The organism is Alcanivorax sp., from assembly GCF_019431375.1.
In the GTDB taxonomy this organism is placed as follows: Bacteria; Pseudomonadota; Gammaproteobacteria; order Pseudomonadales; family Alcanivoracaceae; genus Alcanivorax; species Alcanivorax jadensis_A.
Genome location: NZ_CP080267.1, coordinates 346,029 through 576,714, shown reverse-complemented (window position 1 = coordinate 576,714; position 230,686 = coordinate 346,029). Strand labels below are relative to the sequence as shown.

Here is a 230,686-nt window from a genome sequence, read left to right as displayed (position 1 = left end):
GCGCTCCCAGGGCGGTAGCTTGACCTCATCGGTTTGCCATAACTGCTCACCGAAGCGAACCTCGCCATCACAATCCTGAAGGCCCGCGAGCATCCGCAGCAGCGTGCTTTTACCGGAACCGGAAGGACCAAACAGCACGGTCACCCCCGTGGCCGGAAGCTGTGCCTGCACCTGCAGGCGACACTGCCCCACCTGTCCGGACAGGGAGAATGCCAAGCTCATGGCATCACCCCCGTGCTCTGCTTGCGTTGCCAGCGAAACAGGGCCCACAGCATCAGCACCGAGGCCACCAACAGCACGGCGGCCAGCCGGTGGGCATTGGCGTAGTCCCCTGCCTCCACATGCTCATAAAGCGCCACAGAGGCCACTCGGGTTTCCCCCGCCAGGCTACCGCCAATCATCAGCACCACACCGAATTCTCCCAGGGTGTGGGCAATACCGAGAATGGCCGCAGTGGCATAGCCCTGACGGGCCTGGGGAATCACCAACGAAAAGAAGCGGTCCATGGGTCGGGCACCAGACACCGCTGCCATATCCAGCTGGCGAGGCTCAATGGCTGCGAAGGCATTCTTGAGGGGTTGCAGGACAAACGGCAGCGAATAGACCAGCGAGCCAATCACCAGACCGGTAAAGCTGAACGCCAGGGAACGAACATCGCCCCATTGCGCCAGCCAGCCACCCGGCCCATTCGGTCCCAGCCCGATCAACAAATAAAAACCCAGCACAGATGGCGGCAGTACCAGCGGCAGCGCCAGCAAGGCCTCCAGCAGCGCCTGGCCGGGCAAACGACGACGGGCCAGCCACCAGGCCAACGGCGTACATACCATCAGCAGGATGACGGTGGTGACCAGCGCCAGTTTGATGCTGACCCACAGGGCCAGCCAGTCGCCATCATTCAACATTATCGGCGACCTCATCGGTACGGTAACCCAGCTCACGAATCATCGCCTGGGCCTCGGCAGAAAACAGAAAATCATAAAAATGGTGAGTTGCGGGCGCATCTGTCAGCAAACCTGCCTGCTGAAGGATGGGCGGATAAAAAACCTCAGGGATACGCCATTGTCGCCCCCCCTGCCCTCGTATCTGACTCAGTGCCACAAAGGCCGCCTCGGCGGCGCCGCTGTGGGCAAAATGATAGCTCTGCCCTACGTTCTCCGCCTTTACCAAAATCACCGAATCCGGCAGCGGAAATCGTTCCAGAACTGCCTGAGCGGCCTCCCCATAGGGCGCGGTACGCGGGTTGGCCATGGCCACTGGAGTGACCATACCGGCTACCAGCGATTGACCATCGAGTACCTCGCCGGCGCCCGGGGACCACAACACCAACCTGCCAATGGCATAGGTGCGCACAGTGCCAGCCAGTATCAGCCCTTCCGACGCCAGCTCCTGCGGCCGCCGAGCATCTGCGGCAAGGAAAATATCGTAGGGCGCCCCCTGTCGGATCTGCGCCGCCAGTTTTCCGCTGGAACCCACGGTGATCTGAATATCCGCCCGGGGGTTATGCTGGCGATACTGCGCGACCAGTTGTTTCAGCGGGGAGGAAAAATTGGCAGCGACAGCAATCTGCACGGGCTCAGCAGCCGCGATGGTGACAACCATCAACAGCAGGCTGGCAAACAAACACTTCATGGAGGCTCCACGACGATGACCTGGCAGGGCCCAGTCTATGTCATCACGCCGGGCGGCACTATTGGTGATCCGTACCGGAAACTGGTCTCCTACAACAGGAGCGAGGTACGAGTAGCGAGTAACGAAAACAAGCTTTTTGCTCTTCGCTACTCGTCACTCGTGTCTCGAAACTGGATCACTCAGGACGGCTTGCGGGGATTCTGGCCACGATGCTGGCGGCCACGGGCGCGGGCCAGTTCGATCTGCTTCTGGCGCTCGGCAAAACGCGCCTTCTGTTCCGGTGACGATTCGTCGTAGCACTTGGGACAGGACACGCCCAGCTGGAATTTTTCCGATGCCTTTTCCTCATCACTGATCGGCCGACGGCAAGCGTGGCACTGGTCAAACTCGCCAGGATTGAGATCGTGGTCAACGGTAACCCGCTCGTCGAAGACAAAACATTCGCCTTCCCACAGGGAGTCTTCCCTGGGCATTTCCTCCAGGTATTTGAGGATGCCACCCTTCAGGTGATAGACCTCTTCAAAGCCCTGCTCTTTCAGGTAAGCGGTGGATTTTTCACAACGAATCCCGCCGGTACAGAACATGGCTACTTTCTTGTGTTTGGCCGGGTCCAGGGTGTCCTTCACATAATCGGGGAATTCCCGGAAGGTGCGGGTTTCCGGGTTGATGGCGCCCTTGAAGGTGCCCACTTCCACTTCGTAATCGTTACGGGTATCGATCAGGATGGTCTCCGGATCGCTGATCACAGCGTTCCATTCTTCCGGACTCAGGTAGGTGCCCACGGTACGGTTGGGATCAATACCCTCGACGCCCATGGTGACGATTTCCTTCTTGAGCTTGACCTTGGTACGCAGGAAGGGATGCTCGTCGTGGAAGGATTCCTTGTGCTCCAGATCTGCCAGGCGCGGATCGTCACGGAGCCAGCCAAGCACCGCATCGATGCCGGCCCGGGGCCCGGCGATGGTGCCATTGATCCCCTCATTGGCCAGTAACAGGGTGCCGCGCACATTCTGTGCAAGCATCAGCGCCAGCAGTGGCTCTCGCAACTGCTCGAAATCGTCCAGACGGACAAACTTGTACAGGGCAGCAACGACAATGCTGTCCGATCTTTCCACTTTATGCTGACTCACGCCTTGAACTCCGGATCGTGCTTGCTGCCACCAAGACAGTCAGGGGATGCACTGACTTCACCGCCCTTGGCCTGCCACTCCGCCACGGTATAGGTGTGCAGCGCCAACGCATGTACCGGCCCCGCCAGCTCGTCGGCCAGTACCTTGTAGAGCATCTGGTGGCGACGTACCGGCAGCATGCCGTCAAAGGCATCACTCACCAGCACCAGCTTGAAGTGGGTTTCCGAATTGGGCGGCACACTGTGCTTGTGGCTTTCGTTTTCCAGGACCAAATGTGCCACAGGAACGGCCTCGGAAACCTTGCGCTCGATCAATGTTGCTACGCTCATGGCACTCACCACTCTCTACTCACGCACTTGGACGTTTCGCAGATCAAAACCAGTATAGCGCGGCACTGGCGCCGCGCGGGGGGCGGTATTCTACGCGCTTTGGTTAATCCTGAGAAATGTCCGGCGATCGGACACTATCCGCTCACTCCGGCACTGGAATGATCGACGCCCAGAGGGCCTCGGCAGCCTCATCCAGCAAGCCGGCCATCTCCTCTCCGGGGCCAAGCTGACGCACCTGCCGCCGGGCGGACCAGCCCTGCCAGCCCGGGCCATCGCCGTGGGCAAACGCGCCCCAGGCATCCTGCACCTGGCGGGAAAGCGCTTTGGCAGCATCACCACCGCCGGTGAAGTACATCCCCGCTGGAGTATCGGTGACCCCAAACACGAAGGGCACATCCACCACATGGCAGGCACCCAGCGCCAGCCCAAAAGGTTCGCTCTGCCAGGTAAACTGGAAGCCCCAACAATCCGGGTTGTGGCAGCTCTGGGCATCCAGCAAACGCACCGTAGGCACCCGGAACAGACGATCGGATTCCATCGCCGAAAACACATCCAGCGGACTGCGACGGGGGTCCGGCGTTACGGTAGTGCGGTAATAATCAAATGCCCGGGCGCCATTGTCCGGCAGTCCCCGCTCGAACCGGCGCTGGATTTCCTGGTCATCCACCTCGCGCAGGGAGTCCATTTTTACCGTACCGGCCAGCACGCCAGCATATTGGAAGAAGTGGTATTCATCCTGACAGACACCGGCCAACAGTCGCTTGTCCGCAGCCGCACCGGCGGCAATGGCGTCAATCGGTAACTGCGGCAACAGATCACCATCCACCATGGGCAGAAAGTTCATCGCGAACTGTGGCGTGGTGCTACGCAGTCCCCGGTCCACCAGCACTTTTACCGCCTGGTTCTGGGCCTTGATCCAGTCTTTATGGGCGCTGTCACGGAGCTTCTCTGCGGCACTGCCTTCGCCTGGCAGCGCCGCCACAAAGGCATCGGTAACCTTGCGAACCTGCTCCGGGGCCAGGACAAAATCCGCCGCGCCGGACTGAACAATGGCTGCGTGGAACAGCGGCGCCGCCCGTGGGCATGCCAGCAAGGCGCAGACACTGAAGCCACCGGCGGACTCCCCGAATATGGTGACCCGGCTGGCGTCACCGGCAAAGCCATGGATGTTTTCCTGCACCCATTCCAGCGCCGCCAGCTGATCACGCAACCCCAGATTGGTGTCCGCCTGCAGCTCCGGCGCCACCGATGAGAAATCCGCAAAGCCCATGGCACCCAACCGGTAGGCCGCATTCACTACCACGACCCGCTGGCTGCGGGCCAGTTCCGCACCGTTGTACAACGGCTGGGAAATGGAACCGGCCAGGTAGGCGCCGCCATGGAACCAGACCATCACCGGAAAGGGCCCCTCCCCTTCAGGCACCCAGATATTCAGATACAGGCAGTCTTCGCTGGACTCGTGGACACCCATCAGTGGGTTCTTCATCTGCAGTGAAGGCTGGGGATATTGGTCAGCGGTTACCGCGTTATCACTGTTCGGCAAAGGCCGGGGCGCCTTGAAACGATGCTCACCCAGCGGCGGCAAGGCAAACGGGATGCCTCTGTATTCGGTGACACTGTTACGGCTCAGTCCCTGGTAGCGGCCCTGGCGAATCACTGCTGACATGGATGGATCCTTTTCTGATTTCTGTCTGACAGCCTTGCCCTGCCCCCGTGCGTTTTCCGTCAGGCAATGATTGGCCAGAAGCCACGATGGTAGCTACTGCAAAGGCTGGGTGTAGACCTTAGCAAATTACCTACTGATGAGTAGGCCAAACCTCATGTTTAATTGTTAGACAACATTAACGACACTGTCAGAATCCTGACTTACACTTGTTCACGCCCTCGCAGCCACCGCCAGAGGGCTTTGCTAATCCATTTTTTCTAGGAGGGAAGCCCCCCATGAGCAACGCTACGATCGAGCAACTCAACGAGCGCTATGAACAAGTTACCACCGAAGCCAAAGCGGCTCTGGAAAAACTGAACACCGCCGTGCGTGGTGCCTACACCCGTCTGGAAGAAAACGGCAACGAGCTGTTCCAGACCCTGGTTAAAACTGGTGAGAAGCGCCAGAAAGCCCAGAGCAAACCGCAGAAGAAAACGGCAGCCAAAAAGCAGCCGTCCCAGCTGGACGAAGTGCGCGGTAAGGTTGCCTCTGCTCTGGGTCTGCCCACCCGTGATGAAGTGGAAGCCCTGAACAAGAAGCTGGCCTCCCTGACCCGCAAGGTCAACAAACTGGCCAAAGAAGCCAAATAATCCTTCTTTGCCCCCCTCAGGGGCGGCCACGCCGCCCCTGCCCCCCGCTTTGTCTCACCTGAACCGTTGACTTCGCCGCTCGCCTCTCGTTATCTAGTGCATCCAAGAGATAACAAAAAATACGCGAGCCAAGATGTCCGCCAGCCTGTCCTCTTCACTGAAATTACGTACCGTCGCCCCTTTCTGGCTTGAATTCCTGCTGGATGCAGCCCTGCGTGCCGGTGTCGATCTGAGTGGTGCGCTAGTGGATTTGGGCATCAGCAACGACGATCTGGAAAACCCCCAATCCCGCATTGCCATGTCGGTAGAGAACCAGCTACTCAAGCAGGCCATCGAGGAGAGCGGAGACCCGCTTTTCGGCTTGCACATGGGCGAAGGCATCCGCCCGCGCTTCATGGGTGAGCTTGGCTATGCCAGCATGTCTAGCGCCACCCTCGGTGACGCCATCGAGCTGATGATCCCCTTTACCAAGGTCACCAGCGAATGTGCCCAGCTGCGCTTCGAGTGGCGCGACAAGTCCTTGTGGCTGATCTGGGAAAGCGACCTGGAAGACCTGGCCACTTATCCGACTCGTATAGATGCCAACTTCGCCGGCGCCATCACTTACGGCCGCTGGCTTATCGGCAAGGAAATGTCGCCGACCAAGGTACTGTTTCGTCACCCACCACAGGGCGATGAGCAGGAATACCAGCGAATCTTCCGCTGTGAGGTAGCCTTCGAGCAGCCCCTGAATGCCATCGTACTGGACGCCGGTTTACTGGACCTGCCCCTGCGCGATGCGGACCCGGAGATGCACAAGGTGGCACGTTCTCGCATGCAGCGGGCGGTCACCCAGTACCATGCCCGCGACAATCTGCTGGAACAGGTGCGCCTGGAGATTCAGAAACGTCTGCAGCAGGGTGTCCCGCAACTGGAGCCTATTGCCGACCAATTGGGCATCAAGCCCTGGACCCTGCGCCGCCAGCTGCGTTCAGAGAACACGGATTTTTCCAGCCTGCTGGAAGACGAACGTCGCCGCCTGGCCTGTGACTGGTTATTGCACAGCGACCGCTCGGTGAACCAGATCGCCCTGGATCTGGGCTATTCGGAACAAAGCGCTTTCAACCGGGCTTTCAAGCGTTGGTTCGGTGTCACCCCGGTGCACTACCGGGAACAACAAGGTAGCGCGTTATCCCCCGACGATTGACGCGCCGCGCCAGCGGCGCTTGCATTGCCCCAGGGTAAGCCCTTTGGCAAACCCCTCCACCAGGGTCTCCCCCAGGTTGCCCTGTAGCATACGGGTGGACAGAGGCATTAACGGGTAGAAGACCCGCGCCAGCTTCTCCACGGTCATCACCTCTTCCTGCCAACCCGCCAGCCACCAGGGGTAGCTCGCCAATTGCCCGGCAAGAATTGCCTGGGCAGCCAGCTGGCCGCTGAGAACGGCGCCATAAATCCCCTCACCCAGCAACGCTTCGGTACAACCGGCCGCATCACCGGCAAACAGGATTCTGCCCTGACACAAACGGGCCCGAGGCAGCCAGGTGCCGAGCGGGTAGCCCTGAACCCCCGAGGGACAGGCGCCCAGCCGTTGCCGACTGTAGCGATCAAGCTGCTCACGGCTCGGGGAGGCAATACCCTGACGCCACACGTAAAGACCGACGTTGACGTGATCTCCCTTGGGGAAAAGCCAGCCGTAGCCTCCCTTGATTGCCGCAAAATCCAGTGTCATACCCGGATAGCGAGAGAGCCGATCTCGAGGTACACGCCCCTCGATGGCCACGGCGCCGGCATAACGGCGCTCCCCCAACAATTTGCGCACCGGGCTGTGGGCACCGTCGGCGGCAATCAGTGCCTCAGCATGAAAGCGCTCTCCCTCACGAGTAGTCAGCATTACAGAGCGACCATCCTGCCGCAGGGACGCAATCCCTCGAGTTTCCACAAAGCTGGCTCCCTGATGCCGTGCCTGTTGCCGGCAGAACGCATCCAGTTCGGCCCGTTCGGTCATCACACAAAAAGGGCTTGGTGCGTGCAGCACCTGGCTGTTGGCAGGAAAGCGCCCGACCCAGAGTGTGGACACCACTTCACGGACAACAGGTGCGATGGAGAAGCGGTAGCGATTCAGGGTCTTTGCCGTCACCCCGCCAGCGCAGGGTTTCCCCTGTCCGGCAGGCCGTGACAGGACCAGCACACGCCGCCCCGCCGCTGCCAGGTCCCAGGCGGCAGCACAACCGGCCTGGGCAGCACCAACCACCACTACATCCCATTTCGTCATTCATTGCCTCGTATTAAATCAGCCCACTCCGGGATAGGACCTCGGTCCAAGTATGAATAGGCCTGTGCTTCCTTTATAATGCGCCCCGTCCGGGACCCCTGACCCATGGCGGTATTCGCCATTGCTCAGTGGCTCCCCAGGTTTCAGCCCCATAAGTTCTCCCGAATTCAAGCTAGGAGATTGTTAATGAAAGCACCCGTACGCGTAGCCGTTACCGGCGCCGCTGGCCAAATCAGCTATTCCCTGCTGTTCCGTATCGCCTCCGGCGACATGCTCGGCAAAGACCAGCCCGTTATCCTGCAACTGCTGGAAATCACCCCCGCCATGGAAGCCCTGAAGGGCGTTATCATGGAACTGGAAGATGGTGCTTTCCCGCTGGTCGCCGGCATTGTTGGCACCGACGATGCCAACGTGGCCTTCAAGGACGCCAACTACGCGTTGCTGGTTGGTGCTCGTCCGCGTGGTCCGGGCATGGAGCGTAAAGATCTGCTGGAAGCCAACGCAGCAATCTTCTCCGCCCAGGGTAAAGCCATCAACGACAACGCCAGCAAGGACATCAAGGTGCTGGTTGTCGGCAACCCGGCCAACACCAATGCCCTGATCGCCCAGCGCAATGCGCCGGACATCAACCCCCGTCAGTTTACTGCCATGACCCGTCTGGACCACAACCGTGGCATGGCGCAACTGGCCAATAAACTGGGCAAGACGGTCAACGACATCACCAAGATGACCATCTGGGGCAACCACTCCTCTACCCAGTACCCTGATCTGCACCACTGCGAAGTGGACGGCAAAGTGGCCATCGACCAGGTTGAGCAGGACTGGTACGAAGGCACTTACATTCCGGAAGTGCAACAGCGTGGCGCCGCCATCATCAAGGCCCGCGGTGCGTCCTCTGCCGCTTCCGCAGCCTCTGCGGCTGTTGACCACATGCGTTCCTGGGCCCTCGGTACTGCCGATGGTGACTGGGTTTCCATGGGCATCTACAGCGACGGTTCCTACGGCATCCAGGAAGGCCTGATCTACTCCTTCCCCTGCACCTGCAAGGATGGCGACTGGAGCATCGTTCAGGGTCTGGAAGTGAACGATTTCTCCCGTGGCAAGATGGAAGCCACCGAGAAGGAACTGGCGGAAGAACGTGACGCCGTTTCCCACCTGCTGCCGTAAGGTTTTGCAGGTATAAAAAAGGGGCTCTTCGGAGCCCCTTTTTTTATGGTCGATCTAGCAAGATTACTCAGTAGTCGTAGTCGTACTGCATTTCGGAGGCGGCCTGGGCACGCTCCACGTATTGATTGTAGGCTGGCAATGCCACTGCCATCAGTAGCCCGATATAACCCACGAACAACACTGCCACCACCACAAACGCCGCTATCACACCGCCGCTGTTGGCCACCGGCTTGGGGCCGAATTTGTTCGGACCCTTGGTGCCCGGCATGAAGATCAACAGCAACCCCATGATCAGATTCACGATGGGGACCAGGAACAACAGTACAAACCAGCCGCTGGCATTGATGTCATTCAACCGGCGAATCGCATAGATCACCGTCATCACCAGAATAAACAGCATCACCACCATAGCCAGCAAACCCAGCAACATGGTGGCGCCGGAATTGGCAGAAGCGCTGTCAAAGCCGCCCATGAACCCTGCAAGAATGCCACCCACAACCGCAATCGCCAGGTAGGACAACATGGTCAGGCCAAAGGCATAGACCACATAACGCATGCGTCCGATACGACCTGACGCCGCGAGCAACTTCGGTTGGTAGTCTTCATCAACATTGACGGAGACATCCGCAGATGGCGCCTGATAAGGCTGGTTCATGATTCCCCCCCAGGGATTATTACCAATAGAATTAAAGAGTGTGCCGGCGGCTGAAATCATCCATTGCACGCAACAGGTCACGACGGCTGATCTGGCCCACCAGGCGACCACCTTCCAGCACAGGCAAGCGGCGGCGGTGGTCGGCCAGAAACACTTCCGCCACATCCAGAATGGAGGTTTCCCCGGTCACCGTCTGCAGATCCACACTCATGTATTCCTTCACCGGTCCGATTTCCGTGCCGTGGTAGCTGGCTTCCAGAGCGCCTTTCAGGCAGTCGGATTCAGAGAAGACACCCACCAGACGGCCGTTTTCATCAACCACAGGCGCACCGGAAATCTTGTGTTCCAGAAACACACGAATGGCTTCGTTAACCGACATTTCCGGTGTGATGGTAACCAGGCGGCGGGTCATATAGTCCGCCACTTTAATGGACTTGAGCATAATGGCTTCCCTGTTATTGGCGACCAATGGGCCGGGTTCGTCTGCCTGACGCTCCCGTCATAGGGCGGCGCAACCAGCCTCCTTTATAGCAGAAAACAGCTATAAGACCACCGCATTCCACCGCATATCAGCATAAGACGAACGGCTGTGGCAAAGCAGCCACTATAGGAGTATTTTTGCAGAAAAAATAAAAACCTATGGAAAGGGGTACACAATGAACCGCAGAAAAGAGGATGTAACGACCTGCACCAGGTTTCGTAGTGACCGATTTTTCACCGAGGGCAGCCAGTGGTACTTCGCTACAAGGGAAAATACTATCGAAGGCCCCTTTAGCAGCCGCGAAGAAGCAGAAAATGGCCTGATGCTTTACCTGAGAGACATTCAGGCCAAAGAGAGCTTCGGCCTGAAGCCGGCCCGGGTACCCGGAAACCCGGGTATCAGGCAGTAAATTACAGTAATGCCTTCGGTGCAGTAATGATGCCGTTGTTATCTGCGTAGATATACTCGCCAGATTTAAAGGTAACACCACCGAAGGTCACATCAATATCAACCTGGCCTTCTCCGCGGCGCACAGATTTGATCGGTACACAGCCCAGCGTGACAACGCCAAGATCCAGCTTGGCCAGTTCGTCCACATCCCGGCAGGCACCGTAGATGATCACCCCTTCCCAGCCATTCTTGACCGCGTTTTCAGCGATCATGTCGCCGATCAGGGCATTGCGGAGACTCCCGCCACCGTCAACTACCAGCACTTTACCCTTACCGTCGGTGCCCAGGTGTTCCTTGACTCGGCTGTTGTCCTCGAAACATTTTACCGTGACGATTTCACCGCCGAAGGCACTGCGCCCCCCGTAGCTGAACCAGTTATGGCCGGTTACGACAGAAACACTGTCTGCGTTGTCGTCACACAGATCACAGGTCACAAAGGTCATACTGACTCCTTAACACAGTGGCGATTACGTTGTTGCGGACGGGAAGGCGGCCCTACTCCATCCGTTTTCACTACTCGCCTTTCACTTCTCGTTGATTACGGAACTTGCCGGCAAAAACCAGAAAATCCCGATAGCGTAATTTATAAAGACCGGTCTGCGGCCCTTCCAGCGCCATGCCCACCATGGCATCCGCCACTTTGTGGCTGTCCACTGGCAACCAGTGGGCATCGGTCCAGCGGGTCAGCGGCTCGATGACCCGATTGAAGATATTGCCCCAATCTTCCGCCGGGCGCCGGTCTTCACGCTGCCCACGCAACAGGGACGGCTGCAGGATGGCCAGTAGCGGCAACTCCAGCTTGATCAGAGCTCTTTCCGCCTGCCCTTTTACCCGGGAATAGAAAAACGGAGAGCGGGCGTTGGCATTGATCGCTGACACCACCAAAAAGCGCTGCACACCGGCACGCAGAGCCATTTGCCCAGCCAGCACCACCAGATCATGATCCACATGGCGGAAAGCCTGCCGGGACCCGGCCTTCTTCATGGTGGTACCCAGGCAACAGAACACATCATCCACCTGAAAATGTGACTGATAGGCTTCCATGTCATCCAGGTCAATCACTTGCACATCCAGCTTGGGATGCTCCACGGAGAGGGGCCGCCGACACAGTACCCGTACCTGTTCATATTCGTCGCTTTCCAGCAGATTGGTGAGGCAATCGTTGCCCACCAGTCCTGTTGCCCCCAGCAGCAAGGCTTTTCTTGTCATTCTTCATCCTCATCTTGGTCCGGCTCCGCTGGCAACCAGCGCCGCAAAACCGTCTCCAGTGCGTCCAGGTGCACTGGTTTCGCCAGAAAATCATCCATTCCCGCCGCCAGGCAACGCGCCTGTACCCCTTCCGCTGTGTTGGCGGTGATTGCCACCACCGGGGTGCGCAGCCCATCGTTCTGTTTCTCTCGCTCACGGAGCTGACGGGTCACCTCAAAGCCGTCCATTTCCGGCATCATGCAATCCATCAGAATCAGATCGAAGCCCTCCTGGTCCACCAGGGCCAGGGCAGTTTCTCCATTACTGACAGTTTTCACCTGATAGCCCAGCTTGCTGAGCATGCCTCGGGTAACCAGCTGGTTGACCTCGTTATCTTCCACCAGCATCAGCCGGAATTGCTTGCGCCGCTGGCGTTCCTCGCGGGTTTGCATGGGCGCATCGCCCACCGGCTGCTGACGCTGCAGCCCCACCAGGCGAGCCAGGGCGCTACGCAGACTGCGACGATGGGCCGGACGCACCAGCACCACCAGATCATGTTTATCGATTAACTTCTGTACCGCCGGGGTGCCGCGCTCTTCAATGGTAGCCAGCAGGATCAGGCGTACCGGCCGTAGGGACGGATCTTCCAACACGTTGCGGCACAGGTTCAGGGCCAGTTCCGGCCGCGTCCAGGTATCCACCAGCAGCAGGTCGAAATCGCTGTGTTCCCGGTGTCCGGCTCGCAGCGCCTGCAGGGCATGGTCGTACCCCTGGGCGGAGGAGCACTGACAATCCAGGGTTTCCAGTTCTTCCTGCAGGCAGGCCACGGTCCCTGAGGCCGCACCGACTACCACAGCCTCGGCGCCGTCCAAGGCCCGCACCAGATCCTGGGCTTCACGCATGTCCGGTTGCATCTGCACCGGCACCGTAAACCAGAAGGTGGAGCCCTCGCCCGGCACGCTCTCTGCGCCCAGGGTGCCGCCCATGGCGTCGATCAGCCCCTTGCAGACCAGCAAGCCGAAACCGGTATGGCGGCTGCTGTAAACATCCTGCCCTTCATCAATAAAGCGATCCTGGAACAGATGGCGCAGGGTTTCCGGGTCCATGCCCACGCCCTGGTCGCTGAGTCGTACCCGCAGTACGCCATTGCTTTCACTTTCCACGGTGAAGTCCACATCCAGGCGGATCTCACCGTTATCACTGAACTTGATGGCGTTGCTGAACAGGTTGTTGAGCACCTGCATCAGGCGCTCGCGATCCCCGCGAATGCGCTTGGGCAACAACCGGTCGATCACGCAGGTAAGCTCTAGCCCCGTGTTCTGGGCCATGGGGCCGAACGCTTCCAGAGCCTGCTCAATGGCGGTGCGGAAATCGAAGAATTCGGAATTGAGGGTGATCCGGCGGGACAGGATACGGGAATAATCGAGCACGTCGTCAATCAGTGACAGCAACAACTTGCCGCTGCGCCCCGCCACCTGCAGGTAATCCTTCTGTTCATCGTCCAGGCGGGTATCTTCCAGCAGCGACATCATCCCCATCAGCGAATTCATCGGCGTGCGCAACTCATGGGCCAGCCGGTAGACCAGACTGAGCTGCACCTCCGTACTGCTGCGAACCGGCTGCTGATTGCTACTTTCGCCCCGTCCGCGACGCTCACGGGTCATGGCATGCCAGAAGGTTTCATACTGGCCGCGGTAGAGCCGGAACAGATAGAACGCATAAATGCTGATCATGATCGCGATCACCCAGTCGTGCAGTGACCCGGTGATCAGCAGTACCAGCACTGTGGGCAGAAACATCAGCACGATATACGCCTGACGCACCCGCAGACCGGCCATCCAGGAGCTACCCAGGGCCGTGGTGACACCAACGTTATAAAGCAGTACCGCGAAGAAGTTGAAGCCGGAGCCCAGTCGCCAGGCCAGCCAGGCCGGGAGTATCCCCCACAGCAGGGCATGCATGGCCAAGCCGACACCAAACAACTTGCGCCAGCGTGCCGGCCCCGAGCCATAGAGGGCATCGAAACGGGCAACCAGCCATAATCGATAGGCGGTGACAGCCAAAACGGCCCCGCCTCCAATGAGCGCTTCCAGTTCGAAACTCTGATAGACCTGCCCCCAGGCGAAAACCAGGGCATAAATCAGAAGGGCCGCCAAAACACCCATCAGGGAATTCTTGGCGGCCCCATAATCGACGCGCTTGAGAACCTTGCGATCTTTCTTGTATGTCACCGTGTCGTGTTCCGTGGAACGTTTCCGGACAATGTGGCGCTACGTTAGCACTGCTTTTCCGGGCTGGCTACTCCGCCGCGCACGATCCCGCGCAATCAACAGCAGCAAAAGAAGAAAAAGCCCACCACCGGCGACATGGTAATGCCGCCCCTACCAACAACAATGACATGCCCAGAGGGATGTAATGGCCAGAACCAATGGTAGCTGTGCCATCACCGACTCAACGTCACACTCCCTTTCACGGATCAAAAGGCTACACCAAATACTTTACGTTAACGTAAACTTCCCCTACTCTTTTTCCATGAGTAAAAAACAGACCTACAGCATCGGCGAGCTGGCCCGGGAATTTGACGTTACCACCCGCACCATCCGCTTTTACGAAGACCAGGGCCTGGTAGCCCCGGAGCGTCGCGGCCAGACACGGGTTTACACCCCCGCTGACCGGGTCACCCTGAAACTGATCCTACGCGGCAAACGGCTAGGGTTCTCCCTGGCCGAATCCCGGGAACTGATCGGCATGTACCAGCCGCAGAGCGACAATCGCAGCCAGTTGCTCGCCCTGCAGGAAAAAATTCACCAGCGCCGCGAACAGCTTGATCAGCAGCTGCGTGATATTCAGCTACTTCAACAGGAACTGGATGACGCAGAACAGCGCTGCCTGGAAAGTCTTAATCAACTGGAGTCCAAGACCCATGTTTAACAGCACCTTCAACTTCCACTTGGGCGAGACCATTGACGCCCTGCGTGATACTGCTCGCGCCTTCGCCCAGAAGGAAATCGCACCCATCGCCGCCGAAATCGACCGCAGCAATGAGTTTCCCCTGGAGATGTGGAAGAAAATGGGTGATCTCGGTCTGCTGGGCATTACTGCCGGCGAAGAATACGGCGGCGCCAACATGGGTTATCTGGCTCACACCATCGTGGTGGAAGAAATTTCCCGCGCCTCCGCCTCCATCGGCCTGTCCTACGGCGCCCACTCCAACCTGTGCGTCAACCAGATTGCCATCAACGGCAGCGCCGAGCAGAAGGAGAAATACCTGCCCAAGCTGATCAGCGGCGAGCATATCGGTGCCCTGGCCATGAGCGAGCCCGGTGCCGGGTCCGATGTAGTCAGCATGAAGCTGCGCGCCGACAAGAAAGGCGACCGCTACATCCTCAATGGCAACAAGATGTGGATCACCAACGGTCCCGACGCCCACACCTATGTGATTTACGCCAAGACCGATACCAGCGCCGGCCCCCGTGGCATCACCGCCTTTATCGTCGAGCGTGATTTCCCCGGTTTTTCCCGGGCCCAGAAGCTGGACAAGCTGGGCATGCGTGGTTCCAACACCTGTGAGCTGGTGTTCGAAGATTGCGAAGTCCCCGCCGAAAATATCCTCGGCAAGGAGAACGAAGGCGTGAAGGTGTTGATGAGCGGCCTGGATTACGAGCGCACCATTCTGTCCGGTGGCCCGGTGGGCGTGATGCAGGCCTGCATGGACGAAGTGGTGCCCTACATCCACGAACGTAAACAGTTCGGCCAGGCCATTGGCGAATTCCAGCTGATGCAGGGCAAGGTCGCCGACATGTACGTGATGCTCAATACCAGCCGCAGCTACCTCTATCACGTGGCCCAGGCCTGTGACCGGGGCGAGACTAACCGCAAGGATGCCGCCGGCGTAATCCTCTACTGTGCCGAGAACGCCACCAAAATGGCTCTGGAAGCGATCCAGACCCTGGGCGGCAACGGTTACATCAACGACTACAACACCGGCCGCCTGCTGCGCGACGCCAAGCTCTATGAAATCGGTGCCGGCACCAGTGAAATCCGCCGCATGTTGATCGGTCGCGAGCTGTTTAACGAGACCGCCTGACCTGGCCAGCAAAAGAAATTTTCACCACAGAGGGCACAGAGTTCACTGAGGAAAACCTTGTCTCTGTGTGCTCTGTGAACTCTGTGGTAAGAAACGGTTTTTGCGAGACTCCTATGCCCAAGATCAATAGCCAGATCAATCCCGCCAGCCCGGAGTTCCAGGCCAACCGGGAACATAACCTGACACTGCGCCAGCAGCTTCAGGAAAAACTGGACCACATTGCCCACGGTGGCGGCGAGGCCGCCGAGCAGCGCCTGCGCGAGCGCGGCAAGCTGCCGGTGCGCGAACGCATTAATCTTCTGCTGGATCCGGGCTCCCCGTTTCTGGAGATTTCTGCCCTGGCCGCCGAGGGCGTCTATGGCGAAGACGTTCCTGCCGCAGGCTGTGTCGGCGGTATCGGCCAAATCCACGGTGTGGAATGCATGATCGTGGCCAACGATCCCTCGGTAAAAGGCGGCAGCTACTACCCCCTCACCGTGAAAAAACACCTGCGCGCCCAGGCCATCGCCGCCGAAAACCGGCTGCCCTGCGTGTACCTGGTGGACTCCGGCGGCGCCAACCTGCCCCGCCAGGATGAGGTGTTCCCGGACCGGGATCACTTCGGCCGCATCTTCTTCAACATGGCCAACATGTCTGCCCGTGGCATCCCCCAGATCAGTGTGGTGCTGGGCTCCTGTACCGCCGGCGGCGCCTATGTGCCGGCCATGGCCGACGAAGTGATCATGGTGAAGGAACAGGCCACCATTTTCCTGGCCGGGCCGCCGCTGGTGAAGGCCGCCACCGGCGAGGTAGTCACCGCCGAGGAGCTGGGGGGCGCCAACCTGCACTGCGAACAGTCCGGCGTGGCCGACCATCTGGCCGACGACGAACCCCATGCCCTGGAGCTGGCCCGTCGCTCCATCGCGCACCTGAACTGGCACAAACCGGATCAGGTAAAACGTCAGCCGGTGCGCCCGCCGGCTTATGATCCGCAGGAACTCTACGGCGTGATCCCCACGACGACTCGCCAACCCATGCCGGCCCGGGAGCTGATTGCCCGTATCGTGGACGGCTCGGAACTGGATGAATTCAAGGCCCGTTACGGCACCACCCTGGTGTGCGGCTTTGCCCACATCCACGGCTACCCGGTGGGCATTCTCGCCAACGATGGTGTGCTCTACTCCGAATCCGCCCAGAAAGGCGCGCACTTTATCGAGCTGTGCAACCAGCGAAAGATTCCATTGCTGTTCCTGCAGAACATCACCGGTTTCATGGTGGGCAAGAAATACGAATCCGAAGGCATCGCCAAACACGGCGCCAAGATGGTCAATGCCGTGGCCTGTGCCAGCGTTCCCAAGTTTACCGTGATTACCGGTGGCAGCTTCGGTGCCGGCAATTACGGCATGTGCGGGCGCGCCTACGATCCACGCTTCATGTTCATGTGGCCCAATGCCCGTATTTGCGTGATGGGCGGTGAACAGGCCGCCAGCGTGCTTACCCAGGTAAAGCAGGCCTCGCTGGAGAAGAAAGGTCAGCAATGGAACGATGAGGAAGCCGCCGCCTTCCAGGCGGATATGACCGATCGCTACGAACAAATGTCCCAGCCCTGGTATGCCAGCGCGCGATTGTGGGACGACGGTGTGATCGACCCCACTGACACCCGTGATGTGTTGGGTCTGGCCATCTCCGCCAGCCTCAATGCTCCCATTGAAGAGACACGCTACGGCGTGTTCCGGATGTGAGCATGACGCCCGACACAAAACAGGAAGCGAGCTATGAGCGTTAACACCTTGATCGAGGGCCCGGTTGCCCGGATTACCCTGAATAACCCGGACAAGCGAAATGCGTTCGAAGACAGCATTATTGCCTCGCTGACAGAGGCCTTTGCACAAGCCGGCAACGATGACGCTGTGCGCGTGGTGGTGTTGCAGGCCGCCGGCAAGCATTTCTCCGCAGGAGCAGACCTGAACTGGATGCGCGCCATGGGCAAGCTGGATGCGCAACAGAACCGCGACGATGCATTGAAGCTGGCGCGGCTGATGCAGTCTATCGACCAGTGCCCCAAGCCTGTTATCGCCCGGGTTCAGGGCGCAGCCTTTGGCGGTGCTCTGGGGCTGATCTGCGCCGCCGACATGGCGGTGGCCGCCGACAATGCCCGCTTCTGCCTCAGCGAAGTGAAGCTGGGCATCGTGCCAGCGGTGATCAGCCCCTATGTGGTGCGGGCTATGGGCGCCCGGCAGGCCAATCGTTATTTCATGACGGCGGAAGTGATCCCCGCCGAGCGGGCCGTAGCGCTGGGCATTGCCCATGAGGTCGTTCCGGAAAGCGAGCTGGACGACAGCGTGGATTCCCTGATCAACGCCCTGCTCGCCGCCGCCCCCCAAGCACAGATCGAAGCCCGCAACCTGATCGCCCGCGTCAGCCACGGCCCCATTGATCAGGCCATGCTCGACGACACCGCCGACCTGATCGCCCGGCTGCGAACCGGCGAAGAAGGCCAGGAAGGGCTGAGTGCCTTTCTGGAAAAACGAACACCCAACTGGATCTGATCCACTACCCGTAGGAGCGTCGCTGGCGGCGCGATAAGCCACGACGGAATCGCGCCGCCAGCGACGCTCCTACGGCAGGACAAAGGCAACACCATGGCAAAGATAAAAAAACTCCTGATCGCCAACCGTGGCGAAATTGCCCGGCGCATTATTCGTACCTGTCGCCAGCAAGGTATCGCCACCGTGGCGGTCTACTCCGAGGCCGATGCCACACTGCCCCATGTGCGTGAAGCGGATCAGGCGGTATGCCTGGGTCCGGCACCGGCTCGGGAGAGCTATCTTGTGATCGACAAGGTGATCGCTGCAGCCAGAGACTCCGGCGCCGATGCCATCCACCCGGGTTACGGATTCCTTTCAGAGAACACCGCCTTTGCCGCCGCCTGCGAAAACGCCGGCATCATCTTTGTCGGCCCGAATGCCCGTGCCATCGACGTCATGGGCGACAAGGCCGCCGCCCGGCAATTGATGGCAACCAGCGGCGTGCCGGTATTGCCCGGTTTCGATGAAGAAGGCGCCAGTGATGACGACCTGGTTCGTGCCAGCGAGCAGGTGGGTTTTCCGCTTCTGATCAAGGCAGTCGCCGGCGGTGGCGGCAAGGGCATGCGTGTGGTCAATCACGCCAGCGAGTTTTCCGAAGCGCTGGCGGCCGCACGCCGCGAAGCCCGTAGTGCCTTCGGCGATGATCGGGTGCTGCTGGAGCGGTATCTGCCCACGGCCCGCCATGTGGAAGTGCAGGTATTCGCCGACAATCACGGCAACGCCGTACACCTTTTCGAGCGCGACTGTTCGGTACAGCGCCGCCATCAGAAAATCATTGAGGAAGCGCCAGCACCAGGCCTGGACGAGGCCACCCGGAACGCTTTTGGCAACGCCGCTGTTCAGGCCGCCAAGGCCATTGATTATCGCGGTGCCGGCACCGTCGAGTTCCTCTACGGTCCCGATGGCCAGTTCTACTTCATGGAAATGAACACTCGCCTGCAGGTAGAACATCCGGTGACGGAAATGATTACTGGCGAAGACCTGGTTGCCTGGCAGCTAGCCGTCGCCGCCGGCGAACCGCTTCCCAAAGCGCAGGATCAGATCGAGCGTCATGGCCACGCCATGGAAGTGCGCCTGTACGCGGAAAATCCTGAGCAGGGATTCCTGCCCTCCTCCGGCTTACTCAGCCATCTGCGCTGGCCCCATGAGGTGGCCCGGGTGGACGCCGGTTACGAGAATGGCGATCGGGTGGACGACCATTACGATCCCATGATCGCCAAATTGATCTGCCATGGCACATCACGCAATGAAGCCCGCCAGAAACTGATCACGGCTCTGGAAGCCCTGGAACTGAGCGGCATCCATCACAATGCGCCCTTCCTGCACCGGGTGCTCAACGACGATGCCTTCGCCGGTGGCAACCTGGATACCCGCCTTCTGGAACACCGCCCACAACTGCTGGAGGCCACCGGGACGGACCCCGAGCTTCTGGCCCTTGCCGCCAGCCAGGTATTCGCCATCGACAACACCAGCAACTCACCCTGGCAAAGCCTGCAGGGCTGGCGCCCGCTGGGCCGACGTTTCCGGCAGACCCTGCTTCAAGTGGATGGCGAGCTGGTCACGGTCCGCGAACAGGATGGCTCTGCGTCTGTGGGCGACAAGCAGGCCTCCCTGGTTGCGACGATTGATGCGCAGACCATCAACCTGCACTGGGGCAACAACGGCCTGCGCGCACGCCATGCCCACCAGGATGACAATACCCTGCTGTTGTTCGTGGCCGGCCAGGCCCATCGCATCAGCCTCAACCCCAGCCGCGAGAGTGCCCGACACGACGACGAAGCCGGCTTCATCGCGCCCATGAGCGGCACTATCGTGGCCCTGCATGTGTCAGCTGGCGATACCGTTGCTGCTGGCGATGCGGTGATTACACTGGAAGCCATGAAGATGGAGCATACCCTGCGCGCTACGGTGCCCGGGATTGTGCATGATTTTCATGTGGCAGCCGGAGACAGCGTCAGCGAAGGCACCTTGCTGGTGGAATTTGAAGAGACCGCTGAGGTTTGAGACAGTCGCGGCCGTCCGGCCGCATTGCCGACCTCATTAATACCGCCGGACACATGCTGCCGGACACCAGACACTGGGGAGAACACAATGTCCGCACCGCTTTGGCAACCGGGTGAAGCACAACAGAACAGCCGACTGGCCAGATTCTGGGAGCAGGCCCGCCAACACAGCGACCAGCCACTGGCCGATTATAATGCTCTGCATGCCTGGTCAGTGGAGCAGCCGGAGGCATTCTGGCAACAGGTGTGGGACTTTTGTGGCCTGGTGGGCGAGCCCGGCGACACCGTTCTCTCCCGCCGTGACCGTTTCCAGGACACCCGCTGGTTTCCCCAGGCTCGCCTGAACTACTCGGAAAACCTGTTACACCGCAACGATACCCACCCGGCCCTGATCAGCGTGCTGGAAGACGGCACCCGCACCCAGGTCAGTTACGCCGACCTGCGGGTGGCCGCCGGCAAGGTGGCCGCCCAGCTGCAAGCCGCCGGCGTGAAACCCGGAGACAGGGTTGCCGGCTACATGCCCAATCGTATTGAGACGGTGATCGCCGCCCTGGGCGCGGCCTGGATCGGCGCAGTATGGTCATCCTGTTCGCCGGACTTCGGCGTATCCGGCGTGCTGGACCGCTTCGGCCAGATCGAACCCAGCGTGTTGGTCGCCTGTGATGGCTACCACTACAACGGCAAGTGGATCGACTTGGGCGAGCGTATCGACGCCCTGCATGATGCCCTGAAACCGGAGTTGATGGTGGTGGTACCCGGCAAGGGCAACAGTACGCCGGTGCGACGGGCACTCATCTGGCAAACCTGGCTGGACAGCGCCGGGCCTGCACCGGACTTCGCCTCACTGCCGTTCAATCATCCACTGTTTATTCTCTATTCTTCCGGCACCACCGGGCAGCCCAAGTGCATCGTTCATGGCGCCGGCGGCACCCTGCTGCAGCAGACCAAGGAACTGCAGTTGCACGGGGATGTGGGGCCCGAGGACACCCTGTTCTATTTCACCACCTGCGGCTGGATGATGTGGAACTGGCTGATCTGCGGCCTGCACACCGGGGCCACCCTGGTGCTTTACGACGGCAACCCGGCCTACCCGAGCACCGCCCGGCTTTTCGATCTGGTGGATGACGAGGGCATCACCCATTTCGGGACCAGTGCCAAGTTCATCCAGGCTGTAGAGAAATCCGGCCTCAGGCCCCGTGAAAGCCATGATCTGGCCACCCTGCGAACGCTCTTCTCCACCGGCTCACCCTTGCTCCACGAGAGCTACGACTACCTGTATCAGCAGGTGAAACCGAATCTTCTGGTCAGCTCCATTTCCGGTGGCACCGATATCATTTCCTGCTTTGCCCTCGGCAACCCGCTGCTGCCGGTCTATCGCGGTGAATTGCAGTGCGCGGGCCTGGGCATGGATGTGGCCGTGTTTGATGACAACGGTGAGCCGCTGGCCGACAGCAAGGGCGAGCTGGTCTGCCGGCAACCCTTCCCTTCCTGCCCGATACAGTTCTGGAACGATCCAGATGGCAGCCGTTTCCACAAGGCCTACTTCGCCCGTTTTGAAGGCGTCTGGGCCCATGGCGACTATGCCCAGCTGGTGCCACATGAACAGCACAGCGGGCTGATCATTCACGGCCGTTCCGATGCGGTGCTCAACCCCGGCGGCGTGCGCATCGGCACCGCAGAAATCTACCGCCAGGTGGAAACCCTGGACGAGATTCGCGAAGCCATCGTGGTAGGCCAGGAGTGGCAAGGGGATGTGCGCGTGGTGCTGTTTGTGGTGCTGGCTGATGGTGTCAGCCTCAATGACGATCTGCAGACTCATATCCGCAAAGCTATCCGCGAAGGTGCCACGCCCCGCCATGTGCCGGCAGTGATTGCCGAGGTGCCGGAAATTCCGCGCACTGTCAGCGGCAAGATTGTCGAGCTGGCGGTTCGCGAAGTGATCCACGGTCGCCCGGTCAGTAACCGCAATGCCCTGGCCAATCCGCAGGCGCTGGAGCATTTTGCTGACCGCCCTGAGTTAGCAAAATGACCGTCCGCTTACCGGGCCATTGACGGCCCGGTTTAAAGGCGCATCATGTAGGGCTGTACCGGCTCAGTGATGTAAAAGATGAAGAATAATAAATGCTTGCCGACGTTAACGGCTGCCCTGCTGTTCCTTCTGCCGGCCCTGTCCGGCACCCTGCACGCGCAGATCATTACCCTTACCGGCGAAAGCTTCAAAGCTCTGCATGGCAAACAAGCTGGACTCTATTCGTTCTTCACCGTGCAGGATGGCCGCCTGGCGCCAGTGCCCCATCAGTGGGTGCAATGGTCTGAACAGGGTTACCCCTATTTTGAACAGGACGACAGCACCGACCTGATGGGAGACCCGGCCCGTATCGACGCCGAGGACCGTCTGCTGCTGCGCTTTGAAGATGGCGGTCAGCCGCTGGATGGCCCGGCAACTGAACAGGTGGCCGCCGAACTGGCCGTGGAGCAGGCCGGTGAAACCCGCTACTTTTACTTGGTGAAGAACGCCTACCTGCAGAATACCGACCGCTATGTGCAGTTCGACCCACAGTCCATGACCATCAAAAGTACCGACTATGCCCTGAGCATGGCGGACGGCAATTTGTTCAATTGGAGCGACTTTTATTTTCGCGGCTTTGAAGGCGAAAACGCTGAGCGCCAGAGCATCCTCGACACCTTGAAATTACGACTCAGTGCCGGCCTGTTCGGCGAAAACAATCGAATCACATTGAACAACAATAACCTGGACCCCAAGGTCAAACAGGTAATCAATGGTCCCCTCGCGGCCTTGGTTTACGCCTCAACGTCTGTGACTGTGGCCAAAGTGCCGGTGCTGCGAATCAATAATTATTTCCTGGTAATGCCCAGGCAGATGGAGATACACAGTCGTTTTACCCTACCCGGTATCGCCGAAACCGTAGTGAAGCGCCCGGCGCTGGATATCTCTCTGGATGGAAACGGGCTCTATGACAGCCAACTGATGACCAGCTGGACAGGCAATCATATGGCTATCACAGATGGCCGGCTCTCGGATGCGGAAAAAGCCATGCTCAATCAACCACTGAGAGGCGACAACTGGATTTGGTTCAGTACTGGTCGCGGATTTGATTTACTCGCCCAGCTGGCTTTCCTGAAAGGGTTTGATACTCCTGCCCGCCTCCTTTACCAAGATGATGCGACACTGGCCAACGAGCCTGAGCGTTTTCCTGGTCAACTGCCCAATGTGGGCTTTTCTTTAACCGATATTCCTTTCGGCCAGGAATTTTATTTTGTCACCCGGTTGTTCTACAGCAAGGACAGTCAGGGGCTTGTGCCCGGCGACTATGCCAACCAGCAACTGGATACAGCACGTACCAGGCTGACGTTGCAATAGCATGAGAGAAGCCAGATACGGCAGAATACTTGTCATGACCGCCGCGTGGTTTGTACAGTGAAAGTTTCCCCGGTCAGGCGTTCGTTCATGCAGGCACTGTGTTCCGATACGCAGCGGCAACAACTCTCCCGGGCCGGGTTTGATACTTCCTGGCTGGCAGTAGCCCTGTTGCTTGTCTCCTTACCGGGCTGGGCCTCCTCCCTACCTGGCGAAAGCTGCGAGCTGGTCTATGACTATGGCGACCCTGCCCTGTTTGAGTTTGTCGAGACCCGCCAGAAAGTCGATTTCAGTCTTTATCAGGGTCGCCCCATCGGCGAAATTCACTACACGGTGCTGCCCATTTTCAATGAGGACGATCCGGCAGAGGATAACTGGCTGTACCGTACTGCCAACTTTCTGCATATCGAAACCCGAGAGACCACCCTGAAAAAACAGATGATCCTGACCCGTGGCGAACCGCTGGACCGGGATCACCTCAGGGAAAATGAACGTTTGCTACGTGCTAATGACTACCTGGTTGACGCCATGATCGTGCCACACCGGGTTTGTGCAGAGCGCATTGACCTGCTGGTAGTGGTGAGAGATGTGTGGACTTTCTCACCTTCTGCTTCCGCATCTCGCTCTGGAGGTGATGACAGCACCAGTGCCGGCTTTACGGAAAGCAACTTGCTCGGCACGGGCCAGCGGGTTTCCACCGGTTACTTTGATGATGCAGATCGCAGCGGCCACTTCTTCAGCTACCGGAACCCGCTTCTTCCCTCACGGATGCAGCTGAATCTCAGCTACACCAATGCCAGCGACGGAGAATCCCTTTCCGGCGGCCTGCTTCGTCCTTTCTATCAGCTGGACAGCCGCTGGTCCGCAGGTATCGATGTACAGCGTGAGAGCCTTCTTGAGCGCATTGAGGTGAACGATCAGACGGTGAATCGCTATCGCCTTGAAGACAACCGCTACCAGGCCTTTGTCGGCTGGTCACCAGGGGTCAGTGGCAATAGCGTTACCCGCTGGCGACTGGGCATCACCGACGAGGAAGAGCGCTTCAGCGATGTGCCGGGAGAAACTACCACCCTGCCCGACGACGAGCGCCGCGTTTACCCCTGGTTATCCTGGGAATACCAGGAAAACGAGCATCTGGTGGCCTCTAACCTGAATCGTGCCCAACGCCAGGAGGATATTCGTCTGGGCTGGTACCACTTTGTGCGCATCGGCCATGCCAGCGAATCCCTGGGCAGTGATGCGGAGTCAGTCATTTTCAACCTGAGCACCAGCGACACCCGTTTTGTCCGCCAGCACCATCTCTTCCGTAGTGGCCTTTCTGCCAGCGGGCGCTATCAGGATGACGATTTTATCAGCACTATCTACGGTGCTGGCCTCAGTTATTACTATTTTCTCAACCAGAATAACCGCTGGTTCGCCCGCCTCAACCTGAATGCCGGCAGCAATCTGCGCCAGGACGAGCAGTTAACCATTGGTGGCAATGACAACCTGCGCGGCTACCCCACCAACTACCAGCGTGGCGACCGCCGCTGGGTGTTTTCCGTGGAACGACGCCGCTTCACTAACTGGCAGATCTTCAACCTTGCCTATGTCGGGGGAGCCGTCTATGTAGATGCCGGGCAAGCCTGGGAGCAAGGGCAACCCCGCGGTAGCACCCTGGCCAATGCCGGGCTGGGCCTGCGCCTCAGCCCCAGCAAGTTTCGCGTAGATCGGGTGCTGCACCTGGATGTGGCAGCCCCTCTGGTGGACCAGGATCAAGTGGACGATGTTCAGTTCATCGTGACAGGAAGGGTGGATTTCTAACGTCTGGCTGGCCGCGAGTCACGAGGTACGAGTTTCGGGAAAACCCGGATTTCGCAACTCGTAGCTCGCTTTTCGTCACTAATAGCTTTATCAAATCTGTAAAATACTCAGGTCAGCCTGCCCCATTATTGAGGCGATGGTACACCTCGTCCTTCAATCGAATTCTTTCCCGCTTTAAACGCTCCATATCCAAGTCGGCAATCGGACTCTCGCGCATTTCCAGACCCCGTATCTGTTTGTCCAGTTTGTCGTGATCCACCACTAGAGCCTTGAAACCAGGATCATTATTCACCAACTCGTCAATCTTCTGGCGCTGATCCGGAAATTCATGGTGGATGCTGTGGTTCTCTCCCAACATGGACATTTCTCCTTTGCGGTAACGTTGCGTAACCCGGTAAGGGCCACGTCTAACTCTCCGACACAAAAAGCTGCGCCACTGTTCCCATACATCATTAAATCACCACATTTCCTGATTAGATTCAATCAGGAAGGCCCGTAAGATGAAAAGTAAGCGCTACGTTGTCACCGGGCAGCTCGGTGGTAGTCGGAACCCTCACTGCACAAAAGGAGGCGTGCACATGGCGTTACCGCAATTACTGACCCGCGACCATATCCAGACCGGCCTGGTTCAGGCCAGTGAGCAATGCCATCAACCTGACGCAGGGCTGTTCGGCCCCGGCTCCATCTGCTGGCAGTTGATGCGCGAAAACCTTACCTCTCTGGCACACGGTCGAGTGATATTGCTGGCACTGGCAGATAGCCGTCTGTCCCAGCTACTGGTGGATTCCCATGATCTGGTGCAGCGATTACAGCACACCCAGGTGTTCATGCTGAAGCTGGTCTTCGGCAACCTGGACCAGGCCTTGCTGACGCTGGACAGCCCACGCATGCGTCGCAAGACCCTGTTTGATGTGGATGACAGTGAAACCCTGTTGTACGCGCTGACGGCATGGATGGATTCCTGTCTGACGGTCTATCAAGAGGTGATAGAACCGCTGAACACGGCCCATCAGGAGCGGTTGTTCGAAGAAACCATGCTGCTGGCGCAGGTCATGGGTATTCCTGATGACCGACGGCCTGCAGACTGGCACGCACATCGCCGCTGGTGGCAGCGTCGCCTTAATCACTCCGGGCCAGTAAGCGATCGGCGCCGCCGACTTGGCCACGAGCTGATCCGCGAACAGGGTTACCCGGGAAGAATGCCCTACGGCCAGTATCTGCCCTTGGCCTCCTTCCAGGTTCCCGAGCACCTGAGACAGACATTCCGCTTGCCGCCAACCGGGCTGGACAGCCATCGGGCCTACCAGAAACATCTTAGCAGACTGATGGAGCTAACCCGACGACTACCACCACGATTGCGCTATCAACCCGCATACCATGAAGCAAGTCAGCGACTGAATGGCCGAGCGCGCGCAGACCTGGCTACCCGATTGCTGAATCGATGGTGGACGGGGGAAAGTGATCTGGTGAACAGCGGCTGGTCAATCCCGAAAGTGGATCGGTTGCCCAGCGTGAGCTATTGAGGATTGATAACTAGGCAACAGACTGGACGCAGTACGCCAGAAGCCAAAAGCCGCATCCACTGGAGCGGCTTTTCGGTTTTGCAGAACCTATTTAAAACCGCGGTTGTCTTTGACCATTTCATAGGCCTTACTGATTTCCGCAGTCTTCTCGGTAGCCATACGGATCATCTCCTCCGGCACCCCTTTCGCCGCCAGCTTGTCCGGGTGATGTTCACTCATCAGCTTGCGGTAAGCCTTCTTGATCTCCTGATTGGAGGCCGACTCACTGACCCCCAGCACCTGGTAGGCCTGCCCCAGTGAAGGCCGCGACGGCCCTGCAGCCCCCTGCCCGCCCCGGTAGGAACCGCCTGCACCGGAGAACTGGGCCTGGGCCAGCAGCATATTGAGGATCTGTTGAAACTGGGCCCGCGGCACCCCCAGCCCTTCCGCAACCCGCACCAGCACCTCTTCTTCCGCCTGGTGAATCTGGCCATCCGCCAGGGCCACCTGCAACAGAATTTCCAGTAGCACGAGAATCAGCTGCTTGCGATGTTTTACGGTATTGGCGAAATCCGCCACGGTGGCATCCAGTGGAAAGTCCGCTTCCTTGCCACGGTTGAACAGGGCAATGGCTTCGCGGCGCTGTTCCTCGTTGAGCTGCATGCGGTCCATTACAGCCCGGGCTTGGGCAATTTCATCCTCGCTGACCCGGCCGTCGGCCTTGGCCAAGTGGCCCATGATGGAAAAGACCGTATCGAACAGGGCCTTCTGCACTTGCGCCTGTTGCGGACGGACGTTCTGCACCTGGGCCGCGCCCTTGTCGAGCATGTGTCCGATCAACACCCCGATACCCAGGCCAACAGGCCCGCCCACCAGCATCCCGAGCAGGCCGAGAATAATCTTGCCGCCCCAGTTAAGTTGCATCATTAATCAGCTAATCCGTGGTCTGAACCAGTCAAGACTGGTCTCGGTGTCCTGTTGCGGACGATATTCCGCACTGACCCAGCCCTGATAATCAAGAGCATCAATGTGGGCAAACACCGTATCAAAATGAATTTCACCGCTACCCGGTTCATGGCGCCCCGGGTTATCGGCAAACTGAATGTGTCCTATATGGGGGCAAAGTCGCGAAAGGGAACGGCACAGATCCCCCTCCATGATTTGCATATGGTACAGATCAAACTGCAGACGGAGATTATCCCGCCCCGCCGCCTCAATGGCAGCCATGGCCATCGCAGAGGTATCAAGAAAGAACCCCGGCATATCCACTTTCGAGTTGATCGCTTCCACCGTCAGAGTGATTCCCTGCGCTGCCAGCAGATCGGCGGCAAAGCGCAGGTTTTCCACCAGGGTCTGGAACGCCACATCAAAAGGCAGTGAGGCGGGACGAATCCCCGCCAGGCAATTGATCCGTTGGCAGTCCAGCGCTTGCGCATACTCCAGAGCCTGAAACACGCCCTCGCGAAATTCTTCCACCCGGTCCGGCAGGCAGGCAATGCCCCGCTCACCAGCCTGCCAGTCACCGGGCGGCAAATTGAACAACACCTGGGTCAGATCATGTTGCTTCAGCTTTTCCGCCAGTGTGGTAGCCGGCCAGTCATACGGAAACAGGAACTCCACGCCCTGAAAACACGCTTCAGCGGCGGCAGCAAAGCGATCCAGAAACGGCAACTCGGTGAACAGCATGGACAGGTTGGCGGCAAATCTTGGCATCAGTGTTCCTCGTCAGCGCTGCCAAGTCGGACGCCATTGAGCCGCTCCAGTTCCAGCAACAGGCCGCTGTGGTCCACCTCACCGTTGCCGCTGGCCAGCAGGGCCCGGTATTGCTCGAACACCCGCTGACTGAGCGGCAAGGTGAGCCCCTCACTGCGAGCCTCATCAAGGATCATGCGCAGATCCTTGAGTTGAATCCGCGCCGGCGCGCCCGGTTCGAAATTACGCTGCAGCATGCGCTCGCCATGCTGTTCGAGAATCTTGCTGCCGGCAAAACCACCCAACAGCGCCTCACGGACCTTTTCCGGCCGTGCGCCACCCTTGGCGGCCAGCAGCAACGCTTCAGAAACGGCGCCAATGGTAATACCGACAATGGCCTGGTTGGCGAGCTTGGCCAACTGACCACTGCCCACCGGACCGATGTGGGTGACCGTGCCCATGGGCTGGAGCACCTCTGCGGCGCGCACGAAACTCTCGTCGCCACCGCCGGCCATGATCGACAGGGTGCCGGCTTCTGCCCCCCGGGTGCCACCGGATACCGGCGCATCCAGATACGCCCCGCCCTGCTCCTCCACCAGCGCCCCATGACGGCGGGCCGTGGCCGGCTCGATGGAACTCATATCGATCACCAGCGCGCCCTGGCGAAGCTGGCTGATGGCACCGCTCTGATAAAGCACCTGGTCCACCACTGTGCCGTTTTCCAGCATGGTGATCACCACATCCGCCTCGGCCACCGCATCCGCCGGGCTGGCGGCCAGGCGCGCACGGTCGGCAAAGACATGCGCCTTTTCCGGGGTCCGGTTCCAGAGGGTCAGAGAAAAGCCAGCATCCAACAGACGTGCCACCATGGGCGCGCCCATCAAGCCGATGCCGAGAAAACTGATTGTCGGTTGTGACATGGGGAAACCGCTTTACACAGCACGCGGTCAGAGACGCATGCAACAGGAGAATATCAGGAGCGCCGAACCCGGTGCTCCTGAATGGACTGACAACAATTATTCCTGATTACAGCCGATTAAACACCCATACAGGGTAGCGAGCCATCACGCCTGCTGCTTGTTGCCCCGCAACCACAACACCGCACCGAGCAACACCGCGAGTACCTGGGCCATCACACCCTGCATGGTGGGGAAGAAGCCCAGCCACTCAATGGTGGGGACTCCCAGGTAATAGGCATTCAATACGCCGGCTTCCTGCAGGGCAGCAATACCCCGGCCCAACAGCACCACCGAGAGCACCAGCAGCACCAGGCTGGTCACCCGGAAGAACAGGCTCAGGGGCAGCGTCATACCAATGCGGAAGAACAGGAAGCAGACTAGCGCCAGGGCTGCCACCGCTACACCGATACCATAAAACAGGAAAGCCTGGGTCGCCGCGGTCACCTGACTCCAGAGGGCCTGGTAGAACAGGATGGTTTCGAAGATCTCCCGATACACCGAAATAAAGGATACAAACGTCAGTACCCAGATGGTGCCACTACCAAGGGCATCGTCCACCTTGTTGCGGATATACCCCAGCCATTTCTGGCTGTGGCTGTTGTTGTGCATCCAGAAACCCACGTAGAACAGGATCAGCGCCGCGACCACCCCGGCCACCCCTTCGGTCATTTCCCGGGAAGCGCCACTGAAGGTAATCAGGGAATTGGCCGCATACCAGGTCAGGCCACCGGCCACCAGAGCAGCGATCCAGCCCAGATGAATATGCCGGGTGGCGCTCACCGCATTGGCCTTGCGGGTAAAAGTGAGCAGTGCAGCTACCACCAGCAGGGCTTCCAGACCTTCGCGGAACAGGATGAAAAAGCTGGCAGAGAAGGTTGCCGCCGGGCTCAGTCCGTCACCGGACAACGCATCCGCGGCTTCAGCCAGGGAGGCGCGCGCTGTCGCCACCCGCTCACTGACAATATCTGCATCGTGGCTGCGATCAATAGCTTCACGCACGGCCATGAAATCCGCCTCGGCCCGACGCATGAGGTCGCCATCCACCGCCGCCAACTGCTGCTCGATCATCTCGAAACCGTCCAGATAGGCGGACAAGGCCGCGCTCCGGGCAGCCTGACCATCACCGTTGCGGTACGCCAGCTCGGCTTCCTTCAAACGCTCATCACTCAAGGCAATAAAGCGGTTTTCGTTGAACAGTGCGGACGGCTCCCGACGCAGATAGCCCAGGGCCGCATAAGCCTGCTCACCCTGCTCTTTCAGTACATCTTCCGGGGCCTGGGCCACCAGGGTATCCAGGGTCAGGGAGGTCTTCATGCCGGGAATCCGGTTGAAGGCGGCCTTGCCAGTTTCGGCCATCTCATCGCTGACCGCTTTTGCGCCCACGTAAAACGCCAGGGCCCAGCGGTCCTTGTCACTGAGGGTATCGCCGTAGGCAGCCATACCGGTGCCATCTACCCCCTGGGTGATGGTTGTATGCAGACCCAGCAACGAGCGGCCGTTGTAGCGGGCCACTTCGGTAAAATCGGTGGGAGCCGGTTCCATTGCCGCGCCAGCGGGCCCATCACCCCGCCCCTCGGCGCCATGGCAGGCAGCGCACTGGGTTTGATACAGCTCAGCCGCGCGCTCCAGATCCGGCGCTGCTTTTGGCGACACCGGGATACCATAAACGGTGACAAGGGTGGCGCGAATAGACTGGGCCAGCTCCTTGATACGGGGCTCGGCGGCCTTGTCGATCACCGCTTGTTGCAGGGCATCCGCCTGATCCTGCAGGCCTTGCTTACCATCAGCATCCGGCAGCTGTACCACCCCTTCCGCCAACAGAGCCGTGAACTCTTCCATCTCGGCGTATTCTTCCGGGCTGACGATCTCGCCATCCACCACCGCATTGATGTAATCCGCCCCCACGTATTCCACCAACTGCACCAGTGCAGTCTGGTTGTTGGCTAAGGCAGGCAGGCTAAGGAAGAGTAGCGAGGTCAGAACGGCGGCGAGACGCCCCAGGGCGGGAACAGCAGTCATGAAAATGAATCCGGTTCATCATGAAAAGGAGAGTCATTATCATTTATCTGAGGGGCGGCATCAAGAACTGCACCACCGCGGTATGGGGACACTTCAGCCAATGGTAAATGCCAGTACCTTGCTGATATGTGCCTGGGGCCAGCCACTCTCCTTCTGCCAGGCGTTGAACGCCGCCTGGGCGGCCCGCTGGTCGCGCTGGCTGGCCGGGGGCTTGTCGATGATGTTCTGGGCTTTCAGGGCGGCGATCACGTCGCCGGTGGGATACCAGGTATCGCGCCCCACCATGCGCAGAAAAGCGGCGCCTGAGTTGCCACCGAGTTGTTTACCGCGCTTCTTGAGCAGCAGCCACATGCCCACGGTATCGTCGGCCGGCCAGTCCGCCAGCCAGTTACCCATGCTGCCGTACTCCTCCGCCAGATCCAGCACCAACTGGGCATTGTGGCGAATCGCTTTCATCTTGCCCCAGTGACGGATCAGGCGGGTGTCCTGCATGCGCTCGTCCAGCATGGTATCCGGCATCAGTACCAGCTTTTCCGGATCAAAGCCGAAAAAGGCTTCCTCGAAAGCCGGCCACTTATTGTCCACCAGGGAATGCTTGAGCCCGGCCCGGAAAATGCGCCGGGTCAGGGCCGAAAGATAGAAAGCATCATCGCGGCTGCGCAGGGTATCTGCATCCGCCACGGTGGGCAGTTGCACCTCAACGGCCTGCAGAGAGCCCTTACGGTTTACCGCCAGGGCCAACAAATCCTTGAATGGGGTCACAGTGTGCTCCGGTAAAGTCAGGAAGCCAGAGGTTCCCTTGATATACAGTAATTTAGCGGCATTGTAGAATCGGTGCCTTGCGCTATCCAATTGAACAGGACCGGCATGACAATCGACCAATACCACGTCAACAAATCCGACAAACTGCGCGGCGTATGTTACGACATCCGCGGCCCGGTGCTGCGTGAAGCCCACCGCCTTGAAGACGAAGGCCATCGGGTCATCAAGCTGAACATTGGCAATCCGGCCCCGTTCGGCTTCGAGGCACCGGAAGAGCTGCTTCAGGATGTGATCAGCAACCTGCCGGAATCCACCGGTTACTGTCACTCCAAGGGCCTGTTCCCGGCACGAAAAGCGGTCATGCAGTATACCCAGACCAAGGGCATTGAAGGCGTCACCGTAGACGATGTGATCATCGGCAATGGCGTCTCCGAGTTGATTGTCATGTCCATGCAGGCCCTGCTCAACAGTGGCGACGAAGTGCTGCTACCGGCACCGGACTATCCCCTGTGGACTGCCGCCGTGCGCATGTCCGGTGGCACTCCTGTGCATTATCTGTGCGACGAGAAACAGGACTGGCAACCGGCCATTGATGATATTCGTGCCAAGGTGAACAAGAACACCAAGGCCCTGGTGATCATCAACCCGAACAACCCCACTGGCGCCAACTATGAGCCGGCGCTGCTGCAGGAACTGCTGCAGATTGCCCGCGAGAACAAGCTGATCGTCTTCGCCGACGAAATCTACGACAAGATTCTCTACGACGGTGAGGTGCATACTTCCATTGCCTCCATGGCCGACGACCTGCTGTTCGTCACCTTTAACGGCCTGTCCAAGAACTACCGTGCCGCCGGTTTCCGGGCCGGCTGGATGGTGATTTCCGGTGCCAAGCATCAGGCGGAAAGCTACATAGAGGGCCTGGATATGCTGGCCAGCATGCGTCTGTGTGCCAATGTGCCCAGCCAGCATGCGATCCAGACCGCCCTGGGCGGCTATCAGAGTATCAACGACCTGGTGTTGCCCACCGGCCGTCTAGGCCGCCAACGAGACCTGGCCTGGGATATGCTCGATTCCATTCCCGGAGTCAGCTGCGTGAAACCCAAGTCCGCGCTGTATCTTTTCCCGAAACTGGATCCCAAAGTCTTCCCCTTCGAAGACGACGAAGCCTTCGCGCTGGACCTGCTTCGCGAGGAAAAGGTACTGATCGTTCAGGGCACTGCCTTCAACTGGCCAGACCCGGATCACTTCCGGGTAGTATTCCTGCCCCGGGTGGATGACCTGGAAGATTCCATCGGCCGCATTGCCCGTTATCTGGACCGGGTACGAAAAAAATAACAGGGATTTATTCCCGGACTTATTTGCAGGAGTGTCGCTGGCGGCGCTCCTGCAGTTGCTTTAAAAGAGCCGCCCATGTCACACCTGCACATCGACGATTTCAGCCACGACGTTGCCCGCATTCTCATGCAGGCCTATATGAGCTTCCCGCGCCCCGGCGCGCTGTACGTGGAAGACATTATCGGGCCCACGGAGGTAGACGATGTGGGATTGCACAGCAGTCGTCATATGGCTTGCCTGGGCGCCATGCTGTGGCTGGCGGAGGAAGGTCTGCTGCGTTATGAGGCGACAATTTTTCAGGAAGGCATCGAGCAGGCCGTACTGACCAACAAGGCATTTGTATTATTGACCGCCATCAGCGAGCTGCGCCTAGACAACACCGACCCGACGCTCCCCGCCACTGTAAAGCACGAGAAGGCAACTCTGGCCGAACAGTTCCTGCAGGCGATCCGGGCACAGGATTCGGTGCGAACAACGGCGGTGGTACGTTATCTGCTATCACGGAACCCAGAACCGGTACAGGCTGAAGAGTTTTCCGATCTCATCAAACAGGATGATAACCAGCACTTCGTCACCGAAGACGGCTTTTAATCCCCGCCCGTTGCCGATGCGCACGGTGGCCGGTTACTGCGCGAGCAATCGCCTGCGATCTGTCTCAACTATCGAGCTCTGCCGGGCGCCGGTAGTGGTAGTGCACCGTCTTCAGGGCCGGCTCCCCGGCTTCGTCAAATCCCGGAGCTCCCGGTAAACGCCCTGCCCGCTCTGCTCCTGGCAGATTCTCCTCGATACAGCTTTCCAGCCAGGCATAATCCAGCCAGGGCGCATTGACGCAGGCCAGGATCTCCGCCTCAGGGGCCAGCAGTTTATGCAGTTTCTTCAGCACCTTTGGGTAGTCCTTCTCCACCATGAAACTGCCCTTCTGGGCGCTGGGGGGATCAATCACGATGATGTCGTAGCGCCCAAGACTGTGTAGCTTTTTCCAGCTGCGGAAAATGTTGTGTGGCAGGTAATGCACCTTGGCATCTTCAAACCCGTTGAGCCCATGGTTCTGCTGCCCCAGTCTGAGCGCCGGATCAGAGAGATCAATATTCACCACCGATTCCGCACCGCCGGCCAGGGCCGCCACGGAAAAACTGCAGGTAAAGCTGAACAGGTTAAGGACCTTCTTGCCCTCGGCGCGCTCACGAATCCAGCGCCGCCCCTGCGCCATATCGGCAAAGAATCCCAAGTTCTGCCCACGCTGGAAATCCAGCTTGTAGACCAGGCCATCTTCCTGCACCAGCGGCAACTCGGGCAGTTCGCCACACACCAGCACATTCTCGGCTTTGCCGTCATAGCGATGCTGGACCACCAGAGTGTCACAGCCCTGGGCGTCCAGTGCTGTTGTCAGGCTGGCTTCCAGCGCCTGCAGGATAGCCTCATCCTGAGCCCGGAATATGGTGGCCACCAACACCGGTGCAAAGCGATCGATGGTCAGCCACTCCAGGGCGGGCACGGTTTTACCCCGGCCGTGAAAAAGGCGGTGACGAGGTTGTGTGGGGGGAACCAGGTAAGGGGCAAGCAGGTCTGACAGTTCGGAGGGATGCATAGGACCAGGAGTGAATGTGGCGGGTAAATTTTGCCGCGCAGTATACCTTGCCTTCACGTCCCTCGCCCCCATAATCAGGTTTTACGATGAAACGTGGAGACAACCGACGATGATGCGCATTGCGCTTTATCTGCTAACCAACCTGGCGGTGATTGTGGTCGCCAGCATTACCCTGAGCCTGCTCGGGGTGAATTCCTATTTTGCCGCCAGCGGTTCCGGGCTGGATCTGACCAGCCTGCTGATTTTCAGTGCCGTATTCGGTTTTGCCGGCTCGCTGATTTCCCTGCTGATTTCCAAGCCCATGGCCAAATGGTCGGCGCGGGTGAAGATCATCGAGCAGCCTGGCAATGACGCCGAACGATGGCTGTTGCAGACAGTGAAGGAGCTGTCCGACAAGGCTGGCATCAAGATGCCGGAAGTCGGTATTTTCCCGGCCCAGCAATCCAATGCCTTTGCCACCGGCTGGAACAAGAATGCGGCCCTTGTCGCGGTTTCCCAGGGCCTGCTGTCCCGCTTCCGCCCGGAAGAGGTACGCGCGGTACTGGCCCACGAAATCGGTCACGTGGCCAACGGCGACATGGTCACACTGAGCCTGGTGCAGGGCGTGGTAAATACCTTCGTGATCTTTGCCGCCCGTGTGGTGGGCTATGTGGTGGACAGCTTCATGCGCCGTGACGGTGGTGGCGGCCTGGGCTTCGGCTACTACATTGTGGTGATCGTGGCCGAGATCATCTTTGGCATTGCCGCCAGCGCTATTGTCATGTGGTTCTCCCGCTTCCGGGAATACCGGGCCGACGTAGCCGGCGCTCAGCTGGCAGAACGCCGCGACATGATCTCTGCCCTGCAGCGCCTGAAGGCCGAATCCCAGATGCCTAACCAGATGCCGGATACCCTGGTGGCCTTCGGCATCAACTCCGGCCTGGCCAAGGGCTTCAAGGCCTTGTTTGCCTCCCACCCGCCGCTGGATGATCGGATTGCCGCCCTGCAGGAAAAGCGGCACGGCTGAGGATAGTGAACAGTTAACAGCGACGCGTTCCAGCGCGTCATCACTGAAAGACAAGAGGCCGCGTCCATAGCTTGGGCGCGGCCTCTTGCGTTTCAAAGCATGACACCCCCTATCGCGGCGCTGTTCACTGTTAACTATTCACTGTTAACTGCCTCCGTGCTTACCCGATACAACACCTGATCCTCATACCCGGTAGTCACCGGCCACAATCCGCACAATTCCCTGTCGAGTTCCGCGTCACCGGTATCCACCACCAGTGGCCGCCCTTCCAGGGTTTTCAGTTTGGTGCGGCTGGCAAGGATGTGGATATTGTCCTTGCCGAGGCGGCGAATCAGGGCCGGGCTGAATTGCTGGTTGCCACGACCGAACAGGTGGCCCTGGCCGCCAATAACGGTAATGACCGCCCGGGCCGGGGCGTCACCGATCTGTTCCAGCAATGCTCGTGCGCCCAGATCCCGGCCTACCACTTGGTGGTTGTAGACCAGATCCACCCCCAGCAGGGTGTTTTCCAGGCCCAGCTGCTCCATCACCAGGGCCACCGTGGAGCCCGAGCCCATCAGGTAATAGGTATCTTCTTCCAGGCTGTCCGCCATCCAGGCGGCCACTTCGGTAACTACCAGATCTTCCACTTCCCGGCCACCACACTTGACCTGCTGCAGGTATCTGGCTTCGGCGGGGACCTGCAACTCACCGTAATGGCGAGCGCGGACCACGCCTTCGCGAAATGCCGCTTCATCGATATCCCGCACCTCTGCCAGTTCCAGGCCCACCAGTTCGCCACAGGCCAGTTCTGCCAGCAGGCTGCCGGCTGCTTCCGGATTGATGGCATAAACCGCAGAGTGCATCTTGCAGCCGGCAGGCACGCCCAGTACCGGCGTTGCCTGCCCCAACGCATCCACCAGATCCCGTGCAGTACCGTCCCCGCCAGCGAACAGAATCAGCTCAGCACCGGCGCTTTTCAGCGCCTCAGCTGCCCGGCGGGTGTCCTGCGGACCGCTGGGCATGGTGGACTCACCGATCACCTGACAGGGCAATCCGGCGTCCCGGCAGCTTGCCTCGCCCATCTCGCCGGCCCAGGTCAGCACGGTCAGGTTCTTTGCGCCGCAAAGCGCCTTGAGTGCACGGCTCATACGGGCAGGCGCCTGGGGCTCCGCGCCCCGGCGCAGCGCCTCTTCGCGGGTTTCCTCGCCATCACTACCCTTCAGGGCCACGCTGCCGCCGAGCCCCGCATAAGGGTTAACCAGCACACCGAGACAGAGACTTTGGTCGACTTTCATAAAGCGGTCATATCCAGATACAAAAATGGCATTGCTGTCCAAGTGGACCAGCGCCTAAATAAACGACTTAACCATGCATATTGACAGGGATGCAGCCATGAATCTCGACAGCCAGCAACCCGGCCAGAATTTCCACGGTGGCGCCATCATTGATGAGCAGGGCCGGGAAATTCCCATTACCGAAGCGATGATCCAGCAGGCGTTTCAGCATCTGGAAAAAAGCTGGCAGCCCCCTGCCCGACCGCTCAAGTCCGCGCAAAAAGCCGGCGCATAATCCCCTGCCACGGGGCGCCTATGTCGCCCTGGTAGAGCCAGTCATGAAGCTCGTGGCGCACCGGGTATTCCTTGCGCAGCCGGTCGAAGGCCTTGCCTGGCTCAGCTGAGGTCAGGCTATCGCCCAGCCGCTGATGATCCTCCGATAACCGGTACGCCACCTGCAACACCCTGAGCAAATCGTCCTCGTTTGCCACCGGCCTCTGGATGATCTTATTGCTGGCCGACACCGGCGCCGGTTCTGCCTCCACATCCAGCCAGTCACAGAACGCCTGATACAGCATCCGGGTACCCTTCAGCTTGCCTTCGGCGCTGTAGCCGGCAATGTGTGGTGAGCCCAGCAGCACCTGCTCGAACAGCGCCGCCGGCACCAACGGCTCGGTTTCCCAGACATCCAGAATGGTGGCCGGTCCACGGCCGCCCTGCAGCCGTGCCAGCAAGGCGTCGTTATCGATCACCGGCCCTCGGCAGGTATTGATCAGCATCTGCGACGCAGACAGCCGCGACAATCTGACCGCATCCAGCAGGTGCCGGGTGGCATGGCCACCACTGTCTGTCAGCGGCACATGCAAGGTAATCAGATCAGCCTCGAGCATGGCATCCAGGGGTTCCAACTGGTAGGGACCTTCGTAGCCCTGTTCTGCCAGCGGCGGGTCACAGGCACGCACGTTCATTCCCAGGTCGGTCAGCCAGTCGGCCACCCGGTGCCCCACATTGCCCAGCCCCACCACCGCCGCCGTTGCGCCTACTGGGGAGCGGTTGCGGGCCTGACAGAGTAACAGCACCGCCTGTAACACATACTCCGCCACCGCCCGGGCATTGCAGCCCGGGGCGTGGGCGAAGCGGATACCCTGTTCCTGAAGATAGGCCAGATCCACATGATCCGTGCCGATGGTTGCCGAGCCCACAAACCGCACCCGGGAGCCTGCCAGCAGTCCGGCATCCACCCGGGTCACCGAGCGCACCAGCAATACCTCTGCTTCGCCCAACTGCTGACGGGTCAGGCTGCGACCATCCACCCGGGTTACGGCCCCCATGGCGTCAAAGGGTTCCAGGCCCGGCATGTTGGCATCGGCAATGATCTGCATCGGTTTTCCTGTCAGCGGGTGGCCAGCAGGCGGCGGGCGGTGTCATCCACGGCCCGGGCATACTGACCTCCGAAAAGGTTGTAGTGATTCAGCCAATGATACAGGTCATACACTGGCCAGGCCTGGTACCTCAGCGTTGCGGGGTGCTCCGCTTGATAGCCCTGGTAGAACGCCGCCGGCACACCACCAAACAGGTTGAGCATGGCCAGATCCACCTGCGGATCGCCATGATAACAGGCCGGATCGAAGAACACCGGCTCGCCATTCACCTGGCCCAGATTGCCCTGCCACAGATCACCGTGGACACGGGCACAGGGCGGTTTGGAAGGCAGCCAACGGTCCAACTGCTCGATAACCTGCCCGGTCCGCTCCGCGGCCACTGCCGGCAGCCCCCGCTGACGCGCCCGTTGCAGTTGGGGCATCAGCCTTTCGTTGGCAAAAAAGGCGACCCAGTCGCTGTGGTCCGTGTTGCTCTGCGGGCTGGCACCGATAAAGTTGTCAGGGTGACTGCCGTAGCGGGCAGGCCCTTCCGCTCGGTGCAAGCGAGCCAGTGCCGCTCCGGCGGCCATCCACTGGCTGCTGCCCGTCAGGGGAGCAATGGGCAAGTACTCCAGAATCAATATCCCGCCTTCACTGGTAGAGCAACAATGCACCACCCGGGGAACGCTCAGGGTTTCCCCCAGAGCCTCCAAGCCCCGCGCTTCCGCTTCCAGCAGCAGAGGATTACGATGCTGTTTGACGAAAAAACGACTCTCACCGCCTTCAAGTACCCCGCTACGGGCGGTGTCGCCGCCCGCCACCGGAGTCAGGATCCAATCACCTTCCAGGCCAGCCTGATTCAGGACCTGCTGCAGTAACAATGGCAATTTCATATCGATTAAACGCAATTCCTTGACTATAGAAGCCACCAAAATCGGCTCTCACGGCCAATAATGACTGACTGTTCCCCTTGATTTAAGGCATTCTTCTGATTACAACTAGGCACTATGCCAGCCGGGTTACCGGCCAATAACAACAACATATAAAGCGATCGCCACCCCATGAAAGCACTCTTGCCCCTGTGCGGCGCCTTCCTTGTCGGCCTGTGTACGGTCGCCAGCGCCGCTGATGACGATGGTCTGTCCGAGCAGATCCGCCAGCTGAAAAGCGAAGCCCTGGACCTGAACCGGGATCTCACCCTGCTGGAGCAGGAGCTACTCTACGCCAGCCCGCAAACCAGCATCTTTGTCTCCGTGGATGTGGGCACCCCGATTCGCCTGGTCGACATCAATCTGACCATTGATGGCGAACACGTGGGTTACCACTTTTACAGCGACCAGGAATTCGAGGCCCTCACCAAGGGCGGTATCCAGCGCCTTTATACCGGCAACCTGGCCAGTGGTCGTCATGTGATGGAAGCCACCATCACCGGCTACGATCCACTCGGCAAGGATTACCAGAAAACCACCAGTTATACCTTCACCAAGGGGGCGGGCAAGAAAATGGTGGAAATGCAGGTGGTGGACGACCTGAACAAGCAACAGCACAAGTTTGAATTCCGTGAGTGGAACCAGCAATGACACAGCTGCGGCGAAAACGGTGGCTGGTCGCGGCGTGCCTCGCCACCCTGTTGTCTCCCGCCCAGGCGGCAAAAGTCGAATTTTTCGATGACATCAACGAAGGGCCTATTCCTCTTGGCGTAGAGGAGCACCGCTACCTGGCCTTCGGCGAAGTCATGTTCGACTACTATCGCCATGCCAACTTCAATGCCATCAACAAGCTGCTGGTCAACCAGGAGCAGGCGCTATTCAACGAGGATACCGACTACGCCGAACTGTTGCTTGGTGACCTCTATGTCACCTATGGCTTGCCCGGCAAGGCAGAGGTGATCTTCAACCGTCTGCTGGAAAAAGACATTCTCAGCCGCACCCGTGCCCAGACCTGGCTGCATAAGGCGGCTCTGCATTACCGGGAAGGCAATCTGGCGGAAGCCGCCATGATCCTCGACGGCGACAACGTGGAGGGCCTCGATCCGGCGGACGACGCCCGGCGGCGTCTGATGCTGGCCAATATCTTCATGGCCGAAGAAGATTTCGCTGGCGCGCTGGACTACCTGCACTCCGTCCCCCTGAGCACCGATGAGGGGCGCTACGCCACCTACAACATGGGCGTAGCATTGATTCGCGGCGGCCACCGTAAACAGGGGATTTCCCTGCTCAAATCCCTTCTGGAAGCCGGCGGCAGCTCTGACCAGGCCCTCGCCTTGCGCGACCGGGCGGCCCTCGCCTCCGGCCTTACTGAGTTAAAAGAAGGCAATCTGGAAAGTGCCCGCACTGACTTGCGCCAGGTACGCAGCGACGGCCCCTTTTCCGAAGACGCCTTGCTCGCCCTGGGGCTTGCCAATTATCGGGCCGGAGACGTAAAACGCGCCCTGCCATTATGGCTGGAGGCCGTACGCCGTAACAGCAGCCACCCTTCCGTGCAGGAAGCACTCATGCTTGCCCCCCGTGCCTATGAAGAGCTGGGCGGCCTGCCACAAGCCCTGGCCGGCTACCAGTATGCTGCCGTGGAATACCGTCAGGCATTGAAAGATATCCAGCAGGCCATCGACAACATTGCCAAACCGGGTTGGTCGGAAGCGCTGCTACCTGAAGATCCTAACCAGGCGGATCTGCTGCCTGCCAACAGCGGCGATCTGGCCCAGGGCAGCGAGCTCTCCTATCTCTACAAGCTGTTTTCCGGCAATGCCTTTGCCCAGCGCTTCGAACACTACCGGCAGATTCACCAGATCAAGAGCATGGTGGAAAAATGGCAACAGTCCCTGCCTGCCTTGCAAGAGACCTATCAGATCCAGCAGCAGAGCCTGAGCCGCAACCTGCCCAACGTACGCGGCCAAGTGACCCGCCATATGAGCCGGCAGGAGCAGTTGGCCATGGCCAGCGACAAGATCTCTGCCGCCATCCCCAATTTTGTCGACATGAGCAAGCCGGAAGACGTGGCCAGCGCCGAACAGGCCATCATGTGGAAGAAAGTGGATGCCATGGCACGCCAGTTCGGCACCCTGCCCGGCTCCAACCATAACAATGCCCTGCGTCTGCGCCGGATGCGCGGCCTGTTGTTGTGGGATATTGCCCACCAGTCGATAGAACAGCGGGAAAAACAGGAGCAAGCTGCTACCCAATTACGAGAAGAAAGCAGTGTGCTTGGCGAACGAATCGCTGCCGTGCAACAGCAGATCCGTGATGCCACCCTGCGCACCCGCGATGACCTGGGCCAGCGACTGGCCGGACAGGCACTGCGAATTGAAAAAATAAAACGTCTCACCGAAGACACCCTTGAAGCTCTGGAAAAGAGCATGCAGGCGGATGCACTCGCGCTTCTGCTGGCAAACCAGCAGAAACTGGCAGACCAGTTGGCCGAGGCCCATCTGGCCATCGCCCGCCTGCAGGACTCTTCGGTATCCGACGGCAGCAAACAGAGGACAGGATCGTGAACCGATTTCGCCTGCATGGGCTGGCAGCCGCAATCATTGCCCTTGGCGGCTGCGCCTCTTCGCCACAGAACGGCACCCTGGAGCAGCAGGCCCGCTTCAGGGGAACCACCCTGGCGGATCTGGAAAACACCGACATCATCATCGAAGAACAGCAGCTGGAGAGTGCCAGCACTCAGGATGCCTTGAATAGCTACAGGCAGGCCGCCGAATTATTCGATGATCCAGAGCGTCGCGCCAAAACCCTTCGTCGCATGGCCGACCTTGCCCTGTCTTCCGCCACCGAACAGGAAATGGGCATTGATGACGCAGATAACGAGCGTCTCGAACAAAGAGTCGACAAGGTCGTCTACGACAACACCATGGAACAGGTGAACACCACCGCGGATACCGAGCGCAAACTGGCACTGCTGGATCTGGCCGGCACCATGGCGCCCTCACTGGGCGACCAGGACGTGGACTACAACACTGCCATCTCCCTGTATCAGGAACTGCTGGACAGCACCGATGACCCTGACCAGCGCGCCGAAGCCTATTATCTGCTGTCCAAGGCCTACGCCATGGACGGCAACCTGGAGCAGGCCCGTGCCAGTCTGGACTCCCTGGTTGAGCAATACCCTAACAGCGAATGGGCGCTGGAATCCCAGTTCCGTCGCGGCGAAATGCTGTTCTCTGATGGCGATTACGACTACGCGGAAAAAGCCTACGCAGACGTCATCAAACGTGGTGCCAACAATGAATTCTATAACCAGGCCCTCTACAAGCACGGCTGGAGCCATTACAAACTGGGCGACTACGAGCTGGCTCAGGGCAGTTTTTTTACCCTGCTGGATAATCTGAACGGCTCCAGTGAGCTGAATGATGACACCAGCATGGAAAACAAACTGTTCGCCGATACCCAGCGCGTGGTGAGCCTGGCATTTAGTAATCTGGATGGCCCACAGTCGGTGAAGAAGTGGTTTGTCCGCAACGGTAACCGGGATTATGAACCGGACATCTACCGTTCCCTGGGTCAGGTCTACCTGAGCCAGGAACGTTTCCGGGATGCGGCAGAAGCCTTCGACATGTTTGTTCAGGTCTACCCGGATTCCACGTTAGCGCCGGAATTTTCCAGCCTGCAGATCGATGCCTACCAGAAAGGGGGATTCCCCACCCTGGTATTGCCGGCCAAGGAAAAATTTATCCAGCACTACGGCATCAACAGCGATTACTGGGGCCGTCACCCCGACATTCGTGAAGAGTATGTATCGCTGCTCAAGGGACACATCCTCGATCTGGCCGAATACCACCATGTGCTCGCCCAGAAATCCGGCAAGCCGGCGGATTACCGCGACCCGGCGCGCTGGTATCAGGAATATCTGGATACGCCGCCAGCCAGCGAAGACCAGGCCAAGGTCAATCACCGCTATGCGGAAGTCCTTTACGCTGCTGAAGATTACCCGGCCGCCATTAGCGAATTCGAACGCACCGCCTATCAATACCAGGATTACGAGCAAGGCGGTGATGCCGCCTTCAATGCCCTGGTGGCCTACCAGCAGATTCTTGACAGCAACCCGGATGCGGAACAGGAAAGCACCTGGCGGGAAAAGAAGATCGCCAGCGCCCAACAATACGGACAGCGCTTCCCTGCACATCCGGAAGTCCCCAATGTGCTGCATGACACCGCTGAAGATCAGCTCGCGCTGGGTGACGTAGAAGGCGCCGTAAAAACGGCCGGCCTTCTGGTCAACCGCCAGCCGCCCCCCTCCGCCGAGTTGATGCGTTATGGCTGGGCCACCATCGCCAATGGCGAGTTCGACCTGGGTCGCTTCAAGGTGGCCGAGATGGCCTATGGCAAACTGCTCGAGATGCAGATGCCCACCGAACAGCGCACGGAATACCGGGAAAAACTGGCGATCAGCATTTACCGTCAGGCCGAACAGCAGCAGGAACAGGGTAACCTGGATATGGCCGCTGCCACCTTCCTCCGTGTGGGCCAGGCCGTGCCAGAAGCCGCCGTCCGCAAGAACGCGGAATTCGATGCCGCCACCCTGTTCATCAACCAGGGCCGCAGCGCCGATGCCATCCCGGTTCTGGAAGCCTTCCGTCAGCGCTATCCCGACGATCCGCTCACCGACACTATCCCGGACAAGCTGGCTATTGCCTACGAGAAGCAGGGCAACTACACCGCTGCCGCCGGCGAGTTGCAACTGATTGCCGCCAATTACAAGGGCGACGATCCGGAGCTCTCCCGCCAGGCACTGTGGAAAGCGGCAGAAATGCAGGACCGGGCCGAACAGCCCCAAGCTTCCATTGCCCTCTACCAGCAGTACCTTCGGGAATGGCCGCAGCCCTACGATTTCCGCTCTGAAGCCCAGTTCCGGCTGGTGAAGCTGAATCGCAAAACCGGCGACAGTGAACGGGAGCGTTATTGGTTGCAGCAACTGGTAACCAGCTACCGGGAAGCCGGTGGTGATGCCAATGACCGGGTTGCCTGGCTGGCTGCCTACGCCAGCTTTACTCTGGCGGAGCCCAACTTCGAGGAATTCAAGCGCATTGCGCTCACGCAACCGCTGAAAACCTCGCTAGCCGCCAAGACCGCAGTAATGAAGAAAGCGTTGGCGGATTACCAGGCAGTAGCGGACATCGGTGTGGCGGAATATGCCACCGCCGCCAACTACAAGATCGGCGAAATGTACCGGGTACTGGCCCGCGACCTGATCGCCTCCGAACGCCCGAACGGTCTGGATGAGCTGGAGCTGGAAGAGTACACCATGCTGCTGGAAGACAAGGCCTTCCCCTACGAGGACCAGGCCATCGACATCTTGATCGCCAATACCAACCTGGTCACCGACGACATCTACGACCAGTGGGTAAAGAAGAGCTTTGGCGCCCTGGCAGAACTGATTCCCGGCCGCTATGCGAAGTTTGAACAGGTAGAAAGCTATGTGGACATCATTTACTGATCGCGGCCGCCTGGGAGCGGTCACCGCACTGTTCGCTGCCCTGGTGCTGTCCGGCTGTGCCAGCAAAGGGGGTGTCGGGCTGGAAGGCTCCGCCGAAGGCGGCACCAGCAAGTACGAGCAACAGAAAGACGGTGGTGCTGCTGCTGATAGTGATGCCATCCATATTCCACCGGTACCCCACGATCCTGCGGTAGAAAAGTACGCCGAGCAGGCAATGGCGGAGTATGCCCGTGCCCTGCAGACCCGGATGGCTGGGAAAGACAAGGAAGCACTGGTGATGTTTCGCTCACTGGGTGAACGTTTCCCGCAGCTGTCCGGCCCGCACCTCAATGTGGGCCTGATCTACATGGAGCAAGAAGACTACGCCAAGGCGCAACAGGCCTTCGAACAGTCCCTGGCCATCAACGATGCCAACCCCTATGCCCACAACGGCCTGGGTCTGGCATTGCGTGAGCAAGGCCAGTTCGATGATGCACGCATTCATTACGAGCGCGCGTTGGTGCTGGACCCCAAATATGCCCGTGCGCATTTCAACCTTGCGGTGCTCGCCGAGCTCTATATGCAGGACCTGAATTTGGCTCTGGAGCATTTTCAGGCTTACCAAAACCTTCAGAAGCTTCCGGATGAGAATGTGGCTAACTGGATTGTGGATCTGCAACGCAGGGCACCGGATGCACCCAGCCAGCCGGTGGCAAACCAGGATGCCGGCAACAAGAATGGAGAGCTGAACTGATGCGCCTTTTACTCCTAATGACTGCCCTTGCATACGCTGCAATCAGCCACGCTGAAAGCGGTGGTCAGGAAGAAGCATCCACCAATGTGATCGGCACACAGGAAGCCCCCACGGTGCTGAACGTGGTGCCCTGGAAGGACCGGGAGGTAAAGCTGGAGAAAAAGGACCCCACTTCTTCCCTGCTTAACCGGGTGCTGGAACCTCTGGATCAGGAGGTGCTGATGCGGGAAATCGAATATCACCAGCTACTGAACCAGCAGCCGGATGACGATGATCTGTTCCTGAAATAACAGCTACATCGATATCACTAGATGCACCCACGCCTTTTTTCTGATAAAAACTAGCGCTTTGGGGAAAGCAGCAAAGCCACATCAGCGGCTTTGCTGCGCAGCAGACAATAACACTAACAGGTATTACCGCAGGAGAAGTCCATGCCCACCACCGCCACCGCGCAGAACAACGGCGTTGTTGAGACCGCAATCACCTTTATTCAGGATGGCGGTTTCTTCATGTATCCCATTCTGGTCGTCCTGGCTCTGGGCCTTGCCCTGTCCCTGGAACGTATCATTTACCTTCAGGCTACCAAGGCAAAAAACCAGAAAACCTGGAAAGACGTCTATCCGCTGATCGCCAAGGGGCAGTTCCGTCAGGCCCTGGATGTGGTCAGCAGCAGCAACACCGGCATGGCTAAAGTGATCGGCTATGGCCTGGAGCGTGCCAAGACTGCCAAGCGTCACGACGACATCGAACTGGCCATGGAAGAAGGGCTGATGGAAATCATTCCCCGCCTGGAGGCCCGCACCCCCTATATCGGCACCTTTGCCAACATCGCCACCCTGCTCGGTCTGCTCGGTACCATTCTCGGCCTGATCAGCGCCTTCACCGCAGTGGCCAGCGCTGATCCGGCACAGAAAGCCGACCTGCTTTCCGCCTCTATTTCCGTTGCCATGAACACCACCGCTTTCGGCCTGATTGCGGCTATCCCTATGCTGCTGGCGTTTGCCTTTATCAACGCCATGGCCGGCAAACTGGTGGACAGCATGGAAATGGCCTCGGTGAAATTCGTTAACGTCTTCCGCCAGGTTTCTGCCCAGCAAGAGCGCAAGAACGACGGCCAGTAAGCCGCAATTTCTTGTTTTCTGCCAATCTGGTGTAAGGATCCGGTATGCGATTTCGCAGACGACGTTCGCGCGACACCGATGTGGAACTGAACATCACTGCCTTTCTGAATCTGATGGTAGTGTTGATTCCCTTTCTGCTGATCAACGCGGTCTTCGCGCAGGTTTCCATCCTGCAGTTGAACCTGCCCGCGGTGAATGACAGCAGTCCACCCTCGGAAGACGACGAAAAAGACAAACTGGTACTGGAAGTGCTGATTTACGGTGACCGCTACGAAGTGGTGGACCGCAACACCAGTGCCGTACTGAAAATCGTGGATAACAAGGACGGCGAACACGACAGCGCTGCCCTGCACGACTATCTCGTTACCCTGAAAGAGAAGTTTCCTGAGGAAACCGCCATTACCCTGCTCTGTGAGGATGACACCCCCTATGAGGTGATGATTCACACAATGGACGCTGTGCGTCTGTATAACACGCAGATCAATGGCCAGAGCATCAAGAAAGAGCTTTTCCCGAGCATCAGCATCGGTTCGGCACCACAGGATCAGGCTGCCAGAACGGGAGGTGACGCATGAAGAAATCAGCTCGCGCGCGCCGTATGTCCCGCCATCATCGCCGCAACAAGACCGTTGCAACCCTGAACCTGACGTCCCTGATGGATATCTTCACCATCCTGCTGATCTTTCTGCTGGTGAATAACAACAACGCCGCCAAACTGCCGGATGACCAGGATATCCAGCTACCGGAATCCACCGCCCAGGAGTTGCCCAACGATGTTCTCATCATCCAGGTCAGCCCCACCGCAGTGGTGATCGATGGTCGCAAGATTGCCGATACCCAGGCAGTAAAAGCGCAAGAAGAGCGCACCGTCGATGCCTTGGTGGAAGAACTGAAATTCCGCGCCTCCCGGGCCCTCGCACTGGACCCGGAACAAGAGCGGGAGATCATGATTCAGGCCGACCGGGATGTGCCCTATGCCGTCATCAAGAAACTGATGCGTAGCTGCATGGAGACGCCCTACACCAAGGTCGCCTTTGCCGTCCTGAAAGTGGCAGAGGAGGAGTCTGAATGACGCAGAAAAATAATAACAAGCTGCGCATACTCATTGATGGGTCCCTGCCCTGGGACAAACAAGAGGGGGAAGACCGGCGCCTTTACGGCATCGTCATCACGCTGCTGATCCTGTCATTGTTGCTAATGATCCTGGTGGAATCAGTCACCATTGAAAAGCCGGATCCGAGGGAACAACAGGAGATCCCGGAACGGCTGGCACAGCTGGTTCTTGAGAAACAGAAAGAACCTCCGCCCCCAGAGCCCGAACCGGAACCGGAGCCCGAAGAAGAAGAACCGGAGGAAAAACCTCAGCCAGAAGAACAGAAGCCGGAACCCAAGCCCGAGCCCAAACCGGAACCGCGGCCCCGCCCCACCGAAGAACAGCGGGAACAGGCTCGGGAAAAAGCTCAGGCCCGCCTTGAAGAGGATCTGGGTGATTCCCTGGCTGGTCTGGATGACATTGGGCCACTGGTGAATTCCGGAGACAGTCTGCGCAGTGGCGGCGATAGCGCGGCCAAGGCCGAACGGGATCTGATCGGCAAACGTGCCGGCACCGGCTCCGGTGGCGTGGCAACCGCCAAGGCATCCAGCGGCGGTGGAGGAGGCGGCACCCTATCCGCCGGCACCGTGGGTGGCGGCAAGGTGGACAGCAAGATTGCCGAATCCGGCCAAGTGGCCAGTACGAGCCGCAAGGGCAGCGACGGCAAGAGCCGCCGTACCCAGGAGCAGCTACGACGCGTATTCGACCGCTATGCTGGAAAATTCAACAGCCAGTACCAGCGTGCGCTGCGCAGCAATCCTGCCCTGCAAGGTACCGTGGTTCTCTACCTGGTTATCGCCCCCAACGGCGATGTACAGGATGTGAAAGTGAAATCCAGCCAGCTGGGCGACAGCCAACTGGAAAGACGCATCATGCTGATCGCCAAAGGCATGAACTTTGGCGCCATGAATGTGGAAACCTGGAAGGGAGACTACAAGTTGAACTTCTTCCCCAACTGACTGTAGCGGTCAGACGTAAAAAAGCCCGGCTCAAAAGGCCGGGCTTTTTCTATCCGTAGGCTCATTTATTCCCTCCCCATATGAGAGGTTTAAAGGCAAAACGAATCTGCCTGTCAGGCGAGCTTTTCCAGCGCTGCCCGTAACGGCTCCGGAATTGGTACCGGTCGGCCGCTTTTCCTGTTCACAAAAACGTGCACCACAAATCCCGTCGCCTTCGCGGCCCCTTCATCACCAAACAGTGCCAGACCGTAACGCACCGAACTGTTACCCAGCTTGTCCACCTTCATGCCCACAGCCAGTGATTCCGGGTAGGCAGCAGCTTCCAGATAATCACAGCCAGAGCTCACCACGTAGGCGATATGTTCGCCATCATGGATATCCAGGCCGCCCTGCTCGATCAGATAGCGGTTGATGGTGGAATCAAAATAGCTGTAATAAACCACGTTGTTGATATGGCCGTAGATGTCGTTGTCGCTCCAGCGACTATCCACCGGGCAGAGATAGCCATACTCGCCTCGATCTGGCCGATTGCCCTTCCCTGCCATCAGTACACCGCCTTGTAGATCGCCAAAGCATCCGCCTGGGACACTTCCCGTGGATTGTTGATCAGCAGACGCTGCTGAAGCATTGCATCCGCTGCCAGGGTTTCCAGGCTGTCTTCGCTAACGCCGGCATCGCGCAGGCGGACCGGTAACCCAACCGCATCAATGAGAGTCTCCAGAGCAGCAATCAGCACCTGGGCACCACCGCTGGCATCCGTGAAGGTCTGATCGCTGAGAATCGGCGCCAGCTCTGCGTACAGGGGCGCGGCGACAACAGCATTGAATTTCAGCACTTCCGGCAGCACCAGGGAGTTACTCAGCCCGTGGGGAATATGGAAATGCCCGCCCAGAGGATAGGCCAGCGCGTGCACTGCAGCCACCGGCGCGTTAGCGAAGGCCTGCCCGGCCATCATGGCCCCCAGCAGACAGGCCTCGCGGGCCGCCAGATTGCCGCCCTCTTGCACTGCGGTCACCAGGTTGTCGCCCAACAAGCGCAGCGCTTCACGGGCCAGCATGTCCGAATAGGGGTTTTTCTTGTGGGCACTGGTGTAAGCCTCGATGGCGTGGACCATGGCATCCACCCCGGTGGCGGCCGTCACATGGGCGGGCAGGCCCAGAGTCAGCTCCGCATCCAGTACTGCCAGATCCGGCAGCAGCGATGGCGCCACCACACCGGCCTTGGTAGTAGCCCCGGTGGTCACAATCGCCACCGGCGTCACTTCCGACCCGGTACCCGCCGTGGTGGGCACCTGTATCAACGGCAGGCGCGGCCCCGTGGCCAACCCTACCCCATAGATATCCGACAGCTGCTGGCTGGCGTCCGGGTGCGCCAGCAATGCCACCAGCTTGGCCACATCCATGGAAGAGCCGCCCCCGAAGCCAATCACCAGATCGGCCCGTGTCTCACGGGCCTGACGGGCAGCGTCAAGCACAATGGTGTCAGCCGGATCGGCACTGACCTGATCAAAAATGGCCAGCGGCATCCCCGCTTGCCGGAAACTGTCTTCTACCGGCCCAAGCAGTGGCGTACTACGAATACCCGGATCCGTGACCAGCAGCACACGACTGGCGCCCCGCTCCTGACAAAGCCCGGGCAAACGCCCGGCGGCACCCGCCTCTAGCAGTACACGATGAGTGGTTGCGAATTCAAAACCCGGCATGATTACTCTCCTGAAATTACGTGCCGACTAGGGCATCAATGCTAGCACAGGCGGGGATGGCGAATGACGCCGTGGTGGCCGCGATTTGCGTCGTGACCACCAATGGGAAATCATTTTTTTACCACAGAGGGCACAGCGTTCACTGAGAAAAAACGGGCTTAGTCTGGAGGGTGGCGAGGCGTCTACTCGGAGAGCACGTAGCCCCGAGACGCAACGCCAGCGTTGCGTCTCGTGCTGTTTCTGGTTAACCGATAAAGTAACTGTGCGCGTTTTCGTTGATCTGATCGCTCACATACTGGGCCAGCGCCTGTACGGTCCATTGCACCGGCGCCGTCATCGGTTCCGGGATCAGGCTGGCATCAGCCACAAACAGGCCTGCTGTGCCATATACCTGCCCTGTGGGGGCAACCACCGCCTCGTAGGGGTCCGACCCCATTCGGCAAGTGCCGTGGGGGCTGAAGCTGTTGGCCCGGAAGGTGTACATGCCCTTTAAACCGAAATCCACCTTGTCCAGGGTTTCATCCAGCGCAAAGACCGAATCCACTTCCAGATTCTGGAAGGTGGGCATGTAGACCTTTTCCGCGCCACCGGAGAAGAAGATTCGCGCCGCCAGGGCAGCAGACGCTTTCATGTTATCGAACTCTTCCCGGTTCGGGTTCCAGTGAATGGTCTTGTCACCGGTATAGGCATCCCCGGACCATTCCACATGCCCCCTGCCCTGGTCGGTACTGAACGCATTCACCCCGGCGTAGTACTTGTAGTTTTTCATGAAGTCGATGTGGGCCTTGCCCGCCTTCATGTCACCCTGGGCCAGCAAGGATTCCGGCTCCGCCAGGCCCGAGAAGATGGTATAGCCATCGGTGCGGGTGAACTCATCCACCTGCACCCCGACCAGCGCGCCCCGGAAGCCAAACAGCGGCTCCTTGAACTTGCCCAGTACCTGGGTGAAGGGCTGAATGGACAGGTTGCGACCCAGTTGGCCGCTGCGATCTTCCACCTGACTGCGTTGCATGATCAGCGGCGTGTGGATAGCACCGGCGGCCAGTACCACCATATCCGCATCCACCTGCATGTCCGCCACATGGGCGCCGCTGTCCGGGTCGGTAATACGCGCTTCCACGCCACGGGCACGGCCGTCGCGGGTAAGTACACGCACCACTTCGGTGTCCGAGAAGATCCGCGCACCATAGGCGGCAGCCCAGGGCAGATGCGTGACCAGAGAGCTCATTTTCCGGTCGGAGGGGCAGCCGGCCAGGCAGTGACCAGTCAAGGCACACTGCTTCACATTGCGCTGAGCCGGTTTCCAGGAAAACTGCATTTTCTCGCAGCCCTGGATCACCTTGTGGGCACAGGCATTGATTTCATGAGCCTCGTTGATATGGATCTGCAACTGGTCGGCCACGCCATCCAGATAAGGCCGGAATTTTTCTGCCGACAGATTCTCCAGGCCATACCGGCTCGCCCAGCCATCCAGCACTGCATCGCCGGGCTCTTCCATCACGCAGGCGCCGATCACCGTGGAACCACCCACACAGGCGCCCTGCACAAAAATGATATCCGCAGTGGTATTCACCTGGCCGACCTGATCCTGATAGATCTGGGTCATGGTATCGCCCAGGTGTTCGGTAAACCGGGAGCTGGGATAATAACGGCCGGATTCCAGCACCAGCACATCGCGGCCGGCCTTCGCCATTTCATAGGCCACAATGGAGCCGGCAGCGCCGGAGCCCACCACGACCACATCGGTTTTCAGGGTGAAGCGTTTGCCCAGGTTTGCATCCAGGGCCACATCTTTTGCCTCGGTGACGGGGACACCGTCACGGGCGACACGTACAAAAGCCATAATTCCCCCTGTCAGGCTCGCGGCAACGGTGCATTACCCAGCCGACGCACGCCCCACACTTCGGTCACCGGGCCATGGTATTCCAGCCCCGGCCAGGTGCGCTCATCACGCCAGTAGTTCAATGCCACCAGCGCCTTCAGTGTGGTCATCAGACCGCGTTCAAAGAATGAGCCTTCCTGCATGGCGTTAACGTAATCCAGCGCCTTGTCATCGGAGAGAGAGGTAAACCGGCTGAACTTGAAGCTGACCATGGGACGGTTGTTGAACACCCAGATGCCCAGACCAAGCAGTTCACGGGTCTGCTGTGGCATGCGTTGGCACATGGCATCCACGTTTCCTACCGTGGGAACAACCTCGGTGCTGGAGGGCAAACCGTAACGGGCGGTGGGCAACATGACTTCCGTCAGGCGGGTAATGACCCGGGCTTCGTCCTCATTGAGACTGTGATATTGCAGCGTTTCCGGGGCATCGCGTCGCCCGAACATACTGGCACAACCGGAGGTGACTGCGGCGCTGGCGAGCACGGAACTGCGCAGAAAACTGCGGCGGCTCAACGGCTCCAGACCGGCAAGAAAGCCGGGCAGCGGCGCACGCTTGTTGTTATTCATCTAACCCTCTCCTGGGCAGACCCTGTTCCTTTGGGTCCTTGTTGTTATTGGTGGAGCGGAATTTTTAGCGACCTGTATCCGTGGCTTCAGCGTGGATGCATGGCGAAAGAATTTGTTGTCACAGGAGATTTTCTGAAGAAGCGGCGTATCAGGCAATACGACCGACTGAAGAAAATTTTCTGTGGCGGCAAAGGCTTACGTCAGGCGCCGCGATGAGGCCACGGATGCAGGTCTCAGTCTATAACAAACCGTTACAAACGCCAAAGCCCCTGTGTCCGGGAGTAACCAACATCCTGTCAGTCACTCCTGAAAGGATCAGGCCATATGGCGGGCAATTCGTGTCGCCAGCGCGTACACGGTAATCTGCGGGTTAACGATGATGGAGGTGGGCAGCAGGCTGGCATCGGCCACATAGAGGCCGGGCACATCATGGGCCTGGCCATTGGCGGCGACCACGCTGTGGTCCGGGTCTGCACCCATGCGACAGGTACCCTGGGGGTGATAACTGACCATACGCAGGTGCTGAGGCTGGTTTTCCAGGCCATCCACCTGGCTATCGATATCGGCCTCGCTGCGGATGATCCGCTGATCGCTGGCGGGCACATAAACTTCGCTGGCCCCGGCGGCAAGATGCAGCCTGGCAGCGGCTTTCAGTGCCCGTTGCATGGCAGGAAAGTCGGAATTGCTGAGCTGATAGTTGATCTTCTTGCGCTCACCGTCCCACTCGATGCTGCCCACATTGTGGTCGTGGATCAGGGTTACCAGCCCGGCCAGATACTTGGCGTTGGCCATGTAATCCATGAACGGCTTGCCGGTGCCGGGCTCAGCCGCCATGGTCAGTTCCACCAGCCCTGCCCCACCGTCTTCCAGCACGAACCCGCCCTTGTCTGGATGCATGAACTCATCCACATAGACCCCCAGCATGGCACCGCGCCAAGGATACACCGGCTCGGGGTAACGGGCCGGCACATACAGCGAGGGGTGGCAGGCGAAGTTCTTGCCCACCTGCCCTGAGCGGTTAGCCAACCCGCTCTTGAGCAACAGCAAGGGGGTCTGCACTGCCCCGGCGGCGAGAATGACGCGCGGTGCAGCAACCGAAAGGGTCGCGGCCACCGTGCCATCGTGGCGGGTAATGGTCGCCTCGACACCGCTGGCCTTGCCCTCGCGGGTGAGGATTTTTTCTACCCGGGTATCCGCGTAAATCTGCGCACCATGGGCGGCGGCCCACGGCAGATAGGTCACCAGCATGGATTGCTTACGCTCGGTCTTGCAGCCGGACAGGCAGTGCCCGGTAAGGCCGCACTGGCGGATATTGCGCTTGAGTGGCTTCACCGACCAGCCCAGTCGGTTGGCGCCGGCCCGGATCAGGCGGCCGTGCCGGGGAATTTCATGCTCACCGTTATCATGAACGGCCAGGTTCTTTTCCACTTCGTCAAAATACGGTGCCAGTTCTTCAGCGGTGAGCTCATTCAAGCCGAAATCCCGCTGCCAGTCCTGCAGAATGAAGTCCGGGGTTCGGAAACAGACGCAGCCATTGACCACCGTGGAGCCACCGACACAGGCCCCCTGCAACACCAGTAAATCGCCATCGCTGTTACTCTGGCTACCATGGTCCTGATAGAGAGTCTCCAGGCTCTCGGTAAAGTTCTCGGTGAAGTCTTTGGAAGGGACATAGGGCCCCGCTTCAAGTACCACCACCTTGAAGCCACGCTTGGCCAGCTCATAGGCGCTAACAGCACCACCGGCGCCGGAACCGACGATCACCACATCCGCTTCAAGCTGCAGATGGTCGCGGGTGACATCACTGGCCTGATGGACTCGCAGGCCGGATGCCTGCCATTTCACTTCGCTCATGCCCGTGCCTCTCCGTCAGCCACACCGTCCGGCAGGGGCGCATTACCCAGATACTCCAGCCCCCACTGGTCACTCACCGGACCATCGAACTCGGTGGGCGGCCAGGTGGCGGAATCCTGCCAATAGGCGCTATAGACAAGCTGCTTGATAACGGTGGCCAGGGTTCGCTGGATCACATTGCCCTGCCCCCAGTTATCGAAATAGGCACGGGCATCCTCATCGTTCAAATCGACAAAACGGCTGCCTCGAGTGAGCACTGCGGCGTTATCGAACAGCCCCAGACCGGCAGCCACCTCCTTTCGTGTCAGAGGATGCAAATGCCCAAGCAGTGTTTGCACGTTTTCCACCACAGGTACCTGTTCGCTGGGCAGCAGAGCAGTACCGTCAACGGGCAAAAGTACCTGTCTTGCGCGATCGAAAAGATGATATTCCGCATCAGACAGACCCTGCGCCCAGGCCGGTGCAGATTGCTGATCCAGAGGGGAACGACGCAGCAGGGCAAAACCACCGGCGGCCACAGCCGCCACGCCGGCAGAACCCAGCAGGCCCCATTTCAGAAACCGCCGGCGGGCCATGCCCTGTTGCCAAATAGCGGAAACCCGCCGCGCCTGAAGCTGGCTTTTCATGGTCTGTCCTCAACGCAAAAACACAGCCTTGAAGCTACTCAAAAGACCACATGAATACAATGTGTTTACTCTAACAGGAAGCCTTGACCGCACAGCACAGGCAGCCAGGCAAGAAAGGAATCAGGGGTCACTATTGTGGGGAGTTTCCACCGGCACGCTGGGACCTACAGCCACCGGATCCTGATGGATAATCACATCCGCCGCGGGATAGGCCTGGCGGATTCGCAGCTCGATACGTTCCGCCAGTTCATGCGCTTCACGCAATGACAGATTCTGATCCATATCCACGTGCAGCTGGATAAACTGGGTGCGCCCGGACTGGCGAGTGCGTAGGTCATGAAAGCCCAGCGCCTGCGAATGTTCTGCCACAATAGCACCCACCACATCACGTACATCACCCGGAATTTCCCGGTCCAGCAGCAGCTGAATGGACTCACCGGCAATCGACCAGGCGCTGTAGAGGATAAACAGGGCGATCACCAGCCCCACAGCGCCGTCAAGCCACAGAAAACCATACTGGCTGACCAGCAGCACCAGAATAATCCCCGCGTTCACTGACAGGTCAGACACATAATGCAGTGAATCGGCCTCAATGGCAGTGGAGCCAGTTTCTCTGACCACGAATTTCTGAATCAGAAGCAAACCGAATGTAAGGACAATGGAAAACACCATCACCACTACCCCAACCGTATTGTGCTCAATCGGCTGCGGGTCAATCAGCTTGAGGACGGACTGCTGGATCAAGAATATCGACGAGCCGGCGATAAAAACTGCCTGGCCCAGCCCCGCCAGCGCTTCCGCCTTGCCATGACCAAAACGGTGCTCTTCATCAGGGGGCACCAGGGAATAACGAATGGCGAAGAAATTGATCAGCGAAGCCAGTGAATCCATTACCGAATCCACCAGCGAAGCCAACAGACTCACAGAACCGGTCATCAGCCAGGCCACCGTCTTCGCCGCTATCAACAGCAAGGCTGTAAAGATCGACGACAGGGCCGCAACCATGAGGAGGCGATGTTGCCGGCGGGTTTCAGTGGTCATGGATGGATTCCGTTGGCGAACAAAGGTGTCATTTCTTCGGTAAATAGGTGAGTGGATCCACCGGTTTACCATCTTTGCGAATCTCGAAATGCAGCTGGGTACGGAAAGTACCCGTGGCCCCCATGGCGGCGATCTGCTGTCCGGCTTTTACCGCATCCCCTTCCTTGACCAACATCTTGTCATTGTGGGCGTAGGCGCTTAACCAGCGGTCACTGTGCTTGAGAATCAACAGGTTGCCGTAGCCGGTGAGACCACTGCCACGATACACCACGCGCCCGTCCGCAGCAGCCACCACCGGACTGTTGGGTTTACCGGAAATGGCAATGCCCTTGCGCCCATGGTTATCGCTGGAGAAGGTTTCCACCACCTGCCCCCCGGCCGGCCAGCGCCAGCTCACTGGCCCCACCGTGGAACCTGCTGAAGCAGTACCAGCGGGTTGGGGTTTCGGTGTTTTTTGCGGCTTGGCAGGTTCCGGCTTACTGGCAGGCTTGTTCTGGGGTTTGCTCGCGGGTTTCGGTGCTGGTTTGGGCGCCGAGGAGCCACTGCCGGATGGAGCCTTTAGCGCCAGGGAAATGCGCTGCCCCGGATAAATAGTATAGGGGGCCGGGATCCGGTTGGCCCGGGCCAGTTCGCGATAATCCCAGCCATAACGCCAGGCAATGGAGTACAGGGTCTCTCCGCTACGCACTTCATGGGTGCCAGCAGTGACCTTGCTGGTTCGCGGCTCTTGTCCATAGATATCCACGACCGGCGCAAAATTGCCCGCACTGCAGCCGCTTACCACCAGGAAGATCAATGCCGTCGCCAGGGTACGCATCAGAATGAATCGCTACCTGTCGGCCGTTGGCACACCATCACCCACTCCGTCAAAACGGTACCGGCTCACGGTACCGGAAATTCATTGCCTACGAATCCTGCGCAACATTATGCACGGGTGCCACCCGATACAGTAGCCACACCAGCACTGTCGCCAGCAACGCGGCCAGTAAAGCCATGGTCAATTGCGATCCTTCACCGGTCAGCGTGGCGTATTCCGTCGGTGACAGCCAGCGATCGGCCAGTCCCTGTTCTCCCGATACCCGCCAGGGCCACAGTTTCAACAAGGACCCGGCCATGAAACCGGCCAGCAAGGCCATCACCGTGTCGTGGTAACGGTGCAGGGTCCATTTAAGCACATGCACAAAACTCAGCAGGCCAATGGCACAACCCGCCATAAAGGCCAGCAACAACGGTATCTCACCTTGCTTCACCGCCTCCAGCACCGGTTGATACATTCCCAGTAAAAGAAGGATAAAACTGCCGGAAATGCCGGGCAGGATCATGGCACAGATGGCCAGCATGCCACTGAAGAAAAATACCGTTGCGCCACTGCCCAGCGCCGACAGGGCCGGTGCCAACCCGATGGCCACGGCAACGCCGGTACCCGCCACAAAGGCGGCGATCTGCACAGCCCCCCGCTGTTGCAGAGGTTTCAATACCAGGAAGATGCTGGCCAGAATCAGGCCACTGAAGAACGCCCATACCGGCACCGGGTGGGTGTCCAGCAGCCAGGTAATCAGGCGTGCCAGCAGGGCAATACTGGTAAAGATGCCCGCCAGCAGGGTCACCAGGAAGGTCAGGTTGGCTTGGCCCCAGAACGCCACAAAGCCTTGCTGGTGCCATACCTTCAACAAACGCGGCGTCAGCCCGCCCAGGGTATCGATCAACTCTTCATAAATGCCGGTGATCAACGCCAGGGTGCCACCGGAGACACCGGGCACCACATCGGCAGCGCCCATGGCCATGCCGCGAAAGAAAATACCGGGTCGGATCATGTTGTCCCTGCGTTGTTGATAAGCCGCAAGCTACAAGCTTCAAGCTGCAACACGGGCTCAGTATTGTATTTTCATCGCCACCAGATTCCGCGCTCCAGACGATTGGGCGCGGGCAATGCTTATTCGCTAATTTCCATTCTGGTCGCGCCTTGTAGCTTGCAGCTTGAAGCTTGTAGCTGCCTTATCGCATCACACCACGCTGGAATGGCACGAAGCGCACCGCATCCAGTGATTGCACATGGAACTTGTCACCGTCGCGGTCGACCACCGTGAGTATCTGCTTGCGATCACCGCCCACCGGCATCACCAGGCGGCCGCCGTCTGCCAGTTGTGACAACAGATCATCGGGAATTTCTGCACGGGCACAGGCGGCGAGGATGGCATCAAAGGGGGCTTCGCTCTTCCAGCCGAAACCGCCATCGGCATGCTTGAGCTGAACCCGGGCCAGACCCAGCTTTATCAGCCGCTTGCGCGCCTGATCCTGCAATGGCCGGATGCGTTCCACGGAATAGAGGGCATCGCAGAACTGGGCCAGTACCGCCGTCTGATAACCACAACCGGTGCCAATCTCCAGCACCTTGGAGGGCCTGCCGTTGGCGATCAACAATTCGGTCATGCGCGCCACCACCCAGGGCTGGGAAATGGTCTGGCCATGGCCGATGGGCAGCGCGGTATCGTCGTAAGCCTGGTGAGCCAGGGCTTCTTCGATGAACAGGTGACGCGGCGTATTGCGAATGGCATCCAGCACACGTTCGTCACTGATGCCGGCATCGCGCAGCCGCTGCACCAGACGATCCCGGGTCCGTGCAGAGGTCATGCCGATGCCGCTAAGTTGGATATCCATCTGTACTTCTTTTGCCTCTGGATTTGCCTCTCGGCGGATTATTCAGGCTTTATAATTTCCGCCATCACTGTCGTGGCAAAAGCGCCTGTGGGCAGCGTAAACGCCAGCTCCAGACACACTTCCCCTTCCCTTTCCGTTTGCCAGGCCCACTGCAAGTCCCGTACCGGCAAGCGTGTTGCCCGGCGGGCTTCGTCAACGCCGATACGGCACAGGCTGTCAATCACGTCGGCATGTGGCGCAAGTATCCGCTGTTCCAGTTCCCGGCAAGGGCCAGATGATGCCATGCCCGGCACCCCCGGCAAAGGGGCGGTGGGATTAACCTCGCCGGCAATCACTCTTTCCCCTGCCTCAGGGTCGTCATCTGCCGGGAACAGACCACGGCTTCCTTCCGGCTGTAGCAGGTCGCCGGCCAGTACCCGGTCCCAGCATTGCCGGTCAACGCGCTCGGCCAGCACCTGGTTGAACAGATCGCTACGTACCGCTGACAACCACAGGCTGCGCAGGGCTTTCTTGCGCGGCGCTTCGCCGCCACACAGCCACTCCGTGCCGCGCACCAGGTTGCCGGCACCGCGACCGAAACGCTGCTCACCAAAATAGTTGGGCACGCCCTGACGCTCAATGGTGGCCAGTTGCTGTTCCAGCTTCTGGCGATCACCCTGAAAATCAGTGACACGAAGGATAAACCCGTTGGCGCGGTGAGTGCCCCGATTCAGCTTGCGGCGATGGCGAAGGCCCTGCAGAACCCTGAGGCCCTCGGGCCAGACGAAATCCGGATCCGCCTTGCCGGGCAAGTGCAGGCTGAACCACTGGCGGGTAATGGCGTGCTTGTCCTTGAGGCCGCTGTAGCCCACGGCCAGGCGGTGAACTCCCGCCTGTTTGGCCAGTAACAGGGCCACATCTTCGGTATTCCAGCCGGTTTTCTCGATTTCCAGCCACAGGTGTTCACCCTCGCCTTCCGGGCGCACATGCATGTGTTCGACTACCTGGAAATCTGCCGGGGAAGCTTTCAGCACACCCGTGGCTGCCGGGCCGCCATGGGCGCGGGGAAGGCTCATTGAGCCCCCGCTGATGCCACAAGCAACACCACGGCCTGCACCGCGATACCTTCCTTACGGCCGGTAAAACCGAGTTTTTCCGTGGTGGTCGCCTTGACGGAAACCTGCCCCATATGGCAACCGAGCAGGTCGGCGATACGCTGGCGCATGATGTCGATATGGGGTGCCAGTTTCGGTGCCTGGCAGATAACCGTCAGATCCGCATTGCCCAGTTGCCAGCCGGCAGCGGTCACGTCCTGGTAGATAGCAGCAAGCAGCTTGCCGGAATCTGCACCCTTCCACTGGGGGTCGGTGTCCGGGAAATAGTGGCCGATGTCGCCCAGCGCCAGAGCACCAAGCAAGGCGTCAGACAGGGCATGCAGAGCCACATCGCCGTCAGAATGCGCCTTGAGCCCCTGACTGTGAGGAATCGCCACACCACCCAGCATCACGTGATCGCCTTCGCAGAAGGCATGCACATCAAAGCCCTGGCCGATACGGATACTCACAGCATGCCCTCCTCATCGCCCAGCTGACGGCCCAGATAGTAGCGAGCCAGTGCCAGATCTTCCGGGACGGTAATCTTGATATTGTCGCTGTGTCCAGCCACCAGCGCCGGACGGCAACCCGTTCTTTCCATGGCGGAGGCTTCATCGGTGATACCGGCCAGATCGCCCTGCAAGGCATCGTGCAGTGCGCGGGCGGGAAACAGTTGCGGTGTCAGCGCACGCCAGATGCAGTCACGGTCGAGGGTGGCAGCAATATGATTGTCATCGCCTGCCTGCTTGATGGTGTCCACCACCGGCAACGCCAGGATGGCGCCCTGGGCGTCGGTCTGGTCGAGCAGATTCTGGATATCGGACAACCGCACCAGGGGACGCGCCATATCATGGACCAGCACCCAGGCGTTTTCTCCTCCCAGCTCCAGTGCCCTGGCCACACCGCTACGCACGGATTCCGCCCGGGCGGCTCCGCCATTGACGGTGGTAATACGGGAATGTCTGGAAACACCCAGCGTCGGCCACCAGGGATCTTGCGCGGACACTGCGACCAACACCCGGTTGATGGGGGCAAACGACAACAAGCGATTGAGGGTATGCTCGGCCAGGGTCTTGCCGGCCAGTGACAGGTATTGCTTGGGAAAACCCGCCCCCATGCGTTCACCGATACCGGCAGCCGGTACCACCGCATAGAGAGGGCCGCTAATGACAGGATTCACTCGCCGCCCCGGGGTTGTTCGAGAATCAGGAAAAAGGTCTCACCGTCGCGGATCATGCCCAGGTCCTTGCGGGCAATCTCTTCCACCGCTTCAGTGCCCTGCTTGAGGTCTTTCACGTCGGCGGCCATCAGTCGGTTGCGCTCATTCAGTTTGGCGTTGCTCTGCTTGAGTCTGGCCACCTCTTTTTCCAGGGTGGCCACATGCCGCAAACTGCCCTCACCAAACCACAAGCGGGCCTGCAGGCCGACAAACACCAGAGCCAGCAGCGCAATCACGATCTGTCTGGCGGGAGACAACTGCATGGTCTCCCGCTTGCCAGATCCCTTTGCTGTCCTGCTGGTTCCGGTATCTGACATTACTTAGCCGAGGAACTTGAACTCTTTACGACCATGGTAAGCCGCGCGCCCCAGTTCCTGTTCAATACGAATCAGGCGGTTGTACTTGGCCACCCGATCGGAACGGCACAGGGAGCCGGTCTTGATCTGGCCAGCGGCAGTGGCCACAGCCAGGTCGGCGATGGTGCTGTCGGCGGTCTCGCCGCTACGGTGGGAAATCACCGCAGTGTAGCCGGCATCCTTGGCCATCTTGATGGCATCCAGGGTCTCGGTGAGAGAACCGATCTGGTTGAACTTGATCAGGATGGAGTTGGCCACCCCTTCGTCGATGCCGCGCTTGAGGATCTTGGTGTTGGTCACGAACAGGTCGTCGCCTACCAACTGCACCTTGTTGCCCAGCTTCTCGGTCAGGATTTTCCAGCCATCCCAGTCAGACTCATCCATGCCGTCTTCGATGGAGATGATCGGATAACGGTCGCACAGCTCTGCCAGGTAGCTGGCAAACTCTTCGGAGTTCATGCTGCGGCCTTCGCCGGCCAGCACATATTTACCGTCCTTGTAGAATTCGCTGGCAGCGCAATCCAGGGCCAGGGTCACGTCATCACCGGCCTTGTAACCGGCAATCTCGATGGCTTCCATGATCGCTTCCAGAGCGGCCTCGTTGCTGGGCAGATCCGGGGCGAAACCACCCTCATCACCCACTGCGGTGTTCAGGCCGCGTTTTTTCAGCACGCCTTTCAGGGCGTGGAAGATCTCGGCGCCGTAGCGAATCGCTTCGGCCACGGTAGGAGCACCCACCGGCTGAATCATGAATTCCTGGATGTCCACGTTGTTATCGGCGTGCTCACCACCGTTGATGATGTTCATCATCGGTACCGGCAGAGAGTACTCGTTGTCATCGTCCTGCAGGTCGGAAATGTACTCGTACAGGGGCTTACCCTGGTCCACCGCCGCCGCTTTGGCCGCTGCCAGAGACACAGCGAGGATGGCGTTGGCGCCAAAGTTGGCTTTGTTCTCGGTGCCGTCGGCATCGATCATGGCCTTGTCCAGGGCCTTCTGGTCGCAGGCGTCCATTCCCACCAGCAATTCACGGATGGCGGAGTTCACATTGCCAACGGCCTTGGTAACACCCTTGCCCAGGTAACGGGCCTTGTCGCCATCACGCAGTTCCAGCGCTTCGCGGGAACCGGTGGAGGCACCGCTGGGCGCACAGGCACTGCCGGAGGCGCCGGATTCCAGAATCACATCGGCTTCGATGGTGGGATTGCCACGGGAGTCGAGAATTTCGCGGGCTTTGATGTCAACGATCTTGGACATGACAGTCAATCTCTCTTCAATCAGTTGTTTTCAAAGGCAGGCAGTGCCTTGACGGTATTATCCAGGGTTTGCATCTGGGCAAGGAATGGCTCCAGACGGTCCAGTCGCAGGGCGCAGGGGCCATCGCATTTGGCGTTATCCGGGTCCGGGTGGGCTTCCAGAAACAGTCCGGCAATGCCCTGACTGATCCCGGCACGGCCCAGTTCGGCCACTTGGGCACGGCGGCCATCGGCGCTGTCCGCGCGCCCGCCCGGCTTCTGCAGGGCGTGGGTCACGTCGAAAAACACCGGGTAGTTGAACTTTTTCATGATGCCAAAGCCGAGCATGTCCACCACCAGGTTGTTGTACCCGAAGCTGGACCCACGCTCGCAGAGGATAAGCTGGTCGTTACCGGCATCCTCGCACTTGTGCAGGATATGGCTCATTTCGTGGGGAGCCAGGAACTGGGGCTTCTTGATGTTGATGATGGCCCCGGTCTTTGCCATGGCCACCACCAAGTCCGTCTGCCGGGCCAGAAAGGCTGGCAGCTGAATGATGTCGCACACTTCCGCCACCGGTGCGGCCTGATAGGGCTCATGCACATCGGTGATCACCGGGCAGTTGAAGGTCTGCTTGATCTCTTCAAAGATCTTCAGGCCTTCGTCCATGCCCGGGCCTCGGTAGGAACTCAGCGAGGAACGGTTGGCCTTGTCGAAGCTGGCCTTGAACACCCAGGGGATACCCAGTTTGCTGGTCACTTGCGCATAGGCTTCCGCCACCTGCATGGCCATGTCCCGGGACTCCAGCACATTCATGCCACCGAACAGGGCCATGGGCTTGTCGTTGGCAAATTCCAGCTCGCCGAGCTTGATGGTCTTCTGCATAACGCGTACACCCCTTTCCTTAGTGTGCTTTCTGTTCCGCCAGGGCTGCAGCCACATAGCCCTTGAACAGACCATGCCCGTCACGGGGCGTGGAAGTAAACTCCGGGTGGAACTGACAAGCCACAAACCACGGGTGGTCTGCCACTTCGATCACTTCCACCAGCTCGCCATCGGTGGAGCGGCCAACGATCTTCAGGCCAGCGCCTTCCAGCTGTGGCAGGTAATTGTTGTTCACCTCGTAGCGATGACGGTGACGCTCGACGATTCGGGTGCTGCCATAACATTCGGCGGCACGACTACCCGCCTCCAGAATACATTCTTGGCCACCCAGGCGCATGGTGCCACCCAGATCGGATTCCTCGGAGCGCTGTTCCTTGTGACCGTCTTCGGTGGTCCACTCGGTAATCAGGCCCACCACCGGGTCCGGCGTATCCGGGCGCAGCTCGGAAGAGTGCGCCTTTTCGATGCCGGCCACGTGGCGGGCGTATTCGATCACCGCCAGTTGCATGCCAAGACAGATACCCAGATACGGCACCTTCTTTTCTCGGGCGTAACGAATGGCAGCGATCTTGCCTTCGGTACCCCGGTCCCCAAAGCCGCCGGGCACCAGGATGGCGTCCAGATTTTCCAGCACGCCGGTGCCTTCACGTTCGATATCTTCCGCATCCAGGTAAAGGATGTTGACCTTGGCACGGTTGCTGATGCCGGCGTGGATCAGGGCTTCATTGAGCGACTTGTAGGCGTCGACCAGCTCGATGTACTTACCCACCATACCCACGGTGACTTCATTCTCGGGATTGAGCTGAGCTTCCACCACTCGATCCCACTCGCCCAGATCCGGCTCCGGCAGATCCAGGCCAAACTTCTCCACCACGATGTCATCCAGGCCCTGCTCGTGCATGCCACGGGGCACCTGGTAGATGGTCTTGCAATCCGGTGAGGAAATCACCGCTCGGGCTTCCACGTTGGTAAACAGGGCGATCTTGTCCCGGGCACTCTGCGGAATCGGGTCATCCGCACGGCATACCAGAATATCCGGCTGCAGGCCGATGGAGCGCAGCTCTTTCACGGAATGCTGGGTGGGCTTGGTCTTGATCTCGCCAGCGGTGGCGATATAGGGCACCAGGGTCAAATGCACCAGCAGGGACTGGCTGGACCCCAGCTCCACACGCATCTGCCGCGCCGCTTCCAGGAACGGCAGGGATTCGATGTCACCGGCAGTACCACCGATTTCCACGATGGCCACGTCCGCATCCCCTGCCCCTTCGCGGATCTTCAGCTTAATCTCATCGGTAATATGGGGGATCACCTGCACGGTGGCGCCCAGGTATTCACCGCGGCGCTCCTTGTCCAGCACGTCCTGATAGACACGGCCGGTGGTGAAGCTGTTGCGGCGACTCAGGCGAGTGCGGATAAAACGCTCGTAGTGACCCAGGTCCAGGTCGGTTTCGGCGCCGTCTTCAGTCACGAATACCTCACCGTGCTGGTAAGGGCTCATGGTGCCGGGATCCACATTGATGTAGGGATCCATTTTGATCAGGGTGACGTTGAGGCCGCGGGCTTCCAACAAAGTGGCCAGGGATGCTGAAGTGATCCCCTTACCCAGAGACGACACCACACCGCCGGTGACAAAGATGAAACGTGACATGCACTCACCAGATTGCTAGTGGGTTGGTAGCACTCTCACCAGTGTAACCGGCACCAATAAAAAAACACCCTGCACGCATGACACGGGCAAGGGGCTTTCTGAATCGGGTTGGCCAGCTACGCAAGTGATGGTTGAACACCTGAAAATTCAGGGGCTTGCGCTACATCAGGACGGGAGAAAATATTAACAGAAGGCGCCGTGCGCCTCAATCGGAATCGCGTCCGGGAGCGTAAAAAGTGGTGCAGCACGTTACCCGGCACAAACTCACCCGGATCGCCTAAGGCCTTATTCCGACGTCTGCTGCGACTTATCAGGCCCAGCGAGTTGTTAGGGTGCCAGTTGCGAAATGCAAAACCGAGCCGACCTTTCGTGACTCGCAACTCGCTCCTCGAAACTCCTGCCGGGCCGCACCGTACGTTCCCGGCATCAGGCGCTCTCGCAAGCGGCTAGCACCTCGGAAAACGGCGCACCCATCTGCGAGCCGAACGCCGGATGCCTCCCCAGGCGGGCGCGGCTGGCTCTTGGGCTGCTGATGCCGCAAAGGAAACGTGCCAGCTGCCGGGGTGTGCTCAGAGCCTGATGGTTTTCCTCACGGGTGGCCTGAATCACTGCCGGGTCCGGTGCTGTGCGGCCACGTGATGGCAACGCCTGTTGCTCACCGAGGCAGGCGCTGCAATGACCACAGGGCTGGGCGAGCGTCTCGCCGAAATAGCCGACCAATGCCTGCTGATGGCAGCCAGAGCTCCCCGCCCAGTCACACACCTGCTGCAGACGCTGGATATCGCGCTGCTCGCGCAGGGCAAACTGCTCCTGCATCCGCACGATCAAGGGCTCACATTCCGCTGGCGGGTTCAGCATCCGATAGCCCTGGCGCACGCCGGCGACCCGTAACTCGATCATCTGCTGCTGTTCCAGATAATTCAGGGCATTGAGGACCCGCAGGCGGTCATCACCCAGGGCCTGGGCGGCGTCGATGGGCCGCAGGGTCAGCCAGATCCGTCCCTGCTTGCCAGTGGCAAACAGGCGCTCCAGAAAAGCGGCCCGCTCCGGGTTGAAGCCGGCCAGAATCTCTTCCTGCGATGTCTGGAACGCCACCTTGTATTCCGTATAGAACGGCGCCGTGGCGCGAATCACCCCTTCCAGTTCCAGATAGGTGAGCAAGGTGTTGATGACCAGAGGCCGCACATCGAACTGCCCGGACAACTCATGAATCGAAAGATCGAATTGCGCCGGCTGCCCAAGCAGCCAACGAATCAGCGCAGCCAGGGACTCACTGTCCGGTGTATCCCCATAGGTGAAATTCTCCAGCACCGTCAGATCATCCGGGTTGGCCAGCAACTGGCAGTGGGATGGTTGTCCGTCACGCCCGGCCCGGCCAATTTCCTGCATATAGTTTTCCAGGGACTTGGGCAGGTTGTAGTGGTAGATGGCGCGGATGTCCGCCTTGTCGATGCCCATACCGAAGGCGATGGTAGCCACCACGATGTCGGTCTCCCCCGCCATGAACGCCTCCTGCACCTGATGGCGGGGCTCGTCTTTCAGCCCGGCGTGGTAGGCCTGCGCCTTCAATCCCTGTTTCTGCAAAAAGGCCGCCACAGTCTCGGCGGTCTTCTGCAAAGTGACATAAACGATGGCGGGCTCGGCAGGTCGGCTGGTGAGCTGCTCCAGCAGGTACTGATCACGCTCGGCGGTGCCACAAGGGCGCACTGCCAGGGCCAGGTTGGGGCGAAAGAAACCGGTCTGGATGTGGTCCGCCCTGGCGATCTCGAAACTGTCGCAAATCTGCTCTGCCACCTGGGGAGTGGCCGTGGCCGTCAGTGCCAGCACCCGGCCAACCTTGAGATCCCGGGCCAGCTGCGCCAATTTCAGATAATCGGGACGGAAGTTATGCCCCCACTCGGACACACAGTGCGCCTCATCCACCGCCATCATGCTGATGGACAGGCGCTTCAGCCGTGTCAGAAAGCGCTCATTGGCCAGCCGCTCCGGGGCCACATAAAGCAGCTTGATGGTGCCATCATCCAGTCCCCGATAAATCGCTTGCAGCTCTCCGGCATCCACACTGGAATCCAGTCGTGCCGCCGGGATATTAAGCCGATTGAGCTGATCCACCTGATCCTTCATCAGCGCGATCAACGGCGACACCACCAGTGTCAGTCCATCCAGCATCAATGCCGGCAACTGATAGCACAGGCTCTTGCCGCCGCCAGTGGGAAACACCGCCAGGGCCGATCGACCAGCCAGTAGCGCCTCGATGACCGCCTGCTGGCCGGGACGGAATCCCTGGAGCTTGAATGTCTGTTGCAGTAATTGTTGCGCTTCTTGCATGGATACTCTTGGCTAATCAGGCGAAGTTAGGAGCAAACTGGCTGGGGTCATGGCTGCCTGCTTGCAGGTCGATGATCCAAAGGTACAGACCTGACGTGCCCTGCTAAATCAGTCAGCGTTGATCAAACCTGTAGGACATTGGCCAATCTGGAACGCTTGTTAGGGTGCACTGAGCGCACCGTAAAAAAACAGGCTGGCAGCCTCGCGGAGCAATCATCACGTCACATGGCTAACGAGGGGGCGGCAACAAAAACCATTCTTCACAGCTCGCCGCCTCTTCACCATCTGCCAGACCCACCAGCGGCACGGATACCAGCGTCTCGCCCCGATATAGCAGAGGCCATTGATGCCGCTGCCAGGGGGGAACGCCGGCCGCTCGCCACAGTTCCTTGATGCGCTGGTGCATGCCGTTACGCAGCATGCGCGTGCCACCGGTAAAGGGGCGCAGGGTCAGATCACCTGGCGGCCGCATCAGGCTTACTGCGCCCTCCCCGGCTGTGGGTGACAGTTGCCAGGATGGCAGCGATGGTGGCGGCGCGCCCTGCGGCCAGGACAAGGTACCCTGCCAGGGCGCCAGGGCTTCACGGGGGAGCAAATACAGTGCCCGCCGGAACAGGCGCACGGCCCAACTGCCCCACTCCACCCGGGCCTGACTATCTTCGGCAGCATCCTGCAGGGCCAGCAATTCAGCAAGCACCGCCGCACTGGGCGCACTGGCCCCCTGACCGTGGAGCCACCAGCGTAACAGGTTACGTTGCCGGGCCGGTCGCAATGCTGCCAACCCGGCAAGTGGAAATCGTTGAGCGCAGACACCACAGGCTTCAGCATCTTCCTGCGCCCTTTCGTCCAGCAGTTCACTGGCATCCCCCATGTGCCGGGCGGTTCGGGCCAGAATCTCATCAGCGCCACGCCACCGCTGACGCAGGGCCGGCAGAATACTGTGGCGTAGATAGTTGCGGCGCAGGGACTGGTCCTGATTGCTGGGGTCTTCCTGCCAGTGCAGGCCCAACTCCCGGGCACTGCGCTCCAGCGCAGACCGGGGCAACTCCAGCAGTGGCCGCCATACCGTTATCCCCTGGCGCTTATCCAGGGCATGCATGGCGGCAAGGCCCTGCACACCTGCGCCGCGCAGCAATCGTAACAGCAGCGTCTCGGCCTGGTCATCGCGATGGTGAGCGGTAATCACGGTGGCGCCATCCCGGCGGGCGTCAGCAAACAGGGCCTGATAACGAGCCTGGCGAGCGCCGGCTTCGATGCCTTTACCCTTGTCCACCGTTACCGTGACCACCCGACAGGGCAGCGCCAGGCCAGCGACGACCTGCTCGCAGTGTGCTGCCCAGTCCGCGCTGTTTGCCTGGAGTTGATGATTGATATGCACCACACGCAGGCGCGGCCCCAGCCCGGCCTCAACCAGCAGGTGCAGCAGCAAGGAGGAATCCAGCCCACCACTGAAGGCGAGCAACAAGGGCCCGGGCGGGGTCTGCTCTGCCAGATCAGGAATCAGTGGCGGCTGTGGCATCGGGGATGTCATCACTATTGCGGAAACAGACAGGGTTAGCCATAAGGGTACAGCGTTTGCCATGCAAGCATAGCAGCTGCACGGCATTCACCCTATCGGTTGCCCCGGGACGTTTCCCGGGAAGCGGGGTGGAGAAGAATAACCAGCGAACGGTTATTCGTCAGCGGGGGCGCTGACCACGTTGCCGTAGCTCATCAGACGGTCGTAACGACGATCCACCAACGCGTCAATGTCCAGGGCCTTGAGCTCATCGAGCTGCTTGACCAGCGCCTTGCGGATGGCGTCTGCCGCCTGATCGTAATCCCGATGGGCACCACCCAGGGGCTCCTTGATGACCTGATCCACAATACCCAGCTCGTGGAGCCGGCCGGCAGTCAGCCCCATGGCCGCTGCGGCTTCCGGGGCCTTGTCGGCGCTGCGCCAGAGAATGGAGGCACAGCCCTCCGGGGAAATTACTGAATAGGTGGAGAATTCCAGCATCTGCAGGTGATCGCAGACACCGATGGCCAGTGCCCCGCCAGAACCACCCTCACCCACCACGGTGGCGATGATCGGCACTTTCAACTGGGACATGACGCGAAGATTGCGGGCGATGGCTTCGGACTGGCCGCGCTCTTCTGCATCGATACCGGGAAAGGCACCCGGGGTATCGATAAAGGTAAGAATCGGCATCTTGAAACGCTCGGCCATTTCCATCAGACGCAGGGCCTTGCGGTAACCTTCCGGCTTGGGCATGCCAAAATTGCGGCGCACCTTCTCCTTCACTTCCCGGCCTTTCTGGTGACCGATCACCATCACCGGCTGATCGTTCAGGCGGGTAATGCCACCGACAATGGCCGGATCGTCCGCAAAGGACCGGTCCCCGTGCAGTTCGTCGAAATCAGCGAAGATCCGCTTGATGTAATCCAGCATGTAAGGCCGCTTGGGATGGCGGGCCAGCTGGGAGATCTGCCAGGCACTCAGGTTGCTGAAGATATTCTCGGTGAGCGAAATGCTCTTTTCCTGCAGCTTTGCCACTTCCTCGGAAATATTGACCTCGCTACCACTGCCTACCAGTCGTAATTCCTCGATCTTCGCTTCCAGATCTGCGATGGGCTGTTCAAATTCGAGGAAGTTCGGGTTCATATGTCTGAGCCTGTTTATGGTGTTTTGCTGGCAACGCCGGGAAAAATCCGCCCGGTCCCTGGCGCATGGCTGGCGGAATCGTCATCCCTGACCCCGCCGGAAATTGGCCTGCACAAGTGTAGCCGCAACCGGATGACAAGGTCGAGATGCGAAGCACACGGCTAGGTTGCAAACTGTTTCAGCGAAATCAGCTGCGAGCTGCTAGCTTTTAGCTCGCAGCTAGAGCCTAGTCGCTAGAAGCTGCTCTTAATACTCCATCCGCACCGCATCTTCCCCGAACTGCACCCGCAGCTCCTCCACCAATGACTCGTGGGGGCTGATCTTCCAGGCATCCCCCATCCAGAAGCTGGCGGCGGCAACCGGGTGATCCAGATCCAATAATACCGGCGTATTACCGCCCTGATACGGCGCCAGGGTCTGTTGCAGTCTCTGGGGTAGCGCTTCGCTGACCGGCACGGCCACACGCAGGCGGCGGGCAAAGGTTTCCCGGGCCTGACGCATGTCCATGATCTCATCGGCGATCAGATTGAAGCCGCCGGTGTAGTCATCGTTACGCACTCCCCCCTTGAAGATCAGGAGCGCATCCTTTTGCACAAGATCGCCATATTCGGCAAACGTCTTGCCGAACACCGACACCTCGACCCGGCCGGTCTTGTCGTCAAGGGTCACAAACGCCATACGCTCGCCGCTGCGCTTGCTGCGGGTGATGCGCAGAGCCACCACCAACCCGGCCACCGTGGCGGCCTCACCCTTGGCGGTGGGTTGCAGCGAGTTCAACCGGGCAGAGACGAACTGGCGCACTTCACTTTCGTATTGATCAATGGGGTGACCGGTGAGGAACAGGCCCAGGGTGTCCCGCTCGCCGTTGAGGCGGGTGTCATCGTTCCAGGCACGGGCCGGCTTCCACTCCACGGCGGTGGCCGGACTCTCGTCCACCGCACCAAACATATCCATGATACCCGCCGCTTCATTGCGGGCATCCTGGTCGGCGGCGGCAATGGCATCCGGTAACGTGGCCAGCAAGGTGGCCCGGTCGTGGAAGCTCGCGTTCGGACCCAACTTGTCCAGCACCCCGGCCCGTACCATGGCTTCCAGGGAGCGGCGATTGATCTTTTTCAGGTCGATGCGACGGCAGAAATCGAACAGATCCTTGAAACCGCCACCGTCGGCGCGGGCGGACACGATGGCCTCAATCGGGCCCTCGCCCAAGCCCTTGATGGCACCCAATCCATAAACGATGTCGCCTTCCGGGTTCACCGTGAAGCGGTAGCCGCAGGAGTTCACATCCGGCGGCAATACCTGCAAGCCCATGGTCTTGCACTCATCGATGAAGGTCACCACCTTGTCGGTGTTTTGCATATCCGCCGAGATGGTGGCGGCCATGAATTCCGCCGGGTAATGCGCCTTCAGCCAGGCGGTCTGGTAGGCCACCAGGGCATAGGCGGCCGAGTGGGACTTGTTGAAGCCGTAACCGGCAAATTTCTCCACCAGGTCGAAGATCTTCATGGCCAGATCCGGGTCCACGCCCTTCCCTTTTGCGCCTTCTTCGAAGATGGCCCGTTGCTTGGCCATTTCCTCCGGTTTCTTCTTGCCCATGGCCCGGCGCAGCATGTCCGCACCGCCCAGGGTGTAGCCGGCCAGCTCCTGGGCGATCTGCATCACCTGCTCCTGATACAGAATAACCCCGTAGGACGGCTTCAAGATCGGCTCCAGCCATTCGTGCTGGTATTGCGGATCCGGGTAGGCCAGCGGTTCGCGGCCGTGTTTGCGGTTGACGAAGTTGTCGACCATGCCGGATTCCAGCGGCCCCGGGCGATACAGGGCCACCAGTGCGATGATGTCTTCGAAGACGTCAGGCTTGAGCTTCTTGATCAGCTCCTTCATGCCCTGACTTTCCAGCTGGAATACCGCGGTGGTATCCCCCTTCTTGAGCAGGTCGAAGCTGGGCACGTCATCCAGCGGGATATGGTCGATATCAAGATCGTCCAGCCCTTCCCGGTGACGCTTCACATTGGCGGCCTTCACCGCCCAGTCGATGATGGTGAGGGTCTTCAGGCCGAGAAAGTCGAACTTCACCAGCCCGGCAGATTCCACATCGTCCTTGTCGTACTGGGTGACCAGGTTGGTGCCGTCTTCTTCGCAGTACAGCGGCGCAAAATCGGTCAGCTTGCCGGGCGCGATGACCACGCCACCGGCGTGCTTGCCCACGTTCCGGGTCAGGCCTTCCAGCTTGAGGGCCATTTCCCAGATTTCGTTGGCGGAGTCCTTGTCCGAGTTCTCGTCGCTTTCCAGGAACTCGCGCAGGGTTTCTTCCTGTTCAAACGCCTTCTCCAGGGTCATCCCCGGGGTGGGCGGAATCATCTTGGAGAGCCGGTCGGCCAGGCCATAGGGCTTGCCCTGGACCCGTGCCACATCACGCACCACCGCCTTGGCGGCCATGGTGCCGAAGGTGATGATCTGGCTCACCGCGTCGCGGCCGTACTTGTCGGCCACGTAATTGATCACCCGGTCACGCTTCTCCATGCAGAAATCCACATCGAAGTCAGGCATGGATACCCGTTCCGGGTTAAGGAAACGTTCGAACAGCAGGTCGTAGCCGATGGGATCCAGGTCGGTAATCTTGAGCGCATAGGCCACCAGCGAGCCGGCACCAGAACCCCGCCCCGGCCCTACCGGCACCTCGTTATCCTTGCCCCACTGGATGAAGTCGGCAACGATCAGGAAGTAGCCGGGGAAGCCCATCTGGTTGATGATATCCAGCTCGAATTTGAGCCGGTCGTCGTACTCCTTGCGCTTTTCCGCATACTCCGGGTCGTTCTTGTCCAGTAATACCTGGAGCCGTTCTTCCAGCCCATCCCGGGACAGCTTCTCGAAATACTGCTCGATGGTCATGCCATCCGGAATCGGGAAGTCGGGCAGAAAGTTTTCGCCCAGACGAATATCCAGGGTACAGCGACGGGCGATCTCGACGGTGTTTTCCAGCGCTTCCGGCAGATCGGAAAACAGCGCCACCATCTCGTCTTCGGATTTCAGGTACTGCTCTTCAGAATATTTCTTGGGCCGGCGGGGATCATCCAGGGTGTTGCCATCGTGGATACAAACGCGGGCTTCGTGGGCCTCGAAATCCTCGCGACGGATGAAGCGCACGTCGTTTGTCGCCACCACTGGCATACCCAGCTCGGCGGCCAGGGCCACGGTGGCATGCAGGCAATCCTCATCCCCCGGCCGGGAGGTGCGCTGCACTTCCAGATAGACACGATCGCCATACACGGACTGCAGCCAGTTGGCCTGCTGACGGGCCAGGCCCGTTTTCTCGGCCAGCAACAACTGCCCCACTTCGCCCTGGCTGGCGGCGGACAGCACGATCAGGCCTTCATGCAACTCTTCCAGCCACTCGGCTTTCACCAGGGCCCTGCCCCGGTCCTGGTTGGTCTGCCAGGCACGGCTGATCAGCAAGGTAAGATTCTGGTAGCCCTGCTCGTTCTGTACCAGGAAAGACAGCTTGGCCGGATCTTCGATATGGGCACTTTCCACCCATAAATCCGCCCCCATCAGCGGCTTTACCCCCGCCCCCATGGCGGCAGAATAGAACTTGATCATGGCGAACAGATTGGAGTCATCCGTCACAGCCACGGCGGGGATGGACTGGCTGGCGCAGGTCTTGATCAGTTCCTTGACCCGCACCACCCCGTCCACCAGGGAATAGTCGGTGTGCAGGCGCAGGTGGACAAAACGGGGGTCACTCAATGGGGTGTTCCTCAGTGTTTCTGTGTTCGTATCGTGTGCCGGCAAGCCAGCACCAGGCGTGCAGACTCAGGCATCAGCCCCGAGAATTCTCGCCACCGGCGCAAAGGAGCGACGATGCTGGGCCAGGGCGCCATGCTGCTCGAGCGCGGCCAGGTGCAGCTTGGTCGGGTAGCCCTTGTGGCGATCAAAGCCATACTGAGGGTGCTGCTCGTGAAGTAGCTGCATTTCACGGTCGCGAGCCACCTTGGCCAGAATGGAAGCCGCAGAGATCGCCGGCACCCGACCATCGCCCTTCACCACCGCCTCTGCCGGGCAGACAAATTCGGGGACGCGGTTACCGTCCACCAGCACGCCGTGCACGTCAAGGGGCAAAGCCTGTACCGCACGCTGCATGGCCAGCAAGGTGGCGTGGAAGATATTCAACTCGTCGATTTCTTCCGGTTCGGCACGGCCCAGGGACCAAGCCAGCGCATGAGATTTTATCTCAACTTCCAGTTGCAACCTTTTCTTTTCACTGATTTTCTTGGAGTCCGCCAGACCAGGAATCGGACGCGCCGGGTCCAGCACAACAGCAGCGGTGACCACCGCTCCCACCAGGGGGCCGCGACCAACCTCATCCACACCGGCTACCCGCATACCCGGCTGCCAGCGAAAGACGGACGGGATAAAGGGGTCGGCCAGGGCGTATTCGGAAAAGGGATCCATCAGTTACGCTCCAGCAACTGACTGACCGCATCCGCCGCCTTCTCGCTGGCCCCGCCACGGAGCTGTTCGTGTACCGCCCGGAAACGGGACTTGAGGGCGCCAGCCTGATCCGGGTTGTCGAACCAGTGGCTCACGGACTGCACGATGGCGTCAGTGGTCAGGCCGTTCTGAATCAGCTCGGGCACCATTTCCTCGCGACAGAGCAGATTGGGCAGCGATACGAATTCGCTCTTCACCAGACGGCTGGCAATAGCATAGGTGATCTTGCCCACGCGATAACCCACCACCATGGGCTTGCCTACCAGCAGGCCTTCCAGCGTAGCCGTGCCCGAGGCCATCAGAATCACGTCTGCCGCCGCCATCACCGTACGGCTCTGCCCGTCGACCAGGGTAACCGGCAAATCCGCTGCCGAATCCAGCAGTGCCTGAATCTGTTCGCGGCGGGCACCGTTGGCGGCGGGAATCACGAAGTGCAGCTTTGGTCGCTGAGCATGCAAGGCCACCATGGCATCCAGAAAAGCGGGCATCAGCTGTCCCACTTCCCCGCCACGGCTGCCGGGCAGCACCGCCAGGATATCTGTATTGTCCGGTAGCCCCAGTTCGGTCCGGGCTGCCGGGGTGTCGGTATCCAGGGGCACGCGATCCGCCAACGGGTGGCCCACAAAGGCCACTGGCACCCGATGCTGCTCATAAAAACGCGCTTCAAACGGCAGCAGGCACAACATCAAGTCGATGCTACGCTTGATCCCCTTGATCCGGCCCTGCCGCCAGGCCCACACCGACGGGCTCACATAGTGGACCGTCTTCAGGCCCTGATCGTGCAGACGTCGTGCGATGGGGAGAGTGAAATCCGGGGAGTCGATGCCGATGACCACATCCGGACGCTGCTCAAGCAGGAAGCTTACCAATTGTTTGCGCAGACACAGCAGTTCCGGCAAATGGGCCAGGACCTCGGTGATACCCATCACCGACAGCTTTTCCATGGGAAACAGGCTGGAAAGACCAGCTGCGGCCATTTCTTCGCCGCCGACGCCGATAAAACGGGCATGGGGATAACGGGCCTGCAGTGACTGCATCAACCCGGCGCCAAGAATATCGCCGGAGGCTTCTCCGGCGATCAGGGCAACAAGCGGTGCGTCCTTGCGCTGGCTCATTCTAGCGAGTGATGCCGCGTTCGGAAGCCTTGAGGGAGTCAATGAGGATCTGCAGCTCGTCGGAGGCATCCATGGCTTCCAGCTCTGACAGTGCCTGCTCCAGCGTCAAACCCTGACGGTAGATCACCTTGTAGGCCTGGCGCAGAGACGCAATCACTTCCTTCGACCAGCCACGGCGTTTCATACCTTCGAAATTCATGCTGCGTGCCTGGGCCGGGTTACCGGACACCATCACGTAGGCGGGAATATCCTTGAGCACCAGCGAACAACCAGAGGTCATGGCATAGGAGCCGATCTTGCAGAACTGGTGGACCCCGGTCATGCCACCGAGAATCACTCCATTACCCACGTGGGCATGACCCGCTACCGAGGCATTATTGGCGAAGATACAGTCATCGCCGACTATGCAGTCATGGGCCACATGCACATAAGCCATCAGCAGGTTACGGCTGCCGATTTTGGTCAGGGAGTTGTCCTGGATCGTACCGCGATGGATGGTCACCGACTCACGGATCACATTGTCATCACCAATTTCCAGTCGGGTCGGTTCACCCTTGTATTTCTTGTCCTGGCAGTCTTCACCCACAGACGCGAACTGGAAAATATGATTGTTCTTGCCAATGGTCGTCGGTCCCTTGATGACCACATGAGAGGCAATAACGGTACCCGCACCGATTTTCACATCAGGGCCGATGACGGTATAGGGGCCGACCTGCACATCCTCTGCAAGCTCTGCGGCCGGATCAATAAGGGCGGTCGGATGTATCATGGAATTTTCGCTTTATTTAGCTGTAAATACAGGGAGTATACGCCAAACCTGTGCTGGCATATGCCGCCCGACTCAGACCTTCTGTTCCGCCACCAGCATCTCTGCACTGGCGACAATCTTGCCGTCCACCTTGGCCTCACAGGCGAACTTGAGGATATTGCGTTTGGTCATGATGAACTCGGCACTAAGATGCAAAGTATCACCCGGTACCACGCGGCGCTTGAATCGCGCACGGTCAGTACCCACCAGCAAATAGATGTACCCATCGCCCGGTTTCTTGTTCTCGGTAACAAAGCCGAGAATACCGGCGGCCTGGGCCATGGCCTCAATGATCAGCACACCCGGCATAATTGGCTCGTGGGGGAAATGACCATTAAAGAAAGGCTCATTGATGGTCACGTTCTTGATCGCTTCAATGCGTTTGCCGGGCTCCACGTCGAGGACCCGGTCAATTAGCAAAAAAGGGTAACGATGCGGCAGGTATTCCCTGACCGCCTGAATATCCATCATCATGTGTTCCACACAGGCAAGTGCCGCAATACGCGGTCGTTAATCGCTTGAACGTTCCAGTTTGCGCACGCGGCGAGCCAGATCATCAAGATTTCGGAAGCGAGCCACATTCCGACGATAGCGGCTCTGGGTATCCACAGGCAACGCAGAGCCGTATGTGCCAGGCTCAGTGATGGAACTGGAAACCAGTGACATGGCCAGAATCTGCACCTTGTCACATACCTCAATGTGCCCGGCAATGCCGGCGGCCCCGCCGATCAGGCAGTAAGCGCCGATTTTCGCAGAACCGGCAATACCGGCTTTACCCGCGATAGCGGTATGATTCCCGATCACCACGTTATGGGCAACCTGGATCTGATTATCCAGAATCACACCGTCGCCGATCACTGTGTCTTCAATGGCACCCCGATCCACGGTGGTACCAGAACCAATTTCCACATCTGCGCCGATGATAACACCGCCGACCTGATGCAGCTTGGTCCACCCGCCACCATTGAAGGCGAAACCAAAACCATCGCCGCCAATTACGCAATTGGCGTGTATGATAGTGCGCGGACCCAGTGTCACACCATGATAAATTGTAACATTTGGCCAGATCTTGCACTGCTCTCCGATTACCGAACCGGCGCCAACCACCGAATTGGCCATGATCACGGCCCCCTCACCCACCGTGGCTCCAGCATCGATCACCGCATTGGGGCCGACCGAAGCGGAGGCAGCTACCTGAGCCTGCCCGTCAACTACCGCTGAGGGGTGAATGCCCGGTGTCGGCACCGGTGCGGTTTCGAAAAAGGCACTGGCCTTGGCAAAAGACAGGTAGGGGTCTTTCACAATCAGCGCGGCTACCGGGCAGAACTCCCGCTGGGATTCAGGAATCAGTACCGCCGCTGCCCGGGTCTGCTCCAGGAAGCTGCGATAACGCGGATTTGCCAGAAATGTCAGCTGGCTGCCCGTGGCAGATTGGATCGTACCCAGACCATCTACTGGCTGATCGGGGTTTCCGACCAGTTCTGCATCCAGCTGCCGGGCCAGTTCGCCGAGAGTCAACATTACTTCATCTTGTTCAGTTGTTTGGTCACCGCTTCGGTGATATCCAGATCCGGTTTGGTGTAAATCACCGCTTGAGCGCTGACAACCAGGTCCAGATTCTCTTTCTTGGCAACTTCAGCAACAGCGCTTTGCAGTTTGGGTTCCATTTCCTGCAGCAGTTCACGCTGGGCATCGCTGGCACGCTTCTGCAATTTACGCTGCAGGCTCTGGATTTCGATCATTTTCTGCTGACCTTTGGTCTGCATTTGCTCCTGCTGCTCGGAAGACATGGTCATGCCTTCTTTCTGCATTTTTTCCTGCATCTTGCCCACTTCCTGACGCAGGCTGTTGAGCCGCTGCTCATCGGCGCCCAGCTCTTTCTCCAGGGCGCTCATGCGTGATTTCACATTATCAGCCGCCTGCAGGGCTCCAATGGGGTCGATCACACCGACACGACCTTCAGCCATGGCCAAAGCCGGCAGCATTACAACAAAAGCAGCAATCCATTTTTTCATCATTATTAAACTCCTAAAAAGTCTGTCCCAGAGAAAATTGGAAAACTTCCGTGTCATCACCGGGCTGGTCATTCAGTGCCTTGGCGAGGTTGAAACTGAGCGGGCCAATCGCTGTCAGCCAGGTCAGCCCCACCCCCACGGAAGTACGCAAGTCAGTAGCTTCGAAATCGGCCACAATATCAGTACGTTCTGTTTCAAACACATTGCCCGCATCGGCGAACAGGAAGGTTCGCACGCTTCGGGATTCCGGCGCAAACGGTGTCGGGAAGATCAGCTCCAGGCTGGCTTCGGTAAGCAGGTTGCCACCAATGGGGTCCGGATCCGGATCAGTAGTGCCATTGAGGAAAAACGCCAGGCCCTCAGAGCGTGGCCCCAGGGAGCGAGATTCATAGCCACGAACAGAACCGATCCCACCGGAATAATAATTTTCAAAGAACGGCAACACCGTATCGTCCCCGTAGCCATCGCCGTAGGCCACATCCGCCCGGGTACGCAGTGTCCAGCGCTGGGTAATCGGGAAATATTTCTGACCGTTCCAGTTCAGCTTATAGAAGCCATAGTCCGAGCCTGGGACGGCAACCTCCAGTCCCAGACTGCTGGACCAGCCACGATCCGGCAATACACCGCGGTTCAGGGTGCTGGTCTGTAGCGAGGCATTGAACTTGTATTCGTTGAACTCAGTGCCTTCCTTCTCAAGGAAGTTAAAAATATCAACGGCGACAAAATCCCCGGTGGTGATATCAGTTTGCTCATAGGTACCACCGAAACTCAGTCGCGAGTATTCGGAAATTGGATAGCCAAAGGTCACGGAACCGCCCAGACGATCCGCCGCATAGGAGGCTACCGAGGTTTCATCAAAATCAATTTTCGAATAGAACAAGCTGAAGCCACGGCTTACCCCATCCAGGGTGTAATACGGGTTGTAATGGGAAAAGCTATAGGAGTCCCGGATATCTGAACGGCTCAGTGCGAAGGAGACCCGGTTACCGGAACCACGCCAGTTGTTCTGGGTCACATTGGCACCAAAGATAAACCCGGAGGCATCGGAGAAACCGACATTGGCGCCGATGGAGCCGGATGGCTGCTCTTCCACCTTGTATTCTACGTCTACCAGATCTTCGGAATTCGGCACCCGGGGAGTATCCGCTTCCACCACACTGAAGTAGCCCAGCCGCTGCAGACGCTGACGGGACAAGTCCACCAGGGAAGTATTGGCCGGCGCCTGTTCAAACTGGCGCAGTTCCCGACGCAGCACTTCGTCATCGGTTTTTGCGTTACCGCTGAAGTTGATGCGGCGCACATAAACCTTTCGACCAGGCTCCACATAGAACGTTACGTCGACGGTATTGTCTTCATCATTAGCATTGTGGTCACGGCCGTTGACCTCGGCAAAGGTGTAGCCCTCATTACCCAGACGGCGTTTAAGCAGGTCATTGGTGTAGGTCACCAGTTGCTGGCTAAATACCTGCCCTTTCTTGACGATAAGCAGCGGCTCAAGCTGCTCCTCGGCCACCACCAGATCACCGGCGAGCTTCACTTCATTAACGGTGTACTGCTCACCTTCCGCCACATTGACAGTAATAAATACACTGCGGCGGTCAGGAGTTACAGATACCTGAGTGGATTCGATGGAAAAGTTGATATACCCGCGATCAAGATAATAGGAACGCAACCGCTCCAGGTCACCGCTCAGTTTCTGTCGGGAGTATTTATCATCACCCTTGATGAACGACCAGAAGCCGGTGGAATTCAGTTCGAAATCCTTGAGCAGTTCTTCGTCATCAAACAGATCGTTGCCAACGATATTGATATCACGGATTCGAGCCGCCTTGCCTTCATAGATCTCGATCTTCAGTGCCACCCGGTTGCGCGGCAGCGGCACGGACTCGGTCTTGATATCGGCACCATACCGGCCCTGGCTCACATACTGACGCTCCAGTTCACCGGCAATCGCCTGCAAGGTGGAACGCTGGAATACCTCGCCTTCGGCAAGCCCTGCCTCGGTCAGCCCCTTGCGCAGGTTTTCCTCGTCGATGGACTTGTTACCGGACAGCTCGATACGGGCAATGCTGGGGCGTTCTGCCACCACCACCACCAGATCGTCGCCATCGCGGCCCAACTGCACATCCTCGAAGTTACCGGTGGCAAACAGGCGTTGTACCGCATCCACGATCTGCTCGCGGTCAACAGTGTCGCCCGCCTGAATCGGTAATTCCGCATAGACCCGCTCCACCGGCAGGCGCTGCAGGCCCTCCACGCGTACATCATGCACCTTGAACGGCACCAAGGATTCCGCGTTTACCCAAGGTGCCAGACACAGGCAGGCTACCGCCAACAGGCCCTTCAGGGGGCGGTTTAGTTTGTCCCCAAATATCATGAAAACTGCTTCACCAAGTCGTTGTAAATGGCCAGTAGCATAAAGCTGACAACCAGCGTCAACCCTACCCCTTGTGCGGCCATAAGAAACCGCTCCGGTAAACTGCGACCGCGAATCATTTCAATGATTCCAAAGAAAATCCAGCCGCCGTCGAGCATGGGTACCGGTAGCAGATTGATAATACCGAGAGTGATGCTCAGGTAAGCCAGCAACGCCAGAAAACTGGCGATACCGTAGGAAGCACTCTCCCCGGCCACCTGGGCGATGGTAATGGGACCGCCCAGATTATCCAGGGACAGCTTGCCGGTAACCAGTTTCACCAGACTCGCCCAAACCACCTCGCTCTGTTCCGCAAAGCGCTCTGCAGCCGCCAGAATGGCGCCACCGGGCCCGAAGTGCTGCTGATAAATACCGCCCATTGCGACGCCGATGCGACCGAAACTTTGCTCCCCTTCCGTCACTGTTTCCGGGGTTACAGCAAAACGTCGCAAGTCCCCATCTCTGAGCACAGAAATTTCCAGAGTCTTGCCCGCAGACGCCATGATGCTTTCTTGCCAACTCTGCCAGCCAGTGACCGGCTCGCCATCCAGGGCAATCACCTGGTCACCGCCGCGCAAACCTGCCTGGTCCGCGGCACTGCCTTCGACAACCTCACCGATCAACACCGCCTGACTGATCCCAAGGGCATCCAGCGGCAGCTGTTCAAGATCTGCAGACCAGGGGGACGTATCCAGCTCGCGAACCGCTCTTTCACCGGACGCGGTAGTTACCGTTACCGGCAGGGTTTGCGTTTCACCCAGGTGCAGAATCAATTCGTTATAGAAAGGACGCCAGCCTTCTACGGCGGTACCACCGGCCTCTACAATCCTGTCGCCGGGAACAAAGCCGGCCTTTTCCGCCACGGTGCCGGGCGCCACTGGCCCCACCACAGCCTGCATACGGCTCTGCCCGAAACTGACCATCAACAGCCAGTAAATCAGCACGGCAAGAATGAAATTGAACGCCGGGCCAGCGGCATAGGTAATCACTCGCTGCCAGGCCGGTTTGCTGGAAAACTCTCCCGGGTCGCCTTTGGCGGTTTCGTCTTCACGGGCATCCAGGGGTTTTACGTAGCCACCCAGGGGAATCCCGCTAATGACCCAGTCGGTCCCCTTCTTGTCCGTAAACCGGAACAGCTTGGGTCCAAACCCCACAGAGAAAGTCAGAACGCGAACGCCGAAGGCACGCATTGCCAGAAAGTGGCCCCATTCATGAAAAGCCACAATAATGACGATGGTGACAACGAAGGCCAGGATCGTCAGCATCCGCGCTCCTTGATCCACTGACAGGCAGCACTGCGCGCCTGCCGATCAATCTCCATTACCGATTCCACATCCGTACAGGCGGGAGCAGCCTGGCTTTCCAGAGTGCGTGCCACCACAGCGGGAATCCCCATAAAATCCAGCCGGCCAGCGAGGAAGGCAGCAACGGCCTCTTCATTGGCCGCATTCAATACCGCCGTGGCCGTTCCACCAGCGCGCATGGCATCCCGCGCCAGACCGAGGCACGGGAAACGCTGCAGATCCGGGGCCTCGAAATTCAGCCCCACCAGGGCGGAAAAGTTCAGGCGCTCTGCACCGGACTCCACCCGCTCCGGCCAGGACAGACCGCAGGCGATGGGGGTCCTCATATCCGGTGTACCCATTTGTGCCAAAACCGAACCATCCCGGTAGGCCACCATGGAATGCACAACGCTCTGCGGATGCACCACCACATCAATCATGTCCGGGGACACATCAAACAGCCAGCAGGCTTCGATAAATTCCAGCCCCTTGTTCATCAGGGTGGCAGAATCCACCGAGATCTTCGGGCCCATGTCCCAGTTGGGATGTTTCACCGCCTGTTCCGGCGTCACAGCCTTGAGTTCTTCAACACTGAATTCACGGAACGGGCCACCGGAAGCAGTGAGCAGCAGCCGCTCCACGCCGGCATTGACGCCCTCCTCGGGGAGGCACTGAAAAATCGCGTTATGCTCGGAATCCAGTGGCAACAGCGTGGCCCCGTGACGCTTTACCGCATCCATGAACAATGAACCGGTGACCACCAGGGCCTCTTTGTTGGCCAGCAATACCCGCTTGCCGCTTTCTACCGCCGCCAGAGTCGGCCTGACGCCCGCCGCTCCGACGATAGCAGCCACCACGGTATCCGCATCCGGATGGGCGGCAAGATCCGCCAAAGCACCGGGGCCTGACAATACTTCCACTTGAGACCCGGCCTCAGCGAGATGGTTCCTGAGGGACGCCGCCGCAACAGGGTCTGACATGGCCGCAAAACGGGGCCGGACTGTCAGACAGAGCTCCGCCATCAGTTGCCAGCGGGAGCTGGCCGTGAGAGCAAATACCTCATACCGCTGCGGGTGCCGGGCCACCACATCCAGGGTCTGCTGGCCAATGCTGCCGGTGGCTCCGAGAATTGTCAGACGCTGTCTGGCAGTGGGTGTCACAGACTGCCTCCCGGCAGGGAAAACCAGTTGAAACCGGCCAGGGCGATGGGCATGGCGGCGGTGACACTGTCGATACGATCCAGCATGCCACCGTGGCCGGGCAGGATGGTGCCGCTGTCCTTGAAGCCTCGCTCACGCTTGACCATACTCTCGAACAGATCACCCAGTGCCGACGCCAATACCGTCAACAGGGCCACGATCATCAGCGGAAGCAAGTTGGCCTCCAGCAGCCCGGCCGCATAGACCCCTGCTACCACTGCCAGCGCCAGCGCCACACCGCCGGCCAGACCCTCAATGGTCTTGCCGGGACTGACCAGCGGCGCCAGCTTGTGTTTACCGAACGCACGGCCGGCAAAATAGGCGCCGGTATCCGCCGCCCATACCCAGAGCAGAATGAACATCAGTGCCCAGGGGCCAGCCAGACCCAGTGCGCCCACATCCTGAAGTTGCACAATCGCCGCCCAGGAAGGCACCAGCAACAACAGACCAACCAGAGCCATCAGCGCCGGGCGATACCAGGCGCGGGCGTTGCCCGGATAGCCGATCACCAGCACCAGGGCCAGCAACCACCAGACCGGGATGGCGTTGAGGAGCCAGGCCGGGCGGTAGATCTCCGCCAGTGCCATCACCACGCCCAGGCCAATCACCCAGGCGCTTCGCACTGCAGCGGACACCTTGCCCATCATGGCCGCCCACTCCCAGCCGGCCAGCACAAAAAATACGCCAGCGACCAGGGCAAACGGCAAGCGATCCAGCCCGAATACGGCGCCCAGAACAATGGGCAGCAGGATCAGCGCGGTAATCACGCGCAGTTTCAGCATTCTTATTCTCCTTTCAACCCGGCCACTTCTTCGCCAGAGCGTCCAAAACGTCGCTGGCGGCCGGCATAGTCCTGCAAGGCGGCAGCAAAGGCGTCCGCATTAAAATCAGGCCATAAAAGCGGGGAAAAAAACAGTTCGCTGTAGGCCAGTTGCCACAGCAGAAAATTGCTGATGCGCTGGTCTCCGCCAGTGCGAATCAGCAGGTCGGGCAGAGGCAGATCAGCCATGGCCACCTGCTGCCCCAGGGCTTCGGGTGTGATCTGATCAGGCGTGATACGGCCCTGCTCCACCTGGATAGCCAGCTGACGGGCCGCCTGGGCAATATCCCACTGGCCACCGTAGTTCACCGCGATGATCACCGTCATGCGCGAGTTATCCGCGGTCAGCGCCTCGGCCTCGGCCATGCCTTCTTGCAGGTCCTCAGCAAAGGCACTGCGATCACCGATAAAACGGATGCGCACACCATGGCCATGCAGCTCTTCCACACGGCCGCCCAGGGCCTTGAGGAAAAGCGCCATCAGGTGATCCACTTCCGCCTGCGGGCGACGCCAGTTCTCCGAGCTGAAGGCAAACAGGGTCAGTGCTTCGATACCCCGTTCTGCGGCGCTGCGGATAATGGTCTGCACCGTGGCCTCACCGGCACGATGCCCTTCTTCCCCGGGCAGCCCCTGCTTGCGGGCCCAGCGGTTGTTGCCATCCATGATTATGGCCACATGCCGGGGAAGTTCACCCTGGTGGGAGTCGATGTCCGGGGCGCTGGAGTGGATGTTTTCACTGGCCATACTGCATCCGCCAAATAACAAAAAGCGGGCTGACGTACACCTGAATCCCTGGCTTCAGGTCACAGCCCGCATCAGTGAATGATGACCCATTGTGCTAAACGGTCATCAACTCCTCTTCTTTCTCTTTCAGCACACGATCCACTTCCACCACCATCTTGTCGGTGAGTTGCTGGATCAATTCTTCGCCGCGACGCTCTTCATCCTCGGAAATTTCCTTTTCCTTCAGCAGCTCCTTCAGGTCGCTGTTGGCGTCCCGGCGAACACTGCGCACTGATACCCGCGCCTGCTCGGCTTCAGCCCGTACAACCTTGACCAGATCCCGGCGAGTTTCTTCGGTCAGCGGCGGCAACGGCAGCCGGATCAGGCTGCCAGAGGTGGACGGATTAAGGCCCAGGTCGGAGGTCATGATGGCCCGCTCAATCTGCGGAATCAGACTCTTGTCAAAGGGAGAGATGGTCAGTGTCCGCCCCTCTTCTACGGAGATATTGCCCAACTGCTGCAATGGGGTCTCCGCACCATAGTAATCCACCGTGATATTGTCCAACAGACTGGGATGGGCACGTCCGGTACGTACACGCTTCAGCGCGGTATCCAGCGCAGCCAGACTTTTCTTCATGCGGGATTCCGCATCTTTGCGAATATCGTCAATCACCGTTATTCCTCGCCTTTCTTTTCAGCAGGGCCTGGCAAGCCTCGAGATGCCAACCAGACCCTTGTTATGCAACGCCCGCAAAGCGGACAACACAAAACTTCATGACAATGGCTGCCCGGGGATTACCCGGCTTCCACCAGGGTGCCTTCGCTGCCACCCAGCATCAGGTTCAGCAGCGCGCCCTTCTTGTTCATATCAAACACGCGCAGAGGCATGGAGTGATCACGGCACAGACAGATGGCCGTGAGATCCATAACCCCGAGTTTTTTATCCAGCACCTCGTCGTAGGTCAAGGTGTCGTATTTGACCGCGGCCGGGTTCTTCTGCGGGTCATCATTATAGACCCCATCCACCTTGGTGGCTTTTAGTACCACATCAGCACTGATCTCGATACCGCGAAGGCAGGCAGCGGAATCAGTGGTAAAGAAAGGATTGCCGGTACCGGCACAGAAGATTACCACCTCACCATTCTTGAGATGGCGATTGGCATTGCGGTGGTCATAATGCTCCACCACCCCGCTCATGGGGATGGCCGACATCAGACGGGTGCGGATATTGGATCTCTCCAGCGCATCGCGCAGGGCCAGCCCATTCATTACCGTAGCCAGCATACCCATATGATCGCCCGCCACCCGGTCCAGACCAGCGCTTTGCAAGGCCGCACCGCGGAACAGGTTACCACCACCTACTACCAAGCCCACCTGGACCCCGATACCGACGAGCTGGCCGATTTCCAGGGAAATCGCGTCCAGTACCTTGGGATCAATCCCGAAGCCTTCGTCACCCGCCAGCGCTTCACCGCTCAGCTTGAGCAGAATACGGTTATAGCGCGGCGAGCGCTCCTTGTTCGTCGGCATGTCTTGTTCTCCACCACTCATAAGAAAGCGCCACCCATGAATACCCGCTCTTACTATATTACCGGTTCAAACCGGCCTTTACGCTGCGCTCGTCCCGCGTCGGTATATGGCCTGCTAGCACAGTACCGCCCCGCACGATGGTTGCAAGCGCTTTTGCTTGAATCGCCTGTAACAGCCAGTCATCAGGCGAAAAAAACGCCCTGCTGATCTCGCCAGCAAGGCGTTCTTTACTCATCAATCGATGCCAACTCAGCCTTTGGCTGCAGCTTCTACCTCGGCAGCGAAATCGACTTCTTCTTTCTCAATACCTTCGCCCACCACCAGACGCTCGAAAGCGATGATCTCGGCGCCGGCACCCTTCACCAGGGAACCTACGGAAGTATTGGGATCCTTCACGAAAGGCTGGTCCAGCAAGCTCACTTCTTTCAGGAACTTGTTGATACGGCCACCGAGCATCTTCTCGACGATCTCGGCCGGCTTGCCTTCCATATCCGGCTGGGCACGGATGATCTCTTTCTCTTTTTCCAGCGTTTCCGCCGGAACCTGATCACCGCTGATTACCATCGGGTTAACCGCAGCCACGTGCATGGCCACATCTTTACCCAGCTCGGCGTCGCCGCCTTTCAGGGCTACCAGCACGCCGATACGGCCGCCGTGAACGTAGGCACCAATGGCACCCTCCGCTTCCAGCTTGGCAGCACGACGAATCTGGATGTTCTCACCGATCTTCTGAACCAGCGCCTGACGGGCTTCTTCAACGGTGGAACCATCTTCCAGCTTCAGCTCGCCGATTTTGGCAGCGTCGGTTTCGCCAGCGGCCAGAGCAGCGCCAGCCACTTTGTCGCAGAAACCCAGGAAGTTGTCATCACGGGCCACGAAATCGGTTTCGGAGTTGATCTCTACCATTACAGCCACAGTGTTGGCGTCGTTGGTCGCAACCACAACACCGCCTTCCGCGGCAGTACGACCGGCTTTCTTGGCCGCTTTGGCCTGACCGGACTTACGCATGTCGTCAATGGCTTTTTCGATATCGCCATCCGCTTCCACCAGCGCCTTCTTGCACTCCATCATGCCAAGACCGGTACGCTCGCGAAGCTCCTTAACCATTGCAGCAGTTACAGCAGCCATGATTATCCTCTCAATTTGGTAAATTTCGGTAAGACAGGCAGGCCGCGAAGGCCTGCCTCGACGGATCAACCTTCGGCTTTCTCGCCTTCGGCCTCGTCGGCTACCTCGACGAATTCGCTTTCACCACCGGTCTGGTTCTGGGCGTACTGCTTGCCTTCCAGAATGGTGTCGGCCGCCGCTTTCACGTACAGCTGAATAGCACGGATGGCGTCGTCGTTACCCGGGATCACGTAATCCACGCCATCCGGGTTGGAGTTGGTGTCCACCACCGCTACAACCGGAATACCCAGCTTGCGGGCTTCCTGCAGGGCGATGTCTTCGTGATCCACGTCGATCACGAACAGGGCATCAGGCAGACCGCCCATGTCCTTGATACCACCGATGGAGCGCTCGAGCTTGTCCATCTCACGCTTGCGCATCAGCGCTTCTTTCTTGGTCAGCTTGTCAAAGGTGCCGTCCTGGAACTGGGCTTCCAGCTCGCGATACCGCTTGATGGACTGACGGATGGTTTTCCAGTTGGTGAGCATGCCGCCCAACCAACGGTGATCAACGTAGGGCATACCGCAACGCTGAGCTTCTTCGCTCACCGCTTTCTGCGCTGCACGCTTGGTACCAACAAACAGGATCTTGTTGTTGCTGGCAGCCAGCTTGTTCAGGAACGCCATGGCGTCGTTGAACAGGGGCAGGGTCTTTTCCAGGTTGATGATGTGAATCTTGTTACGGGCGCCAAAGATGTATGCATTCATCTTCGGGTTCCAGTAACGGGTCTGGTGGCCGAAGTGCACACCGGCCTTCAGCATATCGCGCATAGTTACGCTGGACATTGTTAATACTCCACTTTGGGTTAGGCCTCCACGCCCCCGCATAAACCCAACCAGCAACCTTAAACAGGAAGTCCGGCACCCGGGGCTATGTGACGGGGCATGTGTGATTTCCTTCCCCACCCAACGGCGGTTACAATGCGGCACTTGTCGCCACAGGGCCGTCAGTGAGCGGGAAAGCGCGCGCTTTATACCACAGACACCCTTCCCGGGCAACGCCAAAGGCGCATTACCGGCGTAGAGAGCGCTGACACAAACCCGCTCAACCCACTGAAATAGCTGGAGTTTCCTCAAGTATCATGAATGTAGTCATCAAAACCCCCGAACAGATCGCCAAAATGCGCGAAGCGGGCAAACTGGCCGCCGAAGTCCTGGAAATGATTGGCGAGCACGTCAAGGCGGGGGTCACCACCGAGGAACTTGACCGGATCTGTCACGACCATATCGTCAACAAGCAGCATGCTATCCCCGCCTGTCTGGGCTATGGCGGCGCACCGGGCCGTATTCCGTTCCCGAAATCCGTCTGCACGTCCGTGAACCACGTGGTTTGTCATGGCATTCCCAATGACCGTAAAGCTCTCAAGAACGGCGACATCGTCAATATCGATGTCACCGTGATCAAGGATGGCTGGCACGGCGATACCTCCAAGATGTTTTATGTGGGCGAGCCCTCGGTACTGGCCCGCCGGCTGGTGGAAACCACCCGCGAGTGCATGATGGCCGGTATCCGCATGGTCAAACCCGGCGTCCGCCTGGGCGATATCGGCCACCGCATTCAGAAAATCGCGGAAGGTGAACGCTTCTCTGTAGTGCGCGAATACTGCGGCCACGGCATCGGCGAGGGATTCCATGAAGAGCCCCAGGTGGTGCATTACGGCAAGCCTGGCACGGGTCTTGAATTGCAGGAAGGCATGGTGTTCACCATCGAACCCATGATCAACGCCGGCAAGGCGGCCAACAAGCTGCTACCGGACAACTGGACCGTGGTCACCAAGGACCGCAAGCTGTCTGCCCAGTGGGAACACACCATCGCCGTCACCGCCGATGGTTATGAGGTACTGACGGCCCGCAGCGAGGAAACCGATCTGTACTGACACGGGCCAGCCACCGGTTTCATGCCGGCCTTCCTTGCCCAAGGCCGGCATGCCCGCAACTTCATTACAGGATCCGTATGACTCTTTCCCCTGCCCTGCCCCATGAACAACTGTTTGAGGCCCTCCAGGAAAGCGCCCAGCCGGGCCAGTATGCCCGCCAGTATCTGGAGCAGGGTCAGGAGCGCCTGAACCAGGCCTTTGCCTCCACCGACATTACCGAGCTGGTCCGCGCCCGGGCCGATCTGGTGGACCAGGTGATGATTGCCGCCTGGTCCCTGTTCGGACTCGCCGACCGGGATGGAGTGGCACTGGTGGCCGTAGGCGGCTATGGCCGGGCCGAGCTTCACCCCTGTTCTGATGTGGACGTACTGGTGTTGATGGCCGACAGTCCGGATCAGAGCCTGCGCGATTGCCTGGAGCGTTTCGTCGCTTTCCTGTGGGATATGGGCCTGGAAATCGGCCATGCGGTGCGCACTCTGGATGAATGCGTGGATCTGGCCCGGGAAGACATCACCGTTGCCACCAACATCATGGAAGCGCGCACCCTGGGAGGCAGCGACACCCTTCGCGTACAGCTGGAAGAGCGCACCGGCCCCGAGCACATGTGGGATTCAGCCGCCTTCTTCGCCGCCAAGTGGCAGGAACAGGTGGTCCGCCACAAGCGCTTCAACGACACCGAGTACAACCTGGAACCGGACCTGAAAAATGCCCCCGGCGGCCTCCGCGACGTGCAGATGATCGCCTGGGTTGCCAAACGCCACTTCAATGCCGACAGCCTGGAAGCCCTGGTAGATGTGGGTTTTCTGACCGCCGAAGAATACGGCGTACTGCGCAAGTGCCTGGATTATCTCTGGGAAGTACGCTGGCAATTGCATGTGCATACCGAGCGCAACGAAAACCGGCTGCTATTCGATCATCAACGCCAGCTCGCCACCCGTCTGGGCCACGAGGATTCCAGCGCCAATCTGGCGGTGGAGCATTTCATGAAAGGCTTCTACCGGGTGGCGCTGGCCCTGTCGGTACTCAACGAGATGCTGCTGCAGCTATTCGATGAGGTGATCCTGCACAACGAGAAGCCGGACCAGGTGCGCCCGCTCAACCGCCGCTTCCAGGTGCGCAACGACTACCTGGAAGTAACCAGCCCGCAGGTCTTCGAGAAGCACCCCAGCGCCCTGCTGGAAGCCTTTGTGCTGATGGCTCAGAACCCGGAACTGAAAGGGATACGCGCCTCCACGGTACGGGCGTTGATCTACAACCGTCGACAGATCAACGACGCGTTCCGCAACGACCCGGAAAACACCGGCCTGTTCATGCAGTTGTTGCGCAGCCCCCACGCCCTGTTCTCGCAACTGCGGCGCATGAAACGCTACGGCATTCTCGGCAAATATTTGCCGGAGTTCGGCGGCATCATCGGCATGATGCAGTACGACCTATTCCACATCTACACCGTGGATGCCCATACCCTGCTGGTCATCAAGAACATGCGCCGGCTGCGCTATGAAGACCTGCGCGAGGAATTCCCCCTGGCCAGCGAGGTGTTCTACCGCCTGCCCAAACCGGAACTGCTCTACGCTGCCGGCCTTTACCACGATATCGCCAAGGGTCGTGGCGGCGATCATTCCGAGCTGGGCGCGGAAGATGCCATTGCCTTCTGCCAGCGCCATGGGCTCACCGCCTGGGACGGCAAACTGGTGGCCTGGCTGGTGAGAAATCATCTGACCATGAGCGTGACCGCCCAGCGCAAGGACATCTCCGACCCGGACGTGGTCTACGAATTTGCCCGCAAGGTGGGGGACCTGGTGCACCTGGATTATCTCTACGTGCTGACCGTGGCCGACATCAACGCCACCAACCCCACCCTGTGGAACTCCTGGCGCGCCTCCCTGCTGCGTCAGCTCTACACAGAGACCAAGCGCGCCCTGCGCCGGGGCCTCAACAACCCGGTGGACAAACAGGACTGGATCGACGAAACCCGCGATGCGGCAATGAAGATGCTCACCGAGCGGGACCACGACCCCAAAGCTATCGAATCCCTGTGGGCGAATATCGGCGACGAATACTTCCTGCGCGAAACACCCCGGGATATTTCCTGGCATACCGAAGCCCTGCTAGACCGGGATAACCCGGAAGACCCGCTGGTGCTGATCCGCGAATCCAGCCAGAGCGTACTGGCCGGCGGCTCGCAGATCTTTATCTACACCCCGGACACCCGCAACCTGTTCAGCGCCACGGTGAACGCCCTGGACACCCTGGGCCTGACCATCATGGACGCGCGCATCATTACCAGTGCCGACGGCTTCAGCCTGGATACCTATATCGTATTGGACGAGCACGGCACCCCCATTGGCGAGGACTGGCCGCGCATCGAACAGATTCGCAAGACGCTCACCGAGACCCTGAAGCATCCGGAACGCTTCTCCTCCACGGTGAGCCGACGTATGCCTCGTCGACACAAACATTTCGATGTGCCCACCCAGGTATTGATCAGCAACGATATCGTCAACGACCGCACCGCCGTGGATATCCAGACCCTGGACCGCCCCGGCCTGCTCGCCCATATCGGCCGCATTTTCATGCGCTTTGAGTTGCTGGTGCAGAATGCCCGCATTGCCACCCTGGGCGAGCGCGTGGAAGACGTCTTCTTCATTACCGATCTCGATGGTGAACCGGTTTCCGACCCGGCCCTGTGCCAGGAACTTCAGGAAACCCTCATCAAAGAGCTCGACGACAAGAACAACGGAAACTCCTGACCTTATGAACCCAGATCTGGAACGGTTGCACCCTTACCCGTTTGAAAAACTGAAACTCCTGTTCAAGGATTTGCCTGCCTCGGACAAGTCGCCCATTGCCCTGTCCATTGGCGAACCCAAGCACCCCTCACCGGACTTTGTGCAACAGGTGCTGCGCGACAACAGCGCCCTGCTGTCGCGCTACCCCACCACCGCCGGCATCCCGGAACTGAGTGACGCCATTGCCGCCTGGCTCAAACGCCGCTTCCACCTCAACAGCGTGGATGCGGCCAGCCAGGTACTGCCGGTAAACGGCACCCGGGAGGCCCTGTTTGCTTTTACCCAGGCTGTCATCGACCGCCAGCGTCAACCACTGGTACTGATGCCCAACCCCTTCTACCAGATTTATGAAGGCGCCACCCTGCTGGCCGGTGGCGAGCCGTTGTACCTGCCCTGCACCGACGACACCGGCTTGCAGCCGGATTTCGATGCGGTCAGCGAAGACACCTGGATTCGTACCCAGCTGCTGTTTATCTGCACTCCCGGCAATCCCACCGGCGCCACGCTCACCAAGGCCCAACTCAAGGCCCTCATTCAGCTGGCCGACAAATACGATTTCGTGATCGCCTCGGACGAGTGCTACTCGGAAATCTACCGGGACAAGCCCCCCGCCGGCCTGCTTCAGGCCTGTGCGGAACTGGGCCGGGATGACTATCGCCGCTGCGTGGTATTCCACTCCCTGTCCAAGCGCTCCAACCTGCCAGGCCTTCGCTCCGGCTTCGTGGCCGGTGACAGCGAAATCCTCAAGGGCTTCCTGCGCTACCGCACCTATCACGGTTGTGCCATGCCCATTCACCACCAGCTGGCCAGCATCGCCGCCTGGAATGATGAAACCCACGTGGAAAAAAACCGGGCACTGTATCGGGAAAAATTCGACGCGGTACTGGACATTCTCGGCGGCCCACTTAAGGTATCCGCCCCGGCGGCGGGCTTTTACCTGTGGCCGAAAACACCGATTTCCGATGAGGAATTCGCCCGACGCCTGCAAGCGGAGCAGAATGTCACCGTGCTGCCCGGTCGCTACCTGTCCAGGACCGTCAACGGCAAAAACCCGGGGCAGAACCGGGTGCGCATGGCGTTGGTGGCACCGCTGGAAGAATGTATCGAAGGGGCGAAACGCATCAAGGCGTTGCTGGATACGCTGTAAAAGACAGCTACAAGCCACAAGCTTCAAGCTGCAACACGGATCAGGATTAGCTCAACCTGAAGCACCCTGCCCGCGCACAAATGCAGAAATGAAGCGCGGTGATAACGCGGAAAGGTTCTGCGACACAATCCCGCGTTGAGGCTTGTAGCTTGAAGCTCGAAGAGGAAAACACATGGAACTGACCATCTTCGGTATCAAGAACTGCGATACCATGAAGAAAGCCATGAACTGGCTGGATGAAAACGGCATCGACTATCACTTCCATGACTACAAGAAGGAAGGCGTGCCCGAGCAACGTCTTCGCCAGTGGCTGGAGGCGTTGGGCTGGGAAACCGTGATCAACCGCCGCGGCACCACCTGGCGAAAACTGGACGATGCGGTAAAAGAGTCCATGAACACGGAAAAAGCCATCACCGTGGCAACCGAGAATCCGTCCATCATCAAACGCCCGATTCTACAAAACGACAATTTCATCCTCGCCGGTTTCAAGGCCGATGAGTGGAAAGACACTTTGAATTAAGAAACGTCAGACGCCTGACGTCCGACGCATTGAAGAGAGGACACCATGAGCAACTTTTTCGCCATCGCCCTGGGCTGCGGCACCAAGAACCGCAACGATAACTGGCTGGAAGTGTTTTATCCGGACCCGGCCCTCAATCCGGATGACAAACTGGTGGAAGTCATTCGTGACGAACTCGGTTACCAGGGCGGCAATGCCGCCATCGAACTGACCCATCGTCAGGTGCAGCACATTGCCCGCGAATGGCGCGAAGCCGGCTTTGAACATGAAGCCAGCTATGCGGTGGCATTCCAGGAATCCGATCGTCCCGTGGTACTCACCGTGCTGGAAACCGATGCGGAGCCGGCGTCCACCCCGGAGGCCTACCTGAAACTGCAGCTGATCTCCCACCGTCTGGTGAAGCCTCACGGCGTCAACCTGTCCGGCATGTTCCCACTGCTGCCCAATGTGGCCTGGACCAACGAAGGGGCCGTAGACCTGGACGAACTTCCCGAGCGTCAGCTGCTGGCCCGTCTGAATGGCAAGGTACTGGAAGTGAACAGCGTGGACAAGTTCCCCAAGATGACCGACTACGTGGTGCCCAAGGGCGTGCGTATCGCCGATACCGCCCGCGTCCGTCTGGGCGCCTATGTGGGCGAAGGCACCACCATCATGCACGAAGGCTTCATCAACTTTAATGCCGGTACCGAAGGTCCGGGCATGATCGAAGGCCGCATCTCTGCTGGCGTTTTCGTAGGCAAGGGCTCCGATATTGGCGGTGGCGCCTCCACCATGGGCACCCTGTCCGGTGGCGGTAACATCATCATTTCCCTGGGCGAAGGCTGTCTGCTGGGCGCCAATGCTGGCACCGGCATCCCCCTGGGCGACCGCTGCACCATCGAAGCCGGCCTGTACATCACCTCCGGTTCCAAGGTACAGCTGCTGGACGACAAGGGCGAGATCGTCGACACCGTCAAGGCCCGCGACCTGGCCGGCCAGTCCGACCTGCTGTTCCGCCGCAACACCACCAATGGTGCAGTGCAGTGTCTGACCAACAAGAGCGCCATCGCCCTGAACGAAGAGCTGCACAAGCACAACTGAGGCACCAAGCCCCAACCGGACCACCTGTAGGAGCACCTCTCGAGGTGCGAACAAAGGCCAGAAGCGAGTAACGAGGTACGAGTTGCGAAAATCAAAACCGGTTTTGCCGTTCGCTTCTCGTAACTCGTGACTCGCAACCCCCCTTCGCACCTCGAGAGGTGCTCCTACAGCGGCTTCGAACCACCGATTCTGGAAGACCCATGTCCCGCACCCTCGACTACACCAAAGAACTCATCCGCCGCGCCTCCGTGACTCCCGAGGACGAAGGCTGTCAGGACTGGATGATTGAAAAACTCGAAGCCCTCGGTTTCCAGTGCGAAACCCTTTGGTTCGAGGAAGTGCGGAACCTGTGGGCCCGTCGTGGCAAGCAAGGGCCGGTGTTTGCCTTTGCCGGGCACACCGATGTGGTGCCCACCGGGGATGTGTCAGCCTGGAAGTACGATCCCTTCACCCCCACCGAGGAAGGCGATCTGCTTTATGGTCGCGGCGCGGCGGACATGAAAGGCTCCATCGCCGCCATGATGGTGGCCATCGAGGATTTCGTCGCCGCCCATCCGGACCACAACGGCAGCCTGGCGCTATTGATCACCGCCGATGAGGAAGGGCCGTCAGTGAACGGCACCGTCAAGGTGGTCGAACATCTGCAGGCCCGCAACGAGCACATCGACTTCTGCCTGGTGGGCGAGCCCTCGTCCACCGACACCGTGGGCGATGTGATCAAGAATGGTCGCCGTGGCTCCCTGGGCGCACGGCTCACCGTCAAAGGCATTCAGGGCCATGTGGCCTATCCGCACCTTGCCCGCAACCCGGTGCACGATGCGGCACCGGCGCTGGCCGAGCTGGCCGCCACGGAATGGGATCAGGGTAACGATTTCTTCCCGGCCACCAGTTTCCAGATTTCCAACATCAACGCCGGCACCGGTGCCACCAATGTAATTCCCGGCACCTGCGAGGTCATTTTCAACTTCCGTTTCTCCACGGAACTGACCGATGCCCTGCTGCGCGAGCGCACCGAGGCGGTCCTGGACAAACATGGCCTGGATTACGACCTGCAGTGGACTCTGTCCGGGCAGCCATTCCTCACCGATCGCGGCGCCCTGGTCGATGCCGCCGTAGCGGCCATCCGTGATGTCACCGGTCGCAACACCGAGCTGTCCACCGCCGGCGGCACCAGTGACGGACGCTTTATTGCTCCCACCGGCAGCCAGGTGGTGGAGCTGGGCCCCACCAATGCCACCATCCACAAGGTGGACGAACACACCAGTATCAGTGAACTGGATACCCTGACTCACATCTACACCCGTCTGCTCGAAAATCTGATGCTGTGAATCGGCACACAAGGCCCAGGATGACCATGGCGCGGAAACAGGCTTAACCCGACCTCCGCTTATGGCACCTGCAGGAGCACCTCTCGAGGTGCGAACCCCTTTTCAGGGCTCGGGTTCGCACCTCGAGAGGTGCTCCTACAGCGACCCCTAATTATCCGTTACCATGCTCGCTAACATGACACTGCCAGGGAACGACGATGTGGCTGCATGAAATTCCGGTAGGCGGATTGCTGATCAGCCCCATGGTGCTGTTCGTGCTGCTGGCCATGGGGCTCACCCTGCTGACCTTTCTGCTGCTGCGTAAACTGGGTTGGCATCAGCAACTCTGGAAAAGCGCCTGGGTCTATCTGTCACTGTTTATCTGTTTTGTCGCCCTCTCCCTACGGATACTGAGTTAGCAATGCAACAACCGCTTCGCATCCTGATTACTGTGGTTCTGGTCATTCTGGCGCTGCTGGCCGGTAACTGGGTGTGGAATTATTACCTCTATGCGCCCTGGACCCGCGACGGCAAGGTGCGCGCCGAAATCATTACGCTATCCCCGGATGTGTCCGGTTGGGTCCGTGAGCTGCACATTCGTGACGACCAGACAGTACAACAGGGCGACCCCCTGTTCCGGATTGATGACATCCGCTACCGGGCCACTCTGGCCCGGGCCGAGGCCCAGCTGCTCCACGAGCAGGAATCCCTGCGCCTGGCGGAACATCAATACGAACGACGCAAGCGACTGCACGCCGGCAACAGCATCAGCCGCGAAGAACTGGACAGCGCCCGCATCGAGGCCCAGCTTGCCGCTGCCAATGTGGCCCTGGCCGAAGCCGAGCTGGCCAGCGCCAGAATCAATCTGGAGCGGACCCGGGTGGAAGCCCCCGCCGATGGCACCATCGTCAACCTGACCCTGCAACAGGGCAACTTCGTTAACCAGGGCACCCCGGTGGTCTCCATGGTCAAGGCCGGCAGCTTCTATGTCACCGGCTACTTCGAAGAAACCAAGCTACCGATGGTGGAAGTGGGCCAGCGGGCCACAGTGGTTCTGATGAACGGCGCCCGCAAACTGCGCGGCAAGGTCACCAGCGTGGGCCAGGCCATCGCCAACGCCAACACCCAGACCGACGGCCAATTACTGCCCCAGGTCCAGCAGACCTTCAATTGGGTGCGGCTGGCCCAACGCATCCCCGTCCATATCGAGCTGGACCACATCCCCGACGACATTCTGCTGGCCGCCGGCATGACAGCCACGGTGCGGCTCCACGAGCGGGACACCAAGAGCGCCCAATGACACTGGATCCGCGACTGGCCGTCCTGCTCACGCCAGACCGCCAATCTCTGCTGTTCGCCACCAAGGGTGTCATCGCCATGTCGCTGGCACTCTATCTGTCCATGTTGTTGCAACTGGACCGCCCCTATTGGGCTCTGATTTCCGCAGTGTTCCTGCAAGTTCGCCCGGAAACCGGGCTGGTGATTGAAAAAGGCTTCTGCCAGATCGGCGGTACCTTGGTGGGGGGCGTCGCGGGGCTGCTGATCCTTGCCTGGCTGCTTCCCTACCCGGCACTGGCTATTGGCGCACTGACCCTGTGGATCGGTCTCAATGCCGGCGCTTCCGCCTGGGTGCGCCAGGCCAATTTCATCTACGGTTTCGCCATGGCGGGCATCACCGCCACCCTCATTGTCGTGCTGGCCATCGTCGACCCGGCCAATACCTCCAGTCTGGGCATTTTCCACATCGCCAACGCCCGGGTCAGTGAGATCATTCTCGGTGCCCTCTGCGCCACCCTGGTCAGCAGCCTGCTGTGGCCGGTGCGGGTCAGCAGTCTGCTCAAGGAGCATGCCCGTACCGCCCTCAACCAGACACTGGCCTATCTGGAACTGGAACTGGATCCGGCGGGCACCCACGCCAAACGCCACAATCAGGTGGATACTCTGCTACAGAGTATTTTTGCACTCAGTGATGACAGCAGCGCCGTTCACTACGAGGGCAGCCATGGCCCGGGGCGGGCCCGGGCGGCCACTGTGATCTGCCACAAAACCCTGTCACTGGTGGCACGCATCCGCGTGATCGGACGCCTGATGCGTAACCACGACGATCTGCTCACCCCGGCCCTGCGCGACCTGCTGGATGGCTTGCGGACGGCGTTCCAGCGCATGCGCGAAACCCCTTCCGCCGAACAGGCCATGAAAGAGGCCCAAACCCTGCGCCAGCAACTGCGTGAAGCCCGCGGAGAACAGACCGACGATGCGCCGCCACTGCAGCGTCGCTTCTTCCAGGTCGCCCAGAACCTGACCGCCGACCTGATTCTTGCTCTTGAGGCCAACCGTGCCCTGCATTTCAGCCATGAAGTGCAACTGCGACCGCAGGGCCTGCGGCCTTATCGGGATCTGCAGATCGCCGCCGCCGTGGGCCTGCGCAGTGCGCTGGTGTTTGCCCTTGCCGCCGGGCTCTGGGTGGGCACGGCCAGCCCCATGGCCATCATGCTGATGATCATGCCAGTGATGTTCACCATTCTGTTTGCCCGCCTGCCAGAGCCAGATCAGGTACTGAAACGGGCCACCTTCAGTTCCGTACTGGCCGCACCGGTGGCCCTGTTTTTCACCCTGCCCCTGCTGGCACTCAATAACGGCAACTTTCCCCTACTCATACTGATTCTCGGCGCGCCCCTGTTTGTTGGCCTGCTGGCTATCAGTAAGCGCCTGACCCTGCCCCTTGGGCTGGGCTTCTGCACCCCCTATATCATTCTGGTGCAGCCGGGCAACGCCATGGATTTTGACGTGGCACGGGTGGCCAGTAACGGCCTGGCAATCACCGCAGGAATCGCTATCGCCTTCCTCATGTTCCGCCTTATTACGCCACCCAATGGCCCCAACCTGCGCCGCCGGCTGATCCGCCAGACCGCCACCGACCTGACGTTAATGAGCAATCCCTCTGCGGCCACGACAGGTGACGCCAATATCAATGAGGAGTGGTTCAACGCCCGCATGGCCGACCGCCTGCGCTGGCTGACCATCTGTGACAAGGCTCTGCCAGAGGCGCAACGCCACTTCACCGATCTTGGCCTCACCGGGCTGAACCTGGGCCAGGTCTCCCTGTGGCTTCAAAGCCGTCTACGCAGCAATGCCCCGCCCGCACTGGTCGATAGCGCCCATCGCTGGCAACTGGCCCTGGCGGCCGCCTACCAGGCCTGCTCTCGTGGCAAGGTCGACGAGGGCTTTCGCCTGCAATCTGAAAAGCTCAAACTGGACATGGAAGACGCTGGCAATCTGGCCCAGCGCGACCGCGAGCTGATTGCCGGCGCGCTGGAGCGCATTGCCCTGACCTTCGAGCGCATGGCGTTCCGACTGGCGGAAGCGCAACAAAAGCCAGGCGTTGCAGCCTGAAATCGGCCCGAACAGCACTAGCCAGAATGTCTACTCTGTGTTTACCTATGTGCCTTTTCCGGAGCCAGACACTGGCCCCCTCTGAACAGCCCACAGGCCGCCTTTGCGACCTGTCGTGATGGAGACTTCCTCACATGACCGCGCAAGAAAAACTGGACAGCAAAACCGTACTGGACACCAACCCGGCCACCGGCACTGCCGTGGCCGAGCTGAATGAAACCGATCTGGCCAAACTGCCTGAGATCATGGCTAAAGCCCGTGAAGCCCAGGCAATCTGGGCGGCCAAATCGTTCAAGGAACGGGCCCGTCATATCACCATGATGCGCAGCTACATCGTCGATCGTGCCGATGACCTGGCTCGCACCGTCAGCGAAAGCAACGGCAAGACCCTTACCGATGCCCTTGCCACCGAAGTGCTGCCCTGCGCCCTGGCCTGCAAATGGTATGCAAACAACGCTGAAAAATACCTGAAAGAGAAGAACCGCCCCGGCGGCAGCATCCTGTTCTTCAACAAGAAGACCCACATGCTGCGCGTTCCCCTGGGCGTAGTGGGCATCATCAGCCCCTGGAACTATCCGCTGTCGATCCCCTTCGGTGAAATTGTCATGGGCCTGATGGCCGGTAATGCGGTGCTGCTGAAAGTGGCTGCCGCCACGCCGGCTGTGGGCCGCGCTATCGAGCAGATCATCGCTGCCGGAGAGTTACCCGAAGGCCTGTTCCATCATATCGTCGGCTCCGGTTCCAAAGTGGCCACCGGCTTTTTCGATAATGGCGTGGACAAACTGTTCTTCACCGGCAGCGTCCCCGCCGGCAAGACCCTGATGGCCCAGGCCGCCGAAACCCTCACCCCGGTCTCCCTGGAGCTGGGTGGCAACGACCCCATGCTGGTACTGGAAGATGCCGACCTGGAGCGAGCCACTAACGGTGCTGCCTGGGCCGGTTACCAGAATGCCGGCCAGAGCTGCGGCGGTGTGGAACGGGTGTATGTGGTAGACGCGGTCTACGACCAGTTTGTCGATCTGCTCGCCAAGAAAACCCGCCAACTGCGTCACGGCGTGGGCTGCAACGACTTCAATGTGGATATCGGCAGCCTGACCACCGCCGGCCAGCTGCGCACCGTGCAGCAACATCTGGAAGACGCTCTGGCCAAGGGCGCCCGTATCGAGGCCCAGTCCCGCCCGGTGGGCAATGTGGAGAACGGCTTCTTCCACCCGGCCACGCTGCTGACCAATGTCACCGATGACATGCTCACCATGTGCGACGAGACCTTCGGGCCACTGATTGCCGTGCAACGCGTGGCCAACGAAGAAGAGGCCATCCGCAAGGCCAACGAATCCAAGCTTGCGCTGACCTCCTCCGTGTGGACAAAAAACAACAAGCGCGGTCGCGCCATCGCTGCCCGCCTGCAGTCCGGGGTCACCACCATCAACGACCACCTGTACAGCCACGGCCTGTCCGAAACCCCCTGGGGCGGCTGGAAGGAATCCGGTATCGGCCGTACCCACGGCCCGGAAGGCCTGGAGGAAATGACCCAGGCCAAAGCGGTCAACTGGGATATCCTGCCCTCCAAGCGCAACATCTTCTGGTATCCCTTTGACGAAGCCACCTACAACGGCATCAAGAACGCCCTGCACTTCGTTTTCCCGAAAGGCATCGGTCAGATGCTCGGTGCCTCACTGAAACTCACCCCGTTCCTGGTGAAGAAGATGTTTACCAAATGGAAAACGGACTAAGGCAGTGAATAGTTAATAGTGAACAGTTAACAGCGGCGCGGTTTAGCGCCTCCTGGACTGAAAACAAAGAGGCCGCGCCCATGATCTGGGCGCGGCCTCTTACGTTTCAAAGCAATAAAATCTATTTCGCGAAACTGTTCACTATTAACTGTTAACTATTCACTGATCTTATCCAGCCACTCCTGGTCCGGCGCATACCACCAGGAGCCCATTACCGGGCGGGTGTAGTCCAGTAGGCGGTCTTTGACAGTATCGTCGGCAATGCCATACATGCGGCGCAACAGGTAGTCATAGCGGTCCAGTTCGCAGCAGAAGGCCAGGAAATACAGGCCATGCTCGGTGCTGTCACCGTAGGGCACAGAGCGGCGCCACATTTTCTGGGGCACACCATCACGATCCACATCGGTGCGGCCCACGTGGGAATCCGGCGGCATGCGCTCTTCGTCGAATTCCACCGCATCTTCCTTGGTGCGGCCAAACACGTTTTCCTGTTCGTTCACTGGTAGCTGATTGAATTTTTTCAGGTCGTGAACCCATTTCTGGGTCAGCACCCAGCTACCACCGGCACCGGGATGCGGCTCGGCTATAAAGGCGGCCTTTTCTGCCTTGTCGCCGGTAGGGTTACCGATACCATCGACAAAACCGGTCAGGTCGCGCATATCGTGGTAAACAAAACTGTTCAGCTCCAGTTGCGTGGAAAGCAGCTCGCCCACGGCATCACGGACCTGCATACCGGTATCAAACAGATCACCGCGCTCTTTCGCCTGCACCCAGACCCACAGGTCGCCCTGGGTGGCCGGCACATGGCCTTCCAGGGAAAACGGAGGGAAGCTAAAGCGGGTGTCCAATTGCTCCCACAGGGCCGGCCCGAACGCCATCAACACCGGCGTCTTCTCGCTTTTCAGCGAATTGAGCTGGCGCAATGCCACTTTCACCGCCTGCAGGTCCTGGCCGCTGCTGAGGCAGAACTCGAAGAACAGATGATGCTGATAACTACGATCAAAAATCCCCGTTTGCGGTGTCGACACCGTTAACTCCTTAGTACTTATCGATAAACCCCTACAGTCTAGCAAGGCTACCTGACTTGTTCCCGTGAATATAAGGGACCATCGTACGAGGCGACAGACGCAATTCTGAAACAAATTGAAATATGCGCTGGTGTTCCCTGCCCAGGCCTTTCGCTACACTTAGTCCACATTGGTTAACTGAATCCGACTATGACACCTTGGCTTGGCCTGGATCGCCTGGGCTTCTTCCTGATCCGCATTTTTCTGCGTTTGTGCACACGTGCTAACGCATTGCCTTCCAACCCCGACGAACTGCAGCTTGCCCCGAACACTCCGGTGGTCTATGTGCTGCGTGATCGCTCCGCCGCCGACGCGGCAGCAGCCGATCAATCCGCACGGCAACTGGGCCTGGCATCCGCCCTGCATGGGCTGACGCTGGGCAAAAGCCATCTGAGCCACAGTTACTTCCAGCTTTACCGCCGCAAGTTCAGCAATGGCCGGCAGCGCACCCCGATATCCCCGCCACGGCTGGAAAAGCTGGTCAGTGCACTGCGCGCTAACCCGGAAGCCGATGTACAGCTGGTTCCGGTCTCCGTGTTCTGGGGACGTCGTCCGGAAAAGGAAAGCTCCATGTGGCGGATCCTGTTTTCTGACAACTGGTCACCGGCGGGTTTCATCAAGAAATTCTTCATTATCATTACTCAGGGTCGACAGCTATACGTCCATTTCAGCAAACCTATGTCCCTGCGCACCCTGGTGGATCAGTGCCCCACGGATGAACAGACCGTTCGCAAGGCTTCCCGCATTCTGCGCGTGCATTTTCGCCGCCAGCAGGAAGCCGCCATCGGCCCGGATTTGTCACACCGTCGCACCCTCACCAATACCGTGGTCGACTCAATCCCGGTGCAAGAGGCGATTCGCGCCGAGGCTGAACGTCAGGAAACCAACATCGAAAAAGTGGAAGCCAAAGCCCGGCGTTACGCCATGGAAATCGCCGCCGATTACTCCCATACCGTCATTCGTTCTCTTGAGTTGTTCCTGAACTGGGTCTGGAACCGACTGTATGCCGGGGTCAGGTTGTACAACATGGACAACCTGACCAAGGTGGCAGGCGACCACGAAGTGATTTATGTGCCCTGCCACCGCAGCCACATCGACTACTTGCTGCTGTCCTTTGTGGTATTTCGCAATGGCCTGGTACCGCCGCACATTGCCGCCGGTATCAACCTGAATATGCCCATCGTCGGGACCATTCTTCGCCGTGGCGGCGCCTTCTTCATGCGCCGAAGCTTTCGCGACAACCCGCTCTACGCCACTGTCTTCAGTGAATATCTGCACACCATCACCGTGCGCGGTTATTCCATCGAGTACTTCGTGGAAGGTGGCCGCAGCCGCAGTGGCCGTATGCTCAAGCCCCGCACCGGCATGCTGGCAATGACCCTGCGCAGTTTCCTGCGTGATGCACGCAAGCCGATTGCCTTTGTTCCGGTCTATGTGGGCTACGAAAAAGTCATCGAGTCCGGCTCCTATATCGGCGAGCTGCACGGCAAGAAAAAACAGAAGGAATCCGTCGGCGGGCTGATGAAATCCCTGGCGGTGCTCCGTAGTCATTTCGGCCAAGTACACGTGAATTTTGGCGAGCCCATCAAGCTGGTGGACTTCCTGGATCAGCATCACAACCCCTGGCGCAGCGAGGATCTGGCCGCCGGCGAAACCCCGGCCTGGTTCAAGCATGTGGTGAATGAACTCGGACAGGAAGTGGTGGAATCCATCAATGCCGCTGCGGTGGCCAACCCGATCAACCTGCTAAGCCTGGCTCTGTTGGCCTCGCCCAAGCACACCATGGATGTGGCCCAGTTACGCCAGCAGCTGAACCTGTACATCGCCCTGCTCAAGCAAGCGCCCTACAGCGACAGCGCTGCCATCGCCACCGATGACGCCTCTGCCATCATCCAGTACGGGCTGGACAACGAGTTCCTGGAGCGTATCGAGCACAAGCTGGGTGATGTGGTAACCACCGATGAAAAGACCGCCCTGCAGATGGCCTATGTACGCAACAACAGCCTGCATCTATTCATTCTGCCCGGCCTGATCTGTTCGCTGGTGATGAACGCCCGCTCAATCAGCATGGACACCCTGCAGGGCATGGTGCATCTGCTCTACCCCTTCCTGCGCAATGAATACTACCTTCATTGGCAGGACGGCGACGACCTCTCCCAGGCCGTCAGCAAGACCGTGGATGTGCTGGAGAAGGAACAACTGATCAGCCGCGAGGACAACTGTCTGCACGGTGCCCCGATCCACACCCATGAATCCGACATGCTGGATCATCTTGGCCAGACCGTGATGCCGTCCCTGGAGCGTTACTATCTAACCATTCGCCTGCTGGTTCAGTACGGTTCCGGCATGCTGACTGCCGACCAACTGGGCGAACTGGCTCACCAGACCGCCCAACGGCTGTCCCTGCTCTACGAATTCAACTCGCCGGAATTCTTCGACAAGGTGGTGCTGAAAAACTTCATAAGCCAGTTGTACGGTACTGGCCTGGTCACCACCGACGGCGCCGGCGCGCTGGTGTTTGACGAGAAACTGGAATCCCTGGACGATGAAGCTCGCCGCATCCTCAGCCCGGATATCAGCGACGCTATTCAACGGGTGACGCGGGTAACTGACATTGAGCACCTGTCCGAGCCGGTTCCCTCAGCTTCCTGAGGCCGGCAAGAATCGGCGAAAAAAATACCCGCCGTTCGGCGGGTATTTTTATTCCAGGAAAAGCTAGGGAGCCTCTAAATAGCGATAGACACACCCAGGCTGTAGTTAATGCTCTCCAGGTCCATTTCCAGTTCCCGGGACAGTGCTACCGAACCACCAACACCATTGGCAGTATCCCCGCTCTCCACAGTACCGGCATCCACATAGAAAATGGAAAAATCCACGGATGCCGCATCACTGAGCCAGTAGGCAACACCAGCACCAAACTTGAAGGCAAACTCGGTGCTGTCACCGTCCTCAATGGTTGCAGAGGCGCCACTAACGGCAACGGTCATATCCTCCAGTTCATTATCCGCAAGGCCGATACCTGCCCCTACATAGGGATCAAAGACACCGGTGCCGCGATCATTCATGAAGTGATAGTAGCCATTGATCATTAACAGATTACTGGTGGTCTTGGCCTCGAAAGTCCCCGCCTCTGAAGCACCGCCCGAGCTGACGGTAACGCCATCGTCTTCCTTGGACGCCAGCGAGAAATCCAGTGCAACTTCTGCGCGCAGGTTGGGGGAAAGCCAGGCACCACCGGCCACGCTAAAATAGTCCACACCGCCCGGGTCATAACCATCAATGTTCAGGGTCTCATCGGGTGGGCCTGCCACCGTAAAATCCATATCCTGTTCATCATAATCAGCAAGGCTGTAGGCAAAACGCAGATAGTTATCCGCCATGGCGGATAGCGGCAATACCACCGGCAGTGCCGCAGCCAACGCAAGCAAACGGAAAGTAGTCATGATCTGATCCTCATGTTTAAAGTGTCGCTCCCTAACACCAGAACATCAGGTGCGCCTTTGACGCTATCAAAGCGACATCATTGTGTCTATTTTGTGATCAACCCATGAACACGTTACGCGGGGGGACTAGTTGCTCCGTGATTCGGGCTACTCATAGACATCAAAACGAATAGCCTTACCGGCAATCTGATGGTGGGGGCGGCGTTTTGCCAGGGGCTCTGCCTTTCCGGGGCGTTTGACCACAACCCGTTGCGGGTCCAGACCGAGCGCCCACTCCAGCAGCATCACTTCTTCGTGGTGATCTGGGTACGCCGCCAGTTGCTGAAGCCATTGCAGGTCTTTTTTTACCGCCGCACTTTTTTCCCGGGATGGAAACATGGGATCCAGATAGACCGCATGCAGTGGTGGCATACTGTGCGCATCTGCTCCAGCGCAGGGCAGCAATTGCATGACGGCAGCCAGCTCTGTCGGCGCCCGTCTCAGGCCATCCGCCAACATGGCATGGAGAATGGGTGAGCGCTCCGCCAGCAACACCGGGAAGCCAGCCATGGCGATCAGGGCCGCATCCCGGCCAAGGCCGGCAGTGGCATCCAGAACCGTACGGGTTTGTTCCCGGGGTTTTCCCAACGCTTTGATAAGGCGTTCATGTCGAACCCGCTCCGGCGTCAGTCGATAGCCCTGTTTTCCATCGCTGAAGGTGACGCTCAAAGGGCTTTCCCGCCCTTCCGGTCGCCACAGGCTCAGGCGCTCTTCGTGCCAACCCAGCACCAGGGGTAAGCCCAGTTCTGCTGCCCTGCTTGCCTCTTCTACCGGAACTCCAGGAAGCCCATCAGGGCAACCTGGCAACAAGCCAAGCACTGCCTCCATGATATCAGGCCAACCACGCCAGCAGTGCGATGCCAAGGATCAGGCGATACACCACAAACGGCAGCATGCCGATACGTTCAAGCAGGCGAATAAAGAACACGATGGTCAGGTAGGCGGTAATTGCACTGACCACAGCCCCCAGGGCCATCAGGCCCCAGTCCACCGCTAACTGCTGCTCGATCAGATCCTTTGTCTTCAACAATCCCGCACCAAGAATCACCGGAATGGAAAGCAGGAAGGAAAACCGGGCCGCATCTTCGCGCTGATAGCCCAACGCCAATGCCGCCGTGATGGTAATACCACTACGTGAGGTGCCGGGAATCAGTGCCAGGGCCTGGGCCAGACCGATAAAGATCGCACCCACAATGCCCAGGCGCACCAGGCTGAACTGGCGCTTGCCGAAGGCATCTGCCGCCCATAGCAAAGCACCAAACACCAGGGTAGTGACGGCAATCACCAGTGCCGAACGCAGCTCGCGCTCGATCCAGTCATCACCGAGAAAGCCGAATAGCACCGCAGGAATGGTGGCCAACACCACCAGCAGGCCCAGTTTCAAGTCGTCATTCATGGTCCGCTGGGTCACGGCCTGCCCGGCACCACCGATCATGGCAACCAAATCCCGGCGGTAGTAGGCCATCACCGCCATCAAGGTACCCAGGTGTACGGCCACATCAAAGGCCAGGCCCTGGTCAGGCCAGCCGAGAACCTGTGACGGGAGAATCAGGTGGGCAGAACTGGAGATGGGAAGAAATTCGGTAAGGCCCTGTATCAGGGCCAGCACCAGCGCCTGGAACCAATCCATGGAAAATCCTTGTTGAATATGACGTCAGTTACGAGGTACGAGGTACGAGTTGCGTGGGGCGAAAGTCAAAACCGGTTTGGGTTTTCGACATGCGCTTCTCGTAACGTTTTCTACTCGTTGGCGGTGATCTGGTAGCCCTGCAGGAATTCCGGGGGCATGCGGCGGGGCTTGCCGGAATCCAGTGCCACGCAGACCCAACGGGTACGGCCGCGCAGCAGTGTCCGGCCGTCCGATTCTCGAACGATCTGGTAACGACGGGTAATGCTGATGCGCTGGTCGTTTTCCACGATCCAGGTGCCGATTTTCAAGTGCTCGCCTTCAAAGGCCGGTGCCAGGTAATCCACCTCGGTGTGCCGGGCTACCATGCCCCGGTTGAGTTTCTGATACAGATCCCAACCCAGCCCCAATGACGCGGTATGATCCCAGGCAATTTTCTCCATGAACCGCAGGTATTCGGTGTTATTCACATGCCCCATTACATCGATGGCTTCGGCCGGCACGATCACCGCCAGTTCATGCACATTGGGAAGATCCCAGTTAATCATCGTACTGCTCCCTGAATTACCTGATCGCGAAGATAGACCGGCTGAGCCTGTTCCGCACTCACGCCCTTCCCCTGCTGGAAACCGGATAATGCCAGCTGTGCCACCGCTTTCGCATGGGGATGCACGTCGGCCTCACAGTGACTTGCGCCATAGGCCTTGCGCAGGGCTTCGCGATAGACCAGCCCGGAACCGATAATCATCCAGTCTTTTTGCGGCAGGGCCGGCAAGGTATCCGGGTGGAACAGACCATCATCGAACAGTGTTCTGGCAAGCCCATCCTCGCAGCAATAAGCGCCCAGATAGACTTCACCCATGCGCGCATCAAACACAGCGATTACATCCCGATGTGGCGCGGTATCCTGGGCACTGAGCGCACAGGCTGCCAGAGTGGACACCCCGATCACCGGCAGGTCTGCCGCAAAGGCCAGTCCCTGGGTGACAGCAGCAGCCACCCGCACGCCGGTAAAGGCACCAGGGCCATGGCCAAAGGCAATGCCGTCCAATTGCCGCAGCGTCAGTTCCGACTCCGCCAACAGTGCTTCCACCATGGGCAGCACCCGTTCGGTTTGCCGCCGTGGAGCCTGCTCGAAATGTTCGAGCACCTTGTCACCGTCCATAATAGCCACCGAGCAAGTCTCGCCGGCGGTTTCCAGAGCCAGAATTCGTGTCATGATTCTATCTGTTCCGTTGCCTGCCCTTCCTGTTGTTGTCGGGCCAGGTAATCAAAAAACCGTTTTACCACGTCCAGCTTTCTCGTGCGGGTCATGTTTGGCAGACTGTTCACAAATAATTTTCCGTAGCTGCGTGTCAGCAGCCGGGGATCCGCCACCACCAGCAAGCCGGTATCTTTCGGATCACGGATCAGGCGTCCGGCTCCCTGGCGCAATGCCAGCACTGCCTGAGGCAACTGATAATCGCGGAAGGCGTTACCGCCATTGCGATTGATGTGCTCGATACGTGCCGCCGCCACCGGATCACCCGGTGAACCGAACGGCAGTTTATCAATAATTACACAGCTCAGTGCCTCTCCACGCACATCAATGCCTTCCCAGAAGCTGCTGGTACCCAGCAGCACCGCATTACCCTTTTCCCGAAAGCTGTCCAGTAACTCCCGTCGACCGGACTCCCCTTGTACCAGCAACGGGTAATCCAGGCGCGGGCGCAGCAGCTGGGCTGCTTCCCGTAATGCCCTGTGACTGGTGAAAAGGAAAAAAGTGCGCCCCTTGGCGGCATTAATGACCGGCACCATGGCGTCACAGAGCGCTGCGGTATAGCCGGGATCATTGGGTGCCGGCAGACCGTCGGGGGCATAAAAGACCGCCTGGCGCTTGAAGTCGAAGGGGCTCTCCAGCCGCAGCGTGGTAGCCGCATCCATCCCCAAACGCTTCTGGATATGCTCAAAACGACCGCCCACCGACAGGGTCGCAGAGGTGAGTACCCAGCTGCAGGGCTGACGCTCGCGCTGAGCCCGCAACTGGGCTGCCACTGACAAGGGTGTGCTGTGCAGCACCACGGTGCGCTTGAAGGTTTCGAACCAATACACCCGGTTGGGCTGCTCCCCTTTCAGGTAAGCCGCCAGGCAGTCCACCTGCTCGCTGGCGCGGCGGGCACAGGCTTCCATGCCCCGGCTGGCCTTGGCCAGGGGCCCCAGAAACATTTCCAGATCGCGCAGCGCGGCCAGCAGGGTGTCACCGGCTTCAATAACAGCGTCTTTCTCCGCCACTTCCGACCAGGGTTCACGACGCTCGCCATCCCCCAGGCTCAGACGCAGATCCAGGCAGCCTTTCTCGACTGCCGCGATCAACTGGTTCAGGCGTGCGAGGTCGGCGGCGGTATGCCCGGCTTCGGAAAGACTATCACGGCCCAGTTCCTGAACTTGGCGGGTACTGAGGGTGTCACCGAAAAAGGCGGCGGCGATTTCCGGTAACTGATGGGCCTCGTCAAAGATCACCGTATTGGCACTGGGCAGTAACTCCGACGCCGAGCCGTTACCGCGCAGGGCTGCATCGGCAAAAAACAGATGGTGATTGACCACCACCAGGTCCGCTTCCTGGGCTTCCTTGCGGGCCTTCATCAGGGGGCATTCCTGGTAGTTGGGACAGTCGGTGCCCAGACAGTTGTCTGCCGTACTGGTGACCCAGGGCCATACCGGGGCGTCTTCGGCAATCTGTTGCAACTCGGCAATGTCACCGGTCTTGGTGCGTCCCGCCCAGTGGGCCACGATCTGCAATTGCTCGGCGGTTTCCCGGGTAAGAAAACGGGCTTCTTCCTGATGCAGAGTCAGGCGATAGGGGCAGAGATAATTGGCGCGGCCCTTCAGCAGCGCCACCTTGCGCGGCAACCCCAGGGCTTTCTTGACCAGTGGCACATCCTTGAAGAAAAGCTGATCCTGCAGGCTCTTGGTGCCGGTGGACACCAGCGTCGGCCCCTCCGACAGCAGGGCCGGCACCAGATAGGCCAGCGTCTTGCCGGTACCGGTTTCCGCCTCGACCATCAGGGTGCCGCCAGTGCCGATCACCGCGTCCACTGCGTCCGCCATGGCCAGCTGTGCCTCACGGGGCTGATAACCCGGCAATAGCGGCGCAAAGCGCGTCAGATCGGTAAGATGGTTACGGGCGCTGGTCACACGATGTCCTGAGGATAACGGAAAGGAAGCAAGCGACAGAGCATACCATTCACCTGCTGAACCCCAAAGGAGTTGGGCATGGAAAACTATACCCTGATTATCCTGGCGGGCGGCCAGGGAAAGCGGGTCGGCGGCGCCGACAAGGGATTACTGGAGCTGGACGGCAAGCCACTGATCGCTCACCTGCTCGATCACCTGACGCCCTCCCCCAGCCGCATCGTGATTAGTGCCAACCGTAATCAGGCCACCTACCGGCATTGGGCCGATCAGGTCGTCAGTGATGAACGGGACGGCTTTCAGGGGCCCATGGCCGGCCTGGAAGCGGCGCTGGATGCCAGCCAGGGGCTCTGCCTGTGCCTGCCCTGTGATCTCGTGCAGCCTCCCACCTCACTCCCCGGCGATCTGCTGAAAAAAGCCGGGCCAGATCATATCTGTGTCGCCCAGGATCCGATCCGACGCCAGCCACTCTGCCTGGCTCTGTATGCGGAGCACTGGCGGGATTCCCTGCATGCTTATCTGGATAGCGGTGGTCGCAGCGCCTACGGCTGGCTGGAACAGACGACCGTGCACCCGGTCGCCGTGGCCACACCGCTGCAGAATCTGAATCACAGTTTACATGGCAGAAATAGCTAACCACCCACCAGCGAAATACAAGAACCAGAATCCCTCAGAAGAGAATCATTTTTTATGGCAGCGGCCCTCTCCAGCGGACAGTAACGTGCCTCCAGAAACAACAATGCCCGCTCGAGGCGGGCATTGTCAGCAAGCAATAAACCTGACTATCAGGCAGTCACTTCCTGGATCTGCTTCATCAGGGCAACCTGATCGGCAGAAGGCTGTGCAGTTTGCAGTGCCATCAGCTTGCTCATGTCGCCTTCGATGCGGATCTGGCCGCTCATGAAGCCTTGCATGCCGGCGGACTGGTCACCTTCGATGAAGATGCGCTTGGCCAGGTCGGCGGGCAGAATCATGGTGGTCGGCGCGTCGGCGTGGTGACCTTCTTCGATCATGCCACCTACCAGTGCCATTTCCTTGTCGCCGTTGTCACCGGATACGGTGATGTTGATTACCAGGTCTGCCAGAGCAGCCGGGGTTTCCACATCGCCAGCACCGTCACGGATCTCTTTTACCTTCGCAAACCACTCGTCAGACAAAAATTCCAGGCTCATTCTTATATCTCCTTGACCTATCGTTGTGGCTTCGACACCCCGCATAAACCGGCATCGCCATTCAAACGAGCGTTCGAAACTTACCCGTACCTTATAGAAAGCCCCGGGGGGTGGCAATAGCCGTACCTGCGTCTATCCGGGACAAAAAACCCGGCACTGGGCCGGGCTTTTTGATGACGGTCATAACGCGGTAATCAGAGGTCGTAACCACGCTCTTCGTGCAGGGCAATATCCAGCCCCTGGGTTTCTTCGTCGCTGTCCACGCGCAGTTCCGCGAACAGGCCAACCAGCTTGAGCAATACCCAGGTCACCACCGCGGTATAAACGAACGTGGCTACCACACCCAGCGCCTGCACACCGAACTGATCCAGCATGGTGTATTCCGGCTTGGCAAAACCGTAACCGGAGAACAGACCCAGTTCCGTGGAGGCAAAGATACCGGCAAACAACGTACCGAGAATGCCGCCAACCCCGTGTACCGGGAACACATCCAGGGAATCATCAATCTTCAGCTTGTGCTTGATAAAGATCACCGCGTAGAAGCAGATCACACCGGCGGACAGGCCGATCAGCAGCGCCGCCGCCGGGCCGACAAAACCGGACGCGGGGGTAATGGTACCCAGGCCAGCCACCATGCCGGTGGCGATACCCAGCGCAGAAGGCTTGCCGAATTTCTTCCACTCCATGGTGATCCAGGCCAGCGAGCCTGCCGCTGCGGAGATGTGCGTGACCAGCATGGCCATGGCCGCATCACCGCCTGCAGCCAGCGCCGAGCCACCGTTGAAACCGAACCAGCCTACCCACAGCATGCCGGCACCGGTCACGGTCATGGTCATGTTATGGGGCATCATGCCCTGCTCCGGAAAGCCCTTGCGGCCACCCAGTACCAGCGCTGCTACCAATGCCGCCACACCCGCGGTGATATGCACCACGGTACCGCCGGCAAAATCGTACAGACCCAGGTCAGCCAGCCAGCCGCCGCCCCACACCCAGTGGCAGACGGGCACATACACACCCAACAGCCAGAGCACGGAAAACGCCAGCATGGGCCCGAAGCGCATACGCTCGGCAAAGGCACCCACGATCAGCGCCGGGGTAATGATGGCGAACGTCATCTGGAACAGGCCATGCAGGCTTTTCGGCAAGGTGCCTTCCAGGGTGTCCTTCCCAATGCCGGCAAAGAAGGCGTGGTCCAGACCGCCGATCCAGGCATTCATGCTGCCGCCATCGGAAAACGCCAGCGAGTAACCGCAGATCAGCCACACCAGCGAGACCGCACAGGTAATGGCAAAACATTGCATCAGCACAGACAGCACGTTTTTGCTGCGCACCAGGCCGCCATAGAACAGGCTCAGGCCCGGAATGGTCATGAACAGCACCAGCGCGGTGGCCGTCAGAATCCAGGCGGTGTCACCGGTATCCAGGCCATCGGCCAGGGCCAGGGACGGAAGCATCAACAGTACAGCAAGCAGTTTTTTCATCGTGGCCCCCCTTAAATGGCTTCGTTGCCGGTTTCACCGGTACGGATGCGGATCACCTGTTCCAGGTCGCTGACGAAGATCTTGCCGTCACCGATCTTGCCGGTTCCCGCCGCCTTCATGATCGCTTCGATGGCCTGATCCAGATCCTCTTCGCGCACAGCCAGCTCCAGCTTCACCTTGGGCACGAAATCGACCACGTACTCCGCCCCCCGGTACAGCTCCGTATGGCCCTTCTGGCGACCAAACCCTTTGACTTCAGTAATGGTCATGCCCTGCACCCCGACCTGGGCCAGCGCATCGCGGACTTCATCCGCTTTGAACGGCTTGATCACCGCTGTCAGCATTTTCATGGTTGTCTCCTGATCCTCGTGCATCCCGGATGCACCAACACAATACGTGCCGAAAAGTTTGCACCGGCATAGCGCATACAAGAATCAGGCCAGCATTATTACTTTTTAATTTCAGTCACTTGGCAGCAATGCACCGCAGAAACGCACCACAATAGAACCGATGCACCACGAAAACGCACCCATTTAATGCACTCATGTAATCCAAGATGATGCATAGAGGAGAGACCCGGGAAGGAGAAAGAACAAAAATGCACCAGCAAAGCGCGGAGACTGAGAAAGGAAGAGGTAATAGCACTGCGCCTCACTCCCCGAACGGGCAAGGAGGCGCGATCTATCAATAACAGTCGATCAATACAGGTAGTTGAACATCTTGCGACGGTATTCGCTGGCCAGGGGATCGCCCTTGGGCAGGCACTCGAACACTTCCAGCAGCGCGCTGCGGGCAATGCCTTCGCGGAAATCCCGGTGATCGCGCAGCAGTTGCAACAGGGCTTCCAGGCCAGCCTGGAACTGGCCGGCGGCGGCGGCCTGCAACCCAAAGGCATAAAGGTCTTCCGGTGTGGCCTGATCGTCGATGCGCTGGCGCAGCTCTGCCAGGGAGACGCTTTCCCCTTCCAGTTTTTCCAGCAGCGCAAAGCGGGCACGGAACGGGCGTAGCGGCTCCGCATCTTCTGTCACTTCCGCCAGCACCGACTGAGCGTCGTCCAGCCGCCCCTCGCCAAGCAGATATTCCACCAGCATGGCGCGGATGGCATGCTTGTCCGGGCTCTGCTGCAGGGTCTGGCGCAGGGCAGCTTCCGCCTGCTCACCATGGCCGGCGTCGATGGCCATGCGGATCTGTTCGATAAAGCCCTCTTCCTGCTGCTGCTCGGCGGCTTCCGGATCCACCACAGGTGCCAGCCACTGGCGCAGCGCCCCCTCAGTCTGGGCACCGTCCAGCTCGCTGACCAGTTGCCCCTGATAGACCAGTTTCAGGCTGGGCAGGCTGCGCACCCCGAACTGGCTGGCCAACATCTGCTGCTCATCCGCATTGACCTTCGCCAGGATCACCTTGCCCTGGTACTCATTGACCAGGCGCTCCAGTATCGGCGCCATCTGCTGACAGGGCTGACACCAGCTGGCCCAGAAATCCACAATCACAGGCACCTGTCGGGACTGCTCAAGAATTTGCTGAATGTTCTGTTCAGTTGCTTCAATGATGTAGTTGTTCGGTTGCAACGCCTTGCTCCTGAAAGCCTTAAAACTCGAGGGATTGTAAGGCATGACCGCCATTAAATCCGGTTAAATCCTGTGCAACTGATCACTTTCACGGGTTAGACTCAAAACAGTAAGGTCTGCAGGGCTTCACGCCATGTACATGACCTTTGGGTACGCTGGATTGTATTCAAAACGACCTGGGGCCAAGTGGGCTCGGGTTCACGGCAAAGGAGATCACCATGCTTAGCCTGTTGGCTATTGTAGTGTTAATTGCCACGCTGATGACCCTGTTCTATCAGCGCATCAGTCGCGGCATCGGCAGCGCTGTCTTTGTGGTTGTCTGGCTTTTGAGCGCCTTCCTGGCCTCCTGGCTGGTCCACCCTATTTCCCTGATTCTGCTGGCGACCGGTGTCGCCCTGCTCAATCACGTGGATCTGCGGCAAAAATTTATCACCAAACCGGTGTACAACGCACTGGGGAAAGTGATGCCAGCCATTGGCGACACTGAACGCGAGGCCATTGAAGCCGGCACCACCTGGTTTGAAACCGACCTCTTCTCTGGGCGCCCGGATTGGGAAAAATTCGCCCATATCCAGTTTTCTACCCTCACCGATGAAGAGCAGTCCTTTCTGGACAACGAGGTCCAGGAGCTGTGCGACATGCTGGATGAGTGGAAAATTTTCCACGAGCTGAGAGACCTGCCTGAGGAAGTCTGGGATTTCCTCAAGCACAAGGGCTTCTTCAGTCTGATCATTCCCAAGGAATACGGCGGCAAGGCGTTCTCTCCCTACGCCCAGAGCCGCATCATGAGCAAGATCGCCACCCGCTCACTGACGGCTGCGGTTACTGCCATGGTGCCCAACTCTCTCGGCCCCGGTGAACTGCTGGCCGAATACGGTACCCAGGAACAGAAAGACCGCTGGCTGCCCGGCCTGGCCAAGGGCGACGAGATCCCCTGCTTCGGCCTGACCGGCCCGGAAGCGGGCTCCGATGCTGGCGCCATCCCGGATACCGGGGTGATCTGCAAAGGGAAAATCGATGGCAAGGAAGTGCTGGGCATGCGCCTGAACTTCGCCAAGCGCTGGATCACCCTGGCCCCCGTGGCCACAGTGGTAGGTCTGGCCTTCAAACTCTACGATCCGGAAAAACTGCTTGGCGACAAGGAAGAGCTGGGCATCACCTGTGCGCTGATTCCCGCCGACACCCCCGGAGTGGAAATCGGCCGTCGCCACTACCCCGGCTCTCCATTCATGAACGGCCCCATCAATGGCAAGGATGTGTTCGTCCCGCTGGATACCATTATCGGCGGGCCGGACATGGCCGGCCGTGGCTGGCGCATGCTGATCGAATGTCTGGGTGCCGGTCGCGGTGTCTCTCTGCCCGCCCTGGCCACTGCAAGCGGCGAAGTCGGTTACCGCATGACAGGTGCCTTCGCCCGCATCCGTCGCCAGTTCAACACTGCGGTGGGCCAGTTCGAAGGGGTGCAGGAAGCCTCTGCCGAAGTGGCCGCCATTGGTTACACCCTGGAAGCCTATCGTCACCTGGTGACCCGTTCACTGGAAGACGGAGCCCCATCGGTCGTCACCGCCATGGCCAAGTACCACGCCACGGAAATGATGCGCGAGCTGATCAACCATGGCATGGACATCGCCGGCGGTCGCGGCATTCAGTTGGGGCCGCGTAACTTCCTTGCCCTGCCCTACCAGTCCACACCCATCGCCATCACCGTGGAAGGGGCCAATATTCTCACCCGCTCGCTGATGATCTTTGGCCAGGGGGCCATGCGCTGCCACCCGTACCTGTACGATGAATTGCAGGCGATTCAGGCGGAAGACAAGAAACAGGGGCTGCAGGATTTCGATGCCCTGTTCTTTTCCCATGCCGGACACACCCTGGGCAATATCAGCAGCGGCATCATGCAGGCCCTTGCCGGCCCCTACCTGTCCGAGGCACCGGGCAACGCGGACGCCTTCAGTGCCCCCTGGTACCGGCTGGTGAATCGCTACAGTGCAGTGCTCTCCAGTACCGCGGACATGGCACTGGCCCTGTTGGGTGGCGATCTCAAGCGTCGCGAGCTGCTCTCCGCACGGCTGGGGGATGTGCACAGCCAGTTGCTGATTGCCTGCTCCATTCTCAAGTACCACGCCACCCTGCCACGGGACGAGGCCAACGACGCCCACGCCAGCTACGCGCTGCGCCGGTCGTTCAGCAAGGCCCATGACGCCCTGGATGCCTTCTACCGCAACTTCGGCTTCTTTGGCGTGCGCTATGCGTTGAAAGGGTTGTTCTTCCCGTTCGGCCGCCCCTGCAAGGCTCAGGCCCCCAGCGACGACCAGATCCGCACCCTGGGTGACATGATCATGGCGCCGAGCTCGGTGCGCGATGCCCTGGCAGAGCCGGCCTATATCTCCCAGGACCCGGAAGACGCCATCGGCCGCGTGGAAGCCACCTTCAACAAACTGCTGGAAGTGGAGCCGGCCTACCTGGCGTTCCTGAAAGCCGATGGCAAGGGACAACTGGAAGGCAACAGCGTGCTGGAAAAACTTCAGGACGCGGCCAGCAAAGGCATCATCGACGCCGACCAGGTAGACCCGGTGAACGAGTACGATGCCATGCGCTACGATTGCCTGCTCACCGACGCCTTCGATATGGAGCTGAAGGACGTCAACGTGCATGCAGAACGCCCGATGATGTAAATCCAACCAGGCGGAGGAGGCAGAAATGCCCCTCCGCGTTCCCCTTCTGCCACTATCCCTTTTCTGTCTGAAAGCCTTCCAACGCCAACCGGTCCACAGTTTCACAAAAAGCCACAAAGCCGGGCCAGAAGAGAAAATGCTGTTTTTTTCAGCAGTTATTACGCTGTCACCGGGTTATCACGCAGATTTAACATTGATATCACCCTTTTGGCGCTTTTACGGCTCGCCGCTTTCGTCTAGGCTTTGCCAAAATTACGCCCCACCGGGCCTGGCGCCCTTTCGCCCCACGGACAACAGGTCAGCAATGACAGCAGTCGTCGAAGAAAATACCGTTCTAGAATTCAAGGGCCGCATGTTGATGATGACGGTCCTTCAACTGAAAAATCTGGATGCCAACCTGTTGCACCAGGAAGTCAGCCAACGGCTGGAAGATGCTGCCGAATGGCTTCAGGAAGCCCCGGTGGTGATTGACGTGAGCCAGGACCTGGACGTCGACCCGGTGGCCCTGATGGCCGCCGTGGACACGCTGCGCAGCCTGGGGGTGAACCTGGTGGCCCTGGCCCGCACCACTGGCATCGATAGTGATACTGCCGCCATGCTGGGACTCGGCACCCTGAGCCTGTCCGGTGGCCGTGATGTGCCCCGGCGCAGTGAACCGGCCCCCGCTCCGCAGGAGGAAGCGGAGAAAGTCCCCACCGCCACCCAACGCATTGAGACGTTGGTGGTGGACCAGCCAGTGCGCTCCGGTCAGCAGGTCTACAGCCGTGGCGATCTGATTGTGCTGGCCCCGGTCAGCACGGGGGCCGAGCTGATGGCGGAAGGCAATATCCATGTTTACAGCAAACTGCGTGGCCGCGCCCTGGCTGGCGTCCGGGGCGACAGCAGCGCACGTATTTTCTGCCAGCAACTGAATGCCGAACTGGTATCCATTGCCGGCCATTACCGGGTAGCCGAAGATCTGCCCGAAGCGCACCGTAACCGGGCTGTGTATCTGTCCCTGGAAGGTGACGCCATGCAATTTACCGCGCTGAGCTAGTTAGCAGGCGCCACGGAAAGACGAAGGTAAGGAGAAGAGCGTGACGAAGATTGTGGTCGTGACATCCGGCAAGGGTGGCGTCGGCAAAACCACCACCAGTGCAGCGCTGGCCACCGGCCTTGCCCTGCGCGGTTTCAAAACCACCGTGATTGATTTTGATGTGGGCCTGCGCAATCTGGACCTGATCATGGGCTGTGAGCGCCGCGTGGTCTATGACCTGGTCAATGTGATCAGTGGCGATGCCAACATCAAACAGGCGCTGATCAAGGACAAGAAGGTGGACAACCTGTTCATCCTTCCCGCGTCCCAGACCCGCGACAAGGACGCCCTCACCACCGAAGGGGTGGAAGGCGTACTCAACGCCCTGCGCGATGACATGAAGATGGACTACATCATCTGCGACAGCCCTGCCGGTATCGAGAAAGGCGCCCTGATGGCCGCCTACTTCGCCGACGAGGCAGTCGTTGTGACCAACCCGGAAGTCTCCAGTGTGCGTGACTCCGACCGCATCATCGGCATTCTGGCCAGCAAGACTCGCCATGCTGAGCAAGGTGAAGGAGATATCCCCGCCCGCCTGCTGCTCACCCGCTACTCCCCGGAGCGCGTGGAGAATGGTCAGATGCTGTCCGTTGAGGATGTGCAGGAAATTCTCGCTATCGAATTGCTCGGCGTGATTCCCGAATCCCAGGCGGTACTGAACGCCAGTAACGCCGGCAGCCCGGTGATCCTTGATATCGATTCCGATGCCGGTCAGGCGTACAGCGATGCGGTAGCCCGCTTCCTGGGCGACCAGCTGCCCCATCGTTTCGTCAACGTTAACAAGAAAGGTCTGTTCGGCCGTCTTTTTGGAGGCTAAGGGATGAGCATCTTCAGTTACCTGCTTCCCAAGAAGCAGAGTTCCGCATCAGTGGCCAAGGAACGCCTGCAGATCATTGTGGCCCGCGAACGCTCCACCCGCGGTGGCCCGGATTACTTGCCGCAACTACAAGAAGAGTTGCTGCAGGTAGTCCGAAAATACGTCCCTGTGGATCAGGATGCGGTCAACATTCAACTCGACCGCGAGTCCGGCTGTGAAATTCTCGAGCTGAACATCACCCTGCCGGAAGAAGAAGCCCAGCAGCAGTACTGAGCTGGCACCAGGAGCCGCCGCCAGGCGGCTCTTTTGTTTCCGCCCCATTCCCAGGAACATCTACGAACGTCCCGTTACAGGAGCGTCGCTGGCGGCGCGATCCGTGCCATCGACAATGCCGCTGCAGGCGTTCCGCTTCGCTTTAAACGTGCCGGCCGACGAGCAACGGCAGGCTGGCCTATTGCGGCAGCACTTGCCATTCCGGCTCGTCAAACTCCCCGATCACCGTGACCTCGCACACCTTGGCGTGCTTCGCCAGAATTGCCTTTACCTTTTCACTGCGGCTGTCGTCCTTGGCATCCCGATGGGCCTTGCTGTCCCAATGGGCAATGGCCAGTACCGTGTCCGGGTGGCCGATCTTGCGGTGCAGGTAGGTGCCACGAGCGCCCGGTGTCTGCTGGATGATTTCACTGGCTTCCACCCAGCCCTGGGCATATTCCTCCACGGTAAAGCCCGGTTTCACCCGAACTTCGAAGATAAACTTCATGGCTGTTCTCCTTGTCGGTAAAACTGCGCCAGCAGCCGGTAAAGATCCGGCCACTCCCGATGCAGCGAGTCCGGCGTCTCAAAAAAGGCTTCACTGCAAACCGCAAAGAACTCCCCCGGGCCGGTCAGTGCGTAAGGATCAATAGACAGGGGCCGGTGCTGCTCATAATCATCGAACAAACGATCCCAGGCCGCCGTGAAGGTATCGTGCCACTGGCGCGGATTCATCCCCGGATGCAGTGGCGGAGCACCATTGGCCCCATTGCGGCGCATATCCAGTTTGTGGCTCATCTCGTGGATCACCACATTACTGCCCTGCCCGGCTGCCAACACCGATTGCCATGACAGTATCACCGGGCCCTGATGCCAGGCCTCACCGGCCAGCACCGGACCACTGGCGTGCACCACACCATCTTCACTCTGCCAGGGCCGATTGGGAATGAAATCGTCTTCATACAGAATCACCGTATACCAGCCCTCATACCAATCCAGCCCCAGCTCCAGAATCGGCACACAGGCCATGGTGGCAATGCGTAAACACATGGCGTCGGTAATGACGAACCCGGAACCCGGAGCGATACTCTTGCGGGCCAGAAAGCGAAAGCTCAGATCCCGCAATCGGGCCCGCTGCTCCTCCTGGTAGCGCTGCAACACCGGCCAGTCGGCCACCGCCGCTTCCCACTCTGCCGCGGTATATCCCATCTTCTTGACCCGGCGCTTGTCGCGCCAGTTTCGCCAGGCTGCAAACATTGTTACCTCAACACTCAACACTACGCGCCATACCATTACCCCGCTATCTCATCAATCGTTCCCGAGCCAAGCCCCTTAAGCTCGCTCCTGCACTGACGAGCAATTCAGCAGAATCACTTTCACCTTCACCATGAATCACTCCCTGGCGCGGAATAATGTTGTCCACTTTGACCTGATAGATGTCGCCTGAACAGTCGTTACCCGGCACCGGGGCTGTGCTACCATCGCCAGCTCTTTTCCTATGCGAATCCTGTTCAGTGCCTGTTAGCCAAGCCCATAAAGCCGACCTGTTGCTTCTGGTGGTCACCCTGCTGGCCGCCATCAGCTGGATGTTCTCGCGAGAAGCGGTGCTGGCCATGCCACCGCTGCTGTTTATGTCGTTGCGCTTCCTGCTGGCAGCAAGCCTGCTAGCCCTGGTCGCCCATCGCCAATTGCGCCGCCTGAGCCGCCAGCAGCTGCTCCGCTGTGTCCGCGTGGGCACGGTTTTCGGCATCGCCATGAGCTGCTGGGTCATGGGGCTGGCCATGGCCGAGCACGTGGGCGAAGGCGCCTTCCTTACCAGTCTTGGCGTGGTGCTGGTGCCGGTGATTGGCCGGCTGATCTTTGCCGAACCGGTGCCCGGCAGTACCTGGCTGGCCCTGCCGGTGGCGGCTGCGGGTCTGGCCCTTTTGTCCCTGGAGCAGGGGCTGCACCTGGAAGCCGGGCAACTGTTCTTTGTGGCAGCGGCTACCATCTTCGCTCTCTATTTCAACCTCAACACCCGGGCCGCCAACACCATTTCCACCACAGACCGCAGCGGCAAATCCATTGAGCACCCACGCATTCCCGCCCTGGCGCTGACCACGGTGGTGCTGGCCGTGGTCGGTGTGCTCACGGGCATCCTGTCCGCCCTCCTGGAGCCCTGGGGCGAGGCAGCCGCAAATGCCACCTTAGAGCTGGCAATCTGGGTGGTACTCAGCGCCACCGTGGGCACCGCCCTGCGTTTTCTTGTGCAAACCTATGCGCAAAGTCTGTCGCTGCACAGCCACGGCGTTGTCATCATGGTGCTGGAACCCATGTGGACCGCCCTGATGGCGGCAGCCTGGTTCGGCGAGCAAATGACGCTGATGCAACTGGCCGGTTGCGCGCTGATTTTCCTGTCGCTGCTGGTCAATCGCTGGCGGGCGGTGAGAAGCCTGCTCAAGCAGTCGCTGTCACGGGTTTCCCCTCACCCTTAATTCCATCACTCCCAACGAAAAGGATATCTTATGGGACCTAATCTTCTCGCCCTGATTCCCGCCATCGCTCCCGGCACCCTGGTAGCCATTACCGCCTTTGTGCTGGCCGGCATATTCATGCAGCGCGCCCGTACGGCGGCCATGCTCGTGATGATCGCCGGTCTGCTTACCCTGCTGCAGAACGGCTGGATCATCTTCAACCAGCTCGTCTTGCTGGAATGGATGTTTGATGACGTGATCAGCTCAGATACCTATTCAATCATCGCAACCGCCGCCTACAACCTGTTCTATCTGGCCATCAGCGGCCTGCTGCTGTTTGCTGCCTTTGCCGGCCGCAAGGCTGTCAGCGCCCCGCCTCGCTCACAGGAAGCGCCCACCCCCGGCAGCAATCTCCCGGCCCACCGAGGCGGCCTGGTACTCACCTTCGGCCTGCTCGGCATCCTGCTGTTTGCACCACTGGGCGTGGTTGCCTGGATACTGGGCAGCAAGGACCTAAAAAGCATGGCCGGCGGTAACATGGACCCGTCGGGAGAAGGCATGACCACCGCCGGCAAGGTGCTGGGCATCATTGCCACTGTCCTCATGGTGATTGGTTTGCTGGTGGCCATCGTGGTGATTGGTATCATTGCCGCCAACTTTCGGGCCTTTTGATCCTTACCGGTGGAGTCTTGCCCGCAAGACTCCACCAACACTTACCGCTTTCCGCAATACTGGCGGGCACCTCGCTTGAGGTGCATAAATTTGTGTACCGCCGTGTGACCCAGTTCCTTCTCTCCACCCGCAGTTGGCGCACCATTTACCTCTGGCAGGCACCGTTTATAATTTGTACTGCCATCGCAATAACCGTTACCGGTTTTGCATGACTGTTCAGCCCTGATAACCAATAACAAAACGATGGGACAATGAGAGCAATCACCCTGGCCGTTTCCTTTCTTCTAGGCACGCTGGTGCCCCCAACCCTGCAAGCCGCTGCTGCAGACTGCCGGGCTGATACCTCGCATACTCTGGTGCTCTCTACCCGTGACCAGCAATTACTTGAGGTTCTGGGAGCCCATGCCAGCAACAGCCATACCCCCGGCCTGATCCGCTACAACGACCAGGCTGGCAGCATCAACAAACCCATTCTCGGCAACTATGCCCGCCTGCGTCTGGCCGCCATGGCACTGCGTGATGGCGATACCGATTTCGCCCGCCAGCAATTGAGCCAGGTGGAACAAAACAGTCCCGCCGCCGTGGATGCCGCCCTGTTACTGGCAGAGAGCTACCGCCGGGACGGAGACCGGCAACGGGCCCGGACCTGGTTCGTGCGCATCGCTGCCCGTTTTCCCGGCAATCCCAGGGCCGTTTCCGGGCTGGTCCTGGCCGGCGATGACTGGCGTAAACAGGGAGCCATGGAACAGGCCCTGCCAGTCTATAACCTGGCCCTGAATAAAGTGGCCGAAAACATGAAGGCATTACAAACCTTGGCGGATGACCCCGACCGGCTCTACCGCTCGCTAACCAACAGCGTTGCCGGAAACAGCACCACAGTGATGGATCAACTCGTTCTGGCCATGGTTCGTGACAGGGACAGCCAGGTGCTGGATGCCACCCGCAAGCTGATCAACGCCAGCAATGTGCGCAAGTGTCTTCACGAGCAGGAAAAAACACTCCATAACGCCATTCAGCATGCCACTGCCAGGGATCTCTCCAATGGTGCTTTTCGCACTGCAGCACGACGGGAAAAAGCCGCCACCGAACAGGAAATCGCTGACCTGCAACGGGTGCTGGCTAATGCCCCGAATGCGGAAGACTTCCAGGTCCGCCTGACTGAGGCGCGGGATCGGCTACAACGTATCAACGAACGGCTGCAAAGGCTGGGCAGCACGGCCCTGCCCCCGGAACTGGAAGAACGTAAGAGGCAGATGCAGACGAACAAACAACGGGTGGAAACGGAGATTGAGGATGCCCGGCAGCAGGTGCGCCAGGCCTTGAAAGCCCAGTTACCCGAGCTGCAACGGTTCTATCGCAACCTGGCCGGGGAAGCGCAGCTGGGCAAGGCCCAGCTGCTGCAGGCCAGGGGTTGAACGGTCGGTCAGCCCTTATGGCTTTTCAGCAGGCTGTCCACCTTGTCGATGTACTTCTGCTTGGCGTCATCCGCAGACATGCCCTTGAGCTTGGCCCAGGCATCGTATTTGGCACGGCCCACCATATCCAGCATCCCTGGCCGCTTGCCACTGACATCACCGGCACTGCCCTGCTTGAAATGGGCGTAGAGAAACAGCAGATCATCGTTGCCGGGTTTGCGATCCAGGGTTTTCACATCCTTTTGGGCTTGTTCAAAACGGGCAGTATCGGTCATGATGCTTCCTGTTGGTTGTGATCATTATTGAATATCGCGACAAGATTTATTCGCAATCAGGTTGCCAAAATACTGCGCTGAGACAGCCTGCGAATCAACTCAACAAACGGAATAATAATCAGGTAACGCCATGCCCGCAGCATCGGAAGCAGCGATCAGCAAAAACCAGGAAGGCGTCCTGCGCAATGCGCTCGACAGTCTGCTGGTCACCTTTGATGGCGAGCTGGAGGCCCGCTACCGGGAACACGCTCACCAGCGTGCCCGGGACCTGATCAGCCACTCGGTCTATCTGCTCGGCTTGCTGTATCTGCTGGTGGTACTGCCGGTGATGCTGCTGGTGGATACCGCAGACATGGTCGCCTGGCGCAATTACGGGGTTTACCCCATCGCCGTGGCACTGGTGGCCCTGTGGTGCAGCACCCGCCTTTCCTTGCTCAAGCCCCATACCATCGGCGTCATGTATCTGGCCCTGAGCCTGGCCCTCACCGGCACCCTGCTCGGTGCTATCCGTTTCGACGGGCTTTTCCCCGGACAGATTTCCGCTTTTGAAACCATCTATATCCTGATTATCGGCTTTTCCATTCTGCGACTGCCGCCTCGACAGACACTCACCAGTTGCCTGTGCGCCCTGGCAGCAGCCCTGCTGGTTGCCGTGCTTCAGCGATGGTCCCTGCCGTTGCTATCCATGCTGCTGTACTTTGTCATTCCGCTGATCATCTGTGCGCTCAATGGCTATATTCTGGATGTCAGCGCCCGCCGTAACTTTGCCAACAACCTGCTGCTGGAAAGCGAATCCTCACAACTGGCACGCTGGCGAGAACAGGCGGAGAAAGACACCCTGCGCCAACAACAGCTCAATCTGTTTCTGGAACGCATTGCCGGCAACCTGACGCCAGAGCAGCTTCTCGACCGGGTGCTTGGCTATCTGATTGAGCAGATCGACGCGAAAGCCGGGGCCGCCTACACCCTGGAGGAGCAGGAACTGGTCCGGCAGGCAGGCTGGGGGCTCAACGCCAGCGCGGCCGAACGGCGCCGACTGCCCCAAGATGAAACCCTGCTCGGTGCCGCCTTGGACCAGAAGCTGCTGATACAGCAACATACCGTGCCGGAAGGCTATCTGGATCTGGAAGTCGGGGAAGGAAAACGCAAACCTGCCACCCTGCTACTGTGGCCGATCCATCAGGGGGAATTGGCGTTGGGCATTGTGGAAGTCGCCGGATCCCAACCGTTCTCCGCTGCCGATGAGGCCTTGCTCAACGAGCTGCATCGCCCCCTGGCCTTTGCATTGCAATCGGCCCAGCGTCGACAGCAGTTTCTCGGTCGCATGGACAGCCAGGACAGTGCCGCTCAGGCCTGATTGCGGGTTCAGCGCCGGTAAAAATCTTTGCTTTGCGGGAGGCTGCCTGCATCGCCAAGCAGCCAGGAAAAGATTGTTATTCGCGATGCGCCTTTTGCTGTCCAGTCTTCCGTAACGGGCCGGACAAGCGATCCGGTCGACGGGGAACAATATCGGCTAGCGCCTGAACAATTCTCGCCATATCGCGCTCCATATCACCCGTGGGCATAAAGCTGCCAACAATACGAATCTGGCGTCGCTGGTAACAGAAACCAATCACCACGATAGGGATCTGCATCTGTTCGGCTATCCGGTAGAAACCGGTTTTCCAGCGCGCTGCCCCATCCCGGGTCCCCTCCGGTGCAATGCCCAGCCAGAACGGTTTTTCTCTCATTACAGAGGTGGTCTGATCCACCACATCGTCCGCACTGTCCCGGTTCACCGGTATTCCACCCAACCAGACCATCAGACGGCCCAGCCGCCCCTCGAAAAGGGTGTGTTTAGCCATGAACTTCACATGTATCCGCAGGCACTGAATCGCACTGATACCCACCAGGCCATCCATATTGGAGGTGTGCGGCGCCACAGCCAGGACCGCACGATCCACATTAGGCAGGGTCCCGACAATCCGCCAGCCCATGGCCGACAGAATCACCCGGCCCAGGCCAGCCAGCAGCCAGTGCCCGCGGCGGGGCACCCGTTCCCCCAGGGTTTTCGCCATGATCGGCGGTAATTCTGTTTTCATGCAAATACCGTAAATGTCTGGCGGCTCAACGCCACCGCCTTGCCTTCCCCGTCCCAGATCGTAGCCTGGCTCTGGCCGTAGCCGTCGCTGCTGTGATCCGTCTTTACCCGATACTGCCACAGGGTATCTGCGGGGCGCGACTGCGGATCATCGAGCAACTCCATGGTCCAGGTCAGCGAACTTGCCGGGGCCGGTTTCTTCAACATAGGTAATACGGAAGGTGGCCAGGTATCGACCAGCGCGATCAACGCTGCCGTGCTCATGGCCTGCGGCGGTGCTCGAAAGCCCATATAACCACTGAAATCCGGCACCTCACTGCCACTGAACGGGGGCATGCCATCCGCATAGCGCATCTGGAAGTGTTGCAGAAAATCCGGTGTCAGACCGGCAATGAAAGGCAGCTCGATACAACGGTCCGGTGCCGGCATGGCCGGTGCCGAGGGCGGCGCCACAATCACTCGCGACTCCCGGGCCGCGCCCAGACTCACCAGCATGGCAGCAACCACCTGACCCTCCTGGCGGGCCGACACCATCGCCTGCATCACCGATTTCCCTTCCCGGAACACCTCACTGTGCAGGCTGATCGGCCCCGGCGCCATGGGCGCCACAAAAGACAAGGAAAAACTGCGCAACGTCCTGCCTGCAGCCACAGTTTTTTCCAGATGGTCAAACAACACAGCACCAACCAGACCACCGAACAGGGCGCGCCCCTGACCCCAGCCTTCCGGCATGACACCATTACCCTGACCATCCACCGTGGCCAGGATCTCGTCGAAATTCATTTGCCTCTCCCGTCAGCGAAAACCTTTAATACCATTGCGTCCCGGCGGGTTAAAGCCATTATCCCGTCGTCACCCAAGCCAGCCGCGACATCCTGCTGAAATTTGTTCAAATAACCGCCAAAAGCGGCGATTTGGTCATGCGCCACTCGCCCCTTCCCGGTAGCATAGGCGCCAATTTTTCAGATTCGCCAGTACGGAGTAATCGGCATGACCTGGTTGAAATCACGACGCCTGCATTACCTGCTGGCCATGACGGCATTGTTTTTCAGCCTGATGGTCATTCTGCGGGCCGTTTTCTATTTCGGCTTTTCCGAAGTCCCGTCCACACCGGATGTGGATTCAGAAGCCGTGCTCAGCGCCCTGGGGATCGGGTTGCGTTTCGACCTGCGCCTGGCCCTGCTGATGATGCTCCCCTTGGCCGCACTGGCCTATTTGCCACGCTTCAATCTGTTAAACAGCCGCCTGATGCGCTTGCTTGCCCACGGCTATCTGATCGTTGCGCTGACGCTGCTCGGCCTTACCTACATTCTCGACTTTGGCCATTACGCCTATCTGGGCGAGCGCCTGAACGTCACTGCCCTGCGCTTCCTGCAAGACACCCGCGATTCCACTCTGATGGTCTGGGAAAGCTATCCGGTAATCTGGATTACCCTGGGCCTGGTTGCCGGCGTGGCGGGCAGTTACTGGCTGGCCCGGGTTGCCGAACGCAAGCTGCTGCAGCGAACCGCCGCCGGCATCTCCGGACTCCAGGCCACTGTCGGTTTTCTGGTCTGCTTTGCCCTGTTCTTCTTTGCCATTCTTGGCCGGGTCAGCAATATCAATATCCTTAACCCCATTCCGCTGCGCTGGAGTGAAGCCTTTGTGTCTGGCGATCGGGCTATCGGCGCCCTGGGTCTGAACCCGGTCCTCTACTTTCGCGATACCCTGCTGATTCCCGTGTCCCCCTTCGACAAGGAAAAAGTCGCCGAGTATTACCCGCTCATGGCCGAGCACCTCGGCATTCCCGAAGATCAACGCCAGGATCTGAATTTCGTGCGCATGGTGGATGTGCAGAACCACAAACTCGACTATGAACGCCCACCGAATGTGGTCTTTGTGATGCTGGAATCATTGGGGGCAAGTCGTGTCAGCAGCTACGGATTGCCGGTGGAAAGCACCCCCAACCTGGACCAGCTGGGTAACGATGGTTGGCGTTTCGAAAACTTCTATGTCCCTGTGACCGGTACCGCCAAAACCATCTGGGCCACCTTCACCGGTATCCCCGATGTGGCGCCCACGGAAAGTGCCAGCCGCAATCCGTTGACCAGCCACCAGCGTACTGTGCTGAATGAATTCGAGGGCTATCGAAATTTCTATTTCATTGGCGGCAATGCCGGCTGGGCCAACCTGGACGGTCTGGTTCAACAAAGCATCGACGGCCTGGAACTCTACGAGGAAGGTGACTGGAAAGCACCGGATGTGGATGTCTGGGGAATTTCCGACCTGGAACTGTTCCGCGAATCCAACCAGATTCTCGCCGATCTCCCGGATGATCAGCCGTTCTTTGCCTTCATCCAGACCGCCGGTAACCATCGTCCTTTCACCATCCCCGACAACAACGGTGACTTTCAGCCGCGTACCGACCTCTCCGATGAAGAGCTGGCCAAGTTCGGGTTCCGCAGCGCCGCCCAGTTCAACGCGGTACGCCTGCTGGATTACAACGTGGGCGAGTACATGAAATGGGCACGGGAAAGTGATTACTTCGACAACACCATCTTTGTCTTCTTCGGTGATCACAGCAACCGCATCACCACCCTGCCCCATATGCCGGCCATGGACCAGTTGGGGCTGGAAAGCAATCATGTGCCGCACATTATCTATGCGCCCCGTTACCTCAAACCAAGGGTTATCCAGGACGCCGTCGGCCTGATAGACGTGTTACCCACCGTTGCCGGGATGCTGGGGCTGAACTATCGCAACACCACGCTGGGCCGGGATTTCCAGATTCCTGCTCCGGAAGGGGATCGCGCCAATTTTGTCGTGCTGCGTGAGGGTCCCAACCCCATCTACGGCATGGTAACGAAAGATTTTCTGGTGCAAATGAATGCGGATGGCAGCAACGCCACCCTGCATGATCTGCATAGTGATACCCCGAAGCGGGACGTGGCCGCAGAGCACCCGGCAGTCTTCGACCGGCTGTTCAAGCTGGCTCGCGGGCAATACGAAACCGCCCGCTACATGTTCTACGACAACGTGGACGACTAACCCGCCGCGGAATCTTGTCCAAGACCGTCAACGCCCTCACACTGAGGGCGTTGTCATTTCAGGGCCGATCATTGTGCAACCACGGGAAACCATCGATACCGCCATTATCGGCGCTGGCGTTATCGGCCTGGCCATCGCCCGTGCACTTGCGCCCTCAAGATCCGTGGTGCTGCTCGATCAGGAAAACCACTTTGGCGAGCACCTCTCATCCCGCAACAGCGAAGTTATCCATGCCGGCCTCTATTACCCGCCAAACTCCCTGAAAGCCCGCCTGTGTCTGCGCGGAAACGCTCTGCTTTACCGGTATTGCCAGGAACAGAGTATTCCCTACCGGCAGTGCGGCAAACTGGTCGTGGCCAATGAAGAACAACAGGACGCACTGGAGCAACTGCATCACAACGCGCTGGACAGCGGCGCCGCCGGATTACACCGCTGCAGCCAGCAATGGCTGCATCAACAGGAACCCTGGCTCCACGCCAGCGAGGCACTGCTCAGCGAACTCAGTGGCATCCTCGACAGCCATGGGCTGATGGCGCGACTTGACGAGCAGGCACAGGCGCACCATGCCCTGCTCTGCTATCGCCACCGGGTGCGGCGGATCGACTGCCAACACGATCATTTCCTGCTGCACGTGGACAGCGACGACGGCCCCTTCGAGTTGCAATGCCGGCAACTGATCAACGCCGCCGGTCTGGGTGCCGTATCGCTACTGAAACGCTGCCATGGATTCCCCCAGCAACACATCCCCGAGCAGCGACTGGCCCGGGGCAACTACTTTTCCCTGAGCGGTCGCAGCCCCACCCGCAGGCTGATCTATCCATTACCGGAAGCAGACGGTCTGGGCATTCACCTCACCGTGGATCTCGCTGGTAACGCCCGTTTTGGCCCGGATGTGGAATGGATCGATCATCGAGATTATCAAGTCAACGAGTCACGGCGGCCGCAGTTCGAGGCCGCAATACGTCGTTACTGGCCAGCCCTTGCCCCCCGAAGACTCTCGCCCGCCTATGCGGGTATTCGACCCAAGTTATTCGTCAACGGAGCACCCTACCGGGATTTTCTGATACAGGGAGAAAAGGAACACGGCATCAAAGGCATGATCAATCTATTGGGAATAGAATCCCCCGGACTGACCGCAGCACTGGCCATTGCGGAAGACATCGCCAACCTCGGTTAAGTCTTACGTAGGGTGCACTGAGCCTAAGGCGAACTGCACCGATCCGGCGTTTTAATGGTGCAGTTCGCCTCAGGCTCAGTGGCACCCTACGCTCACCGGAAATTGAGAACAGGATCAGTGATGGCGCCCCATCACCTTCCCCGCCAGGCGCGTCACCCAGCTAGCGGGCAAGACCCGCACAAGGGCAACCATCATCCGATACAAAGCACCGGGCACCACCACCGCTTTTCCCTGGGCCAGCGCTTTCAATCCTGCCGCTGCCACCACCTCCGCCGGCATCATCGCCTTTTCGAGGTCAGGATCCATTCTGGCGCGCGCAATGGACGAGAACTCGGTACGGGTTCCACCGGGGCACAGGGCTGTCACCGCTATACCCGCTGACTTCCACTCTTCGTGGAGGGCGCGACTCAGGTGCAGCACACAGGCCTTGCTGGCTGCGTAGGTAGCCATTCCCGGTATTGGGAACCAGGCGGAGACAGAACTCACATTGAGCACCCAGCCCTCGCCACGCTGTGCCATTGGCACGGCAAAGAGCTGCGTTAACGCCAGCAGGCTGCGGACGTTCACATCGACCATGCCCAACTGGTCCACCGCCAACAGAGGCTTCTGCAAACCGAAACCGGCATTGTTGATCAGCATATCGACACGTAAACCCCGACGCCGCACCTCGTCGAACACATATTGTGGCGCCAGGGGATCGGACAAATCCGCCGTAATCACGCTCACCGACACCGAAGGCAATGTCGATTTCAACGCCAGCATCCGCTCCGTGCGCCGTGCCACCAGAATCAGATTGCAGCCGGAAACCGCAAGCTGACGGGCCATTTCTTCACCAATACCGCTAGACGCACCGGTAATCAGCGCGGTTTTGCCCTTGAAGGTCTGCATGGAGTGATCCCGATATGCAAAAGATGGTGTGTCATGATGAAAGAGCGCTGTCAGTGCTAATGGTGAGGCAGTTCACCCCTTTCCCGTTTGCTGGACTCTACACTGAACTAAACACCCCTGCTTCAATCCTGACTGCAGGAACTGCACGAACCGAGAGAGGCATTATCACTAACACAAAGGAGCAAGAACGATGCGCAATGGACTGCCTGCGGCTTTTCTGTTTTCCCTTTTACTTATCTCTGCCTGCGCCGTAAAACTTGATGGGCTACCCGGTGACCCGGCGCAACTGAAAGCGGAACCCCATTTATTCTGTCCCGGCGACCAGGTCACCGTCAGTTGGGATGCCCGCAACATGCCCCGTGACGAATCGCACTGCAGCGTTTTCGGTGACGCGTACAGCACGGCACCCAGCTGTGCCTCCGCAGCAGAATGCCCCAGTGATGGACGTTGTGTGGATGGCTACTGCTGCCCCTCCGATTTTCCTCCCGGGGTTGCCCAGGTTTGCCCGAATCATGATGGCTGCTATCCCCCCTTTGCGATCACTGTGACCGCTGACACGCTCACCCTGAGCCCACCGGTGAATGGCGAAAACGAAACCCTGGCGGATTCCCGCACGGTCAGCCCCACCGCCAGTACCCGATTCACCGCCACGCTGATAACGGAAGGCGAGACCTATGACATGTCCGTCGCCACCGAAATGGTGCAACTCTCGCCGCCCAGCACCCCGGTTTACGACTTTCCCTTTGTTTGCAACGGTGCGACCCCCGGATGGCAATCCATCGACCTGGATCGGGAATACGGATGGCGTGAGCGACGCTATGCCAGTGATAGCGTGCAAGTGATAGAGGTAACAAATACCTCAGGACATGCCATTCAGCTTCGCACAAGCGATCCCGCCGTCGGGCCGATCACCCTGGGAGCTGGCGAGTCCACCAACGCCTTTAATGGCCGGCCTCGCGGCGAATGGTTCGCCGCCCTCTCCCCCACAGACCCGGCCTCTGGATTGACGCCACGCTGCGACGCCACCCACATCAGTGACCCCTGGCCGGATCTTCAGGTTAGTGTAAGGCTGGAGTGCACAGAGCCGGAGTCAGACTGATTGAGCGCAACCCCAAAACAAAAAACCCGGCACAAGGCCGGGTTTTTTGTGTGGTGCTGACTGCAGGCTTTTTACAGCTTGCTGTCCAGCTCCGGTACGGCTTCGAACAGGTCAGCCACCAGGCCGTAGTCCGCCACCTGGAAGATGGGGGCTTCTTCGTCCTTGTTGATAGCAACGATGACCTTGGAGTCTTTCATGCCGGCCAGATGCTGAATGGCACCGGAGATGCCCACAGCAACGTACAGGTTCGGCGCAACGATCTTACCGGTCTGACCGACCTGCATGTCGTTGGGTACGAAACCTGCGTCAACGGCAGCACGGGATGCACCCACGCCAGCGCCCAGCTTGTCAGCCAGCTTGTACAGAATTTCGAAGTTTTCGCCGTTGCCCATGCCACGACCACCGGAGATCACGATCTCGGCAGAGGTCAGCTCAGGACGGTCGGACTTGGCCAGCTCTTCACCCACGAAGGAGGAAATACCGGCATCCTTGGCAATGTCGATGTTCTCAACGGAAGCAGAACCACCTTCAGCGGCCACGCCGTCGAAAGAGGTACCACGCACGGTGATCACTTTCTTGGCATCGCTGCTTTTCACGGTAGCAATGGCATTACCGGCGTAGATCGGACGCTTGAAAGTATCCGCGTCGATGACGTCAGAGATCTCGGAGATCTGAGCCACGTCCAGCAGCGCAGCAGCGCGCGGAGCAAAGTTCTTACCGGTGGTGGTAGCGGCAGCCAGAATGTGGCTGTAATCAGCGCCAACTTCAGCAACCAGGTCGCCTACGTTCTCGGCCAGCTGGTGCTCGTAGGCGTCGTTGTCAGCGCACAGTACCTTGGAAACGCCATCGATCTTGGCCGCTTCTTCAGCAACAGCGCCACAGCCTTTACCGGCTACCAGCACAGTGATGTCGCCGCCGATTTCTTTGGCAGCAGCAACCACACTCAGGGTGACCTTGTTGAGCGCGGCGTTATCGTGTTCGGCGTAAACTAATACACTCATCAGATCACCTTCGCTTCGTTCTTCAGTTTCTCGACCAGCTCGTCAACGGAGCCAACGATGATGCCAGCCTGACGCTCGGCCGGTGCTTCCACACTGACAGTGGTCACACGCGGAGTCAGGTCAACGCCCAGATGAGCAGCGGTCTTGGTGTCCAGCGGCTTTTTCTTGGCTTTCATAAGATGTTCGGCAGAGACGCGTAACGCGGCTCGTTCAGACGCAGGTCGGTGGTAACCACCGCCGGCAGGTTCAGCTCAACGGTCTGCAGGCCGCCGTCGATTTCACGGGTAACCTTCACTTTACCGTCAGCCACGTCCACTTCAGACGCGAAAGTGCCCTGCGGCATGCCGGTCAGTGCAGCCAGCATCTGGCCGGTCTGGTTGTTGTCGCCGTCGATAGCCTGTTTGCCGAGAATCACCAGGTCCGGCTTTTCTTCGTCAACGATGGCTTTCAGCGCCTTGGCGATGCCCAGCGGCTGAACGTCTTCATCGGTTTCTACCAGGATGGAGCGATCAGCGCCCAGTGCCATGGCAGTACGCAGCTGTTCCTGAGCGGTCTTGGGACCGATGGAAACGGCAACGATTTCGGTAACCACACCCTTCTCTTTCAGGCGCACCGCTTCTTCTACAGCGATTTCACAGAAGGGGTTCATGGCCATTTTGACATTAGCGAGATCAACACCAGAGTTGTCCGCCTTCACGCGAACCTTGACGTTGTAGTCAATGACTCGCTTGATGGGTACAAGAACCTTCATAGGATCCTCGGAATGTTCCATTGGGTGACATGTAGAAGGAGGCGAATTGACGCCGTTGCCGGGTCCACCCCCGCGAAAGAGCCGCTATCTTGAACGCTCGGCCAAAGCAGGTCAATAGGCCGAAAATCTGTAAGCGAATGATTTTGCTGCAAATAGACTCTGCAAGGTGTCCACTTTTCGTGACTTTACGGTCGGCCATTTCCTTGTAAATCAACCAGCTAGCAAGGGATAATCCGAACACCTGTTTGAAATGGTTGCAGTGGCCGCCCCACCGGATCAACACCCGGTAACAATGCAGCGGGCGTTGCGGCCAACCCAGGCAGTGGTGCGGTTTGGCCTATCTCTATATACTCCGCGCCACCCCAAGGCTGGCCCCAGGTGGCTGCTGAGAAAGGTTTTTCTGTGGCAGAGTGTTTCAGAACCCCTTTCTCAGTGGCTTCAGGGCCAAACACGCAATCGATAGCGAGGAGACAGGCTGTGGAACGCGAATCTATGGAAGTCGATGTAGTCATCGTCGGCGCCGGTCCTTCCGGTCTGGCAACCGCCTGCCGTCTGGGCCAGATCGCCCAGGAAACTGGTCAGGAAATCAGTGTGGTCGTGGTAGAGAAAGGCTCCGAAGTCGGTGCTCATATTCTCTCCGGTGCCGTACTTGAGCCGCGCGCACTGAACGAGCTGTTCCCCAACTGGCAGGAAATGGGCGCTCCGGTGAACACCAAGGTCACCGGCGACGAGATCTACTACCTCACCGGCCCGGAAAAGGCACAGAAAGTGCCGAACCTGTTCGTACCCAAGACCATGCACAACGAAGGGAACTACATTATTTCCCTGGGTAACCTGTGCCGTTGGCTGGCAGAACAGGCCGAAGGTCTGGGCATTGAGGTCTTCCCCGGCTTTGCCGCCAGTGAAGTACTGTACAACGACGATGGTTCCGTAAAGGGCATCGCCACCGGCGATTCCGGCATCGGCCACGACGGCGAAAAGAAGCCCAGCTATACCCCCGGCATGGAGCTGCACGCCAAGTACACCATCTTCTCCGAAGGTTGCCGTGGTCACCTGGGCAAACAGCTGCAGGAAAAATTCAACCTGCGCGAAGGCACCGACCCGCAGCACTACGGTATCGGCATCAAGGAACTGTGGGACATCGACCCGGCCAAGCACCAGGAAGGCCTGGTAGTACACACCGCCGGCTGGCCGCTCACCGAGTCCGGCTCCCCGGGTGGTGCTTTCCTGTACCACATTGAAAACAACCAGGTTGCCCTGGGTCTGATCACCGATCTGGCCTACTCCAACCCGCATGTGTCTCCGTTCGACGAGATGCAGCGCTGGAAGACCAATCCGGAAATCAAGAAGCACCTGGAAGGCGGCAAGCGTGTGTCCTATGGCGCCCGTGCCATCTCCAAGGGTGGCCTGCAGTCCCTGCCGAAGATGACCTTCCCCGGTGGTCTGCTGGTGGGCTGTAACGCGGGTACCTTGAACTTCGCCAAGATCAAGGGCACCCACACCGCCATGAAGTCCGGCATGATTGCCGCAGAAATCCTGGCAGAAGCCCTGAAAGGCGGCCGCGGCAACGACGAGCTGACCGAGTACAAGGACGCCTTCGACAAGAGCTGGGTATACGAAGAACTGCACGCTCAACGCAACTTCGGTCCTGCCCAGCACAAGTTCGGCAACTTCATCGGTTCTGCGTTTGCCTTCGTGGACATCAACCTGTTCAACGGCAAGCTGCCGATCACCATGCGTGACACCACCCCGGATCATGCCACGCTGAAGCCTGCCGATCAGAGCAAGAAGATCGACTACCCGAAACCGGACGGCAAGATCACCTTCGCCAAGCTGGACAGCGTATTCCTGTCCAACACCAACCACGAAGAAGATCAGCCGTGCCACCTGACGCTGAAAGACCCGAACGTACCGCTTGAGGTGAACCTGCCCAAGTGGGACGAGCCGGCCCAGCGTTACTGCCCGGCGGGTGTGTACGAAGTGGTCGAGGACGAGAACACTGGCGACAAGCGTTTCCAGATCAACGCCCAGAACTGCGTGCACTGCAAGACCTGCGACATCAAGGACCCCACCCAGAACATCAACTGGGTGGCTCCGGAAGGCACCGGCGGCCCCAATTACCCGAACATGTAATTGACCGCACGGCTTCCGTGTTGCAAACAAAAAAGGCGCCTTCTCAGGCGCCTTTTTTGTGTCTGGTCAGTGGCCAGGAATCTGGAGCGTTCGCTTTGCAAGCAAAGCGCCAACGGTGAATCAGCTCATACCCGTTGGAGCCTTGTTCACAAGGCGAATCAGCCGTCTAGCTGTGCCTTCACATCCGCATCAGACGCAACGCTCAGACCGGTTTCCTTTGCAGCCGCTGGGCCATCCGGGCACGCTGCTGCGCGCGATTCTTGCGCAGGCGATACCAGGCCAGACGGATGCGGTAATCCAGGGCATCCATCAGTTCCAGTGGCGGCATGGCCGGCATGTGCAGATCCGGCTTGCGGGAGTGAATCCGCTTGGGGGCTTCCAGTGTTTGAGGGTCGTTGCGCTTCATGGTCTCCTCCCTGTTTGGGAACGTTATGGAGTGGCTGGGCTGTGATTGGCTCCATGATGCAATCGGGTTTACTATCAGTAAATCGAAAAGATCTTTACTCATCGTTCAATTTTTCTGAAAGGTGAATCATGCCTCCGGACAGCCCGCTTCAACCCCTTCTGGACACGGAAATCCTGCGCAGCTTCGTGGCTATCGCCGAAACGGAAAGCTTTACCCAGGCCGCCTCTGAAGTGTTCCGCACACCCTCTGCCCTGAGCATGCAGATCAAGCGGCTGGAGGAACAGGTGGGTCAACGGCTGTTCCTGCGCGAAGCTCGCCGGGTCAGCCTCACCGCCGAGGGCGAGGCCATGCTCGGCTATGCCCGGCGGCTGCTCAAGCTGAACCAGGAAGCCATCAGCCACTTCACCGCCCCGGAGCTGGAAGGCACCGTGCGGTTGGGCACCCCGGATGATATCGGCACCCGCATCCTGCCCCAGGTACTGACCCAGTTTTCCCGCTCCCATCCTGCGGTACAGGTAAATGTAATCGTCGGTCGCAGCGCCGACATGCTCAAGCAGCTGGATGCGGGCAAGCTGGATTTGATCATGGTCACCACGGGCAAACAGGGCCGCCCGGCACGAGGGGAAGTGGTACATAGCGAACCGCTGGTGTGGGCCGGCGCCCAGGGTGGCATCGCGGTCAGCCAGACACCCCTGCCCCTGGCGCTTGCCAGCCAGGGTTGCCCCTGGCGCAAGATGGCCCTGGAGGCCCTGGACCGCAGCGATCACCGCTACCGGGTGGCTTACACCAGTGAACATTGCGCCGGCCAGGAGGCGGCCATGCAGGCGGATCTGGCCATTGGCCCCTTCCCGCTCAGCCTGATCCAGCCTCCCCTGCAGCAACTGGGCGAGGAATATCAGCTGCCTGAACTGGGCGACTATCAGATCGCCATGCTCTACCGGGGAGAAGAAGGCTCGGCCACCCATGTACTGGCCGGCCATGTGCGGGCGGTTTTCCGGGCATTGCGGCTTTAAGGTCAGAAAACGCCACAATGATACAAATAATTAATTTTGTCTCATTGTTTGATGGCGCACACCTCGCTAGCATGAAATGAAACAGGCGTATGAACCACCACGCTGACTGCGAGGACAGAACAACAATGACAGCTCAAGCCAACCTGGAAAGCCGCCAGGCCCGACTGGAACACCACTGGCCCACTCCCCTCACCGCGAGGGAACTGGACCAGCAATTCCCCGGTATCTTCGATGGCGCCATGCTGTTGGCCGGTGGCGCCAACATCATCCTGCAACTGGCCTTGCCTGCGGTGGGGTATGGAGTGGCGGAAAGCCGGGTGGAAAGTGGCTCGAGATACTGCATCATCCGATCAAACGCTCACGCACCACCTTCACCTACCTGGCCGTCGCCATGATGGGCACCAGTGAAGAGAAGCTGGCCTACCGCAGGGCGGTAAATCGTTCCCATGCCCAGGTCCACTCCACCGAACACTCACCGGTGAAATAACGCCTTCGATGAAAACCTGCAGATGTGGGTTGCGGCCTGTCTCTACTGGGGCTTCGTGGACACCCACCAGAAACTCCATGGGCCAATGAGCCGGGAGGAGCAGGAAGCCTTTTACCAGTTGGCCCACCCGCTGGGCACTACCCTGCAAGTGCGGCAGGATACCTGGCCGAAAGACCTGGAGGCGTTTGACGCCTACTGGCAGGAGGGCCTGCAGAAGCTGCACATCGACGCGCGCATCCGCCAGTACCTGATGATGATCGCCGACCTGACATTCCTCAGCCGTCCAACCCGTTTTCTGCTGGGGCGTTTCAACCGGTTTGTCACCACCGGTTTCCTGCCGCCCGAAATCCGTGAGCAAATGCAGCTGGAATGGAATGACAAAAAGCAGCAGCGTTTTGAGCGCACCGTGCGCACCATCGGCCGCATCAGCCTCCTGCTGCCACGCGTCATCCGGCAGACACCTTACAACCTGGTGCTGTGGGATTTCCGCCGGCGCCTGAAGAAAGGCAAGTCGCTGGTTTGATACCACCGCTCCCCGTTGGAGCCTTGCTCGCAAGGCGAAGCGCTGGATCTGGACCCTTCGCTTTGCAAGCAAAGCTCCAACGACTTAATCCGAAAAGACAGCCAATTCCGACGCCGTAAGCTCACGCCATTCACCCGGTTTCAAGCTGTCATCCAGCACCAGGTTACCAATCGCCAGCCGATGCAGCGTCAGCACCTTGTTATCAAAGCGCCCGAACATGCGTTTGATCTGGTGATAACGCCCCTCGCACAGCCACACATCCGCCTCGAACGGGCTGCGGATTTTCAGCTCCGCCGGGCGAGTCACAATGCCCTCGTATTCAAACCACATACCTTCGGCAAACGCGGTCACATACTCTTCGGTTAACGGCTTTTCCAGCGTCACCCGATAATGCTTGCGCACCCGATTTTCCGGCCGACTCAGCTGCCGGGACCAGTCGCCATCGTTGGTCAACAGCACCAGGCCGGTGGAATTGAAATCCAGTCGCCCGGCCAGGTGCAGCCCCTCACGCTGATCATTCGGTAACAGATCCAGCACGGTGGGGTGATGATCATCACAGGTAGCGCTGACCACCGCGGCGGGCTTGTTGAGCATCAGATAACGAGGTCGGTTTGCCTGCAGAATCTCACCATCGCAAACCACCACATCGAACGGACCGATCCGCCGCTGCCGATCACGCTCCGCCTCGCCATTGACCTGCACACGCCCGGCAGCCAGCAACAGCCGTAGATTACTGCGGCTGATTTGCAGACGCTGACTGAGGAAACGATCAAGGCGGTGGTATCGGGAAGTCATGGCCGGATCATAGAGCGCGGCCCAGAGATTACAATCTCCAGCCAGCGGGCACTGGAAACTGCTTCGGCAGGTTACTGGAAGATCTTGCCATCATGTTTCAGCCAGCCATCCACATGACACCCTTGTGGATCATGGTGGGTCCAGTGGATCACCCCACCCCGCTCATTCCACTCGTACTCCCCGTAGAAACTGACACGATCACCTTCACGCAAGTCCGGAATCCGTGGCGCCAGATCGATGTTGTGAGCGATCAGAATGGTCTGGCCAGAGGCAAGCTCCAGAATGAATTTCTGGTGGCGACTGCCCTTATTGTCGTCCGGCAGCACCTTGACCACCCGACCGGCACCTTCCACCTGGACATCGCTTTGCCGGTTTTCATAGGCCGCCTGAATGCCCCTTTCACCGCCAACCGAGGCCGTTTCCGTCTGCGGGGTCTGCGCGGGAGCCTGGCTGACTGTACTGTCATCGCGCAGGTTATCCAGCCCGTACAGTGCCAGCACTGTCACGGCAGCAGCGATCATCGGGATCATTTTTTTCATCGACGTCTCTCTGACCGGTTTATTCCCCCCTTTTTTACCACAAGCCATCCGCAATGCCAGAACCGCCCTCCACAAAAAAGGGGCAGCCCACGCTGCCCCTCACTTTTTCCCATAGACTCAAGACACCCTCAGGCTTCCACCGTTGCCTCAGCATCCGCGGACACAAACTCATAATCCGTGGAACGCACGTTGCGGGTTTCCAGCCAGTAGCGCCAGGTAGAACCCGGCCACAGGGCGAAGTTCTTGCCATCGTCCTGTTGATACCAGCTGGTACAGCCAGACGTCCAGGTCGTGCCCTGCAGGCGGCGCTGCACCGTGGCATTGAACGCTTCTTGGGCTTTCGGTTTCACATCCAGATAATCCGCGCCTTCCTCACGCAGCAGCGCCATGCATTGCAGGATGTATTTCACCTGACACTCGATCATGAACAGAATGGAATTATGGCCCAGCCCCGTGTTTGGCCCCACCAGCATATACAGGTTCGGGTAGCCGCTGACGGTAACGCCGTAATGCGCTTCCGCAGACTTGGCCCAATCCTTGTGCAGGTCATGGCCCGGCAAACCGGTGAGCGGAAAGTCTTTCATATAGATACGCGGATCCACCACGAAGCCGGTGCCGAGAATGATGCAATCCGCCTCGTGTTCCACCCCGTCTTCCGTGACCACGCTGTTGGCTTTCACCTCACGGATCCCGGCGGTGACCAGCTCCACATTGTCGCGGTTGAACATGGGGTACCACTTGTTGGAAATCAGCACCCGCTTGCAGCCGAAGGTGTAGTCCGGCGTCAGCTTTTTCACCAGCGCCTTGTCTTTCACCTGCAGGCGGATGAACTGCTTGCACAGGGCACCCAGCAGCTGGGCGGCCTTGGGGCTGGAGGCCGGGGCCACCCGGGATTCATTGCTCCAGTACAGTCTGGCCCGATGCAGTTTGCGTAGCGCCGGGAAGCGTTTGAACAGCCGCTGCTGGATTCCCCAATAGCCTCGCTCATCCCGGGGAATCACCCAGGCCGCGCTGCGCTGGAACACGGACAATTTTTTCACCTTGGGGGCGATTTCCGGGCAGTACTGAATGGCGCTGCCGCCGGTGCCGATGGACACCACCTTCTTGCCCACCAAGTCATAACCATGATCCCACTCGGCGGAATGCATCACCTTGCCCTTGAAGCGCTTGAGCCCCTTGATGTTGGGCACATTCGGCACATGCAACGGGCCGGAGGCCAGCACAAAGTGGCGGCAATCGATGGTCATGCCTGCGGCGGTGCGTATCGTCCAACGCCCGGTGCTCTCATCGAAGTGGGCTTCGTTCACTTCCTGGTTGAACTGGATAAAGGGCCGCAGCTGGTACTGCTCCACGGTGTCGAGAATGTAGTTCTCGATTTCGTCCCGGGGCGCATAGCGCTTGCTCCAGTCCGCCTTGCCGGCAAACGAGAAGGAATACAGGTGCGACTGCACATCGCAGGCCGCCCCCGGATAGCCGTTGAAGTACCAGGCGCCCCCGACCTCAGATGCCTTCTCCAGGATCACAAAATCCTCGTTGCCCGCTTCACGCAACTTGATCGCCATGCACAGCCCACCGAAACCGGCGCCCACGATGGCCACATCCACGGAAATCGTCTTTGCTGAAATCTTCGCTTTACTGGTCATGTCCCTGTTCTCCTCAGGCGGCTTTCAGCCGGTTCACATCAAAGGCCGCCACTTCGTCCATCAGTGCCTCGGCCTGGTCCAGGAATTCCCGGTTGTCATGCATCCAGGGATGAAAGCCGGGGCGGAAGAAATCCAGCCAGTCCGGCATTGCCCGGCGCAGCACACCCGGGCGCCCCACCACCAGGTTGGCCACCTTCCACCAGCCCTTGAGGTTCAGCAGGCCGCCGCCCTTTGCCACCATCACCGTGTAGAACGGCACGTACAGGCTCCAGAACAGCGCATTGGCCAACAGGAACGCCCCCACTCGCAGGCCATAGGCCTGGATGCCCTTGCCCACCACCTGCTCGAAGGCATCGAAACACACCGCCTTGTGCTCGGTTTCCTCAATGGCATGCCAGCGCCAGATCGCCGAGTAATGCGGGTCCACCCCCTCCATCAATTCGGTATTGCGCAGCAGCATGTCCCCCAGCACGGCGGTCAGGTGCTCCAGTGCCACCGTGGCGGCCAGCTGTACGGAACGCGGTGCCTTCTTCACCAGCTCCAGCAACCGCACTACCACCGCATCCATGGCCTCGATGGGCATCCCTTCCGCCTGCAGTGCCTCGTTGTATTCTTCATGCTCGCGAGTATGGAAGCCTTCCTGACCGATAAAGGCCGAGACCTGTTCCTTCAGGTGCGGGTCAGTGATTTCCTGACGATAGTTGCGCACGCTCTGGATAAAGAAGCGCTCCCCCGCCGGGAAGAAAATCGACAGGGTGTTGTAGAACTGGGAGATATGCAGCCCGCCCGGATTCCAGCTCAGTGCCTTGCCGGCGGGCAGCCCGAATTTGAGATTCCGGCGCACCGGATCAACCTGAATTGTCATTGTCATGCCCCTTAACAGATCGGATTGATCGGATGCTAGGGCCATGAGGATGACAGGCTCAATAGTTACATTAAGCAATGTTATGGTTTGTTGATGTGGGTCAACTTGGGCGGACAGAAGAATACAAAGAAGGAAATACCGTTTACCTTAAGACCGGACAAATACTGCATACGTCACCCCAATCAGACCGCATACCCGCAGCGTATTGACCCTTCGCTCCCAGGCTGAGATTGTCTAGGCCACACCAAACCTTCAGGAAAACAACAACATGCGTTTGATTGGATTACTACTGGCCCTGCTCGCTGTGGGCTGGCTGGTCATGACTCAACTGAAAAGCACACCGACCCCAACCGTCGACAGTGCCGGCACCACCGTCAAGGCACCTCGAAATGCGGAAGAGCTGAAGGCCTTCGAAGACCAGGTGAATCGTTTGTCGGATCAGCAGAACGCCAAGACCCGTGAAGCGTTGGAGCAGATCCAGTAGACCCCGCATTACGGCTTAAAAAACAGGGTGGTGATCCGGATGGCGCTCCCTGTAGGAGCGCCTCTTGAGGCGCGAACAGACGAGCCCTATAACAACGTCTGCATCCGATAAAACGCTAACCCTGAACCCGGTCAGCCGTTGGACCGTTGCGAAAGGAACACCCAGCCAAAGAACAGCATGAAGGCCAGATCGTTCAGCCCGTAGATGCTGTAGAACACCCCGGCAAACAGATCCTGCTCATACACCGCACCAAGACTATGGTTCGACATCCACAGCCCCCACACCACCACATACACCAGCTTCTCGATGGCAAAGGCCGCCGCCAGCCAGCGGATATTGCCCTGGATAAACGCCGCCCCCAGATAGGCCAGCCCCCACACCATGATCATCAACAGCCCGAAGTTGGACATGACCACCGGATCGGCCTGATTGATGGCGTCATTGGTGAAGGCACGGGAGAAAAGCAGCACGCCGCCGATATTCATCAAGGCGGCGGCGATAAAACCGTTTCTGATCAGGTTTGTGTTCACTTTCTCTCCTCAGAATTTAAGGCACGGGGCAATACCTGACCCTCGTGGCTGATTACAACGGGACCAGCATAAGGCTATCACCATTGCAAACGCCCTCGTCACGAAAATATGTTTGGGACACAAACTCAACGTAGGGCGTTCTTGATTTCACCAAGCGTACGATAAATCCATCAAACTGCCGCCCAGGGAACCGATCAAAAATAATTCGAGCGTGCCACCAGCGGAGAGGCCCCCTTTCAGCCTCTTTATCTGTCAGATGTCTGGGCTCTCCTAAACGATCAATCAATTGGTTTAGATTCGCGACTGAGATATTTAAGGTTCCTCTAACGAGCTGCTCATCCGTAATTTCACATCGGGCTTGGTGAACGTTCCCAGGAATTCGGCTGGCTTGAGCGCTTCCTTTATCACTGACGATGCCTTTTATCATAAGTCGCAGGTCCATTGACTTGCCTGACTAACGCCTCAAACACCGGCTTGGTGAAGTTGGCGGCTTTTTTGGGACAAAAAAGGTGACAGCTTTACCATGTCCGAGTGCTTTGACTTGTTATACATTTTCATCTTACTGGTCCATGAAGTCTTGCCACTCGTTGTTGTGATAAGACTCTGAGTTCGCGAGTATGCAGAATACGCCGCCCGCATCATCAGAACCTTTTGATACGAGGCTTACGCAATGATGTGTATCTCCATCATCAAGTGACAACCTGACCTCTAAATCTTGATTCTCAAAGCTCTCTAGCTCTTTGATTAGCTGCCGTATCGTTTTTCCGCGAGATACCCACTCTGGAACTGGATGTTTCAATTTTGTCACCGTGTATAACGCCCGGCGCAGCGGACCAGTTGTAGCGAGGCACGAGCGGAAACTGGGTCCGACTGCCGTCGCTTGTTATGCATTTTTTCCAATCCCAGAACCTGGCTCACCTAAAAACTCGAAGGAGCCGCCTTTGTTACGCAACCAATAGATAAGCTCTGCCTCCATGGTTTTCATGGAGAGATCTAATGCCTGGAATGAATCGATGCCTACTGAACCAAAAATATGCTCGTAACTTTCCGACCCTACACGATAAGGACAAATATAAGCGTCTTCATCAAATTTATAGGGCTTCCCAACCTGAATCAGAGCGACTTCCCTATCGCCAGAGCTGGAAATATACACCAACTCCCTTTGGGCAATGATGTCTCTTACTTCCGTTATCTTGGGCATCATCGCCTGCTCTCCCTATGCATAACGGTGCGAGCAGCGGCGCGTATTTTGCGTCCGCTGCCTTGCCTGGTTAGGTTGGCGACACGCCATTGCCAGCTACTGGCACGATGTGAGCCTGCGAACCCAACCTGAATTTATGGCACCTGCAAGAACGCAGACTTTGCAGCTACCGCCAACCTGGCATGTGGCAACCCACAACGAACGGGAAAGCCCTGCCACAACCACTTTACTCAACAATGGCACCAGGAACGAAGCTGCCGGATATGTAAGCCGGCACGGAACCTGATGCTGGACTGCCTGCTACTGGCTGTGAATTTCAAACCGCTCCGCCCTCAATAAATAGGAAAAGGCAGAGCAACCTAACGCCAAGCGCAGCGGCGCGAGGTACGAGCGTCCGGCCCCGCAGGGGCGAACTGCCGCTACTTGTTATGTGATTTTACCTTGCCCACCAAAAACAATACTGCTAAGTAGGCAAGAGTCATGTTGAATGCAAAACCAACAGCCATAAATGCTGACGTGACCAAATGGCGTGGAGCCTCACCGATGTATTCTTGAAGCTCTATTTGAAAACCAAAAACGGCAGAAGACCATGGCCATGATAGCAACAGCATAGCGAAGCCTGGAATGTTTGCACTTGTATGCCAGTGCCACCCCATTGCCCTCCATAAGAACCAAGCCCCATAGTAGCTGGCGCAAACGAAAGCACAAATTATGAAGACCCACTTTGCTTTACTCATTCACACACATAACGCTGCGAGCAGCGGCGCGCATTTTGCGTCCGCTGCCTTGCCTGGTTAAGTGGCGACACACCAACACCACTACTGGCACGATGTGAGCCTGCGAACCAGACTGAATTTATGGCACCCGCAAGAACGCAGACTTTGCAGCTACCCCCAACCTTGATTGTGGCCGCCTACAACAAACGGGAAAGGCGAGCCACAACCACCTTACCCAACAATGGCACCAGGAACGAAGCTGCCGAATATGTGGCCCGGCACGGAACCTGATGCTGCGGCGCCAACTACTGGCACCGATTTATGACTTGGCTCCGCCTTTCGATGAATAGAAAAAGGCAGAGCCATTTAACAGGTATTAGGAAGCCCGCTCGAATATCCAATGAACGCGCCGGCTTCCTATCTCATTTATTAAATTTATATACCGACCGATAAAAGCAGAAATCTCAACGGGTTACAACGGCACCCTTTTCGGACGGCTGTGATATGAGGAAGGCGTCGTTTCGGGATAAGCGCCGGGCATAAGGTTCTCTTCTACCCGTTTGGGGACAGCAGTCTACGAGAGTACGCTTTTGACGGGGTGTTCGCGCCTCAAGAGGCGCTCCTACAAATACATCTCAGCTACAGAGGTAACAGGCAGGGCCGAACGGCCCTGCCCTGACGGGGTTCAGCCCTTATTCTTCCAATCCAGGCTATACAGATCGTGGCGACGATCGCGCAGGTTGGTTACCGACCCTTCCCGGTGCAGCAGCTTCAGTTTTTCCAGGTCCACATCCGCAAACATCAGCATTTCGGTATTGGGGACCGATTCGCTGATGATGGCATCGTGGGGGAAGTAGAAGTCGCTGGGGGAAAACACCGAGGACTGGGCGTACTGGATGTCCACGGCGTCGACCCGTGGCAGGTTGCCCACGGAGCCGGCGATGGCCACGTAGCATTCGTTTTCAATGGCACGGGCCTGGGCGCAGTGGCGTACGCGCAGGTAGCCGTTTTTGGTGTCGGTCCAGAACGGTACGAAGAGGATATCCATCTTTTCGTCCGCCAGGATCCGGCCCAGCTCCGGGAATTCCACGTCGTAGCAGATCAGAATGCCCACCCGGCCCGCGTCGGTATCGAATACCTGCAACTTGTCACCGCCCTGGATGACCCAGTCGCGCCGTTCGTGGGGGGTGATGTGGATCTTGTACTGGGCTTCCACGGAGCCGTCGCGGCGCATCAGGTAGGCCACGTTGTAGACTTTTTCGTTTTCGATAACGGGCATGGAGCCGCCAACGATGTTGATGTTGTAGCTCACCGCCATGTCGGCCAGGGCATCACGCACTTCGTCGGTGAAGCTGGCCAGGAAGCGCACCGCTTCCACGGAGTTCAGTTCCGGGCGCAAGCCCATGAGGGGGGCGCTGAAGAATTCCGGCAGTACGGCGAAATCGGCCCGGTAATCGGACAACGCATCGATGAAGAATTCCACCTGGTTGAGCAGATCCTGCACGTCGCGGGCGGCACGCATGCGGCGCTGCACCACGCCCACGCGCACCACGGTACGGCGCGGCCATTCGGCACTGTCGTCTTCCGGTTCGTAGAGGATGTTGTCCCATTCCAGCAGGGTGGCGTAGCCGTGGGAGTCTTCGTCTTCCGGCAGGTAGGCCTTCATCAGACGTTTCACGTCGAAGCCATTGGACAGCTGGAACGACAGGATAGGATCGTAGATGGCGCGGGCTTCCACCTGCTCGATGTATTCGGTGACCTTCATCTGGTCGGCATAATTGGTATAGCCGGGCAGCCGGCCACCGGCCAGGATGGCACGCAGGTTTTCCTCGCGGCACAGCTCCTTGCGCGCCTCATAAAGGCGACGGCCCAGGCGGTAGCCGCGGTATTCCTTGTCCACGAACACATCCAACCCGTACAGCGCATCGCCGTTCTTGTCGTGGGACTGCACCTTGTCGTCGGTGATCAGGTCTTCGTAGCGGTGCGGATTGGAGAAGCGGTCGTATTTCACCTTGATGGTCAGCGCGGTGGCTACCAGCTCGCCGTTGTCCTCGATCACCAACTGCCCGTCCGGGAAGATACGGATCAGGGTCTTGATGGTGTCTTCCGGCCAGGCGCCGCCGATGTCGTGGTAGACCTGGTTCATGAGCAGCGCCAGCGCGGGGTAATCCTCTTCGGTGAGGGTGCGCAGACGCAGGCGAGTGGTTTCTTCTGCCATAACAGAACAGCTCCTTCAGTAGCCGACGCCGGGATCACCGGTGCCGGGCAAATTATGCATTGAGTGGCGGAAAGGGAATCAGCCAGCTCATGTCCCGATTCTGCAACGCATGCATGCCGCTGGGATAGAGCGCCACGCCGTCCGGGCGGATAAAAATCACGCCACCGCCGTTAAGACCTACATAGCCGGATTGATGCTCACGGACAAAGCCGCAGTTGTCCTGCCAGTCTGGCTGCAGGGAGGGTGGAATGGTTTCGTAGCCGATGACACCATTGGCCAGGGGGTCGTCGATGGCCACGCGGTCCCGGTACAGGCCTATGGCATCCTCCCCCACCAGCAGTACCATGCCCTGGTGAAAATGCAGCAGTGTGACATTGCCGCGCCGGGGCAAGTTGAGATTTTCCTGTTGGTCGATAATGGTATCCATGGAACAAATAATCCTGACTAATCGGACGGATAAATGGCTGAAAACATTGTAATACTTACCGGCGCGGGAATCTCGGCGGAATCCGGTATCAAGACGTTCCGGGCGGCAGACGGGCTGTGGGAGAACCACCGTGTGGAGGATGTGGCCACGCCAGAGGCGTTTCTGCGCGATGCCACCCTGGTGCAGAACTTCTACAACAAGCGCCGTGAACAGCTGCTCAGCGCCGCCATCAAGCCCAATGCGGCCCACCAGGCGCTGGCGAAGCTGGAACAGGCCTTTCCCGCCGGCCAGGTGCTGCTGGTGACCCAGAACATCGACAACCTGCACGAACGGGCCGGCAGTCGCAACCTGATCCACATGCACGGCGAACTGCTCAAGGGCCGCTGCCAGGCGTCAGGGGGCCTGGTGGAAGTCACCAGTGAGCTGACCCCGACCCTGCCCTGCCCGCTCTGCGGCGCCAAGGGCTGCTTGCGCCCCCATGTGGTGTGGTTCGGCGAAATGCCCCTGGAGATGGAGCGTATCTACCAGGCCCTGGCGCGCTGCGACCGCTTTATCAGCATCGGCACCAGCGGCAATGTGTACCCGGCAGCGGGCTTTGTGGAAGAAGCCAACCGGCACGGAGCGCATACCGTGGAACTGAATTTGGAGCCTTCCCAGCGGTTGACTGCCTTTGCCGAGCACCGGCATGGCCTGGCCACGGAGCTGGTGCCGGCGTATGTGGAAGAGCTGATTGAGGGATTATAGCTGCTAGCTGCTAGCTGCTAGCTGCTAGCTGCTAGCTGCTAGCTACTAGCTACTAGCTACTAGCTACTAGCTTCTAGCTTCTAGCTTCTAGCTGCGAGGAGAAACCGTTTGTCGATAACCTGCCAGGTATGCGGATTCGGCCGGAACGCGGGCACTGACTATTCGTACCCCAAGACTACCTCGCGCCTAGTAGCTAGCAGCTCGTAGCTAATAGCTGGCCTTTCCTTCATTACCCCACCCTATCGCACAGACAGGCCCCTTGATATTTCTATAACCGCCTGTTTCCGCTAGACTGCTTCACCTCTACAAAAGGAGTGTCAGCCAGAGCCGCCCGCCATAGAACGGGGCCCGGGGCCTCCAGCAACGACAGGTAGTAAAGACCATCATGACCGATAAACAGGTAGACGATCTCAATATCGCCTCGCAGGAACTGCTGATCACCCCCAATGCGCTGAAGGAAGAGCTGCCGCTTTCCGACAATGCCCGCCAGACCGTGATCGAAGGCCGCGAGACGATTCGCAATATTCTCGACCGCAAGGACCACCGTCTGTTTGTGGTGATTGGCCCCTGCTCTATCCATGACACCAAGGCGGCCATGGAGTATGCGCAGAAGTTGAAGGCGCTAGCCGAGGAAGTGAAGGACACCATCTACCTGGTGTTGCGCGTCTACTTTGAAAAGCCCCGTACCACCGTGGGCTGGAAGGGGCTGATCAATGACCCCTACATGAACGACTCCTTCAAGGTGCAGGACGGCCTGCACATTGCCCGCAAGCTGCTGCTGGATGTGGCTGAACTGGGCCTGCCCTCTGCCACCGAGGCGCTGGACCCGACCACCCCGCAGTACCTGCAGGACCTGATTTCCTGGAACGCCATCGGCGCCCGCACCACCGAAAGCCAGACCCACCGGGAAATGTCCTCCGGTCTGTCCAGCCCGGTGGGCTTCAAAAACGGCACCGACGGCAGCCTGGATGTGGCAGTGAACGCCATGTTGAGCGTGAAACACCCGCATCGCTTCCTGGGTATCGACCCGGAAGGCCGGGTGGCGCTGACCACCACCAAGGGCAACCAGTACGGCCATGTGGTACTGCGTGGCGGCGGCGGCAAGCCCAACTATGATTCCGTGTCCGTGGCGCTGGCTGAGCAAGCGCTGGAGAAAGCCGGTGTGTCCACCAACATCATGGTGGATTGCTCCCACTCCAACTCCAACAAGGACCCGAGCCTGCAGCCGCTGGTGATGGAAAATATTGCCAACCAGATTCTCGAAGGTAACCAGTCCATCGTCGGTCTGATGGTGGAATCGCACCTGAAATACGGTAACCAGAAGCTCCCGGAGAATCTGGAAGACCTGGAATACGGTGTGTCCATCACCGATGGCTGTATCGCCTGGGACACCACCGAGAAAGCCATTCGCGAGATGGCCGACAAGCTGCGCGACGTGCTGCCCAAGCGCAACAGTTGATCGCTGGCTGATACGAAAAAGCCGCCTTGATGGCGGCTTTTTTGTGTCCGGCTTTTTTCTGTAGGAGCGCCTCTCGAGGCGCGAAGAAGTAAAGTGTCGAGGTACGAGTCACGAGGAGCGAAAAGCTTTTCGAAACTCGAACCTCGTTACTCGCTTCTAACGTCTTTCGCGCCTCGAGAGGCGCTCCTACAGGGAGCAATCCATAAAAAAGCCCGGCGCGAAGGCCGGGCTTTTTTGAAGGATCAACCGATCAGAGCAGACCGCCCAGTCCCAGCAGGTCCAGAATCGGACCCAGGATGGGATCAAGGATGTCACTCAACGGATTATCCTGGTCTGCCAGGGCAAGCAACTGGTCTGTGGTCAGAATTTCTTCCAGACCCAGGTTATCCAGTTGGCCACCGCCCAGCAGTTCATCCAGCACAGCGGTCAGCACCGTCAGCTCTGCCAGGCCGTTGCCAGACAGATCGCTGCCTTCCAGCAGTGCGGTCAGCGTAGCCGGATCCAGAGAATCCAGACCGATGCTCGGATCATCAGACTGCTGCAGCAGACAACCCAGGCCCAGTGTCAGGGACACATTGCCGGTATCGTTGTCGCCGCTGAGCAGCGGACATTCCGGGAACAGACCCAGATCACTGGTGTTGAGCAGCTCGATGTTATCCAGCCCTTCGATAAAGCAGCCGGCCGGATCAACAGTGCCGTCAGCGGATTCCGCCGGGCACAGCTGTTCGGTCAGCGGGTTGGATTCCATCAACGGTCCCAGCAGGTCTTCCAACTCACCGAAATCGCCACCCGCTTCCTGCAGGCAATCGAAGGCAGTGGTGGGACCGACTTCACCGGCAGCGGTATCCGGGCAGAACTGCTCCAGTACCGGAGACAGCGGGTTACCATCACCGCCCGGTGCACCACCGGCCAGGGCTTCCATGAAGCAGGCTGCCGGATCCACGGTGCCATCTGCAGACTCTTCCGGGCAAACCTGTTCGGTCAGCGGGTTAGAGCCAGTCAGGAGGTCTTCCACGTCACCAAAGTTGCCACCCGCCTCGGACAGGCAGTCAACAGGGGTGGTCGGGCCCAGCGGCTGCTCGGCGGTAGCCGGACAGAACTGCTCCATCACCGGCGCGAACGGGTTGCCATCGCCACCCGGCAGGCCACCGCTTCCAGCGGCTTCCATGAAGCAAGCTGCGGGGTCAACGGTGTGCCGTCCGCAGACTCTTCCGGACAGAAAGCCTCGGTCAGCGGATTGGAGCCTGTCAGCAGGTCTTCCACGTCACCAAAGCTGCCACCGGCTTCTGTCAGGCAGTCAACCGGTGTGGTCGGACCCAGCGGTTGCTCGGCGGTTTCCGGGCAGAACTGACCCATGATCGGCGCGAACGGGTTGCCATCGCCACCCGGCAGGCCACCGCTTCCAGCGGCTTCCATGAAGCAAGCTGCGGGATCAACGGTGCCGTCCGCAGACTCTTCCGGACAGAAGGCCTCGGTCAGCGGGTTGGAGCCGGTCAGCAGGTCCTGGATGTCGCCGAAGTTACCACCGGCCTCGGTCAGGCAGTCGACCGGGGTGGTCGGGCCCAGCGGTTGCTCGGCGGTATCCGGGCAGAACTGGCCCATCACCGGCGCGAACGGGTTGCCATCACCACCGGGCAATTCACCACCGCTTTGCAGGGCTTCCATGAAGCAGGCTGCCGGATCAACGGTACCGTCGGCAGACTCTTCCGGGCAGAAGGCCTCGGTCAGCGGGTTGGAACCAGTCAGCAGATCCTGAATGTCGCCAAAGCTGCCACCGGCTTCGGTCAGGCAGTCGATGGGTGTGGTCGGACCAAGCGGAGCTACAGCAGTATCCGGGCAGAATTGCTCCATCACAGGTGCAAACGGATTACCGTCGCCACCCGGCAAGCCGCCAGCGGAGGTTGCTTCCATGAAGCAGGCAGCCGGATCGACTGTGCCATCCGCACTCTCTTCCGGGCAGAAGGCCTCGGTCAGCGGGTTGGAACCGGTCAGCAGATCCTGCACGTCGCCAAAGCTGCTGCCAGCTTCAGTCAGGCAATCGACGGGAGTCGTCGGACCCAGGGGCTGCTCGGCGGTTTCCGGACAGAACTGATCCATGATCGGCGCCAGCGGGTTACCTTCGCCACCGGGCAGGCCACCCGGGAAACCTTCAGCCGCTTCGGTGAAGCAGGCCGCAGGATCAATCGGCGGATTGGCAGCTGCGTTCGGGCAGAGGTTGTCGGTCAGCGGGTTGGAACCCAGCAGCAGGTCCTGAACGTCCTGGAAGTTGCCACCGGCTTCGGTCAGGCAGTCGATGGGGGTAGTCGGACCCAGATCTGCCATGGCGGTTTCCGGGCAGAACTGCTCAAGGGCGGGTGCGAACGGGTTGCTTCCACCCCCACCACCGCCGCCACCGGGAATACCGCCGCCCAGCAGAGCTTCGGCAAAGCATTGGGGCGGATCAATCCGGCCATCCTGAGAATCTTCCGGACATACCTGCTCGGTAAAGCTATTGCTTTCCGTCAGCAGGTTGTAGACGTCCATGTAGGCACGGCTGGCTTCGTTCAAACAGTTGATGGGCGTTTCCGGGCCCAGCTCCTGTTCACCGGTTTCCGGGCACAGCTGGGCGAACAGCTGGTCAGCGCCAGGCATCTCGCCGCCACCGCCACCGGGCAAGCCGCCCTGGCTGGCTGCTTCAGCAAAGCAGCTGGCAGGATCGAAATCATCACTTGCTGCTTCCTCCGGACACAGGGCTTCGGTCAGCGGGTTAGACCCACCGATCATATCGCCGATGTTCTGGAAGTTCGCTGCGGCTTCCTGCAAGCAGGCAGCCGGGAAGGTGGCAGAACCATCAAAGGAACTGTCGGTATCGTAAACGAAGTCCTGTTCGAGCATTTCCCCCTGGAACGTCAGGGTGGCATCAAATGCCTGTGACGCTTCCGGGCAGAACTGCTGTACCACCGGATTCAGTGACAACGTATAACCGGTATCTTCCTCGGCACCGTCTTCGCTTTCACCAAAACAGGTGGCCGGGTCGATGGAACCGCCTTCTCCTGCCTCGCCGGACGCGCCGGGACACAAGGCATCGGTAAGCTCGTTCTGATCGTCGATTATCTCTGCGATTTCCGGAGGCAGGGCACGGGCTGCCGGGCCGGAGTCGGCTGGCGCCGAGCTGCCGCCGCCTCCACCGCCACAGGCCGTCAGCAGAGCCGCAAGGGCGCTACTGCCTACCAGAAGTTTGAGTTGATTAGCCAAGATGAACCCCTCCATCGTACTTTGTCGTCGTTATGGCCTCCGAACGGAGACTGGCATTAGCGACTATGGAAGGGATGTGCAATGTGCTGTAGAGCAAGGAAGTTGGTGGACTGTAAGCAAGCGTAGCCATCGTTACGGTAGCGTTTCTGAACCCAGATCAGGGCTACCTTTAATAACAATTTAACAATTTCTACGGTGAATCCTGCTCGCCAACCACCCTCGCCCGGGCACGGACATGGCTGTCACGATCCCGGTCACTGAGATGGCCATGGACAAAGGCTCCGATTTCCTGAAGAGCCTGGCCCGCCTCGGGGAGCCAGGCAGCCAGGGCATGGAACACATGGGGCATACGGTCCCAGACCTGCAGCTGGCAATCCACGCCAGCCTGTTCGGCCTGCCTGGCAATGCGCACCGCATCACTGTAGAGCAACTCGGTGCTGCCAACCTGCACCAGCAACGGTGGCAAACCGGTGAAGTCGGCGAACACCGGTGACAACATGGGAGACGCCGCATCGTAACCACGGCTGTAGGACGCAGAAACGAAGTTAAGCGCACCAAGCGGAATCAATGGTTCCTTGTCCGCATTGTCGCGGATGCTGTCACCGGAACAGGTCAAGTCACCCCACGGGCTGATCAGCACGGCCGATGAGGGCATCGGCAATTTCAGTTCCCGCAGTCGCAACAGGGTCACCAGCGCCAGGTTACCGCCGGCAGAATCCCCGGCGAAGACGATATGCTCACTGCTGTAACCAAGATCCAGTAAAGCCTTGTAGGCCCGCACCGCATCTTCCAGCGGCGCCGGGTATGCCCAGTCAGGTGGTTGCCGATAATCCAGTGCCAGAACCTTGGCACGACAGTAATGGCTAAGCCGCCAGGTGACGGCGCGATGGGAACGGGGGGAACCGAAAAAATAAGCGCCGCCATGGAAGTACAACACCACCCGGTTGCTGCGCACGCGCCTGCCGGTAATCAGCCATTCCCCAGGCACCCCACCCATATGGGCGCGAGAAATATGCACGTCGGAAGGCACCGGCAACGCCAGGGTGACTGCATCGAAACCCAGCTGGGAAAACTTCATGAAACGGCGGGAAAATTTCAGCCGGCTGATTACCGGCTTCACCATGCCCTTGGCCACCGCATTGATGGCCCTGCCCTGCCAGCTTAGTGCTGGATAATGTTTCTTGTTGTTCTTCATGGCTCGCGCCGCATCGAAACCGTTGCTTCGAGACTAAGCGCTGATCGGGGTACGGGCAAGGTGACAGGAAGCCGGGGAAAGACAGTGGCGAGTTACGAGGATCGAGTTGCGAAAAGCGAAAAGCTATCCGATCTGTTGTTTCACGGTTTTGATTTTCGTAACTCGTAGCTCGTAACTCGCTCCTCGGTCAAACACTGCAGTTTTCCAGCAGTCCGCGTAGTTCCGGAATGCAGGAGCCGCAGTTGGTGCCTGCCTGGCAGCATTTGCCGATGGCTTCCACGTTGTCCGCGCCCTCTTCCACCGCAGTTTCGATGGTTTTCTGGCGTACCTGAAAGCAGCTACAGATCACCGGCCCCAGGTCCGGGCCTGCGTCCACCGGTTGCCCAGCAAGCAGCGCAAGGTGCTGGGTTTCTGCCTCGTCGGCGAAACAACTCGCCAGCCACTCCACATCGCACAGCGGCAGTTCTTCGCCGATGGCCAGCCAGGCCAGCAATCGGCCCTCGCTATCCAGGGCGGCGCGACGGAAGTGCCCAGTGGCGGGGTCGTTGAGTGCCAGCCACTGTGCCGCTTCGGGCATCCAATCGTGGAGCTGTTGTTCGGTTAGGTCCGCATCGCCGGCCAGCCGATAACGCTGTACCTGGCCCGCCTGCAAGAATGCATCGACGGGAACTCGGGCCCAGTACTCCACGGCGGGCGGGGGTGCCGCCGTGAACAACCAGCCATGCCAGCGGGGTTGCCAGTCGCTGACGTTGACCGGCGTATGTTTGAACGCCGGCTGGCCGGAATGCGGATCCAGACGTGCCGGTACCAGGGCATCCACCCGGGCACGGCGAGAAAACTGATCGGTCCAGTGCATGGGCATGAAAGCGGTACCGGGCCGTTGCCCGCTATCACTGGTTACCCGCACCAGGGCGTCACCGACCTTGCTGGAAAGGCGTACGAAGCCGCCCTCCTTCAGTCGGTAACGTTCAATATCCTTGGAATGCAGTGCCGCAAAGGGTTCGCTCAGGTGGGCAAACAAACGTCCGGCGCGGCCGGTGCGTGTCATGGTGTGCCACTGGTCGCGAATACGGCCGCTGTTGAGAATGATCGGGAAGGCATCACCGATCTGATGCACCTTGGGATTCTCGCAGACAACAAAACGACCACGGCGATTCGGCGTGGCGAAGTGTCCGTCGGCAAAGCAGCGAGGGTCCCCTTGCAGTGGCCACTGCTGCGGCTGCCACTGTTCATACTGGTCGGCGCTCAGGTCCGCAGCAGCGGTCATATCCAGCCGCTTGCCAAATCTGCCCGCCAACGCGGTGAGCGCCGAGTACTCGGCAAAAATTTCGTGTTCGTGCTGATAGGGAAAGGCTGAGGCGTAACCCATGCGACGGGCCACTTCGGTGATAATCCACCAGTCCCCTTTTGCGTTGCCGGGGGCTTTCACAAAGGGACGCTGGCGGGACACGCATCGTTCGGAGTTGGTCACCATGCCGGATTTTTCACCCCAGCCCAGCGCCGGCAGGCGGATATCGGCACAGGCCAGGGTATCACCGCTGGCCACGCAATCGGACACCACCACGGTGTCGCAGGCCATCAGCGCATGGCGCACCCGATCCGCTTCCGGCAGGGAGTCCACCGGGTTGGTAGCCATGATCCACACGGCTTTGACCTGACCGCTTTCCACCGCATTGAACAAGTCCACGGCGGTGAGACCATTTTCTGTTGCCAGCGTGTCGGTCTGCCAGAAATCGGCAACGGCGGCATGGTGTTCCGGGTTATCAATATCCAGATGCACGGCCAGCTGATTGGCCAGACCACCCACTTCACGACCGCCCATGGCGTTGGGCTGGCCGGTGATGGAAAACGGGCTGGCGCCGGGTTTCCCTACCCGGCCAGTGGCCAGGTGTGCATTGATAATAGCGTTGCCCTGATCGGAACCGTTGCGGGCCTGATTCACCCCCTGGGAGAACACCGTGACGGTACGATCACAGGTGGCAAACCAGTGATAAAACGTGGTCAGGTCCACCTTGCTGACACCCATCAACTGGGCCAGTTTTTCCCAGTCATTGCCCTGACTGCGGGCGGTGTTCAGCGTCGCCTCGAAGCCTTCGGTGTGAGCATCGATATAGTCTTGATTTAACGCGTTATGATCATCAAGCCAGGTGAGCAGCCCGTTGAACAGCGGCACGTCCTGCCCGGGGCGAATGGCCAGGTGCAGGTCGGCCAGATCACAGGTGGCGGTACGACGAGGATCGATCACCACCACCTTCATCTCCGGGCGCGCCTGCTTGGCGGCGGCGATGCGCTGGTAGACGATGGGGTGCGCCCAGGCAGTGTTGGAGCCGGTGAGGATCACCAGGTCCGCCAGCTCCAGGTCTTCGTAACAACCGGGCACCACATCTTCGCCAAACGCCCGCTTGTGGGCCACCACCGCACTGCTCATGCACAGGCGGGAATTGGTATCGATGTTGGCGCTGCCGATAAACCCTTTCATGAGTTTATTGGCCACGTAATAGTCTTCCGTCAGCAACTGGCCGGACACATAGAACGCCACCGCATCCGGGCCGTGTTCATCCACAATACGACGGAAACGGTCGGCCACTTCATCCAGGGCGCGATCCCAGGGCACCACTTCCCCATTCACTTCCGGCTGCAACAGGCGATCCTGATCACCCAGGGTTTCCAGTACCGAGGACCCTTTCACGCATAGGCGCCCGGCATTGGCAGGGTGCTGCTTGTCGCCCTGCAGTTCGATGCCGTCGGTTTTGATACCGCAGCCCACGCCGCAGTAAGGACAGGTGGTGCAAATACTCATGCGGCAATTTCCTCCTGCTTGTCGCCACCATCGCCGGGCAGGTTGCAGAAGGCCTCACCCAGTAACAGGGTGGCGCGTACCGCACTGATGTCGGTCTGGTTCCGCCACAGGGTTTCGTAGAAAGGGGCTTCGGCCACGTCGCCATACAGCACCATGCCGACAATGCGATTGTCGCGAATTTGCAGACGACGATAACCACCGGGCAACGCTAGTTGCAGGGTATCGCTTTCAACGCCCTCCTGCTCGCCACCAAAATCGCCGAAAGACACCAGATCAATACCGGAAATTTTCAACCGGGTGGCGGTGTCCGCATACAGATAACGCCGATGGCCCAGCTCGGCCAGATGGCTGGCGCACACTGATGCCTGCTCATACAAGGGTGCTACCAACCCGAAGGTGCGCTGGCGATGCTCCACACATTCACCGATGGCATAGATGGCCGGGTCGAACGTTTGCAGGGTGTCGTCCACGCGGATGCCCTGATTCACGGTCAGGCCTGCCCGGGCAGCCAGCTCGGCACGGGGCACGATGCCCACCGCCTGCACCACATAGTCGGCGGGCAGGCGCTGACCATCGCCCAGGTGTACGGCCGCGACACCGCCGTGGCCATTGTCTTCGATGGATTGGGTGCGCGCCTGCATGACGAACTTCAAGCCCCGGGCTTCCAGATCCTGTTGCAGGCGATGCCCTGCCGCTTCATCCAGTTGCTGGTTGAGCAGATGGCCACGGCTGTGTACCAGGGTCACGTCATGGCCCTGTTTCACCAGCGCATCGGCCGCCTCCAACCCTAAAAAGCCGCCGCCCACGACCACCACACGGGCGGCCGAGAGCGACAACAACTTTCTGACGTCATGCAGATCGCGAAAGCTCATGACGCCCTTCAATGCCACGCCGTCCACCGGCAGCTGACGCGGTGCCGCGCCGGTGGCCAGCAGCAGACGATCATAGTCGAGCACATGACCTGCCGCCGTCATCACCTGGCGACGATGGCGGTGAATCTCCACCACCGGTGAGCCGGTAATCAGACGGATACCCCGCTCGCGATACCATTGATGGGGATAGGTCGTAATGGTCTGCTCGTCCGTGCCGCCACACAGCAAGGGCGACAGCATGACCCGGTTGTAACCGGCAAAGGGCTCCTCCCCCACCACCGTGATCTGATACAGATCCGGTGCCAGGCGGGTGAGCTCTTCCAGCAGGCGGCAAGCCGCCATGCCGTTACCAATTACCACCAGTCGCTTCATTACTACATCGCCTTTGCGGTATTCAGGCCGGAATGGCCAGTTTGATCACGTCACCTTCCACTTGTACCGGATAGACCGTGAGTGAGACCTCTTCATCTTCCAGACACTGCCCGGTTTCCAGATCGAAATGCTGCTTGTAGATCGGCGATGCCACCACCCGCTTGTCACCCAGCGAGCCCAGGATGCCCCGGCTCAGCACATTGGCCTGGCTGAACGGGTCCAGGTTGTCCAGCGCGTACAGGCTGCCATCGCGGGTGCGGAACAGGGCCGCCTGGCCACCGGGCAGGCGTACGCCCACCCCGGTGCCCGGCAGTACATCATCGAGCTTGCACACGGCTTTCCATTCCACGGCTACGGAACTGTTCATGCTCATGCCTCCTCGACCAGTTCGATACGTTCATGCTCATAGGCCGGACGACGCTGACCGCGCTCACGCACGTACTTCAGGTTGTCGTCGGCGCTGTCATCGTTGACGAAGTGCTTGAAGCGTTTCACCGCTTCGTCGTCTTCGATGGTGGTCTTCCACTCACACTGGTAAGTGTCGATCACGTGGGCCATTTCCGCTTCCAACTCGGCACCGATGCCCAGGGAATCTTCCAGAATCACTTCCTTCAGGTAGTCCAGGCCACCTTCCAGGTTTTCCAGCCAGACGCTGGTACGCTGCAGACGGTCGGCAGTCTTGATGTAGAACATCAGGAAGCGGTCGACGGTCTTGATCAGCTCTTCGTCGGTGAGATCCGAGGCGAACAGATCCGCGTGGCGCGGACGCATGCCACCGTTGCCGCACACATACAGGTTCCAGCCTTTCTCGGTGGCGATCACACCCACGTCCTTGCTCTGTGCTTCGGCACATTCACGGGTACAGCCACTGACAGCCATCTTGATTTTGTGCGGGCTGCGCAAACCTTTGTAACGCTCTTCCACCTGGATAGCGGTGCCTACCGAATCTTTCACCCCGTAGCGGCACCAGGTGGAACCCACACAGGATTTCACGGTACGCAGGGACTTGCCGTAGGCGTGACCGGTTTCAAAACCAGCATCCACCAGGGTGCGCCAGATATCCGGCAGCTGCTCCACGCGGGCACCAAACAGATCCACCCGCTGGCCGCCAGTGATCTTGGTGTAGAGGTCATACTTCTTGGCCACTTCACCGAGTACGATCAGCTTGTCCGGGGTGATTTCACCGCCGGCAACGCGCGGCACGACAGAATAGGTACCGTCACGCTGCAGGTTGCCGAGAAAGTAATCGTTGGTGTCCTGCAGACCCGCGTGGGGCTTGTTCAGGACATAATCGTTCCAGCAGGACGCCAGCACGGAAGCCGCTGTGGGTTTGCAGATGTCACAGCCTTCACCGCTACCGTGTTTTTCCAGCAGCTCGTCAAAGGTGGTGATCTGCCCTACCCGCACCAGGTGATAGATTTCCTGGCGGGAATACGGGAAGTGTTCGCAGAGGTGGTTGTTCACTTCCACGCCACGTTTTTCCAGTTCGCTGTCCAGCACCTGTTTCACCAGTGCCGAGCAACCACCACAGGTAGCAGAGGCCTTGGTGCAGGATTTCAGGTCACCCACGGTCATGGCGCCATCGTCAATGGCAGCACACAGATCACCTTTGGATACGTTGTTACAGGAACAGATCTGCGCGGTGTCCGGCAGGGCATCGGCACCCAGCAGGGGCGCGCCATCGGATACCGGCGCCACCAGTGCTGCCGGATCACCGGGCAGGTCCATCTCGTTCAGACACAGCTGCAGCAGGTTGCCGTAGTCGTTGGCGTCGCCCACCAGTACTGCGCCCAGCAGTTTCTTGCCGCACTCGCTAATCACTGCCTTCTTGTAAATACCCGCAGTCTGGTCCATGAACACGGTGCTGCGTGAGCCCGGGGTGTTGCCATGGGCATCACCGATGGAGGCCACATCCACGCCCATCAGTTTCAGTTTGGTGCTCATGTCAGCACCGGTGAACTGCTGCTCGCACTTGCCCATCAAATGTTCGGCGGCGATCTCCGCCATCTGGTAACCCGGCGCTACCAGACCAAAGATGCGGCCTTCCCACAGCGCCACTTCGCCGATGGCATAAATGCTGTCATCGGAGGTGACACAGTGGTTGTTCACCACAACACCGCCACGCTCACCGATATCCAGCTCGCAGGCACGGGCCAGTTCGTCCTGGGGACGAATACCGGCAGAAAACACAATAACGTCGGTTTCCAGGTGCTTGTCGTCACCGAAGTTCATGCGGTGCTTGCAGGTTTCGCCGTCGACAATGTCTTTGGTACCGGTGCTGGTGTGCACGGTGACGCCCAGTTCATGGATCTTGTCCTTGAGCAGGCCACCACCAAAGTCATCCACCTGCACGGCCATCAGACGCGGCGCGAACTCCACCACATGGGTTTGCAGGCCCAGATCGTGCAGGGCCTTTGCCGCTTCCAGACCCAGCAGACCGCCACCCACCACGGTGCCGACCTTGCTAGTTTTACTGGCAGCAATAATGGCATCCAGATCATCGATGGTGCGGTACACGAAACAGTTGTCCCGATCGTTGCCTGGAATCGGCGGCACGAACGGATAGGAACCGGTAGCCAGCACCAGTTTGTCGTAACTCAGGGTCTCACCGGTATTGGTGGTTACGGTGCGTGCCGCACGATCAATGGCGTCCGCCTTGGTATTCAGCTTCAGCGTAATGTCGTGCTCGGCAAAGAACCCCTGCGGAACCAGTGACAGGTCCTCGGCGGTCTTGCCGGAAAAGTAGCTGGTTAGCCCCACGCGGTCATAGGCCGGCAGCGGCTCGGCACACAGTACGGTAATGTCGAAGTGCTCGCGGCCACCCTGGGCCACCAGAGACTCCAGATAACGTTGACCCACCATGCCGTGGCCAATAAGTAGAAGTTGTTGCTTTGCCATAAGGCTCACCCTCGCGGTGCATGACTGACGCCCTGACCAAAGCAACCCTTGTGCCAACTTTGCAAGATACTGTTTTATATTGGTTTTTTGCCATTACCAGGCAATAACCACAGAAAAACTGCTTTCTTTTAATGCGTGCGTGCACGAGAAAAATGCACATTTTCATGCACCCTAATGGCACAAAAACGCTCCTGATTTGCGCACCGGTTTGGTTGTTCACGACTCTCCACGGGCATTTATCAATAGAAAACAACAAGTTAGCCAGGCGGCACAGAAGTTGCTCATTGCTACGCATCGTTAATCGCCCATGCATGGAGTCGTCATGAGCGCAGAAAGACTGAATCTGCTTAACCTGTCCCTTCCCCGCATTCGCCTGCTGCACCTGAGTTGGCTGGCCTTCTTTATCAGCTTCGCACTGTGGTTTTCCCACGCGCCGCTGATGGGCCATCTGCGCGAGGTGTTTGATCTGAGTAGCGAACAGGTAAAAGCCCTGCTGATTCTCAATGTAGCTCTGACCATCCCGGCACGGGTCGTGATCGGCTCGCTTGTGGATCGCTATGGGCCACGGATTGTGTTCGGTACATTACTTATCGTCGCGGCTTTTCCATGCTGGGCCTTTGCCATGGCCAACAGCTTTGAACAGTTGGCCGTGACACGCCTGCTGCTTGGCTTTGTTGGCGCGGGATTTGTGGTCGGCATCCGGCTTATCAGCGAATGGTTCCCGGCCCGGGAAGTGGGCCTGGCCGAAGGCGTCTATGGCGGCTGGGGCAACTTCGGCGCTTTTGCCTCCTATGTCACCCTGCCCTCCCTCGCCCTGCTGTTCGGCGGCGAAGATGGCTGGCGCTGGGCGATCGCCTGCACCGGTATCCTTTCTTTTCTGTACGGTCTGATCTTTCTCTGGCGCGCCCGTAACACGCCGGCCGGAGCCTCCTACTTCAAACCCAAGAAGGCCACAGCGCTGGAAGTCAGTAACCGACGTGACCTGTTCTTCTACATAGGGGCCAGCCTGCCACTGTACCTGGCCTTGTTTGTCATCGTCTGGCGCCTGGGGCCCCAGGGCTTTGACCTTTATGGTGTAGGCACACAGGGGGCGGCAGCCGCCTTTGTGCTGGCCCTGGCCGCTATTCAGTTTTCCCAGATATGGAAAGTGAACAAGGAACGCCTGCAACAGCCCGCACCGGAGCAGGACAGCTACCCCTTCAAACAGGTGGCCATTCTTGATTTGTCCTACTTCATTACCTTTGGTGCCGAATTGGCGGTCAAATCCATGCTGCCACTGTTTTTCCTGGATACCTTTGCGGAAGTGACGCCGGTAACAGCCGGTCTGCTGGCATCGGGCTTTGCATTCACCAACCTGATAGCCCGCCCCGGTGGCGGCTGGCTGTCCGATCGCATTGGCCGAAAGAAATCCTTGAGTATTCTGATCACCGGCCTGTTGCTCGGCTTTCTGCTGCTCAGCCAGATCGACAGCGGCTGGCCGGTGCTCCTGGCGATGGCCGCCACCATGGTCTGTTCCTGCTTTGTGCAGGGTGGCGCCGGTGCCGTATTTGCCACCGTCCCCCTGATCAAGCGCCGGCTGACAGGCCAGATCTCAGGCATGGTGGGCGCCTACGGCAATGCTGGCGCCGTCATTTTTCTGACCGTACTGACCTTTGTGGACGCCAGCACCTTCTTCCTGGTGATTGCCGCCAGTGCCGCCCTGGTGCTGGCTGCTGTCCAGTTTCTGAATGAGCCCAAAGGACACATCGCAGAAGTAGACGAAGATGGTCGCGTACAACTGATCGAAGTGGGCTGAACAGCATAACGGCCGGGCTCACCATATCGAGCCCGGTCGTGCACCAGTCATGCCCACGCTTCATGCCTCAAAACAGGATGACTTCCAGGCAGCGAATCGTGCTCCAGCCTCATTCTGCCGCACCAAATTTCATCATTTTTCATGCACCAATATATTTTCCATTAAAAAACAACAACTTAAAAAGTGGCACAACCCTTGCTTAATCACTGAAACCGCCGAACACATCCGTTGTGATGGAGTGATCATGAGCACAGACAAACTGAACATCCTGAATTTTTCCGCACCACGCATCCGCCTGTTGCATCTTAGCTGGCTGGCCTTCTTTATTACCTTTGTTGTCTGGTTTTCGCATGCCCCGTTAATGGGGCACCTGCGGGAAGCCTTCGACCTCACCGCCGACCAGATCAAGGCGTTGCTGATTCTCAACGTGGCGCTGACCATTCCCGCCCGGGTGGTTATCGGTTCCCTGGTAGATCGCTTCGGCCCCCGGCTGGTGTTTGGCTCGCTGCTGATGCTGGCCGCACTTCCCTGCTGGGCGTTTGCTCTTTCCACCACCTATGAACAGCTGGCGGTAACCCGTCTGCTGATGGGCTTTGTGGGAGCCGGCTTTGTGGTGGGCATCCGCCTGATCAGCGAATGGTTCCCGGCCCGGGAAGTGGGCCTGGCAGAAGGCGTCTATGGCGGCTGGGGCAACTTCGGTTCCGCCGCAGCGGCGATTACCCTGCCGTCCCTCGCGCTGCTTTACGGCGGTGATGACGGCTGGCGCTGGGCCATTGCCACCACCGGCGCGGTGGCCTTTTTGTACGGCATGTTCTTCCTCTGGCGGGCACGCAATACCCCCCAAGGCTCCTCTTACTTCAAGCCGAAGAAAGCCGGTGCCCTGGAAGTAAGCACCAGGAAAGACCTGTTCTTTTACCTGGCCATGAGCCTGCCCCTGTATATCGCGCTGCTGGTCATTGTCTGGCGCCTCGGGCCCACCAACCTGAATCTGTTCGGCCAGACCACACAGATACTGCTTGGCGCCCTGATTATCAGCCTGGCGGTGGTTCAGCTTGGCCAGGCCTGGCGAGTAAACCGTGAACACCTGAAGGAAGGCGTGCCCGAGCACGACCGCTACAGCTTCAAACAGGTGGCGATTCTGGATCTGGCCTATATGGTGACTTTCGGCTCCGAGCTGGCGGTGGTGTCCATGCTGCCCCTGTTCTTTACCGATACCTTCAGCCTGAGCGCGGTGACCGCCGGTCTGCTGGCCTCCGGCTATGCCTTCATGAACCTGGTGGCACGCCCCGGCGGTGGCTGGGTGTCCGACAAGTTCGGGCGCAAGAAATCCCTGGCCATTCTGCTCTGCGGCCTGATGCTGGGTTACGGGCTGATGAGCCAGATCGGCAGCAGCTGGCCTATTGCCCTGGCAGTGGTTGCCACCATGTGCTGCTCATTCTTTGTGCAGGCCGGTGAAGGGGCCGTGTTTGCCACCGTGCCATTGATTAAGCGCCGCTTGACCGGGCAGATTGCCGGCATGGTGGGCGCCTACGGCAATGCTGGCGCCGTCATCTTCCTGACCGTGCTGACCTTTGTGGATCCGTCCACCTTTTTCCTGGTGATTGCCGCCAGTGCCGCCGTGGCCCTGGCTGCCGTACAGTTCCTGGATGAACCGAAAGGACACATTGCGGAAATCGACGAGAAAGGCGAAGTTCAACTCATTGAGGTGGGCTAATGAGACAAGCTACACGCTGCAAGCCTCGAGCTACAACGCGTTTGGATATTTCATAAACCCCGAACGTTACGAGCCGCGCCCGGCACCCGGAGCGCGGCCACGTGCCATGAAAATACAATCAGGCCAGGGTCGCGTTGCAGCTTGAAGCTTGTAACTGCAGGGATTGAGTGAGAAACCCGTGCCAACCCAAGGAGAGTTGAGGATGGATGTATCCACCGCCGCTGAAAACACCACCGAGCCAGATCTGCACCCGCAGGTCCGCATCGGGCAATACAGCGATGCCGGCCAGAAGTTGCATAACCAAGATGCCCTGGCAATGCAGATCCCCGATGGCCCTCTGTTGCGTACCAAGGGCATCGTCGCGGCCCTGGCGGATGGGCTCTCCAGCGCTGGTGCAGCCCGGGAAGCTGCCGAGTCCTGTGTGCTGGGCTTTATCAGTGACTACTACGCGACTCCCGCCCTGTGGAGTGTTCCTCGCTCCGCACAACGGGTTCTGGAAGCCCTGAATCGCTGGCTTTGCCGGCAAACCCAGGCAGGGGAAAGTCACCTTTGCACTTTGTCCCTGTTAATTTTTCGCTCATGCACAGCCCATTTATTCCAGGTGGGAGATTCGCGCATCTGGCGACTGCGCAATGACCGACTGGAGTGCCTGACCAGGGACCACAGCCGCATCATTGGCGACAACCGCCAAGTGCTCACCCGGGTCATGGGTGGTGATACCCGCCTGGATGTGGATTACAGCAGCAGCGATTTACAGGTGGGAGATGTGTTCCTGCTCACCAGTGACGGCGTACACGGTTTCCTCTCCCGCGCCCGCATGCAGGGAATTCTGCGTGGCAGTGGACAGCCGGAAGTGGCCGCCCGCAGCCTGGTGGAAGCGGCCCTGGCCAGCGGTAGCGATGACAACCTGAGCTGTCAGGTGCTGCAGGTAGATGGCCTGCCCGACGCCAGTGCCGACGAAGCCCTGCGCCAGCGCGGCAGCCTGCCACTGCCGCCGCCACTGAGCCCCGGTATCCGTGTGGACGGTTTCACCGTAAAGCGGGAGCTGTATGCCAGTGTGCGCAGCCACCTGTATCTGGTGGAAGATGAAACCGGCAAGCAATCGGTACTCAAGACACCGTCGGTGAATCTGGAAGACGACCGGGATGCCCTGGAGCGTTTTGTCATGGAAGGCTGGGTAGGCCAGCGCCTGCGCAATGCCCACCTGCTGCGCACCCTGCCCCTGCCGGAGAACCCCAGTTGCCTTTATCAGCACCTGGAGTTCATCGACGGCGTCACGCTGCAACAGTGGCTGAAAGAGCATCCGGACGTGGCGGTGGAAGAAAAACTGTATCTGGCGGATCAGTTACTCAACGGTATCCGTGCCCTGCACCGGGCCGATGTGATTCACGGCGATCTGAAACCGGATAACATCATGGTGGATACCAGCGGTTTGGTACGGATCGTGGATTTCGGCAGTTGCCATTGTCGTGGCATGGAGCAACACAATGCAGGTATTCCCCTCGGCACCCGGGATTACACCGCTCCGGAACTGGTGGATGGCGAAGCCCCCAGCGAACAGAGCGACCTGTTTTCTGCGGCGGTGATCATTCATGAAATGCTCACCGGTGACCTGCCATGGCAAGGCCGCTACGAAAAATCCGCCCACCGCCCCCTGCCGCCCCTGCAGGGTCACAACGCCTTTGTGCCACTGTGGATCAACAACGTGCTGCAGATCGCCCTGCAACGCCAACCCAAACAACGCTTCAGCGATGCCGCCGAATTCCGCGACGCCCTGCGCCGCCCGATACGCAGCAGCAAACCGGCCATCGACAACGACGTCCGGCAGCTTCGTATCTGGAAAGGCATCAGTATTGTGCTGGTGGTGTTGTTGTTGATTAGTGTGGCAGGAGGGTTTTAGTTAACAGTTAACAGTGAATAGTTAACAGCGACGCGATCAGCTTAATAGGGTTTTGCAACGCATGAGGCCGCGCTCAGTATCTGGGCGCGGCCTCATGCGTTTAAGTTGCGGCTACGTGTCTCGCGCAACTATTCACTGTTAACTGTTCACTCTCCCAGAGCGCCCAACTCAAAACGCCGACCATTACTATCCACAAACAACTTCCCTCTTCCTCAAACGCCCATGACTCGGGGCTCCGACGGTGCATCTCTACCAAATAGCGGACTTGCATTGTTTGATTTACCACCTGCTTTGCCCGGTGCTCTGAGTGTCCACGGTCTTGTTATGGCGAACTCACCTGCCAGGACAATCAGATAGCCGGCCAAGAGTTTCTTAATGCCAAAAGGTGATTCAAAATCAATACCAGGCAAATACTATAAAAGCCAAGGAACAAAAAAACATAAAAGCTAAGAACCCCTTATCCATACCAAGATCAAGACAGCTAATACTAGGTTTTTTTCTATCGTAATAAATCCAAATCTTCTTATTAGACAAGGATCGAATATAAATTTTTCTCGCCAACCTAGGGTTTTGCCCAACAAAAAGAGAGGGAAAGCACTATCCTTTATGCCCACCTTATTATTTTTATATCTTTTCCCGTCAACCGTATATTCGTACTGAACATCAACCGATCCCGACACCTCATTACTAACTCTGCTTTTTTTCCATATTTTTTTTATTATCACACCTTTTGTTCTACCCCACTTTCTAATCTTTACGAATAGTACATACCAAAAGAAGCAGCCCATCATAAAGCCAGACATGGTCAAAAAGAAAAACTGGACATAGAAGTTATCGTTATCAAAGGGAAATGGCGTCATTGACACCCCCTCCTGCAAGATATTGCTGCATCTAATATCATTTTCTGTATCTGAGAAACAATCACAAACAATATTGTTGAGAAAATAGAGCCGAGCGAACAATCAGGGATAAGCATAAACTTACCACGCAGCCAGCTCCTGACCAGCAAGGTTCCGTGAAACAGCCCCATCTGCCACTCAGCCACATCTTCCACCGACCAGACCTCTACACGAGCCCGATCTACTTACCACCACATGGTAATAGTTCGACATGACGGCATAAGCACACAGATCGATAGCGAAAAGCTCCACCAGAACCCCCAGCCTGTCTACCACCTACTGGCGGCGATGCTCGTAGTCCTGGCCGGAATAATGATCCTGGCCACACAAGAACGCTCTGCGAACACAGCCACAGATGCAGTGATAATAGGGCACCTCATCCAGAGAGACTTGGGAATATCGGACTCGAGTCATGGAAAGGCCTCCTTGCTGTTCCATAACCACACAATACTGATCAAAAAATCAGTAAATCATCAGAACGCCGCTACTGACCTTGTAGGATATTCTCTAATTCGTGCGTGCCCCGTTGCTTGTCCTTTAGTGAATTATGTTTGACTAGGTAGCTGAAACCTTCGTCTTATAATAATAAAAACGACCCCGTACAGCAGCACTGAAAAATAAACAGCTTCTTCAGCATTCTCTATCCCGGAGTAATAAGCCGCCACCGACCACAATAAAACACCCAAAAATGGCGCACCAACTAAAGAATAAACAGCGACTCTTCTAAGGTTAAAGCCTCTGCTCTTGGATACAGGGCTTACCCTGTTGTTTTTTATACAGACACTAAAGTCGACTATAAAGATAAGCGCAAAAGCTAAAATAGCATCAAAAAAACTAACCGCATGCAAAGAAAAAGATAAATACATACAAAGAAAGCAAGACAAAACAAAAATGAGCATTTCAAAGCCGAACCTTGCACGCCCCAACCCATTTCCATAAATCAATATAAGCTGAAAAACCAGAAAAAAAGCATACAATGTAATCTTTTCGCCTATTCTTCCCGTGGCAAATTGCAAAATCGTAAAAAAAAGCAAAGACAATAAAAACCAAGCGCTCGACTTCATTAATCTTCCCTTTTACAAGTTTGAGTCAACCCCCACGAAACCAAACCACTGAATAGAAAAGCCATTACAGCAGCCGCCCCCTTAATCAAGGCCGATGCTGCCACAATAAATATCAGCCACAGTTTAAAAGCTATTAAAATCATAGCAATGACTAATATTGTAATTGCCACACCAGGACCACAGTTATCGAAATTAAAAACCGCATTAACTCCAGCCCATAGAGCCCCAAAAACTTGCTTAATTACATCAAAGGAAATACCAGCCACCAAGAATTTTTCATCCCCTGAGAATCCTGTATTCCCCCCATTTTCTCCACCGGCGATAAGATAGGCTCCAGCCCCTGTGTGTGAGTCAATCACAGTATACCCAGTAGATTGTCGTCCAAAGAAATTAACAGGCCTCTCATGTGCAGTTACTTCCTTCCCTGCATTCACAGAATTCCGAATATCGCTCTTTATTTCACTGGAAAGCTGTAAATTGGGAAGGGCAATAGACAGGTTATCCTGAGTAATCGTCCAGATCTTCTGGCCCTCAGCCGCCGCAATCTGGACCGCTTTAACCGCACTGATACCATGAGCCGGGGCCTCCTCGGTGCTGAACATCTTCTCCGGCACCAGGTGCTCCATGGCCGACATTCTGGCGCCCTGGGCACGATTGAAGGAAACCCAGCGCTGATGGTCATTTTCCTTATCCACCCGGCTACCTGTCATATGATCCACGTCCATGGTCAGGCCTTCCGCCTTCACATCTCTCGGGACACCAAACCAGTACTGCGGCGTCAAACTCGTTTTGAACAAACCGTAACTCGGCGCACGATAGCCTATGCTGCTGGCTTGCTTCTGGGCGATCTGATCCTGCACGTCGTTCAGGGCGAAGTAGCTCAGAATGGTGCTATACAGCAGGTCACCCACGACTTGCTGCTTGGTCAAGCCGGCAAAGTCCTCTGACTCCAGCTTTTGCTGGGTAGACTCCAGATCGGTTTGCAGGGCTTGCGCCTGTTGCTGGCTGATGCCTTGCAGGTTCAGCGCCAAAGCCCGGTATTCGCCTGCTACAGGTTGGTTACGTGTGGTACGCCAGCCACGGCCCGGTTGCCAATAGCCCATTTCTGAGAGCAGCTCTTCTCCCATTGCCATATTGCTTACTGCGGTGGCCGCGATGCCATCGTCTATGGCGAATTCACCTGTCAGAGCAATCAGATAACCCGGCAAGGTATCCGGTATGTCGTTCGGGTCGATTTCACCGTTTTCATCTGGCTCTGGTAGATAGCTGGCCAGAGTCTCCTCATCGTCAGGGGTGGCCGGCTTGAAAGATAATGAAAGCTTCTTGCCGGCCAGGGCAACTGTCGGCTGCTCGATTCTCAGAAGCTGGGTATCCGGTGTGCCGTACAGGCTGGTATGAAGCTGGTACTGGAATTTCCAGCGCAGGCTGTCCGGCAGTTCGGATGCCACCAGCTTACGGGTCAGTAATTCATAAGGCAGGCTGATTGCCAGTTGTTCGTGGATGACCTCCTTGATGCTGTGCGTGCCCAACACATCGCCTACTGAAGCATCCGGAGCCTGGTTCTCCAGAAAGCCTTCCAACTGGGCGCGATAGTCGGTCAGGGAATCTTCCATGGCTTGCTGCGGAACACCCTGTACCCAGCCTTCCTCTTCGTTGATAGTGCTTTGCTCCTGGATAGTCTGCGCCAGGCCTTCCGCATCGAAGGGCACCTGTTCTTCCAGGGCCATCCCCTCGCTGTATTCATACTGCTTGAAGCTCGCATCCATGGGCACCCAGCTATCGCCTACCCGATGCACGGCACCCCGGCTGGGTTGATAGTCGATCCAGGCTTCTACCCAGACATGCTCCAGCTTCGTATGGCTAACTTTGCCCCCGGAAACCATACCGATGTTGGGAATACCGCCCTGCCCCAAGAGGTTCCCCGCTGCTTCCGGGGTGTTCACGTTTCCCACCCAGTTCATCACCTTGTCGGCAGGCATTTGTACGGTACCAAAGGCGTAGCGGGCCGGAATGTTGGCCGCCCGCAGCAGCGAGATGAGCAGACTGGCAGTGTCGAAAGCGTTGCCCTTGCCATGTTGCAAGGTGTATTCCGCCCCCTGTATGGAGCCGTAACTGGGGATAAACTCGATATTGTTGCGTACCCACTGGTAGATCTTTACCGGGTCATCGTCCAGCTCTTCAGCTTTTGCGCTGATGGCTTCGGAAAGGGGTGCGTCCAGCGTTGCGGCCAAGTCATCTTCGGTGGGGCCGCCGGGGTTGCCCAGCATATCAGGAGTGATGACATTACTAGCCAGTTGCACTCCCTGCTCGAAAAGCGGAAACCCGCTGCGGGCGCTCAGCTCGTCGGCGCTTTCCGCCGGTTTTGGCGTTTGGCTCGGGTCCGGGGTGCTCCAGGGCAGATTATTGGGATCGAAAGGATCGCGAGGCTTGCTGAGCGTGAAGCCGTCCATCCATTGTTTCAGGGAAGCTGCTGCTTCCTGTTGTTCGCTGAGGCTTTCCGCGTCAAGCAGGGCTGACAGGCGCGCCTGCATGGCTTCGTAGCGGCTCTGATATTCCGCCTTTGCGTGCTCATTGCGTTGGCGAACCCGGGCAGGCAGGTTCTTGTTTTTCAGTCTCTGCTCTGTTTTCTGGAATGCCTTGAGCGCTTTCTGGTGCAGCTTGTCGGCACGCTTGGCCAGCCAAGCGAGATCACTGGTCTCTTCCAGGGTTAGCTGGCTTAGACCAATGGCAGTCAGCACATTATCCAGTGTGCCCCCTTCATCAGCCAGGCGACGGTCAATTACCGCTTTACGGTCGTTGGTCTTGTCACGCACATGCTTAAGCACTTGGTGCAGGTGCTGGTTCTTGGCCTCCCATTGTGCCTGGCGATGTTGCTCTTTCTGCCGCTCGGTTTCGATGGCCAGGGCCCAGGAAGGCCAGATTACCGCATTGAGGAAGAGCGCCAGAATGCTAATGGCAACGGTTCGGAAGAAGCGGCGTGATTCCCGCAATACTTCGATGGCCGGGGCCTCTTCCAAGGGCTCGCGCTTCACTGTTTCACGGAGTAGACGCTTACCGTAATCCTGATCTGTTCTCATTGTCATTGCTCTTCCCCCTTACTGCCCCAATACGTCCAGAGTGGTCCCCACAGGGCCGTATTCCACCAAGCCTTGATCTGTGCCGACGTCGATTTTCCCCTGCAATCTGATTTCCCCAGGCTGGTCCGGCAGCCTGACCCAGAATTGCCATTGCTGCTCCTGGCCTGCCTCGATATGGAAGGGCCAAAGAAGGCTGCCATCATCCGCTAGGCGGCCTGTACCCGCGTCAACTGCCTCGGTGCCAGACGGCAAGATCAAACTCACCTGACCCGCCACAGGTAGACCCTGGTTGGTCAGCGTTAAGCTCAACGGGATCACCTTTCCTGCCACGGGAGACAGCGCTTGCGGGTGGATATGATCGAGAGCATGGGTAATCAGACTTGCCTGGGTACTTTCAAGCCCCGCGACAGTGGCTTCCGCCAGGACATCGAAGCCCATGTAGACGCCCCGCCCCTGCCCATAGGCATAGTCGGTGACGGATACGCCCCCTGACGGCAAATAATGCGCCAGCGCATTGGCGCCATTCAGTTGTACACGCAGTGGTTTGCCGTGGAGAGCCAGAGAAAAGCTGTCCTCTCCGGCATGGATGGGCGAATCACCCAGAGCGATCCCCCGAACTTTGGGTAGCTTGCCACGAGCGCTGATGCCCAAGGCTGATTCCAGCCGGCCATTACGCTTGTCGTGATACCCGGCATAGAGCAGTCCGGCGCCATCAGCTACGGCCTCGACCAGCTCATGTTGTGTGCTTTCCGGTATTTTGACCGCTTCATGGAACAAGCCATAAACGGTATAACCACCGGTCTCGAACTCGCGAACGAAGTCGTCCGCCGTGCTGACCAAGGTATAGGACCAACCAGCCTCTTCCAGCAATTGCTGCAGGAAGCGACGCTGAGACAAGGCGGTGGGTGCGCCATCCGAGTCATAGGGTTCAGCGCTATCAATCGCCAGCACCTGATCTATGATATAGCTTTCCTGTTGCAACCCGGGATACAGCGATTGGCAGTCAGGGGTCAGCAGTCCACTGTCATGCAAAACGGGATTACCATTCTGCCAATGGGTTGCCACAACCCGGACAGGAGACGACAACTCTGCCTGGTTAACTGGCGCCAACGTGAAGGCCACATGGCTGGCACTGCTTCGCAGTATTGCCACATCGGCCTTGGTGCCCGGGTTGTTGTTAAGTACGCCAGAGGCTTGGCCTATCGACACCGTTTCAGCATCAAGAAGATCGCCGCCGGCGGAGTAGACTTCCAGCAGGACCTGATCCCGGGGAAGCAGCACGACATCAGGCTGGAAGTGCAGATCCAACTGACCCACACCCTGACAAGATCCTACTGCCGCCCCATCGACCAAGGCCAGCAGGCGCCCCCTGCCCTCAAGGGCAAAGGCTGCTGGTAGTTTGTCGGCGATGGAGAAGGTACGAGAGGCAAGAATACGCTCATTGCCACCCACATGAGTTGTAAGGACAGCCGCATAGGTCGCACCAATGGGGGCCAAGGCAAGCCACGACTGGCTACTTGCATCACTCTCCTCAATGGGGAGTTCATCCACACTATTTTGCCACTGAGCGACTACTTGTTCTGTTTCAGGGTCGACAATGGAGAGAGTTACCGGGACATCCGCCATGTCCGCGTTACCCTCATTACTCACTGTAGTATTGATAGTCAGGTACTCGGATCGAAACACCGGATCCGCATTGATCTGGATATCACCCTGCAACCCTGCGCCATCCATCGCAGTTGACAGGACTTCAAAGCCGGTATGCGCTTCTGCCAGCAGGCTTTCCTGCTGATCACGCACCTCCAGGGTCAGGGTATAGTCGCCTGGGCTGACGCCATCCAGCTCAATACGGTATTCAATATCATGGAACCCCTGCGGACCGATTTGTGGCAGGTTTGCTTCCTGCTCCCAAACCTTTTCGCCATCTGGCGCATACAACGCGGTGTGGGCCAAGGCTTCATTTAACTGCGCATTCAATGCCGGATTACTAATGCGGTCCTGAACTGTCACTGTTTCGCCCGGGAAGTAACCAGGCTTATCGGTATGGATGCTGGCCGCGGTTTGCGCCTGATCAGCGGAGACTATCTCGAATGGGCTTACCGCTTCATCGATCTTCAATCCATTCTGATCGAACAATGCAATGTGGGCCACATATTCACCGACATAAGCAGACCCTGTGTTCCAGGTAACTGGGGAAAGGGTTTTATGCTCTCCGTCAGACAAATAGATATCACTGAAATAGCGGACATCATTAACCAGATTTCCCGCAGCATCATGGATGGAAATCTGTGCATCTACCACTGAATCGAAACTGCTCAGACTGGTTACCGTCGAGCCTATTTCGACAAGCTGATTCGATGAATAAGTAAACCGATCGGTAGTGATAGATTGTTTGTAGGCGGATGCCAACACCTTAGCGAATTGCGGCTCCAGGTCTCGACGGACTCGGTTGCCGTTTATATCTTCATAGGTAAGCACAATAGATTGGGTTACCAGCCGATCCTCTCCCGGTATGGGATTACGAAGCAGCACGCCGAAATCCAGGGCAGCCTGCTCCCCCGTACCAAAGGTAGGGAAATCCCACTCGACCCGGGTTCCATTCTCATCACTTTCAATGCGGTCAGGCGGCACCTGGAAGCTACCCGAATTTATCTCAATGTCGGTTTTCCCCAGCAGCGCCGACACAGTTACATCGCGGATTTCTGCCTCGATAACCTTGATTTTAACGGGATGAGGAAGCGCAGCTCTGCCACGATCATCAATTGCAGTGAAGGTAATGATATGTTCGCCCTGCTGGGCCTCTGTTGGAGTCCAGTTCAGTGTCCCCGTTGCCGGATTCCCCGGCATTGACGTCAAGTTGGCCCCTGAAGGCAGGCCAACATGATCTACAGAAACGGCATCCGAAGTATCCGGATCTGTTGCTCTAAGATCTAATGAAAAGGGCCTGTTAGCTGGTGCCAAAATTGTAGTATTCGCTGGCGGAGTAGGTGGAATAGTGAATTGAGGTGCCGCATTATCGGCAAAATCCTGTACCTGAATCAGGAAATCGATCGCCGTTGAGCTTTTGGCTTGGCCATCGCTACCGATATCTTCCATTTTCACTTGCAGTGCATACATGCCCAAAGCAGCGCTGGATGGAATTTCCCATCGAACAATCCCCGTTTCAGAATCAATCTTGATTGGGAATGAGCTCCCCCCTGGCAGTGCCCCAATCGAAGACTCCGAACTGGGAGAGAAACTCCAGCGAAGAGGATCTCCATCATCGCGTGCAGGAACGGAGAATGTGCAAACGTCTCCACGTGGGCAAGTCACAATCGGAGGAAGATTGCTGGAAGGAGGGGTATTCGGCACTGACAGATCCACTGACGCACGCACCAGGAAACTACTTGCCGGGTTACGCAATCCACCAATCCTGCAACACCCACTCGCACTCATGATCCATGGCTGACCATTTGTGTTAACCGGTGCAGGATAGGTTTTTCGAATTGCACTATCGCCCGTCTGGGTTGATTTGCTTACGGCAACCACCCAGTCTTGAGCCGCACTGTAGGCGACAACCTCGAAATTTATCGACCCTAAAGAGGTACCATCACCAAAGTTCAAACGCGCACCAGGACGAATAATATCGCCTATTTGAGGGCGCCTATCTGGAGCACTTCCCCGAAAATAGCTGCGTCGCCATGCGGTGGTGAAGGAAATATCAATCGTATTTTCCGCTATATCAGGCCTTGGCTCCCAAGTCAGATGGCCGAAGCGAAAATGAGAGGCTTCCACTCCACGCATCAACATCAGCAGGATTAAACCCGCCAAGATTCTTACCATGGTTTTAAAAGCTATATTATTCTGCTTCATTGCGCCTCTCCCCTAAGACGAACTTCGACCCCCATATTTGTATCGCCCTCCGGCACAACGACTGAGGGAGACAACCCCTGCTCAATCTCCAGACGAGTACCTGGTGCAACATACAATGGCGCTCCCTGAATAGCCTTTGGCTGCACACTTCCTGCCTGCACGCGGATGGTGTGTTCTCCAGGGTGTTCAAATGTCAAAGGCACAGCATCTAGAACGGCACGTTTTTGAGGCTGGCCAGGTTCAAGCTCAATAGCCCACTGGCCATTGTGCATAACTTTTCCATCAGGCGAGACAAGTTGAAAGTCCCCGGATAAAGAAGATGGCATATTGGAGTAATGCAAAGCCTGTACAGAAAAAGCGACATCTTCTGTGGCACCTTGGGTGGTGTATGTAGGCTCCGGTTTGATGATCAGTAGCTCAACGTTTTGCGTTGCCACTACCGAAATCGTGACCTCATGCTCTGCCAACACAGCCCCTTCAGAGGCATCTACGGCTTGAACCACGATGCGATATTCCCCAGGCGGGAATGCATCGGTATTCCAATTGGCGGGCACAATTTCTTGCTGACCAGGCTCCAGTGTAATGAACGCTTCTGTATCACCATGATGGTGATGGCTATGACCATCATGTCCCTCTTCCAGATCAACAGCCGGATACTGTTCAAACAAATCACCATTACTACCAAAAACATTGACATAAAGGCGTACTGTCCTTGGTCTATCTCCCTGATTCCTCAATGTACTTTCAAGAAGTACAGCGTTATAAGCCTGATATTGATTCCTGTCCGTGGTCAGCGCTTCAAATCCAACCCCTTCAACTGATGCTTTTTGCAAGGGAATATCCAGATTGATGTTACCCGGCTCCTGTATCGTCAAATTCATGGCTGCGGATAGGTAACCAGAAAAAGAGGCGCGGATATCAAACTCCGTCACACTGATTCCTTCCAGCCTATAAGCGCCCTCAGCATCGCTAACTGCCTCAACTCCAGCAGCGCTAACTTTAGCACCGGATAACGAAGCACCAGACTCACTGTCTTTTACCTTTCCAGAAATCGTCGTCGTTGCACTCTGTTTTCGAAGAGCAACAACGCCCAAATCGTTACCTCCTACTGCCGGAATAAAACCGATCACCGTATTTTCGTAGCCGGACATAGATAATTGAACTTGAGTTTCTTCCACTTCCAGGCCTTCAAGTATGAAAGAACCATTGCTTGAGCTTTTTGCACTAAGCCCTTTTTCCAATACTTCTACTGATACGTTCCCTAACCCTTCGCCGGTATCAGAATCAACAACCTTGCCCTGAACGGAAACATCCTGAGGAGGAGGATTGCCTTCCAGATAAAGTACGGGAGAGAAATTAAGGTGGCTTCCAGCCACAACAGAAGCGGCAGCAGTGACCGTTACATAGCCCTCCGAACTGACCGCTAATTGAATGTCGCCTGGCAAGGAAGACAGAGCGTACCGGCCATTTTCATCCGAAACGGTTTGCCCGGCTGAAGCCCCAGCCAAAGAGACCTGCGCTCCGGGAATTGGAATCCCTTGGGCATCCCTTATCACCCCACTGATGAGCCCGCTATCAGGTAGCGGGCTCATTTCAATAGTCCCTACACTCAGGTGCTGGCCTGCCCCAACGCGGCCACTCTGATTCACCCCCTGAAACCCACTAGCTTGATAGGACAGGGTGTAATCATACGGCTCCATATCGGTCAGCCGGAAACGGCCATCTTGGCCACTTTGTGCGCTATAACTACTATCTCCCTGGGCAGTGACTACTACGTTTTCTATGGGCTGGCGGGTATTGCTGTCGATGACCTGCCCCTCAATGCTTCCAGCACTGGGGTCAACGGGTTCTGGAGCGGTGGAGACTTGATAAAGGGCGCGCAACGCCAGAGCTGTAGCAAACGCATCACCGCCCCAGCTGCCATTCTCTGCCTGACCGACCTTCAGGTTTTCCAGGCCCGTTTGGTAGCGAGTGCTGTCGGTAATGACAGGAATAAGAGCCTGCAATGCCAATGCAGTCTCCACGATGCTTCCCCAGCCATCACTACTCTGATTAGCGAGAAGATATTCACTAGCTGCAGATATCGAGGCCCCGACAGGATATCGGAACCGGTAACGCTGCAAAGCCTGGCTGGTTATCGCCGTTACGTAAGTGCTAGTAAAATTGGGAGCTTCAGACCAACCGCCATCTGCTTGCTGATTTGAAAGAAGAAAAGTGATGGCTCGATCAAGCTTGTCAGGCGACACAGAATCTCCTGATGCCCATGCATTAAGAGCCAATGCAGTATTCAGCACACTCCCATCATGACCCGGATAGCCTCCAACACCGCCGTTGTAGGCGATTCGTTCTGACACAATGCCAGAATCGATAGTATCCGTTAGCCCGAATTGCTCAGCCAGAAGATCCATTCTGGAATGGAATTCAGAGTGGGAAGAGAGATCAGACTGCAACAAGAAGCCTACTCCCGAGTCACGCTGTGTATCGGATAGGCTTTCCAAGTCGCCTAATGCCAATAGTGACTCAATCGTTGCCTGGTATTCAGTCGAACTCGTCTGATCTGTATAGAAGGCGCCATCCTGGCGTTGCTGCTGCTTTAGCCACTCGACTCCTGAAGGAGTGCTTGCCCAAGCTCCAGAAATAAAGAGAAGGCAGAAAGACAGAAAAAGATAGTAAATACTTCCTAATGAAGCGCCCCGCATCCCCATGCAGCCCCCTAGATTATTAGTCTATTAACCAGCAGGGGCAGAGGCTAGCAGCTGAGCCTATCCAGAGTAATGGGGAATAGATCAAGAGAGCGTAAGAGATTTCCTACATGCGCTGCCCATGAAATCGACACTTATCGCGCAGCTATTAATTATTCATTATTAACTATTAATTACCCCAAGCTGCCCAACTCAAAGCGCCGACCATTACTCTCCACAAACAACTTCCCCTCTTCCTCGAACGCCCAATCCACCAGCTGATAAAACGCAGAACGACCAATCAGGGCTTCCAGGTTTTCGCGGACTAGCAGATACGGTGACGGTTCGCCGGTTTGCGGGTCGGTTTCCACGCGTAGGGGGTGGTTGTCGCCCGCTACCACATGGCTGCCCACATTGGTGGTGAACACCAGTTTGCTCGTGCCGCCCTCTTCCAGGCGCTGTACTTCCACCGCCACAAAAGGGGCATCGTCCACCTGGATGCGCAGTTTTTCCACCGGGGTGATCAGGAAGTAGTCATCGCCTTCGCGCAGCAGGATGGTGGAAAACAAGGTCACCATGCGTTCGCGCTGGATGGGGGAATTCTGGTAGTACCAGGTGCCATCCCGGGCGATGCGCATGTCGATATCCGCATGGCGCTCCGGTTTCCAATGGTGCACCGGCGGCAGACCAGTTTCATCCTTGTCTGCCTTTTCCAGCAGCGCCAACAGTTCCTCCGCCTGTTTCATCGTGGCCCCCGTTGACCCTTGTTGCCCATGCGAATGCCGATCTCGATAAGGAAATCCAGGAAGTCATCCTTGTCGTCAATCAGTTTCTGGTAAAACGGCGATTCCATCAGCGCCACGGCACCATGGGCCAGCGCCCAGGCAGAGCAGATGTGATAGATCGGGTCCACATCTTCCAGTGACCCTTCGGCAATACGTGCCTTGACGATGTCGGTGAGGCGGGCAAAGTTGGCTTCGCGAATGCGGTGCAGCTTATCCACCAGTTCCGGCAGTGCATGGTCCTTGATCACCTTGTTCTCAAGGCGATCGAACAACTGGTAACGCTTGGGATCGCTGATCCGGAAACGGAAGTATTCCCGTGCCAGCCGTTCCTTGTCATCACCGCCGGAGATGGTCTGGAATACCTCGGCCAGATCTTCCTCGTAGCGGAGCATCAACAGCAGGTAAATCTCGTTCTTGGTCTCGAAATGCTTGTAGATGGTGCCCTTGCCGATACCGACCCGGTCGGCAATCATTTCCACGGTCACACGGTCTTCGCCCTCTTCCAGGAAAAGCTCCAGGGCTGCATCTAGAATCTGGCGCTCCCGTTGACGAAATTCCTGCGCCTTGCGCGTGGCTTTTTCCAGGTCACCCATCTATTTCTCCTTGGCGGACATGAAGCCGGACTAAACAGTCGCAATTCTAACGTATTCCATTTTTATAAGCATATCGAACACAGGCCTGTATGAATGAAAGAGCCCACAGCGTTAGCATAGCGTCATGTCTTAGCCGCCAAGCCCGGAGACTCCATGACTCACCCGGAATTCCCCCATCGCGAGGATCTCTTGTATCTCAACCATGCTGCCGTAGCGCCCTGGCCAGTTCGCACCCGGGATGCGGTAGCCGCATTCGCCGATCAGAACTGCGAAATCGGTGCCCGTGATTACCCCCATTGGCTGAAAGTGGAGCAGCGCCTGCGCGAAAGGTTGTCCACGCTGATTGGCGGGGTCAGCACCGACGAGATCGCCCTGCTGAAAAACACCTCCGAGGGGCTGTCGGTGATTGCCCAGGGCATTGACTGGCAGGCCGGCGACCAGATCGTGATCAGCGATCAGGAGTTCCCCTCCAACCGTATTCCCTGGGAGGCCCTGGCGGATCAGGGCGTGGACGTGGTTACCGTGAGCCTGGATACGCCGCAACCGGAACAGGCGGTGATTGATTCACTGGGGCCGCGAACCCGGCTGGTCTCGTTGTCTGCAGTACAGTACGGCACCGGGCTGCTGATGGACATGGCCCCCATCGGCGCCGCCTGCCGAGAACGGGACATTCTGTTCTGTGTGGATGCCATCCAGATCCTCGGCGCCCTGCCCTTTTCCGCCGAGCAGGCCAAGGCGGACTTTGTAGTGGCCGACGGTCACAAATGGATGCTGGGCCCGGAGGGGCTGGCATTGTTCTATTGCCGCCGGGAAGTGCAGGACAGGCTGACCCTGCGCCAGCACGGCTGGCATATGGTGGCCAATGCGGGTAACTACACCACCACCGACTGGCAAGTGGCCAATAACGCCCGCCGTTTCGAATGCGGCAGCCCCAATATGCTGGGCGCCCATGCCCTGGAGGCATCCCTGTCCCTGCTCGAAGAGGAAGGCATGACCCAGGTGGCGGCAGCCCTGCAAGACCGGGTTCAGCGGCTGATCGACGGTCTGCGGGAACGGGGTGCCACCTTGCTGAGCCCCACGGACCGGCAACGCCGGGCCGGCATTGTCACCTTTTCCCTGCCCGGGGAAGCGCCGTCAGACACCTTCCAACGTTTGCGCCAGGCCGGGGTAGTCTGTGCGGAACGCGGTGGCGGGGTGCGTTTTTCGCCCCATTTCTATACCGACTATTCGGTCATCGACCGGGCCCTGGCCTTGTTGTAAGCTCCAGAACCTCTTTTTTTCACACACGGAGCCACCATGAGTCGACAACTGGCCTTCTACCAATGGATTTGCCGCCGCCTGCAGCGCGACGAGCAGTTCAGTGGCCAGCCCAGTGCCGACCTGGACAGCCTGCGCACGGTACTCAAACCCTGTGATGTGCTGCTGGTGGCCGGCCACAGCAATGTGGACCGCACCTTCAAGGTAATCGGCGACAGCCGCTTTGCCCGGGCGGTGCTTTATATCGGTCGGCTTCATGACGTGGCAGACCCGGCCCTGCGCGCCCTGCTGGCGGATTACACCCCCTGCGAACCGGATACCCAATTGGTGATTGATGCGCGGCTGGAACGGGGGCTGATCGTGGAGCCCCTGTCCGCCCTGGAAGGTCGGCAGATCCGTGTCTGCCGGGCCCAGGGGCTGAGCGACAATGAAGCCCAGGACGTACTGCGATACGCCATCAGCCGCATCGGCGCTGGCAGCAGCCAATCCTGGGGGGCGCTGGCCTTGCTGACCCTGATGCCCTGGCGATGGCTGCCGCTGCGCTGGCGCATCGGCCTGTTCCGGCGCTGGGCCGGGGAGCTGACCCGGGCACTGACAGGCACCGTGGTCGCCGATGCATTCAGCTTCGTGCAATTTCCGGTGCTGCCGCTGGTGAAAGAAGACCGTTCCGGCAGCCGCCTGCTGCGACTGCAACCGCGGGCCATCACCGCTGCGGATTTCGATCACTCACCCTACTTCGAGATTATCAAGGCGCCCTTCCAGTTGACGGAAATCCCCAAGGGAATGGATGCGGTTCCCTGGAAAGGCAATCAGGGGGCGCTGGCGCCGGAGCGCCAGCGCCACTTGTCACTGGTGGAGCCGTCGAGCGGCAACCAGAGCTAGCCCCAGCAGTCCCAGAAACGACAGGCTGCCACCCCCACCGCCACCACCGCCGCCACTCTCTGGCGTGGCACTACCTCCACTGCTGGCGCTGCGCGCCTGGGCGGGTCGGGTGTACGCCTTGGCATCGCCGGCGGGGAAATCCCCATTATCCGTCCACACCTGCACGGTCATGGGATCATAGCCGTCACCGGAGAGCAGCAGTTTCTGCGCCGCCGACTGACCGGGTGCCAGGTCCCCCAGACCGCACTGGACACTGCGACTGCCACTGCAGTTTTCCGGTAACTCCACGGTCTGCCAACCACTGGGCAGCGAGAAGCCCACCCTTACCCGGGCCGCACTCTGGTGCGTGGCCACATTACGTACCAGGGCATCGACACGCACATGACCATCGCTCCCCCGGTTGGTGGTCAGGCTGAGCACCACATCCGGCTCATTGCTGAATACCAGATTGAATGACTCGCTACGCAGGCTGAAGTAATCGTGGGAGTCGCTGATCGGACTCACCCGTATCTGGTCTGCCCATCGTGTGGACGCTTTCAGAGTCATGGCATAGCTGGCGCTGGTCTGCCCCAGAGCCAGGAAGAGACTGCTTCGACAGTCGGTGTAGCCCGTATAGCTTCGGCACGACATCCCCGGAACCGATACGGACAGACCGGGTTGATGCTCAATACGCAGGCCCACATTGTAGGCGTCGTTACGGGTACTGGTGTTGGCAATGCGTGGGTACAGGGTTACCGCACTGGAGGTGTTGCGGTACTTGTCACCGTTCAGGCCTTCGGTCTGCAGATCCACCAGCCCGCCGGAGGTGGTCTCTTCCAACCACGGCAGATAACGATCCACACGGCTGTAAACCGCCGGCACCCCATCGGTGGCGCAGGTTTTATGACCGTAGCTGGTCACCCCCACCAACCACTGGTGGCCATCCTTGCGGTAAACCAGTGGCCCACCGCTGTCGCCCCGGCAGGAATCCTGCTTCTGGCCCTGGGGATTCATCTCGCCGGCACAGATCTGGTTGCCGGTGATATTGCTCCACTGGCTGGCGCAGTAGTCTGGCGAGACATAATCCAGATCCACTTTTTGCAGGGTCTCGGTCAGGGCATGGCCATCGGGGCTGGTGGAGCCCCAACCCAGCACTTCCAGGGCTTCATCGTGGCTGCCCGCCGCCAGCTCGGTCACGATATGGGGCTTGGCCATATCCAGCGGTGTGAACCGGCTCGGCGCCGCCAGCTTGAGCAGTGCCAGATCATTGTGGAAGTGGGTGGCGTTGTAAGAGGGGTGCACCTGCAGTTCGGTGACTGCCAGTTGCTCCGGGGCTTGCGTGGTAGTGCGGTTAACGCTGCCCAGGGAGACGAACAACATGTCTGCCTCGACATTTTCCACACAGTGGGCGGCGGTCAGCACCCATCGGGGGGCAATCAGGGTGCCACCACACAGCGTCGCCGCAAAATCGGGATTGCCGGACCGACTGATTTCCACCTCGGCCATCCACGGCCGTACCTGTGTGACATCCTGTCCCCCGATCACCCGGGGTTGGGCTTCCAACGCCGATACCGTCTGAACCAGACCTGCCCCCAGTAGCAGGGCCACCATCAAACGATACATAAGATTACCCTCAGTTAGCGTTTCGTTACGCAACGCATACTAACTAAGGATTTCGGCCTATACCTGTGACCTGGTTCTGATATTAGAACGATGGCACCCAGGTACCAGAAGATAGTGAAAAATGACTGTTGAGTCCCGTCATTTTGTCGCAACTTTCGTCGCTTTTTGCGACAGATACCGTCATATTGCGCGAAGTTTTACTGCATATTTTTTATCATGCAAAACACTTTGCATTAAAGCAACCTTTTACAACATTCACACCGCATTGTCCGACTGACTCATCAGTCGGCACTGTTGTCCTGCAGGTCTTCGGTGTCTTCTTCCTCTGCCGGTGCCGGCAGGCTGCGGCGAGCCTTGGCACCCAGCTCTTTCAACTGATGCGCCTGGCGCAGCAGGTTACCATTGCCACTGGTAAGGCGTTTGCGAGTCTGCTCCCAGGACGATGTTGCCTTGGCAAGCTTGTCACCCACGTCTTCCAGGGATTCCGTGACCAACGACACCTGATCACAGATTTTTCCGGCACGGGCGGCGATATCCAGCGCATTGCGGTTCTGGTACTCATAGCGCCAGATGTTCTGGATGGTGCGCAACGTCACCAGCAAGGTGGTGGGGCTGACCAGCACGATGTTGCGGGCGAAGGCATCGGTGTAGAGGCTGGAATCCTGCTCCATGGCCACCATGAAGGCACCTTCGATGGGAATGAATAGCAGCACGAAGTCCAGGCTGCGAATCCCTTCCAGGCCGCTGTAATCCTTGATATCCAGCCCCTTGATATGACTGCGCAGGGACATCAGGTGATCGCGCAGGGCCTGCTCCCGTTCTTCACTGGTGGAGGCCGATGACAACCGCTCATAGGCCACCAGGGAGACCTTGGCGTCGATCACCACGTCCTTGTTTTCGGGCAAATGAACAATGGCATCGGGCAGGCGCCGCTGGCCGCTTTCGTCTTTCAGGGTGACCTGGGTTTCATACTCGCGCCCACGGGTCAGCCCGGAGGATTCCAGCACCCGCTCGAGGATCATTTCCCCCCAATTACCCTGGGTTTTCACCTGACCTTTCAGGGCATCGGTGAGGTTGCGGGCGTCCTCGTGCATCTGCTGGTTGAGGCTGCGCAGCTGGCCCAATTGTTCAATCAGGGAGGCCTGGGCGCGGGTCTCGTCACTGTGGATCTGGTCGACCCGGCGGCGGAAGTCCGCCAGTTGCTCGCGGAACGGCTTGAGCATGCCGTCCAGCCCCTGCTGCTGCTGTTCCTGCAGCTGCTTGCCCCGTTGTTCGAAAATACGCGCGGACAGGTTTTCGAATTCCTGCTTGAGCTGTTCGCGGCTCTTCTCGGCAAAGGTCAGTTTTTCTTCCTGGCCGGCCAGCCGCTCTTCCAGCCGTGCCTTGTCCGAGGCCAGCTGCTGCAGACGGGACTCACTGTCCTGCAACCGGCGCTGGCTGGTTTCCAGCTGCTCACGCAGCAGCGGTACCTGGGCCAGCGGTTCGGACAGCGCCTGCTTCTGGGCCACCAGCTCCGCTTCCCGGCCAGCGCTACGACGGCGCTCGATCAACAGCACCAGCAGCGCCGCAAAGACCGCACCGCCAAGGGCGGCCAGCCCCAGCATCACATTCGGATTCATGGTTGCGCCTTGTTGAAGAGAGTAAAGAAATTGTCGCGGGTAATGCGCGCCAGTTCGTCCACGCCGACGCCCTTGAGTTCCGCCACACACTCGGCCACCTGGGCCACATAGCGGGGCTCGTTGGGCTTGCCCCGGAACGGTACCGGCGCCAGCCAGGGGGAATCGGTTTCGATCAGCAGACGCTCCAGCGGCAGGGCTTTGACGGTGTCGCGCAGGGTCTCAGCATTGCGGAAAGTGATAATGCCGGAGATGGAAATATAGAACCCCAGGTCGATAGCTTGCTGCGCCATATCCAGGTCTTCGGTAAAGCAATGCAGTACACCGCGCACCTGCCCCTGGCCATGTTCCCGCAGCAGCGCCAGGGTATCGTCCTTGGCGCCACGGGTATGGATCACCAGCGGCAAGCCGGTCTCACGCGCCGCCTGAATATGAGCGACAAAATAACGTTGCTGCCAGTCCCGCTGTTCTTTGGCGTAGAAGTAATCCAGTCCGGTTTCACCAATCGCCACCACCTTGGGGTGCGCCGCCCTTTCCACCAGCTCACCGACCTGGGGTTCACGGGATTCCTTGTAGAGCGGATGCACGCCAACACTGGCGTAAACATGATCATGCTGCTCGGCCAGTGCCTGCACATCGGGAAAGCTTTCCAGATCCACGCCAATGCACAACATGTGGCTGACGCCCGCCTCGGCGGTGGCGGCCATCATGGCATCAAAGTCCCCGTTATGGGCGTCCAGATTGAGGCGATCCAGGTGGCAGTGGGAATCCACAAAAGCGACATCAGACATTCAATGCTCCAGCATGACAAACGCGGGCATTGTAGCGTAGATGGGCGATAGGCACGACGACTGACGCCGGGTGCCTGACGCAAAAAAGCGGCAACCCCTACCGGGGAAAATTGCCGCTTTTGGCCTTTGAAACTGTCTGGCCCTGTTTGGGGTTTTATAGCCTCAGACGTCTGACGCCCTACATCGTATGTGTCGGACGGTCGGATTCCAGAGAGCCGGCCAGGTGGTTTTCAATGGTGACCCGGGCGGTGTCGTCCTGGTCGGAGAACTGCACGCCGATACCGGCGCTGCGATTGCCCTGGGCCCCTTTCGGTGTGATCCAGACCACCTTGCCAGCCACCGGGATCTTGTCCGGCTCATCCATGATGTTGAGCAACAGGAAGATTTCCTCACCCAGCTTGTATTGCTTGTCGGTGGGGATGAACAGGCCGCCATTGGTGATGAAGGGCATGTAAGCGGAATACAGTACCGCCTTGTCCTTGATGGAAAGCGACAGGATGCCGCTGCGGCCGCCGGGCATTTTCATAGGGGGTGCCTCGTGTGACATACCAGCTGGCCGCTCACCCATCAGCGGCACGGCACAACCAGTAAGACTTTATTATTAATAAGGTAAAGATTAGTGGGCTGCCGCCGCAGCGTCAACGCCCACCAGCACCAGCAACCACTGTTCGTAGAGCAGGTCCTTGTTGGGGTTGGCGCCGGACATCAATGCCCGTCGCCCTTCCAGGATCCGCTGGGCAGCGCGCAACAGGCGGGCCGGCGGTACCGCCCGGGACAATCGGGTCAGCAAGGGCGCCAGTGACGGGTCCGCGCTTTGCTGCCCGGAATAGGCCTGATTCAGGCAGCGGGACAGCCAGCCATAGATCACCCCGGCCATTTCCGTTGGATCATGCTTTGACAGCATCGGTGAGGCCTGGGACACGGACTGACGCCCTTCCGCCACTGAGACCAGCACTTCCAGCAAACGGGCCCGGTCGGCAAACCACTCGGCCTGCTCCAGGGCCAGGGCTCGCAGAGGCGCCCCCTGGGCCGCATCCAGCAGCGAGCGGGCACTCTCCCCTACCTGGCTCTGTAACCACTCCAGTGCCTGCTCCTGGGGCGGCAGCGGCAGGATACGCTGCTGACAACGGCTACGAATGGTGGGCAGCAACAGGGTCGGCTGATCGCAGACCAGCAGCAGCAACGTCTGGCCACCGGGCTCTTCCAGGGTCTTGAGCAGGGCATTCTGGGCGTTGCGGTTGAGCGCCTCCGCCGGCGCCACAATCGCCACCCGGTAGCCGCTGTACTGAGCGGTGCGGGTGGCAAAGCCCACCAGCTTGCGCACCTGATCAATCTTGATGACCTTGCTCTTGTCTTCCGGGCTGAGCCGGTGCAGGTCCGGGTGGGTGCCTGCGGTACTCAACTGGCAGCCCTGACACTGACCACAGGGCAGACCACCGGCAGGTTTGTCACACAGCAATGTCTGCGCCAGTGACTCTGCCAGCCGCAGCTTGCCGATCCCTTTCGCGCCAGTGATCAGCAACGCATGGGGAAGGCGCCCCTGCTGATGCTGATCCAACAGCTGGGCCATAGTGTCCTGATGCCAGGGACACGGTACCTGGATACGTGCGCGCTCTACGACCATGTGAGCATTTCCTCCAGCAGTGGCTGTAGCTGGGCACGGACCTGCTCCAGATCGCATGAGGCATCCAGCACCCGAAAGCGGCCCGGCTCGTTGCCGGCCCGCTGCTGATAACACTGGCGAATCCGCTCGAAGAACGCCCGGTCTTCCTGCTCAATGCGGTCCAGCGCCGCCCGTTTGCCGGCACGGGCCATGCCCACCTCCACCGGCACATCAAACAGCAGCGTCATGTCGGGTTGGGTATCGCGTACCACCAGCTGCTCCAGACGGGCGATGGCATCGCGATTGAGGCCTCGCCCTGCCCCCTGATAGGCCCAGGTGGCATCCACAAACCGGTCGCTGAGCACCCAGTCGCCCCGCTCCAGGGCCGGACGGATTTTTTCTGCCAGGTGCTGGGCTCGGGCAGCGAACACCAGCAGCAACTCGGTGTCATCCGCCATTCTTTCATCGGTAGGCGCCAGCAGCACATTGCGGATGGATTCCGCCAACGGGGTACCGCCCGGTTCGCGGGTCACCAGCACGGTCTTGCCGGCCTCACGCAACTGACCGGCAAGCCAGTCCAGATTACTGCTCTTGCCGGCGCCTTCGCCGCCTTCCAGGGTGATGAAACGGCCCTTCACTGTGAGCCCCCCGGTGAGGAACGATAGCCTTCGCGGCGGCGTAGCTGATACTCGCGCACCGCTTTCTGATGCTGGGCCAGGGTTTTGGAGAAGTAATGGCTGCCATCCCCCCGGGCAACGAAGTACAGGGACTCGGTTTCCGCCGGGTTTACCGCCGCCTGAATGGCTTCCTCCCCAGGCATGGCAATGGGCGTGGGCGGCAAGCCGGAAATTGTATAGGTGTTGTAGGGGGTGTGGCGGCGCAGATCGGAACGACGAATATTCCCGCTGTAAGCCTCACCCATGCCGTAGATCACCGTGGGGTCAGTCTGCAGGCGCATGCCCTTGCGCAACCGGTTGGTAAAAACGCCGGCAATTTCCGGGCGCTCATCGGGCACCCCGGTTTCCTTTTCAATGATGGACGCCAGAATCAGCGCTTCGTAGGGACTGTCGATGGGCAGATCATCGGCTTTCTGTGACCAGGCCTCCTCCAGCAACGTTTCCTGCCGCTCCAGCGCCCGCCGCAGGATGGTCAGGTCAGAGGTGCCACGGGTATAAAAATAGGTTTCCGGTGCAAACCAGCCTTCCGGGTGCTGATCCGGGCGACCCAGTTTTTCCATGACCTGGTCATCGGTAAGACTGTCCAGGGTATGGGTCAGGCCTTCCTGAGCAGCCAGCCGCAGGCGCAGTTCACGAAAATTCCAGCCTTCCACCAGAGTCAGGCTGCGTTGAATCACTTCTCCGCGATCCATTTTTTCCAGCAGACTGAGCAGAGAGTCGCCAGGCCGCAAGCGATATTCCCCCACATGCATACGCCCGTCCATGTCGGTCAGACTACTGTAGATACGCGCACCCAAACGGCGAAAATCCGCCTGATAACCGTCACCCAGCAAACCCTGTTTTTTCAACCCGTATAGAACCTGGCTTAACCCCGAACCACGCTGAACCTCGACGACTCGTGGCTCTGTCAGCGGCAAGGGCTGATGCAGGTAACTACTGATCCAGGCTGTTACCAGAGGAACGGCCACCACCACCAGCACAACCAGCAGTCCGAAAATTCGAATTTGTTTACGCATGAGAGAAATTGTAGGGCCTGTTTTGCGGAATGAAATAAATTCTTTGCCAGAGCAGTAACGATAGCACTGCGGGAAACATAAGGCAGAAAGGAAAGCACAAACTGCTCAGACGCACTTTCTTCAAAGGGTGGCTATCTTGCCCCTGATTATCTCACACAGCCTGCCAGCGGGTTAACGTGACAGAAAAAGGGCATCTGCAGAGCGCTGCAATTGCAGCACGGAATCCGGTACCGGCCACTGCCATTGCGCCAGTTTACGCACCGGTAGCACGCCGACAACACTGTTGCACAGAAACAGCCCCTGAGCGCCGTGGAGCTGTGACAGCGGTCGCAGATCACAGACCACCTTCTCTCCCCGCCCGGTCAAGTGCTCACGGAGCCACTCACGCATCACCCCGGCCACACCAGCACGGGCCGCCTGCAGGTCCGGCGTCCACCAGTAGGCCTCAAACCGGGCAAACAGATTCATGGCCGTGGCCTCCAGGGGTTGTCGGCGAGGGCTAAGCAACAGCCCTTCGTGCCAGCCCTGACGAGCCACCTCACGGCGGGCCTGTACCTGGGGAAGACGATTGAGATGTTTGAGCCCGGCCAGGGACTCCGGGTGCAATGGCTCATCACACAGGCCCAGCACAATGCCCTGCTCTCGGAGCTGATCGGACCAGACCGGCAGCGCCCCCGCCTGCCATAGCAAGGTTGGCTGTGGGTTCGAGGGAGGCAGGTAACCACGCCCCCCCGGCCCCCGGGTCAGGGTGAGTTTGACCACACCGGGCTTGCCACCCAGAGCAGCAACCCCCTCTTCAACAACCGACAGATAACGGCTTTCCGGCAGGGATGGCAGGCCCAGCACCCGGGCACCGTGCTGCAAACGCCGGTGATGCCCAGGCCAAAGAGGCACCGCACCATCCGCCGTCACCCTCAGGGTTTCAAACAGCCCGTCGCCATAGGCCAGTCCGCGATCACGGGGATTGAGCATCACACCTTCTTGAACAGCAGGGTTCCGTTGGTACCACCGAAACCGAAGGAGTTGGACAGGGCATAGTCGATGTTCCGCTGTTGGGCCGTATTGGCCACCAGGTTCAGATCGCAGCCTTCGTCCGGATCATGCAGGTTGATGGTGGGCGGCGCGATGGAATCACGAATGGCAAGGATGGAGAAGATTGCTTCCACCGCACCGGCCGCACCCAGCAGGTGACCGACCATGGATTTAGTGGAGCTCACCGCCAATTTCTCGGCATGTGCACCAAACAGGGATTTGATGGCGGCAATTTCTGCCAGATCGCCCATCTGGGTAGACGTGCCATGGGCATTGATATAGTCCACCTGATCAGCGGAAACCCCGGCATTGCGCAGGGCATTTTCCATGGCTTTCATGGCGCCCACGCCGCCTTCTGCGGGTGCGGTGATGTGATAGGCATCATCGCTCATGCCGAAACCGGCCAGCTCCGCATAGATGGTGGCGCCACGGGCCTTGGCATGCTCGTAATCTTCCAGCACTACCGCACCAGCACCGTCGGCCAGCACAAAACCATCACGACCCTTGTCCCAGGGACGGCTGGCACCCTGGGGATCATCATTGCGGGTAGACAGTGCCCGCGCTGCGGCAAAGCCACCCATGCCCAGTGGCGTGGAGCCTTTTTCGGCGCCACCGGCCACCATCACGTCCGCCTGGCCCAGCATGATCTGCTGGGCGGCAAAGCCAATGTTATGGGTGCCGGTGGTGCAGGCAGTCACGGTGGCGAAATTGGGACCCTTCATGCCGTACATGATGGCCAGATTGCCGGCAATCATGTTGATGATGGTGCCCGGCACAAAGAACGGGGACAACTTGCGCGGGCCGGAATCCAGCAGCTTGCGGTGGTTGTCTTCAATGTTGGTCAGGCCACCGATGCCGGAGCCAAACGCCGCACCCACCCGGTCACCGTCTTCCTTGTCCATATCCAGGCCGGCATCGCGGATGGCCTGAATCGCCGCCACCAGGCCGTACTGAATAAAGACATCCATCTTGCGGGCGTCTTTCGGGGACAGGTAATCGGCAATGTCGAATTCCGGTACCAGGCCGGCAAAACGTGTGGAAAAAGACTCGGTATCGAAATGCTCAATGTTACGGATACCACTCTTCCCCGCCTTGATACCTTCCCAGGTGGAAGCCACATCCGCTCCCAGCGGCGTCAACATTCCCAGACCTGTGATCACTACTCGCCGTGACGTCACCCGAATACCTCCCATCCTTTATTTTTGGGGTACTACCTTTCTATGCGACAAGATTACTACAAAGCACCGTTATGCTCGTCGCCGTTGTGTAAGCAAAATCAACATTGAGCTCATGCCTGAACCCGAAAAGCGCCGTTCACCCTGCCTGATTATGATGACAACCGAACGACCTCTTCAGCGGCAACAAAAAAGCCGCAAGTTCATGGAACCTTGCGGCTTTCTCGATGCTGCGTCAGCGACTGAAATCAGCTGTGGGACTTGATGTAATCCACAGCGGACTGAACGGTGCTGATTTTCTCCGCTTCCTCGTCCGGAATTTCAGTTTCGAACTCTTCTTCCAGGGCCATCACCAGCTCAACGGTGTCCAGGGAGTCGGCACCCAGATCTTCAACGAAGGACGCTTCTGATTTTACGTCTTCCGGCTTAACACCCAGTTGTTCAACGATGATTTTCTGTACGCGTTCTTCGATGCTGCTCATGATCCTATAACTCTCCTGATTAATGGTGTGCTAGCACCTGTCAGCGGCTATTCTAGGTGAACGCTGTTTGCGCTTGCAACCCAACCGAGCCAGTGCCGTAAACTCAAGTTTTTCCAAATATTTTCTTCTGCAAAAACAGTGTATTAGACCGCTTTTCCAGAAACCCTCCGGTGCCCACTTGTTGAGCTATCCGGTAAACATGCCGCCATTGACATGCAAAGTGGTGCCGGTGACGTAACCGCCACCCTCACTGGCAAGCCAGCCAACAGCGCTGGCAATTTCCCCGGGCTGCCCCAGACGGGCCAGCGGAATACCCGCCAGAAGCGCTTCCTTCTGTGCTTCCGGCAGAGCCTCCGTCATGTCTGTCTGGATAAAGCCAGGCGCCACGGAATTCACTGTGATGTTACGTGAGCCAAGCTCCCGCGCCAATGCGCGGGTGAAACCTTCTACCCCGCCCTTGGCTGCGGCATAGTTTGCCTGGCCCGCGTTACCCATGGTACCGACCACGGAACTGATATTGATAATGCGCCCCCAGCGGGCCTTGGTCATGCCTTTCAGGCAGGCCTTGCTGACCCGATAGAGGGAATTGAGATTGGTATCGATGACATCATCCCACTCGTCATCTTTCATGCGCAGCATGATGTTGTCGCGGGTAATACCTGCGTTGTTCACCAATACCAGCGGTGCACCGAACTCGTCATTGATGCTTTTCACCGTGTTGATCACGGATTCCTTGTCGGTCACGTTCAGCACCTTGCCGGCACCATTGGCACCCAGCGCATCACCGATGGCGGCAGCGCCCTTTTCCGAGGTGGCAGTACCAACCACGAAAAAGCCGTCTGCGACCAGCTGTTCGGCGATGGCACGGCCAATGCCGCGGCTGGCGCCGGTGACCAGCGCGATTTTCTTTTCTGACATCCTTATTCCCCTTTCAGAGCAACCTCGAAGGCTTCTCCGGTTTCCAGCGGACGGGCAGCAATCTCCCGGTCGATCCGTTTGATCAGACCACTGAGCACCTTGCCCGGCCCACATTCATACACATGGCTGACGCCCTGCTCTTTCAGCGCCTGGATGGTTTCCACCCAGCGCACCGGCGAATAGAGCTGACGGATCAGCGCCTCGCGGATCTGTTCCGGCGCGGTTTCCATGGCCACATCCACATTGTTGATGACGGGCATTTCCGCTGCATGAAAGCTGGTGGCGTTGAGGGTTTCTGCCAATTGATCCGCGGCGGGCTTCATCAACGCACAGTGGGAAGGCACGCTGACGGGCAAGGGCATGGCACGTTTTGCTCCCGCTTCCTTGCAGGCAAAGATGGCACGTTCCACTGCGGCCGCCGAGCCGGCAATCACTACCTGCCCTGGCGCATTGAAGTTCACCGCTTCCACCACATCACCTTCCGCAGCCTGCGCACAGGCTGCGCGGACCTGGTCATCATCGAGGCCCAGCACTGCCGCCATCTTGCCCTCGCCTTCAGCCACGGCCTGTTGCATCAACTCGCCGCGGGTACGCACCAGACGCACCGCATCACCCAGGGTCATCACACCGGCACAGGTCAGCGCGGTGTACTCGCCCAGGCTATGGCCAGCCAGGAAATCGGGGCGCGGACCACCGCTCTGTTCCCACAGCCGCCACAAGGCGACACCGGCAGTGAGCAAAAGAGGCTGGGTGTTTTCGGTCTGGTTCAGGGCTTCCTGGGGGCCATCCTGGCAGAGGGCCCAGATATCCAGGCCAAGGGCGCCGGAGGCTTCCTGAAAGGTCTGCTTTACCGCCGGACGGTCGGCAAAATCAGCGAGCATGCCAAGGCTCTGGGAGCCCTGACCGGGAAAAATAAAAGCAGTTTTGGACATTCACTATCCCCTTAAATGAACAGGTCGCAGTATGCCGGCTTTGCGCTTTGCTGTCCGGCTCACCCTGCAACAAAGTATGAATGTGCTATTCGGCAGCGTTGCTGCCTGCTGGCGCCAGGGCATCGCGGATCAGCGCCGGCACATTCCGGCGGGCTTCCAGTTCGGCCACTTCCAGGGCACTGGCGAAACCTTCCACGGTGGTGCCGCCATGGCTTTTCACCACCACGCCCCGCAGCCCAACCAGGCTGGCGCCATTGTAACGGTCCGGGTCCATACGCGATTTCAGGCCGCGAAATACCGGCAAGGCCAGTAATGCTGAAAGCTTGCGCAGCCAGGAACGTTCCGCCTCTTCACGGATCATGTTCTTGAGCATCTTGGCCACGCCTTCCATGGTCTTGAGCGACACATTGCCCACGAAACCATCGCACACCACCACATCCGCTTCACCGGCGAAGATGCCATCACCTTCAATAAAGCCGGCGTAGTTGATGTTCGGCGCATCCCGCAGCAGGCCGGCGGCTTCCTTGATCTGCTCGTTACCCTTGATGTCTTCCTCGCCGATATTGAGCAGTGCCACCCGCGGGTGACGCACGCCATCCACGGCATTGACCAGGGCCTGCCCCATCAGGGCAAACTGCAACAGGTGCTCGGGCTCGGAGTCCACATTGGCGCCGAGATCCAGCATATGACAGTGGCCGGACACGGTGGGAATGGCAGTACAGATGGCAGGGCGATCCACCCCGGGCAGAGTCTTGAGCACGAAGCGGCTCACAGCCATCAAGGCACCGGTATTGCCGGCACTGACCGCCGCCTGGGCACGCCCTTCCTTGACCATATTGATGGCCACTCGCATGGAGGAGTCTTTTTTCTGGCGCAGGGCCACCGCCACCGGGTCATCCATGGCCACCAGTTCGCTGGCAGGCTGGACAGTGACGCGGGCATGGCCGTCGAGGCCGGCCTTTTTAATGGCTTCAGCCAGCGGTTCGGGCTGGCCGACGAGAATAATGTGCAGATGTTCCTGGCGGGAGAGCATTGTTGCCACGGCGGGCACTGTCACGGCAAGCCCGTGATCTCCCCCCATGGCATCCACCGCCAACGTCACAACCGACATGGGCTGTTTCCTTGTTATCAATTCAGCGGCGGACATTCTGACAAATTTCCGCCCGTGGAAACATGGTGACTTCTTATTCGCTTACAAAAATAGCCACTTACAAAAAATCCTCCCGAAGGAGGATTTTCAAGGTGCCCAACAGGCACACAGCAAAACGGGAGCCCGAGGCTCCCGCGTCACTTATTCGTCGTCGGTCTCGACCTGACGAATCACCTGGCGGCCACGGTACATGCCGTCCGGGGAAATATGGTGACGACGGTGAACTTCACCGGTGTTGGTATCTTCGGTCAGCGCGGCAGAAGTCAGCGCGTCGTGAGAACGGCGCATGCCGCGCTTGGAACGGGTTTTACGGTTCTTCTGAACAGCCATTTCGAACTCCTCGGGCGTTTATTCAGCCTGAATTTACTTGCCTTGACCTTTTAATTTGGCCAGCACGGCAAAAGGGTTATCCGCGTTTTCCTGTTTCTCAGGTTTACCGCTTTCGTGCGGTAAAGCTGTCGGGCAAGAGTCATGCAGTGCCACCAACGGCATGGCCAGCAACAATTCCTCTTCGAGCAAGTCGGTCAGCACCATGGGTTCATCACCGACCAGCCAGGGGTCCAGTCGCTCCGGCAACGCCTTGGCCTGATCCTCGTTCCATACCAGCGCCACATTGATGGTCGCCTGCACGTCACAGGTCACTGGCTCCAGGCAGCGCTGGCATGGCAGCACCAATTTCGTGCTGACCTCGCCCTCGATACGCCGATGCCCCTCTTCATCACGATCGAACGCCAGTGATATTGCTACCGGCTGGTCCAGACTTTCGCGGTAATCCTGCAGGCGAGGCAGGTCTCCAACGGTAAGCTGGCCCTCAACGACGCGACCCTGATCCGCGTATTTACGGGGATCGAGGAACTGTGGCAGTTGCCCTGAAAACATAAGCGCGCAATTCTAGGGCCGCAAGGCCCGCCTGTCAAAGTTAATGTGGCCAGCTAAATCGCTGACACCAAAAGAGTTTTTCGTAACCGGGAAAAAGATTGCCGAGCAGAGTGCATAAATCAGGCCTGACGATGCCATTTTACCCGTTTTATCGGCTCGCAGCCCTTCTTCCTTCAATGGAAAATCACTACACTCTGCCGCGCCAGAAGCGGAGATAATCATGACCGACACCCCTGCCCTGTTACTCGCCTCGTCCTCGCCTTTCCGCCGCCAGTTATTGGACAAACTGGGACTGGAATTTATCCACCAGAGTCCGGATATCGATGAATCCCGTCTTGAGGGAGAATCCCCGGTGGCACTGGTGATGCGTCTGGCCCGGAAAAAAGCCGAGGCCCTGGCCGGCGACCACCCGAACACCCTGATCATAGGATCAGACCAGGTGGCCGTGATCGGTGATCAGGTGCTGGGCAAACCCGGCTCCCGGGAAAAAGCCATCGAGCAACTCAGTGCGGCCAGCGGCCAGCGGGTGACTTTCCTCACTGGGCTATGCCTGCTCAATACTGTTACCGGGCGAACCCAGGTGGCCTGCGACCCCTTCCATGTGCAATTCCGCACTCTTCGCCCAGCGCAGATAGAACGCTATGTGGATGCGGAACAGCCGCTCAACTGCGCCGGCAGCTTCAAATCTGAAGGGCTGGGTATTGTCCTGTTCAAGGCCATGGAGGGCCGTGACCCCAACACCCTGGTGGGTCTGCCATTGATTCTGCTGACAGAATTTCTGGCAGCGGAAGGAATCTCCCTGCCCCTTTAAAGGCAGGAGCACGAGTTCCGAGAGCGATTTCGCTTTTCGGAACTCGTTTTTCTAGCTTCTAGCTTCTAGAAGCTAATCGCTGTTATATCTCAACGAATTTCCGGGGCTGCGGACAGGCCCAGCTTGTTGGCGACACCTTCCCCGATGGACACACCGAAGCGACGAACGAACTCCTCGAAGGGAGAGCGGCTAGCGCTGTAGTTCACCATCTCTTCCAGCCCAACCACATCCCGGGCCACGTCACCGGGGCTCTTCAGGCCATCCACCAGGCCTAGATCCATGGCCTTTTCACCGGTCCAGAACAGACCTGAGAAGATCTCAGGGTGGGTATCCGCTTTCAGACGATCGCCACGACCATTCTTCACTGCCGTAATAAACTGCTGGTGAATTTCATCCAGCATGGTCTGCATATGCTTACGATCATCCGGGGTAATCGGAGAGAACGGATCCATCACTGCCTTGTTTTCACCGGCGGTGAGCACGCGACGCTCTACACCCAGCTTCTCCGCGGCTTCCTGAAAGCCGAAACCCGCCATGATGACACCGATGGAACCCACGATGCTGGACGGGTCCGCGTAGATTTCATCTGCAGCTGAAGCAATATAATACGCTCCGGAAGCGCCCAGATCAGTGATCGCAGCGTAAACCTTTTTCTCAGGATATGCGGCGCGTAAACGCTTGATCGCGTCATACACCTGATTGGACTGAACAGGCGAGCCACCCGGGCTATTGATCTTGAGAACGATTGCCTTGCTATTTTCTGCCTCAAAAGCCCGTGTCAGTCCGGTAACAATCATATCAGCACTGGCATCCTGGTCCGGGGCAATGACACCAGACACATTCACAAAGCCCACATGGTCCTCAGCCACCTTTATGGTGTCGCCAGCCTTGCCCGGCAGCATGATGAAAAGCAACACGAACAGGTAAACGAATGTCAGGATCTTGAAGAAAATACCCCAACGCCGGGATTTGCGATGCTCTTCCTGGGCCTGGCCCAGCAATTTCTCAATGAGTTTCCATTCGCGCTCATTCCCGGGACGGGATGAAGGGGACTGATTTTCCATTTACAGACTCTCCGCAACCAGTTCAGTCGCTGCCAGCCCAAGCACGGGCAGCAGATTATGCAATCTATCAATGACAGCCAAGGGCTCACAAGGCAACAGCTTCTCTACCGGATGAGCGCCATAACTGACAGCCACACGGTCAACACCAGCGGCCCGGGCCATGTCCAGATCGAAAGTGGTATCGCCGACGACAATTGCCCTCTGCGCCGGCACCGCCATCTCATCAAGCAATTCCAGCACCATGGCCGGGTGCGGCTTGGAATGACTTTCGTCAGCACAACGGGACGCATCGAAGTAGCGATCCAGTCCGGTATTGCCCCACACCCGCTGCAATCCCTTGCGGCTCTTGCCGGTGGCCACCGCCAGTTTCATTCCCGCGTCCCGCAGGCCGGTCAACAAGGATTCGGCGCCGGGGTACAAGGCGCTGGGGGTGGCTTCCGCTGCAATGAAGTGAAAGGCATAACGCTCACGCATGGATTCGATGCCCTCGCCGTCCAGCACCGGGTAAAGGGTGCCAATCGCCTCCGGTAGACCTAACCCGATAATGCTGCGCACAGCTTCATCGGGCAGTGAAGGCAACCCCAAGTCCACCGCCGCCAGCTGCATGCAGCTGACGATCCGCCCGGTGGAGTCCATCACCGTGCCGTCCCAGTCAAAAATCACCAGATCGTAGTTCACCGGGCACCTCGCAGCGTTTTCAGGATGGCCTCGAAATCCTCATCCAGCGGCGCGGTAATGGTCACCGTCTTGCCGGTATTAGGATGGGGAAACACCAGGGTCCGGGCATGCAGACACAAACGCTTATGACCGATGCTGGCGAGTAACGCGGCCCCCTTGTCGGTGCCGTACTTGTCATCCCCCAGCAGCGGGAAACCGCCGAACTGGCTGTGCACGCGAATCTGATGGGTACGACCGGTCTCCAGGGTCGCCTCCACCAGCTGCGCGTCCGCCAGCCGCTCCAGCAGACGAAAATGGGTGACCGACGCCTTGCCTTCCCGGGAGACCCGGACAATCCGCTCGTTGCCGTTCTGCATTTTCAGCAGCGGCGCTTCCATGGTGCGCTCCTTGCCCTTGAAGCCCTGGCAGAGCAACCAGTAGCGCTTTTCCACCTGACCGGCCTGCATCAGCCGCTGCATCTTGCGCAGGAAGGCGCGCTTGCGGGCCACCATGATCAGGCCACTGGTATCCCGGTCCAGCCGGTGCACCAGCTCCATCTCTTTTTCCGCCGGGTGAATCACCCGCAAGGCTTCAATCAGCCCCAAGCTCACCCCACTGCCGCCATGCACCGCCAGCCCGGAAGGCTTGTTGAAGATGAAAAGCTGGTCATCTTCATAGACACAGGCACGGCTGAGGCGCTCGGTGAGCCCGCTGCTGACCACCGGCGGCGCCTCGGATTCACTGGTACGGATCGGTGGAATCCGCACCACATCCCCCGTGGCCAGCCGGGTGGTCTGCTTGGCACGCCCTTTATTCACCCGCACTTCCCCGGAACGGATAATCCGGTAGACACGGGATTTGGGCACCCCTTTCAGGTGGGTGAAGAGAAAATTGTCCAGTCGTTGACCATGGCGGCCTTCGTCGATGGTCACGAAGCTGACACGGTTCGCTGCGGGGGTCTCGTCTGACATGGCGGCGATTCTATAGAAAAGCAGTTAATAGTGAACAGTTAACAGTGAATAGTTACGCGCAAAAGCGCATCCCCACCTAAAATACCCCCGGCCCGCGCCCCCCCCCTTAATCACGGGCACATACCTATCAGCAACATAGAGCCGATACCGCGAAGCTATTAACTGTTAACTATTCACTGTTCACTGCCCCCCTTCCTATCTGATTGATCCCCCTTGGCTTTTACTGCTATAGTCAAGCGTCGACCTGAATATAGGCGACGGCGACGCGCAGCGAACATTCGCCGTCCGGCCTGCTCCGGCATAGCCGAAAAGACAGAGCCCGCCTCAGGTCTACAACAAAGCGTTATCGCCCATTCGCAGATTGCAGTGTGGGCAAACGCTGCAGATGAACCCATTTAAACAGCGTCCGATGACGGACCCTGAACATTAACGATGGTGGCTGCAGCGCCGGTCAAACGACCTGGAAAACAGACAGACAAGAGTTTACACATTGCTGTGTGACGATAACCACGGCAATCGCGTGAAGCATTACAGACTGGCCCATTGCCAGTACGATTACGCACTAAACATTGCACACAACTCGGAGAGCGGCTGACTCAGGCATACTCATCACCCAGGAAAGCGATTAAACACGCCCCGCGTGCGCCCTGCCCGTGACAAGCCTGCCAGCACTCCCCCTGGTCTGCTACCGGTTACATTCCGGCCCTGCCTCATGCCACCACAACCTTGTGGTAGCACCATGAAACGTATGCTCATTAACGCCACTCACCCTGAAGAGGTTCGGGTGGCACTGGTCGACGGCCAACGGCTGTATGACCTGGATATCGAACACAGAACCCGCGAACAGAAGAAAGCCAACATCTATAAAGGCAAGATCACCCGGGTGGAACCGTCCCTGGAAGCGGCCTTCGTGGACTTCGGCGCCGAGCGTCACGGCTTTCTTCCCCTCAAGGAAATCTCTCGCCAGTACTTCCAGAAAGACCCGAAAGACATCCAGGGTCGTATCAACATCAAGGAAGTGATCAAGGAAGGCCAGGAAGTCATCATTCAGGTGGCCAAGGAAGAACGGGGTAACAAGGGCGCCGCCCTCACCACTTTCATCAGCCTGGCTGGCCGCTACCTGGTACTGATGCCAAACAACCCCCGCGCCGGCGGTATTTCCCGTCGCATTGAGGGCGAGGAACGCCAGCAGCTCAAGGAAGCCCTGGGCGCGCTGACCATCCCCGACGAAATGGGCGTGATCGTGCGTACCGCCGGACTGGGCCGCAGCGCCGAGGAACTGCAGTGGGACCTGAACTACCTGCTGAAGCTGTGGAACTCCATTGATGATGCCTCCAAAGATCGCAAGGCGCCCTTCCTGATCTATCAGGAATCCAACGTCATCATCCGCGCCATCCGCGATTACCTGCGCAAGGATATCGGCGAAGTCCTGATCGACTCCAAGAAAGTCTACGACGAAGCCCAGGGCTTCGTGCAGCAGGTAATGCAAGACTTCCAGCACAAGATCAAGCTGTACAGCGACGAAACCCCGCTGTTCTCCCGCTTCCAGATCGAATCCCAGATCGAGACTGCCTTCGAGCGCGAAGTGAAACTGCCCTCCGGTGGCTCCATCGTTATCGACCCCACCGAAGCGCTGGTTTCCATCGACATCAACTCCTCCCGGGCCACCAAAGGCGCGGACATCGAGGAAACCGCCCTGAACACCAACCTGGAAGCGGCAGATGAAATCGCCCGCCAGCTGCGGTTGCGTGATATCGGCGGCCTGATCGTGGTGGATTTCATCGACATGGGCCCGGCCCGCAACCAGCGGGACGTGGAAAACCGCATGCGCGACGCGCTGGAGGCCGACCGCGCCCGCATCCAGCTGGGTCGCATTTCCCGCTTCGGTCTGCTCGAACTGTCCCGCCAGCGACTGCGTCCGAGCCTGGGGGAAACTTCCAGCATTGTCTGCCCACGCTGTAACGGTCAGGGCCACATCCGTGATGTGAAATCCCTGGCCCTTAGCATCCTGCGCCTCATCGAAGAAGAGGTAATGAAAGAGCGTACTGGTGAGATCCAGGCCCAGGTGCCGGTGGCCGTCGCCACCTACCTGCTCAACGAAAAACGCGAACCCCTTCGCGCCATTGAGGATGCCCACAATGTTCGCGTGGTGATCATCCCCAACCAGAATCTGGAAACCCCGCATTTCGAGGTGGAACGGATTCGCGATGATCAGACCACCGCCCAGCCCAGCCATGAACTGGAACTGCTGGAAGGAAACAAGGATGCGGATATCGCCTCCGCCCAGGACACCGAAATCAAGACCCAAGAGCCGGCCGTCAAACTGATGGCACCGGACACTGCCCCGCCACCGCCGAAACCGGCGCCGACACCGGCAGTATCCACCACGGAAAATCTGGGCATCCTGGCGCGCTTCTTCACCTGGCTGGCGCAGATTTTCACCAGCGAACCCAAGCCGGCCAAAGTCAAGAAACCCCAGCCCCAGGGCAAGGGTAGCCCGCGCCAGCAGAACACCCGCGGTCGCGGCGGCAACAACCGCAATCGCAACGACAACCGCAACAAGCAGGATAGCGGCAAGCCTGCCGGCAAAGGTGGCGATAACGATAATCGCAACCCGCGCAACAAGCGCCAGAACGACAGGGACGGCGGCAACCGCAAGAACGACAACCGTCAGTCTGATAATCGTGGCGACAACCGTTCTGCCGATCGTTCCAGCGACAACAAGGACGACAACCGTAACGAGCGTCGTGGTCGTAACGACAATCGTCGTAACCGCAACGATAACCGTGGTGGCGACAACCGTAACGACAGCCGTAACAATGAAGGCCGCAACGACAACAAGGCAGACAAGGGCGACAGCGGCAACAAGCCTCGCAACAAGAAGCCTCAGCAGCAGGACAACACCGAAGCCGCCAGCGACAGCAAGGGCCCCAAGGCACCCCGTCGCAACGATGCCAAGGATGACCGCCCACTGCGCGAACGTCAGCGTCCGGCAAAATCCGCTGCCAATGGCGACAAGCCCGCTGGCGAGCAGAAGCCTCAGCAGGCTCAACCGGCCCGCAACGTAAAACAGGACGACAAACCGCAACCGAACCGCGCTCCTGCTACGGCAGCGGTGATGGACAACGAAGGGCATCCGCCGGCGAAGCTGGTTCCGGCCCAGGAGCCCACCGCTGGTGAGCAGCCCAAGGCCGCCGCCAAGGTTGAGTCGGCAGAAAAGGTTGAAACTGAAAGCAACGCCAAACCGGCGCAGCCACAGCAACCGGTTAAAGCCGAGGAAACCCGCAACGAAGAAAAAGCGGAAGCCACGCAACAGCCTGCCACTGCCGCCCCGGTGGCGGAAAAGCCGCAAGCACCGAAAGCCGAGCCGCAGCCGGAACCGCAGGTAAAAGCGGAGCCGCAAGCCGAGGCACAAGCAGAGCAGCAGACTGCAGCGCCAGTGAAGAAGCAGCCGGAAGCCCCGGCCGCTGAAGCGCCGGCTGCAGAGAAGGCAGCGCAGCAGCAAGCTCCCCGCCAGCCGCAGACTGAAGCACAGCAACCGGCGGAGCCCAAAACGGAACAACCTGCTGCACCGCAACCGGCCAAGGCTGAAGCAGCTGAACCGCAAGCGCAGGACACCGCCAAGGCAGACACCACTGCCCAGGCCCATGCCGAAGCGGCTCCGGCGCAAGCAGAACAGAAACCGGCCGCCAGCGAACCGAAGGCAGAAGAAAGCGCCGCCGAGGACGGCACCACGGTCCGGGCCAGCAATGATCCGCGTCAACCGGGCTACCAGCGCACTGCGCCAGCCCCCCGTGAATCGGAAAAACCGAAAGAGGCTCCCAAGCCGCAAGCCAATGAGCTACCGAGCCGGGCCACCGAGGTGAAAGCGGTACGCGCCGAAGCCAAACCCGCCGCCGCAGAAATGGGCCGGGCCAGCAATGACCCGCGCCAGCGCCGTCGGCAGCAACAGGCCGAAGCGGCAGCCGCTGCCAAGGCCGCAGAAGAGGACGCTTCCTCAGAATCCTGAGGCAAGCCGACTCTTCACCATAAAAAAGCCCCGCTCTCTTGAGCGGGGCTTTTTTTTGTGGGCGCAAACACCCGCAGCTTCCAAAACGTAGAGTGTAGTTCGCCTCTGGCTCAGTGCACCCTGCGCAATCTGTGACGGTGACGAGAAATCCGGCGTTCCGATGAGGCTGCTCGCAGCCGAACCTTTCGTGTGCAAGCACTCTTCTACGGCAGCAGGATCGGTTCCTGCTCCAGGCTGACGCCAAACCGCTCCCACACATCCCGACGCACGGCAGAGGCCAGTGCCAGCACATCCTCGCTGGTGGCACCGCCGTGGTTGACCAGCACCAGGGCCTGCTCGCTGTGCATGCCCACAGGGCCAAGTCGACGCCCTTTCCAGCCAGCCCTTTCGATCAGCCAGCCAGCAGCCAACTTGATGCCCTCGGGCTGCTCATAGCCGACCAGACCCGGGAAGCTTTTTTTCAGTTGCCCCGCCTTGTCGATGCTCACCACCGGGTTTTTGAAAAAGCTGCCGGCATTGGCCAGCACCGCCGGGTCCGGCAGTTTACTCTGGCGCACAGCAATCACCCGCTCGCGCACCGCCGCCGGTAATACCTCTTCGGCAGGCAAATGGCCAAAGTGCTCTTTCAACGGCCCGTAACTCACATTGCAGGCCGGTACCTTGTTGAGGCGCAGCTCGATACCGGTAATCACGTAACGACCCCGATCACGGCTTTTGAAGCGACTGTCCCGGTACGCAAATTCACAGTCTTCGGCGGCAAAGTGCGTCACCCGGCCGGTGGCCACTTCCATTACCGTGACCTGTTCCAGCACCTGGGACAACTCCACTCCATAAGCTCCGATATTCTGGAACGGTGCCGCCCCGGCGGTGCCGGGAATCAGCGACAGGTTTTCCAGCCCCTGCCAGCCCTGCTCAACCGTCCAGGCCACCAGGTCATCCCAGTGCACCCCGGCCCCGGCGGCGACCCAGACAAACTGCACGTCCTCTTTCACCCGAGCCATACCATCCATGGCCGGACACAGGGTAAGACCGGGTAAATCCTCATTGATAACCAGATTGCTGCCCTCGCCGATCACCTGTAACGGCTCGGCCGGGTCACGCTCGGCCAGCACCTGTTCGAGGGCATCCAGGGTATCTGGCCTGGCCAGTCGTCGGGCACGGGCAGGCAGGCGTAGGGTATTGAGCGTGCTCAGATCCGCATCCGTTTCCACTAGCGGTGGCTGGAGCTGATTCATAGGCGCTCTCGCAGTGCATCCAGCAGTCCGTCGGCGCCGCCTTCAATCAAATCCAGAACCCGGTCAAAGCCGTCCTCGCCGCCATAGTAGGGATCCGGCACCTCGCTCACGGACGTCTCGCTGGAGTAGTCCAGAAACCGACCCAGGGTCACGGTCACATCCGCCGGTTGCATGGCCTGTAGATCCGCCAGGTTGGCATTGTCCATGGCCAGCACCACGTCGAATTCATAGAAATCCTGCGGACCCACCTGGCGAGCACGCAGGGAATCCATCTGGTAGCCCCGGCGGGCCGCCGCTTCCCGGGTTCGCGGATCAGGGGCTCGGCCGATATGCCAGTCACCGGTACCGGCGCTGTCGATAAGGATGTGCTCTTCCAGCCCGGCGGCTATCACCCGCTCCCGGAAGACCGCTTCAGCGGTGGGCGAACGACAGATATTACCGAGACAGACAAAGAGTACGGATACCGTCATCCCCGTCCTCCCAGTTGCGCGCGCAGGCGCTCCAGGTCCGCCTGGGTATCGACCCCACCCGGTACTGCCTCAATGGCCGGTGCCAGATGAATGGCCACCCCATTGGCCATGGCGCGGAGCTGCTCCAGAGATTCCAGTTGCTCCAGTGTGGCCGGCGGCCATTGCACATACTGATGCAAAAAAGACACCCGATAGGCATAGATACCGATATGCCGCCACCATTGACCAGCACTGATATCACGCCCCCCATCCGCAAAGGCATCACGATCCCAGGGAATCGGCGCCCGGGAAAAATACAGCGCTCGACCATCATCATCGAACACCACTTTCACCACATTGGGGTTGAACAGGTGATCGGCGTCTTCGATAGGTTCACACAGGGTGGCCATCTGACAGGCAGGATTAGCGGCCAGGTTGGCAGCCACCTGGTTGATCACCGACGGCGGGATCAGCGGCTCGTCCCCCTGCACATTGACAATGATATCGTCATCGGCCAATTCCAGTTTGGCGGCTACTTCCTGAAGACGATCGGTACCGGAGGGGTGATCCTCCCGGGTCATCACCACCGGCACCTGCCCATCCAGAGCATCAGCAATGCGGTTATCGTCGGTGGCCACATAGACCTGTCCCGCCTCACTCTGCTGGCACCGTTCCGCCACCCGCACCACCATGGGCTTGCCGGCGATATCGGCCAGCGGTTTACCCGGTAAACGGGTCGATGCGTACCGGGCAGGCACCACCACATAAAAACTCATCAGAAAACCTCATTCAGTAAAGCTTCAAGCTACAAGCCACAAGCTACAACGCGAGCAAAGGATTGTTGTCTCTGAAACACATCAGCCGCGACCAGAGATCAAGCGCGACCAGCAACGCTCACAATAAAACAAAGCCTATTCCGCGTTGAAGCTTGTAGCTTGCAACTAGTCCTTTCCCAGCGCCCGGTCCAGCATCTGTTCCAGCAACCCTTCTGGCAGACTGGCCGTCACCGGCAGGTACCACCAGTGAGGCTCGGCAAAGGGGGCACATTTTACCGCATCTTTCTCGGTCATCAGCACTGGCAGTCCATCGGCAAACGCCAGATCCGCAGGCTGGAAAGCATGATGATCGGGAAATACATGGGGGGTAGCACTCAGGCCGAGAATGCTGAGCAGATTGAAAAAGCGCTTGGGGTTACCGATGCCCGCCACCGCGTGGACTTGGGGATGCTCGCGTAGGAATGTCTGATGATCCAGTGTTTCGCCCGTGGCCAGGGAGGTGATGTCTGCCGGGCTCATGATCATCGGGTGTGCCCCACTCCAGCCCCCACCGGTGCTGACCACGAAATCCACTTCCTTGAGGCGGGTAGCCGGCTCTCGAAGCGGGCCCTCCGGCAGGCAGCGGCCATTGCCAAGGCCTCGCTGCCCATCCACCACAACAATTTCTGCGCTGCGCGGCAAGGCGTAATGTTGCAGCCCGTCATCGCTGATCACCAGATCCGGAGCATGATCGCGGATGGCCACGTCCAGGGCGTTGCGACGATCCGGGTCCAGAATTACCGGCACACCGGTGCGGCGGGCGATCAGCACCGGTTCATCGCCCACATCGAGGGCATCGCTATCGGCAGTAACCAGACGGGGGTATTGATCGGTCTTGCCGCCGAATCCCCGGGATACCACCGCCACCTTCAAGCCACGGGTAACGGCGGCCTGTGCCAGGGCAATCACCAACGGCGTCTTGCCAGTGCCGCCCACGGTAATATTGCCAACCACCAGTACCGGCACCGGCGGCGACGGCTTGTCCTTGCGAAACCGTTGCAGACGCCGTTTCGCTTCCAGGGACACCAGCATGGAGAGCGGCCGCAGCGGCACCAGCCAGGGACTACCCTTATACCAGCCTTTTTGAATCCATTCGCTCAATGAGCCCATGGCCGACTTACTCCTCGGCAAAATCCATGCGGTACAGCTGGGTGTAAAGGCCATTCTTGTCCAGCAGTTCCTGGTGTGACCCCTGCTCGATCAATTGGCCCTGGTCCAGTACCAGGATCCGGTCGGCCTTCTCGATGGTGGACAGGCGATGGGCGATCACCAGGGTGGTACGCCCGGCCATGACCTGCTCCAGCGCCTGCTGGATATGATGCTCGGATTCCGTATCCAGGGCACTGGTGGCTTCATCCAGAATCAAGATCGGCGCGTCTTTCAGCAACGCCCTGGCAATGGCGATACGCTGGCGCTGCCCGCCGGAAAGCTGCACCCCGTCTTGCCCCAGTTTGGTATCCAGGCCATGCTCCAGCTGCTCAATAAAGCGCCAGGCGTGAGCGTCACGGGCCGCCAGCTCAATCGCCGCATCATCTACTCCTCGCAGCTCACCATAGGCGATGTTGTTGCGAACAGTATCGTTGAACAGCACAACCCGCTGACTGACCATAGCGATCTGGTGACGCAGGTCGGTGAGCTGGATTTCCGGCAGTGGTACGCCATCAAGCAGAATTCGCCCCTGATCCGGATCGAAGAAGCGAGGCAACATGGCGCTGATGGTGCTTTTCCCTGCTCCGGAACGCCCGACCAACGCCACGGTTTCACCGGACTTGATAGAAAAACTCAGATTCCTGAGAACCGGTTGCGCCGGATCATAACCATAGGTAACGCCGTCAAACTCGATATCCCCACGCGCCTTGCTTGGCAGCACATAGGTCCCGGCATCCTCTTCCTGTTCGGTGTCCAGCAATTCAAAAAGGCTGGAGGCGCCCGTCACCCCCCGCTGTATTTTGACGTTTACGTCCGTGAGCTGCTTGAGGGGTTTCTGAATCATGCCCGCGGCGGCAATGTAGGACAGGAAACCGCCTACGGAAAGGTCTTCGCCCATGAGGCGGATATACAGGAAGGTGATGGCACCGATACCCACTGCCACAAACAACTGCACGATCACCGTGCTGGCAATCTTGCTGGCATTGAGCTTCACGTTCTGTTTGGCAAAGCTGCGGCTTACCCCATGGAAACGGTTGGCTTCCTGCTCCTGGGCACCGAAAATTTTCACTTCCCCACTGCCCTCGATGGCTTCGCCAAGGAAGTGGGTAATGTTGGCCATGGATGCCTGGATACGACGACTGATCTTGCGGAACCGCTTGCTGGTGACATTCACCACCAGAGCAATCAACGGCGCCACCGCCACCAGAATCAATGTGAGCTTCCAGTTCTGCCAGAGCAGAAAGGCAGACAGGCCAATCACCGTCAGCCCTTCACGGATAATCACAATGATGGCATCAGTACCGGCACTGGTAACCTGCTGGGCGTCGAAGATGATTTTCGACATGATGCGTCCAGATGCATTGCGGTGATACTCCGACTGAGGTAACCGCAGCACATGGCCAAACACATCATTACGCAGCACATACACCAGCTGCTGAGCCACCCAGTTCATGGAATAACTCCCCATGAACTGGCCCAGACCCTGAAAAATCACCAATACCAATGGCGCAATGGAAACCAGCAGAACCCTGGCCTCAGTGGGATTAACGATAGTTTCACCGAGAAACCCGGCAAGCTGGGCGGCGCCGGCCTGGGTTGCCGCGTAAATCGCATAACCGATCACGCTGATGACCAGCATGAACCAGTATGGCCGGACATAACTGAGCAGCCGCTTATAGGTCGGCCACACGTCCACAGAGGATTGACTCATTGTGCCTCGTTGGGAGATTCGCGAGTAGTGAGCGACAGCTTAACAAAACCCAGCTGTCCGGCCACGTCATAAACGCGAACCACCGACTGATAGGCCACATTGGCATCCGCATAGATTTGCAACGGCAAGTCGGTTTTTCCCTGCCCCAGTTTCAGCAGCGCGGTGCGCAGCGTCTTGCTATCACTGGCCGCCAGCTTTTCACCATTGACCAGATAATCGCCGGTCGACGTGATCGTCACCTCCACCTGGTCCGAAGACTGTGCCAGCGGCGCCGCTTCAGCTTCCGGCAACGTGATGGACAACTGGGTCTTGTCATCAAAAGTGGTTGAGACCATGAAGAAAATCAGCAACAGAAACACCACATCAATCAGTGGTGTCAGGTTAACGCTGATTTCCTCCTGGCTGGGCCGGGGAAACTTCACGCCTTGTCTCCCGGTTCCGCCTCACGATCACCGTGCACCAGATCCACCACATGCACCGCGTTCTGCTCCAGCTCCATGGTGATTTCTTCCACGCGACGAACGAAAAAACGATGGAAGAAAATGGCCGGAATCGCCACCACCAGACCAGCAGCGGTGGTCAGCAGCGCCTGGGAAATACCGCCGGCCAACTGGGCCGCATCACCAGTGCCATGCATCATGATGGCGGCAAACACGTCGATCATGCCGATCACGGTACCCAGCAAACCCAGCAGCGGTGTAATCGCCGCGATGGAGCCCAGGGTGCTGAGAAATTTTTCCAGTTCATGCACCACGCTGGTGGCACTTTCCTGGATGCTTTCTTTCATGATGTCTCGACCATGGCGGGCATTGGCCAATCCGGTGGCCAGAATGCGACCCAGTGGCGAGCTGTCACGCAACTTGACCAGATTGCCCTCGTTAAGCAGACCCCGCTTGAGCAGCGTCTGCACCTGCGGCACGGTATCTGCCGGCGCCAGCTTGCTCGGACGCAGGGTCCAGAAACGTTCCACCACGATGGCCAGAGCCACCACCGAACAGATCAAGATCGGGAGCATCATCCAACCCCCGGACTGCACAAGATCCTGCACCTTAACTTCTCCCCTCACTCACAGCGTCACCTACAAGGCGCGCGTCGGGTTAATTGTCATTACCAGAAACGCCAGGCCGCTGGCTGATGCCAGGGTTTTTCCCGGAATTGGCGCCATGTTGTTATAAGCGGCACATTATCGGCGGCACCCCAGCGAAACACAATCATGCCATCCCGGTCGGTGCGCAGAACTGTGACACCGGCATTGCCCAGCCGTTGCAGCACCAGCGGATGCGGATGACGGAAACGATTCCGATAACCGGCACTGACCAGCGCATAGGCGGGCTGCAGCTGCCGTAACAACGCCGCACTGGTACTGCTATTACTGCCGTGATGGGCCACCACCAGAACATCCGTACGCGGCAACACCCCCAGCAATTGATACTCGCTCTGCTTGCCGATATCACCGGGAATCAGCAATGAGCGCCCGGCACCGGACACCTGCAGCACGCAGCTCGACTCATTACCCGGGGTGATATCCGGCCCGGGCCACAACAGCGAAAACACAACGCCATCCCATCGCCACTGCTGTCCGGCCAGGCAGGGCTCACTGCCCGGTACCCGTGCAGACTCACCACTGAGCACCGGTGCCACGCCAGCTAGCGCCTCCATCCCGCCGGCATGATCATTGTCGCCATGGCTGATAATAATGCGATCCGGGGTCAGCCCCTGGCGGGCCAGCCACGGCAGGAGAATGCGCCGGGCCATACTGTCACCGGGCCAGGACGGCCCAGTATCGTAAATCAGCAGATGCTCCCGGGTGCGCACCGCCAATGCCAGCCCCTGCCCCACATCAAAAGCCACCAGCTGCCACTCACCCTCGGGCAATGGCTCGGGACGCTGGAACAACCAGGGCAGCAGCAATAACGGCAACAATCGGCGCGGAAACGGCAAAGCTGGTATCAGCAACAGAATCAATGCCAACAGCGCAAATACCCCGCTGGTGACCGTAGGCAACGGCAATCGCCAGTGACTGGTCCAGGACGCCAGCGATGCCATCAGCCACACCGACAGCTCCGTACCAGTAGCGGCACCCTCCATAAGCCACCCCTGCTGCAGCAGGCTGCCCAGCAAGGCTAGCGGCACCACCACACAGGTATACAGGGGAATCAGCAACAAATTGGCCAGCGGCGCGCTCACTGACCATTGCTGGAACAGAATGGCACCTACCAGCGCCATCACCACCGGCAACAGTATCAGCAACCTGCTGGCGCCATGACTGGTCACCAGCATGGCGATGGCCGCCACGGCGCCGAACGATAACCACAAGCTCTCCGACAGTGCCGACAGCGGAAACAGCAGCAACACCAGTAACAGTGCCACACCCAGGCTCTTCCATAACGGCACGGCCACGCGAGCGCACTGTGCCCCCGCCACCACAGCCAGCATGATCACTGCGCGTACCGTGGGCAGGCTGAAGCCTGCCAGGCCGGCATAACCCAGCGCCGCCATCAGCGCCGGTCCCCAGGCCAGTTGTTGCAGGCTAAAAGCGGATAAAGCCGGATAGAGGCGCTGCACCGCCGGTCCAAGCAGCCAGCGCCCCAGCCACCAGAACCAGCCCGCGACTATGGCGATATGCAGCCCGGAAATGGCCAGCAGGTGGGCACCACCGGTGATCTGAAACTGCTGCCACAACTCAGAGGACAACCGCGAGCGGTCGCCCACCACCAATGCTGGCAGGATCGCCCTGCCCGCTGGCGACACGGCTACCTGCTCTGCCACCCGGTCCGACAACCGCTGCCGCCAGTAATCCAGACCCTGATCGCTGCCCGCAACCGTCCACGCTTTTACGGTGCCCCTGGCATCAATGCCGGCGGCCAGATCCCGGCGGGCCGCATCGACTCCGGTGGCGTTGTAGACACCACGGGGCGCCTTCAACTTCACCGTCAATGCCAGCCGCTGGCCGGCAGTCACCCGAACCGGCAGCTCATAGGCATTCACGCGGATGCGGTGTGTGCCTGGCCAGCGGCTTGCTCCCCACACATCCAGTGTCAGCGTCTGACGGTAACGCCAGCGCCCAAAACGAAACTCGTTGACCGTGGCCGGCAGCCCCACCACCTTGCCGTGCATGGCCAGCGTCACCCCCTCCAAAGACGAGGGCAGTCTCGTTGACACACCACCGTGCAGTTGCACTACCCCGTAGCACCACAGCAGCGGCAACCACACCAGCCAACGGCGACCTTGCTGCCAGCCCATAACCGCCACAATCAACAAGACCACTAACGGCCACAGCACACCTGACCGGCATGCTGCCGCCAGCACCGCTGATAACCACCACCATCGCATCCCTGCTCCCGTGGAAAATAGTCGCTCCCTTCACAGCCGCTCTTTGTATCATGGTCGAGAAACACAAAGCCCCGTGAAGGTGTATGCCTTTTTTTCTGATACGGGCATAATAGCCAGCCGCGGGCGGTGGTCAGGTAGGATTCTGGCGCTATTTCATGCCCGCCATGCGCTATGACAACGCATAACACACGTCGGGTGGTGTCCAGCCTGCCGGATATCCACGCGGATACCGACAACATTCACGGGAACCTCCGGTTACCCGATTACGGTCTGCAGACGCGAGTTCATGCCAAAACGGATCTTCCGCAAATACCTGCCCAAACCGGATCGCCTGCGCGAACACAAAGCGTTGAGCTTTTTGGGTGAGGTGTTGTCCGACCCGAACCTGTGGCATATCAACCGGCGCTCCCTGGCCGGTGCCGCCTTTATCGGGGTCTTTTCCGCCCTGTTACCCATCCCGCTACAGATGGGCCTGGCCGCCCTGCTCGCGGTGCGTTTCCACTGCAATCTGCCACTGTCGGTGGTATTGGTGTGGATATCCAATCCGGTCACTTATGTACCGATCTTCTATTTCACCTACCGCATTGGCGCCTGGATACTGGGCATGCCGCCCCAAACCGGTGAAGGCATCACCGTGGCCTGGTTTGTGGAGCAGCTGGTGCCGCTGTGGCTGGGGTCCATGCTATGCGCACTGGTGTTTGGCGGGCTGGCCTATGCCGCCGTCAAAGTGGCCTGGCGACTGGCAGTGGTGCGCAGCTGGAACCTGCGTGCCCACCGTCGCGCCAGAGCAATACGACGGGAAATTCGCAAACAGGAAAAGCAGGAAGACAAGGAAGACGACGACTCAGTCGAGCCGCCGCAGTAGCCCGTCATGCAGCTCGTATTGCTGCGGACAACGGGAGGCAAACTCCCGGTCGTGGGTAACGATCATGAACGCGGTACCCAGCGTCTCATTCAATTCCAGCATCAGTGACTGCACCTGGGCGGCAGTACGCTCATCCAGGTTGCCGGTGGGCTCGTCCGCCATCACCAGGGCCGGCTCGGTCACCAGGGCTCTGGCTATGGCCACCCGCTGACGCTCACCGCCACTGAGTGTTGACGGCTTGTGGGTGAGACGATGATCCAGCCCCACTTTCTTAAGCGTCGCTGCCGCCCTTTCCTTACAGCTTGCCGGACTCTCACCACGAATCAGCAGTGGCATGGCCACGTTTTCCAACGCAGTAAATTCCGGCAACAAGTGATGGAATTGATAGACAAAGCCCAGATAACGATTACGCAGCTTGCCGGTATCGCGGTCACTCATGGTTGCCAGGGCGTTTCCGGCAATGGAGACCGTGCCACGGGTTGCCCGGTCCAGCCCTCCCAGCAGATTCAGCAAGGTAGATTTGCCAGAGCCTGAGGTACCGATAATCGCCAGGATATCTCCCTGAGTCACGGTCAAATCCACACCGCTGAGCACTTCCAGCTCGTTATTCCCTTCCTCGTAGCACTTCACCAGTTTATCGGCCTGCAGCACGATACCGGTGCCGGTGGCATTGCGGGAATCATTCATAGCGCAGGGCCTCCGCCGGTTGTACCCGGCTGGCACGCCAGGATGGGTAAAGGGTGGCCGAAAAGCTGATTACCAGGGCAATGGAAACGATGGTGATCACGTCGGACCACTGCAACTCCGAGGGAAGATAGTTAACAAAGTAGGCATCAAACAAACGGGTATTGAAGGTGCGTTCCACCCACTCAGCAAGATTGCTCACATTGGTGGCCAGCAGCACACCCAGACCGGTACCCAGCAAGGTACCGGCAAAACCGATCACGGTGCCCTGCACCATGAAGATACGCATGATGGTACCCGGCGAGGCCCCCAGAGTCCGCAACACTGCGATATTGCCGCGCTTCTCGGTGACCAGCATCACCTGGCTGGAAATGATATTGAACGCCGCCACCGCCACAATAAAGCTGAGCAACAGCGTCATCATGGTCTTTTCCATCTTGATGGCCTGGAACAGATTCCCGTGGCTGCGGGTCCAGTCCCGTGTGTAGTAGTTGTGGCCCAGCTCCTGCTGCAGCGTCCAGCCCAGGGCCGGGGCACTGAACAGATCATCCAGCTTCAGCCGCACGCCCTGTACCGTGCCCGACTGGCGGGCGAGTTTGGCAGCGTCCTGCACATTGATGTAGGCATACAAGGAATCCACTTCTGCCCGCACCCGGAAAATGCCAGTGACCGTGAAGCGCTTGAAACGGGGCATCACCCCGGCGGGGGAGATGGTGGCTTCCGGCAACACCAGGGTAATCTTGTCGCCCAGTTCCGCCCCCAGGCGGCGGGCCAGCCCATAGCCAAGCACCATACCGAACTCACCAGGGGCCAGCTTCTCCAGCTCCCCCTGCTCCATGAAATCGCCGACGATGGATACCTTGCGCTCAGCCGCGGGCTCGATGCCATTGATCATGGCGCCGGCCACATTGCCGCGATGGCTGAGCATGCCCTCCAGCTCCACAAAGGGCGCAACCGCTTCGATTTCTTCGTGGTGCCCCAGGCGGTTGGCCAGCGCCTGCCAGTCCTGAACCGGCTCGCGGCCTTGCACGGACAAATGGGTGACCATGCCCAGAATTCGGGTTTGCAATTCCCGGTCAAAACCATTCATAACGGAAAGGACCGTGATCAGTACGGCAACCCCCAGCATCAGTCCCAATGCGGAAATCAGCGTAATCACGGATATAAAACTGTTGCGGGCGCGAGCACCGGTGTAGCGCAGCCCCACATAAAAGGATAGAGGTCGAAACATGGAGCGCATTTAACCCGAAACCCGAGACAAATACCACGGGTCTGGAAAACTGCTACATTACGAATCCTGCTTTGTGAACGGCGTCCGCGTTCAGGATCTGGCAAAGTGGTTGAATAACCGTCCCTAACTTTCTAATATCGAAAGAAAATACATCTCGCCGGGGGAAGAAATGAAGATAAGAATAATGACGCTGCTGGCCTCGGCAGCGCTGGCGCTGCCTGCTGCGGCACTGGCCGCCGAAGTTCCCCAACGCGGCATGTCTGAGGCGCGGGTACGAGCAGACTTCGGTTCACCCTCCTCTGTCCGGGGCCCGGTGGGCTCACCGGCAATCACCCGCTGGAACTACGACGGTTTCTCCGTGTATTTCGAAAATGGCATCACCCTGCATACCGTGGTCGATCGCCCGGCCAGTACGGCACCGGATGTGGTGTCCGGCACTCAGGAACTGCCCGCCATTGAGGAAACCACAACCGATACCGAACAGGAACAACAAACAGCGCCGGAAAGCACAGCGCCACCCATGTTCGATCCGGTGACCGGCAGTTTTGTAGGCGCAGAAGCCGAGGAAGAGGCACCAGTCAAGCAACAACCCGCTGCCAACGACGCCCCGGAACCGGAAGCCCCGCAACAGGACGCCAAGCCTGAGCCTGAACCTGAGCCAGAACCTGCTCCAGAGCCACAAGCCAAGGTTACCGAGGACGCTCCGCAAGCGGTTTCAGAACCGGCTGCTGAGCCTCAATCCACCGAGCAGCCACCGGCCGAAGGCGAATTCCGCTTTGACCCGGTCACCGGTCGCATCATCATCGCTGGCGAAGTGGCTCCCGAGCAGGCTGCGGCAAAAAAACAGCAACAGCTGGAACAGCAGGCCAAAGAAACCGCTGAGACGGTGAAAGCCGAGGCCGACCAGGCAGAAGCGCAAGCCACCGACGCGGTAAAAGACGCCGAACAACAGACCGAAGACACCGCCGCTGATACGCAGAAAAAGGCCAGCGACGCAAAGCAACAGGTGGAGGCCGACGTGCAGGAAAAGGCTGACGAGGCCGAGCAAAAGGTCGAGCAAGTGGAGGAAGAATCCGAAGGCGGCTTCTCTATTGACTGGGATGCCCGCCGGTAGCACACTCGCGCGCATTGCACCCTCCTAGCGGACTTACTGAGCATGCGCCGACTTCTTCCTGAATGGCACCCCCAGTGGGGGGTGCTGCTGGCCTGGCCCGACACCCACACCGATTGGGTGGATCATCTCGTCGACGCCGAACACTGTTACCTGGATCTCCTCACCGCCCTGCTGGACCATCAGCAAGTGCGACTGGTATGCCGTGATGTCGCCAGCGAACAGCGCATCAGAACCCTTGCCGCCGAACGCGGCCTGGATATCGCCCGCCTTGAACTGATCATCGCCGACTACAACGATACCTGGGCTCGGGATTTCGGCCCCATCGCCGTGGAAGACAACGGCAACGTGGAGCTGCTGGATTACACCTTCACCGGCTGGGGCGGCAAATTCGATGCCGACAAGGACAACACCCTGAATCGCCGCCTGCCCTGGCAACTGCCCCTGCACAGCCCCTCACTAGTGCTCGAAGGGGGCGCCATCGACACCGATGGCCAGGGCAACCTGCTCACTACCCGCCACTGCCTGCGCAACCCCAATCGCAACCCGGACCTGACCGAAGCGGAACTCACCGCCCTGCTCAAGGAACAGCTGGGCGTCAGCGATATCTGGTGGCTGGACCACGGCGAACTGGAAGGCGACGATACCGACGCTCATGTGGACACCCTGGCGCGCTTCGTGGATGCCCGTACCATCGCCTATGTGCAATGCCGGGATCAGGACGACAGCCACTACGCCAACCTGGCCGCCATGGAGCAGGAGTTACAAGCACTGGCAAGGCAGCACAATCTGACCCTGGTACCTCTGCCCCTGCCCACCCCGCAATTCAACCGGGAAGGCGAACGGCTACCGGCCACCTATGCCAACTTTCTTATTACCAATGAGAAAATCCTGCTGCCGGTTTATGGGTGCGACACCGACCAGCCTGCCATCGACGCCATGCAAACGGTGTGCGGCAACCGCACCGTGACCCCGGTAAACTGTCGGGTATTGATCGAACAACATGGCAGCCTGCACTGTGTCACCATGCAACTGCCCCGTGGCGCGGTCTAGTGGGCTGTTGGAAAGGTTGAAGGAGAATTTCATGCGCGTGGCCGTTATCCAGCAGAAAAACAGCACTGACCTGCAAGCCAACCTGGACCATTCCCTGGCACTGATCCGCGAGGCTGCGGACAAGGGCGCCGAGCTGGTACTGCTGCAGGAGCTGCATCGCAGTCTGTATTTCTGTCAGACCGAAGACACCGCGGTCTTTGACCTGGCAGAAACCATCCCCGGCCCCAGCACCGAGACGCTCGGAGCTCTGGCCAAAGAACTGGGCATTGTCATCGTCGGCAGCCTGTTCGAAAAGCGAGCCACCGGCCTCTACCACAACACCGCCGTGGTACTGGAAAAGGACGGCAGCCTGGCTGGCATCTATCGCAAGATGCACATTCCTGATGATCCGGGCTTCTACGAGAAGTTCTACTTCACCCCCGGGGATGCTGACTTCAACGATGGCCGTAGCGGCTTCAGCCCTATCGAAACCAGTGTCGGCAAACTGGGCCTGCTGGTCTGCTGGGATCAGTGGTACCCGGAAGCAGCGCGCCTGATGGCCCTGGCCGGTGCCGACCTCCTGCTCTACCCCACCGCTATCGGTTGGGACCCCAGTGACGATGACGGGGAAAAAAGCCGTCAGCTCAACGCCTGGGTCACTATCCAGCGCGCCCACGGGATCGCCAATGGGCTGCCGGTGCTGGTCGCCAATCGCACCGGCTTCGAACAAAGCCCGGTGGATGAGACTGGCATCCAGTTCTGGGGTAACAGTTTTGTCTGCGGCCCCCAGGGCGAATTCCTGGCACAGGCTGACAATGACAACGAACAGGTACTACTCGCCGACGTGGACATGCAACGCAGCGAGTCCGTACGCCGCATCTGGCCCTACCTGCGCGACCGCCGGGTGGATGCCTACCAGGACCTGAGCAAACGCTACCGGGATTGATCGGGTCCACAGGGTTACAGAAAGCCCCTTGAGAGACTCGAAGCCAGACAGTAGGTTTGCCGTTTTTCAGCCATACCCATGGAGTTACGACGATGCGCTCATTGATTATTTTGTTTGCTGCCGCCCTGACATCCTGTGCCGCCCCCTCGGCCATGGAAGTCTCTGACGGCAACCAGTCCGAAGGCACCGTGGTCATGTCCTACGACTACAGCCTGATGCAAAGCCCCAAGGTGGACTGGCAACAGGGCCTGCAGAAAGCCACCGCCCAGTGCCAGAGCTGGGGTTACAACGGCGCACTGCCTTCCGATTCACCCAGCAAATCCTGCAAGACGGAAACCCAGGATGGCGATTGCATCGCCTGGACCCTGAGCACAACTTTCCAGTGCACGGCCAAGGCCCAGCAATCCCAGCAATAAAGCCAGCCCTGAGCGCCCGCCCAATCCACTCACTAGTCGAGAAAGACCAGCCTGTGGTGCGGGCCTATATGCGTCTCACAAGGGCTTATCCAGAGATGCAATCATAGCGAGGCAGTAACGCGGCTGAGGTATAGGGGAGGCTCTCTCCGACAGCCTCCACCATCGGTGCCACCCTGTTGCTCAGCCGCAGTTTAAGATCATCAGGGTGAATGCCGATTCGCAAGGGCTGGCCAGTGTGGCAGGCCCGACGCCAATTGAGATGATTGAACCCTCGCAACAACCACTCCCGTATCGGGGTATCAGCTTCAAAGCCGGCCAGGGGGAGCGGATGCATCTTTTGCGCTTGCGCATCGTAAACCCCGCTCAGGGTTTCGAATAGCCGAAACGGCATGTCCGCCAGTTGCTCGCGATGAATCGCGCCCATGGCCCAGGCCGGAGGCACGTATAGATCACAGGGTTGCAGACCCTGATCCAAAAACCATTGGTGGCAGTTCCGTATCAACGCCTCGATACCACTGGCCGACAGGGAAAGATGCTCCGCCACCCGCCGCGACAGTAACAGGCTGTGCAAGCGGTGATAGAGACTGATGGGTGAGTCGCAGCGATGCAGCCAACCATGGCCAGCCAGCGGGTACCCCTGCTGCTGGAGCTGATGCAGCCAGTCCAGATCTGCCGTTTGCCAATCCCGCCCCGGCACCACCAGCAAGGTCACCCCCTGTGGAACCTGCGGCAACAGAGCCAGAATCTGGCTAACCTGCTCACGGGTTTCCGGCATCACATCATGGATGGACACCAGTGCCCGAGGAGCGACTAACGACTCAGAGGGCGCTGCGGGCATAGTTGCTGCTCAGGCGACGCAGCAGCGCCAGGGTCGGGGAAGGCAGGGACCGATTGGCAGCAGGTACCATCTGGGCACACTGGCCCAGCACCCCGGCCCAGTGCTCGATGGCATCCCGGTTCATGGCCAGTGCCGCCTTCCGGGCCTGCTTCGCCTTCAGGTCACGTACTACCGGGCTCAGCGACTGCAAGCGGTCCAGGGTCTGGTTCAGGCTTTCCTGAGGTTCCATGATCCACAACCCCGCCGCCAGGGCGGGCCATTCGTTGATGCCGCAGGCCGGTGTGGTGATCACCAGCCGCTCCCGGGCCATGGCCTCCAGTGCCACGGTGCCGAAGGCTTCCACCGAAGAAGGCAGCACCAGTACCTGACAGCGGTCGAGAATCTCCACCACCTGCTGGCGGCTACACCAGCCATGAAAGGTCAGATTGGCGGATGCCTTACAGGCCTGCTCCACCTTGCTGCGCAGTGGTCCGTCACCGGCCACCTCGAACTGCAGATCCGGCCGCGATGAGGCCAGGGCCAGGAAGGACTCGATATTCTTTTCTGCCGCCAGCCGGCCCACATAACAGACCTTTTGTACGCTGCCATCCAGTCCGGTGACCGTTGTGTGCACAAACTCCCGGGCCAGCGGTGTGCCCACCAACTGCGGGTTGCGGGCACCGGCGGCGCGGGCCTGGGCGATCATGGATTCACAGATGGTGGCGGCGGTTTCACTGCCCTGGAACAGGGTGCGGTTGACCCAGTTGAGCAGGCCGCCGGCCAGCCTGGCCAGCCGGCGGCCCCAGTACAATTCCACCAGCCGGTTGTAATCAGTCTGGAAAGTGACGCAGACCGGGATGCCCCACTTGCGGGCGATCCAGTAACCGATCATGGAAAAAATCCCGGGGCCGGGAATCACGATAACGTGGGGTTTCATTTCCCAGACCAGGGCGCTCAATTCACGCACCCTGGGAAAGAAGAGTCGCTGGGTGGGGTCGCCGGGGATCGGCATGGAGGCACCCTGGCAAGGATGCGGTTCCTCCATGCAGGGCTGCACCAGTTCCACCTGGGCCACATGGTCCTTGAGATGCGAGACCAGGTCCTGGAAGTAGGCGCCGACGCCATTCCGACCCTTGATCGCATCCACCACAAACAGTATGCGTAGCTCTTTGGTATCCATGGGCGCCAGTATCAGCGCCTCTCATGTCGATAATGTGACAGCATTGCCGCACCATGACCGGGGAATTGCGACAAGATGTAACGGACCCCGAGCTCGCCGTAGGAGCGTCGCTGGCGGCGCGAACCCAAACGGTTTCGAGTTGCCAGAAGCGAGTTTCGAAAACCAAACATTCATTCGCGGGTTTCAGGTTTCGATTTTCGTTACTCGCTTCTCGTGACTCGCAACTGGTGTCGTAAGCAGATTCGCCCCTCAAGCGACGATCCTGCTCCAGCAACGGTTTTTAATCGGTGCTGGGGAGTGGGTATCCGAAACGGTCATAGACCCAGCCGAAGACATCAGCCAGTTCATGGGGACTTACGCCCAGTTCGTCCGAGTTGTAATGATGGCCGCTGCGGTACTGTTTTGCCTTGCGGTCTTGCGCGTCAAGTCGTTGGCGAAAAGCCGTGTCGGATTGCCAGCCAAAGCGCTGATAAAACGCCAACACGGTTTCTGCCGGCGCCGGGGCCAGTTGCTCCATCACCGACAGCGCCTGGCGTTCCGGCGGCAGGCTTTCCAGCACCTCCAGCACATGGCGATAGTAATAATCGAGCATGGCCATAAAGCCCTGGCGCCAGTAATCGGTGGTATCGCGACCATCGAACAGGCGCGCGCCAATCAGGATGGAATTGATCTGGGATGGCACCGCCGCGCTGGGGTTGCGGATACAGCCGATAAAGCGGGCATCCGGGAAAGCCTCCGCCAGGGTCGCCATCCACGGCGTGAACGACGGGTTCTTGGACAACAGTTGTTTGTGGCTGCCATGAAAATAAAGATGCCGCTGCACAAAGCGCCGATAGGCCGCGATCAGCCGCTGCTTTTCCTTGTCCGTGCCATCCCGGTCCAGATAGGTGAGACGCCACAGGGCCGGCACCGGCACGGCCAGTACCAGCAGGAAGCAGCCCCACACCGGCATCAGTGCCAGGTAGTCCTCTTCAGGGTCCAGCAGCCCGGTCTTGTGCACCCCATCCAGACCGCCGAGCAGGCGCCGTTCGAGCCCTAACAGCAAGCGCCCCGCAGGCCGGCCAATCCATCCATCAAGGCGGGCAATAGCGGTCCAGAAATAGCGCTGGGTAATTGATGGGGCAAACAGCAACTCCCACAGGGCCGTAGTGGTAAAGCGTTCGTCCATGGCCAGCAGGCGATGCAGGAAGGTGGTACCGCTGCGGGGCACGCCCACCACAAAAAGCGGCTCGCGCACCTGGACGCGGCGAAAATCCGGAAACAGCACATAATCCAGCAACAGGCCCAGGCCATTGATGGCCTGCACCAGCAGGAACAGTGGCCAGAACAGCGTCATGACCAGCAGCCGCTGCAGGGAAAACCGCCCTGCCCGGCCATCGTAGGCCGGCAACCAGCTCATCATAAAAAAATGCACATAGCGTTTCAGTACCGCCAAACCATTCTCCCGGCTATTCCATGCAGCGTGCACGCTACGCTTCGCTCATGTCATAAAAATGACAATTTTTCCTCTTGTCTCCAGGTCATCCCGCTGTCATCTTTCACCAAAACAATAGTGGTATGACTATCGCGATGACAGCACCCAGCACAGCCCCTCGCCACCCGACACTGGTCGGCCACCGGGGCGCACGCGGCGAGGCCCCGGAAAATACCCTGGCCAGCTTTCAGGTAGCTCTGGAGGCCGGTGTCACGGAAATGGAACTGGATGTGCGGCTCTCCGCCGATGGCCACCTGATCGTGCTGCACGATAGTGACGTGACTCGCACCACCGGCATGCGCGGCGATGTACGTCAGTACACCCGCTCGCAGCTGGGCACCATGGATGCTCGCCGTAATACCCCCGGCTGGCACAGCCCTACGGGGATTCCGTCCTTACAGGAAGTGGTGGAACTGTGCGGACCGGCCATGCGTTTCCAGTTCGAGGTAAAAGGGGCGGACCGGGTGGTGCTGCATCAGCTGGCCCATCACCTCACTCACATGATCCATGAGCAGCGCCTGCAATCGCGGGTGGTGGTGACCTCCAGCCATACTGGCTTTCTGCGCATGATCGGCACCATGGCACCGGATGTGGAACGGGGCTATGTGTGCCAGTACCGCTACCTGCAACCCACCCGCCGGGCCCACGGCCTGGGCTGCAACTGGCTGATGCCGCACTACTCGCTGGTGACCCCGGCGTTAATGCGCCGGGCTCGCAAACGTGGCCTGAAAGTGTCGGTGTGGACGGTGAATGATCTCACCGAAGCGGACCGGCTGGCCAAACTGCAGGTGGACGGCATCATCACCGACTACCCCACCAGCTTTGTCAGCCACTTCCGGCGCAGCCCCCGTTATTCGTCCTCGGAAACCGCCGCACTGAACGGCTGATCCGCAAAGAACGCCAGGATTTCTTCCTTGCGGGCCATGGCATCCTTGCGGCCCATCTCGATCAGGCTGCGGGTGAACCCTGGTTCGAACAACAGATAACTCATGGCACTGGCCCCCGGCGACCGGGTGGCACCGGACCCCCGCAGGAAGAAACGCAGTGCCCGGGGCAATTCCTTGATATGCTCGGCGGCAATTTCGTCAATGGGTCGGGACGGGTAGATCTTCAACACATCCACCTGCCGTAGCTGAATTCCATGCTTGCGGCGGGAGCGCTCGCTCATGGCAGACAATGTGCGGTTAATCCTTTCCAGACGCTCCACATCCCCTTCCAGGGTGTCCACAAAGACGCTGTTGAGCACATGGCCGAGCACCTGGGCCATGGACGGATAACCGCTTAACTGGCGCTGATGGCCCGCCGTCATATTGCCGGATACCCCGATCACCAGCAGTCGGGAGGCCCCCAGATGCAGTGCCGGGCTCAATGGCGCCAGTTGCCGCAGGGCACCGTCACCGTAATAGGCGCCGTCCACCTTGCTGGCAGGAAACAGGATAGGGATGGCCGCAGACCCCAGCAGATGCTGCACATCGATGTCGGAGCGCTTGCCCTTACGACGGGCTCGCACCCATTCCGGCAATTCACTGTCACCCTGGAAAAAGCTCACCGACTCACCACTGGCATAACCGGATGCGGTGATCGCCAGTGCGCGTAAGTGGCCCTGATCCAGGTTCTCGCGAATACGGCGAAAATTGATCACCAGGGTAAGCAGACGCTGCAACGGCATATTGTCCAGCAGAGCACTGCGTTCTGGCGTCTTACCGGTGGTGACACCGGAAAACAGCCAGCGAACCACCGCTTTCAGCAACGCATAGGTATCCGTGCGGTAGACCTGTTCGGCGGTAATATTGGCCCAGACGCGCTCCAGCCCGCGAATCGCCGTACGGAAATTACCGGCATTGGCGGCCAGTGACGCTGCATTGATGGCGCCCGCAGAAGTGCCGCAGATAATCGGAAACGGATTTGGCTCCCCGCGGGGCAGCAACTCTGCGATCGCTGCCAACACCCCAACCTGATAGGCGCCACGGGCGCCGCCCCCGGACAATATCAACCCACGAACCGGGTCCTGTTTCTGCATTTCCACCCTCCAAATTTCCACCAGTATGCCGTGACAGACATTCTGTCACCACAGCTGCAATACCACTGGCGAGTTGCCGGTTCCCTACCTTATGCTGGGGCATCTTCTGGAACCCATTTTATGTACCGCTTTCAGCTCCGCCCCGCCACCACCGATGACCTGGACGCCCTCACCGCGCTGGAACAGCGTTGCTTCTCATCGGATCGTCTTTCCCGACGCAGCTTTCGCAAATGGCTGAAGCGCCAACACAGCGGCCTGATTGTCGCCGTTGATGAAGCCAATGCCCTGGCAGGCTATGTGCTGGTGCTGCTGCAACCGGGCACCCGCCTGGCCCGCCTCTACTCCATCGCCGTAGACCCGCAACAACGGGGCCGCAATCTGGGGGAGAAACTCATGGAAGCAGCGGAAGAGTACGCACTGCAGCAGCGCCGCCCTTACCTGCGCCTGGAAGTGCGCAAGGATAACGCCGCCGCTATCGCCCTTTACGAAAAGCGTGGCTACCGTCTTTTTGCCCAGACGCCGGATTACTACGAAGACCACCAGGATGCCCTGCGCTACCAGAAGCGACTTATCTACCTGCCGGACAACGCGGAACAGCTGCATTTGCCCTGGGTACAGCAGACCACGCCGTTCACCTGCGGCCCGGCCTGTCTGTTGATGGCGCTGGCGGCGCTTAAGCAGCAACCACCCAGCACCACCGAAGAGCTGCTGCTGTGGCGCGAAGCCACCACCATTTTCATGACCGCCGGTCACGGCGGCTGCCATCCCATGGGCCTGGCCCTGGCGGCCCGTCAGCGCGGCCTGGACGCTCGCGTCTGGTGCAACCAGACCGGTCCGCTGTTTGTGGACTCGGTGCGCGACACGGACAAGAAAGCCGTGATCACCACCCTGCACGAGTATTTCGTGGAGGCCTGCAAGGCTCAGTCACTGCCGGTCTGTTATGAAGACTTTACTGCCGCGGATCTGGACGACGCCATTGCTGCCGGCAGCATCGTGCTGGTGCTGATCAGCACCTGGCGCCTGGACGGCCGCAAGGCCCCCCACTGGGTGGCCATCAGTGGCAGCGACGAAGAGTGCTTCTACATCCACGACCCGGACCCGGGCGAAGACCAGGTACCGCTGGACTGCCAACACATCCCCATCACCCGGGAAAAGTTCGACCAGATGCGCAAGTACGGTCAGGCCAAGCTGCGCACGGCGGTGGTTCTGGGAGCCCCTGGCAAGCCCTATCCGTAGGACTGGCGGCGCAATGAATGGCAGGAGAAAGTTGCAAGTGACAAGTTGCAAGGCGCGGTCAAGGTTTCACCAATTTCAGAGGACTTACCTGCGATTCCTGTTTCGGCGCGAAGATCATGCATTGAATATCCATTGAGCTTTCTTCGCGTTGGACATTGCAACTTGAAACTTGCACTGAACCCTATCGCGCCGCCAGCAACGCGCCTTACGGATAGGCCATCCACAAAAAAGCCCGCGCGAGGCGGGCTTTTTGTTGGGTAGGCGAGGCATTACATCTTCATGACATCCTTGCCCAGGGCGGCGGCTTTTTCGCCGTCCACCTTCTGGGTATTTTCCTCGCACTTGCCCCGGTCACCACCGCAGATTTCGCAGCCTTCTTTCATGCCCAGGGTGGCCAGGCCACCACAGGAGCCCTTGATCGGCTTGTTGGAGAGAATCACGCCGACGGCCATGGCCGTGAAAAGCAGGCCGATGAAGATCACCGCGGCCATAATGGTCATCAACATGTTATTTCTCCTCCACGATTGCATCGAAGGCGGGCGTGGACAATTCTTCTACGCCCTTATCCTTTCTGACAATAAAAAACACGGCCAGTTCATGCTGTTTGGCAAACGCCATGCCCGCTTCCGGGCCCAGCACGGTCATGGCGGTGGACAGGCCATCCGCCATCATGGCGCTTTCGTGCAACACCGACACCGATGCCAGCATATGATCCACAGGATAACCGGTTCTCGGATCCAGGGTATGTGAATACAGTTGCCCATCGGACTCGAAGAAGTTGCGGTAATCGCCGCTGGTGGCCACAGCCATGTCTTTCAGGGCCACCACCTGTTCCACCTCACGCACTCCGGCAATTGGCCGTTCCACGGCCACCCGCCAGGGCTGTCCGTAGGGTTTACTGCCACTACCGCGCAGTTCCCCCCCCACTTCTACCAGGTAGTTTTTCAGGCCCTGGCTTTCCAGCAACTCTGCCACCTTGTCCACGGCAAAACCCTTGGCAATCGACGACAGGTCCACATACACATCGCCGGGCTGCAGAAGCTCATTGTCGTTGAGCAGCAGCTGCTGCCAACCAACCCGCGACATGGCGGCGTTGATCTCGTCCTCTGACGGCGGCTCAAAACGGTCCGGGTCCGGGCCGAATCCCCACAGGTTCACCAACGGCCCCACCGTCACGTCATAGGCCCCGTCGGTCATGGCAGAAATACTGAATGCCGCAGACAGCACCTTGACCGTATCCTCCGGCAAGTCCATCAGCGTGCCCGCTTCCGCCATATTGAAACGACTCAGATCGGACTCCGGCCGGTAGGTGCTCATTTCTGCGTTGACCTGTTCCAGCGCCGCCTCGATGTCCGCTTTCAGATCGTCCACGCCTTCCTTGGGCGTGCCGCTGAACTTTACACTCCAGGTAGTGCCCATGGTCGGGCCGCTGAGAACGGACAGGCGATTCTTGCTGTCGTCACAGGCGGACAGCCAAAGGGTCAGTGAAAAAACCAGCAGGGGCAGGATGCGGCTCATTGTTCAGGTCCGGAGGTTAAGAAAGAGCAGCAAGCTACAAGCTTCAACACGAGAAGGAACTCCATGTTCTGCAAGGCTTCACCCGCGATTAACGGTAAGGCGCGGGCACAAACGATCAAAACCTGAAAACGCATAACGCGTTGTAGCTTGCCGCTTGTATCTTGTATCTCAAAAACAAACGCCGACCCGCAGGTCGGCGCTTTCGGTGTTATCCGCCGAAGTCATCCAGCAGGATGTTTTCCGGTTCCACACCCAGGTCATCAAGCATCTTGATCACCGAGGCGTTCATCATCGGCGGCCCACACATGTAGTACTCACAGTCTTCCGGCGCCGGATGGTCCTTCAGATACTGCTCGTAAAGCACGTTATGGATAAAGCCGGTAAGGCCATCCCAGTTATCTTCCGGTTGGGGATCAGACAATGCCAAGTGCCATTCGAAGTTATCGTTCTCTTCGGCCAGCTTGTCATATTCATCGTTATAGAAGGTTTCGCGCCAGCTACGGGCACCGTACCAGAAGCTCATCTTGCGCTTTGAGTTCAGGCGCTTGAGCTGATCGAAGATATGGCTACGCATGGGTGCCATACCGGCCCCGCCACCAATAAAGACCATTTCCGCATCGGTCTTCTTGGCAAAGAATTCACCGAAGGGCCCGAACACAGTGATCTTGTCGCCCGGCTTCAGGCTGAAGACATAGGAACTCATGATACCCGGCGGAATATCCTTGGAACCCGGAGGTGGCGTAGCAATCCGGATATTGAACTTGAGAATACCCTTCTCTTCCGGGTAGTTGGCCATGGAATAGGCGCGAATCACTTCTTCGTTGTTCTTGCAGCTGAGGTCAAAGAAGTTAAACCGCTCCCAGTCGCCCCGGTACTCTTCACCGATATCGAAATCAGAGAACTTCACGTCGAACGGCGGCGCTTCCAGCTGCACATAGCCGCCAGCACGGAAGTCCACATTCTCGCCTTCCGGCAGTTTCAGGGTCAGCTCTTTAATGAAGGTGGCAACGTTATCATTGGCGATAACCTCGCACTCCCACTTTTTCACACCGAAGAACTCTTCCGGAACTTCGATCTTCATGTCCTGCTTCACGTTGACCTGGCAGCTCAGACGCCAGCCGTCGCGAATCTCGCCCTTGGTGAAGTGGCCTTCTTCGGTGGGCAGAATATCGCCACCGCCGTCCAGCACCTTACATTTGCACTGGGCACAGGTACCACCGCCACCACAGGCAGAAGACAGGAAGATACCCTGATTGGCCAGGGTCCCCAGCAACTTGCCGCCGGCAGGGGCATCGATGGATTTTTCTTCATCGCTGTTGATGTTGATGTGCACATCACCGCTGGCCACCAGCCGGGAGCGGGCCACCAGGATCACCGCCACCAGTGCCAGCACAATGGCGGTGAACATGACCACACCGAGAATAATCTCAAAACTCATGATTCAACCCCTTCGCTTACAGCTGCACGCCGGAAAAAGACATGAAGCCCAGAGACATCAGCCCCACAGTGATGAAGGTGATACCCAGACCTTTGAGGCCGTCCGGTACATCGCTGTATTTCAGCTTCTCGCGAATACCGGCCAGCAGCGTAATCGCCAGTGCCCAGCCCACCCCGGCACCCACGCCGTAGACCATGGACTCACCAAAGGTGTAGTCGCGCTCCACCATGAACAGGGACGCACCGAGAATGGCGCAGTTCACAGTAATCAGCGGCAGGAAGATGCCCAGGGCGTTGTAGAGACTGGGCACATACTTGTCCAGTGTCATTTCCAGGATCTGCACCAGCGCGGCAATAACACCGATATAGCTGAGCAGGCCCAGGAAGCGCAGGTCCAGGCTGGCCAGGGATTCGATCCCGGTCCAGGCCAGGGCGTTCTCGTCCAGCAGGTAGGTAAGAATCAGGTTGTTCACGGGCACGGTGATAGTCAGTACCACTACCACCGCAACCCCCAGACCGATGGCGGTCTGGATCTTCTTGGACACGGCAATAAAGGTACACATGCCCAGGAAGAAGGCCAGCGCCATGTTTTCAACAAAGACGGCGCGGACGAACAGGCTCAGATAATGTTCAAACATTCCTCGTCTCCGTTAAAACGCGTCGCTGACACGGGTGTGTGGCTTCATCTTGAAGGTATCTTCTTCCACTTGCTCAGGCTTCCAGGTCCGGATTGCCCAGATGAACAGACCGATCAGGAAGAAGGCGCTGGGCGGCAACAGCATCATGCCGTTGGTCACGAACCAGCCGCCATCCGCTGCCTTGGCCAGGATCTGCTGACCGAACAGGCTGCCGGCACCCAGTAGTTCACGAATGAAACCCAGCCCCAGCAGGATCACGGAGTAACCCAAACCATTACCGACGCCATCCAGGAAAGACGGGATCGGCGGGTTCTTCATGGCAAAAGCTTCCGCCCGGCCCATCACGATACAGTTGG

The 230,686-nt window shown here is 58.9% G+C and carries 210 protein-coding genes and 2 pseudogenes (2 of these 212 only partly in view); 71 read left to right on the top strand and 141 right to left on the bottom strand.

Annotated features, from left to right (window positions below; genetic code table 11):
* From modC to KZ772_RS02540, 6 genes are all read right to left on the bottom strand, one after another.
* Positions 1-222 carry the 5' portion of a molybdenum ABC transporter ATP-binding protein gene (gene modC, locus KZ772_RS02565; RefSeq protein WP_290538326.1) on the bottom strand. Its footprint begins 828 nt before the window's first position, so the window shows 222 of its 1,050 coding nt (coding positions 1-222); its start codon is at positions 220-222; its stop codon lies off the left edge, out of view.
* On the bottom strand, positions 219-902 hold the full coding sequence (gene modB, locus KZ772_RS02560) for a molybdate ABC transporter permease subunit (RefSeq protein ID WP_290538325.1): 684 nt from the start codon (positions 900-902) through the stop codon (positions 219-221). Before modB ends, modC begins: the two co-directional genes overlap by 4 nt.
* On the bottom strand, positions 892-1,629 hold the full coding sequence (gene modA / locus KZ772_RS02555; protein ID WP_290538324.1) for a molybdate ABC transporter substrate-binding protein: 738 nt from the start codon (positions 1,627-1,629) through the stop codon (positions 892-894). Before modA ends, modB begins: the two co-directional genes overlap by 11 nt.
* A gap of 179 nt (positions 1,630-1,808) precedes the next feature.
* Positions 1,809-2,759 carry a rhodanese-related sulfurtransferase gene (locus tag KZ772_RS02550; protein WP_290538323.1) on the bottom strand — a complete coding sequence of 317 codons (951 nt, stop codon included), beginning with the start codon at positions 2,757-2,759 and terminating at the stop codon, positions 1,809-1,811.
* Positions 2,756-3,088 carry a BolA/IbaG family iron-sulfur metabolism protein gene (locus KZ772_RS02545; RefSeq protein WP_290538322.1) on the bottom strand — a complete coding sequence of 111 codons (333 nt, stop codon included), beginning with the start codon at positions 3,086-3,088 and terminating at the stop codon, positions 2,756-2,758. Before KZ772_RS02545 ends, KZ772_RS02550 begins: the two co-directional genes overlap by 4 nt.
* Positions 3,089-3,230: 142 nt before the next feature.
* On the bottom strand, positions 3,231-4,754 hold the full coding sequence (locus KZ772_RS02540; RefSeq protein WP_290538321.1) for a carboxylesterase family protein: 1,524 nt from the start codon (positions 4,752-4,754) through the stop codon (positions 3,231-3,233).
* 275 nt (positions 4,755-5,029) lie between these two features.
* Here KZ772_RS02540 and KZ772_RS02535 point away from each other — a divergent pair, with 275 nt between their 5' ends.
* Both KZ772_RS02535 and KZ772_RS02530 read left to right on the top strand, forming a co-directional pair.
* On the top strand, positions 5,030-5,383 hold the full coding sequence (locus KZ772_RS02535) for a poly(hydroxyalkanoate) granule-associated protein (protein WP_290538320.1): 354 nt from the start codon (positions 5,030-5,032) through the stop codon (positions 5,381-5,383).
* Positions 5,384-5,516: 133 nt separating this feature from the next.
* Positions 5,517-6,569, top strand: coding sequence for an AraC family transcriptional regulator (locus KZ772_RS02530; protein ID WP_290538319.1), 1,053 nt, complete (start codon positions 5,517-5,519; stop codon positions 6,567-6,569).
* Here KZ772_RS02530 and KZ772_RS02525 read toward each other — a convergent pair.
* Positions 6,552-7,637: a geranylgeranyl reductase family protein gene (locus KZ772_RS02525; RefSeq protein WP_290538318.1), complete on the bottom strand. Its 1,086-nt coding sequence runs from the start codon at positions 7,635-7,637 to the stop codon at positions 6,552-6,554. The two genes, KZ772_RS02530 and KZ772_RS02525, sit on opposite strands and share 18 nt — an antisense overlap.
* A 186-nt stretch (positions 7,638-7,823) precedes the next feature.
* On the opposite strand from KZ772_RS02525, the gene KZ772_RS02520 reads away from it, so the two are divergent.
* Positions 7,824-8,804, top strand: a complete 981-nt coding sequence (locus KZ772_RS02520) for a malate dehydrogenase (protein ID WP_063508027.1) — start codon at positions 7,824-7,826, stop codon at positions 8,802-8,804.
* Between the two features lie 67 nt (positions 8,805-8,871).
* On the opposite strand, the gene KZ772_RS02515 is transcribed toward KZ772_RS02520, so the two are convergent.
* Entirely contained in the window at positions 8,872-9,459 is a 588-nt protein-coding gene (locus KZ772_RS02515) for a DUF805 domain-containing protein (RefSeq protein ID WP_290538317.1), read from the bottom strand.
* A 31-nt stretch (positions 9,460-9,490) separates the two neighbouring features.
* Positions 9,491-9,901: a CBS domain-containing protein gene (locus KZ772_RS02510; protein ID WP_290538316.1), complete on the bottom strand. Its 411-nt coding sequence runs from the start codon at positions 9,899-9,901 to the stop codon at positions 9,491-9,493.
* Between the two features lie 214 nt (positions 9,902-10,115).
* Between KZ772_RS02510 and KZ772_RS02505 the strand changes: the two genes are divergently transcribed.
* Positions 10,116-10,349: a DUF6316 family protein gene (locus tag KZ772_RS02505; RefSeq protein ID WP_290538315.1), complete on the top strand. Its 234-nt coding sequence runs from the start codon at positions 10,116-10,118 to the stop codon at positions 10,347-10,349.
* A gap of 1 nt (position 10,350) precedes the next feature.
* On the opposite strand, the gene rraA is transcribed toward KZ772_RS02505, so the two are convergent.
* The 3 genes from rraA to KZ772_RS02490 form a co-directional block, all read right to left on the bottom strand.
* On the bottom strand, positions 10,351-10,833 hold the full coding sequence (rraA, locus tag KZ772_RS02500) for a ribonuclease E activity regulator RraA (RefSeq protein ID WP_290538314.1): 483 nt from the start codon (positions 10,831-10,833) through the stop codon (positions 10,351-10,353).
* A gap of 70 nt (positions 10,834-10,903) precedes the next feature.
* A complete protein-coding gene (locus tag KZ772_RS02495; protein WP_290538313.1) occupies positions 10,904-11,599 on the bottom strand; it encodes an NAD(P)H-binding protein in 696 nt (231 codons plus the stop codon).
* Positions 11,596-13,809 (bottom strand): response regulator, encoded by a 2,214-nt coding sequence (locus KZ772_RS02490; protein WP_290538312.1) that lies wholly within the window; start codon positions 13,807-13,809, stop codon positions 11,596-11,598. The genes KZ772_RS02495 and KZ772_RS02490 overlap by 4 nt, the downstream gene beginning before the upstream one ends.
* A gap of 301 nt (positions 13,810-14,110) precedes the next feature.
* On the opposite strand from KZ772_RS02490, the gene KZ772_RS02485 reads away from it, so the two are divergent.
* From KZ772_RS02485 to KZ772_RS02450, 8 genes are all read left to right on the top strand, one after another.
* Positions 14,111-14,509 (top strand): MerR family DNA-binding transcriptional regulator, encoded by a 399-nt coding sequence (locus KZ772_RS02485; RefSeq protein WP_290538311.1) that lies wholly within the window; start codon positions 14,111-14,113, stop codon positions 14,507-14,509.
* The gene (locus tag KZ772_RS02480; RefSeq protein WP_290538310.1) at positions 14,502-15,665 is read left to right on the top strand and encodes an isovaleryl-CoA dehydrogenase; all 1,164 of its coding nucleotides are present in this window, start codon (positions 14,502-14,504) and stop codon (positions 15,663-15,665) included. Before KZ772_RS02485 ends, KZ772_RS02480 begins: the two co-directional genes overlap by 8 nt.
* A 113-nt stretch (positions 15,666-15,778) precedes the next feature.
* Positions 15,779-17,386: a carboxyl transferase domain-containing protein gene (locus KZ772_RS02475; RefSeq protein WP_290538309.1), complete on the top strand. Its 1,608-nt coding sequence runs from the start codon at positions 15,779-15,781 to the stop codon at positions 17,384-17,386.
* Positions 17,387-17,419: 33 nt separating this feature from the next.
* The gene (locus KZ772_RS02470; protein ID WP_290538308.1) at positions 17,420-18,193 is read left to right on the top strand and encodes an enoyl-CoA hydratase/isomerase family protein; all 774 of its coding nucleotides are present in this window, start codon (positions 17,420-17,422) and stop codon (positions 18,191-18,193) included.
* Positions 18,194-18,286: 93 nt separating this feature from the next.
* The gene (locus tag KZ772_RS02465; protein WP_290538307.1) at positions 18,287-20,236 is read left to right on the top strand and encodes a biotin carboxylase N-terminal domain-containing protein; all 1,950 of its coding nucleotides are present in this window, start codon (positions 18,287-18,289) and stop codon (positions 20,234-20,236) included.
* A gap of 87 nt (positions 20,237-20,323) precedes the next feature.
* Entirely contained in the window at positions 20,324-22,264 is a 1,941-nt protein-coding gene (locus KZ772_RS02460) for an acetoacetate--CoA ligase (protein ID WP_290538306.1), read from the top strand.
* A gap of 78 nt (positions 22,265-22,342) precedes the next feature.
* The gene (locus tag KZ772_RS02455) at positions 22,343-23,617 is read left to right on the top strand and encodes a hypothetical protein (RefSeq protein WP_290538305.1); all 1,275 of its coding nucleotides are present in this window, start codon (positions 22,343-22,345) and stop codon (positions 23,615-23,617) included.
* A gap of 87 nt (positions 23,618-23,704) precedes the next feature.
* Entirely contained in the window at positions 23,705-25,417 is a 1,713-nt protein-coding gene (locus tag KZ772_RS02450) for a ShlB/FhaC/HecB family hemolysin secretion/activation protein (RefSeq protein ID WP_290538304.1), read from the top strand.
* Between the two features lie 112 nt (positions 25,418-25,529).
* Here the strand turns inward: KZ772_RS02450 and KZ772_RS02445 are convergent, their stop codons facing one another.
* Positions 25,530-25,775: a YdcH family protein gene (locus tag KZ772_RS02445; protein ID WP_290538303.1), complete on the bottom strand. Its 246-nt coding sequence runs from the start codon at positions 25,773-25,775 to the stop codon at positions 25,530-25,532.
* A gap of 220 nt (positions 25,776-25,995) precedes the next feature.
* Here KZ772_RS02445 and KZ772_RS02440 point away from each other — a divergent pair, with 220 nt between their 5' ends.
* Positions 25,996-26,940, top strand: coding sequence for an oxygenase MpaB family protein (locus KZ772_RS02440; protein WP_290538302.1), 945 nt, complete (start codon positions 25,996-25,998; stop codon positions 26,938-26,940).
* An 87-nt stretch (positions 26,941-27,027) separates the two neighbouring features.
* Here KZ772_RS02440 and djlA read toward each other — a convergent pair whose 3' ends face one another.
* The 5 genes from djlA to KZ772_RS02415 all read right to left on the bottom strand — a co-directional run bounded on the left by djlA (position 27,028) and on the right by KZ772_RS02415 (position 32,351).
* Positions 27,028-27,846 carry a co-chaperone DjlA gene (djlA, locus tag KZ772_RS02435; RefSeq protein ID WP_290538301.1) on the bottom strand — a complete coding sequence of 273 codons (819 nt, stop codon included), beginning with the start codon at positions 27,844-27,846 and terminating at the stop codon, positions 27,028-27,030.
* A 3-nt stretch (positions 27,847-27,849) separates the two neighbouring features.
* Positions 27,850-28,632 carry a hydroxypyruvate isomerase gene (hyi, locus tag KZ772_RS02430; protein WP_290538300.1) on the bottom strand — a complete coding sequence of 261 codons (783 nt, stop codon included), beginning with the start codon at positions 28,630-28,632 and terminating at the stop codon, positions 27,850-27,852.
* A complete protein-coding gene (locus tag KZ772_RS02425) occupies positions 28,632-29,531 on the bottom strand; it encodes an NAD(P)-dependent oxidoreductase (RefSeq protein WP_290538299.1) in 900 nt (299 codons plus the stop codon). The genes hyi and KZ772_RS02425 overlap by 1 nt, the downstream gene beginning before the upstream one ends.
* Positions 29,532-29,675: 144 nt before the next feature.
* A complete protein-coding gene (locus tag KZ772_RS02420) occupies positions 29,676-31,589 on the bottom strand; it encodes an FTR1 family protein (RefSeq protein WP_290538298.1) in 1,914 nt (637 codons plus the stop codon).
* Positions 31,590-31,682: 93 nt separating this feature from the next.
* A complete protein-coding gene (locus KZ772_RS02415; protein WP_290538297.1) occupies positions 31,683-32,351 on the bottom strand; it encodes a DNA-3-methyladenine glycosylase I in 669 nt (222 codons plus the stop codon).
* A gap of 105 nt (positions 32,352-32,456) precedes the next feature.
* Between KZ772_RS02415 and KZ772_RS02410 the strand changes: the two genes are divergently transcribed.
* Together KZ772_RS02410 and KZ772_RS02405 are read left to right on the top strand one after the other, a co-directional pair.
* The gene (locus tag KZ772_RS02410) at positions 32,457-33,686 is read left to right on the top strand and encodes a pyridoxal phosphate-dependent aminotransferase (RefSeq protein ID WP_290538296.1); all 1,230 of its coding nucleotides are present in this window, start codon (positions 32,457-32,459) and stop codon (positions 33,684-33,686) included.
* A 75-nt stretch (positions 33,687-33,761) separates the two neighbouring features.
* Complete coding sequence (locus KZ772_RS02405; RefSeq protein WP_290538295.1) at positions 33,762-34,277, top strand: hypothetical protein; 516 nt, start codon at positions 33,762-33,764, stop codon at positions 34,275-34,277.
* Between the two features lie 64 nt (positions 34,278-34,341).
* Here KZ772_RS02405 and KZ772_RS02400 read toward each other — a convergent pair whose 3' ends face one another.
* Positions 34,342-35,274, bottom strand: a complete 933-nt coding sequence (locus KZ772_RS02400; protein ID WP_290538294.1) for a class I SAM-dependent methyltransferase — start codon at positions 35,272-35,274, stop codon at positions 34,342-34,344.
* Between the two features lie 109 nt (positions 35,275-35,383).
* Here KZ772_RS02400 and htpX point away from each other — a divergent pair, with 109 nt between their 5' ends.
* Positions 35,384-36,280: a protease HtpX gene (gene htpX, locus KZ772_RS02395; protein ID WP_290538293.1), complete on the top strand. Its 897-nt coding sequence runs from the start codon at positions 35,384-35,386 to the stop codon at positions 36,278-36,280.
* Positions 36,281-36,414: 134 nt separating this feature from the next.
* Here htpX and KZ772_RS02390 read toward each other — a convergent pair whose 3' ends face one another.
* A complete protein-coding gene (locus tag KZ772_RS02390; RefSeq protein ID WP_290538292.1) occupies positions 36,415-37,557 on the bottom strand; it encodes an ATP-NAD kinase family protein in 1,143 nt (380 codons plus the stop codon).
* A gap of 73 nt (positions 37,558-37,630) precedes the next feature.
* Between KZ772_RS02390 and KZ772_RS02385 the strand changes: the two genes are divergently transcribed.
* Positions 37,631-37,831 (top strand): PA1571 family protein, encoded by a 201-nt coding sequence (locus KZ772_RS02385; RefSeq protein WP_290538291.1) that lies wholly within the window; start codon positions 37,631-37,633, stop codon positions 37,829-37,831.
* On the opposite strand, the gene KZ772_RS02380 is transcribed toward KZ772_RS02385, so the two are convergent.
* Together KZ772_RS02380 and KZ772_RS02375 are read right to left on the bottom strand one after the other, a co-directional pair.
* Positions 37,803-38,918, bottom strand: coding sequence for a 4-phosphoerythronate dehydrogenase (locus KZ772_RS02380; protein ID WP_290538290.1), 1,116 nt, complete (start codon positions 38,916-38,918; stop codon positions 37,803-37,805). The genes KZ772_RS02385 and KZ772_RS02380 overlap by 29 nt on opposite strands.
* Before the next feature lie 11 nt (positions 38,919-38,929).
* Entirely contained in the window at positions 38,930-39,790 is an 861-nt protein-coding gene (locus tag KZ772_RS02375; protein ID WP_290538289.1) for a fructosamine kinase family protein, read from the bottom strand.
* A gap of 168 nt (positions 39,791-39,958) precedes the next feature.
* On the opposite strand from KZ772_RS02375, the gene KZ772_RS02370 reads away from it, so the two are divergent.
* The 9 genes from KZ772_RS02370 (at position 39,959) to KZ772_RS02330 (ending at position 49,238) form a co-directional block, all read left to right on the top strand.
* Positions 39,959-40,477: a hypothetical protein gene (locus KZ772_RS02370; RefSeq protein WP_290538288.1), complete on the top strand. Its 519-nt coding sequence runs from the start codon at positions 39,959-39,961 to the stop codon at positions 40,475-40,477.
* Positions 40,474-42,390: a tetratricopeptide repeat protein gene (locus KZ772_RS02365; RefSeq protein WP_290538287.1), complete on the top strand. Its 1,917-nt coding sequence runs from the start codon at positions 40,474-40,476 to the stop codon at positions 42,388-42,390. The genes KZ772_RS02370 and KZ772_RS02365 overlap by 4 nt, the downstream gene beginning before the upstream one ends.
* Entirely contained in the window at positions 42,387-45,332 is a 2,946-nt protein-coding gene (locus KZ772_RS02360) for a tetratricopeptide repeat protein (RefSeq protein WP_290538286.1), read from the top strand. The genes KZ772_RS02365 and KZ772_RS02360 overlap by 4 nt, the downstream gene beginning before the upstream one ends.
* Positions 45,313-46,065 carry a tetratricopeptide repeat protein gene (locus KZ772_RS02355; protein ID WP_290538285.1) on the top strand — a complete coding sequence of 251 codons (753 nt, stop codon included), beginning with the start codon at positions 45,313-45,315 and terminating at the stop codon, positions 46,063-46,065. Before KZ772_RS02360 ends, KZ772_RS02355 begins: the two co-directional genes overlap by 20 nt.
* A complete protein-coding gene (locus KZ772_RS02350; protein WP_290538284.1) occupies positions 46,065-46,355 on the top strand; it encodes a hypothetical protein in 291 nt (96 codons plus the stop codon). The genes KZ772_RS02355 and KZ772_RS02350 overlap by 1 nt, the downstream gene beginning before the upstream one ends.
* Positions 46,356-46,496: 141 nt before the next feature.
* A complete protein-coding gene (locus tag KZ772_RS02345) occupies positions 46,497-47,186 on the top strand; it encodes a MotA/TolQ/ExbB proton channel family protein (RefSeq protein ID WP_290509783.1) in 690 nt (229 codons plus the stop codon).
* A gap of 44 nt (positions 47,187-47,230) precedes the next feature.
* A complete protein-coding gene (locus KZ772_RS02340) occupies positions 47,231-47,761 on the top strand; it encodes a biopolymer transporter ExbD (protein WP_290538283.1) in 531 nt (176 codons plus the stop codon).
* Positions 47,758-48,258, top strand: coding sequence for a biopolymer transporter ExbD (locus tag KZ772_RS02335; RefSeq protein ID WP_290538282.1), 501 nt, complete (start codon positions 47,758-47,760; stop codon positions 48,256-48,258). Before KZ772_RS02340 ends, KZ772_RS02335 begins: the two co-directional genes overlap by 4 nt.
* Positions 48,255-49,238 (top strand): AgmX/PglI C-terminal domain-containing protein, encoded by a 984-nt coding sequence (locus tag KZ772_RS02330; protein ID WP_290538281.1) that lies wholly within the window; start codon positions 48,255-48,257, stop codon positions 49,236-49,238. The genes KZ772_RS02335 and KZ772_RS02330 overlap by 4 nt, the downstream gene beginning before the upstream one ends.
* Positions 49,239-49,351: 113 nt before the next feature.
* Here KZ772_RS02330 and KZ772_RS02325 read toward each other — a convergent pair whose 3' ends face one another.
* The 37 genes from KZ772_RS02325 to rpsB all read right to left on the bottom strand — a co-directional run bounded on the left by KZ772_RS02325 (position 49,352) and on the right by rpsB (position 89,310).
* Entirely contained in the window at positions 49,352-49,783 is a 432-nt protein-coding gene (locus KZ772_RS02325; protein ID WP_290538280.1) for a thioesterase family protein, read from the bottom strand.
* Entirely contained in the window at positions 49,783-50,940 is a 1,158-nt protein-coding gene (locus tag KZ772_RS02320; RefSeq protein WP_290538279.1) for an iron-containing alcohol dehydrogenase, read from the bottom strand. Before KZ772_RS02320 ends, KZ772_RS02325 begins: the two co-directional genes overlap by 1 nt.
* Before the next feature lie 244 nt (positions 50,941-51,184).
* Positions 51,185-52,783 (bottom strand): GMC family oxidoreductase, encoded by a 1,599-nt coding sequence (locus tag KZ772_RS02315; RefSeq protein WP_290538278.1) that lies wholly within the window; start codon positions 52,781-52,783, stop codon positions 51,185-51,187.
* Between the two features lie 11 nt (positions 52,784-52,794).
* Entirely contained in the window at positions 52,795-53,391 is a 597-nt protein-coding gene (locus KZ772_RS02310; protein WP_290538277.1) for a transcriptional initiation protein Tat, read from the bottom strand.
* Between the two features lie 315 nt (positions 53,392-53,706).
* Complete coding sequence (locus KZ772_RS02305) at positions 53,707-55,245, bottom strand: GMC family oxidoreductase (protein ID WP_290538276.1); 1,539 nt, start codon at positions 55,243-55,245, stop codon at positions 53,707-53,709.
* A complete protein-coding gene (locus KZ772_RS02300) occupies positions 55,242-55,871 on the bottom strand; it encodes a hypothetical protein (RefSeq protein WP_290538275.1) in 630 nt (209 codons plus the stop codon). Before KZ772_RS02300 ends, KZ772_RS02305 begins: the two co-directional genes overlap by 4 nt.
* A 120-nt stretch (positions 55,872-55,991) precedes the next feature.
* Positions 55,992-56,912, bottom strand: a complete 921-nt coding sequence (locus KZ772_RS02295; RefSeq protein ID WP_290538274.1) for a cation diffusion facilitator family transporter — start codon at positions 56,910-56,912, stop codon at positions 55,992-55,994.
* Between the two features lie 28 nt (positions 56,913-56,940).
* Positions 56,941-57,729: a peptidoglycan DD-metalloendopeptidase family protein gene (locus KZ772_RS02290; protein WP_290538273.1), complete on the bottom strand. Its 789-nt coding sequence runs from the start codon at positions 57,727-57,729 to the stop codon at positions 56,941-56,943.
* An 88-nt stretch (positions 57,730-57,817) separates the two neighbouring features.
* Complete coding sequence (locus KZ772_RS02285) at positions 57,818-58,726, bottom strand: DUF368 domain-containing protein (protein ID WP_290538272.1); 909 nt, start codon at positions 58,724-58,726, stop codon at positions 57,818-57,820.
* Between the two features lie 181 nt (positions 58,727-58,907).
* The gene (locus KZ772_RS02280) at positions 58,908-59,570 is read right to left on the bottom strand and encodes a protein-L-isoaspartate(D-aspartate) O-methyltransferase (RefSeq protein ID WP_290538271.1); all 663 of its coding nucleotides are present in this window, start codon (positions 59,568-59,570) and stop codon (positions 58,908-58,910) included.
* A 38-nt stretch (positions 59,571-59,608) separates the two neighbouring features.
* Positions 59,609-60,625, bottom strand: coding sequence for a tRNA pseudouridine(13) synthase TruD (locus KZ772_RS02275; RefSeq protein ID WP_290538270.1), 1,017 nt, complete (start codon positions 60,623-60,625; stop codon positions 59,609-59,611).
* Complete coding sequence (gene ispF, locus KZ772_RS02270; RefSeq protein WP_290539507.1) at positions 60,622-61,107, bottom strand: 2-C-methyl-D-erythritol 2,4-cyclodiphosphate synthase; 486 nt, start codon at positions 61,105-61,107, stop codon at positions 60,622-60,624. The genes KZ772_RS02275 and ispF overlap by 4 nt, the downstream gene beginning before the upstream one ends.
* A 2-nt stretch (positions 61,108-61,109) precedes the next feature.
* Positions 61,110-61,823 (bottom strand): 2-C-methyl-D-erythritol 4-phosphate cytidylyltransferase, encoded by a 714-nt coding sequence (ispD, locus tag KZ772_RS02265; RefSeq protein WP_290538269.1) that lies wholly within the window; start codon positions 61,821-61,823, stop codon positions 61,110-61,112.
* Positions 61,820-62,125 (bottom strand): septum formation initiator family protein, encoded by a 306-nt coding sequence (locus KZ772_RS02260; RefSeq protein WP_290509800.1) that lies wholly within the window; start codon positions 62,123-62,125, stop codon positions 61,820-61,822. Before KZ772_RS02260 ends, ispD begins: the two co-directional genes overlap by 4 nt.
* Before the next feature lie 57 nt (positions 62,126-62,182).
* Complete coding sequence (gene eno, locus KZ772_RS02255) at positions 62,183-63,475, bottom strand: phosphopyruvate hydratase (protein WP_290538268.1); 1,293 nt, start codon at positions 63,473-63,475, stop codon at positions 62,183-62,185.
* A 20-nt stretch (positions 63,476-63,495) separates the two neighbouring features.
* On the bottom strand, positions 63,496-64,338 hold the full coding sequence (gene kdsA, locus KZ772_RS02250) for a 3-deoxy-8-phosphooctulonate synthase (RefSeq protein ID WP_290538267.1): 843 nt from the start codon (positions 64,336-64,338) through the stop codon (positions 63,496-63,498).
* A 19-nt stretch (positions 64,339-64,357) separates the two neighbouring features.
* Positions 64,358-65,986: a CTP synthase gene (locus KZ772_RS02245; protein WP_290538266.1), complete on the bottom strand. Its 1,629-nt coding sequence runs from the start codon at positions 65,984-65,986 to the stop codon at positions 64,358-64,360.
* 426 nt (positions 65,987-66,412) lie between these two features.
* On the bottom strand, positions 66,413-68,314 hold the full coding sequence (locus KZ772_RS02240; protein WP_290538265.1) for an ATP-dependent DNA helicase RecQ: 1,902 nt from the start codon (positions 68,312-68,314) through the stop codon (positions 66,413-66,415).
* A gap of 229 nt (positions 68,315-68,543) precedes the next feature.
* Positions 68,544-69,833 (bottom strand): tRNA lysidine(34) synthetase TilS, encoded by a 1,290-nt coding sequence (gene tilS, locus KZ772_RS02235; RefSeq protein WP_290538264.1) that lies wholly within the window; start codon positions 69,831-69,833, stop codon positions 68,544-68,546.
* A 153-nt stretch (positions 69,834-69,986) separates the two neighbouring features.
* On the bottom strand, positions 69,987-70,958 hold the full coding sequence (locus tag KZ772_RS02230) for an acetyl-CoA carboxylase carboxyltransferase subunit alpha (RefSeq protein WP_290538263.1): 972 nt from the start codon (positions 70,956-70,958) through the stop codon (positions 69,987-69,989).
* Between the two features lie 246 nt (positions 70,959-71,204).
* On the bottom strand, positions 71,205-74,705 hold the full coding sequence (gene dnaE, locus KZ772_RS02225; RefSeq protein ID WP_290538262.1) for a DNA polymerase III subunit alpha: 3,501 nt from the start codon (positions 74,703-74,705) through the stop codon (positions 71,205-71,207).
* A 66-nt stretch (positions 74,706-74,771) separates the two neighbouring features.
* Positions 74,772-75,410, bottom strand: coding sequence for a ribonuclease HII (gene rnhB, locus KZ772_RS02220; protein WP_290538261.1), 639 nt, complete (start codon positions 75,408-75,410; stop codon positions 74,772-74,774).
* Complete coding sequence (lpxB, locus tag KZ772_RS02215) at positions 75,410-76,564, bottom strand: lipid-A-disaccharide synthase (RefSeq protein WP_290538260.1); 1,155 nt, start codon at positions 76,562-76,564, stop codon at positions 75,410-75,412. Before lpxB ends, rnhB begins: the two co-directional genes overlap by 1 nt.
* A gap of 1 nt (position 76,565) precedes the next feature.
* On the bottom strand, positions 76,566-77,333 hold the full coding sequence (lpxA, locus tag KZ772_RS02210; RefSeq protein ID WP_290538259.1) for an acyl-ACP--UDP-N-acetylglucosamine O-acyltransferase: 768 nt from the start codon (positions 77,331-77,333) through the stop codon (positions 76,566-76,568).
* Between the two features lie 72 nt (positions 77,334-77,405).
* Positions 77,406-77,846, bottom strand: coding sequence for a 3-hydroxyacyl-ACP dehydratase FabZ (gene fabZ, locus KZ772_RS02205; protein WP_290538258.1), 441 nt, complete (start codon positions 77,844-77,846; stop codon positions 77,406-77,408).
* A 36-nt stretch (positions 77,847-77,882) separates the two neighbouring features.
* Positions 77,883-78,893 carry a UDP-3-O-(3-hydroxymyristoyl)glucosamine N-acyltransferase gene (gene lpxD, locus KZ772_RS02200; protein ID WP_290538257.1) on the bottom strand — a complete coding sequence of 337 codons (1,011 nt, stop codon included), beginning with the start codon at positions 78,891-78,893 and terminating at the stop codon, positions 77,883-77,885.
* Positions 78,893-79,390: an OmpH family outer membrane protein gene (locus KZ772_RS02195; protein WP_290538256.1), complete on the bottom strand. Its 498-nt coding sequence runs from the start codon at positions 79,388-79,390 to the stop codon at positions 78,893-78,895. The genes lpxD and KZ772_RS02195 overlap by 1 nt, the downstream gene beginning before the upstream one ends.
* Positions 79,391-79,400: 10 nt before the next feature.
* Entirely contained in the window at positions 79,401-81,764 is a 2,364-nt protein-coding gene (gene bamA / locus KZ772_RS02190) for an outer membrane protein assembly factor BamA (protein ID WP_290538255.1), read from the bottom strand.
* On the bottom strand, positions 81,761-83,068 hold the full coding sequence (gene rseP, locus KZ772_RS02185; RefSeq protein WP_290538254.1) for an RIP metalloprotease RseP: 1,308 nt from the start codon (positions 83,066-83,068) through the stop codon (positions 81,761-81,763). Before rseP ends, bamA begins: the two co-directional genes overlap by 4 nt.
* Complete coding sequence (ispC, locus tag KZ772_RS02180; RefSeq protein WP_290538253.1) at positions 83,062-84,246, bottom strand: 1-deoxy-D-xylulose-5-phosphate reductoisomerase; 1,185 nt, start codon at positions 84,244-84,246, stop codon at positions 83,062-83,064. Before ispC ends, rseP begins: the two co-directional genes overlap by 7 nt.
* Positions 84,243-85,067 carry a phosphatidate cytidylyltransferase gene (locus KZ772_RS02175; protein ID WP_290538252.1) on the bottom strand — a complete coding sequence of 275 codons (825 nt, stop codon included), beginning with the start codon at positions 85,065-85,067 and terminating at the stop codon, positions 84,243-84,245. The genes ispC and KZ772_RS02175 overlap by 4 nt, the downstream gene beginning before the upstream one ends.
* A gap of 2 nt (positions 85,068-85,069) precedes the next feature.
* On the bottom strand, positions 85,070-85,849 hold the full coding sequence (gene uppS / locus KZ772_RS02170) for a polyprenyl diphosphate synthase (RefSeq protein WP_290538251.1): 780 nt from the start codon (positions 85,847-85,849) through the stop codon (positions 85,070-85,072).
* Between the two features lie 94 nt (positions 85,850-85,943).
* Positions 85,944-86,501 (bottom strand): ribosome recycling factor, encoded by a 558-nt coding sequence (gene frr / locus KZ772_RS02165; protein WP_290510556.1) that lies wholly within the window; start codon positions 86,499-86,501, stop codon positions 85,944-85,946.
* 122 nt (positions 86,502-86,623) lie between these two features.
* A complete protein-coding gene (gene pyrH, locus KZ772_RS02160) occupies positions 86,624-87,358 on the bottom strand; it encodes a UMP kinase (RefSeq protein ID WP_062817765.1) in 735 nt (244 codons plus the stop codon).
* A gap of 58 nt (positions 87,359-87,416) precedes the next feature.
* The gene (locus KZ772_RS02155; RefSeq protein WP_290538250.1) at positions 87,417-87,593 is read right to left on the bottom strand and encodes a hypothetical protein; all 177 of its coding nucleotides are present in this window, start codon (positions 87,591-87,593) and stop codon (positions 87,417-87,419) included.
* Positions 87,594-87,607: 14 nt separating this feature from the next.
* Complete coding sequence (tsf, locus tag KZ772_RS02150) at positions 87,608-88,486, bottom strand: translation elongation factor Ts (protein WP_290538249.1); 879 nt, start codon at positions 88,484-88,486, stop codon at positions 87,608-87,610.
* A 65-nt stretch (positions 88,487-88,551) separates the two neighbouring features.
* Entirely contained in the window at positions 88,552-89,310 is a 759-nt protein-coding gene (gene rpsB / locus KZ772_RS02145; protein ID WP_062817763.1) for a 30S ribosomal protein S2, read from the bottom strand.
* A 296-nt stretch (positions 89,311-89,606) separates the two neighbouring features.
* Between rpsB and map the strand changes: the two genes are divergently transcribed.
* The 10 genes from map (at position 89,607) to KZ772_RS02095 (ending at position 102,370) form a co-directional block, all read left to right on the top strand.
* The gene (map, locus tag KZ772_RS02140; protein ID WP_290538248.1) at positions 89,607-90,401 is read left to right on the top strand and encodes a type I methionyl aminopeptidase; all 795 of its coding nucleotides are present in this window, start codon (positions 89,607-89,609) and stop codon (positions 90,399-90,401) included.
* A gap of 77 nt (positions 90,402-90,478) precedes the next feature.
* Complete coding sequence (locus KZ772_RS02135; protein ID WP_290538247.1) at positions 90,479-93,151, top strand: [protein-PII] uridylyltransferase; 2,673 nt, start codon at positions 90,479-90,481, stop codon at positions 93,149-93,151.
* Positions 93,152-93,155: 4 nt separating this feature from the next.
* Positions 93,156-94,337 (top strand): succinyldiaminopimelate transaminase, encoded by a 1,182-nt coding sequence (dapC, locus tag KZ772_RS02130; protein ID WP_290538246.1) that lies wholly within the window; start codon positions 93,156-93,158, stop codon positions 94,335-94,337.
* A gap of 172 nt (positions 94,338-94,509) precedes the next feature.
* Positions 94,510-94,857: an ArsC family reductase gene (locus tag KZ772_RS02125; RefSeq protein WP_290538245.1), complete on the top strand. Its 348-nt coding sequence runs from the start codon at positions 94,510-94,512 to the stop codon at positions 94,855-94,857.
* A 45-nt stretch (positions 94,858-94,902) separates the two neighbouring features.
* Entirely contained in the window at positions 94,903-95,937 is a 1,035-nt protein-coding gene (gene dapD / locus KZ772_RS02120) for a 2,3,4,5-tetrahydropyridine-2,6-dicarboxylate N-succinyltransferase (RefSeq protein WP_290538244.1), read from the top strand.
* A gap of 200 nt (positions 95,938-96,137) precedes the next feature.
* Complete coding sequence (gene dapE / locus KZ772_RS02115) at positions 96,138-97,265, top strand: succinyl-diaminopimelate desuccinylase (RefSeq protein ID WP_290538243.1); 1,128 nt, start codon at positions 96,138-96,140, stop codon at positions 97,263-97,265.
* Between the two features lie 197 nt (positions 97,266-97,462).
* Positions 97,463-97,663: a DUF1656 domain-containing protein gene (locus KZ772_RS02110; protein WP_290538242.1), complete on the top strand. Its 201-nt coding sequence runs from the start codon at positions 97,463-97,465 to the stop codon at positions 97,661-97,663.
* Between the two features lie 2 nt (positions 97,664-97,665).
* A complete protein-coding gene (locus KZ772_RS02105; RefSeq protein WP_290538241.1) occupies positions 97,666-98,544 on the top strand; it encodes an HlyD family secretion protein in 879 nt (292 codons plus the stop codon).
* Positions 98,541-100,637: an FUSC family protein gene (locus KZ772_RS02100; protein ID WP_290538240.1), complete on the top strand. Its 2,097-nt coding sequence runs from the start codon at positions 98,541-98,543 to the stop codon at positions 100,635-100,637. Before KZ772_RS02105 ends, KZ772_RS02100 begins: the two co-directional genes overlap by 4 nt.
* A 134-nt stretch (positions 100,638-100,771) precedes the next feature.
* Positions 100,772-102,370: an aldehyde dehydrogenase family protein gene (locus tag KZ772_RS02095; protein ID WP_290538239.1), complete on the top strand. Its 1,599-nt coding sequence runs from the start codon at positions 100,772-100,774 to the stop codon at positions 102,368-102,370.
* Between the two features lie 155 nt (positions 102,371-102,525).
* Here the strand turns inward: KZ772_RS02095 and KZ772_RS02090 are convergent, their stop codons facing one another.
* The gene (locus KZ772_RS02090) at positions 102,526-103,398 is read right to left on the bottom strand and encodes a Dyp-type peroxidase (protein ID WP_290538238.1); all 873 of its coding nucleotides are present in this window, start codon (positions 103,396-103,398) and stop codon (positions 102,526-102,528) included.
* 189 nt (positions 103,399-103,587) lie between these two features.
* On the opposite strand from KZ772_RS02090, the gene plsB reads away from it, so the two are divergent.
* A complete protein-coding gene (gene plsB / locus KZ772_RS02085; protein ID WP_290538237.1) occupies positions 103,588-106,089 on the top strand; it encodes a glycerol-3-phosphate 1-O-acyltransferase PlsB in 2,502 nt (833 codons plus the stop codon).
* A 74-nt stretch (positions 106,090-106,163) separates the two neighbouring features.
* Here plsB and KZ772_RS02080 read toward each other — a convergent pair whose 3' ends face one another.
* From KZ772_RS02080 to KZ772_RS02055, 6 genes are all read right to left on the bottom strand, one after another.
* Positions 106,164-106,880 carry an outer membrane beta-barrel protein gene (locus KZ772_RS02080; protein ID WP_290538236.1) on the bottom strand — a complete coding sequence of 239 codons (717 nt, stop codon included), beginning with the start codon at positions 106,878-106,880 and terminating at the stop codon, positions 106,164-106,166.
* Between the two features lie 147 nt (positions 106,881-107,027).
* A complete protein-coding gene (locus tag KZ772_RS02075; RefSeq protein ID WP_290538235.1) occupies positions 107,028-107,648 on the bottom strand; it encodes a class I SAM-dependent methyltransferase in 621 nt (206 codons plus the stop codon).
* Between the two features lie 103 nt (positions 107,649-107,751).
* A complete protein-coding gene (locus tag KZ772_RS02070) occupies positions 107,752-108,549 on the bottom strand; it encodes an undecaprenyl-diphosphate phosphatase (RefSeq protein WP_290538234.1) in 798 nt (265 codons plus the stop codon).
* A gap of 110 nt (positions 108,550-108,659) precedes the next feature.
* Positions 108,660-109,094, bottom strand: coding sequence for a thioesterase family protein (locus KZ772_RS02065; RefSeq protein WP_290538233.1), 435 nt, complete (start codon positions 109,092-109,094; stop codon positions 108,660-108,662).
* Entirely contained in the window at positions 109,091-109,765 is a 675-nt protein-coding gene (gene tsaB / locus KZ772_RS02060) for a tRNA (adenosine(37)-N6)-threonylcarbamoyltransferase complex dimerization subunit type 1 TsaB (RefSeq protein WP_290538232.1), read from the bottom strand. Before tsaB ends, KZ772_RS02065 begins: the two co-directional genes overlap by 4 nt.
* A complete protein-coding gene (locus KZ772_RS02055; protein ID WP_290538231.1) occupies positions 109,762-111,720 on the bottom strand; it encodes an ATP-dependent DNA helicase in 1,959 nt (652 codons plus the stop codon). Before KZ772_RS02055 ends, tsaB begins: the two co-directional genes overlap by 4 nt.
* A 78-nt stretch (positions 111,721-111,798) precedes the next feature.
* Between KZ772_RS02055 and KZ772_RS02050 the strand changes: the two genes are divergently transcribed.
* Positions 111,799-112,353 carry an NTP transferase domain-containing protein gene (locus KZ772_RS02050; RefSeq protein WP_290538230.1) on the top strand — a complete coding sequence of 185 codons (555 nt, stop codon included), beginning with the start codon at positions 111,799-111,801 and terminating at the stop codon, positions 112,351-112,353.
* Positions 112,354-112,502: 149 nt separating this feature from the next.
* Here KZ772_RS02050 and KZ772_RS02045 read toward each other — a convergent pair whose 3' ends face one another.
* The 4 genes from KZ772_RS02045 to KZ772_RS02030 all read right to left on the bottom strand — a co-directional run bounded on the left by KZ772_RS02045 (position 112,503) and on the right by KZ772_RS02030 (position 115,938).
* Complete coding sequence (locus tag KZ772_RS02045; protein ID WP_063507999.1) at positions 112,503-112,889, bottom strand: SCP2 sterol-binding domain-containing protein; 387 nt, start codon at positions 112,887-112,889, stop codon at positions 112,503-112,505.
* A gap of 194 nt (positions 112,890-113,083) precedes the next feature.
* On the bottom strand, positions 113,084-114,370 hold the full coding sequence (locus KZ772_RS02040; protein ID WP_290538229.1) for an ammonium transporter: 1,287 nt from the start codon (positions 114,368-114,370) through the stop codon (positions 113,084-113,086).
* A gap of 11 nt (positions 114,371-114,381) precedes the next feature.
* Positions 114,382-114,720, bottom strand: a complete 339-nt coding sequence (locus tag KZ772_RS02035) for a P-II family nitrogen regulator (protein WP_035244689.1) — start codon at positions 114,718-114,720, stop codon at positions 114,382-114,384.
* Between the two features lie 348 nt (positions 114,721-115,068).
* A complete protein-coding gene (locus KZ772_RS02030; RefSeq protein WP_290538228.1) occupies positions 115,069-115,938 on the bottom strand; it encodes a tetratricopeptide repeat protein in 870 nt (289 codons plus the stop codon).
* Between the two features lie 218 nt (positions 115,939-116,156).
* On the opposite strand from KZ772_RS02030, the gene KZ772_RS02025 reads away from it, so the two are divergent.
* From KZ772_RS02025 to minE, 4 genes are all read left to right on the top strand, one after another.
* Complete coding sequence (locus KZ772_RS02025) at positions 116,157-118,613, top strand: acyl-CoA dehydrogenase (RefSeq protein ID WP_290538227.1); 2,457 nt, start codon at positions 116,157-116,159, stop codon at positions 118,611-118,613.
* 304 nt (positions 118,614-118,917) lie between these two features.
* The gene (gene minC / locus KZ772_RS02020) at positions 118,918-119,649 is read left to right on the top strand and encodes a septum site-determining protein MinC (RefSeq protein ID WP_290538226.1); all 732 of its coding nucleotides are present in this window, start codon (positions 118,918-118,920) and stop codon (positions 119,647-119,649) included.
* 40 nt (positions 119,650-119,689) lie between these two features.
* Positions 119,690-120,505: a septum site-determining protein MinD gene (gene minD / locus KZ772_RS02015; protein WP_290538225.1), complete on the top strand. Its 816-nt coding sequence runs from the start codon at positions 119,690-119,692 to the stop codon at positions 120,503-120,505.
* A gap of 3 nt (positions 120,506-120,508) precedes the next feature.
* Complete coding sequence (minE, locus tag KZ772_RS02010) at positions 120,509-120,778, top strand: cell division topological specificity factor MinE (protein ID WP_290538224.1); 270 nt, start codon at positions 120,509-120,511, stop codon at positions 120,776-120,778.
* A gap of 178 nt (positions 120,779-120,956) precedes the next feature.
* Here minE and KZ772_RS02005 read toward each other — a convergent pair whose 3' ends face one another.
* Both KZ772_RS02005 and KZ772_RS02000 read right to left on the bottom strand, forming a co-directional pair.
* Positions 120,957-121,265, bottom strand: a complete 309-nt coding sequence (locus KZ772_RS02005; protein WP_290538223.1) for an antibiotic biosynthesis monooxygenase — start codon at positions 121,263-121,265, stop codon at positions 120,957-120,959.
* Positions 121,262-122,014 (bottom strand): M90 family metallopeptidase, encoded by a 753-nt coding sequence (locus KZ772_RS02000; protein ID WP_290538222.1) that lies wholly within the window; start codon positions 122,012-122,014, stop codon positions 121,262-121,264. Before KZ772_RS02000 ends, KZ772_RS02005 begins: the two co-directional genes overlap by 4 nt.
* 257 nt (positions 122,015-122,271) lie before the next feature.
* Between KZ772_RS02000 and KZ772_RS01995 the strand changes: the two genes are divergently transcribed.
* The 3 genes from KZ772_RS01995 to KZ772_RS01985 all read left to right on the top strand — a co-directional run bounded on the left by KZ772_RS01995 (position 122,272) and on the right by KZ772_RS01985 (position 125,297).
* Entirely contained in the window at positions 122,272-123,231 is a 960-nt protein-coding gene (locus tag KZ772_RS01995) for a DMT family transporter (RefSeq protein WP_290538221.1), read from the top strand.
* 30 nt (positions 123,232-123,261) lie between these two features.
* Complete coding sequence (locus KZ772_RS01990; RefSeq protein WP_290538220.1) at positions 123,262-123,882, top strand: hypothetical protein; 621 nt, start codon at positions 123,262-123,264, stop codon at positions 123,880-123,882.
* Positions 123,883-124,133: 251 nt separating this feature from the next.
* Positions 124,134-125,297: a tetratricopeptide repeat protein gene (locus KZ772_RS01985; RefSeq protein ID WP_290538219.1), complete on the top strand. Its 1,164-nt coding sequence runs from the start codon at positions 124,134-124,136 to the stop codon at positions 125,295-125,297.
* An 8-nt stretch (positions 125,298-125,305) separates the two neighbouring features.
* On the opposite strand, the gene KZ772_RS01980 is transcribed toward KZ772_RS01985, so the two are convergent.
* Positions 125,306-125,572 carry an acyl-CoA-binding protein gene (locus tag KZ772_RS01980; RefSeq protein ID WP_035244705.1) on the bottom strand — a complete coding sequence of 89 codons (267 nt, stop codon included), beginning with the start codon at positions 125,570-125,572 and terminating at the stop codon, positions 125,306-125,308.
* A 130-nt stretch (positions 125,573-125,702) separates the two neighbouring features.
* Between KZ772_RS01980 and KZ772_RS01975 the strand changes: the two genes are divergently transcribed.
* On the top strand, positions 125,703-126,929 hold the full coding sequence (locus KZ772_RS01975) for a GAF domain-containing protein (RefSeq protein WP_290538218.1): 1,227 nt from the start codon (positions 125,703-125,705) through the stop codon (positions 126,927-126,929).
* 76 nt (positions 126,930-127,005) lie between these two features.
* Here KZ772_RS01975 and KZ772_RS01970 read toward each other — a convergent pair whose 3' ends face one another.
* Both KZ772_RS01970 and KZ772_RS01965 read right to left on the bottom strand, forming a co-directional pair.
* Positions 127,006-127,653 (bottom strand): 1-acyl-sn-glycerol-3-phosphate acyltransferase, encoded by a 648-nt coding sequence (locus tag KZ772_RS01970; protein ID WP_290538217.1) that lies wholly within the window; start codon positions 127,651-127,653, stop codon positions 127,006-127,008.
* Positions 127,650-128,435, bottom strand: a complete 786-nt coding sequence (locus KZ772_RS01965) for a thioesterase family protein (RefSeq protein ID WP_290538216.1) — start codon at positions 128,433-128,435, stop codon at positions 127,650-127,652. The genes KZ772_RS01970 and KZ772_RS01965 overlap by 4 nt, the downstream gene beginning before the upstream one ends.
* 207 nt (positions 128,436-128,642) lie before the next feature.
* Between KZ772_RS01965 and KZ772_RS01960 the strand changes: the two genes are divergently transcribed.
* Positions 128,643-130,679, top strand: coding sequence for an LTA synthase family protein (locus tag KZ772_RS01960; RefSeq protein ID WP_290538215.1), 2,037 nt, complete (start codon positions 128,643-128,645; stop codon positions 130,677-130,679).
* A 73-nt stretch (positions 130,680-130,752) separates the two neighbouring features.
* Entirely contained in the window at positions 130,753-131,856 is a 1,104-nt protein-coding gene (locus KZ772_RS01955; RefSeq protein WP_290538214.1) for an NAD(P)/FAD-dependent oxidoreductase, read from the top strand.
* A gap of 114 nt (positions 131,857-131,970) precedes the next feature.
* Here the strand turns inward: KZ772_RS01955 and KZ772_RS01950 are convergent, their stop codons facing one another.
* The gene (locus KZ772_RS01950; protein WP_290538213.1) at positions 131,971-132,744 is read right to left on the bottom strand and encodes an SDR family oxidoreductase; all 774 of its coding nucleotides are present in this window, start codon (positions 132,742-132,744) and stop codon (positions 131,971-131,973) included.
* Positions 132,745-132,934: 190 nt separating this feature from the next.
* Between KZ772_RS01950 and KZ772_RS01945 the strand changes: the two genes are divergently transcribed.
* Positions 132,935-133,843, top strand: coding sequence for a hypothetical protein (locus tag KZ772_RS01945; protein WP_290538212.1), 909 nt, complete (start codon positions 132,935-132,937; stop codon positions 133,841-133,843).
* Between the two features lie 71 nt (positions 133,844-133,914).
* On the opposite strand, the gene KZ772_RS01940 is transcribed toward KZ772_RS01945, so the two are convergent.
* A complete protein-coding gene (locus KZ772_RS01940) occupies positions 133,915-134,844 on the bottom strand; it encodes an FAD-binding protein (protein ID WP_290538211.1) in 930 nt (309 codons plus the stop codon).
* Positions 134,844-135,595, bottom strand: a pseudogene (locus tag KZ772_RS01935) (electron transfer flavoprotein subunit beta/FixA family protein). Before KZ772_RS01935 ends, KZ772_RS01940 begins: the two are co-directional and overlap by 1 nt.
* Before the next feature lie 477 nt (positions 135,596-136,072).
* Between KZ772_RS01935 and KZ772_RS01930 the strand changes: the two are divergent.
* Positions 136,073-137,728, top strand: a complete 1,656-nt coding sequence (locus tag KZ772_RS01930; protein WP_290538210.1) for an electron transfer flavoprotein-ubiquinone oxidoreductase — start codon at positions 136,073-136,075, stop codon at positions 137,726-137,728.
* A gap of 202 nt (positions 137,729-137,930) precedes the next feature.
* Here KZ772_RS01930 and KZ772_RS01925 read toward each other — a convergent pair whose 3' ends face one another.
* Positions 137,931-138,134: a hypothetical protein gene (locus tag KZ772_RS01925; RefSeq protein ID WP_290538209.1), complete on the bottom strand. Its 204-nt coding sequence runs from the start codon at positions 138,132-138,134 to the stop codon at positions 137,931-137,933.
* 128 nt (positions 138,135-138,262) lie between these two features.
* Here KZ772_RS01925 and KZ772_RS01920 point away from each other — a divergent pair, with 128 nt between their 5' ends.
* The 4 genes and pseudogenes from KZ772_RS01920 to KZ772_RS01905 all read left to right on the top strand — a co-directional run.
* Positions 138,263-139,147 carry a LysR substrate-binding domain-containing protein gene (locus tag KZ772_RS01920; protein ID WP_290538208.1) on the top strand — a complete coding sequence of 295 codons (885 nt, stop codon included), beginning with the start codon at positions 138,263-138,265 and terminating at the stop codon, positions 139,145-139,147.
* A gap of 125 nt (positions 139,148-139,272) precedes the next feature.
* Positions 139,273-139,542: a hypothetical protein gene (locus tag KZ772_RS01915; protein ID WP_290538207.1), complete on the top strand. Its 270-nt coding sequence runs from the start codon at positions 139,273-139,275 to the stop codon at positions 139,540-139,542.
* Complete coding sequence (locus KZ772_RS01910) at positions 139,539-139,634, top strand: hypothetical protein (RefSeq protein WP_290538206.1); 96 nt, start codon at positions 139,539-139,541, stop codon at positions 139,632-139,634. Before KZ772_RS01915 ends, KZ772_RS01910 begins: the two co-directional genes overlap by 4 nt.
* Positions 139,635-139,644: 10 nt before the next feature.
* Positions 139,645-140,157 (top strand): annotated as a pseudogene (locus KZ772_RS01905) (oxygenase MpaB family protein); the annotation flags it as partial.
* Between the two features lie 84 nt (positions 140,158-140,241).
* On the opposite strand, the gene KZ772_RS01900 reads toward KZ772_RS01905, so the two are convergent.
* The 4 genes from KZ772_RS01900 to KZ772_RS01885 all read right to left on the bottom strand — a co-directional run bounded on the left by KZ772_RS01900 (position 140,242) and on the right by KZ772_RS01885 (position 143,999).
* Positions 140,242-140,952, bottom strand: coding sequence for a 16S rRNA pseudouridine(516) synthase (locus KZ772_RS01900; protein WP_290538205.1), 711 nt, complete (start codon positions 140,950-140,952; stop codon positions 140,242-140,244).
* A 71-nt stretch (positions 140,953-141,023) separates the two neighbouring features.
* Entirely contained in the window at positions 141,024-141,491 is a 468-nt protein-coding gene (locus tag KZ772_RS01895) for a DUF3465 domain-containing protein (RefSeq protein ID WP_290538204.1), read from the bottom strand.
* A 128-nt stretch (positions 141,492-141,619) separates the two neighbouring features.
* Positions 141,620-143,134 (bottom strand): NAD(P)/FAD-dependent oxidoreductase, encoded by a 1,515-nt coding sequence (locus tag KZ772_RS01890; RefSeq protein ID WP_290538203.1) that lies wholly within the window; start codon positions 143,132-143,134, stop codon positions 141,620-141,622.
* Between the two features lie 13 nt (positions 143,135-143,147).
* Positions 143,148-143,999 (bottom strand): metal-dependent hydrolase, encoded by an 852-nt coding sequence (locus KZ772_RS01885; protein WP_290538202.1) that lies wholly within the window; start codon positions 143,997-143,999, stop codon positions 143,148-143,150.
* Positions 144,000-144,267: 268 nt separating this feature from the next.
* On the opposite strand from KZ772_RS01885, the gene KZ772_RS01880 reads away from it, so the two are divergent.
* Positions 144,268-144,483, top strand: a complete 216-nt coding sequence (locus KZ772_RS01880; protein ID WP_290538201.1) for a hypothetical protein — start codon at positions 144,268-144,270, stop codon at positions 144,481-144,483.
* A gap of 131 nt (positions 144,484-144,614) precedes the next feature.
* Here the strand turns inward: KZ772_RS01880 and KZ772_RS01875 are convergent, their stop codons facing one another.
* The 5 genes from KZ772_RS01875 to KZ772_RS01855 all read right to left on the bottom strand — a co-directional run bounded on the left by KZ772_RS01875 (position 144,615) and on the right by KZ772_RS01855 (position 149,575).
* Positions 144,615-145,013 (bottom strand): hypothetical protein, encoded by a 399-nt coding sequence (locus KZ772_RS01875; protein ID WP_290538200.1) that lies wholly within the window; start codon positions 145,011-145,013, stop codon positions 144,615-144,617.
* A gap of 883 nt (positions 145,014-145,896) precedes the next feature.
* A complete protein-coding gene (locus KZ772_RS01870; protein ID WP_290538199.1) occupies positions 145,897-146,217 on the bottom strand; it encodes a hypothetical protein in 321 nt (106 codons plus the stop codon).
* A gap of 416 nt (positions 146,218-146,633) precedes the next feature.
* A complete protein-coding gene (locus KZ772_RS01865; protein WP_290538198.1) occupies positions 146,634-146,951 on the bottom strand; it encodes a hypothetical protein in 318 nt (105 codons plus the stop codon).
* A 664-nt stretch (positions 146,952-147,615) separates the two neighbouring features.
* Positions 147,616-149,148 carry a bifunctional GNAT family N-acetyltransferase/carbon-nitrogen hydrolase family protein gene (locus KZ772_RS01860; RefSeq protein WP_290538197.1) on the bottom strand — a complete coding sequence of 511 codons (1,533 nt, stop codon included), beginning with the start codon at positions 149,146-149,148 and terminating at the stop codon, positions 147,616-147,618.
* 52 nt (positions 149,149-149,200) lie between these two features.
* On the bottom strand, positions 149,201-149,575 hold the full coding sequence (locus KZ772_RS01855; RefSeq protein WP_290538196.1) for a hypothetical protein: 375 nt from the start codon (positions 149,573-149,575) through the stop codon (positions 149,201-149,203).
* A 33-nt stretch (positions 149,576-149,608) separates the two neighbouring features.
* On the opposite strand from KZ772_RS01855, the gene cobB reads away from it, so the two are divergent.
* Together cobB and KZ772_RS01845 are read left to right on the top strand one after the other, a co-directional pair.
* Positions 149,609-150,319, top strand: coding sequence for a Sir2 family NAD+-dependent deacetylase (cobB, locus tag KZ772_RS01850; protein ID WP_290538195.1), 711 nt, complete (start codon positions 149,609-149,611; stop codon positions 150,317-150,319).
* Positions 150,320-150,704: 385 nt separating this feature from the next.
* Positions 150,705-151,778, top strand: coding sequence for a 3-deoxy-7-phosphoheptulonate synthase (locus KZ772_RS01845; protein WP_290538194.1), 1,074 nt, complete (start codon positions 150,705-150,707; stop codon positions 151,776-151,778).
* Positions 151,779-152,028: 250 nt separating this feature from the next.
* Here KZ772_RS01845 and KZ772_RS01840 read toward each other — a convergent pair whose 3' ends face one another.
* From KZ772_RS01840 to nirB, 7 genes are all read right to left on the bottom strand, one after another.
* Positions 152,029-152,946 (bottom strand): hypothetical protein, encoded by a 918-nt coding sequence (locus KZ772_RS01840; RefSeq protein WP_290538193.1) that lies wholly within the window; start codon positions 152,944-152,946, stop codon positions 152,029-152,031.
* Positions 152,886-155,012, bottom strand: a complete 2,127-nt coding sequence (locus tag KZ772_RS01835; RefSeq protein WP_290538192.1) for a hypothetical protein — start codon at positions 155,010-155,012, stop codon at positions 152,886-152,888. Before KZ772_RS01835 ends, KZ772_RS01840 begins: the two co-directional genes overlap by 61 nt.
* Before the next feature lie 190 nt (positions 155,013-155,202).
* Positions 155,203-156,207 (bottom strand): alpha/beta hydrolase, encoded by a 1,005-nt coding sequence (locus tag KZ772_RS01830; RefSeq protein ID WP_290538191.1) that lies wholly within the window; start codon positions 156,205-156,207, stop codon positions 155,203-155,205.
* A 187-nt stretch (positions 156,208-156,394) separates the two neighbouring features.
* Positions 156,395-159,007 carry a nitrate reductase gene (locus tag KZ772_RS01825; RefSeq protein WP_290538190.1) on the bottom strand — a complete coding sequence of 871 codons (2,613 nt, stop codon included), beginning with the start codon at positions 159,005-159,007 and terminating at the stop codon, positions 156,395-156,397.
* Entirely contained in the window at positions 159,004-160,251 is a 1,248-nt protein-coding gene (locus KZ772_RS01820) for an FAD-dependent oxidoreductase (RefSeq protein WP_290538189.1), read from the bottom strand. The genes KZ772_RS01825 and KZ772_RS01820 overlap by 4 nt, the downstream gene beginning before the upstream one ends.
* Positions 160,252-160,273: 22 nt before the next feature.
* Positions 160,274-160,618, bottom strand: coding sequence for a nitrite reductase small subunit NirD (gene nirD, locus KZ772_RS01815; protein WP_290538188.1), 345 nt, complete (start codon positions 160,616-160,618; stop codon positions 160,274-160,276).
* A gap of 2 nt (positions 160,619-160,620) precedes the next feature.
* The gene (gene nirB / locus KZ772_RS01810; RefSeq protein ID WP_290538187.1) at positions 160,621-163,149 is read right to left on the bottom strand and encodes a nitrite reductase large subunit NirB; all 2,529 of its coding nucleotides are present in this window, start codon (positions 163,147-163,149) and stop codon (positions 160,621-160,623) included.
* 322 nt (positions 163,150-163,471) lie between these two features.
* On the opposite strand from nirB, the gene KZ772_RS01805 reads away from it, so the two are divergent.
* The 3 genes from KZ772_RS01805 to KZ772_RS01795 all read left to right on the top strand — a co-directional run bounded on the left by KZ772_RS01805 (position 163,472) and on the right by KZ772_RS01795 (position 168,558).
* On the top strand, positions 163,472-164,944 hold the full coding sequence (locus KZ772_RS01805) for an MFS transporter (RefSeq protein ID WP_290538186.1): 1,473 nt from the start codon (positions 163,472-163,474) through the stop codon (positions 164,942-164,944).
* Between the two features lie 244 nt (positions 164,945-165,188).
* Entirely contained in the window at positions 165,189-166,658 is a 1,470-nt protein-coding gene (locus tag KZ772_RS01800) for a NarK family nitrate/nitrite MFS transporter (RefSeq protein ID WP_290538185.1), read from the top strand.
* Positions 166,659-166,860: 202 nt separating this feature from the next.
* Complete coding sequence (locus KZ772_RS01795) at positions 166,861-168,558, top strand: bifunctional protein-serine/threonine kinase/phosphatase (RefSeq protein ID WP_290538184.1); 1,698 nt, start codon at positions 166,861-166,863, stop codon at positions 168,556-168,558.
* 446 nt (positions 168,559-169,004) lie between these two features.
* Here the strand turns inward: KZ772_RS01795 and KZ772_RS01790 are convergent, their stop codons facing one another.
* The 8 genes from KZ772_RS01790 to KZ772_RS01755 form a co-directional block, all read right to left on the bottom strand.
* Positions 169,005-169,418: a hypothetical protein gene (locus tag KZ772_RS01790; RefSeq protein WP_290538183.1), complete on the bottom strand. Its 414-nt coding sequence runs from the start codon at positions 169,416-169,418 to the stop codon at positions 169,005-169,007.
* Positions 169,419-169,733: 315 nt separating this feature from the next.
* Positions 169,734-169,871 (bottom strand): hypothetical protein, encoded by a 138-nt coding sequence (locus tag KZ772_RS01785; protein WP_290538182.1) that lies wholly within the window; start codon positions 169,869-169,871, stop codon positions 169,734-169,736.
* Positions 169,872-170,002: 131 nt separating this feature from the next.
* Complete coding sequence (locus KZ772_RS01780; RefSeq protein WP_290538181.1) at positions 170,003-170,521, bottom strand: hypothetical protein; 519 nt, start codon at positions 170,519-170,521, stop codon at positions 170,003-170,005.
* Positions 170,521-173,598, bottom strand: a complete 3,078-nt coding sequence (locus tag KZ772_RS01775) for a transglutaminase-like domain-containing protein (protein WP_290538180.1) — start codon at positions 173,596-173,598, stop codon at positions 170,521-170,523. Before KZ772_RS01775 ends, KZ772_RS01780 begins: the two co-directional genes overlap by 1 nt.
* Positions 173,599-173,616: 18 nt before the next feature.
* Complete coding sequence (locus KZ772_RS01770) at positions 173,617-177,450, bottom strand: Ig domain-containing protein (protein WP_290538179.1); 3,834 nt, start codon at positions 177,448-177,450, stop codon at positions 173,617-173,619.
* Entirely contained in the window at positions 177,447-180,155 is a 2,709-nt protein-coding gene (locus tag KZ772_RS01765; RefSeq protein WP_290538178.1) for a carboxypeptidase regulatory-like domain-containing protein, read from the bottom strand. Before KZ772_RS01765 ends, KZ772_RS01770 begins: the two co-directional genes overlap by 4 nt.
* A 170-nt stretch (positions 180,156-180,325) precedes the next feature.
* The gene (locus tag KZ772_RS01760) at positions 180,326-180,877 is read right to left on the bottom strand and encodes a DUF1285 domain-containing protein (protein ID WP_290538177.1); all 552 of its coding nucleotides are present in this window, start codon (positions 180,875-180,877) and stop codon (positions 180,326-180,328) included.
* Positions 180,874-181,509: a TetR/AcrR family transcriptional regulator gene (locus KZ772_RS01755; protein ID WP_290511076.1), complete on the bottom strand. Its 636-nt coding sequence runs from the start codon at positions 181,507-181,509 to the stop codon at positions 180,874-180,876. Before KZ772_RS01755 ends, KZ772_RS01760 begins: the two co-directional genes overlap by 4 nt.
* Positions 181,510-181,662: 153 nt before the next feature.
* Here KZ772_RS01755 and KZ772_RS01750 point away from each other — a divergent pair, with 153 nt between their 5' ends.
* On the top strand, positions 181,663-182,769 hold the full coding sequence (locus KZ772_RS01750) for an aminotransferase class V-fold PLP-dependent enzyme (RefSeq protein ID WP_290538176.1): 1,107 nt from the start codon (positions 181,663-181,665) through the stop codon (positions 182,767-182,769).
* 36 nt (positions 182,770-182,805) lie between these two features.
* On the top strand, positions 182,806-183,648 hold the full coding sequence (locus KZ772_RS01745) for a hypothetical protein (protein WP_290538175.1): 843 nt from the start codon (positions 182,806-182,808) through the stop codon (positions 183,646-183,648).
* On the opposite strand, the gene KZ772_RS01740 is transcribed toward KZ772_RS01745, so the two are convergent.
* The 16 genes from KZ772_RS01740 to KZ772_RS01665 form a co-directional block, all read right to left on the bottom strand.
* The gene (locus tag KZ772_RS01740; protein WP_290538174.1) at positions 183,613-185,250 is read right to left on the bottom strand and encodes a serine protease; all 1,638 of its coding nucleotides are present in this window, start codon (positions 185,248-185,250) and stop codon (positions 183,613-183,615) included. The two genes, KZ772_RS01745 and KZ772_RS01740, sit on opposite strands and share 36 nt — an antisense overlap.
* Positions 185,251-185,531: 281 nt before the next feature.
* On the bottom strand, positions 185,532-186,869 hold the full coding sequence (rmuC, locus tag KZ772_RS01735; RefSeq protein WP_290538173.1) for a DNA recombination protein RmuC: 1,338 nt from the start codon (positions 186,867-186,869) through the stop codon (positions 185,532-185,534).
* A complete protein-coding gene (locus KZ772_RS01730) occupies positions 186,866-187,657 on the bottom strand; it encodes a TatD family hydrolase (RefSeq protein WP_290538172.1) in 792 nt (263 codons plus the stop codon). The genes rmuC and KZ772_RS01730 overlap by 4 nt, the downstream gene beginning before the upstream one ends.
* Before the next feature lie 178 nt (positions 187,658-187,835).
* Positions 187,836-188,183 carry a PilZ domain-containing protein gene (locus KZ772_RS01725; protein ID WP_062816575.1) on the bottom strand — a complete coding sequence of 116 codons (348 nt, stop codon included), beginning with the start codon at positions 188,181-188,183 and terminating at the stop codon, positions 187,836-187,838.
* Between the two features lie 90 nt (positions 188,184-188,273).
* Entirely contained in the window at positions 188,274-189,281 is a 1,008-nt protein-coding gene (locus tag KZ772_RS01720) for a DNA polymerase III subunit delta' (protein ID WP_290538171.1), read from the bottom strand.
* On the bottom strand, positions 189,272-189,898 hold the full coding sequence (gene tmk, locus KZ772_RS01715) for a dTMP kinase (RefSeq protein WP_290538170.1): 627 nt from the start codon (positions 189,896-189,898) through the stop codon (positions 189,272-189,274). Before tmk ends, KZ772_RS01720 begins: the two co-directional genes overlap by 10 nt.
* The gene (gene mltG / locus KZ772_RS01710) at positions 189,895-190,953 is read right to left on the bottom strand and encodes an endolytic transglycosylase MltG (protein WP_290538169.1); all 1,059 of its coding nucleotides are present in this window, start codon (positions 190,951-190,953) and stop codon (positions 189,895-189,897) included. Before mltG ends, tmk begins: the two co-directional genes overlap by 4 nt.
* Before the next feature lie 171 nt (positions 190,954-191,124).
* Positions 191,125-191,925: an aminodeoxychorismate lyase gene (pabC, locus tag KZ772_RS01705; RefSeq protein WP_290538168.1), complete on the bottom strand. Its 801-nt coding sequence runs from the start codon at positions 191,923-191,925 to the stop codon at positions 191,125-191,127.
* On the bottom strand, positions 191,925-193,163 hold the full coding sequence (gene fabF, locus KZ772_RS01700; RefSeq protein WP_290538167.1) for a beta-ketoacyl-ACP synthase II: 1,239 nt from the start codon (positions 193,161-193,163) through the stop codon (positions 191,925-191,927). The genes pabC and fabF overlap by 1 nt, the downstream gene beginning before the upstream one ends.
* A 245-nt stretch (positions 193,164-193,408) precedes the next feature.
* Positions 193,409-193,642, bottom strand: coding sequence for an acyl carrier protein (gene acpP / locus KZ772_RS01695; protein ID WP_290509459.1), 234 nt, complete (start codon positions 193,640-193,642; stop codon positions 193,409-193,411).
* A gap of 186 nt (positions 193,643-193,828) precedes the next feature.
* On the bottom strand, positions 193,829-194,560 hold the full coding sequence (fabG, locus tag KZ772_RS01690) for a 3-oxoacyl-ACP reductase FabG (protein WP_290538166.1): 732 nt from the start codon (positions 194,558-194,560) through the stop codon (positions 193,829-193,831).
* A 2-nt stretch (positions 194,561-194,562) separates the two neighbouring features.
* Entirely contained in the window at positions 194,563-195,492 is a 930-nt protein-coding gene (fabD, locus tag KZ772_RS01685; protein ID WP_290538165.1) for an ACP S-malonyltransferase, read from the bottom strand.
* An 85-nt stretch (positions 195,493-195,577) separates the two neighbouring features.
* A complete protein-coding gene (plsX, locus tag KZ772_RS01680; protein WP_290538164.1) occupies positions 195,578-196,603 on the bottom strand; it encodes a phosphate acyltransferase PlsX in 1,026 nt (341 codons plus the stop codon).
* Between the two features lie 180 nt (positions 196,604-196,783).
* Positions 196,784-196,972, bottom strand: coding sequence for a 50S ribosomal protein L32 (gene rpmF, locus KZ772_RS01675; RefSeq protein WP_035247326.1), 189 nt, complete (start codon positions 196,970-196,972; stop codon positions 196,784-196,786).
* Positions 196,973-197,005: 33 nt separating this feature from the next.
* Entirely contained in the window at positions 197,006-197,521 is a 516-nt protein-coding gene (locus KZ772_RS01670; protein WP_290538163.1) for a YceD family protein, read from the bottom strand.
* Between the two features lie 12 nt (positions 197,522-197,533).
* Positions 197,534-197,743, bottom strand: coding sequence for a hypothetical protein (locus KZ772_RS01665; protein WP_290538162.1), 210 nt, complete (start codon positions 197,741-197,743; stop codon positions 197,534-197,536).
* On the opposite strand from KZ772_RS01665, the gene KZ772_RS01660 reads away from it, so the two are divergent.
* Positions 197,742-198,332 (top strand): nucleoside triphosphate pyrophosphatase, encoded by a 591-nt coding sequence (locus tag KZ772_RS01660; protein WP_290538161.1) that lies wholly within the window; start codon positions 197,742-197,744, stop codon positions 198,330-198,332. The two genes, KZ772_RS01665 and KZ772_RS01660, sit on opposite strands and share 2 nt — an antisense overlap.
* A gap of 89 nt (positions 198,333-198,421) precedes the next feature.
* Here the strand turns inward: KZ772_RS01660 and sppA are convergent, their stop codons facing one another.
* From sppA to KZ772_RS01645, 3 genes are read right to left on the bottom strand one after another with little or no spacing between them, the layout of a single operon-like run.
* Positions 198,422-199,396, bottom strand: a complete 975-nt coding sequence (sppA, locus tag KZ772_RS01655) for a signal peptide peptidase SppA (protein ID WP_290538160.1) — start codon at positions 199,394-199,396, stop codon at positions 198,422-198,424.
* The gene (locus KZ772_RS01650; protein ID WP_290538159.1) at positions 199,397-200,074 is read right to left on the bottom strand and encodes an HAD-IA family hydrolase; all 678 of its coding nucleotides are present in this window, start codon (positions 200,072-200,074) and stop codon (positions 199,397-199,399) included.
* Positions 200,071-201,024 carry an RluA family pseudouridine synthase gene (locus tag KZ772_RS01645; protein ID WP_290538158.1) on the bottom strand — a complete coding sequence of 318 codons (954 nt, stop codon included), beginning with the start codon at positions 201,022-201,024 and terminating at the stop codon, positions 200,071-200,073. Before KZ772_RS01645 ends, KZ772_RS01650 begins: the two co-directional genes overlap by 4 nt.
* Before the next feature lie 739 nt (positions 201,025-201,763).
* Between KZ772_RS01645 and rne the strand changes: the two genes are divergently transcribed.
* Complete coding sequence (gene rne / locus KZ772_RS01640) at positions 201,764-205,033, top strand: ribonuclease E (RefSeq protein WP_290538157.1); 3,270 nt, start codon at positions 201,764-201,766, stop codon at positions 205,031-205,033.
* Between the two features lie 203 nt (positions 205,034-205,236).
* Here rne and murB read toward each other — a convergent pair whose 3' ends face one another.
* The 8 genes from murB to KZ772_RS01600 form a co-directional block, all read right to left on the bottom strand.
* On the bottom strand, positions 205,237-206,268 hold the full coding sequence (gene murB, locus KZ772_RS01635; RefSeq protein WP_290538156.1) for a UDP-N-acetylmuramate dehydrogenase: 1,032 nt from the start codon (positions 206,266-206,268) through the stop codon (positions 205,237-205,239).
* Complete coding sequence (locus tag KZ772_RS01630) at positions 206,265-206,738, bottom strand: low molecular weight protein-tyrosine-phosphatase (protein ID WP_290538155.1); 474 nt, start codon at positions 206,736-206,738, stop codon at positions 206,265-206,267. Before KZ772_RS01630 ends, murB begins: the two co-directional genes overlap by 4 nt.
* Positions 206,735-207,493, bottom strand: a complete 759-nt coding sequence (kdsB, locus tag KZ772_RS01625; RefSeq protein ID WP_290538154.1) for a 3-deoxy-manno-octulosonate cytidylyltransferase — start codon at positions 207,491-207,493, stop codon at positions 206,735-206,737. Before kdsB ends, KZ772_RS01630 begins: the two co-directional genes overlap by 4 nt.
* A 165-nt stretch (positions 207,494-207,658) precedes the next feature.
* Positions 207,659-208,642 (bottom strand): tetraacyldisaccharide 4'-kinase, encoded by a 984-nt coding sequence (lpxK, locus tag KZ772_RS01620; protein WP_290538153.1) that lies wholly within the window; start codon positions 208,640-208,642, stop codon positions 207,659-207,661.
* Positions 208,643-208,649: 7 nt separating this feature from the next.
* On the bottom strand, positions 208,650-210,392 hold the full coding sequence (msbA, locus tag KZ772_RS01615) for a lipid A export permease/ATP-binding protein MsbA (RefSeq protein ID WP_290538152.1): 1,743 nt from the start codon (positions 210,390-210,392) through the stop codon (positions 208,650-208,652).
* Positions 210,389-210,814 carry a biopolymer transporter ExbD gene (locus tag KZ772_RS01610; protein WP_290538151.1) on the bottom strand — a complete coding sequence of 142 codons (426 nt, stop codon included), beginning with the start codon at positions 210,812-210,814 and terminating at the stop codon, positions 210,389-210,391. The genes msbA and KZ772_RS01610 overlap by 4 nt, the downstream gene beginning before the upstream one ends.
* The gene (locus KZ772_RS01605; RefSeq protein ID WP_290538150.1) at positions 210,811-211,440 is read right to left on the bottom strand and encodes a MotA/TolQ/ExbB proton channel family protein; all 630 of its coding nucleotides are present in this window, start codon (positions 211,438-211,440) and stop codon (positions 210,811-210,813) included. Before KZ772_RS01605 ends, KZ772_RS01610 begins: the two co-directional genes overlap by 4 nt.
* A gap of 59 nt (positions 211,441-211,499) precedes the next feature.
* Positions 211,500-213,725, bottom strand: coding sequence for a DNA internalization-related competence protein ComEC/Rec2 (locus KZ772_RS01600; protein WP_290538149.1), 2,226 nt, complete (start codon positions 213,723-213,725; stop codon positions 211,500-211,502).
* Positions 213,726-214,011: 286 nt separating this feature from the next.
* Between KZ772_RS01600 and KZ772_RS01595 the strand changes: the two genes are divergently transcribed.
* Complete coding sequence (locus KZ772_RS01595) at positions 214,012-214,590, top strand: DUF2062 domain-containing protein (protein ID WP_290538148.1); 579 nt, start codon at positions 214,012-214,014, stop codon at positions 214,588-214,590.
* On the opposite strand, the gene lolD is transcribed toward KZ772_RS01595, so the two are convergent.
* Both lolD and KZ772_RS01585 read right to left on the bottom strand, forming a co-directional pair.
* Complete coding sequence (gene lolD / locus KZ772_RS01590) at positions 214,570-215,277, bottom strand: lipoprotein-releasing ABC transporter ATP-binding protein LolD (protein ID WP_290509478.1); 708 nt, start codon at positions 215,275-215,277, stop codon at positions 214,570-214,572. The two genes, KZ772_RS01595 and lolD, sit on opposite strands and share 21 nt — an antisense overlap.
* Positions 215,270-216,505 carry a lipoprotein-releasing ABC transporter permease subunit gene (locus tag KZ772_RS01585; RefSeq protein WP_290538147.1) on the bottom strand — a complete coding sequence of 412 codons (1,236 nt, stop codon included), beginning with the start codon at positions 216,503-216,505 and terminating at the stop codon, positions 215,270-215,272. The genes lolD and KZ772_RS01585 overlap by 8 nt, the downstream gene beginning before the upstream one ends.
* 169 nt (positions 216,506-216,674) lie before the next feature.
* Between KZ772_RS01585 and KZ772_RS01580 the strand changes: the two genes are divergently transcribed.
* From KZ772_RS01580 to yecR, 4 genes are all read left to right on the top strand, one after another.
* A complete protein-coding gene (locus KZ772_RS01580; protein ID WP_290538146.1) occupies positions 216,675-217,619 on the top strand; it encodes a hypothetical protein in 945 nt (314 codons plus the stop codon).
* A gap of 42 nt (positions 217,620-217,661) precedes the next feature.
* On the top strand, positions 217,662-218,669 hold the full coding sequence (locus tag KZ772_RS01575; protein ID WP_290538145.1) for an agmatine deiminase family protein: 1,008 nt from the start codon (positions 217,662-217,664) through the stop codon (positions 218,667-218,669).
* A gap of 31 nt (positions 218,670-218,700) precedes the next feature.
* Complete coding sequence (locus KZ772_RS01570; protein ID WP_290538144.1) at positions 218,701-219,594, top strand: carbon-nitrogen hydrolase; 894 nt, start codon at positions 218,701-218,703, stop codon at positions 219,592-219,594.
* 92 nt (positions 219,595-219,686) lie between these two features.
* Entirely contained in the window at positions 219,687-220,010 is a 324-nt protein-coding gene (yecR, locus tag KZ772_RS01565) for a YecR family lipoprotein (RefSeq protein ID WP_290538143.1), read from the top strand.
* Positions 220,011-220,095: 85 nt separating this feature from the next.
* On the opposite strand, the gene KZ772_RS01560 is transcribed toward yecR, so the two are convergent.
* From KZ772_RS01560 to KZ772_RS01550, 3 genes are all read right to left on the bottom strand, one after another.
* Complete coding sequence (locus tag KZ772_RS01560; RefSeq protein WP_290538142.1) at positions 220,096-220,848, bottom strand: polysaccharide deacetylase family protein; 753 nt, start codon at positions 220,846-220,848, stop codon at positions 220,096-220,098.
* On the bottom strand, positions 220,829-222,007 hold the full coding sequence (locus KZ772_RS01555; protein ID WP_290538141.1) for a glycosyltransferase: 1,179 nt from the start codon (positions 222,005-222,007) through the stop codon (positions 220,829-220,831). Before KZ772_RS01555 ends, KZ772_RS01560 begins: the two co-directional genes overlap by 20 nt.
* A gap of 280 nt (positions 222,008-222,287) precedes the next feature.
* Entirely contained in the window at positions 222,288-223,442 is a 1,155-nt protein-coding gene (locus tag KZ772_RS01550) for a sulfotransferase (protein ID WP_290538140.1), read from the bottom strand.
* Positions 223,443-223,576: 134 nt separating this feature from the next.
* Here KZ772_RS01550 and KZ772_RS01545 point away from each other — a divergent pair, with 134 nt between their 5' ends.
* Positions 223,577-224,368 (top strand): glycerophosphodiester phosphodiesterase, encoded by a 792-nt coding sequence (locus KZ772_RS01545; RefSeq protein ID WP_290538139.1) that lies wholly within the window; start codon positions 223,577-223,579, stop codon positions 224,366-224,368.
* On the opposite strand, the gene KZ772_RS01540 is transcribed toward KZ772_RS01545, so the two are convergent.
* The gene (locus KZ772_RS01540) at positions 224,332-225,501 is read right to left on the bottom strand and encodes a patatin-like phospholipase family protein (protein WP_290538138.1); all 1,170 of its coding nucleotides are present in this window, start codon (positions 225,499-225,501) and stop codon (positions 224,332-224,334) included. The two genes, KZ772_RS01545 and KZ772_RS01540, sit on opposite strands and share 37 nt — an antisense overlap.
* Positions 225,502-225,621: 120 nt before the next feature.
* Here KZ772_RS01540 and KZ772_RS01535 point away from each other — a divergent pair, with 120 nt between their 5' ends.
* Positions 225,622-226,737 carry a GNAT family N-acetyltransferase/peptidase C39 family protein gene (locus KZ772_RS01535; protein ID WP_290538137.1) on the top strand — a complete coding sequence of 372 codons (1,116 nt, stop codon included), beginning with the start codon at positions 225,622-225,624 and terminating at the stop codon, positions 226,735-226,737.
* 269 nt (positions 226,738-227,006) lie between these two features.
* On the opposite strand, the gene nqrM is transcribed toward KZ772_RS01535, so the two are convergent.
* The 5 genes from nqrM to KZ772_RS01510 form a co-directional block, all read right to left on the bottom strand.
* A complete protein-coding gene (gene nqrM / locus KZ772_RS01530) occupies positions 227,007-227,243 on the bottom strand; it encodes a (Na+)-NQR maturation NqrM (RefSeq protein ID WP_290509495.1) in 237 nt (78 codons plus the stop codon).
* A gap of 1 nt (position 227,244) precedes the next feature.
* Complete coding sequence (locus KZ772_RS01525) at positions 227,245-228,255, bottom strand: FAD:protein FMN transferase (RefSeq protein ID WP_290538136.1); 1,011 nt, start codon at positions 228,253-228,255, stop codon at positions 227,245-227,247.
* A 208-nt stretch (positions 228,256-228,463) separates the two neighbouring features.
* Positions 228,464-229,693 (bottom strand): NADH:ubiquinone reductase (Na(+)-transporting) subunit F, encoded by a 1,230-nt coding sequence (gene nqrF / locus KZ772_RS01520; RefSeq protein WP_290538135.1) that lies wholly within the window; start codon positions 229,691-229,693, stop codon positions 228,464-228,466.
* 16 nt (positions 229,694-229,709) lie between these two features.
* The gene (nqrE, locus tag KZ772_RS01515) at positions 229,710-230,330 is read right to left on the bottom strand and encodes an NADH:ubiquinone reductase (Na(+)-transporting) subunit E (protein WP_062816544.1); all 621 of its coding nucleotides are present in this window, start codon (positions 230,328-230,330) and stop codon (positions 229,710-229,712) included.
* Between the two features lie 12 nt (positions 230,331-230,342).
* Positions 230,343-230,686 carry the 3' portion of an NADH:ubiquinone reductase (Na(+)-transporting) subunit D gene (locus KZ772_RS01510; RefSeq protein WP_290538134.1) on the bottom strand. It continues 322 nt past the right edge of the window, so 344 of the gene's 666 nt are visible here — the last part of the coding sequence; its start codon lies beyond the right edge, outside the window; it ends in the stop codon at positions 230,343-230,345.

Bases quoted from the DNA above. Each gene is read 5' to 3' on its own strand.
- fabG (WP_290538166.1), bottom strand. From the start codon at position 194,560: ATGTCAGAAAAGAAAATCGCGCTGGTCACCGGCGCCAGCCGCGGCATT.
- KZ772_RS01760 (WP_290538177.1), bottom strand. From the start codon at position 180,877: ATGAAACAGGCGGAGGAACTGTTGGCGCTGCTGGAAAAGGCAGACAAG.
- KZ772_RS01770 (WP_290538179.1), bottom strand. From the start codon at position 177,450: ATGAAGCAGAATAATATAGCTTTTAAAACCATGGTAAGAATCTTGGCG.
- KZ772_RS01885 (WP_290538202.1), bottom strand. From the start codon at position 143,999: ATGACAATTCAGGTTGATCCGGTGCGCCGGAATCTCAAATTCGGGCTG.
- dapD (WP_290538244.1), top strand. From the start codon at position 94,903: ATGAGCAACTTTTTCGCCATCGCCCTGGGCTGCGGCACCAAGAACCGC.
- KZ772_RS01630 (WP_290538155.1), bottom strand. From the start codon at position 206,738: ATGACGGTATCCGTACTCTTTGTCTGTCTCGGTAATATCTGTCGTTCG.
- lpxD (WP_290538257.1), bottom strand. From the start codon at position 78,893: ATGTTGACTCTCGGCGAACTGGCCCGGCAGCTGGATGCAGAACTGGTC.
- KZ772_RS01830 (WP_290538191.1), bottom strand. From the start codon at position 156,207: ATGAAGAACAACAAGAAACATTATCCAGCACTAAGCTGGCAGGGCAGG.
- KZ772_RS01545 (WP_290538139.1), top strand. From the start codon at position 223,577: ATGACAGCACCCAGCACAGCCCCTCGCCACCCGACACTGGTCGGCCAC.
- lpxB (WP_290538260.1), bottom strand. From the start codon at position 76,564: ATGAGCCAGCGCAAGGACGCACCGCTTGTTGCCCTGATCGCCGGAGAA.
- KZ772_RS02025 (WP_290538227.1), top strand. From the start codon at position 116,157: ATGCTTAGCCTGTTGGCTATTGTAGTGTTAATTGCCACGCTGATGACC.
- KZ772_RS01660 (WP_290538161.1), top strand. From the start codon at position 197,742: ATGACCGACACCCCTGCCCTGTTACTCGCCTCGTCCTCGCCTTTCCGC.
- KZ772_RS02155 (WP_290538250.1), bottom strand. From the start codon at position 87,593: ATGAGTAAAGAACGCCTTGCTGGCGAGATCAGCAGGGCGTTTTTTTCG.
- KZ772_RS01940 (WP_290538211.1), bottom strand. From the start codon at position 134,844: ATGAGTGTATTAGTTTACGCCGAACACGATAACGCCGCGCTCAACAAG.
- tsf (WP_290538249.1), bottom strand. From the start codon at position 88,486: ATGGCTGCTGTAACTGCTGCAATGGTTAAGGAGCTTCGCGAGCGTACC.
- KZ772_RS02260 (WP_290509800.1), bottom strand. From the start codon at position 62,125: ATGCAGTTGTCTCCCGCCAGACAGATCGTGATTGCGCTGCTGGCTCTG.
- KZ772_RS02465 (WP_290538307.1), top strand. From the start codon at position 18,287: ATGGCAAAGATAAAAAAACTCCTGATCGCCAACCGTGGCGAAATTGCC.
- KZ772_RS02475 (WP_290538309.1), top strand. From the start codon at position 15,779: ATGCCCAAGATCAATAGCCAGATCAATCCCGCCAGCCCGGAGTTCCAG.
- eno (WP_290538268.1), bottom strand. From the start codon at position 63,475: ATGTCCAAGATCGTTGACATCAAAGCCCGCGAAATTCTCGACTCCCGT.
- KZ772_RS01595 (WP_290538148.1), top strand. From the start codon at position 214,012: ATGCCAAAACGGATCTTCCGCAAATACCTGCCCAAACCGGATCGCCTG.
- rne (WP_290538157.1), top strand. From the start codon at position 201,764: ATGAAACGTATGCTCATTAACGCCACTCACCCTGAAGAGGTTCGGGTG.
- KZ772_RS01525 (WP_290538136.1), bottom strand. From the start codon at position 228,255: ATGAGCCGCATCCTGCCCCTGCTGGTTTTTTCACTGACCCTTTGGCTG.
- htpX (WP_290538293.1), top strand. From the start codon at position 35,384: ATGATGCGCATTGCGCTTTATCTGCTAACCAACCTGGCGGTGATTGTG.
- KZ772_RS02335 (WP_290538282.1), top strand. From the start codon at position 47,758: ATGAAGAAATCAGCTCGCGCGCGCCGTATGTCCCGCCATCATCGCCGC.
- mltG (WP_290538169.1), bottom strand. From the start codon at position 190,953: ATGCGTAAACAAATTCGAATTTTCGGACTGCTGGTTGTGCTGGTGGTG.
- KZ772_RS01580 (WP_290538146.1), top strand. From the start codon at position 216,675: ATGAAGATAAGAATAATGACGCTGCTGGCCTCGGCAGCGCTGGCGCTG.
- KZ772_RS01945 (WP_290538212.1), top strand. From the start codon at position 132,935: ATGCGCAATGGACTGCCTGCGGCTTTTCTGTTTTCCCTTTTACTTATC.
- KZ772_RS02385 (WP_290538291.1), top strand. From the start codon at position 37,631: ATGCATATTGACAGGGATGCAGCCATGAATCTCGACAGCCAGCAACCC.
- KZ772_RS02050 (WP_290538230.1), top strand. From the start codon at position 111,799: ATGGAAAACTATACCCTGATTATCCTGGCGGGCGGCCAGGGAAAGCGG.
- KZ772_RS02230 (WP_290538263.1), bottom strand. From the start codon at position 70,958: ATGAACCCGAACTTCCTCGAATTTGAACAGCCCATCGCAGATCTGGAA.
- KZ772_RS02535 (WP_290538320.1), top strand. From the start codon at position 5,030: ATGAGCAACGCTACGATCGAGCAACTCAACGAGCGCTATGAACAAGTT.
- sppA (WP_290538160.1), bottom strand. From the start codon at position 199,396: ATGGAAAATCAGTCCCCTTCATCCCGTCCCGGGAATGAGCGCGAATGG.
- KZ772_RS02195 (WP_290538256.1), bottom strand. From the start codon at position 79,390: ATGATGAAAAAATGGATTGCTGCTTTTGTTGTAATGCTGCCGGCTTTG.
- KZ772_RS02245 (WP_290538266.1), bottom strand. From the start codon at position 65,986: ATGTCACGTTTCATCTTTGTCACCGGCGGTGTGGTGTCGTCTCTGGGT.
- KZ772_RS01725 (WP_062816575.1), bottom strand. From the start codon at position 188,183: ATGAAAATGCCCGGCGGCCGCAGCGGCATCCTGTCGCTTTCCATCAAG.
- KZ772_RS01755 (WP_290511076.1), bottom strand. From the start codon at position 181,509: ATGGGTGACCTGGAAAAAGCCACGCGCAAGGCGCAGGAATTTCGTCAA.
- KZ772_RS02105 (WP_290538241.1), top strand. From the start codon at position 97,666: ATGCAACAACCGCTTCGCATCCTGATTACTGTGGTTCTGGTCATTCTG.
- fabD (WP_290538165.1), bottom strand. From the start codon at position 195,492: ATGTCCAAAACTGCTTTTATTTTTCCCGGTCAGGGCTCCCAGAGCCTT.
- KZ772_RS01780 (WP_290538181.1), bottom strand. From the start codon at position 170,521: ATGAAGTCGAGCGCTTGGTTTTTATTGTCTTTGCTTTTTTTTACGATT.
- KZ772_RS01820 (WP_290538189.1), bottom strand. From the start codon at position 160,251: ATGAAGCGACTGGTGGTAATTGGTAACGGCATGGCGGCTTGCCGCCTG.
- KZ772_RS02545 (WP_290538322.1), bottom strand. From the start codon at position 3,088: ATGAGCGTAGCAACATTGATCGAGCGCAAGGTTTCCGAGGCCGTTCCT.
- msbA (WP_290538152.1), bottom strand. From the start codon at position 210,392: ATGAGTCAATCCTCTGTGGACGTGTGGCCGACCTATAAGCGGCTGCTC.
- KZ772_RS01750 (WP_290538176.1), top strand. From the start codon at position 181,663: ATGACTCACCCGGAATTCCCCCATCGCGAGGATCTCTTGTATCTCAAC.
- KZ772_RS02525 (WP_290538318.1), bottom strand. From the start codon at position 7,637: ATGACGAAATGGGATGTAGTGGTGGTTGGTGCTGCCCAGGCCGGTTGT.
- KZ772_RS01645 (WP_290538158.1), bottom strand. From the start codon at position 201,024: ATGTCAGACGAGACCCCCGCAGCGAACCGTGTCAGCTTCGTGACCATC.
- KZ772_RS02125 (WP_290538245.1), top strand. From the start codon at position 94,510: ATGGAACTGACCATCTTCGGTATCAAGAACTGCGATACCATGAAGAAA.
- KZ772_RS01670 (WP_290538163.1), bottom strand. From the start codon at position 197,521: ATGTTTTCAGGGCAACTGCCACAGTTCCTCGATCCCCGTAAATACGCG.
- nqrF (WP_290538135.1), bottom strand. From the start codon at position 229,693: ATGAGTTTTGAGATTATTCTCGGTGTGGTCATGTTCACCGCCATTGTG.
- modB (WP_290538325.1), bottom strand. From the start codon at position 902: ATGTTGAATGATGGCGACTGGCTGGCCCTGTGGGTCAGCATCAAACTG.
- KZ772_RS01980 (WP_035244705.1), bottom strand. From the start codon at position 125,572: ATGACCGATACTGCCCGTTTTGAACAAGCCCAAAAGGATGTGAAAACC.
- KZ772_RS01845 (WP_290538194.1), top strand. From the start codon at position 150,705: ATGACCGATAAACAGGTAGACGATCTCAATATCGCCTCGCAGGAACTG.
- KZ772_RS02505 (WP_290538315.1), top strand. From the start codon at position 10,116: ATGAACCGCAGAAAAGAGGATGTAACGACCTGCACCAGGTTTCGTAGT.
- KZ772_RS02315 (WP_290538278.1), bottom strand. From the start codon at position 52,783: ATGGCTTTTGTACGTGTCGCCCGTGACGGTGTCCCCGTCACCGAGGCA.
- KZ772_RS02455 (WP_290538305.1), top strand. From the start codon at position 22,343: ATGAAGAATAATAAATGCTTGCCGACGTTAACGGCTGCCCTGCTGTTC.
- KZ772_RS02065 (WP_290538233.1), bottom strand. From the start codon at position 109,094: ATGATTAACTGGGATCTTCCCAATGTGCATGAACTGGCGGTGATCGTG.
- KZ772_RS01825 (WP_290538190.1), bottom strand. From the start codon at position 159,007: ATGAGTATTTGCACCACCTGTCCTTACTGCGGCGTGGGCTGCGGTATC.
- plsX (WP_290538164.1), bottom strand. From the start codon at position 196,603: ATGTCGGTTGTGACGTTGGCGGTGGATGCCATGGGGGGAGATCACGGG.
- KZ772_RS02510 (WP_290538316.1), bottom strand. From the start codon at position 9,901: ATGCTCAAGTCCATTAAAGTGGCGGACTATATGACCCGCCGCCTGGTT.
- bamA (WP_290538255.1), bottom strand. From the start codon at position 81,764: ATGATATTTGGGGACAAACTAAACCGCCCCCTGAAGGGCCTGTTGGCG.
- KZ772_RS02495 (WP_290538313.1), bottom strand. From the start codon at position 11,599: ATGACAAGAAAAGCCTTGCTGCTGGGGGCAACAGGACTGGTGGGCAAC.
- KZ772_RS01890 (WP_290538203.1), bottom strand. From the start codon at position 143,134: ATGACCAGTAAAGCGAAGATTTCAGCAAAGACGATTTCCGTGGATGTG.
- rpmF (WP_035247326.1), bottom strand. From the start codon at position 196,972: ATGGCTGTTCAGAAGAACCGTAAAACCCGTTCCAAGCGCGGCATGCGC.
- KZ772_RS02450 (WP_290538304.1), top strand. From the start codon at position 23,705: ATGCAGGCACTGTGTTCCGATACGCAGCGGCAACAACTCTCCCGGGCC.
- KZ772_RS01960 (WP_290538215.1), top strand. From the start codon at position 128,643: ATGACCTGGTTGAAATCACGACGCCTGCATTACCTGCTGGCCATGACG.
- rmuC (WP_290538173.1), bottom strand. From the start codon at position 186,869: ATGAATCCGAATGTGATGCTGGGGCTGGCCGCCCTTGGCGGTGCGGTC.
- plsB (WP_290538237.1), top strand. From the start codon at position 103,588: ATGACACCTTGGCTTGGCCTGGATCGCCTGGGCTTCTTCCTGATCCGC.
- KZ772_RS01950 (WP_290538213.1), bottom strand. From the start codon at position 132,744: ATGCAGACCTTCAAGGGCAAAACCGCGCTGATTACCGGTGCGTCTAGC.
- KZ772_RS02350 (WP_290538284.1), top strand. From the start codon at position 46,065: ATGCGCCTTTTACTCCTAATGACTGCCCTTGCATACGCTGCAATCAGC.
- KZ772_RS01600 (WP_290538149.1), bottom strand. From the start codon at position 213,725: ATGCGATGGTGGTGGTTATCAGCGGTGCTGGCGGCAGCATGCCGGTCA.
- KZ772_RS01800 (WP_290538185.1), top strand. From the start codon at position 165,189: ATGAGCACAGACAAACTGAACATCCTGAATTTTTCCGCACCACGCATC.
- KZ772_RS01915 (WP_290538207.1), top strand. From the start codon at position 139,273: ATGACAGCTCAAGCCAACCTGGAAAGCCGCCAGGCCCGACTGGAACAC.
- KZ772_RS01855 (WP_290538196.1), bottom strand. From the start codon at position 149,575: ATGGATACCATTATCGACCAACAGGAAAATCTCAACTTGCCCCGGCGC.
- KZ772_RS02100 (WP_290538240.1), top strand. From the start codon at position 98,541: ATGACACTGGATCCGCGACTGGCCGTCCTGCTCACGCCAGACCGCCAA.
- KZ772_RS02040 (WP_290538229.1), bottom strand. From the start codon at position 114,370: ATGAAAAAACTGCTTGCTGTACTGTTGATGCTTCCGTCCCTGGCCCTG.
- KZ772_RS02540 (WP_290538321.1), bottom strand. From the start codon at position 4,754: ATGTCAGCAGTGATTCGCCAGGGCCGCTACCAGGGACTGAGCCGTAAC.
- KZ772_RS01920 (WP_290538208.1), top strand. From the start codon at position 138,263: ATGCCTCCGGACAGCCCGCTTCAACCCCTTCTGGACACGGAAATCCTG.
- KZ772_RS02325 (WP_290538280.1), bottom strand. From the start codon at position 49,783: ATGGCAGGGAAGGGCAATCGGCCAGATCGAGGCGAGTATGGCTATCTC.
- KZ772_RS02080 (WP_290538236.1), bottom strand. From the start codon at position 106,880: ATGACTACTTTCCGTTTGCTTGCGTTGGCTGCGGCACTGCCGGTGGTA.
- KZ772_RS01575 (WP_290538145.1), top strand. From the start codon at position 217,662: ATGCGCCGACTTCTTCCTGAATGGCACCCCCAGTGGGGGGTGCTGCTG.
- lpxK (WP_290538153.1), bottom strand. From the start codon at position 208,642: ATGGGCTCATTGAGCGAATGGATTCAAAAAGGCTGGTATAAGGGTAGT.
- tsaB (WP_290538232.1), bottom strand. From the start codon at position 109,765: ATGACACGAATTCTGGCTCTGGAAACCGCCGGCGAGACTTGCTCGGTG.
- tilS (WP_290538264.1), bottom strand. From the start codon at position 69,833: ATGCCACAGCCGCCACTGATTCCTGATCTGGCAGAGCAGACCCCGCCC.
- KZ772_RS02330 (WP_290538281.1), top strand. From the start codon at position 48,255: ATGACGCAGAAAAATAATAACAAGCTGCGCATACTCATTGATGGGTCC.
- modA (WP_290538324.1), bottom strand. From the start codon at position 1,629: ATGAAGTGTTTGTTTGCCAGCCTGCTGTTGATGGTTGTCACCATCGCG.
- KZ772_RS02530 (WP_290538319.1), top strand. From the start codon at position 5,517: ATGTCCGCCAGCCTGTCCTCTTCACTGAAATTACGTACCGTCGCCCCT.
- KZ772_RS02290 (WP_290538273.1), bottom strand. From the start codon at position 57,729: ATGCGTACCCTGGCGACGGCATTGATCTTCCTGGTGGTAAGCGGCTGC.
- KZ772_RS01720 (WP_290538171.1), bottom strand. From the start codon at position 189,281: ATGGTCGTAGAGCGCGCACGTATCCAGGTACCGTGTCCCTGGCATCAG.
- KZ772_RS01570 (WP_290538144.1), top strand. From the start codon at position 218,701: ATGCGCGTGGCCGTTATCCAGCAGAAAAACAGCACTGACCTGCAAGCC.
- minC (WP_290538226.1), top strand. From the start codon at position 118,918: ATGACAGCAGTCGTCGAAGAAAATACCGTTCTAGAATTCAAGGGCCGC.
- dapE (WP_290538243.1), top strand. From the start codon at position 96,138: ATGTCCCGCACCCTCGACTACACCAAAGAACTCATCCGCCGCGCCTCC.
- nqrM (WP_290509495.1), bottom strand. From the start codon at position 227,243: ATGTTGATGACCATTATGGCCGCGGTGATCTTCATCGGCCTGCTTTTC.
- KZ772_RS02035 (WP_035244689.1), bottom strand. From the start codon at position 114,720: ATGAAAATGCTGACAGCGGTGATCAAGCCGTTCAAAGCGGATGAAGTC.
- KZ772_RS01740 (WP_290538174.1), bottom strand. From the start codon at position 185,250: ATGTATCGTTTGATGGTGGCCCTGCTACTGGGGGCAGGTCTGGTTCAG.
- KZ772_RS01535 (WP_290538137.1), top strand. From the start codon at position 225,622: ATGTACCGCTTTCAGCTCCGCCCCGCCACCACCGATGACCTGGACGCC.
- KZ772_RS01895 (WP_290538204.1), bottom strand. From the start codon at position 141,491: ATGAAAAAAATGATCCCGATGATCGCTGCTGCCGTGACAGTGCTGGCA.
- KZ772_RS02310 (WP_290538277.1), bottom strand. From the start codon at position 53,391: ATGAATAACAACAAGCGTGCGCCGCTGCCCGGCTTTCTTGCCGGTCTG.
- KZ772_RS02420 (WP_290538298.1), bottom strand. From the start codon at position 31,589: ATGACTGCTGTTCCCGCCCTGGGGCGTCTCGCCGCCGTTCTGACCTCG.
- KZ772_RS02345 (WP_290509783.1), top strand. From the start codon at position 46,497: ATGCCCACCACCGCCACCGCGCAGAACAACGGCGTTGTTGAGACCGCA.
- KZ772_RS01965 (WP_290538216.1), bottom strand. From the start codon at position 128,435: ATGAATTTCGACGAGATCCTGGCCACGGTGGATGGTCAGGGTAATGGT.
- KZ772_RS01880 (WP_290538201.1), top strand. From the start codon at position 144,268: ATGCGTTTGATTGGATTACTACTGGCCCTGCTCGCTGTGGGCTGGCTG.
- murB (WP_290538156.1), bottom strand. From the start codon at position 206,268: ATGAATCAGCTCCAGCCACCGCTAGTGGAAACGGATGCGGATCTGAGC.
- nqrE (WP_062816544.1), bottom strand. From the start codon at position 230,330: ATGTTTGAACATTATCTGAGCCTGTTCGTCCGCGCCGTCTTTGTTGAA.
- lpxA (WP_290538259.1), bottom strand. From the start codon at position 77,333: ATGATACATCCGACCGCCCTTATTGATCCGGCCGCAGAGCTTGCAGAG.
- KZ772_RS02515 (WP_290538317.1), bottom strand. From the start codon at position 9,459: ATGAACCAGCCTTATCAGGCGCCATCTGCGGATGTCTCCGTCAATGTT.
- KZ772_RS02400 (WP_290538294.1), bottom strand. From the start codon at position 35,274: ATGCATCCCTCCGAACTGTCAGACCTGCTTGCCCCTTACCTGGTTCCC.
- KZ772_RS01985 (WP_290538219.1), top strand. From the start codon at position 124,134: ATGAGAGCAATCACCCTGGCCGTTTCCTTTCTTCTAGGCACGCTGGTG.
- KZ772_RS01785 (WP_290538182.1), bottom strand. From the start codon at position 169,871: ATGACTCGAGTCCGATATTCCCAAGTCTCTCTGGATGAGGTGCCCTAT.
- KZ772_RS02135 (WP_290538247.1), top strand. From the start codon at position 90,479: ATGACTCTTTCCCCTGCCCTGCCCCATGAACAACTGTTTGAGGCCCTC.
- rraA (WP_290538314.1), bottom strand. From the start codon at position 10,833: ATGACCTTTGTGACCTGTGATCTGTGTGACGACAACGCAGACAGTGTT.
- KZ772_RS01860 (WP_290538197.1), bottom strand. From the start codon at position 149,148: ATGGCAGAAGAAACCACTCGCCTGCGTCTGCGCACCCTCACCGAAGAG.
- KZ772_RS01765 (WP_290538178.1), bottom strand. From the start codon at position 180,155: ATGGGGATGCGGGGCGCTTCATTAGGAAGTATTTACTATCTTTTTCTG.
- KZ772_RS02175 (WP_290538252.1), bottom strand. From the start codon at position 85,067: ATGCTGAAACTGCGCGTGATTACCGCGCTGATCCTGCTGCCCATTGTT.
- KZ772_RS01840 (WP_290538193.1), bottom strand. From the start codon at position 152,946: ATGGAAGCCGCTGGAAGCGGTGGCCTGCCGGGTGGCGATGGCAACCCG.
- KZ772_RS01730 (WP_290538172.1), bottom strand. From the start codon at position 187,657: ATGTCTGATGTCGCTTTTGTGGATTCCCACTGCCACCTGGATCGCCTC.
- KZ772_RS01665 (WP_290538162.1), bottom strand. From the start codon at position 197,743: ATGATTATCTCCGCTTCTGGCGCGGCAGAGTGTAGTGATTTTCCATTG.
- dapC (WP_290538246.1), top strand. From the start codon at position 93,156: ATGAACCCAGATCTGGAACGGTTGCACCCTTACCCGTTTGAAAAACTG.
- KZ772_RS02405 (WP_290538295.1), top strand. From the start codon at position 33,762: ATGTCACACCTGCACATCGACGATTTCAGCCACGACGTTGCCCGCATT.
- KZ772_RS02470 (WP_290538308.1), top strand. From the start codon at position 17,420: ATGAGCGTTAACACCTTGATCGAGGGCCCGGTTGCCCGGATTACCCTG.
- KZ772_RS01555 (WP_290538141.1), bottom strand. From the start codon at position 222,007: ATGGATACCAAAGAGCTACGCATACTGTTTGTGGTGGATGCGATCAAG.
- KZ772_RS02355 (WP_290538285.1), top strand. From the start codon at position 45,313: ATGTGGACATCATTTACTGATCGCGGCCGCCTGGGAGCGGTCACCGCA.
- KZ772_RS02480 (WP_290538310.1), top strand. From the start codon at position 14,502: ATGTTTAACAGCACCTTCAACTTCCACTTGGGCGAGACCATTGACGCC.
- KZ772_RS02000 (WP_290538222.1), bottom strand. From the start codon at position 122,014: ATGTTTGCAGCCTGGCGAAACTGGCGCGACAAGCGCCGGGTCAAGAAG.
- KZ772_RS01870 (WP_290538199.1), bottom strand. From the start codon at position 146,217: ATGATGCCCAAGATAACGGAAGTAAGAGACATCATTGCCCAAAGGGAG.
- kdsB (WP_290538154.1), bottom strand. From the start codon at position 207,493: ATGAGTTTTTATGTGGTGGTGCCTGCCCGGTACGCATCGACCCGTTTA.
- rseP (WP_290538254.1), bottom strand. From the start codon at position 83,068: ATGCTGACGATCCTGGCCTTCGTTGTCACCATCGTCATTATTGTGGCT.
- KZ772_RS01990 (WP_290538220.1), top strand. From the start codon at position 123,262: ATGGGACCTAATCTTCTCGCCCTGATTCCCGCCATCGCTCCCGGCACC.
- pyrH (WP_062817765.1), bottom strand. From the start codon at position 87,358: ATGCCGACGAACAAGGAGCGCTCGCCGCGCTATAACCGTATTCTGCTC.
- KZ772_RS01775 (WP_290538180.1), bottom strand. From the start codon at position 173,598: ATGAGAACAGATCAGGATTACGGTAAGCGTCTACTCCGTGAAACAGTG.
- KZ772_RS01790 (WP_290538183.1), bottom strand. From the start codon at position 169,418: ATGACGCCATTTCCCTTTGATAACGATAACTTCTATGTCCAGTTTTTC.
- KZ772_RS02380 (WP_290538290.1), bottom strand. From the start codon at position 38,918: ATGCAGATCATTGCCGATGCCAACATGCCGGGCCTGGAACCCTTTGAC.
- KZ772_RS01865 (WP_290538198.1), bottom strand. From the start codon at position 146,951: ATGAGTAAAGCAAAGTGGGTCTTCATAATTTGTGCTTTCGTTTGCGCC.
- nirD (WP_290538188.1), bottom strand. From the start codon at position 160,618: ATGAACAGTTCCGTAGCCGTGGAATGGAAAGCCGTGTGCAAGCTCGAT.
- KZ772_RS02425 (WP_290538299.1), bottom strand. From the start codon at position 29,531: ATGTCACAACCGACAATCAGTTTTCTCGGCATCGGCTTGATGGGCGCG.
- KZ772_RS02295 (WP_290538274.1), bottom strand. From the start codon at position 56,912: ATGACCACTGAAACCCGCCGGCAACATCGCCTCCTCATGGTTGCGGCC.
- fabZ (WP_290538258.1), bottom strand. From the start codon at position 77,846: ATGATGATGGATATTCAGGCGGTCAGGGAATACCTGCCGCATCGTTAC.
- KZ772_RS02375 (WP_290538289.1), bottom strand. From the start codon at position 39,790: ATGAAATTGCCATTGTTACTGCAGCAGGTCCTGAATCAGGCTGGCCTG.
- KZ772_RS02340 (WP_290538283.1), top strand. From the start codon at position 47,231: ATGCGATTTCGCAGACGACGTTCGCGCGACACCGATGTGGAACTGAAC.
- pabC (WP_290538168.1), bottom strand. From the start codon at position 191,925: ATGCTCAATCCCCGTGATCGCGGACTGGCCTATGGCGACGGGCTGTTT.
- nirB (WP_290538187.1), bottom strand. From the start codon at position 163,149: ATGGCAAAGCAACAACTTCTACTTATTGGCCACGGCATGGTGGGTCAA.
- KZ772_RS02305 (WP_290538276.1), bottom strand. From the start codon at position 55,245: ATGAGCGAAGTGAAATGGCAGGCATCCGGCCTGCGAGTCCATCAGGCC.
- KZ772_RS02045 (WP_063507999.1), bottom strand. From the start codon at position 112,889: ATGAGCCTGGAATTTTTGTCTGACGAGTGGTTTGCGAAGGTAAAAGAG.
- KZ772_RS01910 (WP_290538206.1), top strand. From the start codon at position 139,539: ATGATGGGCACCAGTGAAGAGAAGCTGGCCTACCGCAGGGCGGTAAAT.
- KZ772_RS02275 (WP_290538270.1), bottom strand. From the start codon at position 60,625: ATGAGCCTTCCCCGCGCCCATGGCGGCCCGGCAGCCACGGGTGTGCTG.
- KZ772_RS02300 (WP_290538275.1), bottom strand. From the start codon at position 55,871: ATGAAAAGCCAGCTTCAGGCGCGGCGGGTTTCCGCTATTTGGCAACAG.
- KZ772_RS01805 (WP_290538186.1), top strand. From the start codon at position 163,472: ATGAGCGCAGAAAGACTGAATCTGCTTAACCTGTCCCTTCCCCGCATT.
- KZ772_RS02005 (WP_290538223.1), bottom strand. From the start codon at position 121,265: ATGAAGTTTATCTTCGAAGTTCGGGTGAAACCGGGCTTTACCGTGGAG.
- yecR (WP_290538143.1), top strand. From the start codon at position 219,687: ATGCGCTCATTGATTATTTTGTTTGCTGCCGCCCTGACATCCTGTGCC.
- KZ772_RS01745 (WP_290538175.1), top strand. From the start codon at position 182,806: ATGAGTCGACAACTGGCCTTCTACCAATGGATTTGCCGCCGCCTGCAG.
- kdsA (WP_290538267.1), bottom strand. From the start codon at position 64,338: ATGCAGAAGACCATCAAGCTCGGCGAGCTGGAATTTGCCAACGACAAG.
- map (WP_290538248.1), top strand. From the start codon at position 89,607: ATGAATGTAGTCATCAAAACCCCCGAACAGATCGCCAAAATGCGCGAA.
- KZ772_RS01560 (WP_290538142.1), bottom strand. From the start codon at position 220,848: ATGCCCGCAGCGCCCTCTGAGTCGTTAGTCGCTCCTCGGGCACTGGTG.
- KZ772_RS02445 (WP_290538303.1), bottom strand. From the start codon at position 25,775: ATGTTGGGAGAGAACCACAGCATCCACCATGAATTTCCGGATCAGCGC.
- KZ772_RS02240 (WP_290538265.1), bottom strand. From the start codon at position 68,314: ATGCAAGAAGCGCAACAATTACTGCAACAGACATTCAAGCTCCAGGGA.
- KZ772_RS01925 (WP_290538209.1), bottom strand. From the start codon at position 138,134: ATGAAGCGCAACGACCCTCAAACACTGGAAGCCCCCAAGCGGATTCAC.
- lolD (WP_290509478.1), bottom strand. From the start codon at position 215,277: ATGAATGATTCCCGCAATGCCACCGGCACCGGTATCGTGCTGCAGGCC.
- KZ772_RS02485 (WP_290538311.1), top strand. From the start codon at position 14,111: ATGAGTAAAAAACAGACCTACAGCATCGGCGAGCTGGCCCGGGAATTT.
- KZ772_RS02070 (WP_290538234.1), bottom strand. From the start codon at position 108,549: ATGGATTGGTTCCAGGCGCTGGTGCTGGCCCTGATACAGGGCCTTACC.
- KZ772_RS02280 (WP_290538271.1), bottom strand. From the start codon at position 59,570: ATGGATATCCAACTTAGCGGCATCGGCATGACCTCTGCACGGACCCGG.
- KZ772_RS02320 (WP_290538279.1), bottom strand. From the start codon at position 50,940: ATGCCGGGTTTTGAATTCGCAACCACTCATCGTGTACTGCTAGAGGCG.
- acpP (WP_290509459.1), bottom strand. From the start codon at position 193,642: ATGAGCAGCATCGAAGAACGCGTACAGAAAATCATCGTTGAACAACTG.
- KZ772_RS01975 (WP_290538218.1), top strand. From the start codon at position 125,703: ATGCCCGCAGCATCGGAAGCAGCGATCAGCAAAAACCAGGAAGGCGTC.
- KZ772_RS02410 (WP_290538296.1), top strand. From the start codon at position 32,457: ATGACAATCGACCAATACCACGTCAACAAATCCGACAAACTGCGCGGC.
- djlA (WP_290538301.1), bottom strand. From the start codon at position 27,846: ATGATGCAACTTAACTGGGGCGGCAAGATTATTCTCGGCCTGCTCGGG.
- KZ772_RS02390 (WP_290538292.1), bottom strand. From the start codon at position 37,557: ATGAAAGTCGACCAAAGTCTCTGTCTCGGTGTGCTGGTTAACCCTTAT.
- KZ772_RS02520 (WP_063508027.1), top strand. From the start codon at position 7,824: ATGAAAGCACCCGTACGCGTAGCCGTTACCGGCGCCGCTGGCCAAATC.
- KZ772_RS02095 (WP_290538239.1), top strand. From the start codon at position 100,772: ATGACCGCGCAAGAAAAACTGGACAGCAAAACCGTACTGGACACCAAC.
- KZ772_RS02370 (WP_290538288.1), top strand. From the start codon at position 39,959: ATGAAAGCACTCTTGCCCCTGTGCGGCGCCTTCCTTGTCGGCCTGTGT.
- KZ772_RS02110 (WP_290538242.1), top strand. From the start codon at position 97,463: ATGTGGCTGCATGAAATTCCGGTAGGCGGATTGCTGATCAGCCCCATG.
- KZ772_RS02365 (WP_290538287.1), top strand. From the start codon at position 40,474: ATGACACAGCTGCGGCGAAAACGGTGGCTGGTCGCGGCGTGCCTCGCC.
- cobB (WP_290538195.1), top strand. From the start codon at position 149,609: ATGGCTGAAAACATTGTAATACTTACCGGCGCGGGAATCTCGGCGGAA.
- minE (WP_290538224.1), top strand. From the start codon at position 120,509: ATGAGCATCTTCAGTTACCTGCTTCCCAAGAAGCAGAGTTCCGCATCA.
- hyi (WP_290538300.1), bottom strand. From the start codon at position 28,632: ATGCCAAGATTTGCCGCCAACCTGTCCATGCTGTTCACCGAGTTGCCG.
- KZ772_RS01900 (WP_290538205.1), bottom strand. From the start codon at position 140,952: ATGACTTCCCGATACCACCGCCTTGATCGTTTCCTCAGTCAGCGTCTG.
- rpsB (WP_062817763.1), bottom strand. From the start codon at position 89,310: ATGTCCAGCGTAACTATGCGCGATATGCTGAAGGCCGGTGTGCACTTC.
- KZ772_RS01585 (WP_290538147.1), bottom strand. From the start codon at position 216,505: ATGTTTCGACCTCTATCCTTTTATGTGGGGCTGCGCTACACCGGTGCT.
- uppS (WP_290538251.1), bottom strand. From the start codon at position 85,849: ATGGCCAGTGAAAACATCCACTCCAGCGCCCCGGACATCGACTCCCAC.
- KZ772_RS02440 (WP_290538302.1), top strand. From the start codon at position 25,996: ATGGCGTTACCGCAATTACTGACCCGCGACCATATCCAGACCGGCCTG.
- KZ772_RS01970 (WP_290538217.1), bottom strand. From the start codon at position 127,653: ATGAAAACAGAATTACCGCCGATCATGGCGAAAACCCTGGGGGAACGG.
- KZ772_RS02460 (WP_290538306.1), top strand. From the start codon at position 20,324: ATGTCCGCACCGCTTTGGCAACCGGGTGAAGCACAACAGAACAGCCGA.
- rnhB (WP_290538261.1), bottom strand. From the start codon at position 75,410: ATGGATCCCTTTTCCGAATACGCCCTGGCCGACCCCTTTATCCCGTCC.
- KZ772_RS01795 (WP_290538184.1), top strand. From the start codon at position 166,861: ATGGATGTATCCACCGCCGCTGAAAACACCACCGAGCCAGATCTGCAC.
- KZ772_RS01540 (WP_290538138.1), bottom strand. From the start codon at position 225,501: ATGCAGAAACAGGACCCGGTTCGTGGGTTGATATTGTCCGGGGGCGGC.
- KZ772_RS02285 (WP_290538272.1), bottom strand. From the start codon at position 58,726: ATGATCCGACCCGGTATTTTCTTTCGCGGCATGGCCATGGGCGCTGCC.